The organism is Paenibacillus artemisiicola, assembly GCF_017652985.1.
Classification (GTDB): Bacteria; Bacillota; Bacilli; order Paenibacillales; family Paenibacillaceae; genus Paenibacillus_Z; species Paenibacillus_Z artemisiicola.
On the sequence record NZ_JAGGDJ010000001.1, the window covers coordinates 402,223 to 632,908 of the forward strand.

Genomic DNA, 230,686 nt, shown 5'->3' on the forward strand with positions numbered 1-230,686 from the left:
ATCCGATCAAGACCGACAAAACGCTGACGTACTGGGGCGAAATCACCGGCAACCTGGTCGGCGTCAAAGCGTCGCACGACGAAGTCCCGTTCTTCCAGGACTGGCAGAAGAAGACCGGCGTGAAGCTCAAATTCACGGCGCCGCCCGCGGGCCAGACGAAGGAAGCGCTCAACGTGATGCTCGCCTCCGGCGATCTGCCGGATATGCTCGAGTACAACTTCCTGGGCTTCCCCGGCGGACCGGAGAAGGCGATCGGCGACGGCTATATCCTGAAGCTGAACGACCTGATCGACAAGAACGCGCCGAACCTGAAGAAATTTTTGCAGGACAACCCCGACATCGACAAAATGGTCAAGACCGACAGCGGCAGCTACTACGCGTTCCCGTTCATTCGCGGCGACGAGTACCTGCGCGTCTTCCAAGGACCGATCATCCGCAAGGACTGGCTCGACGAGCTCGGGCTGCCAATGCCGGAGACGATCGACGATTGGACGGCGACGCTGCGCGCGTTCAAGGAGAAGAAGGGCGCGGCCGCGCCGCTCTCGTTCGTCAGCAAGCCGCGGTTCTTCAACGAATCCGGCAACGGCGCGTTCATCGGCGCGTTCGGCGTGAACCGCGGCTTCTACCAGGAGGACGGGAAGATCATATTCGGGCCGGCCGAGCCGGGCTTCAAGGACTACCTGTCCCTGTTCCACGACTGGTACGCGGAAGGGCTCATCGACAAGAACGCCGCAACGGCGGATTCGAAAGCGCTCGACAGCAACATCGCCTCCGGCGCGACCGGCGCCACGGTCGGCAACGCGGGCGGCGGCATCGGCAAGTGGCAGCCGCTCGCACAGGCGAACGATCCGAAGGCCGTCCTCGTCGCCGCGCCGTATCCGGTGCTGAAGAAGGGCGATACGCCGAAATTCGGCCAGCGCCAGCAGGCGTACTCTTCCGAAGGCACGGTCGCGATCACGACGTCGGCCAAGGACCCGGAGCTGGCGGTCCGCATGCTGGATTACGGCTACGGCGAGGAAGGGCATCTATTCTTCAATTTCGGAACCGAAGGCGTCAGCTACAACATGGTGGACGGCTATCCGACCTACACCGACCTGCTGATGAAGAATCCGGACAAGCTCGCGCCGGCGCAGGCGATCTCGGAGTACGCCCGCGGCAGCTACAACGGCCCGTTCGTCCAGGACAAGCGCTACGCCGAGCAGTTCTTCGCCCTGCAGACGCAGCGCGACGCGATCGGCGTCTGGGCGAAGACCGACGCGGCCAAGTACAACCTGCCGCCGCTCACGCCGACCCCGGAGGAGAGCTCGGAATACGCCGCGATCATGACCGACATCGATACGCTCGTGGACGAGATGACGCTGAAGATCATCCTCGGCACCGAGCCGGTCGACAAGTACGACGATTACCTCGCGAAGATGAAGTCGCTGAACCTCGACCGCGCGATCGAGATTCAGACGGCGGCCTTGGCGCGGTACGACAGCCGGTAAGAGACCGGAGAGGGGCCGCGGCCCCTCCCTTTACGAAACGAGGTGAACGCATCGCGCCATGGCACAGCCGTCCACGGTCAAGAACCGATTCGCGCGGGATTTCCTGCTGAACAAATATCTGTACCTGATGATGCTGCCGGTCCTCGCGTACTACGTCGTCTTTCATTACGCGCCGATGTACGGAGCGCTCATCGCCTTCAAGAATTACTCGCCGATGAAGGGCATTCTCGGCAGCGACTGGGTCGGCCTGAAGCATTTCGAGGAGTTCTTCCGCAGCTACTATTTCGTGCGCATTCTCAAGAATACGCTGCTCATCAGCCTGTATTCGCTGCTGTTCGAGTTTCCGGCGCCCATCATTCTGGCGCTGCTCATCAACGAAGTGCGTCACCGAATGTTCAAGCGCGTCGTGCAGACGATCACGTACATGCCGTACTTCATCTCGCTCGTCGTCATCTGCGGCATCATCACCGATTTCACCAACGCGGACGGCCTGATCAACCGCCTGCTAACCTGGATCGGCTACGACGGGCAGGCGATGCTCCAGAAGCCCGGGCTGTTCCGCCCGATCTACATCTCGTCGGAGATCTGGCAGCGGATCGGCTGGGAATCGATCATCTACATCGCGGCGCTGATGAGCATCGACCAGGAGCAGTACGAAGCGGCCCGGATGGACGGCGCCAGCCGGTTCAAGCAGATCGTCTACATCACGCTGCCGGGCATCATGCCGACCATCGCGATCATGCTGATTCTGCGGATGGGCAACCTGCTCAACGTCGGCTTCGAGAAAATCATATTGCTGTACAACCCGGTCACGTACGAGACGGCCGACGTCATCTCGTCCTTCGTGTACCGGAAGGGCCTGCTCGAATTCGGCTGGAGCTACAGCTCGGCGGTCGGCCTGTTCAATTCGTGCATCAACTTGATCCTGCTCGTGACGGCCAACGCCGTCAGCCGCCGAGTGAGCAAAAGCAGCCTATGGTGAGGTGAGAAGGATGAAAACGGAAACGGGCTTCGTCGACCGGGCGTTCGACGTCGCGATTTATGCCGTCCTGCTGCTGCTCGTCGTCGCCACGCTGTACCCGCTGCTGTATGTGCTGTTCGCTTCGTTCAGCGACGCCGGCCGGCTGATCGTGTACAAAGGCATTCTGTGGAAGCCGCTCGGATTCAGCCTCGAAGCCTACAAGAGCGTGCTGGCGAACCCGGGCATCGCGATCGGCTACCGCAACACGCTGTTCATCGTCGTCGCCGGCGTCCTCGTCAATCTGTTCATGACGGCGCTGGGCGCCTACGTGCTGTCCCGCAAGAACGTCCTGTGGAACAACGTCTTCATGTTCATCATCGTATTCACGATGTTCTTCGGCGGGGGACTGATTCCGCTCTATCTGATCGTGAAGGGCGTCGGGCTGCTGGACTCGCTCTGGTCGACGATCGTGCCGTTCGCGGTCAGCACGTTCAACCTGATCATCATGCGGACGGCGTTCATGGGCATTCCGGACAGCCTCGAGGAGTCGGCGAAGATCGACGGCGCCAATCACTTCACGATCCTCTTCCGGATCATCATCCCGCTGTCGATGCCGGTCATCGCCGTCATGATTCTGTACTACGCGGTCGACAAGTGGAACGGGTGGTTCTACGCGTCGGTGTTCATCAAGAGCCGCGAGCTGTTCCCGCTGCAGCTCGTCCTGCGGGAGATCCTGATCGCCAACGCCACCGACAGCATGTCCGCGGGCGCTTCGGCCGGCGACCGGTTCCAGATCGGCGAGACGATCAAGTACGCGACGATCATGGTCGCGACCGTTCCGATCCTGTGCGTCTACCCGTTCGTGCAGCGGTTCTTCGTGAAGGGCGTCATGGTCGGTTCGCTGAAGGGCTGACGATTCGCTGAAGGGTTGATTCAAGAAGTAAAATCATAGGCTGAATGGTAGGTTGTTCATTGAGCCGATCCGCGCGGGGCAAGCCTGTGCCCGCGCGGCCAACGAAAAGGAGGCAGGAGAGACATGATCGAAACGGCAGCATGGAACGAAACCGCAAGCGCCGCCGTCTGGGCGCGCGTTCTCGCCAAGGTCGACGCCATGCGGGCGGCCATGGGCGGCCGCTCGCCGCACGTTGCCGGCGACAACGGCAAATACGACGATTTGCGGCTCGATTGGTGGACGTCCGGCTTCTGGCCGGGCATGCTATGGCTCGCCCACGACATGAGCGGCGAAGTCCGGTTCCGGGAAGCCGCCTGGAGCTGGGACGAACGGCTGGAGCGGCTGATGCTGGAGGAGAACCGCTTCGACCACGACGTAGGCTTCCAGTTCCTGCCCACGGCCGTGTTCAAATACGCGCTGACCGGCGACGAGGACGCGCGGCGGCGGGGGCTGTTCGCCGCGAACTTCCTGGCGGGCCGCTTCAATCCGCGGGGCGGATTCATCCGCGCCTGGAACGGGGACCGGACCGGCTGGGCGATCGCGGACACGGCGATGAACCTGTCGCTGCTGTTCTGGGCCGCGAAGGAGAGCGGGGATCCGCGCTTCGCGCATGTCGCGAAGCTGCACGTGGACACGGTGCTGCGGGAATTCATCCGGCCGGACGGCTCGGCCCACCATATCGTCCGGTTCGATCCGGAGACGGGCGAGCGGGCGGACGCCCTCGGCGGCCAAGGCGCGGCGCCGGATTCCGCTTGGAGCCGGGGCAACGCCTGGGTGCTGTACGGCATGGCCAATACGTTCCGGCATACCGGGAACCCGGCGTATCTGCAAGCATCGCAGCGGGTGGCGCATTATTTCGTCGCCCACCTGCCGGAGGACGCCGTCCCGCACTGGGATTTCCGCGCGGACGGGGAGCTCGGCGGCGAGCCGCGCGACACCTCGGCCGGCGCGATCGCGGCGTCGGGGCTGCTCGAGCTTGCGGACGCGCTGCCGGAGCGGGAAGGCCGGGCTTACCGCGCGGCGGCCGGGCGCATCCTCGCCTCCCTCGACGCGGGTTACGCGACGTGGGACCGGCCGGACCATGAAGCGATTCTGACGCAGGGCACGGGCCACAAGCCGGCCGGACAGAACGTGAACGTCTCGCTGATTTACGGCGATTACTTCTTCATGGAGGCGGTCGCGAAGCTGAACGGCTGGACGCGGCGGATTTTCTAGAACAGGCGGCGCCGGCTTCGATATCTCCGCGAACCGCGGCCCGAAAGGACGACAGGCGTCCTTTCGGGCTTTTCGCGTGCCCGGGCGGCGAAGCCCGGCGCATCGTTGTCGTTTTTGTAAATCGTTTTTTCGTTTTTCTCCATTCCGTTCCAGCGGCGCGAGTGGGTATAATGGAGGTCTGAACGCGTCCTTCCAGACGACGAATCCGATACTTGCGGGGGATGGGAGCTTGCCGACGATTCGCGGATTATGGCACAAACGCAAAAGCATCGTGTTCACCTGGCTGATCTCCTACAGCGCGGTCCTGTTCGTCCCGATCGCGCTCAGCCTGGTCATTTATTCGCAGGCCAGCCACGCGCTGAAGGGCGAGATTCACCGCGCCAACGACGCCCTGCTGAAGCAGATGCGCTATACGATCGACAACCAGGTCGATCTGATGAAACGGCTGGATATGGAGATTACGTGGAACGACAAGCTGCAAAGCTTGATGTACTCCAGCAAGCCGGCGAAGGAGGCGCCGTTTACCGCCTACCAGCTGGCGAAGGAATTCCGTCTCTACAAGACGTCCTACGCCTCGATCGACGAATTTTACGTCGTCTGGGACCAGGGCGGGGCCATCCTGCGGCCGGGCAACATCCGGGACCTGCGGACCGCCTTCCGCACGCTTCACGATACGGGGGACCTGTCCTACGACGATTGGTCGGAAACGGTGCGCGGCCCGGCGGCGAACCGCTTCGCGGTGCTGCCGCATCTGGGCGCGGGAACGTCGGACGACGCGATCGCGTACATCACGCGGCTGCCGGACGATCTGAGCGGCAACCCGACGGGGTCGATCGTCGTGATGGCGGACGCCTCGAGGTTCCGGAAGGCGATCGAAGGCATCTCGGATTTCGGCGAAGGGCTGCTGCTTATTCTCGACAAGGACAACGAGATTCTGCTGTCGAGCCGCCCGGACGCGCCGGAGCTGCAGCCGTTCCTCGATGACGGACATGTCCGCCTGACGCAAACGCGGCTCGGCGGCTCGGAGCTGTTTTACATGCCGTCCGCCGTGTCGGACTTGAAATACGCGCTTATCTTCCCCAGCGCCGTCTACTGGAAGAAGGCCGAGTACGTCCGCAGCTTCGCGTCCATCAGCATTCTGCTCAGCCTGATCGGGGCCGGCATCCTGACCTGGTTCTTCACGCGCCGGAATTACACGCCGATCCATGAACTTATGCAATCGCTTACAGACCGCAACGCGCCGGCCGAACGGGGAGACGGCAACGAGCTCCGGTACATTCAGCGCGCCGTTCTGAACGCGAGAAGCGAGAAGGAGCGGATCGCGACGCAGCTGCAGAAGCACCAGCAGACGCTGCGCTCCAACATGATTTACCGGCTGCTGAAGGGCAAGCTCGACGCGCGCGTCCCGTACGAGGAAGCGTTCCGCTCCTTTCATATGGCGCTGCCGTCGAACGAATTCGCCGTCCTGCTGTTCGTGCTGGAGAACGAAGAGAGCCTGTACGCCAAGCTGCCGGGCATCGATCTGAACGAGCGGGCGCGGCTCGCGCCGTTCATCATCGGCAACGTCGTCGAAGAGCTGGCGCTGCAGCGACAGCACGCCGGCTACGTCGCCGAAGCGGACGACATGCTGGCCTGCCTCGTCTGCCTGAAGCCGGATGCGCCGGACGTCCGCGGCGAGCTGACGGCGATCGCTTCCGAGGCGCAAGCCTTCCTGCGCCGGTACGATATGGAGCTCACGATCTCCGTGAGCGGGTGCCATTCGGCCTGGGCGGGGATCGCGGCGGCGTACCAGGAGGCGGTCGACGCGATGGAGTACAAGATGGTGCTCGGGAAGCAGGGCATCCTCGCGTACGAAGATATCCGCGCGAACCCGGCGGATTCGGCCGGTTCGGGATATTACTACCCGCTGCAGGCGGAGCAGCAGCTCATTAATTTCATCAAGGCCGGCGACTTCGGGGAGGCATCGTCGTACATGCGCGAGATCACGGAACGCAATTTCGGCGGACGCGTCATGCCGCTCGCGCTGGCGCGCTGCCTGCTCTTCGACCTGGTCGGCACGATGGTCAAGGCGATCGGCGAGCTCGGCGAAGGCAGCGCGTGGGAGCGCGATGCGGGCTGGCTGGACGCCGTCGTCGCCAGCGGCACGCTGCAGGAGATGCAGGAGGCGCTGCAGACCTTGCTTCGGGACGTCTGCGCGTTCGCCGCGGAGAAGCGGGCGAGCAACGCCGCGCTGGAGCGGGAAGGCTCGCTGCGCGAGCTGACGGCCGAGGTGGTCCGGTACATCGAAGCCCATTACGCGGACGCGAATCTGAACGTCAACGCGATCGGCGAACGCTTCGACCTGAAGGGCAGCTACCTGTCGCGGCTGTTCAAGAACCAGACGGGCGAGGGCTTGCTCGACTGCATTCACAAGACGCGGATCGCGCGGGCCAAGGCGATGTTCCGCGCGAAGCAGGAATCGATCAACGACATCTCGCGGCTCGTCGGCTACAACGACGCCGCCACGTTCATTCGCGTGTTCAAGAAATACGAGGGCATCACGCCGGGCAAATACAAGGAAATCGTATAAGGGGGCCTTGTCATGCGAAGAAGAAGCGCGCGGCTCATGGCGGCGGCCGCGGCGACGGTCGCGCTGCTGGCGCTGGTCGGCTGCAGGGAGAGCGCCGGCGTCCGGCCGGCGGGCGGCAGCGACGCCGAGCCGAAGCAGGCGGACGGCGCGGCGGACGAAGCCGACGACCGCGACCATGGCGGAGGCGTCGGAGGCGGACAAGCTTCGATGACGTACTGGGCGGAGCTGAACGGCAACGCGGCGAGCGCCAAGCAGCGGTTCCGCGACGTGCCGTTCTTCCAGGAATGGCAGCGCGAGACGGGCGCGAAGCTGACCTTCATCCAGCCCCCGTCGAACCAGGCGAAGGAAGCGATCAACGTGCTGCTGGCGTCGGGCGAGCTGCCGGACATGATCGAATACGAATGGGCGAATTTCCCGGGCGGGCCGGAGAAGGCGATCAAGGACGGATATATTTTGCGGCTGAACGACGCGATCGACCGCTACGCCCCCAACCTGAAAGCTTACCTGCGCGGGCATCCCGACATCGACAAGCAGATTCGGACGGCGGACGGCAGCTACTACATGTTCCCGTTCGTGCAGAACGACGACCGGCTGCGCACGTACCAAGGCCCGATCCTGCGGAAGGATTGGCTGGACGAGCTCGGGCTCGGCGTGCCGGAGACGATCGACGATTGGCATGCCGTGCTGACGGCCTTCAAGGAACGCAAAGGCGTCGAAGCGCCGCTCACGTTCCTCGGCGTGCCCAATCCGCTGTTCGGGATCGAAGGCGGCGGCTTCATCGGCGCATACGGCATAAAGAAGGGCTTTTATTTGGCGGACGGGCAAGTGAAATACGGTCCGGGGGAGCCCGGCTACAAGTCGTTCCTGACGCTGTTTCGGGACTGGTACGCCGAAGGACTCATCGACCCGAACTTCGCCGCGGTCGATTCCGAGACGCAGGACGTCAGCATGCTGACGGGGCGGAGCGGCGCGAGCATCTGGAACGCGGGAGCGGGCATCGGGACCTGGCTGCCCGTGCTGCGGAAGGACGATCCGTCTGCGGAGCTGACCGCGGCCCCGTATCCCGTGCTGCGCCGGGGCGATCGGCCGCAATTCGGGCAGCGCGCCCCGGCGGTGGGGTCGAGCGGCGGGGTGGCGATTTCGAGCGCGAGCCCGAACGTCGAGCAGGCGGCCCGGCTGCTCGACTACGGGTACGGCCCGAAAGGCCATATGCTGTTCAACTTCGGCATCGAAGGCGTGAGCTACGAGATGAAGGACGGCTATCCGCGGTACACGGACCTCATCCTGAACAACCCGGACAAGCTGGCGCCGTCCCAAGCGCTCGCGATGTACACGCGGGCCAGCTACTTCGGGCCGTTCGTGCAGGACGTCCGGTACATGGAGCAGTATTACGCGATGCCGGAGCAGAAGTACGCAATCCGGCTCTGGGGCGATACGGACGCGGCGGACCATACGCTTCCGGCAACGCCGAAAACGGAGAAGGAGAACGCCGAACTCTCGGCCATCATGGGGGACGTTGCGGCGCTGACGGACGAGATGTCGCTCAAATTCATCCTCGGCATCGAGCCGATGGACGGCTTCGGCGCCTACGTCGCGCAGCTGAAGTCGCTCGGCATCGACCGGGCGATCGAGATTCAGCAGACGGCGTACGACCGCTACCGGCAGCCGGTCCGCGGCGAGCGTCCCGAATCCGGCTGAAACCGGGGATTGTTCGCCGCGCCGGATACGGGGTAAGATAGGGGCAACCCATATTCCGGTGCCGGCGCGGTCTTGCCGCCCGTCTCCTACGAAAGGTGTCGGCATGCTGACGGTTTATTTGTTTCCGATCTCATACGCGTTTCTGAGCTTTCCGGTCGCGGCGCTGCTGTTCACGCTGCCGTTCCTGCTCGTGCAGTACCGCCGGCACGGGTACGTGCATATGTACCGGGCGCTGCTGCTCTACTTGTTCCTGCTCTATATGCTGAACGCGGTGTTTCTGATCCTGCTGCCGCTTCCGCCGAGCGTCCACAACGCGCCGCCGGCGGCCAGCTCGTACGCCCAATGGATCCCGTTCCATTTCGTGCTCGACGTCCTGAAGGAAACGGGCGTCGATTGGGAGCGGCCGCCGACGTACCTGCGCCTGCTGAAGGAAAGAGCGGTGCTGCAGGTCGTCTTCAACGTGCTGCTGACCGTGCCGTTCGGCATGTTCCTGCGGTATTATTTCCGGACCGGCTGGCTGCCGTGCCTGCTTCTTACCCTCGGACTCTCGCTCTTCTTCGAAACGACGCAGGTGACGGGTATCTACGGCATCTACGATTACCCGTACCGGCTGTTCGACGTCGACGACGCGATGACGAATACGGCCGGCGGGCTCTTGGGCTTCGTAGCGGCCGAATGGCTGTCCAAACGGCTCCCGCGCATCGACAAGCTCGACGAACGCGTCGACCTGGCGACGAAGCGGGTATCGTATACCCGGCGGGGGCTGGCGTTCCTCATCGATTGGATCGTGCTGAATCCCCTCGTGGCGGCGCTTGCGGTGTTGCGCGTCCCGCTCCCGTACGCGATCGCCGTTGCCGCGTATTTCGTCGTCCTGCCTTACTTCGCCAACGGTCAGACGCTCGGCAAGTGGTTCGTCCGCATTCGCCTGCGCGGAAAAGGCAGCCGGGTGCGTCTGCGCGAGCTGCTGGTCCGGTACGGGCTGCTCTATGGCGTCATCGGAGGCGTCAACGCGCTGATGGTCGGTCTCGCTGCGCGCGGGGCGGGCAGCTCGATCGCCATCCTTCCGCTGCTGCTGGCCGTCTTCGCGGTCAACGCCGCGTTCGCCATTCACCTCGTGATGTGCCTGTTCAACCGGAAACGCGTGCTGTTCTACGAACGGCGCAGCGGCACGGGCCACGTCATCACGCCCAAAGCCCGCAAAGCCGGCCGGCCGGGCGTTGATTGACCGCTTGCGTCTCTCCGCCGAAATGGCCGTACAGGGCATACGTACTCCATACCTAACAATCCAAACGATCTTAAGCGGTAATCCAAACTTTAATAGAATCGGTAATAGAAAAGTTATCGGGAATAGAACAGTTAATCGAAACGTGAATCAATACGTTATCGAAAGGCGGAATCAGGCATGCATCCACATGCGCGAATACCCGAACCTTTGCGGTTGGCCGAGCATGCGGCGGACGAAGCGCTGCGGCGGCGTGCGGCCGAGTCGTGGCGAAGGGAAGAACGTCCGCGGCTGCTGGAGCTGTTCCGGCAGCATATTTACGGCAGGGCCCCGGTCGGCCGTCCCGGCAGCCCGCGGTTCGACGTGACGGAAGAGAGCGGCGGGTGGATGAACGGAACCGCGACTCGCAAACGGATCGAGCTGTCGTTCGACGGTCCGGGAGGCACGGCCGTGATTCGTCTGCTCCTCTTCGTGCCGTCAACCGGCGAGCCCCAGAAGGCGCCGGCCTTTCTGTTCCTCTGCAACCGGGAACGCGCGCATATGGATCCCGACCGCCGCGAACGCAGCGGCTTCTGGCCGGCGGAGGATCTGGTCGCGCGGGGCTACGCGGCCGCCGTCTTCCACGTGGAGGACGCGGATCCCGATTACGACGACGGATTCCGCAACGGCGCGCACGGCGCGTTCGATCCGCCGGGCCCCCGGGCCGACGACGCGTGGGGCGCGATCGCGGCATGGGCATGGGGCGCGAGCCGCGCGATGGATTATTTGGAGACCGATCCCGGCATCGATGCAAGCCGGGTCGCCCTCGCCGGCCATTCGCGCGGCGGCAAAGCGGCGCTGTGGGGCGGCGCCCAGGACGAGCGATTCGCGCTCGTGGCAAGCAACAACTCGGGTTCGACCGGCGCCGCGATCGCCCGGGGGAAGGCGGGGGAGACGATCGCGGACATCAACCGGCAATTTCCCCACTGGTTCTGCGAGCGGTATAAGCGCTATAACGGGAAGGAAGACGATCTGCCCGTCGATCAGCACCAGCTGCTGGCCTTGATCGCGCCGCGGCCGCTCTACGTGGCCAGCGCGACGGAGGATGCGTGGGCGGATCCCGAAGCGGAATTCATGGCCTGCGTGCTTGCGAGTCCGGCATACCGCCTGCTTGGCCGGCAAGGCGTGTCCGCCGAACTTCGGCCGGCACCGGACACCCCGCTTACGGGCGGCGGCATCGGCTATCATCTCCGCACGGGCGGGCATGACTTGACTCGCTATGACTGGCAGCGCTTCATGGATTATGCGGATCTTCACATGCGAGGCTAATCATCGGGTCGACGAGGCAGCGTCCGGTCGACGAATGCTCGCCGCGAACCGGCGGCCTCCGCAGCCCGCCGTTTTCGCGGCGGGCCGTTCGTTTTGGCCGGAGGCCGGCCGAACGTTCAGAAAAATGTTGGAATTGCCGCGCGGCCGGGCCGGCGACCGGCGAAAGCGCCGACAATGAGCGGAAATCCCGCCGCGCGAACGATCCGGAAGGAAGCCGAAACCGTACTGCGAGGCGCGAATCGGCGGGATTTCCGCCTCGCAACATCGCTGCGCTTCTTGTCGTATCGCTTGCAACTATCATATAATAGTGAATAAATATTTTTTAATGTTTTGGACTGGTCCGGAAAAGGCGTGCGACGCGGCGGCGCCTCGGCTTGTTGCGGCATTTTATGCCGGTGCGCCTGCATCCTTTTCGGCAAATTCAGCGTTTAAGGACGGTAAACATGAGTGACAGACAAACTAGTACAGACGTTATCCTGATCGGTGCCGGCATCATGAGCGCGACGCTGGGGTCGCTGCTGAAGCAGCTGGCGCCGGACTGGAACATCAAAGTGTTCGAGAAGCTGGCAAGCGCGGGCGAAGAAAGCTCCAACGAGTGGAACAACGCGGGAACGGGGCATGCGGCGCTGTGCGAGCTCAACTACACCGACGAGAAACCGGACGGCTCCGTCGATATCGCCAAAGCGATCAAGATCAACGAGCAATTTCAAGTGTCCCGGCAATTCTGGTCGTATCTCGTGGATCATCAGCAGATCCGCAACCCGCAGGACTTCATCATGCCGCTGCCGCACATGAGCCTGGTGCAAGGGGAGAAGAACGTCGGCTTCCTGCGCAGGCGGTATGAAGCGATGTCCGCCAATCCGCTGTTTGCGGGCATGGAATTCTCCGACGACCCGAAGCAATTGAAGAAGTGGATTCCGCTTATCATGCAGGACCGGAATTCGAACGAGCCGATCGCGGCGACGAAGATCGATACCGGCACGGACGTCAATTTCGGCGCGCTGACGCGCATCCTGTTCGAAACCCTGCAGCGCCAAAACGTAGAAATAAAGTACAGACACATGGTCGATAATATAAAACGGACGCGCGACGGACGCTGGGAATTGAAAGTGCGGAATCTCGGCACGGGCGCCGTCGAGCGTCACTCGGCGAACTTCGTCTTCATCGGCGGCGGGGGCGGAAGCTTGCCGCTGCTGCAAAAATCCGGCATCCCGGAATCGAAGCGGATCGGCGGCTTCCCGGTCAGCGGACTGTTCATGGTGTGCAACAATCCGGACGTCGTCGCGCAGCACAACGCCAAGGTATACGGCAAGGCGCCGGTCGGCGCGCCTCCGATGTCCGTGCCGCACTTGGACACCCGCTACATCGACAATAAACGTTCGCTGCTCTTCGGGCCGTTCGCGGGCTTCACGCCGAAGTTCCTGAAGACGGGTTCGATGTTCGACCTGATCGGTTCCGTGAAGCCGAACAACGTCGTGACGATGCTGGCGGCGGGCGCCAAAAACATGGGCCTGACCAAGTACCTGATCCAGCAGGTCATGCTGTCGAAGGAGAAGCGGATGGAGGATCTGCGGCAATTCGTGCCGAACGCCAAGAGCGAGGACTGGGATTTGCTCGTGGCCGGCCAGCGCGTGCAGGTCATCAAGGATACCGAGAACGGCCGCGGCACGCTGCAGTTCGGCACGGAAGTCGTCAACAACGCCGACGGATCGATCGCGGCGCTGCTCGGCGCGTCGCCCGGCGCTTCCACCGCCGTCTCCGTCATGCTCGAATTGATGAAGAAATGCTTCCCGCAGGACATGAAAGCGTGGGAGCCGAAAATCAAGGAAATGATTCCGTCCTACGGGCTGTCGCTCGTGAAGCATCCGGAACTGATTCAAGACATTCATGCGTCGACTTCGCGCGCGCTCGGACTGAACCGGGCCCTGCAAGCGGCAAAATAATCGCCGATTCTTATAGCGCGATACTAATACCGCCTTCGCACCCTGCAACGGGTCGGAGGCTTTTTTACGTTACGCCCGCCCCCAAGGAACCCGGCACGGTTGATGCCTGCTCCGGTTGGAAATAATGACCAGTAAGTGCGTGGGTTGCGGCAATCGAGGTTCCGGGTGAAAGCGAGTGTGCGTATGTTTCGTAAGATGAGCAAGAGAACTGCCGGCGGGGGAGGCGATCCGTCGGCGGCCAAACGATCGATTGATCCGCATCTCGGCGAGAACTTGGATTATTTGCGGACGATCATGGGCCAAAGTCCCGATATTACGATCCGGGAATTCGAATACGGGCAGACCGGCAGACAAATCGCGGTCGCATACGCCGAAGGCATTTCCGACAGGCCGACCGTCGATGCCTTCGTGCTGAAGGTGCTCGCCATCGACGAGGCGCATGCCGCGCCCGAAGGCGCGAAGGATGCCAAGCCATTATTGAATTTCATCAAAACGAACGCCACGGCCATCGGCGAAATCAGCGTCGAATGCGAATGGAAGGCCGTCATCCTGTCCGTTCTGTCCGGAGATACGGTCATCTTCGTGGACGGGAGCAAGGACGCGTTGGTATGCGGAACGAGAGGCGGGAAGGCGCGAGCCATAACAGAGCCGTCCTCCCAGGTCGTCATCCGGGGACCTAAGGACGGGTTTACGGAAACGATCGGGGCGAACGTCGCGCAGGTCCGGCGGCGTATCCGCAGCCAGAACCTCTGGCTCGAGACGATTCAAGTCGGCGAGCAGACGCATACGGACATCGTCATCATGTATATCAACGGCATCGCCAAGGAGGAGCTCGTCCAGGAAGTCAAGCGCCGGCTGCAGAAGATCGACACCGACGCGATTTTGGAATCGGGTTATATCGAGCAGCTCATTCAAGACGACGCCTATACGCCGTTCCCGATCCTATACAACACCGAGCGACCGGATACGGTGTCCGGCAATCTGTTGGAGGGACGCGTCGCCATCTTCGTCGACGGCACTCCGTTCGTGCTGATCGCGCCCGCCACGTTCGGCATGTTCTTCCAATCGGCCGAGGATTACAATCAGAACTTCGAAGCGGCGTCCTTGATACGGATGTTGCGCTTCAGCGCCTATTTCATTTCGCTGTACGTCCCGTCGATCTACATCGCGGCCATAACGTTCCATCAGGAAATGATACCGACGCAGCTCATCGTCAGCCTTGCGGCGCAGCGGCAAAACGTGCCCTTCCCGGCGTTTATCGAGGCGCTGATTATGGAAGCGTCGTTCGAGATCTTGCGGGAAGCCGGTCTCCGAATGCCCCGCGCGATCGGCCAAGCGGTCTCGATCGTCGGGGCGCTGGTCTTGGGGCAGGCGGCGGTACAAGCGGGGCTTATCTCTTCGGCGATGGTTATCGTGGTATCCATCACCGGGATTTCGAGCTTCGCGACCGCTTCCTACGATCTGGCGCTGTCCGCGCGGATCATCCGGTTCTGCATGATGGCGGCCTCGGGCTTCCTCGGATTTTATGGCATCGCGATCTTCAGTTTCATCGTGCTCGGCCATATGTGCGGACTGCGGTCGTTCGGGACGCAGTATATGTCGGCGCTGACCGTGTTCGATGCGAAAGATCAGAAGGATCTGTTCGTCCGGCTGTCCTGGCGGAATCAGCTGACCCGGCCGAGGCAGGCGGACGAACGAAATCGCGTTCGCCAATCCGAACCGAAGCCCGATCCGGCCGGCGAGGGGCATCCATGAGGCGCGGCATTCGCCCGCTGTGGCTGGCGACGGCTTGCTGTTTGACGCTTATGCTGTCCGGGTGCTGGAATAGCAGGGAATTGAACAATCTGGCCATCGTGACGGGCATGGGCATCGACCGCATGGACGGAACCGGGCAATATCTCGTCTCGTTCCAGGTCGTGAATCCGAGTACCGTCTCGTCGAACTTGAATGGCGGCGGTCCGGGCGATCAGCCGATCGTCGTTTACTCGGCTGCGGAAAAATCGTTGTTCGGCGCCATGCGCAAAGCCTCGCAAAAAATATCCCGGCAGCTGTTTTTCTCGCATACCCAGCTGCTCGTCATCGGCGAGGCGATGGCGCGCGGCGGCGTTCAGGAACTGTTCGATTTTTTCGACCGATCGCACGAATTCCGATTGAACATGTCCGTCATCGTGTCGAAAGATTCGACGGCGCAGGCGATTCTCCGGAAAGTCACGCCGCTCGAGAAAGCCTCTGCCAGCGGACTCAACAAGCGCTTGAAAATGACGCAGTCGGTCTGGGCGCACAATTTGACGGTGGACGTGAAAGAAATCATCACGGCGCAGAGCCGCGCGCAGGACATGGCGCTGAGCGGGATCGAGAACACGCCGGAAAAAGGGATCATGATCTACGATGGGCTTGCGGTGTTCCGGGAGGGGAAAATGATCGGTTGGCTGAAAGGGGAACATGCCATCGCGATCCTGATGCTGAAGAACAAAATCAAAAGCACCATTTTCCAGTTATCTTGCCCGCACTCGAAGGAAAAGCTCTTCGTCGAGCTGATCGGCGCCAAGTCGAGCCTGCATGTCGACATGCGATCCGGCAAACCGGCGTTCCACGTTCGCATCAAAGAAGAAGGCAACGTCAGCGAGGTGCATTGCCCGGTCGATCTGAACAACAAGGCGACGATGGTCAAGCTGCAGCGCGAGTGGGCGGACCGGACGCAAGCCATGGTCGAAGCGACGATTCGGACGTCGATGAACGAACGCGCGGATATCTTGGGTTTCGGCGACGCGATCAGCCGCAAATATCCGAAAGCCTGGAAGCTTATGGAACGCAATTGGCGGGAATCTTACGCCGACGCCGACTTCGACGTAACTGTGGAAGCGTATCTCCGGAACACGGGCATGACGCTGAAAGCTTATATTCCGGTGGCGTCGGAATCGTAAGCGCGGCTTCAGCCGCGGTCGGTGCCGCGGCGGGCCTTGGCGGCGAAAGCGTACCGCAGGGGGAGACAGAGCAGGACGAACAGGAAGACGGCATGCGCCGGCTTCAGCACGCTGAACGCCTTGCGGAGCGTCTGCAGCGCCTCCGGGATAGGAATGCCGGACAGCAGATCGGCCGTCACCAGGAAAGCGAGCTCGATCGCGAACAGCAGGACATAGACGAATACGATTTTCAAAGCGGCACCTCGGCTTCTCTTCATAGAATCGATACCTTCCAGCATTGCCGGGATGGGCCGCGCCTAATCCGCCCGCCGGACGGCCGCGTCCCGCAGGGCGGAATCTACACGGTGACGGGAGACATTCTTATGAGAACGGATAGTCAAAGCATCAGCGGGCTTCAACTCTTCTCCATGATGGTGTTGTACGTGTTCGGCACCGCTCTGGTCATACCCGTCGGATTCCAGTCCGGCCAGGAAGTATGGCTCTCCATCCTGTCGGCGCTGCCCGCCGGCCTGCTTTTGTATCTCGTCTTCGACGGCTTGCACCGGCAATACCCCCAGCAAATCCTGAGCGGTTACTGCCGCCACATTTTCGGCGCGCCGCTCGGCCATGCGCTCAGTCTGCTGTACGCGGTTTATTTCATGTACGTCTCGGCCCGTAATCTTCGGGAAGCAGGCGACCTGCTCGTCACGTCCAGCTACGACGTTACGCCGAACTTCGTCATGCAGACCGCCATGATCGTCGCAGTCATCTACGTACTTCGCAAAGGACTTGAGGTTTTCTATCGGTTGGGTCAAATCTACTTTTTCATATTCATCTTGATCGGAGCCGTCGCAAACCTGCTGATCTTGTTTTCCGGACTGATCGATCTGAAGAACCTAGAGCCGTTGACCGGCGAAGGCTGGCGCAAAATCCTCTCTTCGGCCTATCCTTCGATCTTCATGTTTCCGTTCGGCGAGGTGGTCTGCTTCATGACCGTGTTCGCGCACGTGAACGGACGCGGCGCCGTAAGGCGAAGCGGCATTCTAGCGATGTTCGTAGGCGGGTTGCTGCTGAGCATGACTCATGCCCTGGAAATCTCGGTGCTCGGCGAGAATATTTACTCGCGCTCGACGTTCCCGCTCCTCACTACGCTCAGACTTGTCAACATCATGGACTTCATACAACGCATGGACGCGCTGGTCCTGCTTGCGATGATCATCGGCGTTTTCTTCAAAATGACGATGTACGGCTATGCCGCCATGGCGATCGCGGCAGATGTCTTCAAGGTAAGAGAACCGCACCGTCTGGCGTATCCCGTCTCGATCGTGATCCTCTTCGCCTCGATATTCTCGGCTTGGAGCTTCCCCGAACATAACGAGGAGGGATTGACGGACGTCCATCTGCTGAAACCGTTTTTTGACTTAACGATTCCGGTGCTGCTGTTCGTCGTGCATCTTCTTCGCCGCAAATGGAGCAAGACGTATGCCGCTCGGGTGCAAGCGGACCAACGGTAACGCACGCCCCGGCGAAGGACGCGCCGTAAAGCCGCCGAGAGTTCGGCGGCTTTATTTGGCGTTCCCGCATATGGTTCGAATAGGTAGGTCTATTAGCAACCGGCATAGGACCAATTTAACAATATTGCTAGAATCTGGACACTTTCGGGAGATTGTCCCGTACTAAAGAGAGACTCTTGCCAAGCGCATGCTTTCGAAGGAGGGTAGCCGGGACGAAGGCAACGCAATACGATTGAGGAGGCTCTCATGCATAAACGATTGAAATGGCTGACGATGACAGCGCTTGCAGCTGTCCTGCTGCTGCCGGCGGGCGCAATGGCCGCGGGACAGGACGGCGCGCAGCCCTACGAAGCCACGCGAAAGGCCGCGGCCGAGAAAGCCGCGCTGCTCACGGGAACCTATCAAACGACCAGCGTGCAGTACGCGCTCATCGACCATGGCCGGATCGTCGTATCCGGCGAGGCCGGCCGCAACGACGAGAAGGAGCGCGTACCGCTGTCGGCGGATACGATGTACGGCATCGGTTCGACGAGCAAAATGTTCGCGACGGCGGCCGTGATGAAGCTCGTCGACGAAGGGAAAGTCGACTTGGATACGCCCGTCATCCGCTACCTGCCGGACTTTACGATGCAGGACGAGCGGTATGCGCGCATTACGCCGCGCATGCTGCTGAATCATTCGTCCGGGCTGAACGGCTCGACGTTCCCGAACGCGTTTTTGTTCGAAGACAACGACACGTACGCGCACGATCATTTGCTGGGCGAGCTGGCCAAGCAGAAGCTGAAAGCCGACCCCGGGGCGTACTCCGTCTACAGCAACGACGGCTTCACGCTGGCCGAGCTGCTGGTCGAACGGGTGAGCGGCACGGACTTCACCTCGTTCATTCACGAGACCTTCACGGAGCCGCTCGGCATGGACGCGACGAAGACGCCGCTGGATCGGCTTGACCTCTCGCGGATGGCGGGTCTGTATTTCCCGGCTTACAAGGGTCAGCTGCCGAACGAGACGGTCAACGTCATCGGAGCCGGCGGCATCTACTCGACGGCGGAGGACCTGGTAAGGTTCTCGCAGATTTTCACCGGGCAAACCGCGGGCATCCTCTCGGACAAGGCGGTCGACGCCATGGAGCAGGCGGAGTATAAGCGCGGAATGTGGCCCGAAGACGCCGATACGTCCGTCAATTACGGGCTCGGCTGGGACAGCGTCGACCTGTTCCCGTTCGGCGAGTACGGCATCCAGGCGCTGACGAAGGGCGGCGACACGATTCTCTATCACGCCTCGCTCGTCGTGCTGCCTGACCAAAACATGGCGGCGGCCGTCCTCTCCTCCGGCGGCTCCAGCACGACGGACCAGCTGCTCGCGAACGAGATCCTGCTCGGCGCGCTGCGGGAGAAAGGCGCCATCGCGGAGCTCAAACCGGAGAAAACGTTCGGCGCCCCGGAGAAAGCGCCGATGCCGGAAGCGTTGACGGAGCTCTCGGGAACGTACGGCGCGACGAATCAATTGCTCAAGGTCGAGGTGCGCAAGGACGGCGACCTCGCGGTGAGCGCGGTCCAGGCGCCGGGCGCGCCGGCCGAGCATTACGTCTACACGGCGGACGGCACGTTCGCCAGCGCGGACGGCAATGCGAAGGTCGCGTTCGTGAAGGAAACGAACGGACATACGTACGTCTGGGTGCGCGGATACGCGTCGCTGCCCGGACTCGGTCAGACGGCCTTGTCGCAGTATTCCGCCGAGAAGCTCGAAGCGAACCCGATCCCGAGCGAGACGGCGGCGGCATGGGAGAAGCGGGCGGGAGAGTCGTATTATTTGGTCAACGAGAAGTATTCGTCGCTCACGTACTTGCTGCAGCCCGCGGTCAAGATCGCGCTGTTCCCGGACGCGCCGGGCTATCTGCTCGACCAGAAGATACTCGGTCCGGACGTTTCCGCAAGCGACCTGCAAATTCCGACGATGGCGGGGCGGGACACGCAGGCGTACCGGTTCTATACGGACAACGGCACCGAGTACATGACGTCCGCGGGCAGCGTGTTCGTCAGCGGCGAGGCCGTGAAGCCGATCTATGCCGGCAAGCAATCGGCCGCTACGATTCCGGCTAACGGATATGCCAAGTGGTATAAATTGTCCGATCAGACGGCCGGCAAGACGATGCAGGTAAAACGGCCCGCCGACGCCTCGTTCGCCGTTTACGACGCGCAAGGGACGTGCGTCTACTTCAGCGTAGCCGGCGGGAAGGACGCCGTCGTCCTGCCGAAGAACGGAACCGTCGCCTTCGTCGGCAATGCCGGCGCGAAGTTCGGCATTTCCATCAAGCCTTGACAAGATGTCGAGGACGGGCTTTACAGGCGAGCCAGCTTTTCGCTACCAAAGAGGATGAGTCAGATATGAAATGATTTCCATTTATGGGGAGGGCGAGCGGATATGCGGACGTATTCAGTCGAACGCGTCGAAATGCCGGCCATCCGGCTGATCGGCTTCGAGCTGCACGAGAGCTTGAATCAAGTGCTCGAAACGAAAATCGTCGTGAAGCTGCGCGAGGAATTGGCGGCGCGCCTGCGCGACATCGAAGGCGCGGCGAACGCGGCGGACATCTATTTGGTTCAAGCGTATTCCGAGAACGAGCAGTGGACCCCGGACAAGCCGTACCGGCATGTCATCGGCGCGGCCGCGGCGGAAGGCGCGGCGATTCCCGCCGGCATGATCGCGTACGCGCTGCCGGCCGGACGTTACGTCAAGGTCACGCACGAAGGACCGGAATCGCGGATCGGCGAGACGTACGATTACATCAACCGCGAGCTCGGCCACCGGCCGGTCGATATCGAGGTTTGGCCGGACATTCACGCGTTGGAGCGCGAAGAGAGCCGGATCGATATTTATTTTCCGGATCGGGGCTAACCGGTTCTTGATCGGCTGAAGGAGCGAAACGCACGCCATAAGAGCGCTCGGGATTGCATTCCCGGGCGCTCTTTAGTTTTTCCGAACGAATGCCGCCGTTTTAAGCAATTCTTCAGTTAACTTTCATCTGGCTATTAGGCTCCCTTAAGTTCCGCTTCAGGTTCGCGCCCTATACTTCTATCTATCGACAGGACAAATCAAGGGCAGCGAAAGGCGGTAATCGAATGAACGAAGACACCAGAATCAAGACCGGAATCGAGACCGGAATCGAGACCGGAATCGAGACCGGAATCGAGACGAGAATCGAGCTGAATACAGATGAAAATAAGCGTGCGCGCAAGTCGCGGAAGGCCGCAAAGACGGGAAGCGCCAACTGGCGAGCGATGTTCGCGACGTTCATGGCCGGCGCGGCCGTAATCGGCGGCTTGACGTTCGCTTCGGATAAGATGAATCTATTCGGTTATGCCGCCCAGCCCGCGCAAGCGGCCGTCTCCTCCGCCGGCGATTCGGCGGCAGCCGGCGTGCAAAGCGCCTCCTTGACTGCTTCGGGGACGAACAGCATATCGTCCATCGTGAAGGCCGCGAGCCCGGCCATCGTCAAAATCGAGACCAAAGTCAACCGGGCGGCGAATATACAGACAAGAAGAAGCGCGCTTCGGCAAGGCGCGGAGGGAGGAGACGCGGTCGAAAGCGGGATCGGTTCCGGCTTCGTGTTCGACTCGAACGGCTATATCTTAACGAACGAGCACGTGATCGACGGGGCGGACGAAATCGAGGTCTACGTGCAGGGCTACGACGCGCCGTTCACGGCCACGCTGCTCGGAAGCCGCTACGATCTGGATTTGGCCGTGCTTAAGATCAACGGAGACAAGGCTTTTCCAGCCCTGAAGATCGGCGACTCCGGCGCGGCGGCGGTCGGCGATTGGGTCGTGGCGATCGGGAATCCGTACGATTTCGACTATTCCGTAACGACGGGCGTCTTAAGCGCCAAAGAGCGCGAGATCAGCATCGACGACGAACAGGGTACCCGCAATTACAAGCATTTATTGCAAACGGACACGGCGATCAACCCGGGCAATTCCGGCGGTCCGCTGCTGAACACGAAAGGCGAGGTCATCGGCATCAATACGGCCGTGAACGCCGAAGCGCAGGGAATCGGCTTTGCGATACCGGCAAGCACGGTAAATTCGGTCATCGATCAGCTGAAAGCGAGCGGGACCGGCGCTAACGGACGGGCAACGCTTTAATCTTAACGGCATTCGCCGGTTCTATAGGCTTGCGGCTGAATAAATGGACCAAAGAAGCTTGGGAGCACGCCGATACGGTCGGGGTGCTCCTTTTGGTTCTTGCTTCGGGCTAGCCCTTATGCCAAGATGAGAGCATAACCGGACAGGGAGGAACCTACGAATGATAAGATGCGCAGTGCTGGACGATTACCAGCAGGTCGCGATGTCGATGGCGGACTGGTCGTCCGTCGCGGATCGGGTACAGATCGACGTGTTCCAACGGCATTTCGACGACGAGGCGGCGCTGGCGGCCGCCATCGCGGATTGCGAGATCGTCGTCATCATGCGGGAGCGGACGCCGTTTCGGCGGTCGCTCTTCGAGCGGTTGCCCCGGCTGAAGCTGCTCGTGACCACCGGAATGCGCAACGCTTCGGTCGATCTCGCCGCCGCTTCGGAGCGCGGCATCGTCGTCTGCGGTACGCGCGGCGGCGGAGAAGGCACGACCGAGCTGACGTGGGCGCTCATCCTGGGCTTGGCGAGAAAGCTCGTGCAGGAGAACGAGGCGCTTCGCGGCGGCGGGCCATGGCAGCAGTCGATCGGCGCCGACTTGACCGGCAAGCGGCTCGGCCTGCTCGGGCTCGGCCATATCGGCGGCAACGTCGCGCGGATCGGACAAGCGTTCGGCATGGAGGTCTCGGCGTGGAGCCAGAATCTGACCGCGGACAAAGCCGAGGCGGCCGGCGCGCGTCTCGCGGCTTCGAAGGAGGAGCTGCTGGCGGGCAGCGACATCGTCTCGGTTCACCTGGTACTCAGCGACCGCACCCGCGGCCTGATCGGCGCCCGCGAGCTCGGGTTGATGAAGCCGACCGCGTACCTGATCAACACGTCCCGCGCGCCGATCGTGGACCGGGACGCGCTGATCGCGGCGCTGCGCGAAGGCCGGATCGCCGGCGCCGGGCTGGACGTGTTCGAGACGGAGCCGCTTCCCGCGGACGACCCGTTCCGCTCGCTGCCGAACGTGCTGGCCACGCCGCATATCGGCTACGTCACCGAAGCGGCGTACCGCGGATTCTTCCGCGGCGTCGTCGCCGACATCGAGGCGTATTTGAACGGCTCTCCGGCGAACGTGCTCGGCTGAGCCGGCAAACGCGAGGCGCGTTCACGAGATGTTCATCCCCGTAGCCCGAAAGGGTCATCTAAAGCGTCGGATCCTCTGGTATACTGGGTTCGTCATGACGGATGCAGAGGAGTGGACATGATGAATCTACGCGCAGGAATCCTGCTTTTGCTGATCGCGCTGTTCGCGCTGCCGACGGCCGCGTCGGCCCATACGAAGTTGAAAAGCGCCTCGCCCGCCGACGGCGACACGGTCGCGAAGTCGCTGACGGAAATCAAACTGACGTTCGCGACGGCGATCCAGCCGCTGACGGTGCTGAAGGTGACCGACGGGCAAGGCAAAGCCGTCGCGGTCCAAAGCGCCTCCGGCGAAAACGAGATTACCGGCACTTTCGGGCAGCCGCTCGCGAACGGCACGTATCAAGTCGCGTGGCGGATCATCGGGGAAGACGGCCATAACATCTCGGGCAGCTACGCGTTCACGGTCGCGGTGCCGGACGAACAAGCGCCCGCCGGCGGCGGCAACGCGGCCGCGCCGGATCAGCCCTCGAACAGCCCGGACGTAAACGGTTCGGCGGAGCCGGACTCGAACGGCGAAGCCGCGGCCGATCCGGCCGTTCAGGTGGCGAACGCGCCGCGCTCGAACGGAACCGGCGACGGCGGTTCGGCCGAGGCCGCCGATACGGCGGCGGGAGAAGCGTCGGCAGCCGTTTCCGATTCTCCGATCGCAACGGATGCCGAGGCGGACGACTCAGCCGAGAAGAGCAATCTGGGCACCGGCTGGATCGTCGCGATCGGGCTCGGCTGCCTGGCGATCGTCGGCGCGATGGTCCGCGTATTCAGATCCTAAGGCAAGCAAAAAAGTCCGCGTGCGAGCGGACTTTTTTCATGCCCTTCGATGGTCCTTCCCGATGGCTGTCCGTTCAAACCAAGGCGCCTGTCGCGCAGCCCGCGACGGCCGTTACGGCAGCCGCTAAGACAGCCGGCCGATCCGGACGGCGATCAGCGCGTTCGGATCAAGCGGATGACCCGACCGCATTGCGTCCCGCATCGCCGCCGATGCCAACGACGCAAAGACGACGGCGAGTCCGATCAGTGCGTACGCCTCCTTGTAAGCCGGATTCGCTTCAAAATCGAGAATTCGGCTGATAATCGTCTATTTTCGCGGAATATGCGGTCTTTTTCGCCGGGAACGTGATATGATGAAAGGAATGACGCGGCGGCCGCATCCATGCCGTTGGCCGAATTCGGGCCATTCGCGCGGCGCGTAGTCACACCAATGCTTGGATGACGAATACGCTAGTGCATGGGCATACATCCGGCGACCAACAACCGGGCCGTCAAGGCTTGTTTGCCGTTTCCATGACCTGGCCGAGGAGAACGATCGTGAAGATGAGAGACATGCGGGAGTACATTTCGATTAATTTGATCATTTTTATGTTTTGGGTGTTTCTGATCGTCAAGGACGGCGTCATCTCGCCGCTCGAAGGCGCGCTGCTGTTCGATCTGGCGCTCGTCTACCTGATGCGCGAGCCGATCAAACGGCTGCTGGATGCGATGTTTCGCGCCCGATGACTGCCGAACCTTGAAGAACGCCCCGAAAAAGCCGGGACCGCGATGGCGGTCCCGGCTTTTACAGGTTGTCCCGGCAATCGGGTCGCTATGCGCGCGACGCGCGCCGGCTCTCGCGGCGGCGGCCCCGAAGACCCCGAAGACCGCCGAACAGGACGGAAGCCGCCGCGGCCGCCACGGCGACGGAAGCCGCGGCGATCCAGGTAATCGCCTGCAGCGACAAGCGGTCGATGACCAACCCGCCGATGCCGGCGCCCGCCGCCATCGCCAGCTGCAGCACCGACGTGTTCAGGCCGAGCATGACGCCGGAGGCTTCCGGCGACAGCGTCATGAGGTAATACTGCTGCGTCGGCGCCGAAGACCAGGAGAAGAACGACCAGAGCAAGAGCAGGGCGAGCACGAGGGCGGGCGGCGTCCCGACGGACGCGGACAGCAGGATCAGCATGGCCGCGTTCAGCAGCATGCCCCCGCCGAGCGTGCGGGCGACGCCCCAGCGATCGGTGCCGTAGCCGCCCGCCTTCGAACCGATGAGACTGGCGATGCCGTAAGCGAAGAGGGCCGCGCCGACCCAACGTTCGCTCATGCCGGCGACGTTCAGCAGGTAGGGCGACAAATACGTGAACGCGATGGCGTAGCCCAGAATCCAGAAGAACGTGATCCCGAGGGCGGCCGCGATTCGCGGCTGCTTCATCATGGCGAGCTGCCGGCCCAACGGAACGGGCCGTTCGCTGTCGATGCGCGGAATCGCGCGGGCCACGAGCGGCAGGGCGAGCGCGGCGAGCAGCCCGATGCCGCCGAAGATCAGCTTCCAGTCGTAAACGGCGGCGATCATCCGGCCGAGCGGCACGCCCAGGATAAGCGAAGCGCTGATGCCCATGAGGACGACCGCGATCGCGCTGCCCTGCTTGTTCCCGGGCGCCAGCTTGGCCGCGACGGCGAGCGACGCGACGACGAAGACGCCGGTGCCGAGCGCCATGACGACGCGGGCCAGCAGCAGGCTGCCGAATCCCGGCAGCACCAGGATCATCGCGTTGCCGGCGATGATCAGACCCAAGGCGTATTGCAGCAGCCGGCGGCGCTCGATTCGCGCGGCGGCGGCCATCAGCACGGGCGTGCCGATGGCGTACGCGAGCGAGAAGGCCGTCATCAGCTGGCCGGCGGCGGCGACCGTAACGCCGAGCTCCGCCGCGATTTTATCCAGAATGCCCGCGATCATGTATTCGGAGGTGCCGACCAGAAAGCTGACCGCGGCAAGCATGTAGATTCTCCAGTTCATTCGCATAAGCGTACTCCTTTATACGTCCGCCGTGATGATGGTTTCTAGCTGTGCACTGCTCACGATCTTGATCGCTGCGGCCGAATTGCTTACCATGGCAGCTCGGAGCCGACATGCAGGAATTTCCCGGTCGGTCCGTCGGCGGGCAAGGTGGCGAGCCGGACGCTCGTGGCGCTGCCGTCCTTCACGTCGGTATCGGCGTATTTGCCGCCCAGCTCCGTCTTGACCCAGCCCGGATGCGCGGCATTGACCTTGATCGGCGTGCCGCGCAGCTCATGGGCGAGATGGATGGTGAATGCGTTGATCGCCGCCTTCGACGCGTTATAGGCAAGCAGCTTCAGCTCGGAAATCGGCGAGCCGGGGTCGGCTTGCAGCGCCAACGATCCAAGGATGCTGGACAGGTTGACGATGCGGGCCGCGGGCGCTTGCCGCAGCAGCGGGAGCAGGAGCTGCGTCAGCTCGACCTGGGCGAAGAAATTCGCGTCGAACGTGGCGCGCAGCACGTCGGACGTCACGGCGCTCGCGTTATTCATCGGCGCCAAGTGCTCGATCTCGAGCTGGACGCCGGCGTTATTGACCAACATGTCGAGCTTGCCGTGCCGCCGTTCAACGTATTCGTAAGCCGCCCGACGGTCGGACGCGTTCGTAATATCGAGCGCCAGCGCCTCGGCCTTGATGCCTTCGGCGCGCAGCCGGTCTGCGGCCGCCTCGCTCTTCGTACGCGTTCGCGATCCGATGAGGACCGTGGCCCCGAGCCGTCCGAGCTCCCGGGCCGTCTCCAGCCCGATGCCGCGATTGGCGCCCGTGATGAGTGCGAGTTGTCCTTCCAAGCTTGCTTGCGTAGTTGTCATTGCCAAGTCTCCTCTTCGGTTTATTGTCGTGCAAGAAGCATCATAAGCCGGTTTGAAGACGGGCGGGAGTAGCGCGTTTATGCTGCCGACGCGGATGGTACCATTCGTTAGCCTAGTATCCGGACTACTAGCTTAAACGCGTAAAGGAGAAGGAAAGCTTGGCGAAGGTTGCTTTTTCGCGCGAAATGCGGACAATAGGAAGGACACGTCAACCGGGAGGGAATCAACGATGAGCGATGCTATTCGGCGCAAGGAACTGGCCGATTTTCTGAAAAACCGCCGGCAGCGGCGTTCGCCGGAGGAGGTCGGGCTGCCGCCCGGCAGCGGCGCGCGGCGTCGCGCGGCCGGGCTGCGCCGGGAGGAGGTGGCCGCGCTCGCGGGCATTTCCCTGCATTGGTATACGGCGCTGGAGCAGGGAAGAGACATCCGGGTGTCCGACAGCGTGCTCGAGAGCCTGGTCCGCACGCTTCGGCTTCAGCGGGACGAACGGGATCATCTCTATCGGTTGGCCGGCCGCAACGTGCCGCTGGAATCTTTCGCCGCGGCGGATCCGGCGGCTTCCGATCCGGATCTGACGCGGATCGTGGAGCAGTTCGGCGCGATACCGGCGTACGCGATCGACGGCCAGTGGAATCTGCTGACCTGGAACCGGGCGGCGGAGGAGCTGTTCGGGGGCTTCCGTTACGCCTGCGCGAAAAGCGGCAATACGAATCTGCTCTGGCTGCTGTTCACCGACCTTGCGCTGCGCGGACGGCTTGCCGACTGGGAGGCGTCGGCCTCGCAGCTGGTCGCGGCGTTCCGGACGGCGTACGCCCGGCGCCTGGACGATCCGTGCGTCAGCGAAATCGTGCGGGACTTGGGCGACGCCAGCTCCGAATTCACGGCGATGTGGGAGCGGCACGACGTGCGCTGCCTGCGGGACAACCTGTTTCGCTTCGCCCATCCTGCCGCCGGGGAGATCGCCTTGCGGTCCAATGCCTTCTATGCCGCGGAACGGCACGAAGTCACGCTGGTCGCGTATACGCCGGTAGAAGCCGCCGACGGGGAACGGCTGGCGAAGCTGACGGACGCTCCGGCGACGGCGGCGCCGTCCTCGCGTTAAGCCGGAGCGACGCCAAACGGGCAAACGCGTCTGAAGCGCGTTTGCCCGTGTTCGATGCCCGATCGCCGGTCTGATGAAAAGCCCGCCGCAAGAGGGGGGCCAAAAGCATCCCGTTCGTGGTATAGTTCCAGTAAGAGAGTCGAAGCGAAGCGGGATTGTCGGCCATAAGAAATACGAAGGCGCAGACAATCGGCGGCGCGAGAGAACGATGTTCGATGTTCGTTTCCGGAGCCGGCTTAAGCAAGCTTCGGAATCATGGTTAAACAGGAAAGGAAGCGCGTGATCGATGAGAATCCGGGACGATCGGAGCAGCATCCGCCCGGTACGGAAAGAGGCAGGTTGAATGGACGTCGATATGATGGCAGGGCTGATCCAGCACCTGGGTTACGCAGCGTTATTCTTCGTTTTATGTCTGGGCCTGATCAGCATTCCGGTCCCCAATGAAGTGATCGTCATGACGGCCGGCGCGGTATCGGCGGGCGGTTCCTTGCTCCCGCTGCCGGCCTTTCTGTGCACGTACCTCGGCGTGCTGTCCGGGCTGACCTTCGGCTATACGATGGGGCGCCGGTACGGCAGACCGCTGGTGCGGCGCTTCCAGCACAAAGAGCGGCTCGGCAAAGCGCTGCGCTTCGCCGAAAGCCTGCTCTCCCGGTACGGGAAGTTCGCCCTGTGCGCCAGCTATTTTTTTCCGTTGGTCCGGCACGTGATGCCGTATCTGGCGGGCATGAACCAGATGAGCTTCAAGCTGTTCGCGGTCTTCTCGTATACGACGGGCCTCATGTGGACGCTGCTGTATTTCCTGCTCGGACGGCTGATGGGCAATCAAGTCCAGGAAACCGGCTACGCGGTCTATTACTATGGCATGGGCGCCTTGGCGGTGGTCGTCGTCGGCGCGGCGGCGCTGGGCGTCGTCAAGTGGTTGTCCCGCGCGCGGAACCAGCGAGACCGCACGCTCGGACGTTAGCAAGCGAGCCGGGTTGTCCGGGGCGCCTACAAGCCCAGCTCCGACAGTCCGGGGTGATCGTCCGGACGCCGGCCGAGCGGCCAATGGAACTTGCGCTCCGAGGGCCGGATCGGCATATCGTTAATGGACGCGAACCGGCGGCGCATGAGGCCTTGCTCGTCGAATTCCCAGTTCTCGTTGCCGTACGAACGGAACCAGTTGCCCGAATCGTCATGCCATTCGTAGGCGAACCGCACGGCGATCCGGTTGTCCGTGAACGCCCACAGCTCCTTGATCAGCCGGTAGTCCAGCTCCTTTTCCCATTTGCGCTTGAGGAATTCGACGATTTCCGGCCGGCCGGCGGGAAATTCGACGCGATTTCGCCAGACCGAATCTTCCGTGTACACGAGCGATACTTTCTCGGGATCGCGGCTGTTCCAGCCGTCCTCGGCCATGCGCACCTTCGCGAGCGCGGTCTCCGGCGTGAATGGCGGTACGAGTGCAGTCATGCGTTTCTCTCCTTTGGCGAATGCGATTCGGCATTCGCGATTAATCGGTTACCGTTCCATGGTAGCCCGGCCGCGCGCCGGAAGCAACCGAAACCGCGGCCATGCCGGTTAGGGCCGAATCGCAAGGCATCCCGAGCCGTTCACGATAGAAGCCTTGCAAAAGAGCTCCCGCTACTGACTGCGGGAGCTCTTCGTTCGTTCATCCGCGAGCGGACCGCCAAGATCGGCTAGCCCGGAGGGGCGGTTCAATAGGGCTCGGCGTCATGTCCCTTGCGCGCGGCATCGTTCGGCGCTTGGGCGCCGTCGCGGTTGCCGAGATTCGTTTGGCTGCTTCCGCCGCCGCCGGCCTGCGCCAAGCCTTCCCGCAGACGGCGGCCGTATTCATCGTCGGCCGCTTCGGCGAGCGCGATCATGCGGTCCCGGATGCGCGCGTCGCAGCGGGAGAGATCGCCGATCAGGTTGGCGAGCAGCTCGTCCTTCTCCCACGGCTCGAAGCCCCGGAACGTCTCGCCGGCTTGCTTCGTGTTATCGTTCCGGTCGATGGATTGCCGCACCAGGTTGCCCTGCACGTACGGCGTATGCTCCTTGCCGGGCTGTTCCGCTTCGACGAGGCCGCCGAGCAGCGACGGCTCGTAGTTGACGTGCGGATTTTGGCCCGGCGCGAGATCGACCCGGAGCTGCATCATGCCGCCGCGCTGGTTCGTCGCGACATGCTTCTGGGGCGCGTTCACCGGCAGCTGCAAATAATTGGCGCCGACGCGGTGACGCTGCGTGTCCGAGTAGGAGAAGGTGCGGCCCTGCAGCATTTTGTCGTCGGAGAAATCGAGCCCGTCGACGAGCACGCCTACGCCGAACGCGGCCTGCTCCACTTCCGTGAAGTAATCCGCGGGATTGCGGTTCAAGGTCATTTTGCCGACGGGCAGCCAAGGGAAGCGGTCGTTCGGCCACAGCTTCGTGTCGTCGAGCGGATCGAAGTCCAGCTCCGGATGCTCGCCGTCGGGCATGAGCTGCACGAGCAGCTCCCACTCCGGATAGTCGCCGCGTTCGATCGCCTGGTAGAGATCCTGCGTCGCATGGTTGAAGTTCGTCGCCTGAATCTCGTTCGCTTCCTTCACGGTCAGGTTCTTGATGCCCTGCTTCGGCTCCCAATGATACTTCACCAGCACCGCTTCGCCGGCCTGGTTGACCCACCGGTACGTATTCACGCCGGAGCCCTGCATCATGCGGTAATTGGCCGGAATGCCCCACGGCGAGTAGACGAGCGTCACCATATGGAACGTTTCGGGCGAGCCGGCGCAGAAGTCGAAGAACCGTTCGGCGTCCTGCACGTTGGTCACGGGGTCCGGCTTGAACGCGTGGATCATGTCGGGGAACTTGATCGCGTCGCGGATGAAGAAGATTTTCAGGTTGTTGCCCACGAGGTCCCAGTTGCCGTCCTCGGTATAAAACTTCACCGCGAAGCCGCGCGGATCCCGGAGGGTCTCCGGCGAATGGGTGCCGTGCACGACCGTGGAGAAGCGGACGAAGAGCGGCGTCTGCTTGCCCTTCTCTTGAAACAGCTTGGCGCGCGTATACGTGCTCGCCGGTTCGCCGCCGACGGTGCCGTACGCCTCGAAGATGCCGTGCGCGCCGGCCCCGCGGGCGTGCACGACGCGCTCCGGCACGCGCTCCCGGTCGAAATGGCTCAGCTTCTCGATGAAATCGTAATTTTCCAGCGTAGCCGGTCCGCGGTTGCCGACGGTCCGGATGTTTTGATTGTTCGTGATGGGGTGACCCTGCCGATTGGTCAATTCGTTGCTCGCGCTTTGCCCGTCCGGGCGGCGCGTGGAATCTGTCGTCACGGTTGTCGCGGCTCCTTTGCGTGTGGGTGGGATGGGCTTTTTTGCCACTAGTAGTATGGATTAGCAGGAGGAAATTATGCGGGAATGCAATTGCCCGCAGAGGCGCGCGAAGGCGCGAGCGGAGAACGCCTTCGCGTCGTTGCGCGGAAGCGTTCATGGAAGCCATGACAAGATGCCCGTTAGCTTCGGGCATCGGCATAGCGAAACGCCATTTTTGGCAGTTCCCGTAACTTTTCGCGAAGAAGCTCGTCTAGTAGGCGTATCGATGGCTTAGAAGGGAGCCGGGGTTATGGGAAGGCGCCTTTGAGGAAGCCTTTGACAATGACCTGGAGGATGCCCAGACGAAGCTTGATATAGGGGGAATCGCGCATGAAGCATATTGTTGAGATCAATCTGCCGATCGCGCCGGACGAAGTACCCGCGCTCCGCGAGCGCATCGGGTGGGAGGGGCGCCGCGGGGATTATCCGCGCTTGTTCGAGCGCTGCAACTTCTGGGGCGGATGCCGCGACGAGCGGGCGCAGTTGATTGCTTTCGGGTATATCTCGGGCATGGGGCTGCAGCACGGCTACTTGGAAGACGTCATGGTCGATCCGGGTTACCGGCATTCGGGCTTGGGCCGCGCGCTGGTCCGTTCGTTGTTGGAAGAGGCGGAACGCTTCGGGCTGGAGATCGTGACGTTGACGTTCGATGCCAAGCTGACCGCGTTTTACGAAGGAGCCGGGTTCGATTCCTGCGCCGGAGGCGTGTGGAGAAGGAACGGTTAACCGAGACGCTGGCGAGGGATCGCAGCCAGGCGCGGGCGTTCGTGGCGTGAGCGAAGGAGCAGGAGCGCGCCGGACATCGGCTGTCGATCTTCTTCAACCCGAACGGCGAAGGTCTCACTGGTACCGGGAGGCGATGGCCGGGCTGTCGCGGATGCCGCATGTCGGTAAGGTCGCCATTCAGACGAACCTGTCGGCGAAGCTCGATTGGACGGATCGGCTGAACCCGGCGACGGCGGCGTTCTGGGCGGCGTATCGTCCGGGACAGACGACGGAGGCGGCGTTCGTCCTGCAGTGCACGGAGCTGGGCGATTGCTACATCGGCATATCCACATGCCGGAACTCGGCTTTCGGGAGCTGTACGCGATCGGCTGCAGGAGCGGGTCGCGGAGACGTAGGCGCTGCGAACGCTCGCCGGAGAGCGGCGATTGCCAGCGGTGTTTTTTGAGGCATTGAATCGCAATGCGTTTTGAGGCATAATGGTTCCGTCTTGGCGCGAAGGAACCGTATCTTCACGGATGGCCCGTCGAATGACAGCGGAGCAATTCTAAGCGAGGCGTCGCGCAACACGAGGAGGAACAACCATTGACGAACGAATCGCACGTACAAGCCATTATCGCAAACATGATCGATACTTTCGCCTTTCTGAGCGGCAACAGCCCGTTGGTGCAATTCGTCCGTACCGCGGCCTGCGCCCGCATCGAGACGGATCTGCCGCTGCCGATCTTCAACCGCGTGTTCAGCTATATGCCGGAAGGGGACGCGGCCGCCGAGGTCGGCTCCATCGCGGAATCGTACCGCGCTCGCGGCATGCGGTGCAGCTGGCATACGTATTCCCATGCGCCGGACGAAGCGGTCGAGCAAGCGCTGCGAGCGAACGGCTTCGAATTCGGCGGCAGCTTGACCGGCATGGCCGCGTCGCTCGAAGGGCGGACGATTGCGGCCGAACGCGTGCCGGGACTGGGCATCTCGGCGATACGGACGGAAGAAGAGCTCGCATCGTTCAAACGGGTGTTCGTGGCGGAATACGGGCTGCCGGACGCGTTGGCTGCGGCGTTTACCGACGCGTTCGCCTTCGATCCGAAGGGCAGAGCGCGTTATTACCTGGCAAGCTTGAACGGCGAGCCGGTCGGCAGCGCCATGACGTACGGCGAAGGCGACACGGCGGGGCTGTATACGGTCGCCACGCTGAAGGCGTTCCGTTCGCGCGGGATCGGCAGCGCGGTTACGGCGTACGCCTTGCGCGACATGCAGGAATCCGGCATCAAGTTCGCGATTCTGCAGGCTAGCCCCATGGGCACGAACGTGTACCGCAGGCTGGGGTTCGACGATGCGGTGACGATTAACGTCCATGTCGGTTAAGCGGCGCCGACGAGGTCGCATGCGCGATTCGAATGCGAAATCCAATGATTTGGATGACAAGTAACAGAATCGCGATATTGTTATCCGACTTGCGGTCTGTTATAGTAATACCAACGACCGGAAGGAGGACGAGCGGATGACGAACGATCTGCCGCTTAGCAAGGAACAAATTCTCGATACGGCGGAACAGGTGCTGAAGCGCTTCGGACCGGACAAAACGTCCGTCGTTGACGTCGCGCGGGCGCTTCAAGTGAGCCATGGCACGCTGTACCGCCATTTCGCGAGCAAAGCCGCGCTGCGCGAAGCGGTGACGGAGCGCTGGCTGGACCGGATCATCGCCGAGCCGCTGGCGGCGCTCGCGGACCTTCCCGGCGACAGCGCGGCAGATCGGCTTCGGCAGTGGGTCGTCGCCCTCATCGCGGCCAAGCGGACGTACGCGGCGAACGATCCCGAGCTGTTCAAAATGTACGCGGACGTCACGCTGGAAGCCGGCGGCATGATCGAAGCCCACATCGGCCGCTTGATCGGGCAGCTGGCATCCATCATCGCGTCGGGTATCGCGTCCGGCGAGCTGAAGCCCGCCGATCCGGAGGAGACCGCCCGCGCCATCTTCATCGCCACATCGAAATTCCACCACCCGTCTCATGCGCGGGAATGGCTTGCGGAGCGCGCCGAACGAGAATTCGAGTCCGTCTGGCGCGTGCTGCTGAACGGCATCGCGCGGTAGCCTCGCCAAGCTTGCGGCCGAGGCACCGAACACATTCCCAGGTCAATAACAAGTCTGCGCGGCGTACGAAGCACGAACATCGACGCTCTCTGCGCTGTCTTCAACAACCCTTCGATCCCTGAATCGAAGGGTTGTTTGCTTTGTTTGCGTTCTCGCAAGCGGCGCGAACCGGCATCGAAAATATAATGACAAAATTGATAATCTGTCACTTGATATTTGTTTGGGGCTGATCTATAATCAAATTATCAAAGCGAGGATATGTTAATCCTTAGTCAGATCGTCGATTCGGTTTCGAATCGCAGCCGCTATCCAGCAAACGAACGAACACCTAATTCAGGGAGGAATCATTCATGAGCCGTACATTGGAAGGCAAAGTCGCATTGGTCACCGGAGCGTCGCGCGGGCTGGGAAAAGCGATCGCCGAGCTGCTCGCGGAGCACGGGGCCAAAGTAGTCGTCAATTATGCCAGCAGCCCGGGGAGGGCGGAGGAGGTCGTGTCCGCCATCAAGGCGAACGGCGGAGAAGCGCTGGCGGTTCAAGCGGACGTCGGCCGGGTGTCCGAGATCGAGCGGCTGTTCCGCGAGACGCTGGACGCTTACGGCCGCATCGATATATTGATCAATAACGCCGGCATTATGATCACGAAGCCGCTCGCGGACATTACGGAGGAAGACTACGACCGGCAGTTCGCGATCAATACGAAGGGCACGTTCTTCGCGATCCAGCAGGCGGCGAAGCACATGGGAAGCGGCGGGCGCATCATTAACTTCTCGACCTCGGTCACCGGTCAGATGTTTCCGACCTACAGCGCGTATACGGGCTCCAAAGGCGCCGTCGAGCAGTTCAGCCGCCAGCTGGCCAAGGAGCTGGGCCCGAAAGGGATCTCGATCAATACCGTAGCGCCGGGACCGATCAATACGGAGCTGTTCACGGCCGGGAAGACGCCGGAGCAAATCGCGAGCGTCGGCAGCGGCAACTCCTTCGGCCGGCTCGCGGAGACCGAGGACATCTCCAAGGTCGTGCTGTTCCTGGCCGGACCGGATTCCGGCTGGGTGACGGGCCAGACGATCCGCGTCAACGGCGGATTTATCTAATCCGACGCTACGATGCATCCCTGCGCAGCCCCTTTGCCGAAACGGCGATGGGGCTGCTCTTTTTTGTGCCCGCGGACGAAGCAGTGAAGGGCAGGCTCCTTTAGCGGCGATCCTTAAAGCGTTTTCGCTATACAGGCACTCCGGATTGCGCTATGGTAGAACCATCCTAATTAAGGAGGTTTTGATAGGAAGATGATCTGCCGCGAATGGACCGAAGAGGTGCGGAAGGGCTAACCGAACCGCGTACCGGAACGAATGCCCTTCCGAGAAAAATCAAGAGCATGGAGGGTTTGCTTGATATGAATGCAAAACAACCGTCAAACACCCGGCCGGACATCCGCAGCGCGCCGGACGTGTCGGAGCAGCGGCTTCTCCATTGTCTCCGCGACCGGTATCGGCTGAATGCGGTTTCGCTAGCGTTTCTTCCGCACGGCCATGATTTCGGAGCCGGGGTCTACCGGGCGATCGACGAACAAGGGACGGCATACTTGCTGAAGGCGTCCTCTCGTCCGTTCGATTCGAACCGCTACCTTGTTCCGGCGTATGTGCGGGGTCAAGGGATCGAAGCCGTCGTTGCCCCGATTCCCGCCGCGGACGGCGCTTTATGGACCCGGCTCGAAGCGTGGACCGTATCGGTCTATCCGTATGCGGAAGGAAGCGCAGGCTTGGCCGGCATGACGGCGAAGCACTGGAAGACGATCGGCGAAGTCATGAAACGCATCCATCGGGTACCGCCGCCGCCCGCGAACATCGCTTCGCTGCGCGAAGAACGTTTCGATCCGTCCGCGTACATACGCTGGATTCGCGAGTTCGGCGAGAACGATGCGCGCGCGGCCGCCAAGGACGATACCGGGCGCGAGCTGCTCGCGTGCTGGGCCGCCAACCGCGCCATAATCGTCGAGATGATGGCCTCGCTCGCGCGATTGGCGGAGGCGCTGCAGGGCGCGACGCTTCCGCGCGTGATCTGTCACGCCGATCTGCACGCGTCGAACGTCATCCGCGGCCAGGCGGACCGCGTGTTCGTGATCGATTGGGACGAAGCGATGCTGGCCCCGAAGGAACGGGATTTCATCTTCGTCCGCGAACCGCATGCCGCCGCGTTCCATGAAGGTTACGGCGACGGAGAGACGAACCCAGCGGCACTCGCATACTTTCTTTGGGAACGCGTCGCCCAAGACTTGATCGAGTGCGCGACGAACGCATGTCTGAAACCGGAGCTCGGCGAAGCGAGCAGGGCGGCCGCCGTTCGGGCGGCGCAAGAGATGTTCGCCGGGAGGAAAGGCGGCCACTTCGAAGCGGTCCATGCCGCGAACGAACGCCTGCCGGCCAGTCTTCGCGCTCCGCTGAAGCGGTAACCGCATTGCCCCGAAAATCAAACAACAGCCGAAAACCTCGCGTTTTCGGCTGCTGTTTTGGGTTGAAGCCTTGACGGTTCGAATCAGGCGACGAGCGGTATTCAGCCCGACTCCCGGGCTTTGGTCTCGACGCCATAGACGAGCAGCATGACCGTTCCGATCAGCAGTACCGCGGTAAATAGGCTGAAAATCGGCGCATAGCCGACATGCCCCTGCACGAGGACGCCGACGAGATACGGCGCGATCACGCTTCCGATCCGCCCGAAGCCGGCCGCGAAGCCAGCGCCCGCCCCGCGGATCGGCGCCGGGTAATTTTCGGGCGTATAGGCGTACAGCGCGCCCCATGCGCCCAGATTGAAGAAGGACAGCAGCGCCCCCGTCAGCAGCAGGGTTCCCGTGCTCTGGCTGAAGCCGAAGCCGAGCGCCATCGCGCCGGAGGCGATCAGGAAGACGGCGAGCGTCGCCTTGCGGCCCCATTTCTCCACGAGGTACGAAGCCGCGAAGTAACCGGGCAGTTGGGCGAGCGTCATGAGCAGGACGTAGCGGAAGCTCTGGATCATCGTGAAGCCTTTGTCGACCAGGACGGAAGGCAGCCAGAGAAACATGCCGTAATAGGAGAACGCGATGGCGAACCAAACCGCCCATAGCGCGATCGTTTCGCGCTTGTAGGACGTGAACAGCTCGCGGATCCGGATGCGCCGTTCCGGCTCCCGGCGATAATGAGGCGATTCCGGCACCTTGCGGCGGATCCATAGCGCGAGGACGATCGGGAGCGCGCCGACGGCGACCGCGACGCGCCAGCCGTACGGCGGAATGACGAAGTATGCGAGCACGGCGGCCAAAATCCAGCCGGCGGCCCAGAAGCTTTCCAGCAGGACGACCATCCGGCCTCGCGTTGCCGCCGGGGCGAATTCGCTGACGAGGGTGGAGGCGACCGGCAGCTCGGCCCCGAGCCCGACGCCCATCAGGAATCTCAGCGCCAGCATAATGCCGAACCCGCCCGCGAACGCGCTGCCGAAGCTGAACGCGCCGAACACGACCAGCGTCAAGAGAAACACGGGACGCCGGCCGAACCGGTCGGCAAGATAGCCGCCCAAGACCGCGCCGACGGCCATGCCGACCAAATTGAACGTGCCGAGCAGGCCTGCTTCCTGCGCCGTCAGTCCCCATTCCTTGCGGAGCGCGACAAGGATGAAGGAAAGCAGGCCGACGTCCATGGCGTCGAACATCCAGCCGAAGCCGGCTGCCCAGAACACCTTGTTGAGCTCGCGTTTGCCGCCGGGTGCGGCCGCGAATACTTGGTTCATGGCAACGCTCCTTTTTGAACTCCGTACGAGCTGCGTAATCGCGCGCAGCGCGCATCTTGCGCGTAGCGCGCGTAACGACGGTAAGATCCGTACAATGAGTGTTCCTTATCGGGCGCAACCTTATTCCGCCGCGTCCGTTCCCAGGCCATAGGGCTCCTGACGATCCTCGTCGGAGCCCTGTTCGTCATGCGCGCTTTCTTCAATCGTAGACGTAGGCATCCGCGCGAGGACCGCGAAGCAGCTCGCGAACGTCCAGCATCGGCGGACGCCCGAACATGCGCGCGTATTCCCGGCTGAACTGGGACGGACTCTCGTAGCCGACGCGGAAGGCCGCGTCGGCGGCTTGCATACCTTCCGTCAGCATTAGCCGGCGCGCTTCCTGCAAACGGACCGTCTTCTGGTACTGCAGCGGACTCATCGCCGTGACGCGCTTGAAATGCTTGTGAAACGCGGACGTGCTCAAGTTCGCGGACTTGGCGAGATCGTCGACCGCGATCGGACGGTCGAAATGCCGGTTAATCGCGTGAATCGCCTGTTGGATTCCGTGCGCATGGCTGCCGATGACGGCGAACTGATGCAGCAGGGCGCCATGCTCGCCTCGCAGCACCCGGTAGAGGATTTCCCGGAGCGCGAGCGGCGCCAAGACCGGCACGTCCTCCGGCTCGTCAAGCAGCCGCATAAGCCTTGCAACGGCTTGCAGCAATTCGGGCGACATGCGGTTGAGCGCGATCCCGCGGCTCGGCTCCGAGGACGGCAGGCGGGGTTTGTTCATTTCGGCGACGATGGCCAAGATCACGTCCGGGTCGAAGCTCAGCTTCAAGGACAAATACGGCGTCTCGGGAGAAGCTTCGACGATGCGGCCGGACATCGGCAAATCCACGGAGACGACCAGATAGGCCGAGGGATCGTATCTGTAGGTTTCGCCCGCCAGCACCGCCGTCTTCGCCCCTTGGGCCACGATGCAGACGGAGGGCCGGTGAACCGATTCCATCGGTTCCGTGACTTCCGTGGCATGCATCAGCGTAAGCGAGGGTATGGCCGTCTCGTACCTGCCGTTCGACGGCGCGTGGCGGCGGACCAACAGCGCGAGCTGCCGCAAGGCTTGTTCCATGGGAAGCGATTCGTTCATGTTCGGAGCTCCTTTTCGTTCGTAGGCTTGTAGATGCATCATAACCTGCCGAAAGAGAATCGGGCAAGAATCGGAGAGGGATGATCTAACGGCGGCAGCCCGCGCTCCGCTATGATGAATAGGCAAGGTCGACCGCGCACGGCGCGCCGATCGGCCGATTCTAACGATACAGGGGAGTGGGAGAGGCATGACATTAAAGAACAAAGTCGCGATCGTAACGGGAGCTTCGAAGGGAATCGGGCGGCAGACGGCCATTCAGCTGGCGCGGCTCGGCGCGAAGGTGGTCGTCAATTACGCCTCCAGCCATGCAAATGCGGATGAAGTCGTGGAGACGATCGGGCAATTCGGCGGGGAGGCGGCGGCCATTCGGGCCGACGTGAGCAGCGTCGCGGACGTCGAAGCGATGTTCGGGGAGACGATGGCGCGCTTCGGACGGCTCGACATTCTGGTCAACAACGCCGGCATGATGGAGCCCGCGCCGATCGCCGACATGTCGGAAGCGCTGTTCGAGCGGCATTTCGCGGTGAACGTGAAAGGGACGTACTTCACGTGTCAGCAGGCGATGGCGCATATGGCGACAGGCGGGACGATCATTAACTTCTCGACCTCCGTTTCGGGCGCGATGCTGCCCGCCTACAGCGTTTATGCCGCGACGAAAGGAGCGGTCGAGCAGCTGACCCGGCAGCTGGCCAAGGAATTCGGTCCCCGCGGCATCGTGATCAACAGTATCGCGCCGGGTCAAGTCGCGACGGAATTGTTCCTGAACGGCAAGTCGCAGGAGCTGGTCGATTCGTACCGCCGCATGAACGCGTTCGGGCGCCTGGGCGAACCGGAGGATATCGCGAACGCGGTGGAATTGCTCGTCAGCGACCGAGCCCGCTGGATCACGGGGCAGACGATACGCGTCAACGGCGGATTCAATTGAGCGCATCCGGCCCAAAGCCCGTCCCCCGGCGGCAAGGCCGATAAGGTAACGACGCCTAAAAATGGGCCTTCCCTTAAGCATAGCAAAATGTGGCAAACAAATCGAAAGAGCCTGCGCCCCGCAGGCTCTTTGATCTTGTGCGCCCGGCTTCGCCGCGGACATTCGGGCGAAACCGCGCCGCGGCTAGCGGTGGTCATACCTCCGCTCGATCACGAAATGGGACATATCGGCCCGGAAAAAGCTTTCGCTGTATTCGATCGGCGTGTTGTCCTGCAGGTAGGAGACGGTGCGAATGTGGAAGCAAGGAGCGCCCGGTTCGATCCGGAGCAGCTCCGCGACCGCTTCGTCCGCGATGACCGGCTTCAGCGTATCCAGGGAGCGGTCGATCGGACGCCCGTACTTCTCCTTGAGCAGCTTGAACAGCGAGCCGATTTCCTGCTCGTTCGACAGTCCCGGCGCCAAGGACCATGGCAGATAGATGGTCTCGTAAGCAACCGGCTGGTCGTCGGCGAGGCGGAGCCGGACCAGCTTCGTGACGGGCGATTGCTCCGGAATGTCCAGCTGCGGTTGAAACGGGGGTTCGGCCGGCACGACGGACGACGCCAGGATCCGGGTCTCGGAACGGCGGCCGAGCTCTTCCATCAGCTCGGAGAAATTGACGATCGGCGCGAGCATATGATGGACGATTTCGGATTTGGCGTCGGCGATGAACGTCCCCCGGCCTTGAATCTTGTTGATGCGGCCTTCCAGCTCGAGCTGCTGAAGCGCCTGGCGGATCGTCGTGCGGCTCACGTTGTAGAGCTTGCACAGTTCGTCCTCCGTCGGCAATTGGTCGCCCGGCCGGTATTCGCCGGATTTGATGGCACCGAGCAGATGCTGCTTCACGACGGCGTATTTGCTTGTGGACATAGCGGAAACTCCTCGTTCAACATGGGATCCATCCATACAACTGCGCATGGATACGCATTCATCATAACATATCCGCCGAATCGCCGAAAGGAAAGAAGTGGGCATTTGACGCAAGGCAGTCGTAAAGGAAGTGTCTATTGCGAAATTGCGCGTTCTCCCTGAAAGTATCGCATCGCTTCGGCCGCAAAAGCGTAAAATTTGAAAAATATGGGTTGACGATTTGTAATGATGAATTTATAATCAGCCTTACCTATAATAACAATGCTAGAGACGGAGGCGTCGTCCCATGAGAAAAGACCGGTTGAAAGTAGCGGTAATCGGCGGAGGTTCGTCGTACACCCCCGAGTTGATCGAAGGCTTCATCAACCATTATGGCAGCTTTCCCGTGCGCGAGCTTTATTTGGTCGACATCGAAGAAGGGCGGCGCAAGCTGGAAACGGTAGGCAGGCTGGCCGAACGGATGATCGCGCAGGCAGGCGTGCCGATTCGCGTCCATACGACGCTCGACCGCCGGGAAGCGATCGCCGGCGCGGACTTCGTCACGACGCAGATGCGCGTCGGCATGCTGGAGGCGCGTTCCCGGGACGAGAAGATCCCGCTCCGGTACGGGCTCATCGGCCAGGAGACGACGGGCGCGGGCGGCTTCGCCAAGGCGCTCCGGACGATTCCGGTCATCCTGGACATCGCGCGCGAGATGGAAGAGCTGGCCCCGCACGCGTACATGATCAACTTCACGAACCCGGCCGGCGTCGTGACGGAAGCCGTGCTCAAGTATTCGGGCATCCGCACGGTCGGCTTGTGCAACCTCCCGATCGGCACGAAGATGCAAATCGCGAAGCTGTGCGGCGCGGACGTATCCGACGTAAGCATCGAGATGGCCGGCATCAACCATCTGAATTGGACGACACGCATCGTCGTCGGAGGCGCCGACATCACGGCCGCCGTGCTGAACAAGGCCGCGGGCGCAAGCGGGTTGACGATGAAGAACGTTCCCGATTTCGGATGGGACGCGGAATTTCTGCGCGCCATGGGGGCGCTGCCGTGCAGCTATCATCGTTATTATTACATGAAGGACCTCGTGTTCGAGGAGATGAACAAGACGTTCCAGGAGAAGGGCACGACGCGGGCCGACGACGTCAAGCGGGTGGAGAACGAGCTGTTCGAGCTGTACGAGGACCCGGGCCTGGCGGTCAAGCCGCCGCAGCTGCAGCAGCGGGGCGGGGCTTACTATTCCGAAGCGGCCGTCAACCTGATGACGTCGATCTACAACGACAAGCGCGACCTTCAAATCGTGAACGTGCGCAACGACGGCATATTGCCGTTCCTGCCGGCGGACGCGTCGGTGGAAGTCAACTGCGTCATCGATTCGCAGGGCGCGCATCCGGTCCGCATCGAGGCGCCGATCCCGCCTCAGATCCGAGGGCTGCTGCAGCTCGTGAAAGCCTTCGAAGAGCTGACCGTGAAAGCCGCGGCGGAAGGCGACTATGCCGTGGGCCTGCAGGCGTTGACCCTGCACCCGCTGGTTGGCAGCGCGAAGCTGGCCAAGCAAGTATTCGACGAGATTCTCGCTGCCAATGCGCCGTATCTCCCGCAATTTCAAGGGCATGGCCTCGGAGCGAAGGCTTAGAACAGGGCGGAGCTCCGTTCGTCCGCCATCCGAAGGACGGCGGCGAGAACCGCATCGGACCCGCGCGTCTCCTTGAGCGGCGCGAGGGTCCGACGTGGGCCGATAGCAGCCTGCAATAAGTTCGAACCTAAGTTGGGAGAGCTCGTAACATCCATAATTGCAATCGCTTACATAATAATCAATTTCGTTATTTACACAAAAGGTAGTAACCTTTATAATGAGTCATAACATGTTAGATAAACAAACATAGACTTGACGCAGGAAAGGAGGGGTGCGTTACAGTCAGCGGGCAAGCGGCCACATAGCCGTCGGACAAGCTGCGGGAGAGCGGCCAGACACTGGGCAAGCCGAGGGACAAGCCGGCAGCCGGGCAAACGGCCGGGCAGGCCGCCGGACAAGCCGTCACGCAGCCGCCGGGCAAGCCGCCTCGCACCGCCGCGGGCGCGATTGCCGCATGCCGGCATCGATGCGAGCGCGTTTGCCGCTTGTTCGCATCGCTACGATAATCCGCACGCAGCATCTTCTTACACCCGGTTCAGTCGAACGCCGCATGGTTTTGGAGTCAGCCACCATTAACGATGCAAGGGGATGAAACCCGATATGGCAGGCCTACGCCTTGGAAAGAAGACGGAATTGCGCGAAACGAAGTATTTGTATCTGTTCCTGTCGCCTTGGATCCTCGGACTTCTGTTGTTCACGGGCGGCCCGATCCTCGTATCCGGCTACTACAGCTTCACCCGCTACGACATCGCCCACGAACCCGTATTCATCGGCTTTCAAAACTACATAAACCTGTTTCAAAACGATCTGTTCTGGAAATCGTCCGGCGTCACCTTATATTACACGCTGGTCGGCGTTCCGGTCGGTCTCGCGGCCTCGCTGTTCCTGGCCATCCTCCTCAACGTCCGCATCCCGGGACAGCGCGTATTCAGCACCATCTTCTACTTGCCCTCGGTCGTCTCCGGCGTCGTGCTGTCCCTGCTGTGGGTCTGGCTGCTGGATCCCGACTTTGGCGTCGTGAACGTCCTCTATTACAAAATCACCGGCAACACCGGTCCCCAATGGCTGTCCGACGAGCATTGGGTCATTCCTTCCCTCATCATGATGTCGCTCTGGACGCTCGGCAACAACGTCGTCATCTACCTCGCCGGCTTGAAGAGCGTTCCGCCCAACCTGTACGAAGCCGCCCAGATCGACGGCGCTTCGCGCTTCCGCCAACTGGTGAACATCACCATTCCCATGATTTCGCCCGTCACGCTGTTCCTGCTCATCACCGGCATCATCGGTTCGTTCCAGGTGTTCGTCCAAGCGGACGTCATGACCAAGGGCGGTCCCAATTACGCGTCCTACTTCTACGTCTATTACCTTTACCAGCAAGCGTTCCGCTCGTTCAACCTCGGCTATGCGTCCGCGATGGCCTGGGTGCTGTTCGTCTTCGTCGGCCTGCTAACCTGGCTGATGATGAAGGTGTCCAAACGGTGGGTCCACTACGAAGGGGGCGGGGATTGAGATGACGACTCGCAAAATCGCCGCGGGACGCTCCGCGTCCGCGGGAGAACGAACGGTCAAGGCGCTGGCGTTCGGTACCCTGATCATCCTGGCGGCGCTGATGATCCTGCCGCTGTACATCATGGTCAGCACCGCGCTCAAGACGCAGCAGGACGTGTTCCTGTTCCCGCCCGAATGGGTGCCGAGCCCCGCCGTGTGGCATAACTTCATCGACGCGATGAAGGCGAGGTCGTTCGGGCGGTATTTCTACAACACGTCGATGTATGCCGTCGTCGGCACGTTCGGCGAAGTGTTCTCCTCGGCGTTCGTCGCCTACGGCTTCTCGCGGTACCGCGGCTATGGCCGGGGCGCCATGTTCCTGATCCTGCTCGCCACCATGATGATTCCGTACCCCGTCACGATGATTCCGCAATTCGTCCTGTTCAAGAACCTGGGCTGGATCGACTCCTACCTGCCGCTGAACGTGCCGTCCTTCCTCGGTTCGGCGTACATCATTTTCCTGCTGCGGCAGTTCTTCAGCTCGGTGCCCGTCGATCTGTTCGAAGCCGCGCGACTGGACGGCTGCAGCGAGCTCCGGACGTTCTGGAATATCGCGCTGCCGCTCTGCAGTCCCGCGCTGGCGAGCGCGGCCATCTTCGGCTTCATGTATCGGTGGAACGATTACTTGGGCCCGCTGATCTATCTGAATAAGGATTCCAAGTTCACGGTGTCGATCGCCTTGTCGTCCTTCACGAGCATGTTCAACATCGTGCCTTGGCATCTGCTCATGGCCGCCGGCATCGTGGCGATTTTGCCGCCGACGATCATCTTCTTCCTGGCGCAAAAGTATTTCGTCCAAGGGATCGTCGTGTCCGGTTTGAAATAGCCGGCCTCGGAACGGAAGGGAGGGGATGCCGGCCGGGTAGACGCCGCATCGCTGCCAAGTCGGGAATGGTTCGATAACGATGATGATACGTATAGGAGGGTTATAGATGGCGAAGAAGTGGATCGGCATCGCGAACGTCGCGTGCCTCGGAGCGGTATTGGCGCTCAGCGGATGCAGCTCGGACACGGGCAACGGGGGGAATGCGGGCACGAACGGCAATACGGGGGCGAACGCGAACGGCGCGGCGAACGAGCCGGCCGGAAGCGGTTCGAACGGCGGCGGGAAGAAGGTCACGATTACGCTGCTGAACGCGCAGGACAACGGAATCCGGGACAAATTCCTGCCGGACGTCGTGAAGAAGAAATTCGAGGCCGCCAATCCGGACATCACGCTCGAAATCGTCAGCGTGCCTTACGATCAGTTTGACTCCAAGATGAACACGATGGTCGCGGGCGGCACGCCGCCGGACGTCTGGAGCCACTGGGGCCAGAGCGGCTTCGTCGATTACAACGTCCGCGACATGGTTTTGGATCTGACGCCGTACATGGCCGACTTCAACAACCCCAACATCCCGCAGTCCACGCTCGACATCTACAAAATCGACGGTCAGCAGAAGGGCATTCCGTTGAATATTTACTCCAGCATGATCTTCTATAACAAGGAGCTCTTCGATAAAGCCGGCGTGACGGTGCCGAACTACAAGCCGGGCGATTCGGCGTGGACGTGGGACAAGCTGGTCGAGCTCGCGAAATCGGTCAGCAAGGACTACGGCAAGCCAAGCGCCGTGTACGGGTTCACGTACGGCATGGGCGAGCATCTGCTCACGTATAGCTGGGACTGGGGCCTCGACGTCTTCGCGCCGGCCTACGCCTCGGGCTTCCTGGACAAGGCGGACTTGACCGATCCGAAGATCGCGGTAGCGACGCAATTCTTCCAAGATATGATCTTCAAGGATAAAATCATGCCGACGAAGGCCGTCGAGGAGTCCATCGGCAAAATCGGCGATCCGCTCCTGACGGGCAAGGTCGCGATGTCGCTCGTCGGCAGCTGGGCGATGGGCGGCTTCAAGGAAACGAACATGAAGTTCGGCGTGCTGCCGCTGCCGACCGGTCCTGCGGGCACGTCGACGCCGTTCATCTACGCCGACCCGCTCATGATCTCTTCCAAATCGAAGAATCCGGACGCCGCCTGGAAGCTCGTGAAGTTCATGACCAGCCCGGAGATGCAGATGGAGATGACGAAGACGACCGGCTATCCGCCGTCCGACACCGTCGCGTACGCGGAATGGTTCAAGCAGTACGAGGGGCTGACGGACACCGCCTACCTCGAAGAGGTCAACACGGCCGCGATCGAGAAGGGCAAGGAATCGCCGAACCATCTCATCGCCGGCTACGGCGACATCACCTCGTTCATGCTGAACGAGCAGCAAGCGATCTTCAACAAGGAACAGGACCCGGCGGCCGTCCTGAAGGACATGAATCCCAAGTTCCAGCAGCTGCTCGACGATATCAAGCAAAAAGCGGGCAAGTAACGCCGTCCGCGCGCATAGATAAGCGGTAACGGCATGGATCGGCGGCCGGAACGCGAAGCGCCCGGGACCTATCGGGCATCGCGGTTTCCGGTCGCCGCCAATCAACGCGTACCAGCCAGAGAGGAGCGTGGACAACGCATGAAGCTGTCCATCGGAGGATTTTCGTTCTTTCATGAGAAGCAGGCCGGCAAGATGGATATATTCGGCTATCTCGAATCGGTCAAATACCGGTATCGACTGGACGCCGTCGACTTGTGGAACGGCTTCTTCGCGAGCGGCAACGAAGACGGGCTCGTGCTGCTGCCGGAAGAAGCGGTCATCCGCAAGATTCGGGAGGCGATCGACGAGCGGGGGCTGACGGTCGCGAACATCGCGCTCGACGGCGTCCATCTCGTCGATCCGGACCCGGCCAAGCGCGAGCGGCTGTACCGGAACGCGCTGCTCCATCTGCGCGCCTCCGAGCTGCTCGGCGCCCGGACGGTCCGCATCGACATTTGCACGCAAGGGACGGAAGAGATCGGCGAGGCCGACTTCGACTATATCGTCAAGCGCTATCAGGAATATTGCGACCGCGGCGCGGAACACGGCTATACGGTCGGCCCCGAGAACCATATGGGCGCGGCGCTCGATCCGCATCTGCTCAAGCGGATCGCCGAGGCGGTGGATCGCCCGAACTTCGGCATCCTGCTGCATCTGAAGCGCTGGAGACCCGAGCATGCGGACGGCGACGCGATCGTGGCGCCTTGGGTCGTGCATACGCACGTCGACCTGAGAACGCTGACGTCAGGCGAAGCCGAAGCCTCGGTCCGGGCGCTGGAGCAAGCGGGCTACGGCGGCTACTGGGCCGTCGAGCATAACGCCAAGACGCATGCGTACGAAGAAATCGACTGGATGCTGGCATCCGTCAGAAGAGTGTTCAATCGCATGGGCGAATCCTGAGGAGGAACGACTATGGAACCGGTCAGAATCGGAATCATCGGCGTCGGCCAGATCGGGAAGCATCATCTCGAGCAGTACGCCTCCATCGGCGGCATCGAGATCGCGGCCGTCTGCGACGTCAACGAGCCGGAGGCCCGCCGCGTGGCGGAGCGCTACGGCATCGGAAGCGTCTATACCGACTATCGGGAGATGCTCCGCCGCGACGACCTGGTCGCGGTGGACGTCTGCCTGCACAATAACTTCCACGCGCCGGCGACGATCGCCGCGCTGGAGGCGGGCAAGCACGTCTATTGCGAGAAGCCGATCGCAGGCACGTACCGGGACGGGCAAGCAATGGTCAAGGCGGCGAACGACTGCGGCAAAATGCTGCATATTCAGCTCGGGACGCTGTACCGCGGCGAGACGAAAGCCGCCAAGACGCTGATCGACGAAGGCAAGCTCGGGCGGCTCTATCACGCCCGGTCGACCGGCTTCCGGCGGCGCGGGCGTCCGTTCGTCGACGGCTACGGCACGCCGTTCTTCACCCGGAAGGACGCCGCGAGCGGCGGGGCGCTGCTCGACATGGGCGTCTATCATATCGCGCAGATGCTGTATCTGCTGGGCATGCCCGAGGCGACGCGCATCTCGGGCCGCGTCTATCAGGAGATGGACATGGATGCCAAGCGAAGAGCGGAGAGCGGCTTCGACGTCGAGGAGTCGGCCATGGGCTTCGTGCGGTTCGCGGGCGGCGCCACGCTCGACATCATCGAAGCGTGGTCGCTCCATCTGGACGGGCTCGAAGGCGGCAGCCTCGTCGGCTCGCGCGGCGGCATCCGGCTGCCGGCGTATTCCGACGTGCGCGCCACGACGGGCTTCGGCTATTACACGACGGTCGGGGACATGGACGTCGACGGCACGATCGACCTGAACGCCATGAGCGAGCGCCGGCGCCGCCTTTACCCGGACGAGGACGCGTACGAATCGTCCGCCAAGCATTGGGCGGCCGCGCTGCAGGGCAGGGTCGGGCTGCTGCCGACCGCCGAGCTCGCGCTGCAAACGATGCTCATCAGCGAAGGCATCTACCTGTCCGCGCAGCTGGACCGGGAAGTGACCGCCGAGGAAGTGGCGGCGCATTCGCCGGCCGTCATCCGGGAGGCGAACTGAACGATGAACTTCGAACCGCTGTATAATCCTTATCCGTCGCGGCGCATGACGACCTACGGGCGCAAGGGCATGGTGGCGACCGCGCAGCCGCTTGCCGCCCAGGCCGGACTCGACATCCTTAAGCGGGGCGGCAACGCCGTCGATGCCGCGATCGCGGCGGCGGCATGCCTGACCGTCGTCGAGCCGAATTCGAACAGCATCGGCGGCGACACGTTCGCGATCGTCTGGGCGGAGGGCAAGCTTCACGGCCTGAACGCGAGCGGCCCGGCGCCCGCCGCGATCTCGCTCGGGGCGGTCCGGGCGGCCGGTCACGAGCGGATGCCGGGTTACGGCCTGCTCCCGGTGACCGTTCCTGGCACGCCGGCCGCCTGGGCCGCGCTGGCCGAACGGTTCGGCCGGCTGCCGCTGACCGAGACGCTTCGCCCGGCGATCGACTACGCGGAGCACGGCTACCCGGTATCGCCGACGATCGCGCGTTATTGGGCCGACGGCTTCCGGAACATCGGCGAGCTGGGGGACGAGCTCTACGCGCCGTGGTTCGCGACGTTCGCGCCGGACGGCAGGGCGCCGGCCGCCGGCGAGCTGTGGCGCTCCGAAGGCCACGCCCGGACGCTTCGCTCGATCGCCGAGACGAACGCGGAATCCTTCTACCGGGGCGAGCTGGCGGACCGGATCGACCGGCATTTCCGGGAGAAGGGCGGCTATCTGAGGAAGGAAGACTTGGCGGCGTATCGCCCCGAGTGGGTCGAACCGATCCACGTGAAGTATAAGGGCTACGAGGCATGGGAGCTCCCGCCGAACGGCCAAGGGCTCGTCGCGCTGATCGCGCTGAACATTCTGAAGGGCTTCGATCACGCCGCGAAGGATTTGGCCGACACGTACCACAAGCAAATCGAAGCGGTCAAGCTCGCGTTCGCAGACGGTCTGGCGTACATCACCGACCCGCGTCACATGGACGTCTCCGTGGACGCGCTGCTGTCGGACGCGTATGCCGACGAACGGCGGGCGTTGATCGGGGAGCGCGCGCTCGTCCCGGCGCCGGGCGAACCGCCGACGGGCGGCACGGTGTATTTGGCCGCGGCCGACGGCGAGGGAAACATGGTCTCGTTCATTCAGAGTCACGCGGGCGATTTCGGTTCCGCCGTCGTCGTGCCCGGCACCGGCATCTGCCTGCAGAACCGCGGCTCCGGCTTCTCCCTGGACCCCGACCACCGGAACGCGCTTGCGCCGGGGAAGAAGACGTTCCACACCATCATTCCCGGCTTCCTGACGAAGAACGGGGTTCCCGTCGGTCCGTTCGGGGTCATGTGCGGATCCATTCAGCCGCAGGCTCACGTGCAGCTGCTGCTGAATACGATCGATTTCGGGCTCAATCCGCAGGCCGCGCTGGACGCGCCGAGATGGCGGTGGGTCCGGGATACGGTCATCGAGGTGGAGCCGGGCTTCCCGGATCATATCGCCCAGGCGCTGGCCAGGAAGGGCCATACCGTGCAGCGGGCGCTGGACGTCGGGATGTACGGCCGCGGCCAGATCATCTGGCGCGACCCCGCGAGCGGCGTGCTGGCCGGCGGCACGGAGCCGCGGGCGGACGGCGAGGTCGCGGCTTGGTGACGCCGCGGCGCGCCGGGCCGCATCTGCGGAGATCGACAGCCGTCACGCGCCATCACGCGCCGTTGTCCCTCGAGGGGGGGCCGCGCAATCGTCGCATCGGCCCCCCGCCCGGAACCGTTGGGGAGCCGAAAACCGTGCGGCAGCTCAACCGGGCGCCTGAACGTATGCTCCTTCACTTGGAAATCGCGGCATTCGCGGGAAATCGCGGATTCGTTCCGCGGTTTCCTTTTTTTCGCGCCGACGGGACGCGAATGCGCCGGACGGGGTAGCAGGAGCGAGCGCTGCCATTATATACTAGTACACGCACGGGAAAGGATGGATTACGGGACATGTCATCGCCAGCATTACCTTCATCGGCCTCATCGTCAGCATCGTCTTCAATACCCAACGCGCGTACGCTCGGCATCATCAAAGCGTTCAATTTTTTCATTTACGGCGCCATTTCCATTTACGGGACGTTTTTTCCGCTATATCTGAAAGATGCCGGCATGTCGAGCTTCGCGATCGGCCTGCTGCTCGCCGGCGGTCCGTTCGTGTCGCTGCTCGCCAACCCGTTCTGGGGCTATTGGAGCGACCGCCTCGAAAACGCCCGGCGCATTTTGCTCATCCTGCTGATCGGCAACGCGGCGGTGATGCAGCTCGTCTTCTCGCTGAAAGCCGTTTATCTGATTTTCGGCTTCATGCTGCTGTATTTCTTCTTCCAGAGCCCGTTGTTCTCGCAAAGCAACAGCCTCATTCTGGACGTGGCCGAGAAGACCGGGCGGAAATTCGGCGCGTTCCGGCTCTGGGGTTCGCTTGGCTGGGCGGTCATGGCGGTGGCGACGGGTCCGGTCCTCGAACGGCTGGCGATCGGCCGGCTGTGGATCGTGTACGGCATCATGATGGTCGTCTCCATCGGCTTGGCGTTTCTGCTGCCGCGCGGCGGCAAGACGGACACCGCCCGGAAGGAGCCCCGATCCGGTTCCCGGCAGCTGTGGACCAATAAGCCGTTCATGCTGTTCCTGGCCATCGGGGTGCTGATTTCGATTCCGAACTCGATGAACAACACGTTCGTCTCGATTTATATAGCCGACTTGGGCGGGAAGAGCACGCTGATCGGCTGGTCGGCGTTCCTGTCGTCGATCTTCGAGATTCCGGTCTACCTGCTCTTCGACCGCTTCCTGCGCAAGAACGAGCGGACGATGATCGGCTGTCTCGCGGCGGTCAGCGTGCTGTACGCGCTCCGCTGGTTCCTCATGTCGACGGCGACGACGCCGTATACGGTCCTCTTCATTCAGGCCATGCACTGCCTGACGTTCGCGGGCTACTACTACGTGGGCACGCAATTGACGGTCATGCTCGTGCCAAGGGCGTTCCGGGCTTCGGGCCAAGCGTTGTACGCGCTCAGCTGGGGCGGCGTGTCCGGCATCGTGGCCGGCGTGACCGGCGGCTGGATCTTCGAGCAGTTCGGCGCGCATGCGATGTACCGGATCAGCGCGGCGACGGCGCTGCTCGGCGTGACGGGCTTCGCGCTCCTGTACCGCTTCATCGCGCGGACGGCCGCGAGCGATGCGAACGTGCCAGGGTTCAGCGGGCGCTGACGGTATGCCCGAATCGGCCGCTTCGCCGTCCGCCAAGGACGGTATCCCGGCACGTTGCTTTTCCGGCACCGAAATTCCGGTACCGCAATTCCGACACTGCATTGCAATCTAGCGCTGCAAGGCGCTGCTGCGTTCCTGCATTGCCGTCCACCATCGAGTCAGGTCAACCCGCGGCGGGGTTGGCCTTTTTTTTCGCGTTATGCAGCGGATGGCGAACGAAGGCCGTCTAATAGGGTGGAGGTGGTAACCGTGAAGCCGGCCGGCTCGACAACCCATGAACCGATTGCGAAAGAACCCGCTCTAGCGCTGGAGCAGCTGATGGACCGCTTCGGCGCGCTCGTCCTGCGCACGGCTTATTTTTATACGGGAGATCGGCATCTAGCCGAGGATATCAGCCAGGAGGTCTTCCTGCGCGCGTTCCGAAAATGGACCTCGTTCCGGGGCGACAGCTCCGTCAAGACGTGGCTGACGACGATTACGATCAACGTATGCCGGGACAAAACGGGCGCGCGCATGTTCGCCGAGCAGCCTACCGACCCCAGTCGAATGGACCGGGGTCGTACGCTCAGCGTCGAAGACGAAGCCATCGAACGGCTGGAGAAGAGCGAGGTGCTGCGGCATTTGCTGCGCTTGCCCTTGCCGTATCAGGAGGCCCTTTACTTGTACTATTATCTGGAGCTTAGCACGAGGGAGATCGCGAACGCGACGCATGCGCCCGAAGGCACCGTGCGCAACCGGCTGCACCGCGCGCGGGAGGCATTGGCCCGGGAAATCAAAAAGGAGGCATCGACCGATGACCGATAGGGATCACACGATGGACGACGCGGATCATAAGCTCGGAGTACAGCTGCGGCAGGAGTTGGATGAGACGTTGTTCGCTTCGCTGGACCTCAGCGAACGCGCGAAGGGAGAGATTCGTCGGCGGGCCGCGCACGAGAAGGCGGGACGACGGCGCGCGTATCCCGCATGGCGGAGAACGGGGGCGGCCGCCGCGATCGCGGCGCTCCTGCTGGTCGCGGCGTTTCTGTTCGCCCGGCAGCCGGACGCCCCGGCTCCCGGCGGACAGCCGGGCGGCGCCGCGCCGGGCGGAAGCGGGTACGGCTCGGAGCTGTCGCAGCTCGAGACGAAGCCGCTCGGCTCGGCGGAAGACGCGAAGAAGGTCTTCGGCCCCGGCCTGCTCGTCCCGTCCGCGCTGCCGGAAGGCTACGCGCTTGCGGATATCGCGTCGACGGGCATGAAGGATCGGCCGGTCCGGGACGTGACGTTCACTTACGCGACCGCTTCGGGGGAGAAGACGATCACGTTCATGGTCAGCCGCGCGCCGGCCGCGTTCCCGGCCGAGATGTTCTCGCCGGCGAAAGTGAACGGCCAAGACGGCTACGTGTTCGAACAGCCGACGTTCGTCGAGCTGTATTGGACGAAGGACGGCATCCAATACGCCGTGCTCGGGCCGATCACGGCCGAGGCGGCGATGAAGATCGCCGAATCGGCGCAGCCTTGACGCTGCGTCGGCACGGCGGCGCCATCGCCAAGCGGCGCTCCGCGCATTTCCCAAAAGTCGCTAAAAAGCGACTTTTTTCTTTGGAATCCGAGCCGGGCGCCAAGTTGGGGAAGAAGACGCATCACGCCCGGAACCATTTTCTGGTAGGGTAGGAGGGCAAGCCGGATAGCCGCCATAGACGCGGAGGCTCGCCGATCGCGCGCGCGCAGCGCGGAGTCTGTTCGCGGATCTTGTACGCGAACGCGCTCCGCAAATTCCGTGCGCGCGGATCGCAAAGCCCGCGCGCGGGCTGCGGGTCAAGCCCGGCGAGTGCTGACGGGCGCTCGAATCGAGAAGGAGGAATATAATGCGTACGAGGAAGTTTATCGGCATCATCGGACTGGCCGCCTTGCTGGCTGCCGGGACGGCGGCGGCCAAGCCCGGACCGGGCGAGCGGCAGCCGCTCGTATTGGCAGCGGGCGCCCATAGTTTGGCCGCCAAGGGAGACGCGATCTGGGCCTGGGGCAGCGATAGGTACGGACAGTTGGGCGATGGCCGGCGCCCGATCGGCACGACGCCCGGGCAAGTGGTCGCCTTGAACGGCGTCGCGGCGATCGGCGCCGGCAGAGATCACAGCTTGGCCCTTAAGCAGGACGGCACCGTCTGGGCCTGGGGCGATAATTACGCCGGCTTGCTCGGCGACGGCGGCGGTCATGACCGTCCGGCGCCCGCGCAGGTCGCGGGCCTCGGTCCCGCGGCGGGCATCGCGGCAGGCGCCGCCCATAATTTGGCGGTCGAACGGGACGGTACGCTGTGGGCGTGGGGCGAGAATCTGCTCGGTCAGCTGGGCGACGGCACGGTCATCGACAGGTCCGTTCCCGTCCGGGTGACGGCGCTGGAGCGAGTCGACGCGGCGGCGGCGGGCAACGCGCACAGCCTGGCGCTCACCGAAGACGGCGCGGTATGGGCGTGGGGCGACAATGGGTACGGTCAGCTGGGCGACGGCACCTTCTCCTCGCGGACCGAGCCCGTTCGGGTAGAGGGGCTTGACGGCGTGTCGGCCGTCGCCGCGGGCGGCGAGCACAGTCTGGCGCTAAGAACCGACGGGACCGTGTGGGCATGGGGGCGCAACGGAGAAGGGGAGTTAGGCGACGGTACGCTCGAGAACCGGACTTCGCCCGCGCAAGTACCGAACTTGAACGCCGTGACCGCCATCGCGGCGAACGGCAATCACAGCCTGGCGCTCCGCGGCGACGGCACCGTCTGGGCCTGGGGAAGCGATGCTTCGGGCGAGCTTGGCGACGGCGGCGGCGCGGACAATCGGAACGCGGCGTTCCAAGTTAAAGGGCTCGATGACGTCGTCGCGATCGCGGCCGGCCAGGACCATAGCTTGGCGGTGACCAAAAAAGGCGACGTCTGGGCCTGGGGCGCCAACGCCTCGGGCGAGCTTGGCGACAAAAGCACGACGTCCCGCCAGAAGCCCGTCCGCGTCGCCCGCCTGGGCGAGGCGACGGCGCTCGCCGGCGGCGGCGGCCACAGCCTGGCGCTCGGCGGCGACGGCACCGTCTGGGCCTGGGGCGAAAACCATGCCGGCGAGCTCGGCGACGGAACGCCGCTCTTCCGGGCCGAGCCCGTCGCGAGCGCCAAGGTCAAAGGCGTGCTTGCGCTCGCGGCCTCGACGAACGGCGAGCATTCGCTCGCGCTGGCCAAGAACGGCGACGTCTGGGCGTGGGGCCGCAATCAGACCGGGCAGCTGGGCGACGGCACGACCGCGGACCGGTCCGAAGCGGTCAAGGTGCGCGGCCTCGGCAAAGCCGTCGCTATCGCCGCGGGCGATTATTTCAGCGTCGCCTTAAGGAAGGACGGCACCGTTTGGGCGTGGGGCAATAATTACTTCGGCTCGCTCGGGGACGGCACCAACACGAACAGCGCCAGGCCCGTTCAAGCGGCCGGGCTTCGGGCCGTCGCCGCCATCGCCGCCGGCGACGACCATACGCTGGCGCTGCGCGGCGACGGAACCGTCTGGGCGTGGGGCGAAAATCACGCCGGCGAGCTCGGGGACGGCAGCACGACGAACCGATCCGTTCCCGTGCGGGTGGCCGGGCTCGAGGCGGTCGTCGCCGTGGCGGCGGGCAGCGACCACAGCCTGGCGCTGAAGCGGGACGGCACCGTCTGGGCGTGGGGCGCCAATACCGAAGGTCAGCTCGGGGACGGCAGCACGACGAACCGGTCCGTGCCGGTCCAAGTGGCCGGACTCGGCGCGGTGACGGCCGTCGAAGCCGGCATCGATCACAGCCTGGCGCTGAAGCAGGACGGCACCGTCTGGGCATGGGGCGCCAACGGGTTCGGGCAGCTCGGCGACAACCGTACCGAATCGCGCGCAACGCCGGCTCAAGTCGCCGGCCTCGATTCCGCGGTTGCCATTGCCGGCGGCGACTACCATAACTTCGCCGTACGAAGCGACGGCACGGTCTGGGCGTGGGGCATGAACGGCGAAGGTCAGCTGGGCGACCGCACGACGGACAATCGCTTGTCGCCCGTGCGGCTGACGGGACTGCCGTTTACGGATCAGTAATGCAAGTCTTGGGATCTCAGGCACGTCTTTTTCCTTACTATTCCAAAAATAGGTTTCAAAAACAGCGTCAACGCAACGCCGAGCAACCCCATCGAACCTCGATGGGGTTGTACGCGTTGCGATGACCGTCCGTCATTCGTTTCGTTTACGGGAACGAAATCGCCACTTCCGCGATTTTGGCGCCGGACAGCTTGAACGCATGCTTGAGCAGGAGCGGATCGGGCAGGTTCGTCTTATCGAACTCGCCGTCGACCGTAGCGATGACGGCATAGTCTCCGTCTTGCCCGGCCGCTTCCGCGACGACGAAACGGACCTTCGGGCCGAACACCTCGGACCGGCTCCATTCCCCGATGGCTTCCTTGCCGTTGAAGACGCGTTTGAAATCAAGCACGCAAGCCTGGTCGTCGAACGCGGCCAGGAACTCGTCCGGGATCCCGTCGTTCGCGGCGGCGAAATAAGCGTTCACGGCATCTGGCAGTCGATTCATCTCTTATACCTCCTGGATTGGCGAGAATATTGGCGCGGCAGCGGGGTTGCGGTCAAACCGTCGGCACCGTGCCGCCGTCGATCACGAATTCGCTGCCCGTAATGGAAGCCGCGCGGTCGGACAACAGGAACGCGGCAAGCTCCGCGACTTCCTCCGGCATGCCCGGGCGCCCGAGCGGAATGCCGCCGAGCGAAGCCATCAGCTCCCGCAGCGCGGCTTCGCGGCTGCCGGCCGCCGTCGCGATCCGGTCGATCATCCGATCCGCCGCTTCCGTCTGAATGAAGCCCGGCGCGATCGTGTTGACGCGGATGCCTTTCGGCGCGAATTCCTTGGACAGCCCCTTGCTGTACGTGGTAAGCGCCGCCTTGGACGCCGCATAGGCCAAGGTCGTCTCGTACAGCGGCAGCTTGCGCTGAATGGAGCTGACGTGCACGATGGCGCCTTTGCGTTGTTCGGCCATGAACGGCAGCAGCTGCCTGTCCAGGCGAACGGAGCCGAGCAAATTCTGGTTCAAGGTCGCGATCCAGTCTTCCTCCGTCAAGGCCAATGCGCCGCCCGGAGGCGTGGATGCGCCGCCGACCGTATTCACGAGCAGGTCGACGCCGCCGAGCTTCTCCTTCACGGCGTTCACGATCAGCGCCGTGCCTTCCGGCTTCGTCACGTCGGCTTGCACGAAGTGAACGCGGGGGATCGCGTACGCCGCCGGAATCTCGCGAGCGGTCGTCAGCACGGTCGCGCCGGCTTCGGCCAGCCGCTTGACGATCGCGTAGCCCATGCCTTTCGTGCCGCCGGTGACGACCGCCCGTTTGCCCTCGAATTCTTGCGTATAGGATGCGATACTCATATAATCAGGCCTCCCGTTCATGATGATTGGATGCGTGCGTCGAGCACAGGAGTAAGCATACGCCGAACGGAACGATTCGTCTAATTTATATAAATGATGAGTATCATTACTTTCGTTCATGAAAAGTCGTTGTTACTCATGAAGCTCGTTTATCGGTTTGATGAAAAGGATGAATGATACAAGCCGAGCAGCGAGGCTTAAAATAAGGATGAGCTAAAAAGGGAAAAACAAAAGGAGACGAAACCCCATGCCTGCTTACGTTATTTTTATTCGGGAGCATACGAACGACCCGCAAGCGCTGGCCGTTTATTCGGCAAAAGCTCCGGGCGCGCTCGCCGGGCGTCCCATACGGCCGCTGGCCATGTACGGCGCGCATGAGGTCCTCGAGGGACCGGCCGTCGAAGGCGCGGCTTTGCTTGAATTTCCGAGCTTCGAAGAAGCCAGGGCCTGGTATTACAGTCCGGCTTATCAAGAAGCGGTCCGGCATCGGCTGCAGGGGGCACGTACCGCGGCATCCTCGTCGAAGGCGTATCCCGATAACCGCCGGATCCCGCGCAGAATCGCCGTGCCTTGACGCAAAGAAAGCCGACCGTTCGGAATCGAACGGCCGGCTTTTGACATTGCCCTTCACTGCCCTTCATTGCCCTCCATAGCCCTTCTTAGACAGGACGAAGCGTTCAGAACACGCTGTCCGGCACGTAATACACCTTCTGCGTATCTTTCTTGTCGTCGGGGTCCGCGACGATCGTGAAATACACGTTGCCGTCCTTGGTCTGTACGCCTTCGATCTCGTGCTTGCCCACGTTCGTCACGTTCACGAGCGTCTTGTAAGCGCCCGTGCCGGACATCATCGCGATCTGCGGCGTCTCGCCTTCCGCGCCGCCGGACGTGAAGATCTCCGAATCGTTCAGCATGTCGAGGCCCTGGAACGATCCGTTCGGCCGGACGATGCCGTCGCCCGATTGCGTGAAGCTGGCTACGCACGCGCCGACCGCCTCCGCGCTGTCCAGGCGGACTTGTTCGCTGCCGTCCATCAGCTTGTTCAGCGCGACCGTGTCATAGACGGACCACGTGACATCGCCTTCGGCGGTCTGCACGCGGAAGAGCGTGTACGCGCTGTTGCCGCCGCCGTCGACGCGATAGGTGTCGCCCAGCCGGGAACCGGTCTTGTCGGCGTAGTTCAGATAAGTGAACCGGTGAAGATCCGTGTAATCAAGCGTGGCGCCGGCGTCGTACTGAAGCCGCGCGACCTGCAGCGACCAGTCGTACGAGGTGGACGGGTCCGCTTTCGAGCTGAAATAGAAGTAGTTGACGCCGTTGTAAGTATACATGTCGAGCGTCTGGCCGTGGCCGGCGTTGGTGATGGTCATTTCGTCCACGTAGGTCGCGGTGCTGCCGCTCATGAGCAGCCGGGACAGGTAGACGGTTCCGCCGGAACGCTGCGTGACGTACACGTACGTCGAAGCGATGTACGCTTTTTGGACGGCGAGATTGTGATGCAGCCCTTTCAGGCTGTACGCGAGGGTCGCGCTTGCCGAGACGGTGCGCGCGGGCGCGGCCGCGAAGGCGGGCGACGCGATCGTGCCGAACAATAGACCGGCGATCGCGAACGAGGCCAGCACCTTCGGCTTTCGTGACGTCTGCCACTTGCGTGTCTTGAGCAGGGACGATTGATTGCGTAACATGCGGGAACCTCCTTGGATGGCGATGGAATCATGGCCAGACCGGTATGGAATCATGGCCACACCGGCACGGAATCATCCTGATTATCGCGGAGGAGGAAGCAGTTGGGAATAGGCAGCGGGTACCAATTCAGGTTAAGGTTTTGTTGCCGGAGCAGCGGAGAGCCGACGGGCGAATGGCATGGAACTGCCCGCAAAGCCGTACCTAACAAAAGGATACAAGCCCGTTCCCGGCATGCGGAACCGAACTTGTATCCTTGTTCGAGGCGGTGAACCGAATCGGGGAGGACGATGCCTTATTGGCCGAAGTTCCCGGAGAACTGCGCGACGACGGCTTGCACCTCGGCAACCTTGTCCGGCTTTAGAAGGGTGAGCATCTTCGGAACGAACCCTTCGACGTCGTCCTTGGAGAACGTGCCTTCGTCCTGCTTCCGGAAGTTCTCGGCCAGCACGGCTCTGGCTTCCTCTTCTTTGCCTTCTTGCACGCGCTGCAAAATAAACTGCGCAAACATGTCTTGTCCTTGCTTGTCCATGCGAACAGCCTCCTGAACGATCGTAATATAACACCATTTGGTTTCGTTTTTCATTATAACACCAAATGGTTTCGTGTCAATGGCAAAAAGGGGGAGGCGCCGCTACGCGTCCTGCGTTGCCGGCTTGGCTCGAACGAGCGAAACGAAATAGAGCAGCAGCGGCAGCAGCACGAGCGGAAGCAGGGACAGCGTCGACCAGGATTTCGCGACGCTTTCCTGCACGACGACCATGTTGGAGTAGCACATCAGCGCCATGACGATGCCGGCCAGCATGACCGGCCAGATCAGGATGTTCTCGTCCCGCAGTCGAAGGACGTGCGACGCGCAGCCGATCGTCGCCTGGAACACGATCAGGATCCGGACGAAGATGGTCAAGATCCAGATGAAGATCAAGGCGCCTTCCAGCCGCTCGAGAAACCCGCCGATGGAGACGTTTTTGGCCAGCAGATAGGTCGGATACACGTTATTGCCCGTCTGTTCGGGGCCGAGCATCATGATGCAGAGCAGCGTCAAGACCACGAGTACGCCATTGCCTGCCAGCGTGCCGCCGACGAGCGCGCGACGGCGGCCTTTGCCTTTGGCGACGTGCGGATAGAGCATCATCAGCAGCACCGAATTTTGCAGCGAGTAGAACGAGTAGGCGCCCCGAAGGATGGGCTTGGCGCCGAACTCGTACACCGGCAGCAGCCGCGAAGGATCGAGAATCGGCAGCAGGCAGAACAGCAGAATCACCAGCAGCGCCGCCGCCAACGGGAAGAAGATTTCGACGGCCCGGGCATAGACGATGCTCCCGGATTTCAGCGCGATCACGACGACGAGGACGAACAAAATCATGAGCGCCTCCACCGGCGTGTCCTGCAGCAGCTGCGTCGTCATGAAGAAGCCCATGGAGCCGATCATAAGCGAGCCGAGAAAGAAGAAATAGACCGTGTAGCCGAGCGTCACCGCCGCCCCGACCCACTTGCCGAGCAGCTTGTCGATGCATTGCGCCAGATTCAGTTCCGGATACCGTTCGCCGACCGCTGCGTACAGCGCGACCAGCAAGATGTTGACGGCGGATCCGACGATGCCGGCCAGCCAAGCGTCCTGCTTGGCGGCGATGGCAAGCCCGCTCGGCGCGATCAGGATCGACGTGCCGATCGTGACGAAGATGACGATGATGGTGTAGCAGCGAATGCTGATCCGATTGGCGTTGTCCAAGCTTGAGCGCTCCTTGCCCTAGCTGAGCATCGCGAAGATCGCATTGCTCAGCGGTTCGAATAGAATCATGGCCATGCGAAGCGGATTCGGCAAATCGACTTGCGTCAGCTGCATCGAGAACAGCGTCGAGCCCGCCGCCATCAAGGCGAGGAAAACCGTGATTTCCTTGCCTTTCCCTTGACCGCGCAGCGAACGAAGCTCGTACCAGCTGATGGCCGATACGACCAACAGGACGATGACGATGGCGATCATGCGGGACTCAGCCTCCTTTGCTCGTTTGATGGGTGACCGACTGCTGCGTCGTGCCGATCCGTCTCGTCGTGGTGTCGACATGCACGTAGACCGGAACGTCCTTATACGTTTCGTTCCAATCCTTGATCTGATGCCAGATCTTCGGATGCTGGCGATGTACCTGCCGGCCGAAGCCGAAGACGTCGATGCCGAGACGCTTCTTCGAATCCCGGACAGTCGTTCGGATAATGCCGGACACTTTCTTATTGGTGGCCTGGTCAAACCACTTCACCGTGGATTCCTTCGTCATGTCCAGGTTGCATTCGATATCCGAGATGTCCTGCTCGATCGTCACGTAGGCGTGGATGGACAAGTCGTCCTTGTTCGAGCCGCGCACCTTTACCTTGGCATGCGTGTTGAACAGCTCGACGGAGGCGCGCCCGTTATCGGGGCAGCGCAGGTAGCCCACGGTCCACTTAACGGAATCCGTCACGTAATTGATCGCTTTCGTGCCTTGCTCGTCCAGCCAGCCGACCAGGCGGTCCTTGTCGAACATGGCGGTACCGGAATATTCCAGGTTTCGGGAAGGCGCGATTTGCTGCTGCGCCCCGGCGCCGGCCGCCTCCGAGCCGCCGCCGGCGATCTGAATGCCGGTCATGAAGGCGCTCGCGCCTTCCGTTTCCATGTCGAGCAGCAGCTCGTTCAGCGTCATCATGCTCGTCGCCGCCCACTGCTTGTCGGAGTTTTGCAGCTTCGTGTACAGATTGTTGGCGGGAATCGGGTCCATCGGGCTGTAAACCTTCAAGATGTCCGACGCCGGGCGGTTCTTCGCGACGACTAAGTAGAAGTCGTTGCGCATCTCGGCGTAGCGGGACAAGTAATCGAGCGGCTTGCGCAAGCCTTGGCGCGCCGTCTGCTCCCCGATGACGACCATGCGCAGATGCGAGAATTGCAGCCGTCGCGGCGACAGCACCGACATGCGGCCGATGGCGTCGGGCAGCGTCTTGCCTTCCTGCTCGAACGTCACGACCGGAGCAAGGCGGGAGCCGGTATTGCTCTTCGGCGTCACCTCCGCCGGGTTGACGATTTGCACGGAGATATGATAAGTATCGCCGATCCGATCGATGCCGAGCCCGACGACGATGGAGATTTCGTTCAATTCCGTCCGGTCCCAACAGCCGGTAAGCGGGACGAGCGCGAACAACGATAGGATCGCGGAGAGGGTTCTCCTAAAGCGCACCTGCGTTCCTCCTTGCGCGGAAACCTTATTTCTGCCGGATGATATTCTGCTTGCCCACGGTGCTTGGCCGCTTCTTCATGAACGGGATGGGCACGCGCCACAGCGTTTCCTTCTGATCGGGCCGGTTGAACGGCGCGAGCGGCGACATGTACGGGACGCCGAAGGATTGCAGCGCGCACAAGCGCAGCACGAGCACGATCATGCCGAGGAACAACCCGAACAAGCCGAAGGAGGCGGCGATCATCATGAAGAGGAAGCGCACGATCCGGATGGCGATGCCGATGTTGAACGCCGGCATGACGAAATTCGAGATCGCCGTAATCGAGACCACGATCACCATCGCGCCCGTGACGAGTCCGGCTTCGACCGACGCCTGGCCGATGACGAGCGTACCCACGATGGAGATCGATTGGCCGATCGTCCGCGGCATGCGCACGCTCGCTTCCCGCAAGATTTCGAAGGTAATCTCCATGATCAGCGCTTCCACGAACGCCGGGAAGGGGACGCCTTCCCGCTGGCTGGCGAGGTTGTAGAGCAGCACCGTCGGCAGCAGTTCCTGGTGGTATGTGGTGATGGCGATGTACAGCGACGGCGTGAACATCGCGAGCAGGAAGGACAGCAGGCGCAGCTGGCGGATCAAGCTGGAGAACACGGACCGCTGGTAATAGTCCTCCGGCGATTGGAACATCTGCGTGAACACCGCGGGGACGACCAGCGCGAACGGGGTCCCGTCCACCAGAATGGCGACCCGGCCTTCGAGCAGCTGCGCGGCGACGACGTCCGGCCGTTCGGAATTGCTCACCGTCGGGAAGATCGAGAATTGGCTTTCCTGAATCGATTCCTCGATATAATTGCTCTCCAGAATCGCGTCGATATCGATCTTGTCGAGGCGCCGTCTGACTTCCTCCAGCAGTTCCTGCGACACGATCCCGTTCAGGTAGACGACCAGAATGTTCGTCTGCGTCACCCGGCCGATCTTGCGGGGCTCCGCCCACAGCCGACGATCGCGGATCTTGCGCCGGAGCATCGACATGTTCCAGCCGAGCACCTCGGTGAATCCTTCCCGGGGACCGCGGACGACGGACTGCACGTTCGGCTCTTCGATGCCCCGGGCGTTGATCTTCTGGGTCGAGACGGACAGCGCGCCCGGCTCGCCTTCGATCAGCAGAATGCCGTTGCCGCAGAACAGATGATCATACAGCTCTTCGAAACAGGTCAGCTTCCAGACATGGCTGTCCGAAATCACGTATTGCATCAAATAGTCCGCCGGAGCGAGCGAATCGACAGCCTCGACCGGGACGGCCGTTCTGCCGAATTCCAGGAGCGAGCGGATCAGTTCCTGCGTATCGGACAGGCCGTCCATCGAGACGACCGCGGCCGCGACGGGCTTGCGGCCGGGCAGCGACAGGTGCAGCTCCCGGAATTTCATGTCGCTGCTGCAGCCGTTTTCGGTTTTGAGCCGGTTCAGACTATCTGCCAGCCGATTGCCGATCGGCTCCGGTTCTCCGTTCGACGTAAACTCGCTCATGACGTTCACCTGCTTATTTCGAGAGATAAAGATACGCTTAAGATTCTCGAAAGTGCCGCGCGTTATTCCATTTTTTTCATCGCCGACATGAATTTTCCGCTTATTCCGGCGTCCCGGGCCTACTTGACATTCGCGCTTCGCTCGTACTAATGTTAGGGGCAAGAGGTGGAGAGGATGAGCAAGAAGCAGGACATTATGGCGGCCACGCTCGACTTGATCCATGAAGAAGGGCTCCAATCGGTGACCTTCGCCAAGCTGTTCAAGCGAGCCAGCGTCGGAGCCGGCACGATCTATAACTATTTCGCGAATAAAGAGGAACTGGTGAACGCGGTCTACCGGGAGGCGCGGAAGTTGATGGGCGAATTCCTCCTGATGAACTACGATCCGGGGGCGAGCCTGTACGAGCGGTTCAAGCGCCTGCAGCTGAACCGGCTGGAATTCGGGATTCGGCATCCGAAGGAATTCCTGTTCATCGACAGCTTCTCCTTCTCGCCGTATATCTCGCCGGAGCTGCGGGACGCGGGCGATCCCAACGCGTCCTCCGAAGTGGTGCTTGCGCTGATCGTGGAAGGGCAGAAGCAGGGCGTCGTCAAGGAGATGGATTCCCATTTGTGCCATCAGCTTATGCACGGCATTATCTCGTCCATCCTGAAAGGGTATTACGTACAGAAATATCCGCTAAGCGAGGTTCAAATTCAGCAGGTGCTGGAGGCGTCGTGGAAAGCGGTTCTCGTCTAATCGGCAGTCCTTCGGAGGGTTCCTCGAAGGGCTGTTTTCGTTGCGCGGGCGATTTCGGCGAGCGTCGCGCGCGAGCGGATGCGTTGCGAGGCCGGCGATCGCAAGCGAGAGCACGCGCGGCCACGTGTGCCATCTAGTCGCGCAGAGCTTCGCGGGAAGCAAAAAAACGGCAGCCTGCCGCCAGGTCTGCCGTTTTTCTCGTTTTATGGGCCTTTATTTCCGCGTTTCTCCGCGCTGCGTCAACGGCAGCGTAATGAAATACGCGGTGCCGGCGCCTTCCTTGCTTCGCACGTCGATCTGGCCGTTCATGCCGCGGATGACGCTGAAGATGACCATCGTTCCGAGGCCCGTGCCCTTATCCTTGGTCGAGTAGTAGGGCGCTCCGAGCCGGTTGACCTGCGCCTCGCTCATGCCGATTCCGGTGTCGGCAATCGTGATGGTGACCGTTCGCGCATGGTCGTCGACCGCAGACGTCAACGTCAGCTTTCCGCCGCCCGGCATCGCCTCGATGGCATTCTTGCCGATATTGATCATGGCTTGCCTGAACTTGGACTTGCTGCCGTAGACCGTCGCGGACGATTTCAGGTCGGTGACGATCTCGACGTTCTGCAGATTCGCGTAGGAGCTTAAGATCTGGGAGGCTTTCGCGAGCGCTTCCTCCAGGACGATCGGCTCGAGCTTCTCGATCTGCGGCTTGGCGAGCGACAAGTAATCGGAAATGATCGCTTCGGCCCGGTCCAGCTCCTCCAGCGTGATGGCGGAGAATTCCTGCCGCTTCCGGTCGCCGAGAGCCGGGTCGGACAGCAGCTGGATGAAGCCGCGGACGGACGTCAGCGGATTGCGGACTTCATGGGCGACGGACGCCGCGATTTCGCTGACGACCTTCATTTTTTCCGCTTGGATGATTTCGTCCTGCATGCGCTGCTGCGAGCGGATCGTCTCGATCATGAACACCAGCATGACCGCCATGACGCACTGCACGAGGATAATCGGAAGGCTGGGAACGAACGACGTCATGAAGAAGGACGTTTTGCCCTCGAGCAGGGCGTACGCGTTGACGACCGTCACGCGCAAAAACAAGCAGGTGCCGAAGACGAGCAGCATCCGCTTCTTGGCGCCCGCTCCCTCGAACCGCTTGAAGACGAACAGCAGCAGAACGACCGTCGGAACCAGGGCGACAGCATAATGGAACAGATCGATTCCGCCCAGTACTTGCCGATAAGCGAGCAGGCTGCCGAACAACAGCAGCGTCGTATAAAGTCCGCCGTAGAGCGAGCCGATGACGAGCGGAATTCCCCGCAGATCGAGCACCGAGCCGAAGGCGTTGACCGGAAAGGTCATCGTAATGATCAAGGGAATCAAAAACAGAACGTACAGGAAGAAGGGGTTTTTGCGTTTATAGAAAGGGCGGTAGAAAATCAAGGGTAAAAAAATGATGAACGCGTTGAGGATGAAGTCGGAATGAAAGAGCATGGGGCCGTTCCTTTCGTGAGTGCTTAGCTTTATTTTCGCGACGGAGCGGTCATTTCCTTCATCGGAAGGGAGTTAATTTTTGCAAGAACGTACCGCCGCAAGGACGGAAGACCGATTGGTTAGGGGGCAAGCGGACCGGTCCGCTCGGGTCGCGATGCGGCTTTACAATTGGCGAATCGGGCAAGCGGGCATCGAATGCGTACGGCATTGGCGAACAAATATTCGTCTTTTTGAAGATCCGGCAGGAAATGACAGGAAATCGTCGAAATAAGGGAGGACAGCAGCGGAACCTATTCAAGGGTCTCTATTCAAGCAAGCAACCGATCGGAGGAGAAGAGAATGGCCGAAATCCTTTTGTTTCACCACGCGCTCGGCGTGACGGCAGGCATCGAAGCGTTCGCCGGCGAACTGAGAAAAGCCGGGCATACGGTACATGTGCCGGATTTGTTCGAGGGCCGCAGGTTCGGCTCGATCGAGGAAGGCATGTCCTACGTGCAAGAGATCGGGTTCGACGCGATTATCGAACGGGGAACGCAAGCGGCCGAGGCGTATCCGCGCGATCTCGTTTACGCGGGCTTTTCGCTCGGGGTCCTGCCGGCGCAGAAGCTCGCGCAGACCCGCGAAGGCGGCCGCGGCGCGCTGTTCTTCTATTCCTGCGTGCCGGCTTCGTCGTTCGGGACCGATTGGCCTGCGGAGCTGCCGGTGCAGATCCACGGCATGGACGCCGATCCCTACTTCGTCGACGAAGGCGACATCGACGCGGCGCGCGGGATCGTGGCCGCGGGCAGCCGGGCGGAGCTGTTCTTGTACCCGGGCGACGCGCATTACTTTGCCGACAGCAGCTTGTCCTCGTACGATGCGGACGCGGCGGCCTTGCTGACGCGGCGCGTGCTCGACTTCCTCCGGACGCTGGACCGCTGAGCAGGAAGCGGACAGCGCAAGAATCAGGAAGAGCAAGTCACCGACGAGCCGGTGCCGCCGAACGGTCGCCGGCCGGGCGACCGGCGAATCGATCGGTTCGAAGCCAAGAAAAGCCGCTGAACGCAGCGGCTTTTTTAGTTGGCGCCTCCCGCGGGCGCGCCTCCCGCTATTACTTCCTCGCAAACCGGCTTTTCAGGAAGGCGACGGTTCGCTCAAGCTTCAAGAGGTGGGTTCCCTTCACCAGGATCGCGGTATGCGGCTTTAACATGCCGGACAGCGCGCGATGGAGCGGCGGCCGCGAGTCGAAGCTGCGAATGCGGGAAGCGGGGAAGCCCGCTTGCTTGGCGCCCGCCGCCACGAACCGCGCGAGCTTGCCGATCGTATAGAGCCGCGTGAGCTTCTTCTTCGCGGCGTATCGGCCGACATCGAGATGCGCCGCGCGCGCGCGCGTTCCCATGTCCTTCATGTAGCCGATGACGGCGACCTTATGCGTCCGGCGCACCGCGGCGAGCGTATCGAGCGCGGCCTTGGTCGCATCGGGATTGGAGCTGAACGTGTCATCGATCAGCAGCATGTTCCCCCGCAGCCGCGTCCGGACCAGCCGGCGATACGGAATGGGATAGTGCTTCAGTCCGGCGCGAATGACGCTCGCCGGCATGCCCAGCCGATGCGCGACGGCGATCGCGTTCAGCGCGTTGTAGACGTTGTGCGCCCCGAGACAAGGAATGAAGAACGTTTCGTCCTTGCCCCCCAGCCGAACCCGGAACGAAATCCCCCGGTCCGAGACGCGAATGCCCCGCGCCCGGTAATCGGCTTTGCGGCGGATGCCCACCTTCAGCAGCGTCCCCCGGAAGCCTTTTACGGTCAATAGCCGCGAATTGGTGTCGTCCGCGTTCAGGATAAGCGTTCCGGCGGGATTCATGTAATGAATCAGCTCCGATTTCGCGGCCGCGATGCCCTGCACGCGGTTGCCGACGTTGCCGATATGCGCCGTCCCGACGTTGGTGATGACGCTGAAGCCCGGGCGGATCAAGCGGCAGTGCTGGCGGATATCGCCCTTGCGGAGCATGCCGAACTCGAGCACGACCGCCCGGTGGTGCGCCCGAATGCGCTTGATATGCTTGCGGGTGCCCGCCGGCGTGTTCCAATTCGAGGGGGTCTTAAAGATCGTCCACCGTCTCCGCAGGATGGAGGCGATCATTTCTTTCGTGGTCGTTTTACCCGCGCTTCCGGTGACGGCGATCACGGGAATGTTCCGATCCGGCATGCCCAATTCCACCTTTTCCATGGATGAATGTGCTGTAGTCTACGCAGCAAGGGCGGGGAAGGCGTGGGTATTTGGAAGAAAATGGGCAATTGCCGGAGGGCGGCGGCCGCGCTCGGCGATATAGTGTAGAAGTGTGGGAGAATCGACACTTCAATCTATCGAGCGGAGCGTGAACGCGTGAAAATCGTAGGGCGCTTGCCCAATTTGACGAGATACGAGTCTATCGGCATCAACCAGCCGTACAACGTGGCCGACGGCCACGCGCATCAACCGCAGACGCCGACGCAGCGGCAGATCGTCGGACGGCTGCCGGAGCTGTTCGACGAGGCGGAGACCGCCAAGCAAGGGGAGCTGGAAGAAGCGTTCCGGCACGCGTTTTATGCGTTGGCCGGCCAACGGACCGCCATGAACCTGGAGCGGACGCTGTTCTGCTACTCGGCTTCGCTGTCCACGGACTTGATCGCGACGTATCTGAACGCGCGCGGGCTCTCGGTCGCGCTGCTGCACCCCTGCTTCGACAATCTGGCCACGCTGCTGCGGAGGCGCAATGTCGCGCTGACGACGCTCCACGAGGAGGACCTTGGACCGGACCGGATGGATCGGACCTTTGCCGGACTCGCGGAGGACGCGGTGTTCATCACGCTGCCCAATAACCCGACGGGCTTCGAGCTGCCCCGGGAAGCGTGGGAGCGGATCGTCGCGCTCTGCGGACGTTACGGCAAGCTGCTCATCGTCGACTGCACGTTCCGGTTCTTCTCGCGGACGCCGGCTTGGGACCAGTACGAGCTCCTCGAGCAATCCAAAATCAGCTACTTGATGGTAGAGGATACGGGGAAGACCTGGCCGACCCAAGACTTGAAATGCAGCATCTTGGCGATGAGCGAGGATCTGGAGGCGGATGTGCTCGAGCTGCATAACGACATTCTGCTCAACGTGTCTCCGTTCATCTTGCGGCTGCTCGCCGAATACGTGAAGGATACGGCGCGCGAGGGGCTGGCCGCCTCGATATGGGAGCCGATCGACCGCAACCGCGACGCGATTCGGGAAGCGGTTCGCGCGTCCGGGCTGATCGTGGTCAACCCGGATTCCAAGATCAGCGTCGAATGGCTCCGCATCGCGGACCCGCGGATTCGCAGCGTGGACCTGGTGGACCGCCTGCGGCAGGTCGGACTCGGAATCCTGCCGGGCGACCATTTCTACTGGCAGAACCACGGCATCGGCGAACGTTATATCCGGGTCGCGCTGGCCCGGTGCCCGAAAATGTTCGCGAAGGCGTGCGCCGTGCTGAAGCCGGCGATCGCCGAGGACGAGGCGGAGCAGGCGTGAGAATCATCTATCTGGACGAACCGACGTACTTGCCGGACGACTTCGTGCGCGAGATGGCGCGCCTTGGCGAATTCGAAGTCTTCGCCGACCGGCCGGACCGGCCGACCGCGCTGGCAAGGCTGGCGGACGCGGACATGGCGATCGTGGAATGGACCCGGCTTCGCGACCTGGATTTCGGCCGGTTCCATCGCCTGAAGCATATCGCCCTCGTCATGACCGGCTGCGACCTGGTCGATCTCGAAGCGGCCGGCGCCGCGGGAATCTCGGTGTCGAATTGTCCGACGTATTCGGCGCAGTCGGTGGCGGAGCACGTGTTCGCGCTGCTGCTCGCCGTGAATCGCCGCCTCTTCCAGGCGGATCGCCTCGTCCGGCGGGGCGAGAGCCATGTCTACGGCCCGTTCCTGGCCGGCGAGCTGGCCGGGCAGACGATGGGATTGATCGGGACCGGCCGCATCGGGCAGGCGGTAGCGCGGATCGCCCGGGGATTCGGGATGCGTGTCGTCGGCGCGAACCGATCCGGCCGGGCGGTTCCGGACGTGGAGGCGATGGATATCCGGGACGTGATGCGGCTGAGCGACGTCGTCTCGGTGCAGGTGCCGTTCACGGCCGCGACGAAGGGCTTGATCACCGCCGAGCTGTTGGGCTCGATGAAGAAGTCGGCCCTGTTCGTCAATACGAGCCGGGCCGGGCTGGTGGACGAGGCGGCGCTGTTCGCGCTGCTGCGGGACGGCGGCATCCGCGGCGCGGGGCTGGACGACGTGGTGCGTACAGCGGACAATCCGCTGTACGGTCTCGATAACGTCGTCTTGACGCCGGGCACGGCGTGGTATACGGAAACCGCCCGGGAAGCGAACATGACGGAGCTGCTGGACACGGTTCGGGCGTACATCGGCGGGACGCCGCGAAATATCGTCAACGGATCCTATCTGCGGAAGGCATGAGCATGCGGGCATCACGAAAAACAGGCGGAAGCATCTGCTTCCGCCTGTTTGGCCCCCAACCGCCAACCCTGTCTATCGATGGATAATAAAGGATTTTCCGCCCGGTTTGCGAATACGTCTACATGGCGAGCGCCCGGTTATTTGCGGTTCAAGCGCAGCCCGACGATGCCGAGCACGATCGCGCAGACGCCGACCGCGAGATACATGCCGACCGTGAACCCGTTCGGCGCGTTCAAGGTCAATAAGACGCAGCACGATCCCAAGATGAGGCAAATGACGCTGAGTATGGTGCGTTTATTCATGCGATCGACTCCTTGCGGCTTCGGTAGCCTAATCCAGCTCCTCATGTCCTATTCTACAGATTGCGGCCGGTAGAAACAAACGAAGCCGCTACGATCGGAGGAATCGTCATGCGCAATACGGATAAGCGGGACCGGCTGAGCGAGGATGTATTTACATACCGGTTCACGAAGGACGCGAAGGTCTTGATCTATTGGAAAGGAAAACTCGTGACGACGCTCGCCGGCAAAGCGGGCGAGAAGTTTATGAAGGCCATCGCGGGCAAAGGCCATCTGGACGCGCAGCTGGTCATGGCGAAGGCGACCGGAAATTTCAAGCACGGGAACGAGAAGGATCATCGTTCGGAGTCGTAGGCCCGACACGAAACCTTTACCTTTTTCGACATGCCCTTCGATAGACATATCATAATTAAAGGCAGTAGTATGGAACCTATAGGCTACATACACCTTCCTCGGGCAAGGAGGCTGCCGATATGGCAAACGCAAGTCATGCGATCGTAAACCCGCACAGCGGTCAACGGATGATCTTCCGCAAGACCGGGAAGGACACGAACGGCGAAATGGTCGAGATCGAAAGCTTCAATCCCTCGTCGGCGCAGCGGGAGCCGATGCATATTCATCCCAAGCAGATGAGCTCCTGCGAAGTTCTCGCCGGCATCGTGCATTTCCACGCGGACGGCAAGACCCATGTGCTCAAGGCCGGCGACAAGCTGGAGATCCCGGCCGGCGTGCCGCATTACTTCTGGAACGAAGACCCGGAAGAGGCGCATACGATCCAGCGGTTCTATCCCGCGCTCGACATCGACGGCTTCTTCGCCAGCTACTTCGCGCTCGCGAGAACCGTCAAAATCGGCAAGAGCGGTACGCCGAGCTTGCTCCGCATGGCGCGGCCGGCGCTGCATTACCGCAATGAAATCCGCATCGTCAATCCGCCGTGGCCGGTGCAGCGCGCGTTGTTCAGCGTGCTCGCGCCCATCGCGGGGATGCTGGGGTATCCGAAAACGTACACGTAACGCGGGCATGCCGTCGCGGCCGGCGCGAACAGGCGGGAGCGTCCGCCGCTTCACGCATCCGCAGCGCAGCCTCGCAGCGCAATTGCCTATCCGCGCAAGCCAACCAAGAACGGCAAAAGGGGCCGAACGTCATCGCCATGACGTTCGGCCCCTTGTTCATGCTCGCGCCAAGATCGGCTTATTTGTAAATTGTAAAGATGTAATCGGTGTCCGGCTGCTGCTGCCAGGTCTGTCCGCCGTCGCCGGAATATTGGGCGATGCCGCCGGCGTATACGTCTTGGTTGACGTAGCCCAGCCCGTACTTGTTATCCGTCGAGCCGTCGTCCTTCGCGTTCGGCGACCGGAAGATCAGGCCGTACTTCTTGCTCGCGTCGAGTCCGGTCAGCCGCGGGAAGATCGAGTACGGCTGCGGCGAGCCGACGATGTTGTACGGCGGAATGGCCGTCGTGAACAACGTCTTCGCCGGCTTCAGGCCGGCGTCCAATTCCACGATGTCGATGTACAGATTATCTTCCGGCAGCTTGTTGACGTAGCTCTCGTAGAAGTACACGTCGAGCTTCGGCAGGGACCCGCTCGTCAGCGAGAACGTCTGCATCCGCTGCACTTGCCCGCGAAGGTCCGAGTAGCCCGCGTACGGAACGCCGCTGTCGTCCTGGTCAATGACGGAGCCCGTATTGCCCGGCACGTTGTAGACCTCGATCTCGTTCATCGAGTCGAGCCAGTGGCTCGTTTTCATGACGAGCCGGATTTTGGACGTCGTGACGGTCGGGAAGTCGAGCTGCCGGCGATCGCCGAGGATCATGCCCTTCGTCAGGTCGACGTACTTGGACGAAGCGTCGTCCCAATATTGCAGCGCGTATTCCCACGTCTCGTATTCTTGCTTGCCGTAGCCGTGCTCGTACACCACGACGCGGTTGGCGGCCGTCGGCGCGCCGAAATTGATCTCGACCCATTGGTTCGCGAAATTACCGTCGTTCCAAGCGGCGCTCCAGCGGGTCGAGACGTCGCCGTCGATGATCTTGGACGCGCTCGTGCTCCCGTCGTATTCGGTGGAAGCCGTCGCGGTGACGCCCGCGCCGCGCGCCAGGTTGACGGGCGCGTCGACGCCGGCGCGGGAGCCGTTGTCGGCGATCCGGAGGATGACGGACTCGCCCGGCTTCAGCGTGCGCGAATAGCTGCCCTTGAACGCGCCGAGCTTCGTCTCGCCGTACACGTCGGTCAAGATGTACGGCACGTTTTCCTTCAATTGCAGATCCTTGAAATTGACGACGACGGGAGCGCTGTTGTTCATATCCCAGTTGGAGAGGCTCACGATCGTGTCGCCGTGCTTGTCCCGGTTGTCCTTCATGTAGAGAACGGCAGGGGAGTGCTCGCCTTTATGATAGAAATTCGTCATGTCGACCGGCCTGGAGGCCTGCCCGAGATCGGCGATTTCCATCAAAGTCTTGTTCATGACGATCGTCTTCATCCGGTCTTCCGTGATGAACGGGACGAGGTCGCCGAGCAGCAAGTGGCCGCCGCCCATGACGATGGCGGTGGAGAGGAGCGTCGCTTGGTTCAGCGTCGTTTTGCCGTAGACGCCCTGCACCACGTTCTCCAGAATGGCCATGTCGGCGTCGTTGTATTTATACAGCGTGCCGTTCGTCCACCAGGAAGCCGCGGCGTTCAGCGCCTGGCGCTCCATGCCCGAATACTGCAGGCCCGCATTGTCGTTCAGGCCGATCGACGTATCGCAGCCCGTTCTTCGGCCGTGGGCATAGCCGGAAGGGAGGAGCGGCGCGATCGATTCGTCGATGAAGATCCGCTGCGGCGCGGCGAGCAGCGCGTCGCGCATGACCTGCATGCCGATGCGGTACGCCTGCATGCCGTTCTTGGTCTTGTCGTGGAAGCTGCCCTCGAACATGCCGAAATCGAGGAAGTCGAGCTTGGCGTAATCGAAGCCGGGCTCCACGAAGTAATAGTCCATGAGCCATTTCAAGTAAGCCTGTCCGCCGGGATGCGTCGCGTCGACGATCGGCGTGTTGAGGTACGACATGACGATGTTGCCGTTCGCGTCCTTCAAGGCGATGTCCCCGTACGTGTACGCGGTTGTCGGCACCGTGTCCGTCAGCTTGTCCCAGATGGCGAACGGAGCGGCGTACGAGCCCGCCTTCAAGCCTTTGCCGTGCACGAAATTCACGTAATCGTGCAGGTTGTCGAGAACCGGTTTGTCCTTGACGCCTTGGTAGCAGCAATCCAAGTTGATATAGGTGTAGCCGAGCGACTTCAGGTGATCGGCGTAATAATCCGTCATGCCGAACAGCGCGTCGGCCGTGCCGTAATCGCCCACATAGTAGTTGTAGTAGGAATTATAGCCCTTCGGCACGGGCTCGCTCCATGGCAGCATCGGTTCGCCGGCGGCGTAGACGCTGCCGAACGTCTCGAGTCCGGTCCGGTAGTCGTCGAAGTAGCCGAGGAAGAAGCGGTCCGACGATACCGAGGCGCCGCTTTGCTGGCCGCCGGCGTTGTACACGGAGAATCCGGTCAGCGGCCCGCCCGCCGTCGCCGCCTGGCCGAGATGCTGCATGCTCTTCCAGTTCGTCGTCGTGGCCGCGCCCGCGATGACGCCTTGCTTGCCGGCGTTGTCGAACATGCCCGCGACCCAGTAGCTCGTGCCGTTGAACGGTCCCCAGACGTCGTTCACGCCGGCCGGCTTGTCGTAGCCGTTTTGGCTCTTGCCGAAGTCGTTGACCGGCGCCACGCCGAAGTCGTAGTTGTTCGTATACGGCGTCGTATAGATCCGCTTGTCGGCGCCCGCGCCGATATCCAGATTATCCGCCGCGATCGGCTCGAGCACGGCGACCGCCTGGCTCGCCGCCTGGTTCACCGTCATGTCCGCGAGGAGATACGACTGATTGTCGTACATCGTCAGCCGGAGCACGATCGCCGAGCCCGAGTCCAAGGCGTTCGTAATCGTCAGCCGCTGGCCGTTCTTGCCGTATTTATCGCTGCCGACGGAAGACCAAGCCGCCGTCCGCGTGCCGGGATCGTACGAGTGGATGCGATCCGTCGAGCCGGCAAGCTCGTAATCCGAGTAAAAATCCGCGATCAGCGTCGTGCCGCCTTGCTTGAAACTTCCGCGGCCGGACGAGAGATCGTAGCTGACGGCGATTTTGTTATTGACAGCGGTTACAATATTGCCCGTTTGCGAAACCTTGATGCGTTCGGCGTCGGCATGCGCGCGACCGCCGGGCATCATGACGGAAAACAGGAAGATCAAAGCGAAAAGTCCTAGAAGGTTCCGTTTCATTCCTCAATTTCCTCCTACTTGTGTGATAATCGTCGATCCAATCTCGCTAGCCGGCCTGCGCCGCGTACGTCCGATGGCGCCCTTGGCCGTGGTTCCGCGTCATACGCTCCTTTCCAAAAATTGTACGTCTTGCCGTACTAGAGCCTATCTTACTGTCCGGCCGCCGGAAGCATAATGTAAAATTTTGTGCTGGCGATGTTCAATATTTTGCAACCGCCCGCCCGGAATGAACGCCATCCTTTCTGGAAACCCTGACTGAAAGGAAGAGGGAGGGAAAGTTTTCCACATGAACAAGCAACGCCAGGACCTCGCGGAAGCGGTCATGGAACGGCTGGGCGTCTCCCCGGACGTCGTATGCCGCCGGCTTCGGACGCGGGAAGGACTCGAGGTTTCCTGCCTTTATCTATCATCGCTCGTCGACCAGAAGCTGGTGGACGAGGTCATCATCCGTCCGATTCTGAACGCCGCGCGGGAGCCGGATGCGGACAGCCCGGGCGGCGAGCCGTCCGACTGGCTGCAGGATCGCATTTTCCATGGGCAAGTGAAGGCGAAGGACGGGCTCGACGCCTGCGTGGAAGCGGTGCTGGACGGTCATGCGCTGATCCTTCTTCCGGCGCGCAAGGCGCTGGCCATGGACGTCTGCAAACGGGAGCAGCGCAGCGTGGAGGAACCGAGCACGGAATCGGCGATCCGCGGACCGCGGGAGGGATTCGTGGAGGATTTGATCCGCAATCTGTCCCTCATCCGCAAGCGCGTGAAGAGCGACAAGCTCGTCTTCGAGCCGATGGTGGTCGGGACGGAGACGAAAACGATCGTCTGCCTGGCCTATATGCGCGGCATCGCCTCGGATCGGCTGGTGGACGAATTTCGCGCGCGGCTGCGGGCCATTCAAACCGACAGCATATTGGAGAGCGCCTACATCGAGGAATGGATTCAGGACAAGTCGTTGACGCCGTTCCCCCAATTGATGGCCACCGAGCGCCCGGACGCTGTCGCCGCGAAATTGCTGGAAGGGCAGGCGGCGGTGCTGACCGACGGGACGCCGATCGCGCTTGCCGGTCCGCTGACGTTCTTCCAGCTGTTCGCCACGCCCGAGGACTACTACCAGCGCGCCGATATCGCGACGCTGCTGCGCTGGCTCCGGATGGCCGCCTTCCTGCTGTCGATTTTCATACCCGCGCTCTATGTTTCGGTCGTCAGCTATCACCAGGAGCTGCTCCCGACGCCGCTGCTGGCGAGCTTGGCCGCCCAGCGGGAAGGGGTGCCTTTCCCGGCGTTTCTCGAGGCGATGATGATGATGCTCACGTTCGAAATCCTGCGGGAGGCCGGTCTTCGGATGCCGCGGATCGCCGGACAAGCGATCTCCATCGTGGGCGCGCTCGTGCTCGGCCAAGCGGCGGTGGAGGCGGGGATCGTCTCCGCGGCCATCGTCATCGTCGTCTCGCTCACCGCAATCTGCAATTTCGTATCGCCCATGTACAGCTTCGGCATCGCGCAGCGGATCGTGCAGTTCGCGTTCTTGCTTCTCGCGGGCACGCTGGGCTTGTTCGGGCTCATGTGCGGCTTCTTTTTCCTGCTGATCCATCTCGCGTCGCTGCGTTCGTTCGGCGTCCGGTATTTCGCGCCGTTCGCGCCGCTCTACCTGCCCGATTGGAAGGATACGTTCGTGCGCGCGCCAAGGCCGGCGATGAGCCGGCGCCCTGCCATGCTTCGGCCGGGAAAGTCCAAGCGGTGAGCGGCTTATGACACGTCTGCGGATGCTGCTGGCCGTCATGCTGCTGCTGCTCTGCACGGGCTGCTGGGATATGCGGGAAATCAATCGGCTGGCCATCGTGAACCTGACCGCGGTCGACATCGATCCGAAGACCGGCAAGCTCGTCGCGTACTACCAGATCATCAATCCGACGAGCATATCGGCCAAGCAATCCGGGCCGGCGAAAGCGTCCGTGTATACGTACTCGGTTACGGAAGACAGCCCCGGCTTGTTCACCGAGAAGACGGGCACGATCATGTCGCGGATGCTGTTCACGCCTCACTTGCAGTGCTACGTGCTCACGGAGCGGTACGCGCGAAGAGGGCTCAACGATTTGATCAACTATTTGGAAATGTACACCGACAGACGGACCAACGTGTATGCCGTCGTCACCGACGCGCCGCTGAACAACGTCATGGATACCTTCACGCCGCTCGATCGGATCCCCGGGCGCAATCTCCGGATGCTGATCGACTGGCAGTCGCGGTTGATCGGCATGAACCGCAAGCTGACGCAGGTAAAGGATATCGCGGAGGGGATCCCGCTCAGCCGGCCGACGATCCTTCCGATGCTGCATTACCATGGCGACCGGCCGGCCTCCCAGTCGGACCGCGTGGAGCGCATCGAAGGGGCGAATCCCGGCTTCGAGCTCGCCGACGGCGCCGTGTTCGTCCATGCGAAAATGACGGGAAAAGTCGATCGCAATACGATGACGCGCTATTTCGTGCTGAACGGCGAGGCGAGCCGGAGCTTCGAACGCCTGACCGTGAACGGCGCCGGCGTGGACGTGGAAGCCAGTCATATCAAGGTTAGCCGGCACTGGGGACCGTCGCGGCTTCGCATCGCGATCCGCGCGGATCTGCGGGTGTTGTTCAATCAGCAGAAGATCCCGCTTACCTCGCGGAACGCGCGCGAGATCGAGTCGGCGTACAACCGCGCGGTGCAACGGCACGCCGAGGAATTCGTCCGGCTGGCGAAGGACAAGGACTGGGATCTGCTCGGCATCGGAGACACAAGGCAAGGCCGCGGCAAGTGGCGGGACGTCGACGTGACGTTCGACGTTCAAGCCAAGGCGATCTGGTTCGGCAACACGAGAACGCCTTATCAATAAGGAGAGAGACGACATGGAAAAACCTGAGCAGCTCGGCGGCTGGCCCTTATTCGCGATGACGGCCGCGTTCGTGGCGGGAACGACGTTCATCCTGCTTCCCGTCGGACTGATCTCCGCGGCGCGGCAGTACGGCTGGGTCGTCGAATTGTGGAGCGTGCTGTTCGGCGTGATCGCCGGCGCCTTCTGGCTGTACGTTGCGAGCCGGTATCCCGGGATGACGCTCGTCCAAATCGCCCGGCGCGCCCTCGGCAAGTATGCGGGAGGCGCGGTGGCTGTCTGCTATATCGCGTTTTTCGTTCAGCTCGCGGCTTGGGTGACGCGCAACATGAGCGATTACATGCAGATTAACCTGATGCCCCGTACCCCGATCGCCATCTTCAATATCGTCGCGTTGCTGGTATGCGCCTACGCGGTCATCAAGGGCATCGATACGATCGCGCTGGTGAGCGTGGTGATTCTTCCGTTTCTGACCATCGCGTATTGGACGCCGTTTACGGTCATGCTGCGGGAATGGGACTGGCGAAACTTCGATTATCCGGGGACGCTCGAATGGTGGCCGACGTTCGCGCAGACGAAGTACGCGCTCGGCTTTCCGTTCATGGAGACCGTCGCGTTCCTGATGGCGTTCCCGCTGGTGCGCCGCGGCCGCGGCGCCGCCTTCCTGGGCGGCATCGCCTTCATGGGCCTCCAGCTCGCGCTGTCGCTCTTCTTCACCGTCGGCATCCTCGGCGTATACCGGGGCTCGCACCTGACGTATCCCATCTATATCATCTTCCGCGAAATGGAATTTTCCAGCCTGATCGAGCATCTGGAGGCCGTCGTGTCCGTCATCGCGCTGCTCCTCGTGTTCGTGAAGCTCAGCGTGCTGTTCTCCTTCGCCGTGACGGCGATCTGCCAGCTGTTCGCCGTCGAGAACCGCGCCGCCATCGCGTATCCCCTCGTGTGGGTCATCTCCGCGTACGCGCTCTTCTTCGCCAATATCGTCGAGAACGCGGAATGGGTCGAACGCTATTTGTTCTACTACTACGTGCCGTTCGCGTTCGGATTTCCGCTGCTGTTCCTCGCGGCTTCCTGGTTTCGCGGCCGGGCCGACCGTTCGAAGGAGGCGGCGGCATGATCTGGCTCGTCCTGCTGTACGCCGCGTTTCTGGCCGCCGGGTTCTTCGCCATGAAAGCCATGCGCGCGACCCGAAAAGAAAAAGCGTTGTTCGTGACCATTACGACGATCGGCGGCATCTTGTGGGGGAGCTTGCTTCTGCAGCGGCCGCTCGACGTCAACCGCGCCATTGCGACCGTCATCGATTACTTCCTGTGACGTACGCAGCGGGCGAATGGGGTAGCATGACGAACGATCGGAGGCTGCAGGCTTGTCCGGCGATCCGCTTCCCTTCATAATGAATGCGAGCGGCTCGAGGTCTCGTTACGGCCTCGAACCGCATCTTGTTCCGGCGCCGATAGCCGAAGGAGTGAGCGCATGGCGCGCGTATTGGTGATCAACCCCGGATCGGAGGGGCATGTCAATCCGACCCTGGGCGTGGTGCGGGAGCTAGCGTCCCGCGGGGAAGAGGTCGTGTATTTTTGCATCGAAGCCTATCGGGAACGGGTGGAGGAGACGGGCGCCGAGGTCCGGACGATCGACGAAGGGAAGTTCATGCAAGCCTTCCTCGCCGGCGGAAGAATCGCGCTGCTGGAACGGGTCAACGGGCTGCTTCTGACGGCGGACGTCGTCGTGCCGAGCGTGCTGGCGCAGATCGAAGGCGAGCGGTTCGATTACCTCGTGCACGATTCCATGTTCGGCTGCGGGCGGCTGCTCGCGCGGCTGCTGAAGCTGCCGGCGGTCTGCTCGTGCACGTCGTTTGCCCAGACGGAAGCCTCTTTCGAACGCGTACTGGCCGCTTCCGCCGCGCGGGTTCCGGCCGAAATCGCAGAGCGGATGCACGAAACCTACCATCGCCTAACGGAGAAAACGAAGGCCGATTATGGCGTCGAAATCGGCTCGCCGTACGAGGCGTTCTGCAACCCCGCGCCGCTGACGATCGTGTATACGACGCGGGCGTTTCAGCCGGACGGCGGCGCCTTCGGCCCCTCGCATCGCTTCGTAGGCCCGTCGATCGCTCCGCGCGCCGCGGCGGACGACGCTGATTTGGCAGCGCTGAAGGCGAAGCGCCCGATCTATATCTCGCTCGGCACCGTGTTCAACCAGGCCGCCGACTTTTACCGGCTTTGCTTCGAGGCGCTGGGGAACACGGAGCATGCGGTCGTCCTCTCGATCGGGAGCCGGGTCCGGGCGGAGGAGCTGGGGGACATTCCGGACAACTTCGTCGTCCGGCCGTACGTACCGCAACCCGACGTGCTGCAAAGCGCGAAGCTGTTCGTCACGCACGGCGGAATGAACAGCGTTCACGAAGGTCTCTATTACGGCGTGCCGCTCGTCGTCATTCCGCAAAGCGCGGATCAGCCGATCGTCGCGGGACAAGTCGCCCGAATCGGAGCGGGCGTTCGTCTGGAGACGCAAGAGTTGACCGCCGCGCGGCTTCGCGAAGCGGTCGGGCACGTCTTGCGCGAATCTTCCTACCGGGAAGCCGCGGCCGCGATGCAGGCGTCCTTGCGGGAATCGGGCGGCTATCGGCAAGCGGCGGACGAAATACTCGACTTCATGGAACGCCATCGGAATTAAGGCAAGCGCGCGAACGGCCGCCGGCAAGCGCGCCGCCGAATCGCCGTTCCCCTCCAGCGACGACAGCCGGTCAATCGACCGGCTGTTTTCCGTTGGTTGGACGAACAGGAGCGGCGAGCCGGCAAAGCTGCCCGCGGAATAATCTTCTCGATCCCTGCGGTCCTGAACGCAGCGCATGGCGCTTCGCGTTAACCGGCTGCGATCGGCATGCAGCCGGCTTGCGCGTTGTCGGGACCTTTCGATTCCGGCATCGGGTTAGCCAAGATTTTATTTCGTATTTTCTTCGATTCGGGGCCGCCGTCGTTTCCGGATGAATGGTACAATGTGATGGAACCCGACAAAAACCAAGCGAAAGGAACGAAGCATGAGCGAAACCAATCAGGAGTATATCGTCATCTCCGGCGCGAGGGAAAACAATCTCAAAAACGTCGACTTGCGCATCCCGAAGCGGCAAATTTCCATTTTCACCGGCGTATCCGGCTCCGGCAAGTCGTCGATCGTCTTCGATACGATCGCCGCGGAATCCACGCGCCTGCTGAACGAGAACTTCAGCATGTTCGTGCGCACGTTCCTGCCCCGCGTTCCGCAGCCGGATACGGACGCGATCGAGAACCTGAGCATGGCCGTCATCGTCGACCAAAAACGGCTCGGCGGCGGATCCCATTCCACGATGGGCACGATTACCGACATTTCGCCCATCCTCCGCCTGCTCTTCTCCCGCGTGGGCCAGCCCCGCGTCGGACCGGTGAATCTGTTCTCGTTCAACGATCCCCAGGGCATGTGCCCCGAGTGCAACGGCCTCGGACGCCGGCTCGGCGTCGACCTGGACAAGGCGGTGGACCTGTCCAAGTCGCTGAGCGAAGGCGCGCTCCTGCTGCCGGGCTATACGGTGGACGGCTGGGATTGGAACATGATCGTACAGTCGGGCTTCGATCCCGCCAAGAAGCTGAGCGACTATTCGGAAGCGGAATTGGATGAGCTGCTCTACGCCAAAGCCAAAAAAATCGAGACGCAGTTCGCCGGCAAACCCGTCAACATCACGGTGGAAGGCATCATCGAGAAGTTTACCAACAAGTACATCAAGCAGGACGTGAAGACGAAATCCGAGCGCACCCAGCAAACCGTGGCGCCGTTCATCTCCGAAGGCCCCTGCACGAGCTGCCGCGGCGCGCGGCTCAGCCAGGCCGCGCTCGGCTGCCGCATCAACGGCTTGAACATCGCGGAGATGTCCGCCATGGAGGTCGGCCAGCTCATCCGCGCCGTGCGGGAAATCGCGGACCCGGTCGCCGCGCCGATCGTGAAATCGCTGGCGGAGCGGCTGCAGCATCTCGTCGACATCGGCCTCGATTATTTGACGCTGGACCGCGAGACGGATACGCTCTCCGGCGGCGAGTCGCAGCGCGTCAAGATGGTGAAGCATCTGAGCGGCAGCCTCGTGGACGTGACGTACATCTTCGACGAGCCGAGCGTCGGCCTGCATCCCCGCGACGTGCACCGGCTGAACGACCTGCTGCGGAAGCTGCGCGACAAGGGCAACACCGTCATCGTCGTCGAGCATGATCCCGACGTCATCAAGGTGGCGGACCATATCGTCGACGTCGGGCCGCACGCGGGCAGCCGCGGCGGCAATATCGTGTATGAAGGGAGCTTCCAGGGCTTATTGGAGGCGGACACGCTGACAGGCACCCACATGAAGCGGCCGCTCCGGCTGAAGCAGGATTGCAGGCGGCCGGCCGGGAAGCTGTCCGTCAAGGACGCCCGGCTGCATAACCTCCGGAACGTCAGCGTGGATATCCCGACGGGCGTGCTGACCGTCGTGACGGGCGTCGCCGGCTCGGGCAAGAGCACGCTGATCAACGACGTGTTCCTCGGCCAGCACCCGGATGCCATCGTCATCGACCAATCGGCGATCGGGGTGTCGACGCGCTCGAATCCCGCGACTTATACGGGGATCATGGACGACGTGCGCAAGGCGTTCGCTTCCGCGAACAAGGTGAACCAAGGCTTGTTCAGCTTCAATTCCAAAGGCGCCTGCGAGAACTGCCAAGGGCTCGGCGTGGTGTACACGGACCTTGCGTTCCTCGACAGCGTGAAGCTGCCGTGCGAAGCATGCGGAGGCAGACGGTTCAAGGAAGAGGTGCTCGCGTACAAGCTGAACGGCAAGTCCATCGCCGACGTGCTGGAAATGACGGTGGAGCAGGCGCGCGAGTTCTTCCAGCTGAAAGAAGTCGTCCGCAAGCTTCAGGCGATGAGCGACGTGGGGCTGAACTACATCACGCTCGGCCAGCCGCTCAGCACGCTCTCGGGCGGGGAATGCCAGCGCATCAAGCTCGCGAGCGAGCTGCATAAGAAGGGCAGCATCTACGTGATGGACGAGCCGACGACCGGCCTGCACATGTCGGATATCGGGCTCCTGCAGGCCATCATGGACCGGCTCGTCGACGCCGGCAATACGGTCATCGTCATCGAGCACAACCTCGACGTGATCAGCCAAGCGGATTGGATCATCGACATGGGTCCGGACGGCGGCAGCAGAGGCGGCCAGGTCGTGTTCGAAGGCCCGCCGTCCGAGATCGTCCGCGCGGAGCATTCAATTACGGGGCGTTACTTAAGCGCGGAATAATTCATCCGAATTTCGTCCGAACGCCATAGCAGCATACGACAAAGAGCCCGCGACCGGAAGGACGCAGGGCTCTTTTCCGTTGTCGCCGGGAGGCCGGCGCGACCGATCTCTCCGCTAAGCGCAAGTTCAAACCGCCGGTGATGGCGCCTTAGGAGCTCGTCAAATTTCCCTCGTTCTGAATGATCGGATGCACGCGCACGTCGACCTGCAGCCGGGGCAAATAGTCGGTGCGCCAATGCTTGAGGCGATCCCGGGGGATGAGATTGCGGAATTCCTGGCCGATGCCCAGAATGTCCGATTTGCTCTTGCGCAGCTTCGCGAACATCCGCTGAACGCGTTCGGCCGTCTGCCGTTCGAGCTCCTTTCCGATGAGCGCCGCCGATGAGTCGCCTTTCTTCTCCAGCACCGACACCCGGATCGTCATGTCGAGGATCACGCCGGGCTGGCCGTTGACGAACGTGCCCTTCATGCGAACGGTGTCCTGCAGGATCAGGACGCTGGCGCTGTTCATGACCTCGATGCGGCCTTGGGCGCTTTCTTCGTTGAACATATTGGCGAGCAGCGTCTCGTCCGGGTCGATGCGGCCGACCATTTTGCCGCTGCATAAGATGGCGGAGCCGTCATAGTCGAACGTGCCGCTCTCGCCGCTTTTGAAGATGGGAATCGCCACGTCGCGCGTGTACGAGTGGATGCTGCGGTACACCTCCCATACGCGCGTCAAGGCCATCTGCGGGTTCCATCCCGCGTTCTTCTCGATGCTGTCGTAGATGGCCGTCGCCGTCGGCTTGAACGAATTCACCATGAACGCGAACAGGGACTCGAGCGGTTCGTCGCTGATGACGAGCAGCGCCTTGGCCGATATGTGGTCGTTGCGCATAAAGTTGTCAATGCTCTCCTTCATGCCCGCTTCCGCGTAGCTTCGCTCCATGATGATCACTTTGACCTCGGGCAAGTCGACGTCGCTCGTCATCTTGGCGCTGATCGCATCCACCGCCTCCGTAATCGTATGCCCGTAATCCGACACGACTTTGAGCTGGAGCCCGTCCTTGACCGGATCGGGGAATTGCAAATACACATGGTAGAGACCTGCTTGCTTCGCAATGCCCATGCAGACGGGCAGCGCCCGATGATTGATGTCCCGGGTATCCCAGCAGCCCGTCAACAGGCCGAGAAAGAGCAGCGGGACGGCGACGGCCGGCAGGAGACGCGGCGCGACCGGCTTCATGCGTGCACCTTCGCCCGGAATCGGAGCCCGAGCAGCAAGGTCGAGAGCGGCAGCAGGATCAGGACGTAGAACCGGAGATACGCGTTCCAGGCGAAAATAGTTTGTACGGTGCGCCAATCCGGAATGCAGAGGCACGAGACGAACGCGGCCGCCAGCAGCGTAAGCAAAATATAGACCGGCTTGAAGGCGGGAAACCAGCGGTGCACGATCCGAACCGGCTGCCAGAGCGACACGGCGACGTAGAGCATCGTGAAATTCGCGAGGCCGAACAAGAAGAAGATCGTCACCTTGTCGAAGACCAGCCAGCTGTAATAGATCGAATCCAGCGCGACGGAATACGGGAAATCGAACGTCGACGACGTGGCTTGGCCGAACGTCAGGAGGGGAATGTACACCGCGAAAAAAAAGAACGGGAACAGCAGGGCGGACGCCAAGTAAATCCGGCTTTTCCTGAACGTCGAATGGGGCTTCACGAAGCCCAGGAACGAAAAGCCGGCGGCGACCGGGTGCAGGCTTTGCCAATAATGCATGTCGGAGACGAAGGAGAAATCGTTCCGGAGCGGGAATATGTACCGCCAGTCGACGTTCTGAAACGACACCGCGAAGATGAACAGGATGACCGGCAGGCAGAAGAAGCTTAACAGGATGCCGGTCCGCAGCAGCGTTTCCAATCCCTTGGACGCGATATACCCGGAGACGGCCAAAAAGAGCGCCGCCAGCGCCCAGATCGGGGTCTTCGACAAAAAGACGACGATGACGACTTCGGCCAGAATCCGCACGACCAATACGACGGTGACGGACAAGTAGAGGGCCAGCGGCACCAGAATCAGGAAAGCTACGGGTTTGCCCGCGCGGAAGAATAGACCGATGATGTCGTTGTCTCCCGAATAGCCGAGCCCTTTCATATAGACCGCGATCGCCAGCAGATGGATCCCGTAATTCAAGAGGATCTCCACCCAATGGCCTTCGCCCGCGCTGACGATGACGTCGCGGGGATACAGAAAGAAAATCAGGCCCAGATGGATGAGGATATACAACACGAAGATTTGCCAGCTTCTATCCATGATCGTTTGCATTCCTTGTTTTATACAGACTGACGTAAGGGACTCCGTACGTCGTCAAGCTCGCCAAGTAGGCGCACACCAAAGCCAAGCCTTCCAGGATGCCCATCACGCCGAACAGCGCGGCCAGCACGACGATCATATACTTGGCGCTGCGCAGCGCGATCGTTTGCGGCAGCCCGACGATGGTCGAATTCGCGATCGTGACCGCCGCCAGAATGATGATGAGAATGTTGCTGACCAGCTTGGCCTGCACCACCGCCTGGCCCAGGATGATGCCGCCGACCATCGTGATCGTCGGTCCGATGCGCTGCGGCAAGCGGGCGCTGGCTTCGATGATGAGCTCGAGAATGATGAGCATCAGCACGATCTCGAGAAAGACCGGGTACGGGATGCCTTCCCGGGATTGCGCGATGGATACGGCCAACTCGATGCGAAGCACCTCGGGGTTCACGGAGACGAGCGCGACGTACAGCGCCGGCAGGATCAGCGTGGCCATGACGCCGACGAATCGCACGCTGCGCATGAACACCATGAGCGGCACGGTCATGTTCCGGTCGCTCTCCAGAAAGAACGCGTCGAGGATCAGTCCGGGAAGCACGAACGCGATCGGGAACTGGTCCAGCAGCAGGACGGCTCTTCCTTCCCGCAAGTAACGGGCCGTCTCCTCCGGAAGCTCGGTTTGGGTGAAATTCGATAGCGTTCGCCACGCGTTGAAGCCCATGTACCTCGCCAGCCCTTGCAAGTTGCGAACGCAGCGGTTCCGGTTGGATTCGATTTGATGCTTGATCTTGGCGATGAAGGCCGGATCGGCCTTGCCGTCGTAATAGAGCAGCGACAGCGACGTCGTCTCTTCGCTTCCGATGACGTACGTATGGACCCGCAGCTTCTCCGATTGCACCTGCTTGCGAAGAATGCCGATATTGGCGTGCGAATCTTCGATGAACGCGTTAAACGAGCCGTGCAGCACGTTCTCGGTCGTCGGCTGATCGACCTGACGGTCCAGCTTCTTCAGAACCGGATCCGCGATGACGCATGCGGAGTCCTCTTCGAAGCAGATGAGCAGCTTGCCCTTCAGGATGGCGCCGATCGCTTCGCCTTCGTCCGCGAGATCGGGCTTGACGTCCCCGAGCGAGGCTTTGAGCCGGTCCAGGCTCATTCGGGCGAGGGAGGCGGATTCGCAGTGCTGCTGCAGCCCGATTTTCGTGCTCGGCACGTCGATGAGGGACTTGAATCCGATGAGCATGGCGGGAGCATCCGACAAATAGGCGGGAATCGCGAAAAAGTCATTGTCGTGCTCGAACGTCTTGCTTAGCCGTTGCACCAGGCTTGTCATGATCCGTTCCTCCCGGCTGGATGAATATCCCTTATCTTCGCCAATGCGCCAGGGGAATATGCAAGGCCGGGTCGACCGGGAAGGGGGGCTGCGAAGCGGGAAGGGGAACGGAACCGTACGATTCGACGTTGCCACGCATGAAAAGTTGTGCTATTTTGATAATGATAATCAATATCAATTACATACGTAGGAGGAAATCAGGTTGTACAGATCCAAATTATTGCCGCTCATGGTTTTGCTTTCGTTCGGTATGGCGCTGCTTCTGGGCGCATGCGGGAAAACGCCCGAGGTCGCGAATCAAGGGAATTCGGCCAAGGGGAACGGGAACGCCGTGAATGCCGGCAACGAGCAGGCGAACAACGCCGCTTCGAATACGGCTTCGGATCCCGCCCAAAACACCGCCTCTGGCGATGCGGATACGATGACGTTCCATGCGGGCAACGGCGACGTCCAAGTGCCCAAGAACCCGAAGCGGATCGTCGACTTGACCGATTTCTACACCGGGTACTTCCTTGCCCTCGGCGCGAAGCCGGTCGGCATCGGAGACGGCGCGATGAACAATCCGTATTTCGGCGGGATGCTGGACGGCGTTGCCGACATCGGCAGCGATGCGTCTCCGGAGAAGATACTCGGGCTCAAGCCCGATCTGATCGTAACGTACGCCGGAACGGAAAACATCGAGCAGCTCGAGCGGATCGCGCCTGTCGTGGCGATCGAATACGGGAAGAAAAACGACAAGGATCAGATGCTAGATTTCGGCAAGCTGACCGGTAAGGAGACCGAAGCCAAGCAGTGGGTCGAGCAATGGGAGAAGAAGATCGCCGAGCTGAAGCCGCGAATTCAGGATGCCGTCGGCGGCAAAACCGTATCCATCCTCAATCCGTACGCGAAGGGGCTGTACGTCTTCGGGCATAATTACGGCCGCGGCGGCGAAATCATCTACGGGGAATTCGGCTTGAAGGCGCCGGCGGAAGCGCAGAAGGCCGCCATCGACAGCGGAACGGGCTGGGCTTCGATCTCGCTCGAGAAGCTGCCGGAGTTCGCCGGCGACATCATCTTCACCTGCCCGTGGTCGGGGGATACGAGCGATCCCAAGATCGTCTACGACAGTCCGATCTGGCAAGGTCTGCCCGCCGTGAAAGCAGGGCATGTGTTCCAACTGAACCCGAAAGCCGATACATACAACGACCCGGTATCGCTGGACGCGCAGTTGGACTTTATCGCGAACAGCCTGCTGTCCGCGAAATCGTAAACGTCGGAAGATTCGCGGCGCGCTTCGCGCGAACGAAGGCGATCGGCCGCCGCCGCACAGGCAATGATTTTTATTCCTACGAAATCAACCATCCACGTCCGGTAGGGGGAACGTTTTGTCATGTTCACGAACAAGCCCGCGATTGTTTATTTGATCTTCATCATGATCGCCGTATTGCTTAGCGGCTGCGGCGGCGCGAATACCGCGAATTCGTCCACGGCGCGCGAGCAAGCGGACCAGACGGCGGCGGAAACGGAAGCTGCGCATGCCGGGACGGAGAAGCCCGCGGCCGACAAACCCGCGGCGGCGGCGCGTACCGTGACCGACGCCATGGGACGCGAGGTCGCGGTTCCGGAGCACCCGAGCCGGATCATCGCGCATTATTTCGCCTCCGAAGCCGCCGCGCTCGGCCTGCCGCTAGTCGGCACGAACTTCATCAATGCCGCCGAAGTTCTGACCCCGGAGCAGCTGCGGGGCGTCGAAGACATCGGCGGGGAAGGCGGCGCCGTCAACCTCGAGAAGGCGCTGGCCCTCAAGCCGGATATCATCCTCGTGCCGAACTTCTTGGAAGCCGCCGATCTCGACGCGTTGTCGAAGATCGCGCCCGTCTTCGCGATCGATTACGGCAGCGACGTCTTCGCCAAGCTGCGCGCGATCGGCGGCATTACGGGCGCATCCGAACGGTCCGAGGCCTGGATCGCGGCTTATGAAGCCAAGGCCAAGGCAAAGCGGGACGAGCTGAAGTCCGTCATCCAACCGGGCGAGACCGCCGCGGCGTATATTATGTACCAGGATAAACAGCTGTACCTGTACGGCCCCAAATGGCTGGGCCAAACGATGAACCGCGCGCTCGGGTTCGCCATACCGCCGAAGGTCACGGCGCTGTTCGACCGGAAGCCGGACTCGCTCTGGGAGACGATTTCCCTGGAAGTGCTGCCGGAATACGCGGCGGACAACATGTTCCTGCTCGTGCCGGGCGACAACGCGGACGCGAAGAAGGCGGCGGAGGAGCTCGTCGACGGGCCGATCTGGAAGAGCCTTCCCGCCGTGAAGAACGGCAAAGCGCACGTCGTGGACGGCAAGTGGGGCTTTACCGATCCGATGACGCTCGACTGGCTGTTGGACGAGATGACGAACGTCCTCGAGGAGAAGGAATGATCGGAAATGATTCGGCGCCGCATCCGCGGCGCTTTTTTTACGCGCCGCTCAAGAGGCCGACGGCTTGTCCGCCCGGTTCATCCGGCTACGCACGCTGCCGATCGTCCACAGCAGGAGCGGAATCCCGAACAAGAACACCGGGTAGGCGACGGTCTTCCAGAAGTGCGGGAAATTCACCTGGGACTCGTCGACGTTGCGCGGGAACAGGGCGACGGCCAGGACGAGCGCGGCGACGATCCCGAGCAGGCGGCGCCGTTTCTTGATCCGGAACAGCTGCGCCGTCCCGTGGCTCGTGATGAACAGGTAGAGACCGAGCTTGACGAAGACCGTGAAGCTCATGCCGACGACCAGGAAGATATCGAGATTCTGCACGAATTCCATGACGGAGATGTACTGGCTGAGCGAGTAGACGGGATATTGCAGCTTGGCCGGGACGCTGCTGCCGAGCATCATGATCGTATCCATCACCGTGTTCAACAGCACGAGCGCAGCGAGCCCTACGCCCCACAAGCCGGAGGCGACCGTCTTCCGTTTATTGCCGACGAACGCGATCAGCATCACGATCATGACCGATTCGCACATGAAGGAGGCCGCGGGCGTGATACCGGATAACACCGGCATCAGTCCTCCGGCGGGCATAAGCGGCAGCAGGCGGTCCACGTGGAGATCCTTCAGGGAAAGGAGGCGGAACAAAATGACGTTGAAGACGATGATGGGACCGATGACTTCGCTGCACCGCCCGACGATCTGGATGCCGCCGTCTACCGCATAGACAATGACGAGCAGCATGAGCAAGAGGATGACCCATAACGGCGTCTTGTCGAACAAGGCCATGTGCACGAAATCGCCGTATTCGCGCAGCACGATGCCGGTGACGGCGATCCATAACAGCAGATAGGCGAAGACGACCGTTTTGCCGAGCCACCTGCCGATGATTTTCGGTACGTATTCGACGAACGTGTCGTTCGGATAGAGCAGACTCAGCTTGGCCGCGACGAAGGTAGCGAGCAGGGCCGCGCCCCCCGCCAGCAGGGCGGCTAGCGGCGAGCCTTGACGGGCGGCTTGGAACGTCGGGGAGATCACGAGCATGACCGTCATCCCGGACTCCATCGAAAACAACAGCCAAAACAATTGATAATTCGTCAGCTTCATCTCGAGCTCCTTACGGTTTATTCGGAGGAGGCCCTTGCAATCCGATGCGCCGAATCTTGACGCGCGAATGAACCGTTACCTTCGCGTTCGAGAACGCCTGCTCCCACTTCGCGTCCAGCCGTGCCCACGCCTCGGGATGCTGACGGTTCACGGCTTGCCCGAAGTGGAACACGTCGACGCCCAGCTCCTTTTGCGCTTTCCGGATGACGGCAGCTTGGTCCTCTTCGACGCGGCGGTTCAATTCGGCTTCGAAGGCGCGCAGCACCTCGGGTTTGCGGAGGTCCGAGTCCGGAAGACTTTCCAGAATGACGCCGCTGCCCTTCAAGTCGACGTCGATGTCGACCCGATCGTCATGGACCGCGGTGCGGATGTCGCTGCCCAGCCGAGTGATGTTCGTATTGAACGCGCCTTGTCCGATCGGCGCGCTTGCCGTAATCGGGATGCGCTCCGTTTCGCCCGTGATCCATAACCGATAGGCGGATTCCATCCGATTCAGATAGCCGGCCAGCCCCTGTTTTCGGTTCAGCACGGCCCTGCCGTAGATTTGCATCGTTTTTTTGCGCAGCTTCGCATCGTAGACGACTTCGACGGCAGGCAGGGTCGGTCCGCTGCCCGGGACGTTCTCCTCGATCAGAATCTCCAGGAGCGAATTGCCGGTCTTCTTGCCGATGATATGGCGGATCTTGGACAGCGCGATCGCGGGCATATTCTCGAGCGGATAGGATACCTGCATGAAGTCGAGCGCGGTTCCGCCCTTCACGACCCAAATATCGGATTTGAGCCGGCTGTCGGGATCCCGGGTGACCGAGTCCATGAGATCGGCGATCCCGGACTTCGCCATCTTCTCGCCGAAGTAGATATTATTGCGATGTCCGCGGGTGATTCTTCGGGACAGCTTCAGCTGCTGGTCCAGGAGGCATTCGGACACCGTTTTGCCGGTGCCCGTCTCGACCAAGTAGGACGGCTTGTTACCGCCTCCGGCATCCCCGGACTGCTTCGGAAGCATGAATTGCCCGATGAGCAGCAGCGATCCGTCGTCCAACCGGTCGACGCCGGATCCGAGCTCGAACAAGCGGTCGTTCAGTTCGCGGCGATCCCAGCATCCCGTCAGCGGAAGCAGCAGAAGGAGCGCCGCCAGCCAGCCGAATCGTAAACGTCGCATATTACCTCCTAAGGGGCTTGCCGCGGAGGATCGCCTTGAACGAATTCAGCTTCACCCTGGGCGCCCGAATGAGCACGTCTTTGATTTGGTCCGGCCGGAACGGGGCGATGGGGGACAGATAGGGAACGCCGAACGATTCCAATCGGGCCATGTGGACCAAGATGACGAGCGTGCCCACGGCGATGCCGTACAGCCCGAGCGCCCCGGAAACGATGAGCAGCGGAAACCGAAGGATCCGGAACGGGATGCTCATGTTGTACCGCGGGATGGCGAAGGACGCGATGCCGGTAATCGAGACGATGATGACCATCGGCGCGGACACGATGCCCGCCTTGACCGCGGCTTCCCCGATGACGAGGGCGCCGACAATGCTGACGGCGGAGCCGACGGCTTTGGGGAGGCGGACGCCTGCTTCGCGCAAGCCCTCGAACAGGAATTCCATCAGCAGCGCTTCGATGACGCCGGGAAACGGCACGCCTTCGCGCGCGGAAGTAATGTTCGGCAGGAAATTCGTCGGCAGCAGCTGCGGATGGAACGTCGTCACGGCTACGTACAGGGAAGGCAAGTATAAGGACACGACGAACAGGATGTACCGGGTCCAGCGCACGAGCGTCGCGTACATAAACCGTTCATAGTAATCCTCGGCCGCTTGAAAGGCCGTCCAGAACGTAATCGGCAAAATCAAGACTTGCGGCGCCCCGTCGGTCAAGATCGCGATCTTGCCTTCCATCAGATTCGCCGCCACGATATCCGGGCGTTCCGTGTTGATGGTCTGCGGGAAGGGGCTGAACGATTGGTCCTCGATGAATTCTTCGATATAGCCGGTTTCCAGCACGGCTTCCGTCCGCACGCCGTCCAAGCGCCGCATGACGAGCTCGAGCAGCTCCGGACGGACTTGTCCTTCCACGTACGCGATCACGACGTTCGTCTTGGTCATCGTGCCGAGCTTGATCGGTTTCAGCTTGAGCTGCGGCGTTTGGATCCGTCTGCGGATCAGGCTCGTATTGACTTGAAGCGTCTCGGTGAAGCTCTCCCGCGGGCCGCGAATGGCCATCTCGCTGGCCGGCTCGTCGACGGCGCGGTGCTCCCAGCCGGACGAATCGAGCAGGAGCGCTTCGTTCTCCCCTTGGACGAACACGGCCAGATGCGCCTGCAGGATCGATTCGGTAATTTCCCGCAGGCTGCTCTCGCCGCGGATCGGCCGCACGACGGAGAAATGCTCCTTCACGGTCGGATAATCGACCGCTTGCTTGGCGCCGGAATGCGCCTTCTCCAAGACCCAGGATTGAAAGAGCGGCGATTGGAAGACGTTCTTGTCGATCAGGCCGTCAACATAGACCATCAGCATGGTGCAAGCTTCCGAGAGCTCGACCCGTTGATAGACGATATCGTAGCAATGCGCGAAGAGCTGCCGCAGCAGCGCCTCGTTCTCGTCCAAGCCGGCGCCGATCGTTTCCCGGGGATAGACGACGGGATTCCGCGAAGCGCGCATGTCCGCACGACCCCCTTAACATTTTCCATATTATCCTTCCCTGCGCCAAATTTATGCAACGCGCATCGCCGCCCGTCCCGCGGCTTCGGCGACGTATATTTCCGGGAGATCGAAGTCATGATACATGCGAATAAGCGGTACGATAACGGATGGCAAAGGAGAAGGAAGCATGGGAAAACTCGACGGAAAAGCAGCGCTCATTACGGGGGGCAGCAGCGGCATCGGATTGACGACCGCCAAATTGTTCATCGCGGAAGGCGCGAAGGTCGCGATCACGGGCCGGAACCAAGCGACGCTGAGCGCGGCGGCGGCGGAGCTCGGCCCGAGCGCCCTCGCGGTTCAGGCGGAGGCGGCCGATCCCGCCGGCATGGCGCAGGCGGTGGCCAAAACCGTGGAAACGTTCGGCCGCTTGGACATCGTCTACGCGAATGCCGGCATCTCGTCGGCAACCCCGCTCGAGGGCACGGAGGTGTCGGTCTTCGAGAACGTGCTCCGGATCAACGTGACCGGGAGCTTCGTCACGGTGCAGGCGGCGCTGCCGCATCTGAAGGAAGGCGCTTCGGTCATCTTGACCGGCTCCACGCGCGCGACGGACGGCACGCCGACGCGCGCCGCCTACGCGGCGAGCAAAGGCGCCATCAGCAGCATGGCGCGCGTGTTCGTCGCCGAGCTGTCGCCGCGGGGCATCCGCGTGAACACGGTGGTGCCGGGGGCGACGCGCACCCCGATCTGGAACAAGTCGACGGCCGAAGAGACCGCCCGGCTGGAAGCCGCTCAGGCGCGCACGATTCCGCTGAACCGGATGGGCGATCCGGACGAAATCGCGCATGCCGTCCTGTTCCTGGCGTCCGACGATTCCTCCTTCGTTCAAGGCGCGGAGATCACCGTCGACGGAGGAGCCCGTTCCGCGCCGCTCGGAGCTCCCGTTTATCGGCAATGAACGGCTCGTAAAAAACGGCTATAATCGTTCTTTCGCTTGCCGCCGAGAGGCCCAGCATGCGTTAATATAGATGTCGGCCGACGAAATCTTCGCGAAAGGAGATGGTCCCATTGATCACGCATACGGAGGTGATTTCCGCCTAACGGCGGAAGTCGCCATCAGGAGGGAGGCCATGCGGCCTCCCTTTTATTGCATCGCCTAGTCGACGGATGGATCCGTTTTCATTTATAGTAAGCATAGGCGCGCGTTTGCGCGCGACAAGGCATGAATCCATATGACGACGAGAGGGGGAAGGGAACGTGAACAACTTGTTTTCCGGCGGAGGAACGACGGGCGAAACGATGAAGGAGGTTTACGTTGACCTACAAAAACGGAAAAGATGTGCTTCCCCCTAATTTATTGGAGGAGCTTCAGCGCTATATTCAAGGCGAACTGCTGTATATCCCGAAGCCGGACAACGAGCGCGCGGCATGGGGAGAGAAGAGCGGCTCGCGCGTGCTGATCGCGCGGCGCAACGAGGAAATCTACCGGTGCTACAGGGACGGCAGCACCGTGCGCGAACTTGAACGGCGGTATCACTTGTCCGGCGAAAGCATTCGCAAAATCATCTCCGCGATGCGATAGCTCGTCGCGAGATAGGCGCAGAACGGCAGCCCGAGACGGGCTGCCGTTTTTTTGCATGCCGGGGCCGTTAAGGCGCCGTTCGTCACGCGGCGCTTGCGGACACGAATAGCGCGGCCGCATGTCCGACTGTTCCTCGCGCTGGAATCGGTCTGCCGCTCCCGCGCCGCGTCCCGCGCAACCGGTTTCCTGAATAAGGGCAGTACCGCAAGCAAATACTGCGTAGAGTTCCTTAAAATGGATTGGCGCCTGGAGGTAAGGATGGAACAGCGGAAGATACGGCTCGCGCCTTCGGTTACCCGGAATCTGGACGCGCTGCGCCGCGAGTTTGCGGATAACGACCAGTTCAGCATCCACTTGTTCGAGTCCGGCGCGGGCGAAGCCTCGGCCGCCTTGGCGTACTTGAGCGTCTTGGTCGATCAATCCCGGCTGCATCAGCATATCCTTCCTTGGCTCAGCGAGCGCGCGGGCGCGGCCGGAGCGTCCGCCGCCTCGCTGGCCGAGTCGGCCCGCGCGCAAGGCATCGAAGGAACGGTATCGGATCTGACCGAAGCCGTGCGCTTCATCGCGAATGCCGGCATCGTGCTGTTCATCGAGGGCCGAACGGACGCGCTCGGGATGGCATTGCCGGGGTACGGGAAACGGGCGCTCGAGGAGCCGGTGCTGGAAGTGAACGTGCGGGGACCGCGGACCGGCTTCATCGAGGACCTCGATACGAATCTGGGCTTGGTGTACCGCCGGCTGAAGACGCCGAAGCTGAAGGCCAAATCGTTCGTCGTCGGGGAGGAAAGCCGGACGGACGTCGCGGTGCTGTATCTTGCGGACCAGGCGGACCCCGAGGTGCTGCGCGAGGTCGAGCGAAGACTGGCTTCCATCCGGCAGAACGTCGTGGTCGACAGCGCCCAGATCGAGGAGTGGATTCAAGACAGCCCGTATTCGCCGTTCTCGCAGATCCTGAATACGGAACGGCCCGACCGGGTCGCGACGGCGCTGAACCAGGGGAAGATCGCCATCCTGACGGACGGCAGCCCGAACGCGCTGCTGGCGCCGTCCGCGTTCACGGATTTCCTGCATCCCAGCGAGGACTTGTACGAGAAGTTTTACTTCGCCAATTTTTTGCGCCTTTTGCGGCTGCTCACGCTGTTCATTTCGCTGTTCCTGCCGTCCATCTACGTCGCGCTGACCACGTTTCACCTGGAGATGATCCCGACGCCGCTGATGCTGACGTTCCTCTCGACGAAAGCGGGCATCCCGCTGCCGACGTTCCTCGAAGCGCTGCTGATGGAGATCGCCTTCGAGGTGCTGCGGGAGGCAAGCCTGCGGCTGCCGCGGGCGATCGGCCAATCCGTGAGCATCGTCGGGGCGCTCATCATCGGGGAAGCCGCCGTGCAATCGGGCATCGTCTCGAAGCCGGTGGTCATCGTCGTCGCGATGACCGGCATCGCGTCCTTCACGATCCCGTCCTTCAGCACGGCCATCACGCTGCGGCTGCTGCGGTTTCCGCTGATCATGATCGCGGCGTGGACCGGCGTGCTCGGGATATCGCTCTGCATGTTCGCCGTCGTGCTGCACCTCTGTTCCTTGACGTCCTTCGGCACGCCGTACCTGCCGACGTTGGAATGGAAGCGCTGGAAGGACTTCGTCAGCCGGCACGTGATGCTGCCGATCAAGCACCGCCCGCTGTCCCGATGCGAGGCCGCGCCGGCGGAGAGGGAAGAATCCGATCATGAGGAAGCTTAGACGGACGCTGCCGGTGATCCTGCTGGCGGCGCTGCTTGCCGGCTGTTCGCCGGATATTCAGGAGATCAGCGATATCGCGCTCGTCATGCTGACGGCGATCGATTACGACGCGAAGAAGCAGGAATACGTCTTTACGGTCAACTGCCTCAACGCCTCGACGAACAGCAGCCAGAACACGCGCAAGCTGGAATGGGTGGCCAGTTCGACCGGCAAGTCGATTTTCGAAGCCGCCCGCAATTTGCGCAGCCACGCGGGGAAGGTCCTCATCTGGCAGCACGACAAATTTTTTCTCGTCGGCGAGAGCGCAGCCCGGCATTCGTTGTACGAGGTCGTGGATTTTCTGACGCGGTCCCGCGATATCCGGCTGTCCAGCTACCTGATCATCGGCGAAGGGAGCGCGGCGGACATGATGCGGTCCACGTCCGAATCGGGCGACCTGATCTCGAACGAAATCGTCGGCAAAATCAAAAACGAACAGTACTGGGGCAAAAGCATGACGCTGACCATCAAGGATATCGCGAATCATTACGTCAATCCCTACAGCGGATTCGCCACCGGGAAGCTGAGCAAATCGAAGACGTTGGATTCCGGCCGGGACGTGCTCTTCCTGAACGGCGGCTCCGTCATTCATCGGGGAAAATTAGCGGGGTGGATTTCGGGGGAGGACGTGCTGTCGCTCCATATCCTCCTCAAGAAGAAGGACTGGGAGCATCTGCAGTTCCCGGAAACCGTGCCGTTTCGAACCGGCAAGCTCAGCCTGCAGATGGAGGTGGACAAGCGTTCCATCCGCATGGCGCGAACGAACGGCAAACCCGGCTTCGACATTCGCATCCGCCTGTCCGGCTCGATCAAGAATGTGGACAAGCAGGTGAACGCGGCGGATCCGGCCGTACTCCGGGAGATGGAGGAAACCGCCGGCCGCTACGTGGAACAGCAGCTGAGGAGCAGCATCCGCGTGTTTCAACGCGACTTGAAGATCGATCTCATCGGCTTGGCCGACATCGCCAGACGCTATCACCCGAACGCGTGGGAGGGGATGAAGGATGCGTGGGCGACCGACATTTATCCCGCGATGCCGATTCGCGTTCGGGTGGACGTCGCGATTCCGACGATCGGCATGAGCGAAGCGCTGGGAGGGGGCTTGAGATGATGATCTATGCGTTGGTCGCGGCATTCGCGGCGGGGGCTTGCTGGCGATCCGCCCGCTTGTGGCAACGGCATCTGCGGCGGGAAGCGTTCGTCGTCCTCCTGCTCTCGTTCGCGGCGGCCTGCTATATGATCCCGCAGGCCGGGCGCATGATGCCGACGGCGCCGTCCGTGACCACATGGATGTACAGGCCGTTATACCATACCGTATCGCGGCTGTTAGGCATCGAGGAGGCGATTCCGTAATCGTGAACACGCAGCGTATCACGCCGTTACAGTTGACTTGTCTTTGCTTTGCGTTTCTGTCCGGCTTTTCGACGCAGTATTTGCTGGAAGCGAAGATGATCATGCAGGATGTGTGGATGGCCAACGAATTGGCCGTTTGCTGGGTCCTCGTCATCTTGAAAATCAATACGTACATACAGAATCAATATCCGCATCGGAACATGACCGAGATTATTGAAGCGCTTTACGGCAAATGGATCGGCAAATTGGTGTTGGGCTACAATACGATCACCATGGTCGGACTCGGGACCCTCTCGCTTCGCTCGATCTCGCTCTTCTACACGACAGCCATCCTTCCGAATACGTCGCCGAAGCTGATCATGCTGCTTGTCTTGATCGTGACGACGTATGCCGCCTCGCTCGGGCTTAGCGCGATCGCGCGTTCCGTGCTGGTCATTCTTCCGTTCTTCGCCGTGGCGATCCTCGTGATCTGCGTGTCCATCTATCGCAACGTGGACATCAATCCGTTCATGCCGCAATTCCGTCACGGGATTCCGATCATGGTCTTCGGCACGATGATGTCGTACGGGTTTCCGTTCGGCAAATCGGTCGTCATGTCGTACTTGTTCTCCGAGGTCGCGGAACAGAAGAAGCTGTTCAAAGCCTGCAGCATCGCCGTCGTCATGTCCTGCGCGTACTTGCTGCTGGCGACGTACCTCTCGATGGGCAGCTTGGGCGAAAACCTGTTCAAAGCAGCGACGTTTCCGTTCTTCTCCGCCATTCAACTGGTGAAATTCGGGGAATACATCGAACGCATCGAGATCACCATCATTGCGATTTGGACGATATTGACGATGTACGAAGTCATTACCGTCCAATACGTATTCGTGAAGATTACGGGCCGGATTTTCGGGCTGAAGACGCTGAAGCCCCTCTATATTCCGGCCGGCGCGTTCATCTTCGGCGTCGCGGTCAACAGCCTTCCGAACCCGGCGGCGCTGGTCGCGTACGATACCCGCATGCTACCGGTCGTGAGCCTCGGATCGGCTTGCCTGCTGCCGCTCTGCAATTTGGGCATGACGCTGATCCGCAAGCGGAAGGCGCCCGTTCCGCAGACGTGATCCGGCGGGCGGGGGTTCCTATCTCTATCATCTCTTCCGGTAGCGATCGTTGTTCGGTGCCGGGAAGCGTCTTGCGTCTTATGAAAGCCGCGGCAACCGCGGCTTTTTTGCGTTTCGGCGCATGCTAGAGGACCATGCGCGCTATGCGGAACCGCGCCTGTCCGGACATCATTCGGTGCGAAGAAGCCGATGTTTGTATTCCTTCGGCGTGCAGCCGTTGTAGCGCCGGAACAATTCGTAGAAATGCGCCATGTTGCCGATGCCGACGCCGGCGGCGATGTCGGCGACGCTGGCGGAGCCCGTGACGAGAGCCTGCTCCGCTTTGCGGATACGCTGGCGGTTCACGTAGTTGACGAACGAGACGCCGAGCGCCTTCTTGAAGGATTTGGAGAAGGCGCTGTAATTCATGCTGGCCAGCCGGCAGACCTCGTCCATCTCGATCCGTTCCGCCAGATGCGCGTTCACATAGTCCAGGACGGGGCGCATCGCGTCGCCGTCGACGAACTCGTTGCTCTGCAGCAGCTCGCGCCGGTCATGCCGCAGCAGCGTCAGCAGCAGATGCTTGACGTGCATGCTGGCGGCGATTTCGTAGCCTTTCGGCTTGTCCGTGATTTCCCCGAGCATCTTCGCGATAATGGCCGCCGCTTCCCCGGCGGCCGCCGCGCTTTCCCCGAACACGTAATTCAAGTCGTCGAGCGGATGCGCCAGTTCGGAGAAGTGCCTGTAATACATCATCATCGCGGGATCGAAATAACGCTGAAGGTCGACGTGCAGCACAGTGTAAGCGAGCGCCCCTTCGGCCGATTTGCGGCTGAGATGGAGCCGCGACGATCCGATGACGACGACGTCCCCGGGCGCAAGCCGGTATTCGCGGCCCGGCGTGCGCATCGTCATGCCGCCTTCGTGGAGCGCGACGAATTCGACTTCCGGATGATAGTGCCAGCGATTCGCCGCCGGTCCGGGCGGCGAGTCGTCGACGAACCGCCGCACTTTGATGCCTAGGCGTTCGTTTTGGTAATGAATCGGTTCCTGGTATCGTTCCATTGCGTATTCGCCATCCTTGCGCGGTTGTTTTGGATACATAACGGCCAAAAATCGTCATTGTTGCCGGGAATGCCCCGTAATAAGATGGCTCATAGGCAGTATACACCAGACGAAGGAGAGATGCCGAATATGAAGGTTGGAGTGGTCGGCTGCGGCGGCATGGGGCATGTGCATGCCCGGAGCTACGCCAACATGAAGGAAGCGGAGCTGGTCGGCGTATGCGATCTGGACGCGGAGCTGGCCGAGGAGCTGGCCAGGGAGACGGGGACGCGGGCATTCGCCTCGTTCGAAGCGATGCTGGAGGCGGCCGATCCCGAGGCGGTCAGCATCGCGCTGCCAAGCTACCTGCACAAGGAGGCCGTGCTGAAAGCCGCCGCGGCCGGCAAGCATGTCATCTGCGAGAAGCCCGTCGCCCTGACGCTCGAAGAGACCGACGAGATGATCGCGGCGTGCGAGGCGCAGGGCGTGCGGCTGTTCATCGGCCACGTGGTACGCTTCTTCCCGGAATACGAGCAGCTGAAGCGCGACGTCGACGCGGGCCGGATCGGCGAGCCCGGCGTCGCGCACGCGAAACGCGCCGGCAGCCATCCCGGCCGCTGGTTCAAGGACGAAGCCTTAAGCGGGGGCGTGATCGTCGACATGATGATTCACGACATCGACTTCATGCGCTGGGCGTTCGGCGAGGTCAAGTCCGTGTTCGCGATGAACAAGGCCAACGCCGAGATGGATTACGCGCTCGTCACGCTGCAATTCCGCAGCGGCGCCGCCGCCAATCTCGAAGCGTTCTGGGGCGATCCCGGATCGTTCCGCTATTCGGCCGAGCTTGCCGGCTCCAAGGGGCTGATCCGCCTCGACAGCGCCGCTTCCGCCTCGCTGCACGTCCGCGCGAGCGCTGCGCGGCGGCAGGACAGCCCGTTTGCCGAGATTCCGAAAAGCCCCGGCGCGCAAAGCCCGTTCGAGCGGGAGCTCGCGCACTTCCTGGCCTGCATTCGCGACGGCGCGGAGCCGCGCGTGACGGCGCGGGACGCGCGCGAAGCGCTGCGGATCGCGCTGGCCGCGCTGGCGTCGGTCCGGACGGGACAAGCCATTGAACTTTAGACCGAGGAGGAAGCCGCGATGAATAAACTGAAAGTCGGCCTGATCAGCTTCGCCCATGGCCACGCGAACAGCTATTTCGAAAGCCTGCGCCGCATGCCGGAAGCGGAGATCATAGGCATTGCCGACGAGAAGCATAGCCGGGTGGAAGCCGTGACGGAGCGGTACGGCGTGCCGTACTTCCCCGATTACCGGGACTTGCTAGCGACCGATGCGGACGCCGTCGTCATCTGCTCGGAGAACGTTCATCACGCCCGGCTGACGATCGAGGCGGCCCGGGCGAAGAAACACGTCCTGTGCGAGAAGCCGCTCGGGATAACGGCCCCCGAGATGGAGGCGATGATCGCGGCCTGCCGGGAGAACGGCGTTCAGCTCATGACGGCCTTCCCGTGCCGCTACCTGCCGGCCGTCGCCGACGCCAAAGCGGCGATCGACCGCGGGGACATCGGCGAGGTCGTCGCGATCAAGGGGACGAACCGCGGATCGAATCCGGGCGGCTGGTTCACGGACCGGACGCTGTCCGGCGGCGGCGCGGTGCTGGACCATACGGTGCACGTCATGGACCTGATGAACTGGATGCTCGGCTCGGCGGCGACGGAGGTGTACGCCTACGCGGGCAGCCGGTTCGGCGCCGGGGACATCGACGACGCGGGGCTCGTGCACGTGAAGTTCGCCAGCGGCGTCTTCGCCGTCATCGATACGAGCTGGTCCCGTCCGCGCGCGTTCCCGACCTGGGGCGACGTGACGATGGAGATCGTCGGCACGAAGGGCGTGATAACCGTGGACGCATTCGCCCAGAAGAACGAAGCGTACAGCGACGTCGACGGCAAAGCCAGCTGGAGCTATTGGGGCGACGACATGGACGAGCTGATGATCCGGGATTTCGTCCTGGCGCTGCTGAGCGGCCGGCCGGTTCCCGTAACGGGCGAGGACGGCTTGAAGTCCGCCGCGGTCGCGCTGGCCGCGTACGAATCCGCGAAGCGGGGCCAACCGGTGAGCTTGTAGCGGGGGAGAGGGGGCGACGGCTTGAGCCGTGCGGTTCTATGCCATATTAAGTAAAGAAGGGAGCGGACGCCGTTGGCGACCGCTCCCTTTATCGTATTGCGGCTGATTGCAAATACCGGATAGATAGCGCCCGCCGCGCGGCACGCGTCTTGCGAACCTTGGGGGCAACTGGCTAACACAGCGTTACGCGGATTGCCGGCCGTCTAACGGGCGGCCGTGCGGCGGTCGGCCGTCTAACGCTCGATCGCCATCGACAGGACGCGCTCGCCCCGAAGCGCGGGCTGCTTCTCCGTCAGCACGACGCGATAGACCCGCTCGCCCCAATTGCCTTGCAGGCGGCTGTCTTCCAGAAAGATTTCTTCGCTGCGGACATCGAGCGCCGCGGCATCGTAGGCGACGGCGAGCCGCTTGCCTTCCGCATAAGGTAGGCCGATTCGGCCCGGCTCGGACACATCGGGACGGCAGGGCGACATCAAGCTGTATTCGAGGCTCGCCGGGACCGCGCCGAAGACGTACGCGTCCTCGATCTCGACGCGCGCGGCGGCGCCGCGGACGAGCCTGCACGCGCGCCGCCAGGCTTCGAGGCGGGCGGCGGCGGGGTACGCGCCGGCGATGTCGAGCGCGAGCTCCGCCGCTTCGTCCGTCAGGCTGCACGAGACCCGAGCCGCGCGGTACGCTTCGCCGGCCTGCTGGACGAGGCCGCCGACCGTCGGCAAATTATGGTACGACGATTTGAGGTACCACAGCTCGTAACGCTCGGGACTGAATGTTTGCGCCTTGTAATTTTCCGTGCCCAGATCGATGAGCACGGGCAGCCCGTCCGCATAGACGATGAAATTGCCGACGTCGTTATGGTTGTGCGGCTCGAAGTTGGTGCCGCCCTTGGCCGCGAGGAAGAGACCCTCCGCAGTGCCTTCGGTTTCCCGGGCCGTCATCACCTGGCTGTGGGGCAGCCACGCTTCGCGCAGATGCGACGCCGCGGTTCCGGACGCGGCGTCCCGGGACGCCGCGCCGGCCTCTCGCTCGAACATCTCGGCAAGCGGCGGATAGGCGAAGAACCAGCTGCGCAGCGGCGGCTCGGCAGGCTTGGCCGACCGGCCGAGATTCTCCAGCCGGGCGTCGCCGATCCGCCGTCCGAAGCCGGCCGCCGCGCCGCCGACCGCGACCTTGGCGTCCCCGTCCGCGAAATCGACGAAATAGCTGCCGTCGATATGCACCTTGTAGATGAACCGGCCGATGTCCCGCACGAGCGGATCGCCGAACGGATCGATCGCGCCGTCCGACGCCAGGTACAGCAGATCCAGGCATTGGAACAGCCCGCCGCCCGAAGCGCCCCAATACATCGGCCCTTCCTCGCAGCAGCCGTCCGGCGGATACCGCTTCAGGAACTCGTCGAGGCTGCGCATGATTTTGCGGACGCCACGGTTCCGCGTACCGGCGTCTTCCTCCAGCAGCAGGAAAACCTGCAGCATGTTGTTGTTGCACCACGGGTTCCAATTGTTGACGTGGGCGGCCTTCGCGAAGCCCATCCACCAGTAATCGTCCCGCTCCAGGTACGGCTGCACGAGCCGGACGCCGACCTCATGGCGGATGCGCTCGCCGATCCGAACGCTTATTTCGTTCAGCCGGTCGCCGAGCAGGAACCACGTCCAGGCCAGCAGGGCGCCCGTTCCGGAGCTGGCCAGCTCGACCTCGCGGTCGGCGTCGGCGGGCAGGCTTTCCTTGTCGTTGTGCCGGATGTGCGCGTTGTGATGCGGAACCACCCAGGTCGTCTCCTCGCAGACCGCGAAGATGCCGTCCATGATCCGGTCGAGGAACCGGCCCCGGCCCTCGAGGCATTCGGCCAGCACGTAAGCGCCCAGAATGCTCCGGCGTTCCATGTGCAGATTCAAATAAGCGAGCAGGTCGCCTTCGCGCTTGAACGCGGCGTAGGCGGACGCGGGCAGCGCCGGCCATGCGAAGTCTCCGTGTTCGTCCGCGAATCGGATCCACTTATGGGCCAAGGCCTCCGGTACGGCCGACCATCGGGCCCGGTCCCGCGCCGGGGGGATCGGGCAAAAGCGTTCGGGGGCGAGAAGTACGCCTTCCGAGACGAGCCCGTCGTAATTTTGCGACAGCATGCAGCGGCCTCCTTCACGTTTTGGCTTGAATTATAGCGGAGGCGGAGGGGAGGCGGTAGACGAATGTTTTATCATCCGTTGTCTTTTTATATCCAATCGCGTATCCAATCGCGGCCGCGCTCGGCGTCAGGCGGCTTCGTCGGCGAAAGTGGATATGGAAAGACAACGAAGCTCGAAAATTTCCGATGGCCGGCCGGTTTCGGATTCCGGGATAATGGAGGCGATGACGTTTTTTGCGGAATGCGCGCTTGAACGAACGAAACCACCATTAAAGAGGGAGTCGATCGAGATGAGGAACGAACTGGGCGGATACCCGCTATACGCCGTCCCGCCGGGCGTGGAGACGCGCTGGGCTTCCCCGGAAAATCCGGGCGCCGCGAAGAGCGGCGGGGGAACGAGCAACGGCGGACGGAAAGGCGCGCCGTGCTTCCCGCTCGCGCCGGGCGAATGCAAGGTGCTGGCCGAGCAGGCTTCGGGAAGCGGCACGATCCGGCGGATCTGGTCGACGCTGAGCGACCGAAGTCCGGAGATGCTGCGCGCGCTCCGGCTGGACTTCTACTGGGACGGCTGCGACGTGCCCGCCGTCAGCGCGCCCTTCGGGGACTTCTTCGGCATCGCGGGCGGACGGACGGCCGCGTTCGAATCGGACTTGTTCAGCAGTCCCGAAGGCCGGAGCTTCAACTGCTTCGTTCCGATGCCTTACCGGCGCGGCATGAAGATGACGGTCACGAACGGCGGGGACAAGGCGCTGAACATGTTTTTCTACGATATCGACTTTACCGTCGGCGACGCGCATGGCGACAACGTCCTGTACTTCCACGCGCATTTCGGGCATCAGCCTGCGACCGCGCTCCGGCAGGATTACGAGATTTTGCCGCGCGTGTCCGGCACGGGACGCTTCCTCGGCGCGAACGTCGGCGTGAAGGCCGACCGCGAGCGGTACTTCGACGTCTGGTGGGGAGAGGGCGAATTCAAGCTGTACGTGGATGGCGACGACGCATGGCCGACGCTGTGCGGGACCGGCACCGAGGACTACATCGGCACGGCCTGGGAGCTCGGCACTTACCATCACCGATTCCAAGGCTGTACGTTCGCGGATCACGAGCGGATGGAGTTTTGCTTCTACCGGTACCATGTACCGGATCCGGTCTACTTCCATCGGGATATCCGCGTGACCGCCCAACAGATGGGCACCGCGAGTCCGGAGCAGCGGGAGCGATTCCGCCAAGCGGGCACCGTGCTGCTGTGCGCGGGGCCGGACGAACGGTACTTCGATTACGAGGACGAAGCGAAAGCGCGCCAATGGGAAAATTTCGAGCGGTCCGACGACTGGCGCAGCTGCGCGTATTTCTATTTGAACCGGCCGGAGCACGGTTAGCTTGGTCTCGGCGTGCCCTCGCACCTTGCCCGTCATCAAATCTTCATTCAAGAAAGCCTTTCCACGCATCCGGGATTCGCGTATACTAGCCCTGAAAGCGAGGAGGGGAAAACGATGGGGAAAGATCTGATTATCGGAGATGCCCGGCATGAGCTGGCCAACACGCGCCGCATCCTGGAGCGATTGCCCGAGGAGCAGCTGGAGTGGAGGCCGCACGCGAAGTCGATGACGCTCGGCGGCTTGACCACGCACCTGATCAACCTGCTGAATTGGCAGGTCGCGATGATTGAAGGCCCGGAACTCGACCTGGCGACCGTGCCGCGCCGGCGGGAAGCGCTGACCCGCGTTGCGGACGTCCTGGCGGAATTCGACGCGAATGCCGCCAAGCTCGAGCAGCTGCTGGCCGACAGCGACGAGCAGTCGCTCGGCGAGGAATGGACGCTGCGAAGCGGCGACCGGATCATCATGCGCCGGCCGCGGGCGCTCGCGCTTCGCACCATCGGATTCAGCCACATGATCCACCACCGGGCGCAGCTCGGCGTGTATCTGCGGCTGCTCGACATTCCGGTGCCCGGCTTCTACGGGCCGTCGGCGGACGAGCAGGTCCAATAAAAGCAGGCGCGCAGCCGCAGCCGCCGATTCTTGCGCGCGCCTGACGGCAAAAGCCCGAGACATGGATCTCGGGCTTTTTGCCGTTGCGGCGACGAAATCCGTCCAAGCGTCCCCGCTCTAGGCCCGAACGCCCATTTCGCGCGCGCATGTCGGAATTCCTGGTTTAGGATCGGACAGGCAGGTTATAAAGAACATATGCAACACGATATCCATAAATTCGAAGGAGTGATTGATCATGGCAAACGATCGCGGGAAAATGAGCAGAGAAGAAGCAGGACGCATGGGCGGGGAAGCCACTTCGAAAAATCATGACAAAGAATTTTATCAGGAGATCGGCCAGAAGGGCGGCGAGGCGACGTCTCGCACGCACGATAAGGCGTTCTATCAGGAGATTGGCGAGAAGGGCGGCGAAGCGAGGGGCGGCTCGGACGGCGGAGACGGCAAAATGAGCCGGGAAGAAGCCGGGCGCAAAGGCGGGGAAGCGCGCAGCCGGAACAATAACTGACGAGGTCCTCGACCAGCCCGATACCATCGGAATAGATCTCATCGAAAAGCCAGCCGGCTTCGCCGGCTGGCTTTTTTGCATGGCACGCGGGTTGACGAAGATTCGTTCAAAGGGGTGCTCCGGGGAGCTCGATCTAGTCCGGCGTCTCGGACGCGCCGTCTTCCCGCAGCATCGCGACGGCATCCTTCATGACGTTGTCGATGTGGGTTTCCATGAACATCGCCGCGAGATCCTCGCTCCGCTTGGCGATCGCTTCGGAAATTTGCAGCCGCTCGAACTGCGAGCGATTGACGGTGGCGGGCTTGCGGTTGGCCATCTGCCGGATCAGGCGGATCTGCAGGTCGAGGGAACCGAGCAGCTGCACGAGCACGCGGTTGCGCGAGAATTCCGCGATCTTCGCATGGAATTGGCCGTCCAGCGCGGAATACGCGGGGATGTCGCCGCGATCCTGCGCGTCGTCCATCAAGCGGACCAGCTCCGCGATTTCCTCCGACTCGGGGTCGGTCATCCGGCGTACCGCCTGCCGGATGGCCATCACCTCGAGCGTCTTGCGGACCTCGTAAATTTCGGCGACTTCCTCCGGCGCGAAGCGGCGCACGAAGTTGCCTTTATACGGAATCTCCGTAATCAGCTTCTCCTGCACCAAGCGGTTGATCGCTTCGCGCAGCGGCGTGCGGCTGATGCCGAGCGACTCGGACAGCTCCTGCTCGTCCAGCTGCGAGCCGACGGGAAGCCTCCCCGACAGGATCCCGTCGAGCAACTGCTCGTAGACTTCGTGCCGCAGCGTTTTTTTGCCGATCTTCTGCATGCGTTTGTTCCCACCATTCGTAACGTTCTGGCCGCGATTCCCGAAAAAACCGGCGCGTATTGAGTATATTGTATATTCATGCGCCGGAAGTTGTCAATTTGTGCCCCGGTCTGATTACTTCCGGCGAAGCAATGACTTATCAATCGGCTGAAAGTCAGTTCCAAATAGAAGAAGGAACGGGCCGATTAGGAATTGACAACGCATTCATCAGAAAATACAATATACAATATAACTAGAGCGGTCCCATGGAGGAAGAGACGGAGGGGCAGAGAAGCGCATCGCGGCTCGATTCGAGCAGGGGAGGCATTGCAATGGAGAAGATTACGTACAATTTCGAGTACGGGAAGAAGCTCAAAGTCTGTTTCATCGGCGCCGGCATGCACGCGTACCGAAACGTTTACCCGACGTTCCAATACGCGCCGGTGGATTTGGCTGCCATATGCGATAAGGACGAACAGCGGGCCGTCGCCTACGCCCGCCAGTTCGGCGCCCGGGCAACCTACGCGAACCATCTGGAGATGCTCGAGCGCGAGCGTCCGGATGCGGTCTTCATCGTGACGTCCTATCATCCCGACGGCAGGGTGCAGGCGACGGAGCTGGCGAAGGATGTCTTGAAGGCCGGGGCGCACGTATGGATGGAGAAGCCGACGGCCGCCACGGTCCGCGAGGTCGAAGAGCTGATGGCGGTAAGCCGGGAGACGGGGCGCTTCGTCATGACGGGGCTGAAGAAAATATTCTTTCCCGCGATCGAGAAGGCAAAGCAAATCATCGGCTCGCCCGAATTCGGCCGCCCGTCTTCCTTCTACATCCGTTATCCGCAGGACATGGCGCCTTTCGCCGAACGCGCGGATCTGCGCAATTGCTTTTCGTTCCTGGATCATATCTACCATCCCGCCTCCGTCATTCATTATTTGATGGGCAAGATCGGCCGGTTCTCGTACGAATGGGAGCCGCACAACGGCGGCAGCGTGACCACGATGCGGTTCCTGTCGGGCGCCGTCGGCGTCCTGCACATGACGGCGGGGGAATCCGGGACGAGCCCGCTGGAGCGTCTCGAGGTCGTGGGCGAAGGAGCGAACGTGGTGGTGGACAACGGCGTGAAGGTGACCTATTACCGCAAAGCGAACCGGCCGGCTTACGGCAGATCGTCGTCGTTCCTCGTGGACGACGATCAGGCGCCGCTCAGCTGGGAGCCGGAATTTTTGCTGGGGCAGCTGTACAACAAAAACATTTTCTATCTCGGCTACGTGCCGGAAGTGCTCCACTTCTGCGAGAGCGTGCTCGCCGGCCGGCCTCCGGAGAAAGGAACGCTGGCGGATTCGCTCGAGATCGTCAAGCTCTTCGAAGCGTATCGCACGCACCCGGAGGGCACGCTGATTACGCTCAATGAAGCCTAACCGCTCGCTAGGCGGGAGCAACGCGAACACGAGAGAGGAGAAGACGCGAAATGGCTACGATCACCGACCTAAGAAATCAGGAACGATTGCTGGATATGGGCTGGGGGAAAATCCAATGGCTTTGCGACCGAGCCATCGATGCCGAGGCCGAGATGACCTTCGGCATGGTGTACATCGACGCCGGCCGGGAGAACGACCGGCACCGCCACCCGAACTGCGAGGAGCTGATCTTCGTGCTGTCCGGGGAGTGCGACCATTCCCTGGGCGATGAACTCTACCATCTGGAGCCGGGCATGATGCTGCGCATTCCGAGGAACGTCCCGCACAACGCGAAGGTAACCGGCTGGGAGCCATGCCGGATGATCATCGCTTATTCGTCCGCGGACCGGCAGACGGTCGGGGAGTAAGCCCGCCGAGCCGCGGGCGGCGCCGACGAAGAAGAAGGCAAGAATAGATAAGAGATGACGAAAATTTAGTATTCTGCCGCTCCTCCGGGCGCTCTATAATGAAAGCGATTATAGAGAGGGTTGGGAAAGGTTGTGGACAGGATGTTGACCGAACGATACGGGCGTTTGAATCTCGGCGCGCTCGATACGGATCCGAAGCGGATCGCGCCGTTCCCGGATGCCGCGGATCGCGCGGCCTGGTCCGGCGTCTCCGCCTCGCGGCGGGAGCTGTGGCTGAACGAAGCGGAGCGCTGGCTGGATTACGCCTGGCCCGCGCTCAAGGCATCGGCCCGGATCGAAGCGCGGCTGACCGGCAAGCTATCGGCCGCCTCCGATCCGGTGTTCGACAGACGGGCCGTGCTGGGCAAGCTCGTGATAGGGGAATGTCTCGAGGACGAAGGACGGTTCCTCGGGCAGATCGTGAACGGCATCCTGTGCATCTGCGAAGAGACGACGTGGGGAACGGACGAATTCCCGGTCGAGGCCGGGCACGAAGTTCATTTGATTAGCGGCGAGACCGCGGCCTTGCTGTTATGGACGCGGTATTTGCTCCAACCGCGGCTCGATGCGATCAATCCCGCTATCGGCCGCCGAATCAAGAAGGAAGTCCGGGCGCGGGTATTGAACCCGTACCTCGACCGGGACGATTACTGGTGGATGGGCTTCCGGCCGGATACGCGGGTCAATAACTGGAATCCGTGGTGCAATCTCAGCTGCCTGACGGGATTTCTCCTCGCGGAGGACGATCCGGAAGTTCGGGACCGCGGCATCCGCAAAGTGATGACGAGTCTGGACCGCTTCATCCTCACGCATCCCGCGGACGGCTGCTGCGACGAAGGCCCGATGTACTGGGAGCATTCCGGCGGGGCGCTGTACGACTGCCTCGAGCTGCTCCGTTCCGCCAGCGGAGGCGCGATCGATATTTACGACGAGCCGATCGTCCGCGATATCGGAAGCTACTTGTACAAGGTCCACATCGACGGCCCGTATTATGCCAATTTCGCCGACGGGGACGCCCAGGTCGCGCATTATCCGGATGTCATCTACGGCTACGGCGTCCGGATCGGAGACGAACGGCTGCAAGCGCTCGGCGCCGCGACGCCGGCGGTCATCCGCGATTATCCGTACTGGTTCCCGCTGCCGCGCTTCGTCCGCAATCTGTTTCAAGCGCGGCCCGACGCTTCGGGAGCCAAGGCTCCGTACGTGCGGGACGCGTGGCTGGACCGCACGCAGGTCATGACGGCCCGATCGTCGGAGGGAACGAAGGACGGGCTGTTCGTGGCCGCGAAGGGCGGCAATAACCTCGAATCCCACAACCATAACGACGTGGGAAGCTTCATCGTCTACGCCGACGGCCGGCCGGTTCTGATCGATCTCGGGACGGAATGGTACACGGCCAAGACGTTCAGCCCGCAGCGCTACGAGATTTGGACGACGCAATCGGCCTATCACAATCTGCCGACCGTTCGCGGCGCGCAGCAGCGCGTCGGCGGCGAATACCGCGCGTCGGACGTGGCTTACGCCTGCGGCGACGACGTCTCGGAGCTGTCGATGAACATCGCCGGCGCCTATCCGCCGGAAGCGGGCATCGCGTCGTGGCGCCGGACGGTGAGCTTGCGCAGATCGGGCCGGGCGGCCGTCGAGGTTACGGACGACTTCGCGCTGGTCGAGCCGACAAGCGAGCTCGCGTACACCTTGATGACGCCTTGCGTCCCTCGGGAAATCGAAGCCGGGCTTCTCCGGCTGGACTATGCGCCGGACCGCTTCGTCACGATCGCGTACGACGCCGAACGGCTGACGTTCGCATCCGAGACGATCCCCGTCGCCGATTCGCGCTTGCGCCGCAACTGGGGCGACGCGGTGTACCGGATCTTGTTCGCGGAGAAAGCGGCCGTGAAGGAAGGTCGCCGGATTCTGAGGATCGTTGCCGGCTAGACATAAGCGGCGTTGGATCCGGTCATTGCGAACGCTGCATGCTTCATCGCTTCAAACGGACAGTCTGCCAAACCGCGCCTTGCGCGGTTTTTTGTTGTGCGCGTCCGCTTGCATGAAAGAAACGCGCGGGAGCCGGGGAACGGAAGCGTCGGCCTTAACGCGTCATGAGACAGACAAGCCGTCGCGGGAATCGCGGCTTTTTCGGGTTCGCAGGCCAGCGAAAGGGGAGCGCGCGAACGGACGGAAGAGAATCGCCGGTTGACAAACGGTTGAACTAGCTTTATTTTGTTTAATAGTGGATTAAATAATTATAGGATAATTTAATCCGCCGACGCGGGCCGGAGCATTCCGGTCTTCGCCAAGCCATTGAAGGGGGCTGGCCGAGCCTTGACGGAACGCCATGAAGAAGGAAAGGAGCTGGACCTGCGGCTGACGCGCGTCATCCGCAATATGGTCAGCGAATTCTACGGAAGCCTGGAGAGCGATATTCGCGGCTACGGGCTTAGTTTGGAGACGTTCCGCATCTTGGAATTTCTCTACAGCAAGGGTCCGCATCCGGTACAGAAAATAAGCGAAACCTTCGCGATCCCGAGCGGAAGCATCACCTACGTCGTCGATAAGCTGGAGAAGCAGGGGTACGTGGAGCGGCAGCCGATTCCGGGCGATCGGCGGAAAACGAACGTCGCCTTGACCGGGGAAGGACGCAGCTACTTCGATACGATCTTCCCCAAGCACGTCGCGACCATCACCGATCATCTGTCCGACGCGACGGACGAGGAGAAGCGCGAGCTGATTCGCGTGCTGAAGAAAATCGGCTACGGGATCCAGCAGCGAAGAAGCGGCGCAACGGGCGACGGGACGGCTTCGAACGGATCGAATCTCGACAATGGACAACAGGGGAGGACTTAACGTGGAAATCGGAATCGATTCTTTCGTGGAAACCACGCCGGACCCGAAGACGGGCCGGATGATGAGCCACGCGCAGCGATTGCGCGAGGTGGTGGAAGAGATCGTGCTGGCGGACAAGGTCGGATTGGATATCTTCGGCGTCGGCGAGCACCATCGGAAGGAGTTCGCGGATTCCGCGTCGCCGATGGTGCTGGCCGCCGCCGCCCCGATGACCGAGAACATCCGGCTGACAAGCTCGGTGACGGTGCTATCCGCGGCGGATCCGGTGCGCGTCTTCCAGCAATTCGCCACGCTGGACGGCATCTCGAACGGACGGGCGGAGATCATCGTCGGCCGCGGCTCGCTGGTCGACGCGTTTCCGCTATTCGGGTACAACCTGGATGATTATGAAGAGCTGTTCGAAGAGAAACTGGAGCTGCTGCTCCAAATCAGGGACGCCGAGCGCGTCACCTGGAGAGGCGGACATCGTCCGGCGTTCGCGAATCTGGGGGTGTATCCGCGTCCGGTGCAGGACCCGCTGCCCGTCTGGATCGGCAGCGGCGGCAATCCGGAGTCGGCCATTCGCGCCGGCGTGCTCGGTCTGCCGCTCGTCTTGGCGATCATCGGCGGCAATCCGCTGAAGTTCGCGCCGGTCGTGCAGCTCTACAAGAACGCGGCGGCCCGCGCGGGACACGATCCGTCGAAGCTGCGCGTCGCGCTGCATTCCCTCGGGTTCGTCGCGGAAAGCGACTCGCTGGCGGCCGATCGGTTTTACCCGCCGACCAAAGCGTCGATGGACTATTTCGGCGGCGAGCGCGGCTGGGGCACCTACAGCCGGGCCTACTTCGATGCCTCGTGCGGCCCCGAAGGTCATTTGTACGTCGGCGATCCCCAGACGGTGGCCGACAAAATTCTGTTCATGAGCGAGCAGCTCGGCTTCTCGCGGTTCTTCCTGCATTTGCCGACCGGCACGATGCCGCACGACCAGGTCATGAACGCCATTCGTTTAATGGGCACGGAAGTCGCGCCGCGCGTTCGGGAGCAGCTCGTCCGTAAAGGCTGACCGAAGCTTCCGTATGGGCGGCCCAGCCGCGGAATCGTGAATTGGAGGATTTTAACGGTATCGGTCGCTTGACATTGTATCTACTAGAAGGTAGAATGCAACCATGACGAACAACAAAAACACGGCGGAGTTGATTCTCGATACGGCTCAAGCCCTCGTGCAAGAGGTCGGATTCAACGGATTCAGCTACGCGCATATCGCTAGCAAAATCGGCATTCGGACGGCGAGCATTCACTACCACTTCCCGAACAAGGAAGATCTGGGAGAAGCGCTGATCGCCAGATACCACAGAGAGTTCCTCGCCGAAATTGCCCGAATCGACGCGGAGTCGTCGAACAACTTACGCAAGTTGCGCAGCTACGTGGCGATCTTCGGCATCCCGGTCGATACGTACTGCACGTGCCTGAGCGTCATGCTGTCATCCGATTTGGCCACCTTGTCGGAGCAGGTCCGCGAGAAGCTCGCCGCGTTTTTCACGTCGAACCTGGCGTGGGTGGAGCGCGTGCTGGAAGAAGGACGCCGCGAAGGGCATCTGCGCTTCGAGGGCGCCGCGAACGTCCGGGCGCATCAGATTTTGGCGTCGCTTCAGGGGGCGCAGCTGCTCGCAAGAAGCTTTCGGGACGCGAATCGGTTCAGCATGATCGCCGAAAGCCTCCTATCCGCTTTGACGTAAAGGCGAAGCGGATTCTTTTCCCTCTTTAATCTACCTTTTAATAGATAGATAAAACGAAGAACTAATTGGAGGTGTACCCGTTTGTTGTACGAGCTGCGAATGTACGACGTGACGCCGGGCAAGATGCCGGCGCTTCTCGACCGGTTCCGCGATCATGCGGTCGATCTGTTCCGGAAGCACGGAATGACGATCACGCAATTCTGGCAGGACGCGGACGAAGCCCGCAACCGGCTGTATTATGTCGTCGAGCATCCCGACATGGAAGCGCGCAACGCGAATTACGAGCGTTTCCGCAACGATCCCGAATGGCTCGAAGTCAGGCGAACGTCCGAGCTGGACGGCCCGCTCATTCAGAAGCAGGAGAGTCTCTTCATGCATCAAGCGTCTTTTTTCCACCAATCCTAACGATAGAACGGAGCATTTACATGAAAACATTGATCATCGTCACGCATCCTAATCTCGAAGCCTCTAACTGGAACAAAGCATGGGTGGAGGAGCTGAAGAAGCAGCCGGACATCACGATTCACGACCTGTACAAGGAATACCCGGACGAACAGATCGACGTCCAGCGGGAGCAGCGGCTCGTCGAAGCGCATGAGAGGATTATTTTCCAATACCCGCTGTACTGGTACAGCACGCCGCCGCTGCTGAAGAAATGGTTCGACGCCGTGCTCTTGTACAATTGGGCGTACGGTCCGGAGGCGGACAAGACGAACGGCAAGCAAATCGGGGTCGCGATCTCGACGTACGGGACGACGGAATCGTACCAGCCGACGGGCTCCAACCGCTACACGCTGGATCAAATTCTGGCGCCGGTTCAAGCGCTTGCCCGGTTCATCAGCGCCGTGTATCTGCCGCACTACGCGGTGAACGACACGTCCGACGTGACGCCGGAACGCCTCGCGCAAAGCAGCAAAGACTATGTGCGCCATCTGATGACGGTTCAACCGGCGGAGGAGGCCTAATATGAACGGGAACGTAACGATCGACGTCTATATGGATACCGTCTGTCCCTGGTGCCGAATGGGAGCGGCGAGCCTGAACGCCGCGCTCGGGGAGCTGCCCGAGGGGACGACCGCCACGGTCCGTTATCATGCGTATCAGCTGAATCCCGGCATTCGTCCGGAAGGCGAGGATTACCGGAAGGTGATGATCGGCCGACTGGGCGGGACGGCGCAATTCGAAGCGAGAATGAAACAATACAACGAGACCGGAGCTCATTTCGGTTTGCGGTACAACATGGATTTGGTGAAGGTGACGCCGAACACGACGCTGTCGCATCAATTGATCGCCTTGACGCCCGCGGAACGGCAATCGGACTTGATCGACCGCTTATACACGGCTTATTTCGAACAAGGCGTTGATCTTGGCGATGCGGACAAGCTTGCGGAGATCGCGCGGGCGGCCGGCATTACGGACGATCCCGCCGCGCTCAAGGCCCGATTGCTCGAAGGCGAAGGACTGGAGCACGTGGAGGAGGGTCAGCGCAGCGCGCAGAAGCTCGGCATCCGAGGCGTGCCGTACTACATCATCAACGAGAAGACGGCTTTAACGGGGCTGCAGTCGCCCGCCGATCTGCTTCGCGCCTTCGGGCGGCCGTAAGCGAATCGCGAACGATGCCGGCCGCGAAAGCCTTGTAATTCCGACTGCGTCCATACGAATACGAACCGAAATGGAGGACATTCATCATGCCGATCGTTAATATCCAAGTCACCCGCGAGGGCAGCACGCCCGAGCGCGATTCCGTCACGGCGGAGGAAAAGGCCGCGCTCATCAAAGGCGTCAGCGAATTGCTCCGCGACGTGTTGAACAAGCCGCTGGAATCCACCTTCGTCGTCATCGAAGAGGTCGACACCGACAATTGGGGCTGGGGCGGGCTTCCCGCGCTGGAATATCGAAGGAAGCTCGCCGCGATGAAGGAAACGGGCGAAGGCTGACGAGCGGTTCATGAGACCTCTCCGCCCATTCAGTCCAACCGTTAACGGTTGAACAACAAGAAGCATACCCGCATGCCAAGAGCCGCGTTCCCGTCGAACGCGGCTCTTGGCATGCGGGATTTTGGACGGCGGGCATCCGGGCTCTATCCTTAGACGCTTGCATAACAACGATCCCGGTTTGGCACGCTAACACGGGTTGCCGAACCCGGTCCGGTTACCGGACGTCGTTCAAGCCACCGCAAGCCCAACAACCGCAAGTTCATCAGAGGAGGAAACGAACGATTATGGCAGCGAATTTAGGCGCGCACGAAACCATGGAGCTTCACGAACTGCTGGCCGCATCCGTATCGGACATCAACACCATGAGGCTGTACCGGCCGCATATCCAAGATCAACGGCTGGCGCAGATCGCGGACAAGCAGCTCCAATTCGCCATCCAATCCTACAATCACTGCGTTCAAGCGGTTCAGCAGCTTGCCGGCGCGCAGCAGGGCATGTACGCCGCCCCGCCGGCGGCCCCGTACGGCATGCCGCGGAACGCCGCGCCCGTATACGGGCTCGACCATCCGGTGCCGCTGAGCCCGGACAATCGGATCGACGACCGCGACGTCGCGTTCGCTTTACTGAATCTTCATAAAGCCGGCGCGACCATGAAGATCATTGCCGCGCTCGAATGCGCGAACCCGCAACTGCGCGCCAACCTGCAGCAAGGCGCGGTCAATTGTTCCGAGCAAGCCTACGAGGTCTGGCAGTACATGAATCAGGCAGGCTACTATCAAGTGCCGACGATGAAAGAGATCACGACGGAGACGACGCTGAACGCGTACCAGCCCGCGGCAGGCTTGAATCCCATGGGCATGGGCATGACGGGCGGCATGAGTCCTTCCCCGATGATGAACGGCGGCATGCACGTACCTCCGATGAACGGCGGGATGCCGCAATAAGCAGCCGGCCGAAGCGTTCGGAAGCCGTTTAAGCTTCCGATCCGCGTCCGCTCGACCTTCTTCGCCGCCAGTCGGCCAAGTTCGCAGCAAGCCCGCGCCCGGCGCGGGCTTTTTTTTATTTTTTCGACGCATCGGGTTCTAATCCGGAATGTCCGCCCGGTTCGCGCTTATCGGCGGCGGCTCGGCCCGCGGCGGCACGGGCTTGCCATAGGCACGTGTACCTCAAACCGGCATATAGTATAAAGGCGCCGGGTTAGGCGCTTACATGGCTAACGCGCAATGATGAGCGAAAATGAGGTGGGACGATGCAATCTTGCGAAATCGCGTATTTCTCGGCGGAGTTCGGACTTGATGAATCCTTGCCGATTTACTCGGGCGGTCTTGGCATATTGGCGGGCGACCATATAAAGGCAGCGGCAGACTTGAACGTAACGCTTACGGGCGTTGGCATATTTTACGGCAATGGGTATTTCCGGCAGCGCATCGACGAGGACGGCGCGCAGCAGCATCTCTATCCCGCGGTCGATCCGGAGGCCAGCGTCTATCCGGTGCGGCCCGTGCGGGACGACAACGGCCGGCCGATCGTCATCGCGGTTCCGCTGGGCGGCAGGAAGGTGCATGCCAAGGCGTGGTCCGTTCGGCTCGGCTCCGTCACGCTCTACCTGCTGAGCACGGACGTCGAATCGAACGGCGAGGCGGACCGGCGGTTGACCGACACGTTGTACCCCGGCGATCACGACATTCGGATCTGTCAAGAAATGCTCCTCGGCATCGGCGGCACGAGGCTGCTTGAAGCGCTCGGCATCCGGCCGGACGTCTGGCATATGAACGAAGGGCACTGCGCGTTCCTGACGCTGGAGCGCATCCGCATGCTTTCCGCGGAAGGCGTGCCGTTCGAGACGGCGCTCGAAGCGGTCAAGGCCAGCACCGTCTTTACGACGCACACGCCTGTACCGGCCGGACACGACGTCTTCTCCATCGACCAGATGGACCGTTATTTCGGCGACTATTACTGGCAGCTCGGCACGGACCGCGAGCGGATCCTGTCGCTTGGCCGCGCGGACGGCGCGTTCAACATGACGCGGCTGGCCGTCAGCACCTCGTCGAGGGTGAACGGCGTGAGCAAGCTTCACGGCGACGTGACGCGGGAGCTGTTCCGCCGGTGGATGCCGCATATTCCGAAGCCGGACGTTCCCGTCGACTCGGTCACGAACGGCATTCATATCGGGACCTGGCTGGCAGCCGGGATGAAGGAGCTGTTCGACCGGTATCTGCAATCCGACTGGACCGTCCGGACGGCAGATCCGGAGACGTGGCGAGCCGTCCGCGATATTCCGCATCAAGAGCTGTGGGCGGCGCATCAACAGGCGAAGGCGAGCCTTATCGCGGCGTTCGGGCTGCCGCTCGACGCGTCGGGCGAAGGGCCGCTGGTCATCGGGTTTGCCAGGCGGTTCGCGACCTATAAGCGGGCATTGCTGATCTTCAGCGACCCGGACCGGCTCGCGCGCCTGCTGGGCGACGCGCGGCGTCCCGTGTGCCTGGTGTTCTCGGGCAAAGCGCATCCCGCGGACGGACCGGGACAGGAGCTGATCCGCAGGATCGTGCATTTGTCCCGCGAGGAACGGTTCAAGGGCCGCGTCCACCTGATCGAGAACTACGCGATGGATCGCGCGAAGAAGCTCGTCCAAGGCGTCGACGTCTGGCTCAACACGCCGACGAAGCCGATGGAAGCAAGCGGCACGAGCGGGCAAAAGGCCGCCCTGAACGGCGTGCTCAATTGCAGCGTCCTGGACGGTTGGTGGGTCGAAGGCTATAACGGGCGGAACGGCTGGGCCATCGAGAGCGCGGCGGACGCCGACGCGGAGCTCCAGGCGGCCCGGGACAGCGAAGCGCTCTACCGGCTGCTGGAGGAAGAGATCGTGCCGCTGTATTACAAGCGGGGCGAACGGAAGCTCCCGATGGACTGGGTAAACCTCATGAAGGAGTCGATCTGTTCGCTCGCGCCCGTCTTCAACACTCACCGGATGGTGGACGAATACCGGAATCGGGTGTATATTCCCGCGAGCGCAAGGGGAAAGCGGTTTGCCGCGGACGGGTTCGAGGTCGCGTCAAGGGTGGCCGCCTACAAGCAGTTCATCCGCAGCCAGTGGCCGGGCGTCCATGTGCGGAAAGTGGACCTACTGGCCGACAACAGCAGCCGGATCGGCCTGAACAAATCGGCGTTCCGCGCCGAAATCGGGCTTGGCGCGATCTGGCATAAGGACGTTCGGGTGGAAGCGGTCGGCTCGGACGGCCGGCAAGGCATCTGGAAGGCAAGGCTGGATCCGGTCCAGCAGCTGGCCAAGGGCGTTTACGTTTACGAGGGGTCGAGTCCCGACGTCGCGATCGACATCTGGAAAGCGAACGTCAACGTGCGGGTCACGCCGGTCAGCCCGGATTTCGCGAACGAATTCGAGATGGAGCTCTCCGCCTGGGGGTAAACCGAACCGAGGCGGACCGCGTCGATTACAATAAAGAACGCAAGTTTTAGCGCGCCTTCCGCGATGAAGCCAGCACCACGCCGTCATCGATCGCGGGGAGGCGCTCTTTTTTGCAGCCGTGTCGGCCAATTCGTACCGCTGCCGGTAGGGACGCGGCATTTTCTTGACCGGTTGTTCCAGATATGCTACATTGGCATCAACGGAAAGGGGACCGAACCATGGCACGGACGAAAGAATTCGATCAAGACGCCGTCATCGAGAAAGCGATGCGGCTCTTCTGGGAGCAGGGCTACGAGAAGACGTCCATGAAGGATTTGGTCGCGCATATGGGGATTCATAAAGGCAGCATGTACGATACCTTCGGCGACAAACAGGCGTTGTACTTCAGAGCCTTGGACCGCTACGCCGACCTGACCGAGCAGGCCGTTCTGGGCCGCGTCGCCGAGGCCCGTTCCGCCAAGGAGGCCATTCGGATGCTCTTGGAAGCGACCCTCCAAGCGGATAAACCGCATCCGGACGGCTGCTTCATCGTCAATACGGCCGTCGAGCTGGCCAAGCACGACCCGGAAGCGAAGGACCGGGTGCTCCGCAGCTGGAGCCGGACGGAGCAGTGGTTCCGCGACCTGATCGCGCGCGGCCGGCAATCCGGCGAACTCGGCGACGCGCTGGATACCGAAGGGCTGGCTGCTTCCCTGATGAACGCCTACATCGGCCTGACCGTCATGGCGAAGACAATAACGGACCGCGATAAATTGCGCGCGATCATCGATATGCACATGAAAATGCTGGATTAAAGCGAAAGGATCATGGCGTTAAGCCGTGATCCTTCTTTTGCGCGCGCCGCGAATTCGATCGCGGGACCGCGCGTCGCAGCGGTGGCTCGAGAGGGTTCATCAAGCCGATGAAGACGGTTAATTCGCCGGGCATCCGGGTAAATTATCGGGGATGATTCGAATTCCGACTCAGACCCAGACTCTAGCTCAGATAATCGAACGCCGGAGGGATTTAGATGAGAAACTATGTGACAACGATCGCGCTGCTCGGCACGCTCGCCGGCATGATCGCGGCATCCGGTACCGCCCCGCATGCCGACGCCCGCGAAGCGGCCAGGAAAATCCGGCCATTCAACGCCAGCGACGCGGCGATGGCGCTGAAGACGTTGAACGGCTTTTATAAACCGGCGCTGGCCGGACAATTCCCCGGCGAGGCGAGCGGATTGACAATCGGGGCCAGCACGCGCCAGAACGTCATCGGCAAGATCGGCCAACCGGACAAGACGAGAACGAACGCGGACGGGTTCGACTTGTATCACGCGGAGATGGGGCATCCCGGCTATGCCATCGCCTACAAGCTGAACAAGGTTCGGGAAATGCGCTACTTCGGCACCCAGGTCGAACGGCAGACGAACATCGGCGGGATATCGAAGAAGCTGCTGTTTACCAAATGGGGGAAGCCTTCCGGCTCGGTCGTCATCCGCAACGGTTCGCTGGTCCAGCAAAAAATCACCTACAACCGCGGCAAGTACAAGCTCGCGTTCATCTTCAACAGCAGCACGAACCTCGACCATATTAACCTGCTCAAACGTTGATCGGCCGAGGCGGGAAGGACCATGGCGGCGCGAAAGGGGAAACCCTCGCGCCGTTTTTTATTCGTTGCGCCTACGAATAGAAATCGCCCGGCGGTTGGAACTTAATGCAAGGCAGGCTATCCACAACACTACTTACTCGATTGGAGCGCTTGATTCATGAGGGACAACTTCCGTAAGCGAATGACGATGATGTTGGCGCTGGCCATGGGCTTGACGAGCTTCGGGACGATTGCCGCCGCCCGGCAGCCGTCCGAAGCGGCGCCTATTCATGAGGCAATGGCCGGCGGCCGTAAGGAGACGGCGGCCATTCGGCCGTTTCGCGTGCATTTCTCTGACGCGGAGCTGGCCGACCTGCGCAGGCGTATTCTCGCGACCCGATGGCCGGACAAGGAAACGGTATCCGACCAATCGCAGGGCGTGCAGCTCGCCACCATCCAGGCGCTCGCGCATTACTGGGCCGCGGATTACGATTGGCGTAAATTCGAGAACCGGCTGAATACGATTCCGCAATTCGTCACGACGATCGACGGCGAAGACATTCACTTCATCCACGTGCGCTCGAAGCATAAAGGCGCGCTGCCGATCATCCTCACGCACGGCTGGCCGGGCTCGTTCATCGAGATGCTGAAGATCATCGGGCCGCTGACGGACCCGACGGCGTACGGCGGCAAAGCGGAGGATGCGTTCGACGTCGTGATTCCGTCCATTCCCGGCTACGGATTTTCCTCCAAACCGACGACGACCGGCTGGGATCCCGACCGCATCGCCCGCGCGTGGGACGTGCTCATGAAACGTCTGGGCTACGACGAGTACGTGGCGCAGGGCGGGGATTGGGGAGCCATCATCACGGACTTGATGGGCGTGCAGCAGCCGAAAGGCCTGCTCGGCATTCATTCCAACATGCCGGGAACCGTGCCGATTCCCATCCATCAGGCGCTGACATGCCGCAGCCCGATGCTCCCCGGACTGTCCGAAGAGGAGCAGCGCGCGTGGAACGAGCTGGCCTACGTCTACGGTCACATCGGCTACGCCGAGCTCATGGGCACGCGTCCGCAAACGTTGACCGGCCTGGCCGATTCGCCCGTCGGGCTGGCCGCCTTCATGCTGGATCACGACGCGAAGAGCCTGGAGCTGATCAGCCGGGCGTTCGCCGGACAGCCCGAGGGACTGTCGCGGGACGACGTGCTCGACAACATCACGCTGTACTGGCTGACGAATACGCCGATTTCCTCGGCTCGCCTCTATTGGGAGAACAAGCATCCCTTCTTCACCGCGAAGGGCGTCAAGATCCCCGCCGCGATCAGCGTCTTCCCCGACGAGCTCTATCAAGCCCCGGAGAGCTGGGCCAAGCAGGCGTACCCGAATCTGATCTATTTCAACCGGGTGAATAAAGGCGGGCATTTCGCGGCATGGGAACAGCCGGCTTTGTTTACGGAAGAGCTGCGGGCGGCGTTCAAGCCGCTGCGCAAGGGGACGAACGGTTAGACGGCTGCGGCAGGGAACGTAAAGCGTTCGTTAACAAATGTAATACGATTGCAATGTTGCGTTCATCCTGCCATAACGAAACAAGCCTATACTAGAACTCGACCCCCTTTTTAAAATAAACACTTTGGCCCGCGGTTTTTGCCGCGGGTCTCTTTTTTTCCTTTGGAGCGCGCGATCCGGTTCCTAAGGTTTTTTTGGTTTTGCCAAGTCGAGCAAATTGGAATTTGCGTTCGTTATCTTGTCGACCAAGCTATTCATCACATTAAATTTGAAAGTTAACATAATAATAATTATGTAATTCCGTCCTCGTTTGACCCTCCCCGGCCATAGTGCTGCGTTTACGATGGTTTATGTCATTAAATAACCTTTCTCTCCAGCCTCACCAGTCGTTTAAGGGAAATTTTACTTTCTGCCGCGTTTTTCTTAATGAGTCTGCCTTAGGCTGTAAGCAAGAAGGACGGGAGGGATTCGGCCATGAGGTTTTGGAGTTCGCTGCGCCGCAGGGATGCGCCGGCAGCCTGGGCGTTTTTGGCGCCGAGCTTGATCGGGTTCGCGCTGTTCTATTTGATCCCGTTTGCCATGAGCGTGTTCGATTCCTTTCTGGCCGGGCCGGATGGCGGCCATTTCGCCGGGCTGGCCAATTACCGCGAATTGCTCGCGAGCGGCTCGTTCCGCAAGGCGGCGGCCAACACGTTCTTCTTCAGCGCGGCAAGCGTGCCGCTCAACCTTGCGCTGTCGCTGACGCTCGCGCTGCTGCTGAACCGCGGCAGCTACCTGCGCCGATGGCTGCGAACCGCCTATGTGCTGCCGCTCGTCGTGCCGGCTGCGTCCGTCGTCCTGATTTGGCAGATCCTGCTGGACTGGAACGGCGCTTTGAACGCTTGGCTCGCGTGGTTCGGCTTCGATCGCCTCGATTGGATGAAGTCGGCTTCCGCCCGCTATGCGGTGATTGCCTTCTACCTGTGGAAGAACGTCGGCTACAACATCATTCTGTTCCTGGCGGGGCTGCAGCAGATTCCGCAAGATTATTACGAGACCGCCCGGATCGAGGGAGCGGGCCGCCTTCGCCAGTTCGGCAGCGTGACGCTGGTGTATCTGACCTCCACGACGTTCTTCGTCGTCGTCGTATCGATCATGAACTCGTTTAAGGTGTTCCGGGAGACGTACCTGATCGGCGGCGAATATCCGCATGACAGCATCTATATGCTGCAGCACTACATGAACAACATGTTCCTGTCGTTGGACCTGCAGAAGCTGACGGCGGGCGCGACGCTGATGGCCGCGTGCTTCCTGTTGATCGTGCTGGGACTATTCGCGCTGGAACGGCGATACCGGCGGTTCATGGACTAACCTTCGGCATCGGCGCGGGAGATCATGGAGCTTGGCGGGCGGGAGTTGATTAGCGGTTTTAACTCGAAGTTACTGGAACAGGGGTGGGAAACGTTCATGTCCGCGCTTAAGGTCGCGCAAAAAGGCGCGCTAACGCTCATATTGGGAGCCGTCGCGCTGCTGATGCTGTTCCCCGTCGTCCTCACGTGCGCCGATTCGTTCATGAGCGGCATGGAGATCGGCATCGACTACGGCTCCGTCGGGCAGACGGAAGCGGGGCAGCCGGGAAGGGAGGCGCGCTTCGCGAACGTGAAGCTGGTGCCGGATCAAGCGTCGCTGGAGCACTATCGCAAACTATTGATCGATACTCCGGATTACTTGAAGCTCTTCTGGAATTCGGCCGGGCTGGTCGCGCCGATCATCGCGGGGCAGACGGCCGCCGCCGCTTGCGCCGCCTATGCGCTGGCCAAGCTGCGGTTTCGCGGCCGCGAATCGCTGTTTCTCGCGTACCTGCTGACGATGCTGATGCCGTTCCAGGTCACGCTGGTGCCCAATTATATCATGGCGGATCAGCTGGGGCTGATGAACAGCCGCGGCGCCATCATCCTGCCGGGCATCTTCGCGGCGTTCGGCGTGTTCATGCTCCGGCAATTCATGCTGCACATCCCTTATGCCTACATCGAAGCGGCGAAGATCGACGGCGCCGGTCACGTCCGGATCTTCGGCTCGATAATCCTCCCGATGGTAAAGCCGGGCATCGCCGCGCTCGTCATTTTGCTGTTCGTGGACTATTGGAACATGGTGGAGCAGCCGCTCGTTTTTTTGCAGGATCCGTTCAAGCAGCCGCTGTCCGTCTTCCTGGCGCAGCTGAGCGCGGACAAAGGAATCGCGTTCGCCGCCTCGGTCGTCTATATGGCGCCGATGGTGCTGCTGTTCCTGTACGCGGAAACGTATTTCATCGAAGGCGTGCAATTGTCGGGCATCAAGGGGTAGCCGGTCAGCAGTCAAACTGTGCAGAGGAGTAGAACGGAAGATGCGAGAGGAAACGGCCGACCGCGGGCGCAAACGAACGATTCGTTTGCTGTTTCTCGCCGGAACGGGATTGTTGTTGTTTTTTACCTTTTTCAGCCAGACGCTGCTGTCGTTCACCCTGCCGAAGGCGACCGCGGAGGAAGCGGCAAGCGGCAGCCTCGCGTTCGCGCTCGAGGGCAGCGGCACGGTCCAGCCCGTATCGGTCGCGTCGCTGGCGAATCCTGCCGGCTGGAAAGTGCGGGACATTCTTGTCCGGGAAGGGGATCGGGTGAAGCAAGGCCAGACGCTGATCACCTACGACGCTTCGGCGGCCGAGCAAGAGCTGGCGGACGAGACGGCACTGCTCGCGAAGATGAAGCTCGAACTAGAGAGCGCGCAAGACCGGTACATACAGCTCGCGAGGGAGGGCGATCCCTTCCAGATTCGCGGCGCGAAGCGCGACATCGACGCGCAGAAGCTCGACCTGGCGACGCAGGAGCGGAAGCTGGGCGGACTTCGGAAGAAACTGGACGACGAGCGGATGCTGACGGCGCCGTACGACGGCACGATCACGGCTCTGCATGCCGTGGAAGGCTCGGCGTCCGGCGGAGAGCCGGATGCGGTTATGGCCGGCAGCGGCCAGGGGTTTCGGTTCGAGCTCGCCGTGGATGCGGCGCTCGCGTCCGATCTCGGCGTCGCGGTCGGGCAGCGGATCGACGTCGACGTCGCCGCGCCGGGCCAGCCGCCGCGAACCGTGCAAGGGACCGTGGCCGAGCTCGCCGATACCGGTCCGCGGGCGGACGTCTCGTCCGGCGCGTCCGGCGAGGCCCCGGCGGCGATTCCGCAAAAGCGGCTGCGGATTCGGCTTGCCGACCCCGGGCTGAAAGGAGGTGAGCAGGCGCATCTCCGGCTGGAGAAGCGTTCGGGCGAAGAAGGATGGATCGTGTCCGGCGACGCCGTTCACCGGGACCGCGACGGCGACTACGTCTATCGGATCGAAGAGCAGCGGGGCGCGCTGGGCAACATTTATATCGCGCGCAAGGTCCCGCTGAAGGACAGCCGGTCGAACGGCACGGAGACGATGATTCAATCGGATGCGATTTACGAGCACGACTTGATCATCCAAGCGAGCAGCGAGCCCCTGCAGGACGGCGACCGCGTACGGCTGCAATAGCCGAGCGCCGCGGCGGGGCAACGAATGGGAGGAATGAACGCATGAACAAATGGCTGATTCTATGCGCGGCCGGTTTGCTGGCCATGGCCGCGACCGGCTGCGCCTCCGGAGACGAAGGGGCCGAACCCGCGGCCGCCAGCGAGCAAGGCACCGCGAAGGGGAAGACCGTGCTGAAGCTGGCCATTCAGAAGCAGAGCGACTATTACGCGGCGCTGGAGAAAGGGTTCGAAGCGAAATATCCGGCGATCGACGTGCAAATCAAAGCCTACGGCCAGGAATATCAAAAAACGGCCAACGCGGAGCTGCTGGCCGGGAAAGGCGCGGATCTCTACGAGACCGACAGTCTGCCGGTCCAGGATTACTTGGACAAAAAAACGTTCGTGAATCTGGACGACCGGCTGGCGCAGGAGAAGGAGCTCGATCGCAACGATCTGGAAACGAACATCCTGCAGGCGGTCAAGCTGGACGGCGGCACCTATGCCGTTCCCGCCGGATTTTCCTTGCGGGCGTTCATCGGCGACGGCGACGCGCTGCAGACGGAAAGCTACGACGAACGGAAGTGGACCTGGACCGATTTCGCGGCGTTCGCGCGGCAGGCGATCGAACGGGAGCAAGCAAGCGGCAAGGAACGCCGGTACGCCATGACCGATTATACGCCGGACATGCTGCTGCAAGAAATGTTCATCGACAATTACCCGGCCTTCGTGGATCGCGCGGCCCGCAAGGCGAGCTTCGACGGGCCGGAATTCACGGCAATGATGAAGCAGATCAAGCAGATGTACGACGATCGGGTCATGAGCGCGGATCCGGCGGCGTCCGGCAAGCAATTGTTCTACTCGGCGGTCCTGCAATCGCCGGCCGACTTCATCAACGGGCCTTACGCGCTGTTCGCCAATCCCGTGCTGGTGCAAAAGCCGCATGCGGCGGGCCAGCCGGGCGGCATGCGGATCATTCCGCAGCGCCAGCTCGCCGTCAACGCCAAATCGACGGTCCAAGACAAGGCATGGGCGTTCATCGCGTACGCCTTGTCCAAGGAAGGGCAATCGCTGCCGGCCAGACCGGGCATGTCGCTGCTCAAATCGGTGAACGCGGCGCAGCTCGACGAGCTGCGGCAGCAGGCGAAGGCCGGGACGTACAAGCTGCCCGGCGGGAAGCCCGTCAACGTCCCGGACGAGCGATTCGCGCAGTACGCGCAGCTGCTGGACACGGCGACGAATTACGCCCTGCCGGACAGCCGACTGATGAACATCGTCGGCGAAGAAGCGATCACCTACTTCGGCGGGCAAAAGTCCGCGGAAGAAGCGGCGAAGCTGATTCAGAACCGGGTGACGACCTATCTTAACGAATAAGCGCCTCGCCGAAGTAAAGCGTATGGCCTTGGTCGTCCTCGATCACGAATTCCCTCGTGCCCCATGCGGTCTCTTGCACGTCCCGCAGCAGGCGAACGCCCCGGGCTTCCAGCGACGCTGCCAGGGACGCGGCATCGTCCGTCGCGAAGTAGAGATGGAAATGCTCGCCCTCGCGCGTGTAAGCGATGGAAGGGTCCGGCTCATCGACCAGCTTAAGGTGGAACTCTTGGTTGCCGGCACGAATGCCGGCATAGAAGTCCCCGTGCCGGAAGGCCAGCTCCATGCCGGCCCGAGCCGTGTAGAAGCGAATGGAGGCCTCGAGATCCGTCGTGCGCAGTTGTGCGGTAATGCCGGTTACGCGCATTGTTTTCCTCCTCATGGACGGCGAAGCGCCGCCGGGATTTGTCCACCTTCATGACACCCTCATCATACCATCGAAGCCGCATCGATTGCGGCTTTTTGCATGCCTGGAAGGAAAATTTTGTCCGACTCCGAATTAGTACCGTATGCGAACGGAAAACATAGGCCCGCTTGACGGGCTGGAGACGATGAGACGGCCGCTGCTGCGGTATTGCCGGCAGTTGACGGGATGCGGCTGGGACGCGGAGGACCTCGCGCAGGAAGCGATTCTCAGGCTGCTCGGCGTGACCGCGGAGAAGCCGGCGCGGGATATCAGCTTCCGGTATGCGTGCCGGACCGCGAGAAATCTATGGATCGACCGTACCCGGCGCTCGTCGCGGATCGCGATGGTGCCGTATCCCGAGGAGGCGCCGCGAGGGGCTTTCGGGGCATCGGACGACGAGCTGGACGTGCGCGAGCATCTCGAAGAGCTGGCCTGGCGCTTGCCGCCGAAACCGTTCGTCATCCTGCTGTTCATGGACGTGTTCGACTTTACGGCGAAGGAGACGGCGGCCTGGCTCGGCGGCTCGGAAGTCGCGGCTCAAGTCGCGTTGTCGAGGGCGCGCGCCCGGCTGCGGGCGATGAAGCGCGACGCCGGCGAGAAGGGGGCCGGACGCGGCAACCGCCCGGTCAACGCGGCCGCGGGGAACGCTTCCGGGCATGCGGCCTTCTTCGAAGCCGTGCTGAACGCGTTCCGCGAGCGGCAGCCTGCGGCGATTCAGGAGGCCTACTTGGCATTGTCCGCGTCCGGCGCCAGATTGAACGGCATTCGGGCCTTGGGCGGCAAGACGCATTTTGCCTTTCAGGATCCGGACGGCAACGTGCTGATGGTCGTATCGGCTTTCGGCGCGTAAATATTTTCGATCGGCCTGTATGGAATGGGGTTCCCGGATCGTTTAGTAAGGGAACGGACAGCAACCCTTGAGGAGGATATGGAAATGGCGAACAAGGCATTGTTGAAACGGATCGAATGCGCGTATTTGCCGGTCAAGGACGTGACCGCGTCGGCGGCGTGGTACGAGCGCGTGCTCGGCTTGAAGCTCCGCTCCCCGATCGAACCGGGCCGCGGGGCGATTATGATCATGGACAGCGGCCAATGGTTGTTCCTGCTGCCCTGCGGCGAAGGCCATCCGCTGGGCTTCGAGACGACCGGCTGGACGGAGGACGGCTCGCCGTTCGAGATGTTTCCGATCTGCTTCGAAACGGACGATATCCGCGGCATGCACGAGGCGTTGGGGCAGGCGGGCGCCTGGATGGAGGAGACGGTCCGCGACGAAGGAAGCTGCGGCTTGCAGCTGAACTTCAAGGATCCGGACGGCAACAAGTTTCAGGTGTGGCAGCTGCCGGTCGCGGCCGGCGTTCCAACGCCGTAGTTCGACAACGGATGACGAGGCTGCCAAGCCGGCGGCCTTTTTCGCGGGCGAGAGCGTCGGTTAGCGGGATGCCCCCGCGGATACGGTTGACCGTGCGAGGGGCGAATAGGGGTACTACCGGGCGTAGTACCCCTATTCGGCATGCGGCTATGAAAGTTGGCACTGAGCAGCTTCCGGCCCCCGGCGTACAATGGCGCTATAGGGAGGAGAGGACAGCCATGAACAAGAAGTTATCCGCGTCGGACGCGGACGCCGTCATCCTTCTGATCGACGGGGACTGTCCGCTCTGCCATTGGCTGGCGCGCTTCGTCGGCGAGCGCGATGCCGCGGGACGGTTTCGGTTCGCCGCGCTCGATTCGGCCGCGGCAAGACGGTTATTGGCGGAAGCCGGACGTCATGCGGCTGATGGGACAACAGACGAAGGACATGCAGCCGATAAACGCGCAGCCGCCAGGAACGACGGCCGTTCGACGGCATCCGGGCCGAATCGACGCGGCCGCGCGGCCGCCGGGCCGGCAGACACCTTCGTCCTGATCGCGAACGGGCGCTGCGACGTCAAATCCGGCGCGGCGCTTCGCGTTCTGCGCGAGCTCGACGGGCCGTGGCCGCTGCTGTACGCCGCCATCCTGATTCCCGCGTTCATCCGCGACCGCGCGTATGATTTCGTCGCGCGCCGGCGCTATCGCTGGTTTGGCCGGGACGGGGTTGGCTGCGCGCTGCCCGATTCGAATCTGCGCGGCAGGCTGATCGAAGACGGGGAGGGGGACCAGCCATGATGGAGCTGGCTTGCGGTCAGCTTGGCTTCGGCGCCCCGATGCCGGATTTTCTGCTTCGCGGCGCGGTCGCAGGAATCTGGCTAGAAAGAAAGGCAAGGCCGACAAGAAGTCCAGCCCAACATCCAGATTCTGGTTGACGCTGTTCGAAAGCCCGTGATATAGTGTCCTTATTCCAGATCCCGAACGAAGGATCGAGCAAAGGAGGTCTTCCCAATGGCAAACCCTATCGCCGCGATTCCATCCAATTCCATCCAACCGCATAGGCTTGAAACCATTGGCTGACCCTGCCGTGCGTATGCATTGATTCCCCTGTATACCTCGCTCCAGGCGGTTGCGCCTGGAGCTTTTTATTGTTTTCTCCAGGTCCCCGCCTGCACGGCCACGGTTCAGCCGCGATTGCCAACGACAGAAAGGGGTTCTCCGCATCATGCCGCAAAACCGAACGCGCACGCCGAAACCGCCAAATCCGCCAAACACATCAAAACCGTCAGCACCGCCAAAACCATCCATGACCTGGCTTTTCCGCTACTTGCGGCCCGTCAAATGGCGGATGCTCGCGCTGCTGCTCCTGCTGCTCGCCACGACGGCGCTGCAGCTCGTGAATCCGCAAATCGTCCAACGCTTCATCGACCAAGCGACCGGCTCGGGGAGCGTCTCCGGGCTGCTGTCGCTGGCGGGACTGTATCTCGTCGTCGCCGTATGCAACCAACTGTTCACGGTCTCGGTCGACTACCTGGGGAACGACGTCTCCTGGCGGGCGACCAACCGAATTCGCGCCGACCTGCTCAAGCACGTCTTGCGGCTCGACATGCGATTCCATAACGTCAAGTCGCCGGGCGAGATGATCGAACGCATCGACGGCGACGTGACTCACATGTCGAACTTCTTCGCCATGTTCATCGCCAAAATCGTGGGCAGCTTCGTCCTGCTCGCGGGCATACTCGGCTACATGTACGCCTACAATTGGCCGATTGCCGCGACGATGACGGTCTTTACCGTCCTGTCCGTCGGCGTCATGTTCCGCCTCCGCGACATCGGCGTAAGCGCCTCCCAAACGGAGCGTCAAGCGAACGCCGCCCTGTACGGCCTGATCGAGGAGCGGATCGCGGGCATCGAGGACGTGCAGGCGAACGGCGGCGTGCCGCGGCTCATGAACCGCTATCACCGCGCGATGCGCGCGGTCTTCCTCGCCGGCCGCAAAGCTTGGATGCGCCGCGTGCTGCCTTGGAACGTCACGGTCGTCTTGTTCACGATCGCCGTGACCGCGGTGCTGATGCTCAGCGTCCGCATGTACGTGCAGGGGCAGATCACGCTCGGCATGCTGTTCCTCTTCTTCCAGTACACGCAAATGCTGAACGATCCGATCGAGCAGCTCGGCGATCAGCTGCAGGAATTCCAGAAAGCGAAGTCCGGCATGCGCCGCGCCCAAGAGCTGCTCGCGCTGCGAAGCGAGATCGCGGAAGGCGGGCAGGACGACCTGCCGCAAGGCCCGCTGTCCGTATCGTTCGAGCACGTTAGCTTCGGCTACAATGCGGACCAGCGGATCCTGCACGACATCACCTTTCGCTTGAAGCCGGGCGAGCGGCTTGGCCTCATCGGACGGACCGGGAGCGGCAAGTCGAGCATCAGCCGGCTGCTGCTCCGGCTGTATAACTTGGACGGCGGCGTCATCCGGGTCGGCGGCACGGATATCCGCGACTTGAAGCTGGCGTCGCTCTATCGCAGAGTCGGCATGGTCACGCAGGACGTTCAGCTGTTCGACGGTACCCTTCGCGACAACCTGACGCTGTTCAACCCGGAGCTCGCGGACGACGCGATTCTCGAGACGACCGAGCGGCTCGGGCTGCGTCCGTGGATCGAGGCGATGCCGGGCGGGCTGGACGCGCGCCTTGCCGCCGGCGGCGCTTCGCTCTCCGCGGGGGAAGCGCAGCTGTTCGCGCTGACGCGGGTGTTCCTGACCCAGCCTAGCTTGGTCATCCTCGACGAGCCGTCCTCGCGGCTGGACGCCGCGACGGAGGCGATTCTGCAGAAGGCCGTGGACCAGCTGCTGGAGCGGTGCACGGGCATCGTGATCGCCCACCGGCTGGCTACGCTCGACCGCGTCGACAAGATCATGGTGCTGCGCCAGGGCCGCATCGTCGAGTTCGGCGCGCGCGCGAGCTTGGCGCAGGATCCGGCATCGGAATACGCCCGGCTGCTGAGAGCCGACCGACAGGAGGAATTGGCATGACCGTCACGCAATTCGTGGGGCGATTGTTTCGCTACAACCCCATGCTCTACTTGATCAACGGCCTGTTGTGGGGCATCTTCCACGCGATGCCCGTCGGCATCGGACTCGGGATGAAATGGTTCTTCGACCGCTCGACGACCCAGTCCCACGACTATCTCTGGCTCGCGCTGCCGCTAATCGTCGTCGCGTTGATCCGCTTCTCCCGCGTCGGGATGTTCTTCGCCGCTTTCTACGAGTGGGTGACGTACATCTATCACCTGCAGGCCATTCTGCGTCGCAACATGCTGGCCGGCATCATGCGCTGGCCAGGACGCAACCTGCCGACCTCGCCCGGGGACGCGATGACCCGGTTCCGGGAGGACGTGGACGAAGTCGTCGAATACGTCGAATCCTGGGTCGATTTTTGGGGCCGCTTGATCTACGCGACGGCCTGCATCGTGATCATGACCCGCATCAATTGGCAGATCACGCTGGTGGCCATTCTCCCGCTCGTCGTCGTCACGCTGCTCAACAACCTGTCCGGCAACCGGGCGCGGCGGTATTCGCGGTTGAACCGGGAAGCGACCGGCCGAATTACGGGCTTCATCGCGGAGACGTTCGGCGCCGTGCAGGCGGTGAAGCTCGGACGGGCGGAGGACCACGTGCTGAACCGGTTCCTCGAACTGAACGAGAGCCGGCGGAAGGCGGCCCTGAGAGACAATCTGTTCAAGCAATGGATGCGCTCGATGAACCAGCACGTGCTGACCGTCTGCACCGGCGTCATCCTTCTGATGTGCGCCGCGGAGATGAAGGCGGGCCGCTTTACCGTCGGGGATTTCGCGCTCTTCACGTCCTATCTGACCACGTTCTCGTTCAGCGTCTCGCTGTTCGGCTACATGGTCTTCCAGCACAAGCGTCTGCGCGTGGCGCTCGACCGGATGCGAAGGCTGTTCCGCCCGGGCGAGGAGGACCGCGTCATCGAGCATAGCCCGGTCTACCTGTACGGAGATCCTCCGGAGGCGGAAGACCCGGACGTGAACGAAGACGACCGTTTGCAGCGTCTGGAGGTTCAAGGGCTGACCTATACGTATCCGAATTCAGACAACGGCATCCGCGACGTCGGCTTCCGCCTGGAACGCGGCAAATTCCTCGTCGTCACCGGCCGGATCGGCTCGGGCAAATCGACGCTCGTCCGCACGCTCCTCGGCCTGCTGCCGAAGTCGGAAGGCAGCATCCGGTGGAACGGACGGCTGATCGAGGATCCGGCCGCGTTCCTCAAGCCGCCGCGGACGTCGTATACGCCGCAAGTGCCGCGGCTGTTCAGCGACACGCTGGGCGAGAACATCACGCAGGGCGCTCCCGTCCCGCCGGAGGCGCTGGAACGCGCTATTCGGCTGGCCGTCATGGAGCAGGACCTCCGCACGCTGGAGAACGGGCTCGAGACGTTCGTCGGTCCCCGCGGCGTCATGCTCTCCGGCGGACAGATCCAGCGGGCCGCCACCGCCCGGATGCTCCTGACGCAATCGGACGTCTTTCTCTTCGACGACCTGTCGAGCGCGCTCGACGTCGAGACGGAGAAGCTCCTGTGGGAGCGGCTGTTCAAGGAACGGGACGTGACCTGCATCGCGGTGTCCCATCGCCGGGCGGCGCTGGCGCGCGCCGACCACATCCTCGTGCTGAAGGACGGACGGATCGAGGCCGAAGGCACGCTGTCCGAGCTGCTCGCGACGAGCGCGGAGATGCGGCTGCTGTGGCAAGGCGAGGATACGAAAGCGGACGCCGAGGAAGAAGAAGCCGAGCAGCCGGCATGAGGCGGCTGCTCGAATCACCCGCGAGGGGCAAGGCCCGGCAGGAAACCAGTCCTGCCGCTTTTATCACGCTAGCATCAGCGTTGTCATCGCCGCAAGCATCACCGCTAACATTACCGCTGTCATCAGCGCCAGCATCGCTGCTATCCTCGAGGCTCGCTATTCCTTGTCGCCCGCATCGCGCCTCAGGCCAAGCACATCTCCTGCAGGTCCGATCGCTCGTCCCGGCCCAAGCCGAATTCTTCGGCGAGATAGACGTCGACGCTGCCGTACGTCTGCCGGATCGAGCGGAACACCGCCTCCATGAACGATTCCTTCACGCCCAGCATCTGTTCGACGTTGCGCAGCTCCGCTTCGTTCACGTGTTCGGCAAGCCGGCTCAGCTGTTCCGCGTTATAAGCTTTCATGGTCTCGTTGGTAAGCAGGTAGTCTTCCATGATCGCGGCTTCCGGGACGCCGAGCGCGAGCAGAATCAGCGCGGACCCGACGCCCGTACGGTCTTTGCCCGCCGTGCAGTGATGGAGGAGGCCCAGCCGATCCGGGAGACGTATGAGCGCCATGAGCCGTTGATAGGACGGATTTTGGATCGCGAGCCTCGAGTACATGCCGAGCAGCATGTCTTCCGCGCGGAATCGTTTGAAAAATCCGCTGTTGACCAGATCCACGATATAGTGCGGGCTTCGTTCCTGCTGCTCCATGCGGGCGGGCATATTCATCGAGGCGGCTTGGTCTTCGGGAACGGCCGAGAGGCGTATATTCATGACGCCGGCGACGGCGGGATCCGGTTTGTGGCGCGCTTCGCTTTCGTCGCGGTAATCGAAGATCGTACGGATCCGAAGGGCTTGGAGCGCCGCCAGATCCTGCTCCGTCATGGCCGTCAATTCATCGGAGCGATAGAAGAGACCCCGCTTGACGGTTCGTCCGTCAACCGTCTTATAGCCGCCCATGTCGCGGAAGTTGCGCGTGCCTTGAAAGGGGATGAGTCGGTTCATGCGTGCACCTCGTTGTCGTTGATATTAAAAAGCCGGAGATCGGCCGGGCAGCGCCCATAACCGGTCTCCGGCTCGGGATGACCTTCATTGCGTCACTGATTTTTCGCCCATTCGTCAAGCTGTTTTTGCTTCTCGGCCACGATTTTGTCGGATCCAGCAAGAAGAGTGTTAATGAGGTTTGATGGTTTTGTAAAAGGGGAGGGGAAAAAACTGGTTAATCGACGAGCAAGGGGGAAAAAAGACCGCCCTCGGGGGGACGGTCTTCGGTTCGCGGTTCCGATGCCGGCTACATGTAGCGCACCAGCTCTTCGCGGTTATTTCTCATCGAGGCTACGAACGCTTCCTTCGCGCCCGTAATATTGCCTTGAAGCAGCCGATCGTAGACGTCGAGGTACAGCTTTTTGCTCGTATACGGGCGGTTTGGGCTGTTGACGGTCCGGTACAGCACGACGAAATATTGGATTTTGTCCTTGTACATGTCGAACGTCTGCAGGATGCACAGGTTGCGCGACGTGGCGAGCAGCGTCCGCACGAACAGGAGGCCGTTCTCGTAGTATTCGCGGTATTGCTTCCGTTCGCTGGCCGCGGTCAGGTTGTCCAGATACTGCTTCATCGCCGGCAGCGCGTCCTCGTATTGGCTTGGCTCCGCGGCATCCAGCACGTAGACGTACAACGCCGTCAATAAGTCGAACATGTCGTACAATTCCTTGATGTCGATGCCTTTCACGAGAATGCCGCGTTTCTTGAGCGTTTCGACGAAGCCTTCCCGCGACAGCACGGCCATGGCATCGCGAATCGGCGTCCGGCTCATGCCTAGCTCCGCGGCAAGCTCGTTCTCGGAAAGCAGCGTTCCGGGCACATAATCGCCGTTCAGCAGTTTTTGACGGACGTGGCGGTAGGCGATGTCTACCAATGGCAAATCGGACATGAGTAGAGGCTCCTTTTACGGTTCGTGGTCGATCGGGGCTTCCCGCGGTTAACGGCTTGGCCGAAAGGGATCGATCGATGCTATATGCAAGCATTATGTTTCTTGTATGTAAGGGTAATGTTACTGGCGTATTAAGGTTGTGTAAAATTTACGGTGCCACCGGTAGAATGAGGAACGCGAGGGAATGCACGGGGATTCGTACAAGGCATCGCAGCAGCCTCCCGATAAGCAAGAGAAACCCGCGCGATGCGCGGGTTTTCTCAAATCGTCTACTCGATGATGAATGCCGACCTATCATCTATTCCTTATAGGCTATTATAGAAAGTCGTCTCCGCGGAACGCGACAAGCGAGCCGATGAACAGCGCGGACAAGAGGACGAACACCCCCATGCACAGGTAGGACGAGACGCGTTGGGCGCGCGGCGAGATCGTGATGCCCCAGCTGACGAGGAACGCCCATAGGCCGTTGCTGAAGTGAAACACGGCGCTCAACGCGCCGACGATGTACAGGACGAAGAAGACGGGATTCGACACGATCTCGTGCAGCCTGGCGCCTAATTCTTCATGCGTCACGTTACCCAAGTAGACTTGCAGCCGAATCTGAAAGAAATGCCAAAACACGAAAATGAACGTCAGGACGCCGGTGATCCGCTGCAGCACGAAGGCCCGGTTGCGTCCGTACGCATACTGTCCCGCGTTCAGATTCGACTGGTACGCCATATAGAGCCCGTAAATCCCGTGGAATAAAATCGGGAGGTAGATGCCGATTATTTCAAGCGCGGCCACGAAAGGCAGGCTGTTGATGACCTGCACGGCCCTCGCGAACCCTTCCGGCCCTCGCTCGAAGGACTGAAAGTTGGCCGTGGCGTGCACGAATAGGAAGCCGCCGAGCGGGATGACGCCCAGCAGGGAATGCAGTTTGCGCCAATGGTACGAGCGGTTTGCCATTCTGGATGCCCTCATTTCGATGTCTGTGGTCCGGTCGATCCGTTTCCTGCCGCGGACGGCGGCGGAGAAGCGAAGAGCCTCAGTTTATCCGGATTGCGGACGATATAAATGCCGCGGACCGAAGATCCTTCGGCATGCAGCAGCACGACGGAGTCGACCCGCGACCCCGAATAGACGACGATTCCGGTCTGGCCGTTCACGCCGCCGAATGCGAACCGAATGCCGTCCTCGAGGCGAAGCGACTTTCGGTAGTAACCGATCAGGAATTTGGAGACCGCGTCGCGCGCGGCGATCGGGTGAGCGGCGGCGAATACGTTGCCGCCGCCGTCCGAGACGAGCACGACGTCGTCGGCCAGCATGGAGACGACCGTCTCCGTGTTGTCCTGCTCGAGCGCCGCGACGAATTGGCGGATCCAAGCCGCCTTGGCGGGCTCGGCGACGACCGGCTGCTCCTCGTCGAGGGCCATTTTGCTCTTCGCGCGGCTGTACAGCTTGCGGCAATTGACCTCGCTTTTGCCGATGATTTCGGCGATGCCGGCGTATTCGAAGGCGAGCGCCTCGCGCAGCACGAACACCGCCCGCTCGGCGGGGGAGAGCTTCTCCAGCATGACGAGCGTCGCATAGGAGAGCAGCTCGTCTTGCAGGATGAAATCGAGCGGCTCGTCCTCCGAGGTAGGGACGGGTTCGGGAAGCCATTCCCCGAAATACCGCTCCCGCCGTCGGCGCGCCGATTTGTACAGGTCGCGGCAGCGATTGACGACCATTTTGCACAAATACGCCTTCGGATCGTCCGCCGCGCTCGCCTGGTTCGCGTCGCAAACCTTCAGAAACACGTCCTGCACCGCGTCTTCCGCATCGGACCACGAGCCGGTCATCTGGTACGCCAGCGTCAGCAGCAGTCCGTTATAGGTCTTGAACAGTTCCTCCATGTGAGCCAACTCCGTTTCCGGTCATGCCGTCGATCATTTGGCGAGCATGCTTGCCATTTCCCACGTATAGGTTTTGATTTTCCAGCCCAATTTACCCGTTATCACGAGATCGAGTCCCCATTTGTTCACCCAGGTCAGGCCTTTGTCGGGGCCGAGCCCGATGCAGAACGTCTTCATATAGCTCTCGTGCACCGGTGCTTGACGGCCTTCGAGATCCGCCAGCAGCACTTTGGCGAGTCTGGCCGCTTGAGGGATCGCTTCCTTGCACGTCATGCCGTCGGCCTGACCGCCCGGGGCGACGATTCGGGCGCAGTCGCCGATGGCATAGACGCCCGGCATATCCTTGACCCGGTAGCTCGCATCCACGACCGCGCCGCCTTCCGCCGTGACCGGCAAGCCGAGCGCGCGCAGCATCGGATTGGGCGCCAGCCCGAGCGTCCAGATGCAGAGGCCGACGCGGCGCTCGTCGCCGCCCTTCAGCGTTAAGACGCCGTCGATCTCCTTGACGACGCGTTTCTCGTGCAGAACGTCGACCCCCTGCTCCCGAAGGCAGTGCTCCAGCTTCTGCCCGACCTTGGCGGGGCCGTCGAGGAACAGCCGCCAATGCGCGTTGTACAGCTCGACGGAGACGTCCCGCGGATCGAGACCGAGCCGCTCCGCATCCTTGCGGCCATGATGCGCCAACTCCGCCGCGGTCTCCATGCCGCTGATGCCCGCGCCCGCGATCGCGACGCGCATCAGGCGCGCGCGTTCGTCCGGGTCGGTTTCCGCTTTGGCCCGCTCCAAATTGGCCAGCCACGCGCTTCGAATCCGCCGCGCGTGTGCCAGCGAAGCGAGCGCGATGCCGCCCTGCGCGGGGCTTGGTTCCCGGACCACGCTGCCCGCCGCGACGACGAGCAGGTCGTAATCGATCTCCAGCTCCGCGCCCGAGGCATCCCGATACGCAAGCTTCCGTTCCGCGGAACGAATCTTCGTGACGGTTCCCTGCACCAATTCCACCCCGTCGGGGAAGAGCGCGGTCAAGGGGACGCGAATGTCCTCGTCGGCGACGACCGGCCGAAACAGCAGCACTTTGCGCAGATGATAGGGGTTTCGGTCGATGAGGACGAGACGGAGGGGATGGCTGCCCGCCTGATCCCCGAACAGCTTGCGAATTTCCTTCACGGCATGAATGCCCGCGTATCCGGCGCCGATGACGACGCAAGTTTTCGTATTCATGTTCGCCCATCCTTTCTGCTTCTTTGCTAACAAGACGAGATAGCGGCGCATGCTGTGACGCCGACGGGCAACTAACGCGAAAAATCCCCGCGAGGGGGATTTTTCGCGTTGTCCGCGTTACCAGGCCGGGGCAAGCTTGACGGCCCGTTCCATCGCCGTCCGGACGATCGCTTGCGCGCGCTCGGGGTGATGCTCATGGCCTTCCACGTACAGCGCTTGGACGTCGTGAATCCCGATGATGCCGAGCACCATGTTCAGATAGGAATGACTATGGTCCATGACCGCCGTCGGCCCCGCGGAGTAAACCCCGCCGCTCGATTGGATATGCAGCGCTTTTTTGTCGCGCAGCAGGCCGACCGGTCCGCCTTCCGCGTAACGGAACGTCCTGCCGACGATGACGAAGGCGTCGATAAACGCCTTGAGCCGGGGCGGAAGGCCCCAATTCCACATGGGGGAGACGAACACGTATTTGTCGGCGCGCGCCGCCATCTCGGTTACCTCATTAAGGGCATTAACTTTCTGTTGTTCGACGGGGCTCAGCTCGGAGAAGTCCAGACGTTCTTTCTTCAATTTCTCCCATGCCCGCACCACGTCGCCGTCGACCGTCTGAAACGCCTCCCGGCAGACGTCGAATACGATGATTTCGTCGCCCGGATGAGCCTCCCGATAGGCTTGAAGAAACGTTTGTCCGACCTGCAGGCCGACCGAATGCTCCGGCGATTTGGGGTTCGCGGTAATATACAATAATTGCGTCATGTTGCTGCCTCCTAGGTTGTGGCGGTAGTTGCGGTAATAACCGGTTTCGATAGCGTCAACGAAGGGAAGGAAACCGTTCGAATTCCTGCTTGCCGCTCACGGCCGCAGGCCGAAGCGCGTCCGGAGCAGCTCGCGATAGCGCGGACCGTCGATGCTTTCCTTCGTTACGATGCCGTCCCGCCATTCCGTGAACGAGTCGTCCGTCAGGGTGATGTTCCCGGTCTCCGTTAATTTCGTGGCGAGCGGCCGCTTGTTAAACTTGGATTCGGGATGCTCCGCGACCAGTCTCCGAATGTCCTCGCTGACCGTCAGCCCGGCGATCGGCGTCCCGCTGTCGAAGGCATAGCCGATCTGCCACTCCGTATCCTTATGCTTGATCTTCACTTCGAGTCTGCAATCGCCCGGGATGCCATCCTCCGGCCGGATACGAAACGTACCGTTCGGGGAATCGACGGCGTCCCCGTTCAGCGGAACGGGCGTCAGCGGCAAATTCGCTCCGAATCCCGCGTCGAGCAGGTAGCGCCGCTCTTCGTAGACGAGGAGCACGACGATATGGCTTCGTCCCAAGGTTAAATACCGCTGCGCCTCCCGATCATAGTTGACCCCGCTTGCGAGCACCACGCGGAAGCCGTTTTCGGCCAGGAACAGATAGAGGAGCGAATTCAGCTCGTAGCAGAGCCCGCCTTCCTTCTCCAGCAGCAGCTTGTTCGTCAAGTACGGCTTCGTGATCGGGCACGCCCGGCCGTCCAGCACGCGCATATTCTCAAACGGAAACGCGGCGGCCGTCTTCTCCAGCAGGCGGCTCAATCCCGCGAATTCGAGCGGTTCGTCCGCAGCCATTCCGATGCGTTCGCGATATAACCGATCCAGTTCATCCATGCGGCAGCCTCCAATTTCATGATGCGATCTTCTTCTTCGTCCATCTCGCCCCGTCGCGCCGCGGCGGCGAATACAACCCGCGAAGGGCCAAGCAGCGCGCTTGCCCGGCTCTTCGCGAACTAAGACGACATAGCGCCTCGCGTCTGTGACACGTCCCGTCGACGGTGTCGGAAAAAATCGCAAGGCGCGGAGTGTCACGTTCGGAGCGGCTGCTTCGTCGAAATAGGCGGAACCCGGAACGGAGCCGATGCTTCGGGAAGACGGGTGGAGGAGGCCATGCATGGGTAATGGCCGTTCCGACCGGCAGGATGGGTTGGAACGGGGGAGACTCCAAGCATGGCAAGCTGTGTAAGGATCAGAATCGGGGGACAACCTAACCCCAATCGGAGGTCGAGGAAATGAGAGTATTCGTAGCGGGATCGAGCGGCGCCGTCGGGCGGGCGCTCATTCCGATGCTCGTCGCGGCGGGACACGAGGTGACGGGATTGGTCCGCCGTCCGGAGCAAGCCGCGGCATTGCGGGAAGCCGGGGCCGCCTATGCGCTGGCGGACGTCTTCGACCGCGGCGCGCTGTTCGCCGCAGTTGCCGAAGCCGCGCCGGAGGCGGTCATTCATCAATTGACCGCGCTGCAAGGCGTCAACATGGCGGACAATGCGCGCATTCGCATAGAGGGAACGCGCAATCTCGTGGACGCCTCGCGCGCGGCCGGAGCCCGCCGCATGATCGCGCAGAGCATCTCTTGGGCATATGCGCCGGGGGAGGGTCCGGCGGCGGAGGACTGTCCGCTCGACCTCGGCGCGCCGGCGCCGCGGCTTCAGACCGTGCAAGGCGTTCATGCGCTGGAGACCGCGGCGGCGGAAATGCCGGAGCACGTCTTGCTGAGGTACGGCTTGCTGTACGGCGAAGGAACCTGGTATGCGCCGAACGGCTTGATGGCGGAGCAGGCGCGGGCCGGGAAGCTGACCGCGACGGACGGCGTCAGCTCCTTCGTGCACATCGCGGATGCCGCGGCAGCCGCCGTGCTGGCGCTGAACTGGACGTCCGGCGCGTACAACGTCGTGGACGGCGATCCCGCGCCCGGCACGGCGTGGCTGCGCGCGTTCGCGGAGTGCCTCGGCGCTCCGGCACCGAGGACGGAGACGGGCAGCGCGAGAGGCGAGCGCGGCGCGACGAACGCCAAAGCGCTGCGACATGGCTGGAAGCCCGGGTTCGCCTCGTGGCGCGAAGGATTTCGTTACACGCTGCGCGGGGAATCCTAAGCCGGTCAACGTTTGAACATCGGGCTCACAACGAAAAAGCACGTGTTGGACGCGATGCGTTCATCGGGCTGCCGCGCAAGAGGATGATCCGAAGCGAATCGGATCGTCCTTTTCGTCTTGTCGCGGAGGAACGCATACGCCGCGCATGGGCAGCCGAGGCATGGGATTTATAAATATCGTTATGGCGGTCGCGCGGTTTTATAATTTGTTTAAACCGGCGAACAGGCATAGAATACGGACTGTACGTCATCCCAAGGCGCGTGCGGCAAGGAGGGACACAATGCCGGTCCAGCGTTGAAGAGCTGGCGGATCGCGATAGTTAACGTAATTAATTCATGTCATTAATTATTTATTTAGACCCAGCCCTAATTGCCCCATTTATTGCATGCGCAGCCGCGGCAGCGGCTAGCCATACTAACTATGAACCCCATTTCGACTGCCGAAGGGCAGCTGAAAGCATAAAGGAGCTCATCTTCCATGAACCATTTGTTCAACGATTTTCATTTAAAAGGCATGGACTTGAAAAACCGCGTCGTCATGCCGCCGATGTGCCAATACGCCGTCACGGCCAAAGACGGAATCGCGAACGAGTGGCATTATGTGCACTATGTCAGCCGCGCGATCGGCGGCGCGGGTCTCGTCATCATCGAAATGACGGACATCGAGCCGGACGGCCGAATCACGAATTTCGACTTGGGCCTCTGGTCCGACGAACATATCGCGCCGCTTAAGCGGATCGTCGATGCCTGCCATCAATACGGCGCCAAAGTGGGCATTCAAATCGCGCACGCGGGCCGCAAGGCGGAAGACGCGGAGACGCCCGTCGCGCCTTCCGCGATTCCGTACGACGAGAAATCCAAAGTGCCGCGGGAGCTGACGATCGACGAGACGAAGGCCTTGGTCGAGAAATTCCGCAAGGCCGCCGAACGCGCCGTCAAAGCCGGCATGGACACGATCGAGCTCCACGCCGCGCACGGTTATTTGATTCACGAGTTTCAATCTCCGTACACGAACAAACGAACGGACGCCTACGGCCAGGACAAGACGTTGTTCGGCCGCGAAGTGATTCAAGCCGTGAAGAGCGTCATGCCGGACGATATGCCGCTTATCATGCGCATTACGGCGCATGAATACGTGGAAGGCGGCTACGGCATCGAGGATAGCATCGCCTTCTCGAAGACGTACCGGGATGCCGGCGTGGACATGTTCCACGTAAGCTCCGGCGGCGAAGGCCCGATTCTGGCGCACGGCAGACCGGGCACGCACGTGGCATACCAAGTGCCGATGGCCAGAGCGATCAAGAACGCCCTGAACGTTCCGGTCATCGCCGTCGGCCGGTTGGACGAGCCGTCGCTCGCGAATGCCGTCATCGGCAACGAAGACGCGGATCTCGTGGGCGTCGGCCGCGGGATGCTGCGCAATCCGTATTGGACGCTCGAAGCGGCCGCCAAACTGGGCAAAGAAACGACGATCCCGGGCGTATACGGCATCGGGTTCAAAGATTTGAACCGGTAAACGAGGCCGGCAGCCCGATCATCAGCCGTTTTAGGAGCGCCTGAAGGCGCATCTCGAATCCGAGCATTATCAAGCCTATCGGGGGCGCGCGGCCGACCTGCTCGGGTCTCGGAACGCGTACCGGCTGAAGGGCTATGTAGCTTAAGCCGATAAGCACGACAACCCCATCGCCAAGAACGGGCGATGGGGTTGTTCACGTTGCAGGCGGGAGCCGCCTTCACGGTTTCCTCGGGCGATGCCGGTCGTTAGCAAACCGGTCATCCGAATCGGAAGATTCATGATGGACCGCGGACTAGAGGTTTCGATCCAACAGCAAGCCGAGCTGCTTCGCCACCGCGCCGATCGGTTCCGACAGCCCGCCGGCCAGCCACGATTCGACGAGACCGACAATGGCCGTGCCGAGAAAACGCAGTACGATCTCCTTGCTCAATCCTTCGTTGACGCCTTGGGCGATATCCACGTAGTGCTCCAGCCGCCGGGTCACGTAGTCCAAGAACCGGCTGCGGAACGAAGCGGCTTCCCGGCTCCGCAGCATCGCGGCGAAAAACGCTTTATTCCGCTCGAAGTACCCGAACCAGGCGAGACTGCCTTCGGCAAAGCTCGCTTCCTCCGCCGCTTCGCAAATGGTTCTTAAGGCCTCGATATGTTCCATCACGAGCCGGTCCAGCAGGTCATACTTATCCTGATAGTGAAGATAAATCGTCCTCCGTCCGACGTTGGCCTTGTCCGAGATATCTTGCATCGTGATGTGCTCGAATTTCTTATCGGCCATCAATGCGACGAGCGCGGTCTTGATGGCCTCCCGCGATTTCGCGACTCTTCGGTCGACGCTTGCCATCGTTTCCCTCCTGCGGTTGCCGCTCCGCACAATGTGACGCGGATTGGGCATTAATGCTCCGTTCCTCTGCATCTGATCCTTGAAGCGTCCCCGTATCCGACTATAATCATACACAGATGCGCAACACGACATCCACATGCATACGCTGCGGCCACGGCCGCTTTAAGAGAGGAAGGATTCGAATGGATCTGGGACTGCACGGAAAAATCGCGATCGTCACGGGGGCGAGCGCCGGGATCGGACTGGCCTGCTCGAAAGCCCTGTATGAAGAAGGGGTCTCCGTCGTGATGGTGGCGCGGGATCGGGATCGCCTGCAGGAGGCCGCGGATGCGATACGTTCGGCTCGGCCGGCGGAAGGAGCGGCGCGCCTCGTTCCGGTCGCGGGCGACATGACGAAGCCGGAAACCGCGCGGCTGGCGGTCCATGCGGCGATCGAGGCGTTCGGACGCGTCGATATCTTGATTAATAACGCGGGGAACGCGCATTTCGGCCCGTTCTTCGAGCTGCCGGACGAAGCGTTCTGGGAAACGTGGCAGCTGAAGCTGCTCGGCTACATGCGAATGGTGAAGGAGGCGGCGCCGCACATGATCCGGCAGCGGGACGGACGCATCGTGAACATCGTCGGCATCGCCGGACGGACGCCAAGCCCCGGCTACCTGCCCGGCAGTACCTCGAACGCGGCGTTGTTGAATTTCACGAAAGGCATCTCCGGCGAGCTGGCCGCTTCCAATGTCCGGATCAACGCGATTTCGCCCGGAGCCACGGAGACCGAACGGGCGGTAAGGTACACCCGGCAGCAAGCGGACGAGAAGGGCATCGGCGTCGAGGCGCAAAAGGCGGCCATGAGCGCGGCCATTCCGCTCAAACGTCTGGTCGATCCGGCCGAAATCGCGGCCATGGCGCTGCTGCTCGTCTCCGACCGGGTGCCGTCCGTCACGGGCTCGGAATTCATCGTCGACGGCGGTCAATCGCCCGGCGTCTGACGGATAACGCAGGCGCGAATGCCTGCGAAGCAAACGGAAAACCATTAGCCAAGGACACCTGGAACGGTGTCCTTTTTGTCTTGCTCCTGACTGCTTTTTTATGCCCTGGGAGGAATGCCCGCGCCGTTCGCGAATCCTCCACCAAGAACGCCGAAGCCCGCTGCCGGACCATGGAGTGGACGGACGGACCTTGGCCGTCGCGGCGCAGGCTTTACGGAAAGTTCAATCTTTCTAAATCTTCTCGGAACATATGCGTATTAGCATCAAAAAACAATTTGCGCCGGCAACGCGATCCGATTGCCGCGCGTCTATCGCGGCGACGGATGCCGGACAAGGGGGACAAGAACGCATGTATACCGTACTGATTGCCGAGGACGAGCCCTGGGTGCTGCGGGGCATCGCGGAGATGGTCGGAGCCGCCGGCCCCGAGTTCGAAGTGGTCGGCGCCTGCAGCAGCGGCGAGGAAGCTTGGAGCCTGATCCAAGAATTATGCCCGATGCTGCTGATTACGGATATTATGATGCCCGGCCTGGACGGGCTGTCGCTGGTCAAGCGGATTCATGAAAGGAGAGAGCCGATCGCGACCGTCATCGTCAGCGGCTACGACAACTTCCGGTACGCGCAGCAAGCGATGTCGTACGGCGTGTCCGAATACTTGCTGAAGCCGGTCGAATTCGAGGTGTTGACGGAGGCGCTGGCGCGTTCCAAAGAAAAGCTCGAGTCGCTCCGGGATTTGAACGAATATGCCGTCAAATTCCAGACGCTGCTGGATAACCGGCCGAACCTGCCGCCGCGGCATCTGTTGCAGAAGCAGGTCGAGCTGCTGCAGGCGGTGCTCCGCCTGAAATACACCCAATGGAATGCGCGGGTACGCCTGCTGCATCTGTTTGATCATAAACTGCAGCCGTTGTTGGACGATTGCGGGATCGAACTTCGCCGGCCCGTCCCCGTCCATGCCGATGACCCGACGATCCTGCGTCACTTCACGGACGTGCTCGAGCAATGGGTTCTCGCGGGCGCGGAACGGGGGCAGGCGTCCATGCCGGAAGCCATCGAAGACTCCTGCCGGTACATTCGCCAGCATTTCAAGGAGGATTTGACGCTGACGGACATGGCCGAACGGACGCATTTCAGCGTCTCCCATTTCAGCAGCCTGTTCAAGAAGCATACCGGCAGTTCCTTCGTCAGCTACGTGAACGGCCTGAAGATCGCCGAAGCCAAAAGTCTGCTTCGCTCAACCGCTTATTCCGTATCCGCGATCACGCAGATGATCGGCTTTTCGACGACGCCTTATTTCTCCAGGGTATTCAAATCGACGGTCGGCATCACGCCGCTCGAGTACAGAAAGAAGATGGGGTCATGAATTGGCATTACCGCTTCTCGATCAAAACCAAAATCCTGGCCGCCGCGTTGACCATCAGCTTCCTCTCGATCGTCATCATGGCGGCGTTTACCTCATATTCGTATACCTCATCGGCTAAGAAGGATTTCTATTGGATCGCGCAGGACTCCACCGCGCGAATCAATCATCAGCTCGACCGCTACTTCACGCAGATCGCGCAATCGACGTACGCGTCGATTTCCGGGCCGCTGCCGACCAATCCGCAGCTCGGCGACAATCCGGAAAGCGGGCTGCTGCAAAAATGGCTCAAGTCCGGCGGGCAATTGAACCGCGGCCAGGTTGCGCTCGTCGAAGGTATTCTCACCCGCTACATCGCCATCAACGACTCGAATATTCTGGGAATCGTGCTTCGGTCGGCGGACGGCCGGTACGCTTACTCCCAGGACGGCAATCTTCCCCGAAGCGATACGGCGCCGTGGATTGCTGAGCCGCTGTCCCCGCAGCTGCGGGTCATGCCGTTCTACTTCAGCCGCGGCAGCATGACGGCGACGACGTATCCGTTCATTACGCTGATCATTCCGGTTTTCGATCCCGACACGGTCAAGCTGATCGGCAATTTGGATATCGCCTTGTCGATCTCCGAAGTAGCCGCCATTCTCGGACAAGCCCGCTTAGGCGAGACGGGTTATTTCTTGATCGTCGACGCCGACGGCAGAATCATCTATCACCCGGATCTGCGCATGGCCGGCCAATACTTGGCGGACACCTCGCTCCGAGGCATCTCCTTGACGAAGGAGAACGATTCGGTGAAGCTGGGCGGCAAGACGATTCTCGTCTCCGGCAACCATTCGGCGTTCTCGGGGTGGAACATCGTCGCCTACGTGCCGATGGGCGAGATGGCGAGCGGGCTCGACGTCGCCCGCAATTCCACCTTGATTATGATGGCCGGCCTGATCGTCGTTTCGTTCCTCTTCATCCCGCAGCTGGTCGGCTGGCACGTTCGCCCGATTCTGCGACTTCGCAGTCTGATGGAACGGGTGGAGCAGGGAGACATGACGGTCAGCGCCAAGGCGATTCCCGGCAACGACGAGATCCAGCAGCTGAACGGCAGCTTCAACCGGATGACCGCCCGGCTGAACGAACTGATTCATACCGTGCACGACCTGGAGATGAAGGAAATGGTCCTGCAGCTGAGACAGAAAGAGGCGCTCATCCAAGCGCTGCAAAATCAAATCAACCCCCATCTCCTCTATAACACGCTGGAAATCATCAAGAGCATCGCCTTTATCGAGAAAGTGCCGACGATCGAGAAGATGGCGGCGAGCCTTGCCAGCGTCTATCGGTATACATCCAAAATCCCCGGCGCGGAGGTGCCGCTCCGGGACGAGCTTCGCAATTTGCAGCATTACTTGGAGATCGTCCGCATTCGCTTCGCGCCGAAGTTTCAAAGCCGCATCGAGGCGGATGACGGCTTGATGGACCACAGCATCATCAAGATGTCGCTCCAGCCGATCGTCGAGAACAGCGTCAAATACGCGGTCGAGCCGAAAAACGGCAAGGTTCTGATCCGCATCGTCGCTTTCGAGGAAGAGGGGGATTTGATTCTGGAAGTCGCCGACAACGGAAACGGGTTTGCAGAAGAAGCGCTGGATCGGATCAATGAACGGCTGCGGATCATGGACGGACAGGACGGCCGGACCGACGAGGAAGAGTCCGTCGGCATTCTGAACGTGCACGCGCGGATAGCCTTGAATTACGGAACCCCTTACGGCGTAACGATCCGTTCGGTACCGGGGCAGGGGAGCGTCGTATCGCTGCGATTCCCGAAAAAGACAAGAGGAGGATCGTAGATTCGGATAAAAGGATCGTAAGATCAGGACAAATCGGCCGGAGTCGGCACGCTATAATGACCATGAAACAATCAGGTGATTCCAAGCGGGAGGGAACAGAACGTGAAGAAGGCAATCGCAACGATGCTTGCGCTCGGTCTGGTCGTGCCGATGGCGGCAGGCTGCGCCGGCAAGGAAGAGAACAACAAGGACGGAGGCGGAACGAATGCCGCCGCTTCGGCGCCCGGCAAGGCAGGGGACGCGACGGAGAAGATCAAAATCGAGATCATGACGGCATCATGGACGGGAGGCGGCTGGCCGGACAACAATCACCCGATCATCCAGTACATCGACGACAAGTTCAACGTCGACCTGCAAATGCAGTGGGTGCCTAATGCCAACTTCGTCGAGAAGATGAACGTCGTCTCCGCTTCCGGCAAAATGCCGGATGTCATAAGACTCGACTCGACGATGTTCCTGAAATGGGCCGATCAAGGCGTATTTATGGATCTCCAGCCTTATTTGGCGGCTTATCCGACGCTTCACGGGGTAGCGACGCCGGAATCGTGGGCGCTGCTCAATCCGAAAGGCAAAATTTACGGCATACCCATCTATGAGACGGCGCAGAATTCGACCTACGCGCGCAAGGATTGGCTGGACAGCCTCGGCATTCCGCAGCCGGCGGACGACGCTTTCACCATCGACAAGTTCTATGAAATCGCCAAGGCGTTCACGACGCAGGACCCGGATAAGAACGGCAAGCCGGACACGTTCGGATTCTCCGCCCTCGGCAACTCGCTCAAACTGGGCGACCCGCAGCTGGAGGCGGCGTTTGGTCTCGCCAATGGCTGGAAGGAAGCGAACGGCGAGCTGGTTCCGGTCGAAACGCAAGGCCCGGAATGGACCGCGTTCCTCTCCTTCATGCGGAAGGCGTACGAGGAAGGCGTGCTGGACAAGGACTTTATCACGAATACGAATTTTAACGACAAGTACGCGCAAGGCAAGGTCGGTTTCGCGCTCGACATGCATTATCAGTTCAGCCAACAGACGAATAAGCAACTGCAGACGATCGCGCCGAACGGGCAATTCGTCGAGCTGTCGCCGCCGATCGGCGCCGGCGGGGCAAGAGGCACGACCACGCCGACGAGCGGTATGCTGAAGGTCGTCCTGAACAAGGACATGGATGCCGAGAAGCGTGACCGGATCTTGAAGCTGTTCGATTGGTGGGTATCTCCCGAAGGAGAAGACATCATCAAGAACGGAATCGAGGGCGAGCAGTACGAGAAGAACGACGACGGCACCTTCAAGATGACGGACGCCCTGAAGGCGGAAGGCGAAGGCCGCCAAAGCCTGCTGTGGAACTGGGTGCTGCGCGGCAATACGAATACGTTCAACATCTACAAGTGGAGCGACGCCAAATGGGCGGCGGATATGAAGAAGTCGATCGACGACGCCGGGAAATATCCGTACAAGAACGCGGCCGACGGGTATCTCAGTTCCTCGGCGACTTACGCGCAGAAGGGCGGCGAGCTGGACGACAAGTTCTTGCAGTCCGTGCTAGCGATCATCTCCGGCAAGAAGCCGGTCGACAGCATTCTTGACGCGATAGCCGACTGGAAGAAGAACGGCGGCGACCGGATCGTCGAGGAGGTCAACGCCGCGTACAAGGCAGGGCAATAGCGTGAACGGGTATGTTCGAAGAGCGTTACCGATCTATGCGATGATCTTGCCCGGCCTGCTCTACTTTGTCGTATTCAAATACATCCCCATGCTCGGCGTATCCATCGCGTTCATGAATTACAGTCCGTTCAAAGGCTTCTTCGGCAGCGACTGGGCAGGCTGGAGCCATTTCCGCCGCTTGTTCGCCGAAGGCGAATTTTGGCTGCTGCTGAAAAACACGCTGCTCCTAAACCTGCTGGACGCGCTGTTCTTCTTCCCGGCGCCGATTCTCGTCGCGCTGCTGCTGAACGAAGCGAGAGTCAAGTGGTTCAAGGGCGCGGTTCAAACGATCTTGTACGCGCCCAATTTCGTGTCCTGGGTCGTGATCGTCGGCATGACGCTGCAGCTGTTCGCTACCGGCTCGGGCGCGATCAACAATCTGCTGGCGAGCTGGGGGTTCGCCCGCATCGAGTTGATGACGGACCCGCATTACTTCCGTCCCGTCTGGCTGCTCCAGAACATCTGGCAAGGCGCTGGCTGGGGCGCCATCATCTTCCTGGCCGCGCTGTCCGCCATCGACCCGACGCAGTACGAGGCGGCCGAGATGGACGGCGCGAGCCGGTCGCGCCGGCTTTGGCATATTACGCTGCCCGCGCTTCGCGGCGCGATCGTGATCCTGTTCATATTGCGCATGGGCCATATCATGGACCTCGGCTTCGAGCATGTGTTCCTGCTGCAAAATCCGATGAACCGGGAAGTCTCCGAAGTGTTCGAGACGTTCATCTATAAAGTCGGCTTGAACCAAGGGGACTACAGCTATTCGACGGCGGTCGGCCTCTTCAAATCGGCGATAGGGCTAGTCCTGGTGCTGACCGTCAACAAGCTGGCCAAGCGAATGGGTCAGGAAGGGGTGTTCTAGTGAGGCGTTCGACCGGCGCGGACCGGACGTTCGGCATCGCCGCGGCCTTCATGCTCGCGTTTTGCGCCTTGGCGGCGATTCTGCCTTTGTTATACGTGTTGGCGATTTCGTTTTCGACAGAGAAGGAATATTTGACACGGGGCTTCTACCTCTTGCCGAAGCAATTCACCTTGAACGGGTATTTGTATTTGATGTCGCATCCCGGCTTCCGTATCGCCTTTCGCAACGCGGTCGTCATCAGCGCGGTCGGCACGTCGATCAATATGGCGCTGACGACGTTGATGGCGTACGGATTATCGAAAACGTGGCTGAAGGGGAGAGCGGTCATCAACTTCCTGGTCGTCTTCACAATGCTGTTCTCCGGCGGCATCATCCCGACCTATCTGGTGGTCAACGCGCTTGGCCTGATCGACAGCTTCTGGTCGCTCTGGCTGAGCTCGGCGATCATCCCCTTCAATCTCATCGTCATGAGGGGGTTCTTCCGATCCGTGCCGACCGAGCTCGAGGAATCGGCCAGAATCGACGGCAGCGGTGAGTGGCGGCTGCTTCTGACGATCATCGCGCCGCTGTCGCTGCCGGCGATCGCCACGTTCACGTTGTTTTACCTGGTCTACAATTGGAACACCTATTTCTCGGCGATTCTGTACTTGAACGATAACCGGCTCATGCCGCTGCAGGTCTTCCTTCGGCAAATGCTGCTCGAGGACGATCCGACGATCGCCAATGCGACAGGTATCCGCTACGCATTCACGCCCGCTGCCAAGATGGCAGCCATCGTCATTACCGCACTGCCGCTGCTGCTCGTCTTCCCGTTTCTGCAGAAGCATTTTACGAAAGGCGTCCTGCTCGGATCGGTCAAGGGCTGAGCGCCAAGAAGAGGAGGTAGATCCCATGAACCGCACCAAATACGTCGCCCACCGGGGGTTGAGCGCCCGCGCGCCGGAAAACACGCTTGCTTCGTTCGAACTGGCCGGCCGCATGGGCTTCTGGGGAATCGAATGCGACACGTACTGCACGGCCGACGGGCGCTGGATCGTGCATCATGACCGGACGGTCGACCGGATGACGGACGGCACGGGCAGGGTAAAGGATTTCGCGTTCGCGGACATCCGCAGTTTGAACATCGTCGCGGGAAACGGAATCGAGCAATACCCGGGCCTGCGCGTTCCGCCCCTGGAGGACGTGCTGGCGATCGGCAAAGCGTACGGCATGCACGCCTTCGTCGAGATCGAGGAGTATCATCGGGACGAGGACCTGCATGAGCTTGTCCGGCTGGTCGAGCGCAGCGGCATGCTCCGGCAATGCAGCTTCATCTGCTTCAACGCCGAGGATTTGCGTAAAGTACGGGCGATCGACCGTGATGTGCCGTTAGGTTATTTGACAGCGGAGCCGGCTCCCGAAACCGATATGCGATTGATCGAGCAACTGCGGCCGGCGTTCCTGGATTACGAGTATCGTCGCGCGACGCCGGAGGATGTCCGACGGTTAAGCGCCGCGGGCATAGACGTATCGCTATGGACGGTCAACAGCCGCGAAGACGCGCGGCCATTCATCGCGGCCGGCGCCGCTTACGTAACGACGGATACGATCTTAGTCTAATTCGGAGCGCGCAAATGTATCAATCAGGCAGCCGGTCTTGATAGGCCGGCTGCTCTTGGCGTGCTCGCGGCTTGATGATGGCCAGGATAGCGTGTATAGTTACAGGCACATGCGCCGGGCGCCGGAACGGTCAACGTGCAATGAAATCATCATCAAGGTTGCAAAGGGGATTAAAGGATGACCGAATTTTGGGAAGCGAGCTTTAGCGAGCATCAGACGATGTGGGGCTTCGAGCCCGCCGACTCGGCCATTCTGGCCAAGGACTTCTTCCTGGAACGAAACGCGAAGGAGATCTTGATTCCGGGCATCGGCTACGGCAGAAACGCGAACATATTCCTCGATAACGGCATTGAAGTCGCCGGGATCGAAATCTCGCAAACCGCGATCGATCTGGCGCGGGAGCACGGGCTGAACATCCCTATTTTTCATGGCTCGGTGGCCGAGATGCCGTTTGAACCCAAACACTACGACGGGATCTTTTCGTATGCCCTGATCCATTTGCTGAACCGAGAAGAACGGGCGAAGTTCATTCAAGACTGCTTCGATCAGTTAAAGCCGAACGGCTCTATGCTGTTCGTGACGATCTCCAAAGCGGCGCCCATGTTCGGCAAGGGGATCCCGCTCGGCAAAGACTATTTCGAGATCAGGGAAGGGGTCAAGATGTTCTTTTACGACGCCGACTCCATACGCGAAGAATTCGGAAGCTACGGGCTGACCGGGATCGCGGACGTCGTGGAGCCGCATAAGAACGCGGAAGCCAAACCGCCGTTCCCGTTCACCTTGATTACCTGTCAAAAAGGTTCGTCGGCACGCTGACGGTTGTTAGGTCAAGCTCGCCCGGCAGCGCTTGAACCGTCGCGTCAAAAAGGCATGCTCCCGCGGGGGCATGCCTTTTTGACGCGCTTCGGACGGACGCGTCGGAATCAAGCTTGATAATCGGCGTCCATCGTGACGTCTTTCCATTCTTCCATGGTTTGCAGGAGCGCCGTATATTTGCCCTTGACGGTATGGTACGCTTCGGCGCCAAGCAGCAATCGCAGCGGTGCCGCTTCGGACTCCGCGACTCGAAGGATGGCTTGCGCCGCTTTCTTCGGATCGCCGGGTTCGCTGCCGTGGTTGGCTCCGCTGACGAACGGCGCGATGAGCGCCTCGTATTCCTTGATGGCGGAGGCAGTCTTCGCGGCCGAGCGGCCGGACCAATCCGTGCGGAAATTGCCGGGCTCGATCAGCGTCACGCGGATTCCAAACGGCGCCACCTCCTTGGCCAAGCTTTCGGAGATGCCTTCGACCGCGTATTTCGTCGCGTTATAATACCCTACGCCCGGGAACGAGGCCAAGCCGCCAATGGACGATATATTGATGATATGGCCGGAGCGTTGGCCGCGCATATAAGGCAGGACGGCGTTGGTCGTATGCATGAGCCCCCAGAAATTCACGTCGAACAGCTTCCGGGTCTCGTCTTCGGCGGCTTCTTCGATCGAGCTGAAATAGCCGACGCCGGCGTTGTTGACAAGCACGTCGATCCGGCCGAATTTGTCCGCCGCGGCTTGTACCGCTCGCGCGATCTGTTCGGGCTTGGTCACGTCCAGCTCCAGCGCCATCGCGTTGTCCGTATCGGCACCGACGAGATCCGTGACGGCATCGAGCTTCCTTGCCGTAACGATAACCTTATGGCCCGCTTGTATCGCCGCTTCGGCAAGCGCTCTGCCGAAGCCGGTGGAACAGCCGGTAATAAACCAGACGAGATTCGTATTCATGCCAAGTCGTCTCCTTTGCAATAAAAGTGCCGTGCAAGAAGAACTCTAACCCTTAGAGTCCTGTCTAAGTCAAGCGACGTATCCGAGATTTCAAAACGTTTGAATAATCGGTTGATTTCGCGTACGATCTAATCGATACAAACCTCGTCAATTTTAGGTCAAAGGTGGTTTTAAACGTGGGGTACACCATCAGTCAGGCCGCCGAACGGACGGGATTGACCGCCCATACGCTGCGCTTCTACGACAAGCAGGGCTTGCTTCCATTCGTGGACCGCACGCCGGCCGGCAACCGGGATTTTAAAGAGAGCGATTTCGAATGGCTCGGCGTCATCGCCTGCTTGAAGAACAGCGGCATGCCCGTCAAGCAGATCCGGCAATATATCGAATGGGGCATGGAAGGCGACGATACGCTGAAGCAGCGTCTCGCCGTGTTCAAAAACCATCGCAACGCGGTGCTGGAGAAAATCGCGGAACTGCAAGGGTATATGAGCAAAATCGATCAAAAGATTTGGTACTACAAGACCGCCATCGCGCATGGCACAACGGCCGTGCATGCCGAAACGGACTGCGTATTCACGGAGGCGCCATGAGGGTCGCGGCGCACCGGTCGAGCTGCCGCCGCAATGAAGCGAGATCGACAGGCTAGTGAGGGGAGAGGATGAGAAATGGCTCCGAAGCATATCGTGTCCGCGGCAACCATCGTCTTGAACGGACATGGAGAGATCCTGCTGATCAAAGGACCGAAGCGAGGCTGGGAAATGCCGGGCGGCCAGGTCGAGGAAGGCGAATCCGCAAGGGACGCCGCGATCCGGGAAACGCGCGAAGAGAGCGGGATCGAAATCGAAGTCACCCGATTTTGCGGCGTCTTTCAAAATGTGAGCGCTTGTATATGCAACCTCTTATTTCTGGGAAAGCCGGTCGGAGGAACGCTTACGACGACGCCCGAGTCGCTGGAAGTCGGCTATTATCCCATCGAAACCGCTTTGCGCATGGTCGAATGGGGGAATTTCAAGCAACGAATCGAGCTGTGTTTGAACGAAGCGCTTCAGCCCTTTTTTATCGAGTTCTCGATCCCGCTGAGGGACTGCTAGCGCGTTGCTGCCCCGTCCAGAAGGCGGCGCATAGACGCCTGCGAATCGGGACATTATGAAGCGAGAAATTCATGAACCGGAATCCATCGCGCGGCTTCCGGCCGCGTTGCAATGAACCGGCAAGAAAGGAAGCGGACAATGGCCAAATTGATCGTCATCTACGAGAAGCCGAAGGATGTCGAAGGCTTCGAAAAGCACTACTTCGGCGTACATATGCCGCTGGCGAAGAAATTCCCGAAACTGACCGGCGCCTCCGCGCTCCGCGTCGTGAGCGCCCAGAATACGGACCGGGAGCCGTATCTGGTCGTCGAGGCCGAATTCGAAAGCGCCGATGATCTCCGCGCGGCGCTGGCAAGCGCGGAAGGACAGGCAGTGACCGAAGACGTCGCGAATCTGATTCCTTACCTGCATCGTCCGCCCGTCATCCTGATTACGGAGTGAACGGCCGCTCGCGAACTTCGCCGGGCCAACTTTGTCCGCAGCAATCCTAAAGACCGGCCCGCTTGATCCCCGAGGGGAGCAGCGGGCCGGTCTTTCGTCCATTCATTCGGCGATGGCGTACGTCAAGGCTGTCGATTTTACAGCACCCGCCTCAAATCGCGCATCGCCTCGACCAGGATCGCCAGGAGCACCAGCAAGCCGGCGAACCGCTTGCCGATGGCGTTTCGCCGCAGGCAGCGCAGGGCTACGCTGAACGGCCAGCCCTTCCGGTACGCCAACAGCTCGAACAGTCCGAAGCCGGCGAACAATACCGCAGCGATGCTCGCGCAGACGACGTTCACGCGATGCCGGCGCGCTTCAAGGCTGCCAGCGTGATCGTCTTGGCGGTCGTTCCGCTGCCGTCCACGTTCGCGGCGAACACCCAGTCGTTCTTCCCGCGCTCGACGTAGCCCACGTACCAGCCGAGTCCCATGTCGGACAGGCGCGTGCCCGTCTTGCCGTGCACGGTGTAGTCGTCCTGATCGTTATCGATCATGATGCGCTTGACGGTCTTCATCGTCTGCTCCCGGAAAGGCAGCGTCTCCTCCACCAGCGCTTCCATGAACGCGGCTTGCTCGACCGCCGAGATTTTCAGCGAGCTGTCCAGCCAAAAGGTATCGATGCCGCCGCTGCTGTCCATATTGCCGTAATCCATGCGCGTCAAGTACTCCTTCATCCGCTCGGCCCCGATGTCCCGGGCCATCGCCTGGTAGTACCAGATCGCGGATTCCCGCATGGCCGAAGCCAGCGAATGGTCCCGGTTCCACGCCTCGAACGGCCGCACGACGCCGTCCCACCGCTTCACGTCGTATTCGTCCCGCACCGCGCCCGTTTCGAGACCGATCAGCGCGTTCGCGACCTTGAACGAAGACTCCGGCGTGAACCGTTGGACGCTGCGGCCGGAATTGCAGACGTAGACGCGATCCGTCTTCGCGTTTTTGACGATCAACGTCCCCTGCACGTCATGGAATAACGCCTCGCAAGGCAGCTTCGTTTCTTTCGGGGCGGCGATCGCGGGACTAGCGGCGCTTCCCGTCGTGCCGGCGAACAACAGGGCGGCGAGCGCCCAAACGATTCGGTTTTTCTTCTTCCGGGTTTTCAAGTTGCATTCCTCCTCGGGCTTCTTCATAATGACGATACGAATGGACGGGTATCGACAACACCGAGTATAAAGGAACGCGCGGCCGGGCCGCATCGCCGTTTTCGGCGATTGTACCCGTACAGCCGGCGGGAAGGAGCGTATGCGAAGATGCTGTACGAAGCGATCGTGAACCGGTATCTGCAGGAGATGAAGAACGGGACGCGGCGTCCGGGGGATAAGCTGCCGTCTATCCGGGAAGCGGCGGAGACGTTCGGCTGCAGCCGGAATACGGTAATTCGGGCGTACGAGGAACTTGCGAATCGGCATCGGATCTATTCCGTGCCCCAGAGCGGCTACTATGTCGCGCACCGGACCCCTGCGTGCGAAGGAGCCGGGGACGAAGCGGAGGAGCGGGACGTCATTGATTTCGCATGGGCCGGACCGGACCGCCGCGCGATGCCGTTCCGAGACTTCCAGCATTGCATGAACGAGGCGATCGAGCGCTACCGGGAGAATATGTTCACCTATTCGGAAGAGCAGGGACTCGCTTCGCTGCGGCTGCAGCTGGCCCGGCATCTGCGCGATTTGCAGGTGTTCACGGTTCCCGAGCGCGTCTGCGTCGTGACCGGCTCGCAGCAGGCGCTGCATTTGCTGTTGTGGCTGCCGTTTCCGAACGGCAAGCGGAACATCGTCGTGGAACAACCGGTGCACCCCGGCATGATCGAGTCGCTTCGCGGCTACGGGGGAGACGTGCACGGCATCCCGTACGGGGAAGGCGGCATGGATCTCGACCGGCTGGAAGCGCTGTTCCGGAACGGGGACGTCAAGTGCTTCTATACCGTCTCGCGGTTCCATAATCCGACCGGACACAGCCATACCAACCAGGCGCGCAAACGAATGGCGGAGCTGGCGCGGCGGTATGACGTGTATATCATCGAGGACGATTACATGGGCGATCTGGACGGCGATTCCAGGAACGATCCCATGTTCGCTTACGATGCGTCCGGCCGGGTCATTTACGTCAAAAGCTTCTCCAAGGTCATGCTTCCCGGCCTGCGACTCGGGCTGGCCGTGCTGCCGGACGAGCTGCGAGCGCCTTTCCTGCGGGCGAAGGCCGCGGCCGACGTGCATTCGCCTCTGCTGACGCAAGGAGCGCTCGAGGTCTACCTCGAGAGCGGCATGTTCGCCGCCCACATTGGCCGGATGCGCGACATCTACCGTCGCAAAGCGGTGCTGCTGCGTGAAGCCTATCGCAAGCATTTGCCGCCGGGGACCTTATATACCGGACCGTCCTCCGGCTTCTATTCCGCGATCAAGCTGCCGGCTCCGCTTCGCGCGCAGGCCGCGGCCGATCGCCTGCTGCGGCTCGGCGTGCGGGTCGATCCGGCGGAACGCATGTATTTGCCGGATTTCCGGCAGGAGGATGTCTTTCGGCTGAGCGTCTCGCAGGTGGACGAAACGCTCATCGAGCCCGGCGTTCGAAGGATCGGAGAGGGGATACGAGAATTGCTCCGCCAGCGGACGGAAGTGAGGTTCGTGGAACGGGGATAAGAGCGAATAGGCTGAATCCGCAAAAAATAGGGGATTCGGCTTTTTCGTTGCGGGCTTAAATTGACAAGCCGGAACGTTCGCTATATTATATGCTATAGCATGTACATGTGCCGATCATCAAACCGGCAAACAACGCGAGGTATCCTATGGAACTATTCGATCTCACCGGATTCCTGATCCACCGGACGGATATGAAATTAACGAACTACTTCATCAAGCAGCTGAAGCAGTACGAAGTGACGCCCGAGCAATTCGGGATCATCAGCGTGCTGGACGGCGACCGCGCGATGGCGCAGAAAGAAATCGCCGAGGCCATCGACCGGGATCAATCGACCGTCGTGCGGATGATCGCGTCGCTCGAGAAGAAAGGCATGGTGAAGCGGCTGCAAAACAGCCATGACAAGCGTTCCCATGACCTGTATCTGAGCGACAAAGGCATGCGCCTGAAAATGAACCTCTTCTCCGCGGTCAAGGAAGCACACGACCATATTACCCGGAATTTTAGCCAGGATGAACTTGCGCGGCTTCATGCGGCGCTTCATAAACTCTATCAAAGCGTGAAGGAGGATTAGCTTTTCGCATCATATACATGCTCTAGCATGCAGCTCATTCCGTGCCCGTACCGATCAACTTAAACGAAAGAGAGTGATTCCAATCGACACCGCGGTTATCATTGTTCAAGCCTTGTTGGGGATTTTCTTCATCTTCACGGGCACGACGATCGGTTCCGGCAAGATGGCCGATCAGTTCAAACGTCTGGGCCTGCCCTCCTTCTTCAATCTTCTGACCGGCTCCATCGAGCTTGCCGGGGCTGCCGGCATGATCGTCGGCATCTGGATCCCGGTCGCGGCGCTGCTGGCCGGACTGCTGCTCGGTTCGACCATGCTGGTCGCGGCATTCATGCTGGTCGCGCTGGCAAGAGATTCTTTTGTAAAAGCGCTTCCGGCCCTTATTTTGTGCATCCTGTCCTATGCGGTTGCGGCCGTGGTTTACATGCTATAGCATGTTGATCGGTCCAATGGCGCGAGCGGCGTCTTTATCTGGATTTTACCTTTGTCCTTCATAATAAAAGCGATAATTCCTTGTCCTTCGTATCAGACTAACGCATGCGAGCTGTCGGCGCGGACAGGGGGAAGACGCATCCACCAGAGGAGGAATAGCACCATGATCACCCAAGAAGCCGATGCCTTGATCATCGGGTTCGGCAAAGGCGGAAAAACGCTCGCGCCTTTCTTAGCCAAGCAGGGCTGGCGCGTCATCGTCGTCGAGCAGTCGCCGGCCATGTACGGAGGCACCTGCATCAATATCGGCTGCATTCCGACGAAGTCGCTCGTGCATGGCGCGGAGATCGCCGCTTCACGAGGGTATGTCGAATTCGCGGAGAAGGAACGCGCCTTCGAAGAAGCTTGGCGAACGAAGGAAGAGCTGGTGTCGTTCCTGCGGGGCAAAAATCACGATAACGTCGCCGGTCATCCCGGTATCCGATTGATCACCGGACAAGCTTCTTTCGTCTCGCCTCACGAGGTGATCGTCACGATGCAGGAGAGCGAAGCGATTACGATCAGAGCCGACCGGATATTCATCAATACCGGTGCCGTACCGGCCATGCCCGCCGTCGAAGGCGACAGCCGGCGTCTCTACAACAGCACCACGCTGCTCGGCTTGAACAAGCTGCCGCGCCGCATGGCCATTATCGGCAGCGGCTTTATCGGCTTGGAGTTCGCGTCGATGTACGCCAACTTCGGCACGGAGGTCACGGTGATCGAGCGGGGGCCGGAGCTTCTGAAACGGGAGGATGCGGACGTGCGGGAAGCCGTTCGGCAGGCGCTTGAAGCCTTGGGCGTTCGCTTCCTGTTCTCCAGCCGCGTGGAGCGCATCCGGGACGATGCATCGGCCGCGGTCCTGTCGATCCGGGATGAAGCGGGCGATTCCCGCTCCTTGGAAGCCGACGTCGTGCTCTTCGCGACGGGCAGGCAACCGAATACGGCTTCGCTGGCGCTGGAGCGGGCGGGCGTCCGCGTGACGGAGAAAGGGTTCATCGCCGTCGACGATACCCTGCGCACGAACGTGCCGCATATATGGGCGATCGGGGACGTCAATGGCGGACCGCAGTTTACGTATATCTCGTTGGACGATTATCGCATTATCCGCAATCACTTGTTCGGGGACGGCTCACGTTCGCGGCAGGATCGCCTCCACGTCCCGACCTCCGTCTTCATCACGCCGGTATTCGCGAAGGTCGGCATGACCGAAGAGGAAGCCGCAAAGGCGGGATTTCGGGTCAAAGTCGCGAAATTGCCGCTTACGGCTTCGCCGCGCGCGCGGATTCTGCGGCAGACGACCGGCTTTTATAAAGCCGTCGTCGATGAAGAAACCGGCCGAATACTAGGCGCTGCCCTGTTCGGCGAGGAAGCCGGGGAGATCATCAATGCGATCGCGCTCGCGATGGACACGGAACAGACGCACGAATCGCTTCGGGACCGGATCTACACGCATCCGAGCATGACCGAGACGTTGAACGACTTATTCGCGCAGCTATAAGCGACAAAAACACCGTCCATTCCCGGCAAAGCCGGTTGTGGACGGTGTTTTTCTTCGGATTGGATCGGACGCGGATTATTTCGCCGCCGCTTTCGCCGAGTAGACGTTGATATGGTCGATGTGCGCGATTTTGCCTTTGACGACCGTGCCGGGGCCGACGAATTTCAGCTCGTACGCCGCGGAAGGGTGGTAGACGTAGATTTTGTCCGTGCCGTTCCAGCGCACTTCCTTCGGCATGCCGAGCGTCTTGATGACGGATGCGAACGTCAGCGACTTGATGCCGACCGTCTGGTCGACGGATTGGCCGAAGTTGCGCAGGTCGTAGATCACGCCCGCTTTGTTCACGCCGAACCCGAACGCGCCGCGGCCCATGCCGAAGTTGTAGAACTCGTAATGGTTGCCCTTCTGGCTGCCGCCCGTATCCGGCGTGCCCCATTTGTAATGGACCGCGGAGATCGGCGTTTTGCCGGCAATGGCCTGCAGGCCCGGAATCTGTCCTTTTTTCGCCAAGTCGTAAATCGACTTGATGTAGACGCTGCCGGTTTCCGCTTTCAGGCTCGACGCGATGGATGCGCTCGTCGCTTGCGCCGCGTTGGCTTGAGGGCCGGCCGCGAACGTGACGGCGCCTGCCGTGATGAGTCCTGCGAGGGCAAGCTTGCCCCATGTTTTCCAAACCGGTGTCGTCGTTGCTGCGTTCTTCATCTATATTCACCTCTTCGTAGTAGTGGGGGATAAGGGACGTTGTCGGCTTACATGCTCATCTTACCTTGGGCGCCCGCGGAGTGCGTTACAAAAGCGTAACGAAAAAGTAACAACAAAGTAACGACGGTTCAAGACGCGGCGAGCGAAGCGAGAACTGCCTGCGCGTTGCGGATTTCATGCCGCATTGTTCATGGAATCTTCAAAGGAACGAGGAGCGCATGCCGAGGGAATGGATACAATAAAAGTAACGAATCGTTCTGCAAGCGCTTCATGTCCGCCGTATTCAGCTTCGCGCGGATCGATCCCGTCGACTAACGGAACAGGCGGTGAGCTTATGCTTTTTGGCCCTAACAAGCGAAAGAAAAAGCATTCTCAAACGGATGGAGCCGTGGCGCCTCCCGGCGACGCGCGGATCGAGGCCGACGTCGAAGCGGCACGCGAGACCGGGCAAGCGGAAGCGGAAGCGCCGGCGAGGAACTATTGGAACGCGGGCGTGACCGTTCACGACTGGGTCAGCGAAATCTTCCGGGAAGAATGGAAGAAAGGCGCCTTTGACGACTTGGCGGGCAAAGGCAAACCGATCGAAGTGCCGTCGGGCGACGTGACGAACAGCCTGCTTCGCCAGTCGAACTTCCTGCCGGGATGGCTGACGCTGCAGCACGAAATCAGGGACCGTTTGCGGCTTTGGCTCCAACGGACCGGCAGCGACGGCGATCCAGCGCTCGAGCGCGACCTGCGCGAGATTAACGCGATGATCGTCAGGTACAATACCATGGTGCCTCATGCGGCCTTGCAGAAGCCGACGGTCACGAAAGAGAACGCGAGCCGCCAGCTCGGGCATTGGGAGTAGGCCGGGGCTGCGCGCGCGCATGCAGAAAGAAGACGCGTCATTCGCGGCTTCTTTCTTTTGGATGGAAACGGCACAATTCGCCGGCGTTCCGTTATAATTGAAGTGAACCGTTTACAAATCGCAGCACAGCTTGATTACAAAGGAGGCTGTATCGATGACCAACGGCTTAAACTGGATTTCGGCCGGTAAATTGGAAGCGCTTCAACAGGAAGGCGCGAAGGTGATACGGGGCGGCATCGCCGTTTTTTATCACGAAGGGCAAGTACGCGCGGTGGACAACCGCTGCCCGCACCTGGGATTCCCGCTTCACATGGGGAGCTTGTGCGACGGGATTTTGACCTGTCATTGGCATCATGCCCGCTTCGATATTTGCAGCGGCGGCACGCTCGATCCGTGGGCGGACGACGTGCCGTCGCATGCCGTACGAATCGACGACGGCGAAGTCTGGGTCAATCCGGTATCCGCAAGCGCGAAGGACGCGAACAACTACATGCAAAAGCTTCGGGAAGGCCTCGAGCAAAACATCGGCATCGTCATCGCGAAAGCCGTCGTCGGCCTGATCGAGGCAGGCGTGTCCGAGCAGCGCATCGCGCGGACCGGCATCGCGTTCGGGACGTCGCAAGGCACGGGCTGGAACGCCGGGCTCACCATCCTGACCGCGATGACGCGCATCGTCGGCAAGCTGGACAAGACCGGCAAGATTCTCGCCTTGTACCAAGGGCTCGTCCACGTCGCGCGAGCCAGCGCGGGCCGCGGAACCCGCCACTTGCTCTCGGCGCTGCCGTCCGCGGACGTTCCGGCCGAACGGTTGACCGAGTGGTATCGGACCTGCATCGAGGTGCGGGATACGCAGGGCGCCGAGAAGGTGCTGAACACCGCCGTGTCGGCGGGCATCGACGCGAAGCGGCTGGCCGACATGATGCTGATCGCCGCGACCGACCACTTCTACTTGGACGGCGGGCATGCGTTCGACTTCCATAACAAAGCGTTCGAAGCGTTGGAATGGGCGGAAGCCTCGCAGAAGGTGCGGATCCTGAGCTCGCTCGTTCCCATGATGGCCCGGCCGACGCGGAGCGAGGAGCTGCACCAGTGGCAGGCGCCGCTGAACCTCGTCGAGCCGATCCTTAACGCCGTTAAGGACATCGCGCGGCAAGCGGAGCAGACGAAGCTGGACGGCCGGCCGGCGCCGGCGAATGCCGCGTTCTCCGCCGAGGCGAAAACGCGGCTGCTGCAGCTGCTGCTCGGCGATGCGCCGGAGCAGACGATCGCGGCGCTGCGCGACCTGCTCCTGGCGGGCACGGCTCCGGCGCAGCTGGCGCAGCTCGTGGCCTTGGCCGCCGCGGAGCGGATCGTGCGCTTCCACACGCAAAACGATTTCGGCGATTGGGTCGCGGTGCTTCATACGTTCACGTACGCGCACGCCGTTCACGAACGGCTGCGTCAATCCGACGAGCCGCTGCTGCGGCGGGCGATCTTCCACGGCGCCGCCAGCGTCTATCTGGACCGGTTCCTGAACGTGCCGGCCGCCGCGCGGCCCAAGCCGTCCGGAGCCGCCGCGCCGGCCGACCATGGGGAGCTGCTCGATCTGCTCGACCGGCGCCAGCAGGTCGGACCGGCCGCGCAATGGGTCGCGGACTACCTGCACGGCGGCGGCGAACCGAATCCGCTGCTCAATACGCTCGGCCATGCGCTGCTGCGGGAGGACGCGGAATTTCATACGTTCCAGCTGTACGAGGCCGCGGTGGCCGAGTACGACCATTGGCGCGCCGAGGACGACCCGTTCGCGGAGAAGGCCCGCGAAACGATGCTGCTCGCCTGCACCCGCTACTTGGCGGCGCACGCGCCGACGGCGCGCGAACTCCCGCAAACCGCCAAGATCGCCTGGCGGCTGCATAAGGGCGAACGGCTGTTTGAAGAAGACTAGCGTCCCGCACGAATACTCCGCGCGCTTTGCGCGGAGTTTTTTTGCGTGCCCGTAATAGCCGCCGGCTTGGCCCATCTCGGCGTTAATGGTCGGCGCGATGATGTACGCGAACGGGAAGGGCGTCGGCGCGATCGCGCGCTTCAGCATGACCGCCGGTCCGCTGCTGCTCGCCGGGGTAGTCGCAACGCTTCTCTTGAACCTTCAGAATCTGCACGTCTCGCTGCTGCTGCCCGTGTATTACGATTCCGGAAGCATGCCGATTCTGAAGGGCTCGCTGACCAACGCGTCCTTTCTCGGCGAATCCATCCTGATCATGATGCTGACGCCGTTCTTGGCAAAGCCGGAAACGGCCCGCAAGCCGGTGCTGCTGGCGATCGGCCTGCCATCCTTGCTTGCGATCGCAACGGCGGCCATGGCGGCGGCCATGGCGGTGGCCACGTTCGGCGTCGAAATCGCGAGCTCCGTGTATTTTCCTTATTCCAGCATGGTGCGGTTTAACGAACCGCAATAAAGCCCGGCGCTTGGACGAGCGCCGGGCATTCGATTGTCCTCGCATGGCCGGCGCTCACGCCAGCGGCACGTAAATGTCCAGCTCCGCGTTCGGATCGCCTTCCTTGTGGCGGCCGTCGTAGCGCTCGAAGTCGAACCCGCCGCCTTCCGGCAAGCCGCGGAGCCGCTCGCCCGAAGCCGGAAGCCAGCCGCGGTAGATGAAATCGAACGTCTCGCCGAGCAGCTCCGTCGAGCCGATGTGCGTGAAGATCGCGTAGCGTCCGCCCGGAATCGTGCGGAAGACGATCCCCTCGACGCCCGCCGCGGGCGCGGCGGCTACTTCCACGCCGGCGAGGTAAGCGAAGCTGCCTCCGCGCCGTACGGCCGCCGGTTCATACAGCTCCAGTCCATAGCAGACATGCTCGTTCGTCTTGTCCGGAATGCGCGGCCATCGCGCGCCGAACGCGGTCCAGGCTTGGGCGATGTTGCGGTCCTGCGACGTATCGGTCAAGCAGACGACGCCGGCTACGGTGCGCGCGGCAAGCTCGGCGAATCGGGGTTGGTGCACGGTGCAATCCCTCCTCCTGAATTGGCGGGGGGAGGTGCCGAACATGCGCGCGAACGAACGAATGAACGACGGCTGGCTTCCGTAGCCGGCATCCAGCGCGATCCGGGTCCCGTCCCGATCCGTGCGGCGCAGCTCGCGGGCGGCGCCGGCAAGCCGCCGGACGCGCACGTAGCGGCCGAACGTTTCCCCGGTCCAAGCCTGGAACAACCGGTGAAAATGAAACGGCGAATACCCGGCGAAGCGCGCCGCGGCCTCCAGCGATAACCCCTCGTCGCGCAAATTAGCCGCGACATAGTCCAGGGCGCGCCGCATCGCCCCTCGTTGTTCCTCGACCATCTCTTGTTCTCCGGTCATCTCCTCACCCCCTGCGTTTAAGATACCTGGTTTGCGGCGAGCGCGATTGCCTTTTCTTGCGAATCGTCTTGCGCCGGCCGGCAAGCGCATGTCAGGAAAACGTCACGCCGAACCCTGTATGCTAGGCCCAATCGCGGACCCATTTTTTCATCTCGAGCAGGATGCCGCTGAACGCTTCGCCCTTCGCCGTCAAGCGGTACTCGACCGTCGGCGGGACCGTGGCGTGGATTTCGCGGATGACGACCTGGTTGTCCTCCAAGTGGCGCAGCGTCTCCGTCAGCGACTTGGAGCTGATGCCGGCAATGGCGCCCTTAAGCTCGGTGAACCGCTTCATGCCGTGAAAGAAGAGTTCGCGAATGACGAGAAACGACCATTTGCCGCCGATGATGCGCAGGGATTGCTCGATCTCGCACTCGCGCCTTTCCGTATGTCCCATGGTTGCATGCCTCCTATGCAGTGGTGAACGATTTACGTCTACAAGATTCGCAGGATCCGGCCGATTTTCCTGCCAATAGTCACCCCAAGGTAACAAACTATGATTAATGTGCGTACTTCCGGCGGCGGGAAAGATCGATTATGATGAGGCAGACCGCTACTAGGAGGAGGTGCGCCATGTATACGAGGAAGCTGGGCAAGACGGGAATCGACGTATCGGAAATCGGATTCGGCGCATGGGCGATCGGCGGCGACGCCTGGGGGCCGGTCGACGACGCGCAGTCCTTGCGGGCGATGGAAGCCGCGGCGGAGCTGGGCGTCAACTTCATCGATACGGCGGACGTATACGGCAACGGACGGAGCGAGACGCTGGTGGCCAAGCTGATCGAGGGCAGGCGGGACAAGCTGGTCGTCTCGACGAAGGGCGGCCTGATGGGCCATCACCGCGATCCGCGGGGAGAACCGGTTTACGGTCAGCCCGCCAAAGTGATCGAGGCGTTCGAGAACAGCCTGCGGCGGCTGGGGACCGACTATATCGACGTCTACTTCTGCCATCTCTGGTGGGACAAGACGGAAGAGACCGAGGCGTTCATGGACGCGTTCGCGCAACTGAAGCGCGACGGCAAGGTACGCGCGGTCGGCGTCTCGACGGAGAACTTCGACTACATCAAGCATTTCAACCGCGACGGCGGACTGGATGCCGTTCAGCTCGACTACAGCATCCTGAACCGGTCCGTCGAGCGGGAGGTGCTCCCGTACTTGCAGGAGCAGGGCATCGGCGCCGTGGTCCGCGGCCCGCTCCGGATGGGGATGCTGACCGGGAAGTTCCAAGCCGCCACGACGTTCCCCGAAGGCGATATCCGGCGTAACTGGCCGAACGAAGCTTGGTTTGCCGAGAGCCTGTCCAAGGTCGAGGCGCTGAAAGGGCTGGCGCACGGGGAGCGCACGCTGTCGCAGGCCGCGCTTCGCTTCGTGCTGAACCATCCGGCCGTCTCCGTCGCGATTCCCGGCGCCAAGACCGCCGAGCAAGCCGCGCAAAACGTCTCCGCTTCCGCGCGGCCGTTATTGTCGGAGGACGACATGCGCATTATCGATCAGATCCAAGCTGGATAATCACGGAGGTGCGATAACGATGAAAGTATTGGTAACCGGCGCATCCGGCAACGGGGGACAAGCGGTATGCCGAGCCCTGCTGCGGGCGGGCCATCAAGTCAGAATGGCGGACGTCATGCCCGCGAAAGCGGCTGATCTGGCCGCGGCCGAGTTTGTCCGCTGCGACACGCGGACGGTCACGGACGTCCGGGAGGCCGTCCGGGGCATGGACGGCGTCATCCATTTGGCGGCCTGGCACTGCGCCCATCAACCGCCGGTCAGCGACGATACGATCTTCGCGGTCAACGTGGACGGGACGTACAACGTGCTGGAGGCATGCAGGAAAGAAGGCATCCGCTCGATCGTCTACGCCTCGTCGATGGCCTACGGCTGGTGGTCGGTCTACGGCGTCAGCAAAGTCATCGGCGAAGACCTGTGCCGCGCTTATCACGAGATGACGGGCGCCTCGATCGCGATGCTTCGCTATCACGAATTCATCCCGCGGCCGTACCTGGAGTTCGGCGCGCGGCTCCTCCGCAACGGCGTGGACCGCAGGGACGTCGCGTCGGCTACGGTCCTGTCGCTGGAAGCCGCCGCGAGCGAGGCGTTCGGCCTGTTTCGGACGATCGTCCATACCGACCATGGCATGCCCGAGGACGTAAGGGCCGATTTCGCGCGTTTAGGACCCGAATGGTGCGAACGGCAGCTGCCGGGAGGGGCGGCGCTGCTGGAACGGTACGGCATCGAGCTGCCGAAGGAAGTCGAGCAGCACGATCTGTCCGAAGCGAGCCGGGTACTCGGCTGGCAGCCGCGGGTCGGCTTCCTCGACTTCCTGCGGGACTTGAAGCGCCGGGAGGAGCAAGGGCTTGAGATCCGCGAACTGTTCGTGCCTTCCGAGCTTCCCGGGGAGGACGCATAACGCAGGGTAGCCGCATGCTTAAAGCGCCGATAACGGCGCTTTTTTTATTTTCCGGGCCCGAAGCAGTCCTTCAGACCGCGCCCGATGCTTGAAGCGCTGCGGCAAGCTGTTGTAAGTCAGCCCATTCCAGGTCATATTACAAGCGAGCGCGTAAGGACGGTTTCAATAGAGCAAGGGGGGGATCCGCGCGTGAACAAGCTCTTCTTCCGATCGTTAACCGGCGCGTTCCTTCTGCTCGGGCTCTTCCTCGCCTTGGCGGTCACGATCGGCAGGCATCATATCGCCGCCTTCGACAGCCGGGTGACGGAAGCGGTATCGCGCTTGGCTTCGCCGGCCATGACGGCCGTCATGATAGCCTTCACGGCCGCCGGATCCGGTCCGTGCGTCACGCTGCTGTCGCTGCTGGGCGTGCTCGTCCTGTTCGCGCTCGGCTACCGCCGCGAATTGATCTTCTTCGTCGGCGTCATCGTCTGTTCCGGCTTGCTGAACGTCCTGCTGAAAGCCCTGTTCAGGCGGACGCGGCCGGATTTGCACCGCATCATCGACGCGGCGGGGTACAGCTTTCCGAGCGGGCACTCGATGTCGGCGTTCACGCTGTACGGCGTCACGATTTACTTTCTGTGGAAGCACGCGCGCCATGCCGGGCTTCGAACGGCGCTGCTGCTTGGCGGGATCGCGATGACCGCGTGCATCGGCATCAGCCGGATCTATCTCGGGGTTCATTATCCGAGCGACGTCGCGGGCGGATATATCATCAGCGCTTCGTGGCTCGCGGCAAGCATCGGCTCTTACGAACGGTTTCTAAAAGAACGGTGGTCGAAGAAGCTTCCTCGGCCAAGGTCCGATTTCGGTTGACCGGGGACGCGGGAACGTTTGCAAAGAGCTGGGCAATAGCAGGAGCTTGCGTGCCTCGGGGCGCGCGAGCTCCTTTTCGCATGCCATTCCAAAATAATTTTGGAGGGCGAATGAACAATTCGAATCCATCCGCGGTCCTTTCATTCATAGCCCGCTTCAATGCGAAGTAAGTGGCGCATGCGATACCCGATTGGTCCTGCATCCTAGATTCGACATGAATTGGCAATGAACAAACGTCCCGCATTCGAAGTCCTTTCCATACGAGTCCGAACGAGACGAACAAGAGGAGAGATTCGCGATGAAGAAACTGATCGAAGCCGTGATGCGGCGAGCGGGGATATTGACGATCGTCGTCCTGCTGCTGCTGGCTTGGGGCGCCGTTGCCGCCGTCCAAATGCAGCGCGATTATTTGCCCGGCATTAACAACACGACGCTCATGGTGTCGCTGCGCGCTTCGTCCTATCAGGCGGACCAAGTGAAGCGCGACATTACGGCGCCGCTTGAACAAGTCATCCGCAGGACAGACGGCATCGTCGATTTCGAGACGACGTCCTACGACGGCGGACTGCTCATGAATTTGTCTTACCCGATGAGCTATGACATGGACAAGGCCGAACGGGACATTCGCATGGCGCTGAACGACGCCGAGCTGCCGGACGGGGTCAATCCGCCGGCCGTCACGCGGCTCACGACCAGCACGTTCCCGATGCTGAGCTACAGCTTGACGGCGCAGAACGGGAAAGTCGATGACGATACGCTGCGCTCGACGGTGCAGACCGATATCGCCAACCAGCTGAGAACCGTGCCCGGCGTGTCGGACGTGCAGACCGTCGGCGGCGCCAAGAGCGGGTATGCGGTGCTGATCCGTACGAAGGATCTGGCCGCGGCCGGCATGACGCTCGACGACTTCAACAAGTCCGTCACGGCCGCCGTTCCCGCGCTGCAGGGCAACGTCCAGAACGTGAAGTCGCCGTTCCCGGTACGCGTGGAAGGCTGGGACATGACGGAACAAGACATCAACGATATCGCGATCAAGAACAAGGACGGCGCAAGCGTGCCGTTGTCGGCGGTGGCTTCGGTCTCGAGGGCGCTCAACGACGTGCAAACCGTGTCGCGCACGAACGGCAAGGCCAGCGTATTGATCAACGTCATCAAGACCCCGGGCGCCAACATTACGAAGGTTGCCGACCAGGTGCAGGCCCGCGCGGCCGCGCTGCCCGACGTCCATAACGGGGCGGTCAAGATGACGCTGACCGGCGACCGCGCGCATGACTTGAACGCCTCGCTGATGGGCCTGGTGCGCGAAGGCATCTTGGGCTGCGCGTTCTCGATGCTCTGCGTGCTGTTCTTCTTCCGCAACGTCCGTTCGACGCTGCTCATCGCCGTATCGCTTCCGATCTCGCTGCTTGCGACGACGGCCATATTGAAGAGCATGGGCGTGACGCTGAACATTTTGACCGTCTCCGGCCTGATCGTGGCCATGGGCCGCATCGTGGACGACGCGATCGTCATCTTGGACAACATGCATCGCCGGATGCAGGAGAAGCGCGAGCAGGGAGCGCTTCACGCCCTGTCGTCGTCCGTCGTCGAGATGCTGCCGGCCATCTTCGGTTCCACGGCGACGACGGTCGCCGTCTACGCGCCGATCGCGCTCGTCGGCGGCATTATCGGCGCTTCGTACTCCGGCTTCGCGTGGTCGGTCGTCATCGCGCTGGCCGTATCGTTCCTGGTGGCCATGCTCGTCATTCCGGCGTTCGCGTATATGGGCTGGCATAAGCCGAGCGGCAAAGCGGTAACGCTCGAACCGCTCATGAAGCCGCTCCTGACGTCGGCGCTCAAGCATCGCAAAACCGTGCTGGGCACGTCGTTGATCGTCTTCCTGGCCGCGGGATGGTTTGCCGCGCAGCTGCCGTTCAGCCTGCTCCCCGGCACGGCAAGCGGCCAAGTCGCCGTTCAGCTGGAGCTGCCGAAAGGCACGCCGTTGTCGGAAGTGGACCAAGCGGTCCAAGGCGTGGAAACGGTGCTGGGGGAGGACCCGCAAGTCGATTCGTATTCGGCCGCGTTCGGCTCGTCGTTCACGCCGCAGGCGGATGACGTCTTCGACCAGGGCGGCGGCTACATTCAACAACCGAATATCGCCAATCTGTCCGTCGCGCTGAAGGATCAGCAGCAAGCGGAGGCTTACATCGGCTCCCTGCGGCAGCGCCTAGGCAATCAACGAGGCGCCGCCGCCGTGACGGTCACGAACCAGAACATCGCCGGGGATGACTCCACGATCAATATCATGCTGAGCGGCGCGGACGCCGGTACGCTCGACAAGGCGGCTGGCGCCGTGCGCGCCAAGCTGGCGGCGCTTGACGGACTCAGCGTCGTCGGCAAAACCGATCTCACCAACGGCGTTCCGAAGTTTACGATTGCGCTGGACCGGGGAAAAGTGATAAAAGCGGGCGTTTCCAGAGACGCGATCAACCACGTCCTGGCCCGTTACATGACCAAGGGGAAGGACTTCGACATCTCGGTCTCCGGCGGAACGGGGATCATCCCCGTCGACGTGTATCTCGATCCCGTTATGACGGGACAGCCGAAAGGAGACGGCGCGCTGCCCGTCTACGCCGCCGATCAGGCGCTGGCTTCGCTGCGAGCCGAGACGGTGAAGGGGACGGACGGCGCGGTCTACCGGCTGGATCAGCTCGGAACGGTCGGGAAGAGCGACGCGGTCTCCTCGATCCAGGAGCGGGACGGCAAGCCCGAGTCGGTGGTTCAGGCGCGCATCGTCTCCAGCGATATCAGCGGCGTCTCGAAAGCCGTGAATAAGTCGCTTCAGGCGATGCGTCTTCCGGCCGGCGTCACGTATTCGCTCGGGGGCATTACGCAGCAGGTGACGCAGATGATCGTCGAAATGACGATTGCCGTCGCCGTCTCGATCCTGCTCGTGCTGCTCATCACCAGCTTGATCTTCCGCGGCTGGCGCGCGCCGATCGCCGTGCTGATCAGCATTCCGCTCGCGCTCTCCGGCGTGGTGCTCGCGCTCTACGCCGCGCACGGACAGTGGAATCTCGCCGCGCTGATCGGAGGGCTGATGCTGACCGGCATCGCGGTGACCAACGGCATCGTGCTGATCGACAAAATCGAACGCAACCGCCGGGAAGGCATGGACTTGCGCGAAGCGGTCCTGCAAGGCAGCCTCTCCCGGGTTCGTCCGATCGCGATGACGGCGGCCACGACGGTCTTGACGCTCCTTCCGCTGGCGCTGTCCGGGGACGACGGCACGGTCGTCTCGAAGGTGCTGGGCGTTGTCGTCATCGGCGGCATGATCACGTCGACGCTGAACAGCTTCGTCGTCATTCCGATTTTGTACGAAGCCATGAACCGCAAGAAGCACCGGGACGCGGCCGCGAGCGTCTCGGCCTAATCCAAGCGGAGCAAGGCGGATTGCGCGTTCGCAATCCGTCTCGTTCCGCAATCGGGAGGCAATCACCATGGACTACTTGACGAATTTGCTGGCGCATTACGGGTACGGACTCGTCTTTCTCTTCCTCTGCCTCGAAATGCTGGCCTTGCCGCTTCCCGGCGAGATGATGATGAGCCTGGCCGGCCTCTCCGTGTACGAACAGAAGCTGAGCTGGTTCGCCAGCATCGCTTCGGCGAGCGCGGGCGTCTTGACCGGCGTGACGCTGTCGTATTGGATCGGATACCGGCTCGGAAGACCGTTCATCGCGCGGTACGGGCATCGCGTTCATCTGACGGAAGCCCGCATGGACAAGATGACGCGATGGTTCGGGAAGTACGGGGACAAGCTGCTTTTCGTCGCGTATTTCATTCCGGGCATTCGGCATATGACCGGTTATTTTTGCGGAATGACCCGGATGCCGTTCCGTCGTTACGCGCTCTTCGCTTACGCCGGGGCCGTCTTTTGGGCCGGCTTGTTTATCACGCTGGGCAAGGTGCTCGGGCCGAAGTGGGAGGCGTATCACGCTGTCATCAATCACGACCTGATTCTGATCGGCGCCGCATCCGCGATCCTGGCCGTCATGTACGATCTCTATCGCAAATCCAATAGTCGGGTCGGCGAGCTGCTCGCGCGGCTGCGGGCGACGGCCGTTCGCCGGGCGCATGCCTGCCGTAACGTCCGGCTGCTGCTGCTCCCGACGTCCTACGCCGCGTTCGAGTGGCTGAGCGCGGCGCTGCGGACGGCGCTGCCTCGCCTTGGACCCGTCGCGTTCGGCGTTCAACGGGTTAATACGCTGCCAAGCGGGGCAACCTTAATTTCCTTAACGGTTTGCGGATGTTCGGCGCTGCTGCTCTTGCGGTCCTGCCGGCATATCCGCGTATGGGTCGGTCTGACTGCCATGCTGCCTGAGCTGCTGCGCAAATTCCGGTCCGTACGGGCATAAGCCATCATGAAAGGAGGCGTCGGCGATGTCGATGCTCCATAACTTCCCGCTCCTGGCCGCCCTCTGCGCGATCGTGGCCGCTCAAATCGTCAAAGTGCCGGTCTACCTGATTACGCACCGCACCTGGAACGTCGGGCTCGGCTTCAGCACGGGCGGGATGCCGAGCTCGCATTCCGCGGCGGTCACTTCGCTGGCGACGGCGATCGGATTGAAGGACGGCTTCGACTCCAGCGGGTTCGCCATCGCGGCGATCGTGAGCGCGATCACCATGTTCGACGCGGCCGGAATCCGGCGCCATGCGGGCATGCATGCCTCGATCTTGAATCAGTGGGCCAAATCCGTGCCCGGCCTCCTGCAGGAAGGCAACTTGTGGCGCGAATTGAAGGAGCTGCTCGGTCACCGGCCGAGCGAAGTATACGCGGGCGCGTGCTTCGGCATCGTGGTCAGTTTGCTGCTCTATTACGCCTTTGCGGTATGATTCGCAGCTTCATTGCTGCCACCCGGGCCGCGCGTTTACGGAAGGATAGGAGTATGGCATGACGGGGAAAGCTTCCTTATCGGCAGGAGTTGAACGCATGTGGTGGATGAGGAGCTAAGTCGAATCATCGCGCGGGCAAGAGGAGGCGACCAGGACGCGTTCTCGATGCTTGTCGCGCGTTATCAAGGCCATGTTTTTCGACATGCCTTCGGGATGCTGGGCGACCGGGGGGAGGCGGAAGACGCGGTCCAGGAGATCTTCATGAAAGCCTATCTGGCCTTGGGCAAGCTGGACGACGTGCATGCCTTCTACAGCTGGCTCATGCGCATCGTCTCGAATCTATGCAAGGATAAGCTGAAACAGCGGGCCAGGACCGTCGAGATCGGCGAGATGCCGGGTGACGCCGTTCCGGATCCGTCGGCCGGCGACCCGAATCTGAGGGTCTCGATGCAGGAAGCGCTCGGGCGACTATCCGTCGATCACCGTGAAATCCTGCTCTTGCACGATATCCAAGGGTTTCGGTACGAAGAGATCGCCGCGCTCGCGGCCATACCGGTCGGGACGGTCAAGTCCCGGTTGTTCGCCGCAAGAATGGCGCTGCGGAAATTATGGAACCGGGGGGAGGAGGACTGACATGCACCCCGAAGAACAGTTGTCGGCCTATATGGACGGAGAGCTGGAGGAGGACGCGCGGCTCGAAATCGAAGCGCACCTGGAACGGTGCCCGTCCTGCCGCATGCTGCTGATGGAATTAACGGAAATGACCCGGAGCTTTACCGCCGAAATGCTCGCGTTAGCCGAGCCGCCCGGCTTGGAAAATCGTGTCATGCGGGCCGTGGCGCGCGAGAATCGCATCCGCGGTCTCGGAAGGCTCTGGCTCTTGGTGCCGCTGCTAGCCGCATTGGCGTTCGTCCTGCTTGCGGTCGTCGCCGGACCGGTCGCCGTTCATGTGATGCGCGGCGCATTGGCGGTCGGCAAGGCGCTGCTCTATACGACCTCGCACGCCGTGTCGGATATGCCGGTCTTGGCGGCCGCGGCGGCCGTGCTGTCGCTGAGCGTGCTCGCCGCTTCGATCCTGTCGCTTCGCAGGCTGCTCCGGTCGGCGGCCGTATGAAGGAGAATCGCATGATGAAGAAGCTGGTCGCCATGCTCGGCCTTCTGGTCGCGGCCGTACTCCTTATCGCGCCTTCGGACGTCTCCGCCCGCAGTTTTTTCGCGCATGCGTCCACGTCGGTTCCCGCGGGGCAGACCGTGGACGACGTGTACGTGGTCGGGGGAGATGCCGACATTCGCGGACACGTGACGGGGGCGGTCGTCGTCGTGAACGGCAATCTGCACTTCGCGTCCACCGCGAAGGCGGACGGCGCCATCGTGGTCATCGGCGGGCGGATCACGCAGGACGAAGGCGCGCAAACCGGCGACGATATTCATAACCTGACCCTGGATACCGGCACGCAAAACAGCCTGCTCATCGGCGGCGGGATGATCGCGGGCGTATGGACGCTTCAACTGGCCTCCAGCCTGCTGCTAATCGTCCTTCCGGTATCCGTCTATTTCATCGGCGGGCGGAGGGCATCCGAATGGGTGAAGCGGCAGTCCGGCCTGTCGTGGAAAAGACAACTGTATCTCGGCGGCATAAGCGGCGTCATGCTGCTAGCGTTCAGCGCGCTGTGCGTCGTGACGATCATCGGGATTCCCTTCCTGCTTCTGGTCCTCTTGATCCTGCTGGCCGCCTGCGTCGTCGGGATGACTTCCCTCAGTTATCAGATCGGGGGATTCTTGCAGGAGCAATGGCTGCCGAACGACTGGGTTCGGCTGATCGTCGGCGCGACGCTCATCGCGGCCATCGCGAATATCCCGGTCATCGGGTGGCTGGCGGTTCTGTTCTTCACCTTGTTCTCGCTCGGCGCGTTCACGCAGTGGCTCGCTTCGCTGCGCAGGAAGAAGCCTCGCGCATAACATGCGGCTTATTATGCATGAAAAACGGTACCCGGTGTTCATAATAGGCAAGACAGGATCGACAGCGACTTAAGGACGAGGAAGTGAAGCGGGCATGACGACGAAATCGGCAGCGGGCCAAAAAACCGAACGCGAAGGGAACGCGCTGTTCTTCGCGATGAAAGTCGCCGCATGGGCGGCGCTCATCATCGGCGCCGTTTTGTGTCTCACCAACTACAGCGACTTCAGCGACAGCAACAGGCGATTGATGGCCGGAATCGGCTTTCTGGTGGGCAGCGTGTTCATCTACATGATCGGCACGGCCATCAACCTCGTGCACAAGCGCAAGACGGAATCGGAATAATCGGTTCGCGAATAAGGGCTGTTCCCCGTAAAGGGGAACGGTCCTTTTTCCCTTGTCATAACCTGCCGCTCCGGACGCTGTAATATTGAACCGCCATCCGGGGAAAAATAATGCAATCCAAGGCGAGGACTAGGAGATGAGGAACTTATGATTACTTCGAAGCTGATGCGCCCGTTGACCACCGGCGGCGTATTGGCGAGCACCGTCCTGTTCGCATCGGGCTGCAAGTCGATGATCGTCTTCGATCCGAAGGGACCGATCGGCGAACAGCAGCGCGATCTGATCTATTTCACTATGCTGCTGTGCCTGATCATCCTGGTGCCCGTGCTGCTGATCGCGGCCTGGATCGTCTGGCGCTACCGCGACAGGAAGAACAACCGCGCGCCTTACCAGCCCGTCTGGTCGCACAGCACCAAGCTGGAGATCGTCTGGTGGGGCATTCCGATCGTCATCATCGTGGTCCTGGCCGTCGTGACGGCGCGCTATACGTACGCGCTGGATCCGGCGAAGCCGATCGAGTCCGACAAGAAGCCCGTCACCATCCAGGTCACGTCGCTGGACTGGAAGTGGCTGTTCCAATACCCGGAGCAAGGGATCGCCACGGTCAACTACTTGGCCATTCCGGAGCGGACGCCGATCAAGTTCGAGCTGACTTCGGACGGCCCGATGAACGGGTTCTGGGTGCCGCAGCTGGGCGGGATGATCTACACGATGTCCGGCATGGCGACGACGATGTACCTGCAAGCCGACGAGCCCGGCAACTATATGGGGACCGGGGCGAACTTCACGGGCCGCGATTTCGCGAAAATGGGCTTCACCGCCAAAGCGCTGCCGCAGAAGGACTTCGATCGCTGGGTAGCCGACGCGAAGGCTAGCGGGAACGCGCTCACCGAAGAGGGCTACCAGACGCTTGCGAAGCCCGGAACGACGGACCGGATGACGTTCGCTTCCATCCCGTCCGGCCTGTTCGAGCGCATCGTCCATGACTACTCCATGAGCCGCGGAGCGCCTCCGGGCTATACCTTGAGGGCCGTGACGCTCAGCGAGGAAAAGAAAGCGGAACATACGGCGCATCCGAAGAACGGCCAGCTGCCGCCCGGCAACGGCGCGCAGAAGGATGCCCCGGACGCCCAGAGCCTCGGGCAACCCGATCATCGATCGGGCCATATGCACCTGATTCACGGCAAATGAGAGGAGGAACTACCTTGTTTGATTCACTCACCGATTTCGTCTCGTGGTTCTTCGTCTCGGGCGACCCGCTGATTTACGGGGCGGACGTGGCGATCGCGCTCACGACGATCGCGATCGTCTTCGTCCTGACCTATTTCGGCAAATGGGGCTGGCTGTGGCGCGAATGGCTGACGACGGTCGACCATAAGCGCGTCGGGATCATGTACATCATCGCGGCGCTGCTGATGCTGTTCCGCGGCGGCGTCGACGCGCTCATGATGCGGACGCAGCTGGCGTTTCCAGATATGAAATTCCTGTCGCCGGAGCACTACAACGAGGTGTTCACCACGCACGGCGTCATCATGATCCTGTTCATGACGATGCCGCTCATGTTCGGCTTGTTCAACATCGCCGTGCCGCTGCAGCTCGGGGCGCGCGACGTCGCGTTCCCGTTCCTCAACTCGCTTAGCTTCTGGTTGTTCTTCTTCGGCGCGATGCTGTTCAATATGTCCTTCGTCATCGGCGGCTCGCCGAATGCCGGCTGGCTGTCGTATCCGCCGCTCTCGGAGATGACGGGCAGCCCGGGCGTAGGAGAAGACTTCTACATCTGGGGCATTCAAATTTCCGGGATCGGGTCGCTGATGACGGGCATCAACTTCATCGTCACCATCGTCAAGATGCGCGCCCCCGGGATGACCTGGTCGCGGGTGCCGATCTTTACGTGGTCGGTGCTCTCGAGCTGCATCGCGATTATCGTGGCGTTCCCCGTATTGACGGTCACGCTGGCGCTGCTGTTCCTGGACCGCTTCCTGGGCGCGCACTTCTTCACGATGGACGGCGGCGGCAATGCCATGATGTACGTCAATTTGATCTGGATGTGGGGCCACCCGGAAGTGTACATCGTCGTGCTGCCCGCCTTCGGGATCTACTCGGAGGTCGTCGCGACCTTCTCGCGGAAACGGCTGTTCGGCTACGGTTCCATGGTGTTCGCGATGCTGAGCATCAGTCTCATGGCGTACTTCACCTGGCTGCACCACTTCTTCACGATGGGCTCGGGAGCGAACGTCAATCTCTTCTTCGCGATTTCGACGATGATCATCGCGATTCCGACCGGCGTGAAAATCTTCAACTGGCTGTTCACGATGTTCCGCGGACGGATCTCGTTCACGACGCCGATGCTCTGGACGATCGCCTTCATTCCGTGCTTCGTGGTGGGCGGCATGACCGGCGTCATGCTGTCGGTGGCGCCGGCGGACTTTCAGTTCCACAACAGCTACTTCCTCATCGCCCACTTCCATCAGGTGCTGATCGGCGGGGCCGTATTCGGCTACTTCGCGGGCTTGTATTACTGGTGGCCGAAGATGTTCGGCTTCAAGCTGAACGAAACCATCGGCAAATGGGCGTTCTGGATCTGGAACATCGGGTTCTACGTATGCTTCATGCCGCAGTACGTGGTCGGTCTCGACGGCATGACCCGCCGGCTCAGCTCGTACGGGTGGGATACGGGCTGGTGGGCGCTCAACTTCACCTCGACCATCGGCGGCTTCCTCATGGGACTCGGCTTCCTGTTCCAGGTCTGGCAGATCGCGCACAGCATCAAGTTCATGGAGAAGGACGCGTCCGGCGATCCGTGGGGCGCCCGCACGCTGGAATGGTCCATTCCGTCGCCGGCGCCGCTCTATAACTTCGCGACCACGCCGATCGTGACGGACCGGGACGATTGGTGGGAGGAGAAGGAACGCATCGCCGCGGGCAAAGCGCCCAAGGAAAGGCCGAAGCTCGAGCCGATCCATATGCCGAAGAATTCGCCGATCCCGTTCATTCAATCGGTCTGCTGGTTCACGGTCGGCTTCGGGCTCGTGTTCCACTGGCTCTGGATCGCGATTCCCGGATTCGTCGGCATCGCGTTGACGCTGCTGGCCCATTCGTTCAACTATGACACCGATTACTACATTCCCGTAGACGAAATTCGGCGTACGGAAGCCAAGGCAGGGAGGATTGTCTGATGGCGCACGCTCACCATCAATCGCTCGGGCACCAGGGCGGCCACGAAGGCCATCACGATTTGGAGGAGCTTCGCAAATTCGGCTTCTGGATCTTTCTGATCACCGACTGCATCTTGTTCGCGACGCTGTTCGCCACCTTCCTCGTGGTGCACGAGAATACGGCCGGCGGCCCCGGGGCAAAGGAGCTCTTCGAGCTGCCCGGCGTCATCGTCGAAACGTTTATCCTCCTGACGAGCAGCTTCACCAGCGGGCTCGCCGTGCTGGCGATGAACGCGGGCAGCCGGAACGGGCTGCTGGGCTGGCTGATCGTGACGATTCTCCTCGGAGCCTGCTTTATCGGCATGGAAGTGGCGGAATTCCTGAAGCTCGTGCACGAGGGGCATACGATTCACTCCAGCGCGTTTCTTTCCGGCTTCTTCACGCTGGTCGGCACGCACGGGATGCACGTATCGCTCGGGGTCTGCTGGATCACCGCGCTGATCGTCCAGCTGAGCCGGCACGGCCTGACGCCGGTCACGCGGCGGAAGGTGCAGATTACGAGCTTGTATTGGCACTTCTTGGACGCCGTTTGGATCTTCGTCTTCACGTTCGTTTATTTGATGGGGGTGATGTGACGTGGCGCAGCATAACGCGATCGGACGCGGCGGCCATGAAGGGCATGGCGGACACCACGGTTCGCTGAAGGAATATGTAATCGGATTCGGACTCTCCATCGTCCTGACGATCATTCCGATCCTGGCCGTCATCGACCACTGGTTCGGAAAGACGGCCACGATCGTCGTGCTATTGATTACGGCGGTGCTGCAGTTCGCCGTTCAACTGCTGTTCTTCATGCATCTACGGGAAGAAGAAGGGCCGCGCTACAACCTCATCACGCTCATTCTCGGCCTGATCATCGTTATCGTCGTCGTCTACGGGTCCATTTGGATCATGGACCATAACGCGATGTACTAGCGGCGATATGAAGAAAGGAAGCGGCCGCGAGGGAGCCAGGGTTAGTCCGCTCCGGTCGGGCATAACGCAAAAAGTGTGCCTGTACCCCGGAATCGGAGCATAGATTAAACTTGAAAGGAGGTGAGGCGCGATGTTGTTCGATATCCAGGCCTTCATGCATTCCCTCTCCAAATGGCTCATTATCCTCGGTTATGGCGCGTAGGTTGACGTGGATGAGCAGCCGGAATAAGAAGCTTGCGAGCGTAAAGGTCATGTTCAACGATTTCAAGTTAAATACGTTTGACGCAAAGCCCCGTGGCGAATGTGCTGGCGGGGCTTTGTTTCACCCTTGGGCGAATGCGCTGGATCTGCCACCGGAGCGTCTATATCCTGCAGGCCGACGGCTTGCGCTCCGTCTGCTTGCCACCGCCGAGCGCGTCGATGCGCCAGCCCTCGGCAACGGCGGTAAAATGTCCGATTTCCCCGTATTGAAAGTCCCGTTCGCCCGAACATGCAGGCTTGCATCCGGCTTATACTGAGTGCAAGTACGGACAAGCGACATGGAATGGAGCGTGGGATAGGATGAGCTTGATTGTGGAATCGCTTACATGCGAATATCGTACGAATGTGCTTGGCACGGACGTCAAGGTGCCGCGATTCGGATGGAAGCTGCGGTCCGACCGCCGCGGCACGCTTCAAACCGCGTACCGGCTGCAGGTTGCGGAGGCGGACGGCGATTTCGCGGCGCCGCTCTGGGATTCCGGCCGCATCGCGTCGGATGCGTCGATACAGGTCGCGTACGCCGGGCCGGAGCTGCGGTCGCGCACGCGCTACCGGGCGAGAGCGATGGCGTGGGACGGCTTCGGCCGCGAATCGGCGTGGAGCGAGCCCGTCTGGTGGGAGACGGCGTTCTTCTCGCCGGCGGAATGGCAGGCGAAGTGGATTACGCCGTCCGCGGCGGCGATCGATCCGAAGGCGGAGCCGGCCTTCCTGCTGGCGAAGCGTTTCGCCGTCAAGGCAGGCGTCGCGTCCGCCCGCGTCTACGCGACGGCCGCGGGCGTGTACGAGCTGTACGTGAACGGCGAGAAAGTCGGCGACGAGCTGCTCGCGCCGGGCTGGACCAGCTATCGCAAGCGCCAGCAGTATCAGACGTACGACGTGACGGACCGGCTCGCCGCCGGCGGCTTGAACGGCATCGGCGCCATGCTCGCCAACGGCTGGTACAAGGGCCGCCTCGGCTGGGCGACGACTTCCAGTCTGTACGGCGATCGCCGGGCGCTGCTGCTGCAGCTGCATATCGTCTATGCCGACGGCACGGAGGAGATCGTGTGCAGCGACGAGTCGTGGAAAGCGGCCGAAGGCGCGATCCGTCTGGCCGAGCTGTACGACGGCGAGACGTATGACGCGAACCTGGAGCAGCCCGGCTGGAGCGCCGCGGCCTTCGACGATTCGGCGTGGAGCGGCGCGGAGAGCCTCGCGCTTCCCGTCAAGCATCTGGTCGCGCAGGAGCATCACCCGCTTCGCGTCATCGAGACGATTAAGCCGCGGCAGCTGATCCGTACGCCGAGAGGCGAAGTCGTGCTCGACATGGGCCAGAACATGGTCGGCCGCGTTCGGATGACGCTGGACGTGCCGGCCGGCACGACGATAACGCTGAAGCACGCGGAAGTGCTCGACAAGGACGGCAATTTCTACATCGGCAACCTGCGTTCCGCCAAGCAGTTGATCGTCTACACCGCGGCGGGCGTGCCGGGCGAGACGTACGCGCCGACGTTCACGTTCATGGGCTTCCGCTACTTGTGCGTCGAAGGATTGCCGGAAGCGCAGGAAGCGGGGCTGTTGGACGCCGTCGCAGGCGAAGTCATCCATACCGACATGGCGCCGACCGGCGAATTCGACTGCTCGAGCGACATGGTCAACCAGCTGCAGCGGAATATCGAGTGGGGCCAGCGGGGCAATTTCGTCGATGTGCCGACGGACTGCCCGCAGCGCGACGAGCGGCTCGGATGGACGGGGGACGCGCAGGTATTCGCGCGAACGGCCGCGTTCAATTACGACGTGGCGGCGTTCTTCACGAAGTGGCTGCGCGACCTGAAGGCCGATCAGAATCCGAACGGCGGCGTGCCGTTCGTTATTCCGAACGCGCTGAACGAGACGGACCCGCCGACGCCGCAGGAGAAGATCCCGTCTTCGGCCGCCTGGGGCGACGCCGCCGTTATCGTGCCGTGGACGATGTACCTCTGCTACGGCGACGCGCGGCTGTTGTCGGAGCAGTACGAGAGCATGCGCGCGTGGGTGTCGTACATCCGCAGCCAAGGCGACAACGAATATTTGTGGAACACCGGCTTCCATTTCGGCGACTGGCTCGGCTTGGATGCCAAGGAAAACAGCTACGTCGGCGCAACGCCGCGCGACTTGATTGCCACGGCTTTCTACGCGTATTCGACCCGGCTCGTCCGCGAGACGGCGGTCGTGCTCGGCAAGGCGGCGGACGTGCGCGCGTACGGCGAGCTGTACGACCGGATCAAAGCGGCGTTCAACCGCGAATTCGTGACGCCGAACGGGCGCTTGGCCGCGCCGACGCAAACCGCGCACGTGCTCGCGCTCGTGTTCGATCTCGTCGAAGGCGGCGCGAAGAAGCGGATCGCGCGCGAGCTGAACGACCTGGTCGCGCAAAACGAGCACCATCTCACGACCGGCTTCGTCGGCACGCCGTACTTGTGCTTCGCCTTGTCGGACAACGGCTACCACGCGACGGCCGTGAAGCTGCTGATGCAAGAGACGTATCCGTCCTGGCTCTACTCCGTCTCCAAAGGCGCGACGACGATTTGGGAGCATTGGGACGGGATCAAGCCGGACGGCTCGTTCTGGAGCGACGACATGAACTCTTATAACCACTATGCGTACGGCGCGATCGGCGAGTGGATGTACCGCTACGTGGCGGGTCTCGACATGGACGACGCCGAAGCGGCGTACAAGAAGCTTCGCATCCGTCCCCGATTCGCGGACGGCGCGCTCACGCATGCGCGCGCGGCGCTGGAATCGCCTTACGGCCGGATCGAAGCGGGCTGGGCGCAGGAGGCGGAGGAGACGATCGTGCGCATCGCGGTGCCCGCGAACGCGACGGCCGAACTCATACTGGACGGCATCACCCTGGCTGAGCTGAAGGAGGACGGTCTCGCGGCCGAGCTGGCCGATGGCGTAACGGCGGCCGAAGAAACGGACGGCGGCGCGAGACTGACGCTGGGCTCGGGCAGCTACGCGTTCCGCTACCCGGCGAAGCAGGCGGCGGAGCAGGAGACGGTTACGGCTTAACAAGAGATTAATGGCATAAAATATAAATCCGAAGCGGTCTTGATAATAGCCGCTTCGGATTTTTGCCATGTAGTGCTAGATGGGCAGAGATTAATATTAATCCCGTTAACTATCTTAGGCGCGTCTAGCATGTGCCGCCGCAATCTCTCCGAAACAAAAGCAGCCGAAACGGCCACGCTTCGTGAACGAAGGATCGTTTTAGTAAAAGCGTTTTTTCTTTACCTGCGAGTCGTGCGGTATGGTACGATGAAGGCGAGATGATGGCAGCGTTTTCCAAGCGCGGTAATATTCGCATTGCTTGATCAATCGGACACGCCGATTCTTGACGATAGCGGTCGGCGAACGATCGAATGAAAGGAGGCCTTGACATGGCTGATCCACTCTTCGAAGATCCGCGGCTCGCGGACGTATACGATCTCTTCGATTCGCCCGACCGGCCGGATCTTGATCCTTATGTCGCGATGGCGGACGAGTTCGGCGCCCGAACGATCGTTGATCTGGGGTGCGGGACCGGCAACCTTGCCTGTCGCCTGGCTTCCTTGGGAAAGGAAGTCATCGGCGTCGATCCGGCGCTCGCTTCGCTTGCCGTTGCCCGCCGCAAGACGAGCGCGGAGCGGGTGAACTGGATCCATGGAACGGCAGACGCGCTGGTCGGCCTGCAAGTCGATCTCATTACGATGACCGGCAACGTCGCCCAAGTCTTCCTCGCGGACGAAGCGTGGTCTTCCGTGCTTCATGCCTGCCGATCGGCGCTGCGGCCCGGCGGAAGGCTGGTATTTGAGGTTCGCGATCCTGCCAAGCAAGCCTGGCGGAACTGGGATCGGACGCTGACCTATCAGGAGATTGATTCGCCTTCCGGCGGGCGCGTGGCGTCTTGGACCGATCTGCTGGATGTGCGGCTGCCCTTGGTCTCGTTTCGGCATACCTTCGTCTTTCGCGGCGACGGCAAGGTGCTGACGTCGGACTCGACCTTGAGGTTCCGAAGCAAGCGCGACATCATGGAGGCCCTATCGGCTGCCGGCCTGAGCGTCGAAGACATTCGGGACGCGCCGGATCGGCCCGGACTGGAATTCGTCTTCATCGCCCGACGCCCGGAGTCTCCGTGATCATGTTCCGCAGCGTTTCAAGCGTGACTAGCATCAAAACCAACTCATTCGAGAAGGAGCCGATGACATGCTGGAAAGAATCAGCAAGCAGCTATATCTTTACGAGGACACCTGCAAGGTGTACGCGATTCGAAATGATCGCGAGGCGGTTCTGATCGATTTCGGATCCGGAGCCGTGCTGGAGGAGCTCCGTTCGATCGGCGTAGAGCGGGTGACGGATGTTTTGGTGACCCATCATCACCGGGATCAGGTCCAAGGACTGGAGAAGGCCGTCGCCGCGGGAGCGCGCATCTGGGTACCGCATCATGAGCAGGATTTATTTACGCATGTCGATCTCCACTGGCTCGGACGCGAAATCTATAATAATTACGATGTCCGCCAGGATAAATTCTCCCTCTTGGAGCCGGTCGCGATTACGGGCACGCTGAAAGATTATGCGCGCCATACGTTTGGCGGACGAACCTATTCCATATTCCCGACGCCCGGTCATACCATCGGCTCGATTTCGATCCTAACCGAAGTGGATGGCCAGCAAGCGGCGTTCACGGGCGACTTGATCGCCGCGCCCGGCAAGGTATGGTCGATGTCGGCGACGCAGTGGTCCTATAACGGTTGCGAAGGCGTGTTGAGCACCGTTTTGTCCGCGACGGATTTGCTCGGCATGCAGCTTCACCTGCTTCTGCCGTCCCATGGAGAGGTCATGCGAGAGCCCGCGTCGGCCCTTGAACTTCTCGCGGAGCGCATGAAGCGTCTATTGGAGCTGCGCGGGCAGCAATCGGGCTTGGAGGAAGTGTTGAATCCCGCTTTCGTGGAAATCACGCCGCATCTGATCTGGAACCCCCGATCCTTCGCCAATTCCTATGCGCTGCTGTCCAAGAGCGGCAAAGCCCTGCTGATCGACTTCGGCTATCCGAACATTCATCAAACCTTTTACGCGGGCGCCGACCGCTCCTCGCGCCGTCCGGGTTTGCGGCAGATCGACCAGTTGAAGCGTCGTTATAAGCTGACGGGGATCGACGTCGTCATTCCGACGCATTACCATGACGATCATGTTGCCGGCCTGAATCTGTTACGGGACGCGGAAGGCGCCAAGACGTGGGTCGCCGACAATTTTGCCGATCTGCTCGAACATCCGTCGCGCTACGACGTGCCGTGCATCTGGTACGATCCCATCCCGGTAGACCGCCGTCTGCCGCTGGAACAGCCGATTCGCTGGGAGGAATACGAGCTTCAGCTGTATGAACAGCCCGGCCATACGCTGTACGCGGCGGCGATCGCGTTCGAGGTCGACGGGAAGAAGGTCGTCGCCATCGGCGATCAGCAGGGCACGGACGGCAAGCTCAATAATTATGTGTATAAAAACAAGTTTCGTTCGCAGGATTATACGCTGAGCGCCGAGCTGTACCGCAGGCTGAATCCCGACCTGATTCTATCCGGACATTGGGATCCGCTTTCGGTCACGGCCGAGTACTTGGACCGGCTTGCCCGCGACGGCGAGCAGTTGAAGGCGCTTCACGAGCTTCTGCTGCCGGTCGACGAGATCGATATGGGGGCGGAGGGGTTCTGTGCCTGGATCAAGCCGTATCAGCTGGAGCTTCGGGACGGAGAAGCGGCCGAGATCACGGTCGAGGTCTTGAATCCGCTGGCTTCCCGGGAGACGGTAACGGTCACGTTGGCGGCACCGCAAGGCTGGGACATCGAAGCAAACGACCGGCGGCTGGACATCGATCCGCAGGCCGTCGAGCAGGTACGGTTTCGAATAACCGCGCCATCCGGACAACGCGTGAAACGGGCGCGGATCGCCGCCGACATTACGGTCGGTACCCGCAGGCTGGGACAGCAAGCCGAAGCGCTCGTCACGGTGACCGCTCATTCGCTGTAAGAAAGCTTAACATCCGGTCGGCGGCTCCGCGGCATAATTGCGTCCCGTTCCGCCATACAATGATTACCGAAGCGTACCTTAAATCGGAAGGATAGGCGAATCGTATGAACATAAACGGAAATACGGTTCTCATTACGGGCGGCACGTCCGGCATCGGCCTTGAATTGGCGGTTCAGCTGCTCGAGCTCGGGAATACCGTGCTGATTACGGGGCGGGATCAAGCGAAGCTGGAAGCGGCAAAGCAGCGGCTGCCGGCGGTACATACGTTTCCAAGCGACGCGGGGGATCCGCAAGCGATGGCGGCCTTGTTCGAAACGACAGTGAAGCAATTCCCGAGCCTGAACGTGCTGATTAACAACGCGGGCTTCATGCGCAGGCTGAATCTCCATGATCCCGACATGGATCCGGAGGACCTCAATCGCGAGATCGTAACGAATTTGAGCGGTCCGATTCGAATGGTCGCCCAATTTCTCCCGCAGCTGAAAACGCAAGCGTCGGCCGCGATCCTGAACGTCTCGTCGGGACTTGCGTTCGTCCCGCTGCCGATCTCTCCGGTCTATTGCGCGGCGAAGGCGGGGCTTCATTCGTATACCCAGTCGCTGCGGGCGCAGCTCAAAACGACGAACGTGCGCGTGTTCGAGCTCGCGCCTCCGTTGACGGAGACGCCGCTGGTGCATTCGTTCGACTCGGCGGAGCTGGCCGGCTCGAAGCCGATGGACGTGTCCAAAATGGTCCGGTTCGCGATACGGGGCATGGAGCGGAACCAATTCGAAATTCGGCCGGGGCAAAGCAACGCCCTCAAGCTTATGAACCGCATCGCGCCGAATTTCATCCTCGGCCAGCTCAGCAAGTCCGTGGACCATATGCTGACGGAGTCGAAGTAATCGGTCGTCTGCCGCAAGCAAGGATGTACTAAAAAAGCGCCTAGCTGGCGCTTTTTTTGTCGCTATGGCCGTTACGTCATCGCATAAGCCGCTCCGCTGAACGTGATTGGCCCCGTGATTTCTATAACGCCCGTTCCGGCGTACGACAGCCGGCATTCATAGACGTGGAAGCCTTCCGATACATCGAAATCCGCGCCTTCCGTGGTGATCAGATGCAATTCTTCCGTTTCAAAGTCGCCCACGCCTTCCAAATCATGCGTTCCGACCCAGATGACGTCGCCATCCCGTATAAATGCGATTCGAATCGCCAATACATCGTTGGAGGGATGCGCCAGGCCTAAGGTCATGCTTAATTCCACGCGATTCGGCGCGCCGCTGCTTAGAAATAGCCCGATGTCCGCCAAGAGGATCTCAACGTCCGGGTCGGAGGTAAGAAGCGGCAAGGGGATGTCGCCGGGGAGCACGCCGCCTGGCATTCCGTTGCTGGGCTGACTGACCTTATAATCAAGCAAAATAGCCGGCAATCGATCACATCCTTAAGGTTATGAAATACTACAACCTATGCGCCGGGTTGTCCCGAAGCAAGGGACAAGCGCTTACCGGGCGGCCTGTTCTTCCGCAACTTTCGCCGGCACATCGGCGTTTATGTAGTTGTGATGGTTTATCGACGCCATACATAACCGTTCCGTTAAGGACAATGCTGTAAAAGCGACCTGTGCGTTTGAAAATCGAAAGCAGATCCAAGGAGGAAGCACGATGCAAAAAGCAGGCTTTTCCGCTGCGCGGCTTCGCCGTCTAAGCAGCACCCTGCAGGATTATGTGGATCGCGGCGAGCTTGTCGGGGCGGTCGCGATGGTTCATCGCAAAGGCGAGGAAGCCTATGCCGAGGCGATCGGCTGGCAGGACCAAGAGGCACGCCTTCCCGTTCGGCGGGATACGCTCTTCCGCATCATGTCGATGACCAAGCCGATCACGGCCGCAGCCGCTTTGCTGTTGGTCGAAGAAGGCAAGATTCGGCTGCACGACCCGGTGGATGCCTGGCTTCCGGAACTGGCTAACCGCGTGGTGCTGCGCAAGCCGCACGGAGAACCCGACGACGTCGTGCCGGCGTCTCGCCCGATTACGCTCCATGACCTGCTGACTTCGCGCATCGGGATCGGCTGGGAGGATCATCGGCTGCAAGCCGACGTGATGAAGCTGCTGCCCGCGCCGGTGGCCAAGCAGCTGGGGGTACTGGATGCCGACGAGCAGCTCGATCCGGATGCCTGGATGAAACGGCTGGGCGAGCTTCCGCTTGTCGTTCAACCAGGCACGCGCTTTCTCTATCACATTGCCCACGAAGTGCTTGGCGTATTGATTGCGCGGGTATCCGGCCAACCGCTGGATGCGTTCTTCCGCGAACGGATCTTCGGGCCTCTTGGGATGAAGGATACGAGTTTCACGATTTCGCCGGAGAAACAAAGCCGGCTGTCCGTCGCCTATGCGCCGAAGGCGGGAGGAGGACTCGTCGAGCTGGATCGGCCGGAATCGACGGAATGGGCGAACGCGCCCGTCTTCCTGTCCGGAGGAGCCGGCCTGTTGTCCACGGCGGACGATTACCAGCGGTTCGGACGCATGCTGCTGGGCCTCGGGGAGCTCGACGGGGTGCGCCTGCTATCGCGCAAATCCGTGGAGGCGATGATCACCGACCACTTTACGCCCGAACAGCGCGCGCTGCCCTTCTTCGACGAAACCGATTACGACGGGTCGCCGATGTGGACGAACAAGGGATACGGATACGGCGTCTCGGTCAGGACGAAGCAGATCGGCATCGGACCGAGCGCAGGCTCGTTTTTCTGGCCGGGCGCGCTGGGGTCGACCTGGATCGCGGATCCGCGGGAAGAGCTCATGGCGACGCTGCTGATTCAGCGCAGCGGGGCGCAGCTGCCCAAGAACAGCCTGATCGCGTATGATTTCTGGACGATGATCTATCAGGCCATCAACGACTAATGCGCATGCATGCAGCAGCGTTGACTCGGGGAGCTGCTAGGATACGATAGCGGGCGGCTTGTGAAACAGCTGCGCAAGTTGCCCGTGCATCGGGAGGCTGCAGCTTGTCGCCGCGCGGATTTGGTCCGTGCATGGTTTAATCGTACCGGCGGATGTGGTAAGTTGGAGGGGACACGAAGCCGACGAAGGAGCTGGGCCGCATGTATTTGAAAAGCATTTCGCTCGAGCGGAAGGAGGATATGAATCCGCGCGACTATCCGTTCTCGATTCCCGTCATTCGGTCATTAACCATATTAACCTTCAAGTCGAACGTCGCGTTCTTCGTCGGAGAGAACGGCTCCGGCAAGTCGACGCTCCTGGAATCGATTGCCTACCAATGCGGCTTCAACACGGCCGGAGGCGGGCGAAGCAACGCGTACGAGGTCGAAGCTTCCGCTTCCGCGCTCGGCAGCCATTTGCGGCTATCTTGGATGCCGAAGATCACGAACGGTTTCTTTCTTCGCGCGGAGACGTTTTATAATTTCGCCAGTCATATCGATTCCATGCCGGATTCGCTGCCTTATTACGGCGGCCGGTCGCTGCACGCGCAATCGCACGGCGAGGCGTTCCTGTCGTTGTTCAACCATCGGTTCGGCGGCCGGGCGATCTATCTGCTCGACGAGCCGGAGGCCGCGCTGTCGCCGGCCAGGCAGCTGGCGCTGCTGCGGATTATCCACGATCTCGAATCGGATGCGCAGTTCATCATCGCCACGCACTCGCCGATCTTGCTCGGTTACCCCGGCGCGCAAATTTTCGACTTCGACGCGGTTCCGGTCGGGGACATCAAGTACGAGGATACGCTGCATTATCAGCTCACGAGAAGGTTTCTGGACAACCGCGAGCGCGTGCTGAAAGAACTCTTCGAGGATAAGGAAACCGACGAAGACGAGTGACATGTAAACCCGACAAACCCCCATATTCGGCGGTTACCCGCTGAACATGGGGGTTATTTGCGGTGCGGCATCGCGATGATTACCGGGCGCCCATATTAGGCCGTCATATTAGGCCGTCATATTAGGCGCCCTTCGACATGCGGCCGACGAGCAGAAGCATGAGGAACGAGAGCGCGATCATCGCGCCGGCCCAAGCCCAGGCCATTGTCATGCTTCCGCCGTCCGACGCGACGTAGATCGCGGTCGGGATCGTCTGCGTCCGGCCGGGGATGTTGCCCGCGACCATCAGCGTCGCGCCGAATTCGCCGAGGCCCCGGCAGAAGCCGAGAATGTACCCCGATACAAGCGAACGCGCGGCGAGCGGCACGGTGATATGGCGAAATACCTGCCATTCGTTCGCGCCCATCGCCCGGGCGGCATGTTCCAAATCGGCGTCGACGCCCTGCAGACCGGTCTTGATCGTCCGGTAAGCCAGCGGGAACGCGACGACCGCCGCCGCGATGACGGCGGCCCCCCACGTGAACAGGATCGGTCCGCCGAAGAGCGACTCGTACGCTTTGCCGATCCAGCCGCGCCGCCCGATGACCACGAGCAGAACGAAGCCGATGACGGTCGGCGGCAGCACGAGAGGGAGGAGCAGAATCGTTTCCAGCATGCTCTTGCCGAAAAACCGGGCTCTCGCCATCGGCCAGGCGATGAACAGCGAAGCCGCGAACACGAGGACGCTGGCGACGACGGAGATTTGAACGGATAACCCGATCGGGTCCCAGAAGGTAGACCAATCCATGGCTGAACTCCTTGATGGAAGTAGGATAGCGGCGATTACAGCTTAAAGCCGTATTTGGCGAAGACGGCGTCCGCCTCGCTCGATTGCAGATACGCATAGAAGGCTTTGGCTTCGGCCGCGTGCTTCGTTTCCTTCACGATGCCGGCCGGATACAGGATCGGGCTGTGCACGCTCGGCAAAATGTTCAAGGCGATGCGGACCTTGCTCGAGGTCAGCGCGTCGGTCTTGTACACGAAGCCGGCGTCGACGTTGCCGGTTTCGACGTACGTCAGCACTTGACGGACGTCTTTGGCGTAAACGAGCTTCGATTGCAGCGAATTCCATACGCCGCGCGCGTTCAGCGTTTCTTGCGCGTACTGCCCGGCAGGAACGGATTCCGGCTGCCCGACGGCGATTTTTTTGACGGATTTAGCGGTGAGCTCTTTGACGGTCGTGTATGTCGTCTTCACGTCGGACGGTACGACCATGACGAGGTCGTTGTTCAGCAGCGTGGCATGGTCGGAGATCAGATTCGCTTTGACCAGCGCGTCCATCTGCTTCTGGCCGGCCGAGAAGAACAGATCCGCCGGCGCGCCTTGCTCGATCTGCTTCTGCAGCGTGCCCGACGAGCCATAGTTGAAGACGAGGTCGATGTCCGGGTGCTTCTTCTCGTAACTCTTCTCGATGACGTCAAGGCTGTCCTTCAAGCTCGCGGCCGCGGAGACGAGCAGCTCCGTTTTTTTGGATGCCGCGATCGACGGTTGAACGGGGAGCGTCAAGGCAGCCGCCAACAAGGTTGCGCCGAGCGCAAGGTGCATCTTCTTCATATCGAATCCCTCCAGGATACCTTGTGTATGGAAGTTATCGTAACATAACTCTTCAAGGATGAGTAGCATTTAGATTGATTTAGACCTATTTAGACATAATCAGTAGGTGAATAGATATGAAAAACATCCGCCAAGCAGGACGGCGGGGAGGGGACCGTCGGCATGCTTGGCGGATGTTTGGGCGGGCGAGAACACACTTAGTTTACATAATAATAATTATGTTCATCACTGCTAAGCTACGTTTAGCTACGTTTGAAGTAGGTGAATAGATATGAAAAACATCCGCCAAGCAGGACGGCGGGGAGGGGACCGTCGGCATGCTTGGCGGATGTTTGGGCGGGCGAGAACATCACTTAGTTTACATAATAATAATTATGTTCATCACTGCTAAGCTACGTTTAGCTACGTTTGAAGTCGTTCCTTCGACGCTTCACAAGGCTCGATGTGAATATGCACATGCGAGATCTGATGCAGTTCGTACATCTGGCGCTCGACTTGTTCGGTGATTCCGTGGCTTTGCTCGACGTTGAGCCAGCGATCGACGCCGATCGTTACGTCGACGAGCTTGTTATTGCCATGAACCCGCGCTTTGATATCAATGATCTTCTCGACGCCGGGTACGCTTCGGATCGTCTGCTGCATGATTTGAAGCTCGCCGTCGTCGAAGCCGTCCGTGAGCGCATGCGTCGCGTCGCGGAAGATGCACCATGCGGTTCGGCATATGATTAGGCCGACGATTCCCGCCGTGAGCGGGTCCAGCCAAGGCACGCCCCAGCCGGCGCCAATGATGCCGACGAACGCGCCGCCGCTCACGAACGCGTCCGAGCGATTATCCTGCGCCGCGGCCATGAGCGCCTGGCTGTTAATGCGCTTCGCGAGCCTGAGATTGTACAGATAGACGAGATAAATCGCCCCGGCCGAGAACAGCGCCGTCCATGCCGCTATCCCGCCTTCCGAAGCGATGTTCGGTTCGCGGAAGGAGCCTGCCGCCTGAACCAGAACCTGTATGCCGACCGCGAACATAATGAATGAGGCGACAAGCGCCGATACCGTTTCCGCCCGGAAATGCCCGTAGCGATGATCGGCGTCCGGCGGCTTGCGCGAGATCCGCAACCCGATCAAGACCGCCAACGACGCGACGATATCCGTCGAGTTGTTGAGTCCGTCCGCCGACAGCGCTTCCGACCCCGTCCAGAGCCCGATCGTGAGCTTCAGCGCCGCAAGGCAGAGATAAGCGGCGATGCTGACCCATGCGCCTTTTTCGCCTTTCTTCATATCTTCGTAGATGCTTTCCATCCCCAACCTCCATCGATAAGTGCTTCGTTCGTAATGATAAAGGACGGTGACCGTGTGGGTCTAGAGAAACAGTGTTGTCGGCGACCTCAAAAATGAGCGGACATCAACAAAGTTGCGCCTGTCCAAATTATAATTAGTTGACGTAATAATCATTATGTTATTTAATGAAATAAATTCTGATGCGGCTCACCGGTATATTAAGCAGTCTTCCCCGGAATGAGGCGATTTGCACGGACTTTCTTATAATTTGTAATCTTTGGAGCAATCGGGGAAAAGAACGAGATCTTCCACGAGAATGATTAATGGTATTAAATAAATGAAGTTCGGATATGATTAACAATATTAAGAAGATGGATGACTTCTTCCATCAATGCCTGTAATATATGGAACGTCCTACTGCAGCTCCTGTTACGAACTCGCCCGATGCGGGTTATTAAGGGAAAAGGAGCTGATGGACCATGAACGCATCTCACCATATGCTGCAAGATAACGTAACGACGATACGAATCCCCGGCCTCGGACGCGAATTGACGATCCTGCACGTAACCGATTGCCATTTGACGGAGTACGACGAGCGGGAACCGGAAGAGATTCGGGATACTGCGAGAACCCGGGCGGAAGCGTTCAAGTCTCAGCTAGCCGGCGAGGGGACGGCGCTCGAAAACTTCCGCCGCTTGATCGAACGGGCAAGCGAGCAGGGCGAAGGTGAACGCGCCGGGAAGATCGATTTTACCGTGTTTACCGGCGATATTATCGATTTTCCGTCGCAAGCCAACTTGGAAACGCTGCGCGATGCGTTCAGCCGGTTGCCCTCACCTTATCTATACACGCTCGGCAATCATGACTGGAACTTCGGCGCAGCATGTACGGACGAGGATCGCCAAGCGGCCTATCCCATGTTCCGCGAATGGTCGTCGGCTGTGCCGGGCTGCGAAGTCAGGGAACTGGACGGCGTGAAGCTGATCGCCATCGACAACGGCAATTATCAAGTGACGCAGGAACAGTTCGACGCCGTGAGCGAAGCGGCCTCATCCGGCCTGCCATATTTGCTGTTCATGCATATTCCGTTGTATGTTCAGGGGCTGGTGAAGGATGTTGTAAAAAAATGGGGCGCTCCGATCATGATGGGCGCCGCCGGCTGGGATCCGGATGTCCGCGAAGCGTGGCAGGTTCGGCATCAGGACGATAGCACCGGCGCGTTTTGCCGTTGGCTGGGAAGCCCGGACAGCGGCGACATCAGGGGAATATTTTGCGGTCATGTGCATCTGGACCATATCGATGCATTCCGCGAAGGCCGTTACCAATATGTTACGGCGCCTGGGTATACGAACCATAGCCGGCTGATCCGACTGATCCCGGAGTGATTGATTATATCGAGAGTTAAAGAAAAAGAATCGAAGAAACATTCGATTCTTTTTCTTTTGATTTTATTACGGCCAGGCGCGAATTGATTCTGAAGCTTATAACTTTTTCACAAAACCCGTATTTTATACATATATCTAACGTGCCGTGCTCCGAATTTCCGATTTTTACCCCAGATGCTCCGAATTTCCGATTTTTACCCCAGATTCACACACTTTTACCAATTTCCCCGATAGCCGTTTAGTTATTGAACGTTTCCCGTTACTTCAACAACTGTCTCTCTTAATGTGTGGCGGTAATTTACTTGCGTTGCGGTCCCCATGATACTGCATGGATTTTGAAAGCCGATGCTCTGCGAATCGAAAATATCCTCAAAAATTCGTACAGGCCTGACTGCTTCAATCGTTTTGTGTGGGTGATCCCGTTCGTAACAATAAACAAGCGATGGGTCTTCGATAAGCGCTGGCAGGCCTCTAAGGCAATGTTTGTTAATCTACTTTGTTCAAATAAAAGTAAAAGACTACGCCGTTGGGCATATTGGCCGCCCCGTATTCCGCCTCGTGCAGCTCCAGAATATTTTTCGAAATCGCGAGTCCCAACCCCGACCCTCCTTCCGATCGTTCGCGTGAAGCGTCTCCGCGATAGAAGCGGTCCCATACTTTATCCAACTGCTCCTCGGGAATTCGCACACCGGTATTTTCGACGCGGACGGCGATCCGGCCCGTTTCTTCGCCTGCGGTCACGTTGATGGTCTCGCCTTCAGGCGTGTACCGAATGGCATTTGCAACAAAGTTGGTCACCACCTGCTCGATGCGAAGCCGGTTGCCCGCAGCCTTGACGGCGGCCAGCTGAAGTCGCAGACTCTGCCTTTTTCCCTCGATTTCCTCCTCGAACAGGTGACACACCTCTTCGATTACGGCGTCGACGCGGAATGTCTCCATCTCCATTCGATAAGTACCTGACTCGTACTTGGCAAGCTCCAGCATCCCGACGATGAGCGCATCCATCTTATCCACTTCTTTTTCCATCGCCGCAAAATAGTAATCCTTTTTGTTTATCGCCACGCCATCCTTCAGAATCGAGAGACAGCTCTTCATTACGCTAAGGGGCGTCTTGAGCTCATGCGACACGCCGGATATAAATTCCTTGCGCGTATTCTCCAGCCGTCTCTCCTTCTCAATATCCGACTGAAGCTGCCGAATATGAGAATGCAGCGTCTGTGACAATTTGTTTATATTTCCGGACAAGTCGCCGATTTCGTCCTTCGATGTGACGGGGATCGATTCCGAAAAGTCTAAGGCGGCCAGCTTCTTTGTCATCCGGTTGATCCGCAGCAGCGGCCTCGTTAAGCCGATCGCGTAGTACAAGGAAGCAAGCAGGACGAGGAGCATAACGAATGCAATCATATAGACATAGTAATTCTGAACCATCTCTACCGCTTCATTCACCGGCTGGAGAGAGGCCATAGCAAATAAATATCCGCTAGAGCCGTCCGCTTTGCGCAAAGGCTTGACAAACAGCTTGTAATGGACGTTGGCTTGCTCGTAATCTTGCGTCTCAAGCCGCGTGCTCGCACCGGTGTCGTTCAGAAGCAGATCCGTCTGAAATACGTTAATCCGATCGAGAAGTAACGGATTGGCATGGATCAAGCCTGAAGCGTCGTCGAGGTCCGACACTTGCGCCTTTACGATTTTCCCATACATATAGGTGAACGGATCATATAATTCTGCCTTGCTGCCGCTGAATTCCGGCGATTTCTGAAGCCGCCCCGAAACATGCTCATCCATTTTTCGTTTCAATAGAGGATTCGCAAACGTCGCGGCTTGAGCTCCATCGCCGCGATTCCCGGTTGTGATTGCCGCCGGAATCAAAGTCGGGCCTTTTGCAATGCCGTATATCCAAAAAGACTGTTGATCCTTTAGAAATTGCTTGAACGCGTTCTCCTCGTCCGACTTCACCAAATGATACAGCGGTACTTTGTAGGAAATGCTCCGATTATTGACATCAATGCCCGTTATCTGAAGGTAATAGTCGTCGGCTTGGATGAGATTTCCGTCTTGGTCCAGGTAAACCAACCAGGCATTGTGATCCCGGTAAAACTCCTGACCGTTCGATTGCATGTCATCCGCATCACTGCTGCCGCCTTCGTATTGTTCTTTGTAGCCTTCGAGGCTCTTCTCGATGTCCTTCACTTTCTGGCTGACGTAATAGGTTTTGAAAAATATCGTTTGCCCGACGTAAACGGACGCGAGAATGAGCGAACACAGCACGGAGGTCAACAGGAACAGCTTCAGTACGAGACGACTCCTCATAAGTGGTTCTCGAATCTGTAGCCGGTTCGGACGATGGTTGTGATGAGCTTCGCTTTATCGCCCAGTTTTATTCTTAAATTCCGGATATGCGTGTTGATCGTACGGTCGTCGCCCGCATATTCGTAGCCCCAGATTTCATTGATCATCTGTTCTCTGGTGACCACGATGCCCTGATTCCGCATCAGACAGCTTAAGATCTCGAATTCCGTATGCGTGAGACTGACGGCGGCCCCGTCGTTCTCCACCGTGCGCGATGGAAAATGAATGCGGATGCCATGACGGGTTAACGTATCGCCGCTCTCGGACGAGTTGCTTCGGCGCGAACGGCTGTCGAGAAGCCGCTTCGCTCTGGCGAGCAGAACCGCCGGACTATACGGTTTCGTGACGTAATCGTCGGCGCCAAGCTCGAAGCCGAGCAGCGTATCGTCTTCGTCCACGCGTGCGGTCAGCATGATAATGGGAACGTCGGACGATTTGCGGATACGCCGGCATACGGACCATCCGTCCAGCTTCGGAAGCATGATATCCAGTATGATCAGATCCGCATTCCCGCTGCCCATCCGCTGCAGCGCCTGCTCGCCGTCCGCGGCCTCAAGCACCTCATACCCTTCATTCTGAAAATAATCCTTGATGATCTCCCTCAGAATCGATTCATCCTCGACAACCAAAATCGTCCTGGCGTCCATACGCAGCCCCTAACTGATGACCCTATTTTACAGTTCATCCTAACAAACTAACGTACAAAATGGAAACGCTGCCCGGTTAATAGCGAACCTGAGTGCCGTCGCTAAGCGGCTCGCTGCTCTCCCGAATGACAGATTCGTCTTCGGACAGACTGTCGACAACCGCCGTACTCGATTCATACACGGCGGAAATGGTGACGGACACTTTTCTGGCGTAACGGGCATTTCCGAGAGGTCCCTTTCTATCGTCAATAACAAATACATAGGCTCCGTCCCGGTCTTTATGAACCGCCTCGCTGGAGATGATCAATGCGTCTTCGTTCCCTTGCAGCTCGAGCTTGAGCTCGACCCGATCGCCTGCCCGAAGCGTTTTGTCATGCAGGCCGACGTGAAGTCGAACCGTCTCCGCATCCGCTTGATCGGGTTGAGCGGCTTCGGAATCAAACTCGCCGATTCCCAATAATGTTCCCTGCAAGGAACGGTTGATCTTGTCTTCGGCAATGACTTCCAAAGGATTGCCGATATTCAGCGCCGAAGCCATATGGACGGGAACCTGCAATTCGAATTGCAGCCCCTTCCCCAAATCGGCAATTCGAACATCCGCCTCTCCCGAGCCTGAGGGCATCCCTTCTACCGCGTGAACGGACTCTATAACTCCATCGAAAGGGGCCATCAGCTCGCGCTGCTCCGCAAGCCGGCTTTCCAATCTTTGAATCCGCCTCTCCTGCGCAGCGATATCCGTCTTTGCGCTTTCCAAGGCGGTTCGGGCGGCGCTCTGCGCAGCCGGGTCCGCAACGTTAGCGGCTTCGATATAGGCGCGCTGCAAACTTTCGATCGGCAGCTGCAGCTTTTTCAGCGTATCCCGTTCCGAATCGAGCTGATCCACCGTATCGTCGTTCTTATAAAGGATAAGAGGCTGCCCCTTCTTCACCTCCTCCCCTTCCTTGACCAGCACCTGTTGGACCTTGCCGCCCTCCGGATTCGATAAATCCAGCTCTGAAACGAATGTCAAAGCGGCGCTCCCATTAAATTCGGGATTCAACGTGCCAGCGCTTGGCCTTTCGACCGTAACCTTGGGCAGTGTCAGCGAATACAGCGTATTGCTGAATAAAGTAAGCACGATAAGCAAACCGGACAACAGGCCGGCAATCCATCGAATGATTCGCTTCCGGCTTGCGGAAGGGTCGGTTTGGACGGACGGTATCATATCATCACTCCCGAAATTGAGCTACCCTTTGATTCCCGAATGCTGAATCCCTTCGATCAGGTAAGTCTCGGCATACAGAAACAGCAGCACGGCCGGGCACATGTACAGAACCGAAGCGGCAAACACAACCTCCGGTTCTTGTTGATGAATCTGGAGCAAATAAAGGGACAGCGGTTGCTTGAACGGATCCTCGAGAAAGATGAGCGGCTGCTCGACCATATTCCAATAATCGACGAACAGCAGGACGGATAGCGCGGCCAGACCAGGCTTGACCAGCGGAAGAATAACCCGGGCGAAAATGACGGCATGCCCCGCACCGTCCATCTTGGCGGCCTCCGTGTACGCGCCTGGAATATGAATCATGTATTGACGAATCATAAATACGCCGAATGCGCCGAATATCCCCGGTAAGATAATCGCTGAAGGCGTATTAAACAATTTCAGCCGATCGATGATGATATAGTTGGGAACGAGCGTAACCTGAAAGGGCATCAGCATCGTCATCAGAAAGACCAGGAACAACGCTTCGCGTCCCTTGAATCGAAGTTTGGCAAATGCATATGCCGCCAGCGAAGCCACCGCCGTCTGTCCCGCGACGATCGGCGCGACGAGCAGCGCCGAATTCCAGAACATCTGCAGAAACCTTGGCGTTGAAATCAACAGCTTCCTGTATTGGGCGAAGCTTACCCAATCCGGAATCAGCTTCAAATTGACGAAGGATTCGCCTTGCCTCGATGCGACATCCGTCATTTTGCCGAGCAGTCCGTAATTAAAGACGAATTCGCTTTCGGTCATGAGGGAATTGGTGATCGTAAGCGCAATCGGAATGAGCATGATTCCCGCGGCCGCCGCTATTGCGGCAAACAGCGCGATTTTGGGAAGCGTTCGAATTGTCTGCATATGTCCTCCACGGTTACTCCAAATTTTCCTGAAACCGCCGTTCAACCGTCAACAAGCCGGTTGCCAGGACGACAATAAAACCGACCATGAGCGCAGCCGCGGCCGTCAGCTTTTGAACGTCCAGCGAGAAAAACATATTATTCATGTAATGCTGCATCATATAGATGCGGTCATACGGATAATCCCCGGCAAGCATGTACGTTTCCCGAAATACCTTGAACGAGTTGACGATTGAAATCAGAATGACAAATACAATCGTCGGGATCAGGTAAACGATCGTCACGCCCAGCAGCTGACGGAGTCTGCCCGCCCCTTCAATCCGGGCCGTTTCGTAGTAGCTTTGCGGAATCGACTGGAGACCGGCAAGAAACAAAATCATATTATAGCCTAGATTCTTCCAGATGTAGATGGCAATCAATACAGTTATGGACCCATTCGAATTCAGCCAGTCGACTCGCGAGAGTCCGACGCTGTGCAGCAGCGCGTTCAAGGCGCCGTTCCAATCGATGAAGATTTGCCAAATCATGACGATGGAAGCAACCGGGACGACCAACGGCAAAACAAAGGCGGTCTGCAGCCCGTTTTTCAGCCATAGCCGCCGATTGAGGATAAGCGCCAGTATCAGCGACAACGCAATGAGAATGGGAACGCCGATGCCGGTGAAGAGCATTGAATTGAAGGCCGCTTGACGGAAGGAGCTGCCGGACAACAGCTCCCTGTAATTAGCGAACCCGACGAACGAACCGCCATGCACCTTGTCGGTAAACGAATAATAGACGCCCATGGCAAACGGGACCATATAGAATAGCGAGAAGCCCGACATACTAGGCGCCAGAAACAGGACGGCGGCCGCTCCGTCTTTTCTTAGCCAGGGGGGAAGCTTAAACCTATTCATTGAGGTAGGTCGTCGCTTTATTCTGAATGATGCGGGCTACAGCCTCCGCCGACTTCTGTCCACTGAAGAAGGCAGGCGATTCGTCCCATATGAGAATCTCGATTTCGTAGGGGAGCGTCGATTTCCGGTTGCTTGCTTTGGAAATAAAGTCCGTTAATATGCGGAGTTCCTCCTGATCGGCTTTGCCCTCCTGCACATACTCAGCCTGCTGAGCCGCGAACACGGTCTTGGATATCGGGAATGTATTGTACACGGAAAGACTCCCGTCCTGCTTCTGATTCGAATGGCCTGCTCCCCCGGACATCAAGAATTTGAGGAAGTCCCACGCTTCCGGCTTGACGGAGGAATTTGCATTGATAGCAATGTTGGCGATCGGAGAAAAATACCCGCCTTCCTGCTGCCCTTCGGCTTTGGGAGCCTCATAGAGCGCCGGATTTTCGAACTTGCTCTCAGCAGCCCTGTCCATAAAATCTCGGAAGGAATAAATATCCGTCTGCATGAAATAGACATGCCCGTAATTGCTAAAATCGAAGGTAACGGCCTTGTCCTTTTCCAATTGCTTAATTTGATTCAGCATTCCGGTAAAGCGGTCGGAATCGAAGTAGGCTTTCCGGTTGACCCGATCTACGAATTGGGAGTACGCCGAGGTTACCAGCGCATACAAAAAGTTGCTTTCCTGCTTCTCGGCGTACGCGTATTTGTATCTGCCCGTCATCGGCAACCGCTTGGCGGCCGCTGCAAATTGATCCCAGGTCCAATTGCCGTCCTCAATTTTCACGCCAGAACGTTCCAGGTCGTTTTGATCCGCCAGCAGCGCGGACACATAGAAGGATAGCGGCATTGCATATACGCTGCCGTCGCTCTCTTTCATGTTGTCGATAATGTTCTCTAAATAATTTTCCTTTTGGAAGGAGGTGTCGCCGTCCATCATTTCGCTCAGGTTGGCCAGCAGATGCTTGCCGATGAAGCTGTCGGCCGGCAAATCGTCCATCATAATCATATCGGCCCCTTTGCCGCTCAGGAATTCGGCCGCCGTCTTCGTCCTGAATTTTTCCACCAGCAATCCGGATGGATCGAACTCCTTCGTTACATAATTCAGATCGATGGTGATGTTCGGATGGGCCTTCTCGTAGGCCTTTTTCGCGTCCTCATAATAGGGATCGTAGCTGTACATGGAGAAAACGATGGTGCTTTTTTTATCGGGATCGGGGGCGGGCATCGGCGAAGGGGCGGCGGTCGAATCGTTCTTTGACGGGCCGCTCGTGCCCGATTGAGGGAAATTCGCCGCGCTCCCTGTGCTCGGCGAAGAATTCGGCGTCGAGCCGCCCTTGCTGCAAGCGGCGGCTAGAAGCGCGAGTACGATCCATACAATGATCAGGCTGCCTTTTTTCAACGATCTTCATCCTCTCTGGTAAACCGGGTATTACGGCCAGTTTAATCGAGACGGATCAAGAAGGAATGAAGCGGACATCAAGACGAAATGAAGATTGGAGCAGGCTGCCCAATCATCGCCGGTAGCGAGCGCTCCTTTTCTTCCCTCATACTTCACGCCCCAAGATAGTGACGGTTCCCGGAGCACGAGTATCCCGGGAACCGTCATTTTCGGTCCGCCCGAGCGGATGATTCATCATTTCGCGGGGTAAGCTAATTCAACGCATATAAGCATAGCATGATGCGCAAAAGGCGCAGCCACTCCCGGCGTTTACTCGCCAAACCCGTTCCAGAAGGCAACGTCTTCCACCGGGAGACGCACAGTCTGGTGCGCAGGTTCGAGCGCCTTGCCGACCGCAATCAGCATAACGTCAGTGTACCGGTCCGGAATAGCGAACGCTTCTTTAAGTTTCTGAGCGTCATATCCACCCATCGGTACCGTGTCGTAGCCGTGAGCTTTGGCAACAAGCATAAACTGCATAGCGGCAAGCGAGGTATCAATTAAGAATGAGCTTTTAATATCATCGGGGCTTAAATTCTCATAATACTTGCCCAGGTTTGCCACGAGCGTACTTTTAATCTCAGCCGTCATATATCCAGCCTCGACCGCTTGACTATAAACTTTATCAACTTCTTTATAGGCCTCGAGATCCGCCAGAACAACGATCATCGCGGCAGAGGTTGCCGTCTGCTCTTGGTTAAACGCAACCGGGAGCAGTTTCTCCTTCAGTTCCCGATCGCTAATAACAAGAAACCTCCATGGCTGCACATTCGCTGTCGATGGGGCGAGAACCGCCTCCGAGAGCATCTCGCTTAGTTCCTGCCGGGAAATCTTGACGTTCGGATCGTATTTGCGTACCGCGTGGCGTTCACGAATGACGGTAAAAAAATCTATTTCCTTTAATACGTTCATTTGGTTATGCCTCCCATTGATGAATTGTCCATTGCGAAGTTGCTTTGAGCCTGCTGAACGCAAAATCCTGCGATCATATTTCTGTTCCACGATTCAAGTTAAATCTTGCAAACTCCGTCCCCGCAGAGACCGCCCTCGGAATCGCCATCCGAAACAGGGGCAATGATCTGCAAAGGATGTTCTTCTCTCCACACTTGTTCTAACATATCCAAGAACGCACTGCTCGTCCTTACCCCGGATATCGCATACTTATCATTGATGACATAGAACGGTGTACCTGTGATCCCTAGCTGGGACCCATATTGCCGTTCATTCTTTACCGTATCCTTATACTTATCGCTGGATAGCATATCGAGAACTTCTTTTGCATCAAGATTACTCTCGCCCGCAAGCCTAGCAAGCGTTTCGTGATCGCCGATATCCAGCGAATCGGTAAGATAGGCTTTATAAACCCGAGCCATCCACTCTCCTGCTTTGCCTTGTTCTTGCGCATAAACGGCCACGCGAAGAGCATCCGAAGTATTCGATGGAATCAATGTATCAAGATTATAGTCGAGGCCAATGTCCTTCGCCATTTTGACCACTGGTTTATTTCCGTCCCTCACGTAATCGATGGACATTCCGCCGCCATGAATTTCGGCCGTCCAGGCATAATAATCTTGGCCGGTATTGCTCGGAGCATTAGGGAATAGCTGAAACGGTCTATATGTTCAAGGGCTGTATCCAAATTCGTTTTTCCAATATAACACAATGGACACATAACATCGGACCAGACCTCAATTTTCATGTTCTCTTCGCCTCTTTCTCCTTATTTGCATAGCTATGTTTCTCTCTATGCATAAATATTTTTTGATAGATAGTCAACAATAGTTGATTAATTGACATCTATTGATTATCATTATAGAACGTTCACGCAAAACCTCAATCGCTAATAAATTCGATCTTGTTAACTAATCAACACAACATTGAAGTCTGTTCAACATCATCATAATAAGGACGGTAAACGCACATCATGACTAAAGTAGATAGAAGAATAATCAAAACTAGGGAAGCGATCAATAAAGCCCTGATTGAGTTGATGTCCGAGAAAAGTTTCGAGAACATTACGATCAACGACATCGCGGAAAAAGCTAATCTAAACAGGGGAACACTTTATCTTCACTATACGGACAAATACGATCTGCTCGATAAATGTATAAAGGATCATCTAGGTAACCTTCCAATTCCTCAGATTCAGACAAAAAACCATCGCCTAAGTAGATTTGCGATGGTTTTTTCGTGTGCTATTACCAAGCTGTGGCGCCGCCGTCGACCGCAAAGTTGGCTCCCGTTATATAAGACGCCCGGTCGGAGGCCAGAAAGGCCGCCAACTCCACCACTTCCTCGGGGCGTCCGAAGCGCTTGAGCAGCGTCTTGCCGGTAATCGCGTCCCGCGCCGCCTGATTGTCGCCGAGGTCGCGGTCGCTGGCCGGGGTCAGTATCGGACCGGGGCTGATCGCAACAGCGCGTATGCCATGGGGTGCGCCTTCAAGCGCGAATTGCCGCGTCATGGCGATGACTCCTGCGTTCGCCGCGCCATGCGCGACCATTGGCGGGGTCTCCCCCGCTATCATGCCCGCCATGGAGGCGACATTGATGATAACGCCTCCGCCGCGCCGAACTAGATACGGCCAAGCGTACTTCGACACGAAGAAAGGGATATCGAGCTCGCCAGCAATGGTCCCTCGCCAGCTCTCAATCGCGAAATCGGGCATCGGACCAAAGTATTGCATCGCAGCATTGTTGTAGACGACGTCTAGTCCGCCGTAAGTGGCTACCGCATCCTCGACGAGCTCCTGTGCTTGTTCGGGATCGGTGAGGTCGATCGGAGCTATGCTCGTCATCTCGCCGCCTGCGCGACGCACGAACTCGGCCGTTGCCTCGTTCGCTTCGGATTTGATGTCGCTTCCGACGACCTTTGCTCCTTCCCGCGCAAAAGCAAGCGCCGCGGCGCGTCCTTGACCGCCTCCTGTTCCGGTGATCAGCGCAATTTTATTGTCAAGCATCCCCATTACAAACCCTCCTAAGGTCTTAAATTCGCAAACCAAAAGCAACATGAAATTCAAGCAACAGCTTGTCCTCTTTATTTAAATAGGCTGAATACAGATTCATATTTGACATACATTTGATTGATGTTGTTTCTATTTGCACTGTGCATCATTTGAGAAAAAGAAACATTATGCATTTCATCAGCTACATTAATCGAGAACCCGCTGTTCTCGCGCCAGCCTTGTTCGTCTGCTTGTGCATATCCAGCCCAACCTCTGTTAACATCATAGGCGGTCCTTATCATATTGTAACCTTCAGCACCTGAAGGAATTGGCTGGCCATAATAGTTCGCCTCGAGGTACCCAACTTCAACCGTATTTCCAATGGCGCGCGCAGTCGCTCTGCCCGTAGAATACTGAGGAGCGCCAGGTATGGTTCGAGGGATATTCTCCCAATTCGAATACGCGCTATTCCTTGTCATGTAAAATGGCGCGTGACCTGAACCCTGAAAGTTCGCGAATAGGCGCTGTGAACCGTCAGCCAATGAAACAATTGCCGGTCCCCAACCTGAGGACTGTTGAATACCAAACAAAGTATTCAGTGCCCTATTGTTGCTCCAAGTTACGGTCCCTCCATTGTTGGGCGAGTACCCATTTTAAGAATGGAATATCCCGCCAACCACGCAGCGATCGGCCACCCGATCGTCATTACCGTAAGCGCAAAGCCGGCAACGAAAGCGGTCCCCCCCATGACGCCTTGAATGTATGCGGGAAGAAAACTTGTCAATCCAATGACGATGGCTCCAGACGTAAGCGTAGCCATATTGCCTATGGCAATAAAACGGTTCTTCCACAGAGGCAGCGGCATCATCGGTTCCGAAGCACGGCTTTCTTGCCTTAAGAACATACCCGTCCCCACTGCAACTGCAAGCAATAACGCGAGAATTTGCGGGGATGTCCAGCTCCAGGCAACGCCCCCCTGGATCAATACGACCATCAGGGACGTGATGGTAATGAAAAACAAGCCGGACCCTGCATAATCGATGGAACGCTTTTGTTTCTCAACGCCTTCGTGCAAATAGAATAGGACGCCAGCAACGGCCAATATTCCTAGCGGTACGTTCATCCAAAATATCCAAGACCAGTGGGAATATTGAACGATCATGCCTCCGAAGAGCGGCCCGATTACAGATGAAATGCCAAACACGCTGGAGAAATAGCCTTGGATTTTTGCGCGTTCTTCAACCGAGTACATATCCCCGATAATCGTCATGGCAACCGGCTGGACCGCGCCGGCGCCGAATCCTTGAATCACCCGAAAGATCACGAGCATGAGCATCGATGTTGCAAGACCGCACAAGACAGAACCGACTAGAAAAATAACGACCCCGACGATAAATACGGGTTTCCGGCCGAACAAGTCGGACAGCTTGCCATAAATCGGCGTCGTTACGGCCTGCATTAACGAGAATCCCGAGAATACCCAGCTGTACAGCGAAAACCCGCCTAATTCTCCAACGATGCTGGGCATGGCGGTCGAAATGATCGTCATTTCGATAGCTGACATAAACATCGCCAGTACAAGCGCGCCCAAAACCAAGGGCCGTTGTGTTTTTCTGGCTAACGATTTGCTTTGAACGAGGACCGTTTGACTCATACGGACGATTTTCGTTTCGGAATGGTCGTAGTCACGTAGGACTCATCCATTAACATCTTCGCGATGTAAAAGACCTGTCCCGCATGTTCCGAGATATGCGTTGCGGTTTGAATGAATACCTCGCGATTCGTTAGATCCCGATTGCCCGCTAGGTGCGACGCCGAGAAGCGTTCGTCCGACATAGACATCAACGTCTCTTTCACGTCTCCAAGCGTAGCCTGGATCATCTCAAGCAGCTCGTTTTTAGTCTTAAATTGCTCTTCGAACTCTGCATCGCGATTTCTCGCAAACGGTTTATTGTTCATGCCTTGGCCAATTCGCTCGTTTATGTTCCCGCTCATATGAATGATCAAAATGGAAATACTGTTACTCGACTTATTAGGACGCCAGTTTACTTGCTGATCGTCCAACTGATTCAGAACCAAGCCAATTCTCTTTTCGATTGTATCGAACCTGCTCTTCAATATGCGTTGAAGTTCGTTCAAGCCCTCACCTCATTTGTTTACGTAAGCCATATTGGCTTGGGTATAACGCTCTCCTGCCGCGATGCCTACAGGTGCGGCTTCGTCAAGCTTGGCCAGCTCGTCTGGCGTGAGTACGATATCCGCGGCAGCAATGTTTTCTTCCAAGAAGGGGATTCGGCGCGTGCCGGGGATAGGGATACAGCCCCGAGCAATCGTCCAGGCCAAAGCGAGCTGCGCAGGCTGGACGCCCCTGCTTTCGGCTATCCGGCTTATCGCCTCGACGATTCGCGTATTGGATTGCAGATTTTCTCCGCTGAGCCGCGGGTCCGTTTTACGGAAGTCCTTTTGGTCAAGTTCATCCGCCTTGAAGCGCCCGGTCAAGAAACCTCGTCCGAGCGGAGAGTACGGCACGAACCCGATTCCTAGTTCCCGGACCGTATCTAGGACCCCGTTAACCTCCACGCCGCGCTCGAACAACGAATACTCGGTCTGAACGGCAGTAAGGGGATGAACGGCATGCGCGCGGCGAATGGTCTCCGGCGCGGCTTCGGACAAGCCGATATGGCCGATCTTCCCATCGGCGACCAGCCTGCTCATTGCCGAGATGGTCTCTTCGATCGGGACGGCAAGATCGATGCGATGCAGGTAGACGAGATCGACGTAATCCATCTGCAACCGGCGCAGTGAACCTTCGATGGCACGGACGACATGCTCCGGCTTCCCGTCCACAACTCGTTTCCCGTCGACAACCTTAATCTGGCCGTCTTCCGTGAAGCCGAATCCGACTTTGGTCGCGACGACCACCCGTTCGCGTAAGCCGGCGAGCGCGCGGCCCAGCAATTGTTCATTATGGCCCATTCCGTAAGTTTCCGCGGTGTCAAAGAACGTCACGCCGAGCTCGCTTGCGCGGCGAAGGGTAGATAAGCTTTGTTCGTCGTCGCTTGGTCCGTAAATGTAGGTGCTCATGCCCATGCAGCCAAGGCCAATTTGACTTACCTTCAAACCCTGTGATCCCAATTCAACGCTTTTCATATCCTTCACGCCTTTCGTTTTATGGTTTGTTCCGCATGATTTTCATACAGTCTGAAATCAGTCAACGCTCAACGAGGAAGCTGCGCGCCGGTGAGTTGCTCGCTCAGCTGCCATAAACGGCCGGCGGCAACGGGATCGGTCGCGCGCGGACGCACGCCGTGCATATTGGTGGATTCATCGCTCGGAAGCGCCTGCGCGATCTCGCAATCCGCGCAGTAGACGCCGCCCCTGCCGTCAAGCTGAGGACTTGTCGCACACCATACGCTGGTGGCGGCGCCTTGCTGAGGCGTTTTACGATTATTGTCGGGATCGATGATCGGTTTCCCGGACTTATCCAAGATGTCGAGCGAATCGATCTCCGATTTCGATAAATGGCGCTGCAGATCCGTTGCAATGCCGCCCGGATGGACGGAAAACGCACGCACGCCGTGAGGCTTCCCGATTGAATCGAGCGCAACGGCAAACAGCGCATTAGCGGTTTTCGATTGGCCGTAAGCGGTCCAAGGGTTATATTCGCGCCGTTCGAAATTCAAATCATGGAAGTCAATTCCTGCACGCCGATGGGCATAGGATGAGAGCGCAACGACGCGCGCGCCTTCCGCTCGCACGAGTGCCGGCCATAGACGGCAAACAAGCTGGAAATGGCCAAGGTGGTTGGCTGCGAATTGGGATTCGTTGCCCCGTTCGTCGCGTACCAGCGGCGTTGCCATAATGCCCGCATTGTTGACAAGGATATGAAGCTTGTCGAACCGGCTGAGGAATCGCGCTGCAAAGGCATCGATCGATGCCGAATCCAACAAATCGATGGCGTCCACCAGAACATCCGTCATGTCGCCCAGATTTAATTTTGCTTTTGCGATATCGCGAGCGGGCACGATGACCGTTGCTCCTGCCGAGCGTAACGCACAAACGGTTTCCAAACCGATGCCTGAGTAACCGCCTGTCACGATCGCGATCTTTCCGGTCAAATCGATCCCTTTAATGACCTCGGCTGCGGTTGTAGAAGCTCCGAAACCGGAGCCGATTGGTTTCTGTGCCGTAACCATGCTATATCTCCTCCAATAGTCGATATTATTATGGCTCAATTCGAGCTTCATCATTATGCACCAGGCGAACCGGCATGGGGTATCACGATCGCCTCATTTGATTGCCTAATCCTATCACATCCGATTGCACGAGAACGCTGCGTATACTATGATGGGTCTCAAACAACCCCACAGGAGAGTACAATGTCCCAACAACCGCATGAATATCGTGAGAAGCTCGCTCGGAGCATCGATCGGCTTACGAATCGCGAGAACGGCGTCCATCCGACGTCCATTCCTTCGCTTTTCTTGTTTCGCCAAAACCAAGTAACCGATCCGAAACATGGCGTCCACGACCGTTCCATTTGTTTCGTCTTCCAAGGACAGAAGGAAGTGCTGCTTGCCCAGGAACGATACAGGTACGACCCTGCAGAATATTTGGTGGCCTCCGTTCAACTGCCGGTCATCAGCCAAATCACTGAAGCATCCCCAGAAGCTCCCTATCTGGCGCTGAATCAATTTCACCCCAGAAGAAGTCCTGCAAGTCATGAAGGAATCCGGAATCAAACCATCTCCCACCGAACAAGCGAAACGAGGATTATTTATTAACGAGGTGGATGTGCCGCTATTGGATGCCGTGACTCGATTAATCCAATTGCTGGATAAGCCGATGGATATCCCATTGCTTGCTCCGCTGTTAATCAAAGAAATTCTGTACCGCGTGCTGCAAGGGAAACACGGAGGTACCCTTACTCAATTGGCTGTCGAAGGCGACGGAGCTTTTCGAATCAAGGCGGCGATTGATTATATCAAGGAGCATTATAAACAAGCGTTTCGTGTCGAGGAGCTTGCCGAGCATGTTAATATGAGCATGCCCACGCTGCATCGGCGTTTTAAAGAGATTACCGCGATGACGCCGATTCAGTTCCAAAAGCAGCTGAGATTGCAGGCTGCTCGGAGCTTCTTATTATCGGAGTCGATGAATGCCGCCGATGTCGCATTTCAGGTTGGCTATGAGAGTCCTTCCCAATTTAGCCGCGAATATAGCAGATTGTTCGGTCTTTCGCCGATTCAAGATATCAAACGGTTAAAGATTTTGGATGGTAATACTTCGGATTAAGCCCTGTTGATCTGCCTGAGCTTGTCAGAAAAAATTAAATAACCGTCCCCCAGTTGATTATCGGGAGACGGCCGTTGCATAGTTCGTTTTTTTCACTGTCTACATGATGGGGGTAAGACCATAATCACGGACTTAATTTGTCATACGATATTAGTGATTATCATACTTGATACTCACATAGACGGTAACCTTCTTATCCGGACTATAATCTTGGTCAGTATGCCCCTTAACTTTCCAAACCGCAGTGTCACCAATGGGCAGCCCAGCACCACTGTACTCTGTACCATCCGAGAGTTCCGTCGTAAGTCGTGGAATGGGGTACCCCCCTTCGCTCACGGTCTCTAGACTAAGGTCGTAATTTTCTCCATCCGCCGTAATCATAGAGACATTCACGACCCCATGATAGCCTTCAGGGGGCGTCCAAGATCCACTCAACACTTGACCTGGAGATGTAATGTACCCGTCGTATAATAAATACTCATAATTGAACCAACCGTCTGAATACGTTTTGGAATCCGTAAGCCTAAAAGTGCCGGGAGTCGTAATTGCTGACGTAGTAACTTGCACTTCTTTCTTCTCGCTTTGGTTGCCGTCGGCATCGACGGCAACCAGGGAAAAGATATAATGTGAATCCGGAGCCAGCCCCTTTACTTCATAAGAGGTAACGTCCCCATTAAAAGTAGCTAGCAGCGTGTATCCTTGGGTGTAAACCAAGTACTTGTCTGTGCCTTTTTCATCCATAGCCGGCTGCCAATTCAGTTTTACGCTGTTATAGGTTACATCGGTTACTGTCAGTACGTCGCCCCGAGGCCACTGCGGCGCTTTGGGCGTGTTTTGCCAAGTTCCATGAACTTGTACGGGCGTATAACTGGCTGTTACCGGAGGCCAAAAATGAAGTCCCCACCCCCAGACGGTATTATCGCCTTGGAGTGCTAAACTTTGATCAGAACCCCCAGAAATGGAGATAACCGAACCGAGCCCCTGAACTTGAACGGGGGAAGAGCTGCCGCTACGGGTTGAGCTTCCGTCTCCCAGTTGGCCAAAATCATTATATCCCCACGCCCAGACGGTTCCGTCGCTTTTCAATGCCAAGCTATGTTCACGACCCGCATCGATAGCGGTTACTGAATCGAGATGGATGACCTGAACGGGCGAAGTACGGCTGGTTGTCGTTCCATCGCCGAGTTTGCCGGCGTAATTATTTCCCCACGCCCAGACGGTACCGTCACTTTTAAGTGCCAAACTATGCGAATACCCCGACGAAGAGCCTGCAGCAACGTCGATTACCGAATCGATACCCTGTACTTGAACCGGCGTATAACGGTTTTTCATGCTTCCATCGCCAAGTTCGCCGCTTTCATTGCTCCCCCATCCCCAAACGGTTCCATCGCTTTTTAGTGCCAAACTATGTCGCTCTCCCGCCGCAACGTCGATCACCGAACTGAGACCCTGTACTTGAACAGGTGTATAACGCGCTGTCGTGCTTCCATCGCCTAATGCACCGAACTGATTCTGCCCCCACGACCATACCGTTCCATCGCTCTTAACGGCCAAATTGTGGTTATTTCCTGCGGCAATGGCAACCACGGAGCTAAGATTAGTTACCTGAACTGGGGAAGAACTGACCCCACCTTCTTTTCCAATACCCAGTTGACCTAAATAGTTGCTTCCCCATGCCCAGACGGTACCATCGCTTTTGAGCGCTAAGCTATGATCTGAACCTGTAGAGATCGCGACAACCGAATCAAGGTCTTGCACTTGAACGGGAGGATCGTCTTCGATTGTTGTGCCGCCATAGCCCAGTTGACCAAATGCGTTGTTTCCCCACGACCAAACCGTTCCGTCTTGCTTTAAAGCAAGAGCATGCCCCATTCCTTCTGCAACCATCGTGACATCAGAATCAGAGCTTCCTTCCTTTAACACGGAGTCGAAGTCCGCAGCGGCAGCCTGAAAGGGCAGAAACAGCGTCAGCATTAGAGTTCCGATAACTGAAAGCAAAAACCATCGTTTCAATCCATTTTCCTCCAATGACCGTATTTGCTTTAAGTATACTATTATTTGGAAAATCCAAAAGCACTCCATCGATCCATAACCAAAGGCCTATTATACTTGCACTTCCTTCGAAAATGGGATGAAAGCGCAAAAAGCCGCAGGATTTGCGGCTCTAGATAATACGATGTTTGACCAGCAAAGACTCTGGCAACCAGGCTGAGTTTTCCAGCGTGCAGTGCCTACTCTTTCACCGATCCGAGCGTAATGCCGTGAATAAAGTACCGCTGCAGGAACGGATACACGAACAAGATCGGCAGCATCGTCAGTGAGATTTTTGCCGCATCGAGCGTCTGGTTCGATATTTCCGACAGTGAACCGCCTGCCTTCGAAATATCCTCGGGACGCGTCGGATCGATCGTCACCACGATCTGCTGCAAGTACGTTTGCAACGGCATCAGATGCGGATTGTTAATAAAGACAATCGCCTGGAAATACTCATTCCACGTGTTGACGATCGTAAAGAGCGATATCGTGGCCAGCACCGGCAGCGACAGCGGAAAGTAAATATGCGTCAGCTTCGTCCAGGGACCGGCACCGTCGATGTTCGAGCAGTCGTCCAGCTCCTTCGGCAGGTTACGCCAAAAATTGAAGACGAGCAGAATATTGCCGAAGTTGAACAAATACGGCAGGACGAGAATCCAGAAATTATCGTACAAGCCGAGGTTTTTGGCGTTCATGTAGCCCGGAATGATGCCGCCATTGAAGCTGCTGACAATCAAGAGCAGCCAGAGATACACGTTCCGCATCCGAAAGTCCCGGGTTTCCCGGGAGAACGGGAACGCGGCTAAATAGGTGACGCCGGTGCCGAGCGCCAGCGTAATGACGATCCGCTCTACCGACACCCAGAGCGAACTGAAGAACTGCTTGTCGTCCAGGACGCGCGTATACGCACTCAACGACAGCCCCTTGGGAAGCACGGTGATCGTGCCGGAACCGGCGATGGCGGGATTGCTGAACGAGACCGCGACCGTATGCAAAATCGGAAACAACGTCACCGCCGAGATGACCGTCAAAATCACTATCAACGCAGCATCGAATGCCCGTGAACCGAACGATTTGGAAATAATCATGCGCTGTTCTCCTTCCGGGCTAGAATATGCGGTAGTTGGCAAACCGATAGGCCAGTGTATAGGTAAGCGCGATCAGCGACAGGCTCATCACGCTATTAACGAGCCCGACCGCGGTACCCATCTCGTATTGCGCACCGACCAGGCCGTTGCGGAAGACCCAGGTTTCGATAACGTCGCCGGTATCGTACACGATGACGTTGTACAAATTGTAGATCTGATCGAAGCCCGCATACAGAATGCCATTTAAGCTGAGCGTCGCCAGCAGCGCGATGACCATCGCGATGCCGGGAATGGAAACGTGCCGGATGCGTTGAAAGCGGGTCGCCCCGTCGATCTCCGCCGCTTCGTACAAAGCAGGATTGATGCTCGTCAGAGCGGCCAAATAAATGATGGTCGAAAAGCCCATTTCCTTCCACATGTTCGAGATGATGATGATCGGACGGAACCAGAAATTGCTGCCGAGATACATAATCGGGTTCAATCCGAAAATCGACTCTAGGAGATGGTTGATTATGCCATGGGTCGATAGAATGTCGCGGAAGATCCCCGCCAGAATGACCCACGATAGAAAATGCGGCAAGTACGTAATCGTCTGCACCGATCGCTTGAACCATTTGACGCGCAATTCGTTCAGCATCAGCGCGAGCACGATCGGGAGAATAAGCAGCGTGATCAGCTTGCCGACCGAAATGAGAAGCGTATTGCGCAGCACGCGCCAGATCTCCGGATTCTGCATCAGAAATTTGTAATGCTCCAGCCCCGCCCACGGCGACCCGACGATCCCTTTCGTCGGGATAAAATGCTTGAATGCGAGCAATATGCCGTATATGGGCAGCACATGGAACAGAATGAACAAGACAAAAATCGGTAGCAGCATGATGTGATAATGAAATTGATCGTTTTTGAAGAGTTTGGTCATCTTATCGTCCACGCTCCTGCCGCCGTTTGGGCGCGACTGGCGACAGGCTCTAAGCCTGCCGCCAGCCGGCCAAGCGGAATGAATTCGTTAGCTGCCTTCTTTGGCGACCGCGTCGTTCACTTCCTGCGTGATTTGATCGCCGCCCTGCGCTTTCCACTCCTTGACGAACGTGTCAAAGTAGTCGATCGGCTCCTTGCCCATAATGATCTTCGTGAACGCCGTCAGCTGTTTGTCCATGAGCGAGCCCATCTTGGCATCGTAGGTCGGCGTCGAGCCGTTGAAGGCGTTCCACTGAATATCGAGCGTGGAATGCGCGATCGCCGAGAGCGCGGACATCCAGTTGATGTAATCTTTGTACTTGCCCGGGTCCTTGCGCGGGTTGTCGTGGTTCGGTTGCAGCGAGCCTTCGAAGATCTGCCGCTCGCCGACCGTCAGATCGTCCACCTTCGCCTTGCCCGCGAAAATTTCCTCAAATAGCTTGACGCTGCGCAACGTCGTATCGAGATAGGCGATGCCGAAGTTCGGAATGATCGTTGGCGCATCGACCTTGTCGCGCCCGTACTGGGTGTCCAGTTCATTGCGGCGGTCCACCGTTTCCTGGTAGCCGGAATGGCTGGACTTCGTGGCGAAGTTCAATATTTTCACGGCCGCTTCCGGGTGTTTGAACCCTTTCTTCACGACAAGGAACTGATTCGTCGGGAAATCCATGACGGCGTGGAGCGTATTGTCGGTCGTCAGCGTGTAGGCTTTCCAGTCCGCCTTCGGATCGTTGTCGATGTTGAACGTCAGCGGGTAGCTGCCGTTCCACCAGGAGCCGATTTGCATTCCGGCCTTGCCCGACGTAATCAACTCGGCTTCCTTGTTGCCGTCCTTCAGCGCGAATTCCGAATCGAGCAGCCCTTCCTTGTACATATCGGCTAATACCTGCAGCGGCTTCTTCGTCTCTTCCTGAATGCCGCCCCAGACGACTTTGCCATCGCCATCTTTCACCCAGTTTTTGGGGAACGAGTTATAGGCATTGAAGATCGAGACGGCGTCCGTAAACGACGGGTCCATGAACTGATTTTGCATCGCAAGGCCGATCGTATCCGCTTTACCGTTGCCGTCCGGGTCTTTCTCTTTGAATGACTTGGCAACGGCGACGAGATCGTCGATGGTCTTTGGCGGCTGCAGACTAAGCTTATCCAGCCAGTCCTGGCGAACCCACAAAATCTGAACGTTCGCATAGGTGTCGCCCTGAGAGGGCAACCCGTACATTTTGCCGTCGAAGGCGGCGTAATCAAGCGCTTTGTTCTCGAACGTCTGATAGTACTCCTTGACCTCGTCCGACGCATACTTCGCATAGACATCCGTCAAATCCTCGACCATGTCGGCGTCGACGAGACGCTTCAGCATGCTGCGGGCGGACTGCTTGTTATCGGTCGATTTCAGGATGAAAATATCCGGAAGGTCGTTGCTCGCGAACATGAGGTTATATTTCTGGTTGAACTGGTCTCCAGACGGAGCGCTCCATTTGACGACCGGCTTGATGTTCAACTTGTCGAGCCAAAAGTCGTTCGTCCAGTTCGATTCGTACGTGCTCCCGGGAATAAAAGACTTCTCCGACTCCGGGTTGCGATCGTAGATAACGCTGAGCTCCAGCGTCTCCGCATACTTACCGAACGGATCCGGCGTCTCCTCCGGCTCTTTGTTGGTGCCGGACTCCTGTACGTTGCCGGTTCCGCTGGCCCCGCCGCCGGCGTTGGCGTTCGTTCCCCCGCTCCCGCCGTTGTTTGCATTCGAGCACGCCGACAGGACGAGCAGCGCCACCGTCGTCAGCGCAAGGCCCACGCGCAGCTTTTTCATGGCCTACCCCTTCTTTCTTTTCAGAATGTGGAAGAGCTGAGTCCAGCTTACCTGATTCCGTTGTCCATCGATCAGGGAAGACCGTTCGGAGAGACGACGAAATCCGTTTCCGGTTCGATCGGGATCGGACGTTTTTCACACGGCCTTCGGACAAAATTAATCGGTTGGCTTCTGGCCATGGGTTTGCCGGATTCGAAATTCGGAAGGCAGCAGCCCGGTACATTCACGGAATACGCGGCTGAAATACCGTTCGTCTAGAAAGCCCGAATGTTCCGCGATCCAATAAATCGGATAATCGGTCTCGGCTAACAGCTTGCGAGCCGTATGAATGCTGCAAGCGCGCGCGTATTCGTTGAACGACATGCCGAACGTCTCCTTGAACACCTGGCTGAAGTAGCTGCGGCTGAGACCAACGAGCCGCGCGACCTCGCCTTGATGCAGTCCGTCCTTCAATTGCATGCGTATAATATCGAGTGACCTCAAGGCGCTCGCAAAGACCTCCTTGGAATAATGCAGCTCCGTGAACCGGCGGCCGATCGCCAACCGCGCATGCCGAAGCAGCTCCATCCACTGCTCCCAGGAGAGGACAGGCATGGCAAGAGCCGGCAAGCCAGCTTCCTTCATGCCTATACTGAGCGACCAACCGTGCAGCGTCTCCGTAAGAAACTCGCCAAGCGCGCGGATCGGCGGCTCGCCTTCCCGCACTTGAGACGACCATTCCAGAAACTCATGTTCTGCGAACACCCAGGCGTAGGTTTGCCACCGCTTCTTGATGTCAGCCAAGCTGTCTGCGCGCTGCTTAGTTGTCCGCCGCTTCGCATCGGCGAGCGAAACCGTCAAAAGACCGCCGTCGGACTGATAACGATACGGTAACGTCTGCGCAACTGCATCCGCGAGCGGCTTTTCCATCCCCCGAATTTCATCGGTGCGGCAGTTCGTGACTTGGATGGCCAACCAGCCTCCTGCCGCCGCCTCGGCCGCGATCCGCGCATTCGCCGCCTCGCCTTGATGTTCGGTGATGAGCCAGACAGATTCGCCCGCCTTTGCCAAGCCGTGCCCGAATTCGGCGCGCAGGCGATCCGGCCAGTCGGGCTTCGCCTCCGGCAGGGGGGTTAACAGCAGCACCGCGTCCTGCTTCCGTAGAACGGCCTGTAGCTCCATCAACCGGCCTTTGATTCGACTGAGCGATCGTTCGATTTCTTTCGTATCAAGCCGGGTTTTCACAATATAGTCCAGCGCCCCTAGCCGGAGCGCTTCCTGAAGATAATCAAAGTCGCGATGACAAGTCAGTACGACGGCCGGCAATCCGGGGTAAAGTTCTTTCGCTTCATGCAGCAGCTCCAGCCCCGATTTGACCGGCATTGTCAAGTCGGTAATCAGCAAATCGACTTCGTGCTCCTGCAGGAAGCGAAGCGCTGCCTCCCCATTGTCAGCCTCCCCGATGATCTGGATGCCGTAGCTCTCCCAAGGAAGGGAGTGAACAAATCCTTGACGGACAAAATATTCATCTTCCACAAACAGCGTCTTGATCATAGTTCCCCTCCGATTTCATCCGGCAGCCGCAATGTAATCGTTGTACCGAAACCGGGCTCGCTCTCCACCTGCATGCCGTATTGCTCACCGTAGAAGGAGCGAATGGTATTCTGCACATACGCCAGTCCGATGCCGAGTCCGGCTTTCTTCGCTGCGTCCGCCGGCTTGTCAAACAGCTGGCTCCGTTTCTCCGGCGACATGCCCTCGCCGTTGTCGGCGATCTGTACGCAGACGAATCCTTCCTTCTCCCGAGCAATCGTCACGCGGATAAAGCCGTCCTTGTTATTGAAGCCATGGTAAAGCGCGTTCTCCACGAGCGGCTGTAGCAGAAAGCGGGGAAACGGAATATCGAGCGTGTCATCCTCCGCTTCGAAGTCGACGCGGAACGCATGTTGATACCGGATCCGCTGCAGGCTCACGTAATCGCCGACCGCCTTCAGCTCCTGCCGGATCGTAACGACTTTCCCTTCTTTGCCGAGATTGTAGTCCAGCACCTCGATGAAATAGGACACCAGCTCGAAAATATCTCTTTGGCCGTTCATTCTCGCCAGCCACTGCACCGTATTAAGCGTGTTATGGATGAAATGCGGATTGATCTGGTAAAGCAGTTTCTCAACTTCCAAATCCCGTTTGTTGCGTTCCTTCAGCTCGATTTCCTTCAGCAGGCTCACGATTTCGCCTTTCATGAAGCCGAACGTGCCGAGGAGTTCGTCGAATTCCTTTACGCCTGTCTTGCGAATCGGCTCATTGAAGAGTGTCGCGGCGGTATGCTGTAAATACCGGTTAAGCCGAACGAGCGGCCGATAAATCGTCCGCCAGATAAACCACGCGAGAAGTAGGCTAGCGCCGATTGAAAGCAAACCGACGGCGGCGAATCTGGCGATCCACTCGTTCGTCTCATGAAAAAATTCCTTGCGTGTGACCACTGTGAGCAGGGTCCAGCCGGCTTTGCCCTCAGCAGCGAACACCACATCATCTCCGCTTGCGAAATAAGAGCGGCCTTTCGCTCGTTTCAGATCGGCCGGGCGATTCAGCGGGAACTCGTCCATCTGCTCGCTGTATACGGCCTCTCCGTTAGCGTTTAAGAGCACATGCTTAATCGGCAGTCCATATGGAATATGGCTCAACCGGTCGCTGAACACTTTGAAATTCGTCTCAATATAGACGGCGATGCGTTTCTCGCCGGCCCCGCCGCCGACCGTGCGTAACACGGAGAGCACCGTATTGTCACTGTATGGATAGAGCGTCCGGTGCGGGCCGAGAAACTCGAGCCCGGCGTACGGTGTTGCAATGCGGGGAAACTGAGGGATATGCAGATCGGGATTCACATTCATGTTGGAGAATAGAAAAGACTCCTCATCCGGCAGGTAGTAGCTCATGAATCCAAGATCGGGATTCGTATAATTGACAATTGTTGTATACTTATAGACATCCTTCTCGATTTCGCTCCGTTCCAGCGGGTCCTTACGGTAGATATAGGCCTCGTAACGGTTGCGTATATCGCCGATTAGCGCCAGCTGCTGCGAAGCGTAATCTAGATTGCTGAGCGTGGCGTCAAGACTTGTCTTCTCTTGGTCCAGCGTGCTCTGGATGCCCTTTTCCAGCTTCCCCGAGAGTAAATTGTAGATGGTGTAATACGAGATGCCGCCGATCAGGGAAACCGGTATGACAGCTGCCAGGAGAAGCACGGCAATTAAGCGGAACTTCAGCGAATGCGGAAGCGTTATGCCGAAACGACCCGAACGCATGGACGTTCTCCCTTCGCATTAGTATTGAAAGCGCATTCAGAATGCGACACGGCAAGAGCCGCATGTTGTCCGTAATTGCCTCCTGAGTGCGATACGGCTCGTGCAAAAAACAACGGACGCTCCCCTGACATGATGTGTTTAGACGAGCATGCCTCATCCGACCCCGAATGCAGCTCTTCCGGTCGTGCCACAGCAGGAGGAGGACCCCGAGGGGTCCTCCATTGCGCTGCAATCTATCGGATATACTCGAGCAGCTTTGCAAGCGCGACCGCCGCTTCGGCCCGGCTAACCGACGCCTTCGGTCTGAATTTCCCTTCGTCTGCCGTCATCATCCCCGTCACGATCGCGCCTTCGACTGATGCAAGCGCCCCGGCCGAAACCTGTTTTCCATCTTGCAGCTTGACCGCGTCCGGATGCTTGATCGTCCGGCCTGTTTCCGCCTCATACACGCGCATCAATCCCACCGCAAGCCGCTCGCGGCTAACCGCGGCATTGGACGAACCAGAACCATCTGCGGTCGCCTGCATAGCAGGCACGGACGTTGCCGCGTCCGTCGTTGCTTCCGCACCGTTCCGCGCGTCGGCGAGCCTCGAGAGCTTCGCAAACATGTCGTCCAACTCGCCGGCTTTCAGCGCTTTATTCGGCTGGAACTGGCCGTCTCCGCTGCCCAAGATTCCGTTCGCGTATAGCGTCTTTACTGCTTCGGATGCGAAATGTCCTGTCGGCACATCGGAGAACGGCTCCGCGTTCGTGCCAAGCAGCGACTCAAGCGCACGGTATTTCGGTGTTTGGAGGCCGTCGAAGATATCCTCCGTCGCTCCCCACATACCGTACCGGCTATAGCCGCTCGTTAGTGTGAAGTACATGAACATATCACCGTCTTTGGCGAGAAAATTGTTGCCGATATCGTACGTCACGAGGTCGCCCATCCGCTCCGAACGATGGGCGGCGATCCGATTCGCGACGTTAATCGTGCTGCCGCCGCCGGAGTCCGGTCCGCCCTCATAAGTGAACGAATGGAGCCCGTATTGCGCCGCAAGATCGATCAGCTTCATTTTGCCGTCCTCCGGCAAGCCCCGGCGAGCGTTGTCTGCCTGCATGGCGGTCAGCACCTCCGTCTTCGAAGCCGCGTCGCTCGCTTCGGATGAATTAAAGTACGGGGCGGTCGCGATCGCGTAGAAGAAGTTTCTAGGATCGCCGTACGTCTTGTCGACCCAGTTCAGCATATCTTTGTATTGGTCGGGGAACAGCACGAACCAGCTGAGCACCGGCCGGACCCGGGTATTCAGTGCATCCTCGCCGAAGACGGACTGGAACGTTCGCCCGATGTCCACGACCCGCTTGGCCATGCGGTGGCGCGCCCAAGAGCGCTGCTCCGGCGTATATGAAGCATCGTTCGGGTCGTCGAAATAGGATGTCATGACGTAACGGCTCAGATCGGAGCCCGCGCCGCCCTCCGCGATGGCTGCCGCTTTATTATAAGCCTGTTGGCTAAACAGATCGTTCCACACCTCGTTCGAATACTCAACGTAAATAGCGAGCTGCGGATCGAGCTTTTCCTTCAGCAGCTTAGCAAGCTCGCGTACGTAATCATCGGAGGCAGCAGCCGGAATGTTGATCCAAATATCCTTATGCGTCTCGTTAGCGAGCGCGATGACGTACTCCCAGGCGACGCCATTCGTGCCGTTCTGCTCCAGCTGGGTAGCATCCGTCGGCTTCTTCCGGTCCTGCCATTCGGTACTGGCTGGATAGGATGGGTTGTTATTGTTCGTGCTCAGCCAATCCATAAAACGAAGCGTGCCGAACGGCTGAAGCGCCTGTACGAATTCGCGCGTGAATAGCTCGCCGCCGTCTACTGAATAGCCCGGCCGCATCAGCTTCACGTCGCGAACGCCGCCATCCGTCTGGGTGAAGCTGACATAGAGCAGACCGGCGCCTTTTGGCAGCGTTAAATCCGCCGTGGTCGTGCCGCTCGCTTCGTCGTAATGTTGATTGGCGATAGTGAATGGGCTGGAGGGATCCATGTTCCCGAGCATGGCCTTTCCTTTGAAGGAAAGCTTATACGTGCCGCTTATATCGGGAATCCTCCTTTCGGGATCGTCGATATCGTTCAGCCAGGCTGCCACCGGACGGTGATCGAAGAAGACCGTCGCCGCATCCTCGAGCGGCCAGCCGTCGGCGTCCGTCTTCACACCAGCAGAGCCGTCCGGCTTCGACCAGGCTCGAAGCGTCTTCGCGGCGTCCGCAAATTCAAAGCCGCGACCGCCGATCCCCTCAAGCCCGACACCGATTTGCCCGGGGTAGATTGCCTTCGTCAGCGCCGGCAACGGCGTATTCGTCTGCACGGTCGCGGTATTCGTCGGGAACGACAATAGACCTTCTTTCTCGGCGACGACCTTGAACGCATAGGCTTGTCCGGCTTGCAGCCCATCCGCGGCATAGGTCATCCCGCTCGTTTGACCGATCGGCTTGCCGTCCCGGTAAACCGTATACGTCAGGCCATCCTTCTCCTGCGGTGCGTCCCAAGCTAGGTCGACGCGGGTTTCCGTATTATCGATGGAATGGAGGAATGACGGCGATATCGCTTCCTTCTTCAGCTCCTCGGCCGTGGAGACCTTCTGCAGCATCACGTCGTCCAGGTAAAAATCCGAATTCGACCATTTGACGAGCGTCAGATTGGAGTTGGACAGCTTCGTCAGCTCCTCCGGTGCCGTGAACTCGACTTCGGCATAGTGGTAGCTGCCGTCCGTTTCATTGAAATCAAGCTGCCGCGAAAAGCTCTTGCCGAGCGTTAGCTTCAAATTGCCGCCGGCTTCACCGTTCTCGTACTTATACCAGGCGCCGAAACGATACATGCGGCCTGGCTCCAGCGCGCCGAAATCGAGCCCCGACACGCCGAATCCGCCCGCGATCTTCAGCGCCATCTCGCCTTCGTGCTGTCCGCCTTGGCCTATCGCGATGTTGGTCCAGTTCGGCCAGGCGATATCGCCGTTCTCAAAATCGCCGTTCGGAACGAGGTTGGCGCCGTACGTTTCATTCGCTGTCGCATCGGCGAATGCGTCGAGTGCCGTGGCGTTCACCGGCATAAGTAGCAGCAGCGTTGCAAGAGCGGACATGCGTATGCGTTTATTCACATGAATCCTCCCTTTCGTTTTATAGTCATGATTGCGCTTTCATTATTACGATTTCCCGTCCCTCAATTCCGGTTGTTCCCTATTTCATTGCTAGCCAATTCGCCTGCCGCCATCACGCCCCTTCGCTGCTCAGGTTTGATATCGCTTTTCTTCTGTCTATCCATCATTATAATGAAAGACAGTGTGATGCAAGGTTGCCGAACAGGACAAGTTCATGGGCAGTTCATGACAAAATCGCCGACTGGAGGCAGGATGCGTTGAAGTCCGTTAAACGTGTGTTGGAATGGAAAACGTTGTTTTCAGAAGGGCTGCCGGTTCATGTTACCCGGACGAAGGAAGGGTTCTACATCGAGCAACACGTTCATGATTTCGTGGAGATCGTCTATGTCGAGGAAGGCGAAGGCTTCCATTACATTGAGGACGAACTCATCCGCGTACGCAGGGGCGACGTATTCTATCTGCCCGTCGGTACCTCGCATGTGCTGCGGCCAATCGGTCAACCGCCATCGCCGCAACTCGTGGTCTATAATTGCGTCATTGATCCTCTCTTTCTGAAGCGGCTTCAGGATCTGCATGAGCTTGCGCTCCCATTCTGTCCTGCGACGGGCGTTCTCCCGCAGGGCGGACAAGACAAGGTTTGGTATGCCTTCTCGGATCGTAGCGAACAAATCGGAGCCATTTTCCACACCATGTTTACGGAATACGCACTTCAGGGAGCAGGGTGCAAAACCGCGCTCACGGGCTGGCTGCTGCTGCTGCACGTCAAGTTGTTTCAGCGGGATCAGGTTGCCTCCGCTGGCCAACGGAGTGCCGGTAAGCAGCTCGATGTCGCGTTTGAATGGCTCGATCACCAAATCGATGGGCCCGTATCCCTGGCGAAGGCGGCAGCGAAGGCAGATATGAGTCCCCGGCATTTCTACCGGTTGTTCAAGGAACGGACGGGGCAGACGTTTCTTGAATACGTGCAACACAAACGGATCGCCAAAAGCTGTCTGCTGTTAGAAACGACAGACCTAGGCGTATCGGAAATCGCGTATGCCACGGGCTACAAGGATTTGAAAAGCTTTTACCGGACGTTCCGCAAGCTGGCCGGTTCCACGCCAACCGCCTATAGGCGTATGAAGTCGGCCCCTTAACGAATGAAAAACACGGATTCTACTTGATTCAAATAAAAGGGGGGCTCTCTGTTTCCTGTCGATGTCGATCATTTTGTAGACGGCGCAGCCTCCTTGAAAGAAACCACACGCACCTTCGCCCGCAGCAGCATGGTGGAAGATTCGATTGAACGCAAAAAGTTCCGTCTCATTACGAGACGGAATCGTTCGATCTACCGGTAATACCTGCTATTCCTTCTTCGGTCGCTGCATGTCGGCAGGCTGTACGGTCAGTGTGTCGGATACGTCCGACTGCTTCTCATTCAAGAAGAAGCTCGTTTCTTCATGCGCCTCCAAATCCTCATATAATGTATCCGGATCTCCGTCCGTTTCCACATTTCTACTTTCGCGGGTCATAAAGATGGCCTCCTCCGTTTGATTTAACACACGAGTGCAGCTTGAGTCCTGCTCAAAATACTCCTTAAGTGATCGTTGCGTAATAACGTCTGAAACGTTCCATGAGCGTTTCATTTAATCCCGTAGATAAGGAAGCGGCATTTTGTCCCTCCGAGTCAGCCTGCCCCTTATTAGACAACGATATACCTCCAGATTCCCGAGCCTTCCCCGGTAGGTAAACAGTTACTCTATTATGCTAAATGCCCGATAGCGCACGACGGCAGCCGATCGTTCTGAGGCAGGCTGCCGTCATAGTATACTTGAGCTATCGTGTCACTTAGGTCGCTACCTCTAAGGTCAGCAGCAATAAGGTATGCCCCGCGTAAGTTGACCACCTGACACTCCAATTATATAAGTAAGAGCCGAATTTCCTGAACGAAACGGAATCTTCGGCTCTTTTATAATTACAAACGATATACTTTAAGGCTTCCTTCCTACAACAAGACCCAACGATAACCACTTCCCGGCATCCTTGACGACGAATTCCCGTTCGTCCAACGGACACCTTTCATCGTGAACATGATCGTACCACCATTGATAGGCATCGGAAAAATAATAGTTTTCAACGACGCTTAATCCGTGCTGATGAAACAACTCCTTATTCCAGTCAAGCGTTCGGAAGTGATCGTGGAACGATTGTCCTATTTTGGTCTGAAGCTGTTGTTCCGTCAGTTCGCAAGGATGGCACATCGGTTCTGCGATACCGACATATGCTCCGCTGCGCGCCACGCGCATCATTTCCTCCAACGCTTGCGGGCGATCGTCCCTAATCATTTCGAAAGAGCCGATGCTAATAACGGCATCGAAAGTTTCGGAGGCAAACGGCATTGACTGCGCCGTCACATTCATCGGCAATACCTGGTTCGCCACTCCAAGTCCGGCGGCGTTATCCCGAATAACGGACAAGTTGAGCCAAGGCTCCAACGTGACGACCGTAACGGCCCAATGCTTGGCAAGTATAGAGGCGACTTGCCCGTTGCCGGCCCCCACCTCCAATACCCGCACACCGGGTCTAATCCGGACCGCTTCAACCAGCGGCAGCGCCATATGATAGGAACCAGGACCTAACGGTCTAGGGTCTGCAATCGTTAAAAAGGGATTCATTGGTTATTCCTCTCCTTATTATCGGGAGGAAACTGGGCTTACTTGGCGCTTCCTCCCTGGAATTGTGTGACGTTCTTCCCTGATTCATGCTGATTTCCATACATACGTCATCTCTCCTTTCACTGCAAGCCATTATAACATACTTTATGAGCCGAGGCCTCGAGGTCCCTTAGTTATCGCCGACATGGTGAAAAACGGCTACTACACCTTCATCCAATCGTCCAGCTGCCGCACTTATCGTGGTTGGTTCGGTTCAGCCATCAGATCGTCCACCTTGGCCTTGCGACTTTGCGAACAAATATTTGCGTTTATACATTTACTTTTCTCTGTATTCAAAAACAGAATAATTAATGCCAAAATTGTGCAAAATGACGTCATCCAAGGAGGCGACAAACATGATCGAACAGGGGAAAATCTCGTCTTTTCAGGCTGCCATACTTCTGTATATGGGTGTTTTGTCCACCTCGCTGCTCTATCTTCCCAGCATTACGGCGGCCAAGGCGCATAACGATTTTTGGATGTCGCCGATCTTTGCGTCGGTACTCGGTCTCCTGCTTGTCATCGTCATTTATTCGCTTGCGAAACTGTATCCGAATCAGACGTTCATGGAATACCTGCCGCGCATCATCGGGCGGATTCCAGCTTTGATTCTCGGGCTGCTCTATTTGATATCATTATTAAACATGGATGGCGCAATCGTACGCTCTTACACGGAGTTTTTACTGAATGCGTTTATCAGTATGACGCCCAAAAGCATCATTATCGTCACGATCATATTCGTCTGCGCGGTAACGGTGCGCAGCGGGCTCGAAGTAATCGGACGCTCGGCGCAATTTTTTACGCCGTTCGTCATCCTATCGTTACTCTTCATTGTCATTCTGCTGCAAAGCAGCTTCGATTTTAAAGAGATACAACCGATTCTGGCGAACGGACTAGGTCCGCCGATAAGAGGCGGTTTTATCGTCTCTACTTGGTTCAGTGAGTTCTTTTTCCTGGCGTTTCTCGTCCCCTACACTCGGGATGCATCAAAATCCATGAAATGGGCTTTTATTTCCGTTGGGGCCGTTCTGCTTACCATGGTCTGCATGAACCTATGCATCTTGTTCATGTTTGGGGAGGACACGGGCAATTATTCGTATCCCATTTTGATTGCTGCCCGTTATATCAGCATGTCCGACTTTATTGAAAACATGGAAATACTGATCGTCGTGATTTGGGTAGTCGGCTTATTCGTAAAAATATCGTTGTTCTATTACATCACAGCGCTTTGCGCCGCTCAGTGGATAGGGCTGTCGGATTATCGGCCGATCGTGTTTCCCCTAGGACTGCTTATCTTCGCCTTTGCGGTTTGGGGCATTCCGAATTTACCTGCGCTTGTTGCTCGTTCCAGCAAGGGGACTGATAATAACGATTTGATGTTTCGCTTCGTTATTCCCGCCGCGCTGCTCGCCGTCGCTTTGCTGCGTTCGAAATTCAGCGCGGCCCTCAGAGGCGGCCGCTCATGAACAAGCCGATACCGAACTTGCTTAACGACTGCCTGACGCAATTGACGGAAGCCTTCGACCGCTGTTTCGATTTCAATGTCCATCGATTCGACCTACGCTCCGGCAAGGAGGCTGTCGTGTTGTACATCGGTGGCATCACGGACGTGGAGATGGTGACCCGGTATTTTGTCTCGCCGTTGACGAACCTCCAGATTCCGGTCGAATCGCTGCAAGACGCCTGTAAACAGCTTTCGATGCCAAATCTAAGTAAGCTCTCCCTCCTGCAAGAGGTGGTGATGGCGATCTCCTCCGGCATGACCGTACTGCTCTTGGACGGAGAAAATGAAGCGCTGTCTGGCGATTTCTCCAATTGGGAGAAACGCAACATCGAAGAGCCCAGCTCCGAAACGGTCGTGAGAGGACCAAGAGAAGGTTTCGTGGAAACGCTGGCCACGAATACGTCGCTGCTCCGGCGGAAGCTTCGTCATCCAGATTTGAAGATCGAGAAAATGACCATCGGACGTTACTCGCAGACTGATGTGCTCATTTCCTACATCGACGGCGTTATTGAACCAAAGCTGGTAGAAGAAATGCGTTCCCGCCTTCTGCGGATCGACGTCGACGGTGTCTTGGAGAGCGCCTATATTGAAGAGCTGATCGAGGATAATCCTTATTCACCGTTTCCCCAACTCGGATCAACGGAGCGCCCGGATACCGTCGCCGCTGCGCTGCTCGAAGGCCGAATCGCCGTATTCGTTGCAGGCACGCCGTTCGTTCTGCTTGCACCGAATACGCTTGCTATGTTCATGCAGTCCGCGGAGGATTATTACCAACGATACTACATCGCCACGGCTGTAAGGCTGCTCCGCTATTTGTTCACGGCCATCGCGCTTCTTGCACCATCCATTTACGTCGCTGTACTTTCCTTTCATCATGAGATGATTCCAAGCAAGCTGATTCTTACGATGGCGCAATCGAGGGAGTCGATCCCGTTTCCAGCGTTCATCGAGGCGCTATTGATGGAAATCACCTTTGAAGCGATGCGGGAAGCCGGCGTGCGCCTTCCGAAGCAGGTCGGCGCCGCGGTCAGCATTGTCGGCGCGCTCGTCATCGGACAAGCGGCGATTTCGGCCGGACTCGTGTCGGCTCCCATGGTCATGGTCGTAGCGATTACGGGCATCGCTTCCTTCCTGATTCCGCATTACCCTGTCGGGATTGCCATCCGCCTGCTTCGTTTTCCGATTATCTGCATGGCTGGCATTCTAGGTTTGTTGGGCGTCATGCTCAGTATTATTCTGATCGTCGTGCACTTACTGGGTCTACGTTCATTCGGGACGCCGTATCTCTCGCCGATCGCCCCATTCAGATTTGAGGGCTTCAAAGACGTGCTCGTTCGGGCACCGCGTTGGCTGCTGGCGACGAGACCCCGATTTACCGGATTCTCGAATGCCCGCCGACAATCGGGCTACCTGAAGCCAGGAACGCCTGGCCGGCGCAATAACGGCTAATTTGATGGAGGCTCACATGACTAATCTGTCGGGCGCGGGGCGCTCCCTCCTTGCGATCATTCCTCTCACGCTGCTGCTGACGGGTTGCTGGGACAGACGCGAAATCAATGATTTGGCGATCGTGACGGCGATCGGCTTAGATGCGGACCCCAAGTCGAAGGGCATCGTCATCTCGGCGCAAGTCTATATTCCCATGCAATCATCCATGTCAGGCGGCGGCATTGGCGGTACCGGGGGCACGCAAAAGAACAGCAGCGTTGTCGTCTCTGCGCCGGGTATGGACATTGCCGATGCAACGCAAAAATTGCAAGAGAAACTGTCCCGGAAGTTGTTCTGGGGCCATGCCAAGATCATCATCTTCGGCGAAAAGCTGGCTAGGCGCGGAATCAGCGATACCATCGATTATTTGGGCCGACATCCCGGACCAAGGGAACGGACGCTTGTATTCGTATGCGAAGGCAATGCTTCGAAGATGATAAGCCTCGATCCTTTAATCGAATCCAACACTTCGGAGAACCTGCGGGAAATGTCGGTCATGCGTACCGGACTGTACGTGACGCTGCTCAAATTGGAACACAAAAGTGCTCGTTCGTTCGCCATTGCGCTTCCGTGGGTGAAGACCTTCACGACCGAAGGAAAGCCCCATCAAAGCGTTTTCTCGCAAGGCTCGGCTATCGTCAAGGGAGGGAAAATGGTTGGAAGGCTCAGTGATTCGGCTACACGCGGCCTGATGTGGGTCACGGACTCGATCAAAGACGGTACGATCACTACCCGCTTGGTTAAGGAAGACGGGCTGGTTTCCGTCGCCTTGTACAAGAGCTCGAGTGAGCTAATCCCCTCCATTCACAATGGGCAGTGGCAACTGAAGATCAAAGCGTCGGCCGAGGGCAATGTGGTCGAGAACATATCGAAGCTTGATATGATGGACGTGCAAACGATCAATTTGATGCAGAGGGAATTCGAGGCCGTCATTCGAAAGCGAATCGAATCCGCCCTTAAGCCACTGCAGGATCAGTGGCAAGCGGATGCAGTAGGATTCGGCAAAGCGTTTCACCGCAAATACCCCCAAGCGCTTGAACAGGCGATGAGTCGTTGGGAAGAACAGTTCGCGGATATTAAAGTTACCTATGATATCCATGTATTGATTGCCCGTACCGGGTTTACGGATAAAAGTCTGTCTCGGTAAGTCGGATTGCGGCGCCGGAAGGAGGCATTCTTATGAGTTATATGGTTGGCATTTGCTTGCTCGCGCTTCTCATCTTCTTCTACGATCTGCCGCGAATCAAGAAAGATCGGACTAGAGAACGGTCTGCATGTGTGGCGTTGACCATCGCGGGGTGGCTCATTCTCCTCTTGACAGCGCTCTTCCCTCATATGCCCGGCACGACGCAGCTGATGGAGATTATTTATAAGCCCGTTACCAAATTCTTAAGGTAAGTGGCTTCCGAGTAGGAAGCTGGGCAATTCCGCGTACCCTGAGCGTTCAATAGCTTCGCTTCACTGCTCCATCGAAAGCCATTCACAGTTTCATTTCCAGCTCCGTTCCTTTTTCCCCCTTGTAGAACGTACACAGTTGATTTTGACAAATAACAGAACTTATTTAGACCAATCTTTAATCCCTTTGACCTTATATAATAGACATATTCTATTATTCAAAAGGGAGTGGCGTGCGTTGAATCGGGTTGATATTGACAATAAAGGTATACCCCCTCTTGCCGGAATTTGCACGTACGATGAAGCATGTAAACCTGGGTTTACTGTAGATCGAAGCGTCGAATTATTGAAGCGGTTTAATTATATTTCCAAATCGCTGAATCAAATGTTATCCGCGCATCTCGCCCGCGTTCCCGAATGGGAAGTGAAATGCGCGTTCGGCTATCATCTGTGGCTCGATGCTGAACATAGCGCAGCGATACGCAAACGGGTTTCCGAAATGCGCGAACCTCCATTGGGTCTCGATCAAGTACCGGATGATAAATTGCGCATTTGGCTCGATGAAGCGATTCGCGGTGATGATACCATTGAGTTGCTTATTGGGTTTTACCGCGTCATCCGCAAGGAGATGATCAAGGCGCTGAACCGTTATCTCGATGAGATGAACCGAATTGCCGAGCATCCCACCTATCGACTACTTCGCGGCATACTGCAAGACCAAGAAGAGATGGCAGCTTGGGGTGAGCAAGCTTTGACAGCGCTAATCGATTTGCCTGAGAAAGAAAAGCTTGCGGCGCATTGGGAAAATCATCTGCAAACGCTTCTAAAAGCTGCCGGCGGCATTTTCGGAGATGTCACGCCTGAGCCTTGTACGGCAACCCTGCGCTCAGATGGGCAGAAATACGAGATGGACCCGGTTCCGAGAAGAGACGAGCGGTTTATCGACCCGTACAATACGTCCGCGAAGATCGATTCTTATTTCTGGGACGAGAACTGTTCTCCCGAAGAACGCGCGTATTCCCTCATCTATAAACGGCTCCGGGAAATGGACGTACCGGAGTGGATGGGACCTATTCTATATAAAATTGAAGGCAAACCATGGGAATACTATACGGATCTCAGCCGTCAACTATGGGATGAAACGCGGCATGCGATGCTCGGAGAAATCGGCCTTTACTTCGGAGGTGTCCCTTTCTATAAGTACCCGATCCCTATAGGATCATCCATGATTTTGAACACAGAGCTTACCCCTACTGAGGCCCATCTGGTGCTCTGGCGGATCGAACAAAGTCTCATGCCCAAACAAACCGGCAAGCAGAAAGAATGGGAGATTGCAAAAGAAACCGGAAATCCGATTTCCTTATTGATCCAAGATTACGATTGGGCGGACGAGGTGCTGCATGCCCAAATCGGGCACAAATGGCTCATCCCGGATTACGGAAGCCTGACGGCTACGACGGAGATCGCAGATCAGGCAATGAAAGCTTGGGGGCAAGCGGCAGGCAAAGCGGCGGAGTGGTCGGAGCACAAGGAATGGTGGCCGCA

209 protein-coding genes and 2 pseudogenes (2 of these 211 running past the window's edge) are annotated in these 230,686 nt (G+C 60.1%); 138 read left to right on the forward strand and 73 right to left on the reverse strand.

The annotated features are described in order from the left end of the window. The 11 genes from I8J29_RS01785 to I8J29_RS01835 all read left to right on the forward strand — a co-directional run. Positions 1 to 1,487, forward strand: partial view of a type 2 periplasmic-binding domain-containing protein gene (locus I8J29_RS01785; protein WP_208845864.1) — the 3' portion only. 196 nt of this gene lie to the left of the window's left edge; the window shows 1,487 of its 1,683 coding nt (coding positions 197-1,683); the start codon falls outside the window, past its left edge; its stop codon occupies positions 1,485 to 1,487. Between the two features lie 58 nt (positions 1,488 to 1,545). After that, positions 1,546 to 2,469, forward strand: coding sequence for an ABC transporter permease (locus I8J29_RS01790; protein WP_208845865.1), 924 nt, complete (start codon positions 1,546 to 1,548; stop codon positions 2,467 to 2,469). Between the two features lie 10 nt (positions 2,470 to 2,479). Next, on the forward strand, positions 2,480 to 3,361 hold the full coding sequence (locus I8J29_RS01795) for a carbohydrate ABC transporter permease (protein WP_208845866.1): 882 nt from the start codon (positions 2,480 to 2,482) through the stop codon (positions 3,359 to 3,361). A gap of 123 nt (positions 3,362 to 3,484) precedes the next feature. Beyond that, entirely contained in the window at positions 3,485 to 4,615 is a 1,131-nt protein-coding gene (locus tag I8J29_RS01800) for a glycoside hydrolase family 88 protein (protein WP_208845867.1), read from the forward strand. Positions 4,616 to 4,844: 229 nt separating this feature from the next. Continuing rightward, the gene (locus tag I8J29_RS01805) at positions 4,845 to 7,184 is read left to right on the forward strand and encodes a helix-turn-helix domain-containing protein (protein ID WP_208845868.1); all 2,340 of its coding nucleotides are present in this window, start codon (positions 4,845 to 4,847) and stop codon (positions 7,182 to 7,184) included. 12 nt (positions 7,185 to 7,196) lie between these two features. Continuing rightward, positions 7,197 to 8,882 (forward strand): extracellular solute-binding protein, encoded by a 1,686-nt coding sequence (locus I8J29_RS01810; protein WP_240545818.1) that lies wholly within the window; start codon positions 7,197 to 7,199, stop codon positions 8,880 to 8,882. A gap of 103 nt (positions 8,883 to 8,985) precedes the next feature. Beyond that, entirely contained in the window at positions 8,986 to 10,107 is a 1,122-nt protein-coding gene (locus I8J29_RS01815) for a VanZ family protein (protein ID WP_208845869.1), read from the forward strand. Between the two features lie 177 nt (positions 10,108 to 10,284). Continuing rightward, complete coding sequence (locus tag I8J29_RS01820; protein ID WP_208845870.1) at positions 10,285 to 11,412, forward strand: glucuronyl esterase domain-containing protein; 1,128 nt, start codon at positions 10,285 to 10,287, stop codon at positions 11,410 to 11,412. 443 nt (positions 11,413 to 11,855) lie between these two features. Beyond that, positions 11,856 to 13,355, forward strand: coding sequence for a malate:quinone oxidoreductase (locus I8J29_RS01825; RefSeq protein WP_208845871.1), 1,500 nt, complete (start codon positions 11,856 to 11,858; stop codon positions 13,353 to 13,355). A gap of 195 nt (positions 13,356 to 13,550) precedes the next feature. Beyond that, positions 13,551 to 15,110 (forward strand): spore germination protein, encoded by a 1,560-nt coding sequence (locus tag I8J29_RS01830; protein WP_240545819.1) that lies wholly within the window; start codon positions 13,551 to 13,553, stop codon positions 15,108 to 15,110. Then, complete coding sequence (locus I8J29_RS01835) at positions 15,107 to 16,279, forward strand: Ger(x)C family spore germination protein (RefSeq protein WP_208845873.1); 1,173 nt, start codon at positions 15,107 to 15,109, stop codon at positions 16,277 to 16,279. The genes I8J29_RS01830 and I8J29_RS01835 overlap by 4 nt, the downstream gene beginning before the upstream one ends. 8 nt (positions 16,280 to 16,287) lie before the next feature. Here the strand turns inward: I8J29_RS01835 and I8J29_RS01840 are convergent, their stop codons facing one another. Continuing rightward, on the reverse strand, positions 16,288 to 16,512 hold the full coding sequence (locus I8J29_RS01840) for a YczF family membrane protein (protein WP_208845874.1): 225 nt from the start codon (positions 16,510 to 16,512) through the stop codon (positions 16,288 to 16,290). Between the two features lie 129 nt (positions 16,513 to 16,641). Here I8J29_RS01840 and I8J29_RS01845 point away from each other — a divergent pair, with 129 nt between their 5' ends. From I8J29_RS01845 to I8J29_RS01875, 7 genes are all read left to right on the forward strand, one after another. Continuing rightward, positions 16,642 to 17,772, forward strand: a complete 1,131-nt coding sequence (locus I8J29_RS01845; RefSeq protein ID WP_208845875.1) for a GerAB/ArcD/ProY family transporter — start codon at positions 16,642 to 16,644, stop codon at positions 17,770 to 17,772. Positions 17,773 to 18,018: 246 nt separating this feature from the next. Further along, on the forward strand, positions 18,019 to 20,091 hold the full coding sequence (locus I8J29_RS01850; protein ID WP_208845876.1) for a serine hydrolase domain-containing protein: 2,073 nt from the start codon (positions 18,019 to 18,021) through the stop codon (positions 20,089 to 20,091). Between the two features lie 102 nt (positions 20,092 to 20,193). Beyond that, on the forward strand, positions 20,194 to 20,667 hold the full coding sequence (locus I8J29_RS01855; RefSeq protein ID WP_208845877.1) for a GyrI-like domain-containing protein: 474 nt from the start codon (positions 20,194 to 20,196) through the stop codon (positions 20,665 to 20,667). Positions 20,668 to 20,891: 224 nt separating this feature from the next. Continuing rightward, positions 20,892 to 21,914 carry a S1C family serine protease gene (locus tag I8J29_RS01860; RefSeq protein WP_208845878.1) on the forward strand — a complete coding sequence of 341 codons (1,023 nt, stop codon included), beginning with the start codon at positions 20,892 to 20,894 and terminating at the stop codon, positions 21,912 to 21,914. A 160-nt stretch (positions 21,915 to 22,074) separates the two neighbouring features. Then, positions 22,075 to 23,031 carry a D-2-hydroxyacid dehydrogenase family protein gene (locus tag I8J29_RS01865; protein ID WP_208845879.1) on the forward strand — a complete coding sequence of 319 codons (957 nt, stop codon included), beginning with the start codon at positions 22,075 to 22,077 and terminating at the stop codon, positions 23,029 to 23,031. A gap of 117 nt (positions 23,032 to 23,148) precedes the next feature. Beyond that, the gene (locus tag I8J29_RS01870) at positions 23,149 to 23,859 is read left to right on the forward strand and encodes a copper resistance CopC family protein (RefSeq protein WP_208845880.1); all 711 of its coding nucleotides are present in this window, start codon (positions 23,149 to 23,151) and stop codon (positions 23,857 to 23,859) included. 536 nt (positions 23,860 to 24,395) lie between these two features. Beyond that, the gene (locus I8J29_RS01875) at positions 24,396 to 24,584 is read left to right on the forward strand and encodes a hypothetical protein (RefSeq protein ID WP_143088884.1); all 189 of its coding nucleotides are present in this window, start codon (positions 24,396 to 24,398) and stop codon (positions 24,582 to 24,584) included. A gap of 85 nt (positions 24,585 to 24,669) precedes the next feature. On the opposite strand, the gene I8J29_RS01880 is transcribed toward I8J29_RS01875, so the two are convergent. Then, positions 24,670 to 25,863 (reverse strand): MFS transporter, encoded by a 1,194-nt coding sequence (locus I8J29_RS01880; RefSeq protein WP_208845881.1) that lies wholly within the window; start codon positions 25,861 to 25,863, stop codon positions 24,670 to 24,672. Positions 25,864 to 25,946: 83 nt separating this feature from the next. Beyond that, positions 25,947 to 26,708, reverse strand: coding sequence for an SDR family NAD(P)-dependent oxidoreductase (locus I8J29_RS01885; protein WP_208845882.1), 762 nt, complete (start codon positions 26,706 to 26,708; stop codon positions 25,947 to 25,949). Between the two features lie 229 nt (positions 26,709 to 26,937). Here I8J29_RS01885 and I8J29_RS01890 point away from each other — a divergent pair, with 229 nt between their 5' ends. Both I8J29_RS01890 and I8J29_RS01895 read left to right on the forward strand, forming a co-directional pair. Beyond that, positions 26,938 to 27,810 carry a helix-turn-helix transcriptional regulator gene (locus I8J29_RS01890; RefSeq protein WP_208845883.1) on the forward strand — a complete coding sequence of 291 codons (873 nt, stop codon included), beginning with the start codon at positions 26,938 to 26,940 and terminating at the stop codon, positions 27,808 to 27,810. 343 nt (positions 27,811 to 28,153) lie between these two features. Beyond that, positions 28,154 to 28,774 (forward strand): DedA family protein, encoded by a 621-nt coding sequence (locus I8J29_RS01895; protein ID WP_208845884.1) that lies wholly within the window; start codon positions 28,154 to 28,156, stop codon positions 28,772 to 28,774. Between the two features lie 26 nt (positions 28,775 to 28,800). Here the strand turns inward: I8J29_RS01895 and I8J29_RS01900 are convergent, their stop codons facing one another. Continuing rightward, on the reverse strand, positions 28,801 to 29,262 hold the full coding sequence (locus tag I8J29_RS01900; RefSeq protein ID WP_208845885.1) for a nuclear transport factor 2 family protein: 462 nt from the start codon (positions 29,260 to 29,262) through the stop codon (positions 28,801 to 28,803). Positions 29,263 to 29,507: 245 nt separating this feature from the next. Beyond that, entirely contained in the window at positions 29,508 to 31,103 is a 1,596-nt protein-coding gene (locus I8J29_RS01905) for a catalase (RefSeq protein ID WP_338113004.1), read from the reverse strand. 369 nt (positions 31,104 to 31,472) lie between these two features. Here I8J29_RS01905 and I8J29_RS01910 point away from each other — a divergent pair, with 369 nt between their 5' ends. The 5 genes from I8J29_RS01910 to I8J29_RS01930 all read left to right on the forward strand — a co-directional run bounded on the left by I8J29_RS01910 (position 31,473) and on the right by I8J29_RS01930 (position 36,403). After that, positions 31,473 to 31,868, forward strand: coding sequence for a GNAT family N-acetyltransferase (locus I8J29_RS01910; RefSeq protein WP_208845887.1), 396 nt, complete (start codon positions 31,473 to 31,475; stop codon positions 31,866 to 31,868). Positions 31,869 to 32,450: 582 nt separating this feature from the next. Beyond that, positions 32,451 to 33,227 (forward strand): GNAT family N-acetyltransferase, encoded by a 777-nt coding sequence (locus I8J29_RS01915; RefSeq protein WP_208845888.1) that lies wholly within the window; start codon positions 32,451 to 32,453, stop codon positions 33,225 to 33,227. A gap of 136 nt (positions 33,228 to 33,363) precedes the next feature. Beyond that, positions 33,364 to 33,954 (forward strand): TetR/AcrR family transcriptional regulator, encoded by a 591-nt coding sequence (locus I8J29_RS01920; RefSeq protein WP_208845889.1) that lies wholly within the window; start codon positions 33,364 to 33,366, stop codon positions 33,952 to 33,954. Positions 33,955 to 34,304: 350 nt separating this feature from the next. Beyond that, the gene (locus tag I8J29_RS01925; protein ID WP_208845890.1) at positions 34,305 to 35,048 is read left to right on the forward strand and encodes an SDR family oxidoreductase; all 744 of its coding nucleotides are present in this window, start codon (positions 34,305 to 34,307) and stop codon (positions 35,046 to 35,048) included. A 299-nt stretch (positions 35,049 to 35,347) separates the two neighbouring features. Continuing rightward, the gene (locus I8J29_RS01930; protein WP_208845891.1) at positions 35,348 to 36,403 is read left to right on the forward strand and encodes an aminoglycoside phosphotransferase family protein; all 1,056 of its coding nucleotides are present in this window, start codon (positions 35,348 to 35,350) and stop codon (positions 36,401 to 36,403) included. A 101-nt stretch (positions 36,404 to 36,504) separates the two neighbouring features. Here I8J29_RS01930 and I8J29_RS01935 read toward each other — a convergent pair whose 3' ends face one another. Both I8J29_RS01935 and I8J29_RS01940 read right to left on the reverse strand, forming a co-directional pair. Then, a complete protein-coding gene (locus tag I8J29_RS01935) occupies positions 36,505 to 37,710 on the reverse strand; it encodes an MFS transporter (protein WP_208845892.1) in 1,206 nt (401 codons plus the stop codon). 199 nt (positions 37,711 to 37,909) lie between these two features. Then, positions 37,910 to 38,839 carry an AraC family transcriptional regulator gene (locus I8J29_RS01940; protein ID WP_208845893.1) on the reverse strand — a complete coding sequence of 310 codons (930 nt, stop codon included), beginning with the start codon at positions 38,837 to 38,839 and terminating at the stop codon, positions 37,910 to 37,912. A gap of 187 nt (positions 38,840 to 39,026) precedes the next feature. On the opposite strand from I8J29_RS01940, the gene I8J29_RS01945 reads away from it, so the two are divergent. Beyond that, positions 39,027 to 39,764: an SDR family oxidoreductase gene (locus tag I8J29_RS01945; protein WP_208845894.1), complete on the forward strand. Its 738-nt coding sequence runs from the start codon at positions 39,027 to 39,029 to the stop codon at positions 39,762 to 39,764. Positions 39,765 to 39,947: 183 nt separating this feature from the next. On the opposite strand, the gene I8J29_RS01950 is transcribed toward I8J29_RS01945, so the two are convergent. Continuing rightward, complete coding sequence (locus I8J29_RS01950) at positions 39,948 to 40,673, reverse strand: GntR family transcriptional regulator (protein WP_208845895.1); 726 nt, start codon at positions 40,671 to 40,673, stop codon at positions 39,948 to 39,950. A 286-nt stretch (positions 40,674 to 40,959) separates the two neighbouring features. Between I8J29_RS01950 and I8J29_RS01955 the strand changes: the two genes are divergently transcribed. The 7 genes from I8J29_RS01955 to I8J29_RS01985 all read left to right on the forward strand — a co-directional run bounded on the left by I8J29_RS01955 (position 40,960) and on the right by I8J29_RS01985 (position 49,898). After that, entirely contained in the window at positions 40,960 to 42,300 is a 1,341-nt protein-coding gene (locus I8J29_RS01955; protein WP_208845896.1) for a 6-phospho-beta-glucosidase, read from the forward strand. Between the two features lie 600 nt (positions 42,301 to 42,900). Further along, the gene (locus I8J29_RS01960) at positions 42,901 to 43,809 is read left to right on the forward strand and encodes a carbohydrate ABC transporter permease (protein ID WP_090636745.1); all 909 of its coding nucleotides are present in this window, start codon (positions 42,901 to 42,903) and stop codon (positions 43,807 to 43,809) included. A gap of 1 nt (position 43,810) precedes the next feature. Further along, positions 43,811 to 44,674 (forward strand): carbohydrate ABC transporter permease, encoded by an 864-nt coding sequence (locus I8J29_RS01965; protein ID WP_208845897.1) that lies wholly within the window; start codon positions 43,811 to 43,813, stop codon positions 44,672 to 44,674. A 106-nt stretch (positions 44,675 to 44,780) separates the two neighbouring features. Further along, positions 44,781 to 46,205: an ABC transporter substrate-binding protein gene (locus I8J29_RS01970; RefSeq protein ID WP_208845898.1), complete on the forward strand. Its 1,425-nt coding sequence runs from the start codon at positions 44,781 to 44,783 to the stop codon at positions 46,203 to 46,205. A gap of 138 nt (positions 46,206 to 46,343) precedes the next feature. Next, a complete protein-coding gene (locus I8J29_RS01975) occupies positions 46,344 to 47,144 on the forward strand; it encodes a sugar phosphate isomerase/epimerase family protein (protein ID WP_208845899.1) in 801 nt (266 codons plus the stop codon). Positions 47,145 to 47,156: 12 nt separating this feature from the next. Then, positions 47,157 to 48,287, forward strand: coding sequence for a Gfo/Idh/MocA family protein (locus I8J29_RS01980; protein WP_208845900.1), 1,131 nt, complete (start codon positions 47,157 to 47,159; stop codon positions 48,285 to 48,287). Positions 48,288 to 48,290: 3 nt separating this feature from the next. Beyond that, positions 48,291 to 49,898: a gamma-glutamyltransferase family protein gene (locus I8J29_RS01985; RefSeq protein ID WP_208845901.1), complete on the forward strand. Its 1,608-nt coding sequence runs from the start codon at positions 48,291 to 48,293 to the stop codon at positions 49,896 to 49,898. Between the two features lie 172 nt (positions 49,899 to 50,070). Here the strand turns inward: I8J29_RS01985 and I8J29_RS01990 are convergent, their stop codons facing one another. Next, positions 50,071 to 50,328 carry a hypothetical protein gene (locus I8J29_RS01990; protein ID WP_208846259.1) on the reverse strand — a complete coding sequence of 86 codons (258 nt, stop codon included), beginning with the start codon at positions 50,326 to 50,328 and terminating at the stop codon, positions 50,071 to 50,073. Here I8J29_RS01990 and I8J29_RS01995 point away from each other — a divergent pair. From I8J29_RS01995 to I8J29_RS02010, 4 genes are all read left to right on the forward strand, one after another. Then, on the forward strand, positions 50,228 to 51,478 hold the full coding sequence (locus tag I8J29_RS01995; protein ID WP_208845902.1) for an MFS transporter: 1,251 nt from the start codon (positions 50,228 to 50,230) through the stop codon (positions 51,476 to 51,478). The genes I8J29_RS01990 and I8J29_RS01995 overlap by 101 nt on opposite strands. Positions 51,479 to 51,712: 234 nt before the next feature. After that, on the forward strand, positions 51,713 to 52,282 hold the full coding sequence (locus I8J29_RS02000) for a sigma-70 family RNA polymerase sigma factor (protein ID WP_338113005.1): 570 nt from the start codon (positions 51,713 to 51,715) through the stop codon (positions 52,280 to 52,282). Then, the gene (locus I8J29_RS02005) at positions 52,272 to 52,979 is read left to right on the forward strand and encodes a DUF4367 domain-containing protein (RefSeq protein ID WP_208845903.1); all 708 of its coding nucleotides are present in this window, start codon (positions 52,272 to 52,274) and stop codon (positions 52,977 to 52,979) included. The genes I8J29_RS02000 and I8J29_RS02005 overlap by 11 nt, the downstream gene beginning before the upstream one ends. A gap of 346 nt (positions 52,980 to 53,325) precedes the next feature. Continuing rightward, positions 53,326 to 55,533 (forward strand): RCC1 domain-containing protein, encoded by a 2,208-nt coding sequence (locus I8J29_RS02010; RefSeq protein ID WP_208845904.1) that lies wholly within the window; start codon positions 53,326 to 53,328, stop codon positions 55,531 to 55,533. A gap of 145 nt (positions 55,534 to 55,678) precedes the next feature. Here I8J29_RS02010 and I8J29_RS02015 read toward each other — a convergent pair whose 3' ends face one another. Beyond that, positions 55,679 to 56,020, reverse strand: coding sequence for a nuclear transport factor 2 family protein (locus I8J29_RS02015; RefSeq protein WP_208845905.1), 342 nt, complete (start codon positions 56,018 to 56,020; stop codon positions 55,679 to 55,681). Between the two features lie 52 nt (positions 56,021 to 56,072). Then, positions 56,073 to 56,864: an SDR family oxidoreductase gene (locus I8J29_RS02020; protein WP_208845906.1), complete on the reverse strand. Its 792-nt coding sequence runs from the start codon at positions 56,862 to 56,864 to the stop codon at positions 56,073 to 56,075. Between the two features lie 247 nt (positions 56,865 to 57,111). Here I8J29_RS02020 and I8J29_RS02025 point away from each other — a divergent pair, with 247 nt between their 5' ends. Continuing rightward, positions 57,112 to 57,438, forward strand: coding sequence for a DUF1330 domain-containing protein (locus tag I8J29_RS02025; RefSeq protein WP_240545820.1), 327 nt, complete (start codon positions 57,112 to 57,114; stop codon positions 57,436 to 57,438). Between the two features lie 103 nt (positions 57,439 to 57,541). Here the strand turns inward: I8J29_RS02025 and I8J29_RS02030 are convergent, their stop codons facing one another. The 6 genes from I8J29_RS02030 to I8J29_RS02055 all read right to left on the reverse strand — a co-directional run bounded on the left by I8J29_RS02030 (position 57,542) and on the right by I8J29_RS02055 (position 63,278). Then, the gene (locus tag I8J29_RS02030) at positions 57,542 to 58,549 is read right to left on the reverse strand and encodes a phage baseplate protein (RefSeq protein WP_208845907.1); all 1,008 of its coding nucleotides are present in this window, start codon (positions 58,547 to 58,549) and stop codon (positions 57,542 to 57,544) included. A gap of 293 nt (positions 58,550 to 58,842) precedes the next feature. Next, entirely contained in the window at positions 58,843 to 59,079 is a 237-nt protein-coding gene (locus I8J29_RS02035) for a hypothetical protein (RefSeq protein ID WP_208845908.1), read from the reverse strand. 102 nt (positions 59,080 to 59,181) lie between these two features. After that, positions 59,182 to 60,279 (reverse strand): GerAB/ArcD/ProY family transporter, encoded by a 1,098-nt coding sequence (locus I8J29_RS02040; RefSeq protein ID WP_208845909.1) that lies wholly within the window; start codon positions 60,277 to 60,279, stop codon positions 59,182 to 59,184. An 18-nt stretch (positions 60,280 to 60,297) separates the two neighbouring features. Then, complete coding sequence (locus I8J29_RS02045) at positions 60,298 to 60,531, reverse strand: hypothetical protein (protein WP_208845910.1); 234 nt, start codon at positions 60,529 to 60,531, stop codon at positions 60,298 to 60,300. 7 nt (positions 60,532 to 60,538) lie between these two features. Next, a complete protein-coding gene (locus tag I8J29_RS02050; protein WP_208845911.1) occupies positions 60,539 to 61,750 on the reverse strand; it encodes a Ger(x)C family spore germination protein in 1,212 nt (403 codons plus the stop codon). Between the two features lie 25 nt (positions 61,751 to 61,775). Next, on the reverse strand, positions 61,776 to 63,278 hold the full coding sequence (locus I8J29_RS02055; protein ID WP_208845912.1) for a spore germination protein: 1,503 nt from the start codon (positions 63,276 to 63,278) through the stop codon (positions 61,776 to 61,778). A gap of 174 nt (positions 63,279 to 63,452) precedes the next feature. On the opposite strand from I8J29_RS02055, the gene I8J29_RS02060 reads away from it, so the two are divergent. Further along, positions 63,453 to 64,016, forward strand: coding sequence for a TetR/AcrR family transcriptional regulator (locus I8J29_RS02060; protein WP_208845913.1), 564 nt, complete (start codon positions 63,453 to 63,455; stop codon positions 64,014 to 64,016). A 213-nt stretch (positions 64,017 to 64,229) separates the two neighbouring features. Here the strand turns inward: I8J29_RS02060 and I8J29_RS02065 are convergent, their stop codons facing one another. After that, positions 64,230 to 65,489, reverse strand: a complete 1,260-nt coding sequence (locus I8J29_RS02065) for an ATP-binding protein (protein ID WP_208845914.1) — start codon at positions 65,487 to 65,489, stop codon at positions 64,230 to 64,232. Between the two features lie 339 nt (positions 65,490 to 65,828). Between I8J29_RS02065 and I8J29_RS02070 the strand changes: the two genes are divergently transcribed. Further along, a complete protein-coding gene (locus I8J29_RS02070; protein WP_208845915.1) occupies positions 65,829 to 66,410 on the forward strand; it encodes a dienelactone hydrolase family protein in 582 nt (193 codons plus the stop codon). Between the two features lie 169 nt (positions 66,411 to 66,579). Here the strand turns inward: I8J29_RS02070 and I8J29_RS02075 are convergent, their stop codons facing one another. Next, positions 66,580 to 67,677: a UDP-N-acetylmuramoyl-tripeptide--D-alanyl-D-alanine ligase gene (locus tag I8J29_RS02075; RefSeq protein WP_208845916.1), complete on the reverse strand. Its 1,098-nt coding sequence runs from the start codon at positions 67,675 to 67,677 to the stop codon at positions 66,580 to 66,582. 177 nt (positions 67,678 to 67,854) lie between these two features. On the opposite strand from I8J29_RS02075, the gene I8J29_RS02080 reads away from it, so the two are divergent. Beyond that, positions 67,855 to 69,003 carry an aminotransferase class I/II-fold pyridoxal phosphate-dependent enzyme gene (locus I8J29_RS02080; protein WP_208845917.1) on the forward strand — a complete coding sequence of 383 codons (1,149 nt, stop codon included), beginning with the start codon at positions 67,855 to 67,857 and terminating at the stop codon, positions 69,001 to 69,003. Beyond that, positions 69,000 to 69,944 carry a 2-hydroxyacid dehydrogenase gene (locus I8J29_RS02085; protein ID WP_208845918.1) on the forward strand — a complete coding sequence of 315 codons (945 nt, stop codon included), beginning with the start codon at positions 69,000 to 69,002 and terminating at the stop codon, positions 69,942 to 69,944. The genes I8J29_RS02080 and I8J29_RS02085 overlap by 4 nt, the downstream gene beginning before the upstream one ends. Positions 69,945 to 70,081: 137 nt before the next feature. On the opposite strand, the gene I8J29_RS02090 is transcribed toward I8J29_RS02085, so the two are convergent. Further along, the gene (locus tag I8J29_RS02090; protein WP_208845919.1) at positions 70,082 to 70,246 is read right to left on the reverse strand and encodes a hypothetical protein; all 165 of its coding nucleotides are present in this window, start codon (positions 70,244 to 70,246) and stop codon (positions 70,082 to 70,084) included. 108 nt (positions 70,247 to 70,354) lie between these two features. Between I8J29_RS02090 and I8J29_RS02095 the strand changes: the two genes are divergently transcribed. Further along, a complete protein-coding gene (locus tag I8J29_RS02095) occupies positions 70,355 to 70,597 on the forward strand; it encodes a hypothetical protein (protein ID WP_208845920.1) in 243 nt (80 codons plus the stop codon). A gap of 119 nt (positions 70,598 to 70,716) precedes the next feature. Beyond that, a complete protein-coding gene (locus I8J29_RS02100; protein WP_208845921.1) occupies positions 70,717 to 71,256 on the forward strand; it encodes a cupin domain-containing protein in 540 nt (179 codons plus the stop codon). Positions 71,257 to 71,434: 178 nt separating this feature from the next. Here I8J29_RS02100 and I8J29_RS02105 read toward each other — a convergent pair whose 3' ends face one another. Continuing rightward, a complete protein-coding gene (locus tag I8J29_RS02105) occupies positions 71,435 to 74,545 on the reverse strand; it encodes a discoidin domain-containing protein (protein WP_208845922.1) in 3,111 nt (1,036 codons plus the stop codon). A gap of 286 nt (positions 74,546 to 74,831) precedes the next feature. On the opposite strand from I8J29_RS02105, the gene I8J29_RS02110 reads away from it, so the two are divergent. The 6 genes from I8J29_RS02110 (at position 74,832) to I8J29_RS02135 (ending at position 82,708) form a co-directional block, all read left to right on the forward strand. Beyond that, complete coding sequence (locus I8J29_RS02110; RefSeq protein ID WP_208845923.1) at positions 74,832 to 76,280, forward strand: spore germination protein; 1,449 nt, start codon at positions 74,832 to 74,834, stop codon at positions 76,278 to 76,280. 7 nt (positions 76,281 to 76,287) lie between these two features. Continuing rightward, the gene (locus I8J29_RS02115; RefSeq protein WP_208845924.1) at positions 76,288 to 77,409 is read left to right on the forward strand and encodes a Ger(x)C family spore germination protein; all 1,122 of its coding nucleotides are present in this window, start codon (positions 76,288 to 76,290) and stop codon (positions 77,407 to 77,409) included. A gap of 13 nt (positions 77,410 to 77,422) precedes the next feature. Further along, positions 77,423 to 78,526, forward strand: coding sequence for a GerAB/ArcD/ProY family transporter (locus tag I8J29_RS02120; protein WP_208845925.1), 1,104 nt, complete (start codon positions 77,423 to 77,425; stop codon positions 78,524 to 78,526). Next, positions 78,523 to 78,723, forward strand: a complete 201-nt coding sequence (locus I8J29_RS02125; protein WP_208845926.1) for a hypothetical protein — start codon at positions 78,523 to 78,525, stop codon at positions 78,721 to 78,723. The genes I8J29_RS02120 and I8J29_RS02125 overlap by 4 nt, the downstream gene beginning before the upstream one ends. Positions 78,724 to 78,882: 159 nt before the next feature. After that, the gene (locus I8J29_RS02130; RefSeq protein ID WP_208845927.1) at positions 78,883 to 80,085 is read left to right on the forward strand and encodes a macrolide family glycosyltransferase; all 1,203 of its coding nucleotides are present in this window, start codon (positions 78,883 to 78,885) and stop codon (positions 80,083 to 80,085) included. A 364-nt stretch (positions 80,086 to 80,449) separates the two neighbouring features. After that, complete coding sequence (locus I8J29_RS02135) at positions 80,450 to 82,708, forward strand: ATP-binding cassette domain-containing protein (protein WP_208845928.1); 2,259 nt, start codon at positions 80,450 to 80,452, stop codon at positions 82,706 to 82,708. A gap of 148 nt (positions 82,709 to 82,856) precedes the next feature. On the opposite strand, the gene I8J29_RS02140 is transcribed toward I8J29_RS02135, so the two are convergent. Genes I8J29_RS02140 through I8J29_RS02150 form a run of 3 tightly spaced genes read right to left on the reverse strand, consistent with a single transcriptional unit; the run spans position 82,857 to position 86,330 of the window. Continuing rightward, positions 82,857 to 83,933 (reverse strand): Ger(x)C family spore germination protein, encoded by a 1,077-nt coding sequence (locus I8J29_RS02140; protein ID WP_208845929.1) that lies wholly within the window; start codon positions 83,931 to 83,933, stop codon positions 82,857 to 82,859. Then, positions 83,930 to 84,997, reverse strand: coding sequence for a GerAB/ArcD/ProY family transporter (locus tag I8J29_RS02145; RefSeq protein WP_208845930.1), 1,068 nt, complete (start codon positions 84,995 to 84,997; stop codon positions 83,930 to 83,932). The genes I8J29_RS02140 and I8J29_RS02145 overlap by 4 nt, the downstream gene beginning before the upstream one ends. Next, positions 84,990 to 86,330: a spore germination protein gene (locus I8J29_RS02150; protein WP_208845931.1), complete on the reverse strand. Its 1,341-nt coding sequence runs from the start codon at positions 86,328 to 86,330 to the stop codon at positions 84,990 to 84,992. The genes I8J29_RS02145 and I8J29_RS02150 overlap by 8 nt, the downstream gene beginning before the upstream one ends. Before the next feature lie 202 nt (positions 86,331 to 86,532). Here I8J29_RS02150 and I8J29_RS02155 point away from each other — a divergent pair, with 202 nt between their 5' ends. Both I8J29_RS02155 and I8J29_RS02160 read left to right on the forward strand, forming a co-directional pair. Beyond that, the gene (locus I8J29_RS02155; protein WP_240545821.1) at positions 86,533 to 87,582 is read left to right on the forward strand and encodes an iron-hydroxamate ABC transporter substrate-binding protein; all 1,050 of its coding nucleotides are present in this window, start codon (positions 86,533 to 86,535) and stop codon (positions 87,580 to 87,582) included. A gap of 120 nt (positions 87,583 to 87,702) precedes the next feature. Further along, the gene (locus I8J29_RS02160; protein ID WP_208845932.1) at positions 87,703 to 88,740 is read left to right on the forward strand and encodes an ABC transporter substrate-binding protein; all 1,038 of its coding nucleotides are present in this window, start codon (positions 87,703 to 87,705) and stop codon (positions 88,738 to 88,740) included. A 48-nt stretch (positions 88,741 to 88,788) separates the two neighbouring features. Here the strand turns inward: I8J29_RS02160 and I8J29_RS02165 are convergent, their stop codons facing one another. From I8J29_RS02165 to I8J29_RS02175, 3 genes are read right to left on the reverse strand one after another with little or no spacing between them, the layout of a single operon-like run. Continuing rightward, positions 88,789 to 89,892, reverse strand: coding sequence for a GerAB/ArcD/ProY family transporter (locus I8J29_RS02165; protein WP_208845933.1), 1,104 nt, complete (start codon positions 89,890 to 89,892; stop codon positions 88,789 to 88,791). A gap of 10 nt (positions 89,893 to 89,902) precedes the next feature. Further along, entirely contained in the window at positions 89,903 to 91,054 is a 1,152-nt protein-coding gene (locus I8J29_RS02170; RefSeq protein WP_208845934.1) for a Ger(x)C family spore germination protein, read from the reverse strand. Between the two features lies 1 nt (position 91,055). Beyond that, complete coding sequence (locus I8J29_RS02175) at positions 91,056 to 92,546, reverse strand: spore germination protein (protein ID WP_208845935.1); 1,491 nt, start codon at positions 92,544 to 92,546, stop codon at positions 91,056 to 91,058. Positions 92,547 to 92,715: 169 nt separating this feature from the next. On the opposite strand from I8J29_RS02175, the gene I8J29_RS02180 reads away from it, so the two are divergent. The 6 genes from I8J29_RS02180 (at position 92,716) to I8J29_RS02205 (ending at position 98,339) form a co-directional block, all read left to right on the forward strand. Further along, entirely contained in the window at positions 92,716 to 93,486 is a 771-nt protein-coding gene (locus I8J29_RS02180; RefSeq protein WP_208845936.1) for a glucose 1-dehydrogenase, read from the forward strand. Between the two features lie 357 nt (positions 93,487 to 93,843). Beyond that, positions 93,844 to 94,110 (forward strand): CD3324 family protein, encoded by a 267-nt coding sequence (locus I8J29_RS02185; RefSeq protein WP_090636816.1) that lies wholly within the window; start codon positions 93,844 to 93,846, stop codon positions 94,108 to 94,110. Between the two features lie 258 nt (positions 94,111 to 94,368). Continuing rightward, positions 94,369 to 95,847, forward strand: a complete 1,479-nt coding sequence (locus I8J29_RS02190) for a spore germination protein (RefSeq protein WP_208845937.1) — start codon at positions 94,369 to 94,371, stop codon at positions 95,845 to 95,847. Continuing rightward, on the forward strand, positions 95,834 to 96,997 hold the full coding sequence (locus I8J29_RS02195; RefSeq protein WP_208845938.1) for a Ger(x)C family spore germination protein: 1,164 nt from the start codon (positions 95,834 to 95,836) through the stop codon (positions 96,995 to 96,997). The genes I8J29_RS02190 and I8J29_RS02195 overlap by 14 nt, the downstream gene beginning before the upstream one ends. Beyond that, positions 96,994 to 97,239, forward strand: a complete 246-nt coding sequence (locus I8J29_RS02200) for a hypothetical protein (RefSeq protein WP_208845939.1) — start codon at positions 96,994 to 96,996, stop codon at positions 97,237 to 97,239. Before I8J29_RS02195 ends, I8J29_RS02200 begins: the two co-directional genes overlap by 4 nt. A 2-nt stretch (positions 97,240 to 97,241) precedes the next feature. After that, positions 97,242 to 98,339, forward strand: coding sequence for a GerAB/ArcD/ProY family transporter (locus tag I8J29_RS02205; RefSeq protein ID WP_208845940.1), 1,098 nt, complete (start codon positions 97,242 to 97,244; stop codon positions 98,337 to 98,339). A gap of 168 nt (positions 98,340 to 98,507) precedes the next feature. On the opposite strand, the gene I8J29_RS02210 is transcribed toward I8J29_RS02205, so the two are convergent. Beyond that, positions 98,508 to 99,383: an AraC family transcriptional regulator gene (locus I8J29_RS02210; protein WP_208845941.1), complete on the reverse strand. Its 876-nt coding sequence runs from the start codon at positions 99,381 to 99,383 to the stop codon at positions 98,508 to 98,510. Between the two features lie 129 nt (positions 99,384 to 99,512). Between I8J29_RS02210 and I8J29_RS02215 the strand changes: the two genes are divergently transcribed. Both I8J29_RS02215 and I8J29_RS02220 read left to right on the forward strand, forming a co-directional pair. Next, positions 99,513 to 100,481 carry a Gfo/Idh/MocA family protein gene (locus tag I8J29_RS02215; RefSeq protein WP_208845942.1) on the forward strand — a complete coding sequence of 323 codons (969 nt, stop codon included), beginning with the start codon at positions 99,513 to 99,515 and terminating at the stop codon, positions 100,479 to 100,481. A gap of 18 nt (positions 100,482 to 100,499) precedes the next feature. Next, complete coding sequence (locus I8J29_RS02220) at positions 100,500 to 101,483, forward strand: Gfo/Idh/MocA family protein (protein WP_208845943.1); 984 nt, start codon at positions 100,500 to 100,502, stop codon at positions 101,481 to 101,483. Between the two features lie 233 nt (positions 101,484 to 101,716). On the opposite strand, the gene I8J29_RS02225 is transcribed toward I8J29_RS02220, so the two are convergent. After that, a complete protein-coding gene (locus tag I8J29_RS02225) occupies positions 101,717 to 103,603 on the reverse strand; it encodes a heparinase II/III domain-containing protein (RefSeq protein ID WP_208845944.1) in 1,887 nt (628 codons plus the stop codon). A 289-nt stretch (positions 103,604 to 103,892) separates the two neighbouring features. Here I8J29_RS02225 and I8J29_RS02230 point away from each other — a divergent pair, with 289 nt between their 5' ends. The 3 genes from I8J29_RS02230 (at position 103,893) to I8J29_RS02240 (ending at position 106,098) form a co-directional block, all read left to right on the forward strand. Next, a complete protein-coding gene (locus I8J29_RS02230; protein ID WP_208845945.1) occupies positions 103,893 to 104,981 on the forward strand; it encodes a glycoside hydrolase family 172 protein in 1,089 nt (362 codons plus the stop codon). A gap of 114 nt (positions 104,982 to 105,095) precedes the next feature. Further along, complete coding sequence (locus I8J29_RS02235; protein WP_208845946.1) at positions 105,096 to 105,593, forward strand: DinB family protein; 498 nt, start codon at positions 105,096 to 105,098, stop codon at positions 105,591 to 105,593. 235 nt (positions 105,594 to 105,828) lie between these two features. Beyond that, positions 105,829 to 106,098: a KGG domain-containing protein gene (locus I8J29_RS02240; protein ID WP_208845947.1), complete on the forward strand. Its 270-nt coding sequence runs from the start codon at positions 105,829 to 105,831 to the stop codon at positions 106,096 to 106,098. 133 nt (positions 106,099 to 106,231) lie between these two features. On the opposite strand, the gene I8J29_RS02245 is transcribed toward I8J29_RS02240, so the two are convergent. Further along, positions 106,232 to 106,906, reverse strand: a complete 675-nt coding sequence (locus I8J29_RS02245) for a GntR family transcriptional regulator (protein ID WP_208845948.1) — start codon at positions 106,904 to 106,906, stop codon at positions 106,232 to 106,234. Between the two features lie 311 nt (positions 106,907 to 107,217). On the opposite strand from I8J29_RS02245, the gene I8J29_RS02250 reads away from it, so the two are divergent. From I8J29_RS02250 to I8J29_RS02340, 19 genes are all read left to right on the forward strand, one after another. After that, complete coding sequence (locus I8J29_RS02250; protein WP_208845949.1) at positions 107,218 to 108,303, forward strand: Gfo/Idh/MocA family protein; 1,086 nt, start codon at positions 107,218 to 107,220, stop codon at positions 108,301 to 108,303. Positions 108,304 to 108,353: 50 nt separating this feature from the next. Next, the gene (locus tag I8J29_RS02255; protein WP_208845950.1) at positions 108,354 to 108,710 is read left to right on the forward strand and encodes a cupin domain-containing protein; all 357 of its coding nucleotides are present in this window, start codon (positions 108,354 to 108,356) and stop codon (positions 108,708 to 108,710) included. Between the two features lie 141 nt (positions 108,711 to 108,851). Continuing rightward, a complete protein-coding gene (locus I8J29_RS02260; protein ID WP_208845951.1) occupies positions 108,852 to 110,684 on the forward strand; it encodes a heparinase II/III domain-containing protein in 1,833 nt (610 codons plus the stop codon). 387 nt (positions 110,685 to 111,071) lie between these two features. After that, positions 111,072 to 111,593, forward strand: coding sequence for a MarR family winged helix-turn-helix transcriptional regulator (locus I8J29_RS02265; protein WP_240545823.1), 522 nt, complete (start codon positions 111,072 to 111,074; stop codon positions 111,591 to 111,593). Position 111,594: 1 nt separating this feature from the next. Further along, on the forward strand, positions 111,595 to 112,635 hold the full coding sequence (locus tag I8J29_RS02270) for an LLM class flavin-dependent oxidoreductase (protein ID WP_208845952.1): 1,041 nt from the start codon (positions 111,595 to 111,597) through the stop codon (positions 112,633 to 112,635). Positions 112,636 to 112,738: 103 nt separating this feature from the next. Further along, positions 112,739 to 113,308, forward strand: a complete 570-nt coding sequence (locus I8J29_RS02275; RefSeq protein WP_208845953.1) for a TetR/AcrR family transcriptional regulator — start codon at positions 112,739 to 112,741, stop codon at positions 113,306 to 113,308. An 84-nt stretch (positions 113,309 to 113,392) separates the two neighbouring features. After that, a complete protein-coding gene (locus I8J29_RS02280; RefSeq protein ID WP_240545824.1) occupies positions 113,393 to 113,713 on the forward strand; it encodes an NIPSNAP family protein in 321 nt (106 codons plus the stop codon). Between the two features lie 20 nt (positions 113,714 to 113,733). After that, a complete protein-coding gene (locus tag I8J29_RS02285) occupies positions 113,734 to 114,273 on the forward strand; it encodes an NAD(P)H-dependent oxidoreductase (protein WP_208845955.1) in 540 nt (179 codons plus the stop codon). A 1-nt stretch (position 114,274) separates the two neighbouring features. Then, positions 114,275 to 114,910, forward strand: coding sequence for a DsbA family oxidoreductase (locus tag I8J29_RS02290; protein ID WP_208845956.1), 636 nt, complete (start codon positions 114,275 to 114,277; stop codon positions 114,908 to 114,910). Between the two features lie 86 nt (positions 114,911 to 114,996). Further along, positions 114,997 to 115,245: a tautomerase family protein gene (locus I8J29_RS02295; RefSeq protein WP_208845957.1), complete on the forward strand. Its 249-nt coding sequence runs from the start codon at positions 114,997 to 114,999 to the stop codon at positions 115,243 to 115,245. Between the two features lie 284 nt (positions 115,246 to 115,529). Then, complete coding sequence (locus I8J29_RS02300) at positions 115,530 to 116,189, forward strand: spore coat protein (protein ID WP_208845958.1); 660 nt, start codon at positions 115,530 to 115,532, stop codon at positions 116,187 to 116,189. A 305-nt stretch (positions 116,190 to 116,494) separates the two neighbouring features. Continuing rightward, positions 116,495 to 118,669: an alpha-glucan family phosphorylase gene (glgP, locus tag I8J29_RS02305; protein WP_208845959.1), complete on the forward strand. Its 2,175-nt coding sequence runs from the start codon at positions 116,495 to 116,497 to the stop codon at positions 118,667 to 118,669. Between the two features lie 218 nt (positions 118,670 to 118,887). Continuing rightward, on the forward strand, positions 118,888 to 119,463 hold the full coding sequence (locus I8J29_RS02310) for a TetR/AcrR family transcriptional regulator (RefSeq protein WP_208845960.1): 576 nt from the start codon (positions 118,888 to 118,890) through the stop codon (positions 119,461 to 119,463). Positions 119,464 to 119,678: 215 nt separating this feature from the next. Further along, positions 119,679 to 120,257 carry a YjgB family protein gene (locus I8J29_RS02315; protein WP_208845961.1) on the forward strand — a complete coding sequence of 193 codons (579 nt, stop codon included), beginning with the start codon at positions 119,679 to 119,681 and terminating at the stop codon, positions 120,255 to 120,257. Positions 120,258 to 120,413: 156 nt separating this feature from the next. After that, positions 120,414 to 121,742 carry an epoxide hydrolase family protein gene (locus tag I8J29_RS02320; RefSeq protein ID WP_240545825.1) on the forward strand — a complete coding sequence of 443 codons (1,329 nt, stop codon included), beginning with the start codon at positions 120,414 to 120,416 and terminating at the stop codon, positions 121,740 to 121,742. A 474-nt stretch (positions 121,743 to 122,216) separates the two neighbouring features. Continuing rightward, positions 122,217 to 123,092 carry a carbohydrate ABC transporter permease gene (locus I8J29_RS02325; RefSeq protein ID WP_208845962.1) on the forward strand — a complete coding sequence of 292 codons (876 nt, stop codon included), beginning with the start codon at positions 122,217 to 122,219 and terminating at the stop codon, positions 123,090 to 123,092. A 96-nt stretch (positions 123,093 to 123,188) separates the two neighbouring features. After that, a complete protein-coding gene (locus I8J29_RS02330) occupies positions 123,189 to 124,064 on the forward strand; it encodes a carbohydrate ABC transporter permease (protein ID WP_208845963.1) in 876 nt (291 codons plus the stop codon). A gap of 40 nt (positions 124,065 to 124,104) precedes the next feature. Continuing rightward, positions 124,105 to 125,256 carry an efflux RND transporter periplasmic adaptor subunit gene (locus I8J29_RS02335; protein WP_208845964.1) on the forward strand — a complete coding sequence of 384 codons (1,152 nt, stop codon included), beginning with the start codon at positions 124,105 to 124,107 and terminating at the stop codon, positions 125,254 to 125,256. Between the two features lie 41 nt (positions 125,257 to 125,297). Further along, positions 125,298 to 126,605 carry an ABC transporter substrate-binding protein gene (locus tag I8J29_RS02340; RefSeq protein WP_208845965.1) on the forward strand — a complete coding sequence of 436 codons (1,308 nt, stop codon included), beginning with the start codon at positions 125,298 to 125,300 and terminating at the stop codon, positions 126,603 to 126,605. Here I8J29_RS02340 and I8J29_RS02345 read toward each other — a convergent pair. Then, positions 126,595 to 126,969, reverse strand: coding sequence for a VOC family protein (locus I8J29_RS02345; protein ID WP_208845966.1), 375 nt, complete (start codon positions 126,967 to 126,969; stop codon positions 126,595 to 126,597). The genes I8J29_RS02340 and I8J29_RS02345 overlap by 11 nt on opposite strands. A 184-nt stretch (positions 126,970 to 127,153) precedes the next feature. On the opposite strand from I8J29_RS02345, the gene I8J29_RS02350 reads away from it, so the two are divergent. The 5 genes from I8J29_RS02350 to I8J29_RS02370 all read left to right on the forward strand — a co-directional run bounded on the left by I8J29_RS02350 (position 127,154) and on the right by I8J29_RS02370 (position 133,173). After that, complete coding sequence (locus tag I8J29_RS02350; protein WP_208845967.1) at positions 127,154 to 127,858, forward strand: RNA polymerase sigma factor; 705 nt, start codon at positions 127,154 to 127,156, stop codon at positions 127,856 to 127,858. Positions 127,859 to 127,942: 84 nt separating this feature from the next. Further along, positions 127,943 to 128,377: a VOC family protein gene (locus I8J29_RS02355; protein WP_208845968.1), complete on the forward strand. Its 435-nt coding sequence runs from the start codon at positions 127,943 to 127,945 to the stop codon at positions 128,375 to 128,377. Positions 128,378 to 128,595: 218 nt separating this feature from the next. Further along, the gene (locus I8J29_RS02360) at positions 128,596 to 129,153 is read left to right on the forward strand and encodes a thiol-disulfide oxidoreductase DCC family protein (RefSeq protein ID WP_208845969.1); all 558 of its coding nucleotides are present in this window, start codon (positions 128,596 to 128,598) and stop codon (positions 129,151 to 129,153) included. 508 nt (positions 129,154 to 129,661) lie between these two features. Further along, positions 129,662 to 131,383 (forward strand): ABC transporter ATP-binding protein, encoded by a 1,722-nt coding sequence (locus I8J29_RS02365; RefSeq protein ID WP_240545826.1) that lies wholly within the window; start codon positions 129,662 to 129,664, stop codon positions 131,381 to 131,383. Beyond that, entirely contained in the window at positions 131,380 to 133,173 is a 1,794-nt protein-coding gene (locus tag I8J29_RS02370; protein ID WP_208845971.1) for an ABC transporter ATP-binding protein, read from the forward strand. The genes I8J29_RS02365 and I8J29_RS02370 overlap by 4 nt, the downstream gene beginning before the upstream one ends. Positions 133,174 to 133,355: 182 nt before the next feature. On the opposite strand, the gene I8J29_RS02375 is transcribed toward I8J29_RS02370, so the two are convergent. The 7 genes from I8J29_RS02375 to I8J29_RS02405 all read right to left on the reverse strand — a co-directional run bounded on the left by I8J29_RS02375 (position 133,356) and on the right by I8J29_RS02405 (position 139,820). Continuing rightward, positions 133,356 to 134,162, reverse strand: a complete 807-nt coding sequence (locus tag I8J29_RS02375) for a tyrosine-protein phosphatase (protein WP_208845972.1) — start codon at positions 134,160 to 134,162, stop codon at positions 133,356 to 133,358. A gap of 286 nt (positions 134,163 to 134,448) precedes the next feature. Next, complete coding sequence (locus tag I8J29_RS02380; RefSeq protein ID WP_208845973.1) at positions 134,449 to 135,090, reverse strand: GntR family transcriptional regulator; 642 nt, start codon at positions 135,088 to 135,090, stop codon at positions 134,449 to 134,451. A gap of 315 nt (positions 135,091 to 135,405) precedes the next feature. Further along, complete coding sequence (locus I8J29_RS02385; protein ID WP_208845974.1) at positions 135,406 to 136,038, reverse strand: succinate dehydrogenase cytochrome b558 subunit; 633 nt, start codon at positions 136,036 to 136,038, stop codon at positions 135,406 to 135,408. Between the two features lie 11 nt (positions 136,039 to 136,049). Continuing rightward, the gene (sigJ, locus tag I8J29_RS02390; RefSeq protein ID WP_208845975.1) at positions 136,050 to 136,967 is read right to left on the reverse strand and encodes an RNA polymerase sigma factor SigJ; all 918 of its coding nucleotides are present in this window, start codon (positions 136,965 to 136,967) and stop codon (positions 136,050 to 136,052) included. 33 nt (positions 136,968 to 137,000) lie between these two features. After that, a complete protein-coding gene (locus I8J29_RS02395; RefSeq protein WP_208845976.1) occupies positions 137,001 to 138,185 on the reverse strand; it encodes an NAD(P)/FAD-dependent oxidoreductase in 1,185 nt (394 codons plus the stop codon). Between the two features lie 117 nt (positions 138,186 to 138,302). Next, positions 138,303 to 138,941 (reverse strand): FMN-dependent NADH-azoreductase, encoded by a 639-nt coding sequence (locus I8J29_RS02400; protein WP_208845977.1) that lies wholly within the window; start codon positions 138,939 to 138,941, stop codon positions 138,303 to 138,305. A gap of 96 nt (positions 138,942 to 139,037) precedes the next feature. Further along, a complete protein-coding gene (locus I8J29_RS02405; protein WP_208845978.1) occupies positions 139,038 to 139,820 on the reverse strand; it encodes an arylamine N-acetyltransferase family protein in 783 nt (260 codons plus the stop codon). A gap of 398 nt (positions 139,821 to 140,218) precedes the next feature. Here I8J29_RS02405 and I8J29_RS02410 point away from each other — a divergent pair, with 398 nt between their 5' ends. Then, on the forward strand, positions 140,219 to 141,079 hold the full coding sequence (locus tag I8J29_RS02410; RefSeq protein ID WP_208845979.1) for an NAD-dependent epimerase/dehydratase family protein: 861 nt from the start codon (positions 140,219 to 140,221) through the stop codon (positions 141,077 to 141,079). 477 nt (positions 141,080 to 141,556) lie between these two features. After that, positions 141,557 to 142,594 (forward strand): NADH:flavin oxidoreductase/NADH oxidase, encoded by a 1,038-nt coding sequence (locus tag I8J29_RS02415; RefSeq protein ID WP_208845980.1) that lies wholly within the window; start codon positions 141,557 to 141,559, stop codon positions 142,592 to 142,594. Positions 142,595 to 142,886: 292 nt separating this feature from the next. Here the strand turns inward: I8J29_RS02415 and I8J29_RS02420 are convergent, their stop codons facing one another. Next, complete coding sequence (locus tag I8J29_RS02420) at positions 142,887 to 143,432, reverse strand: TetR/AcrR family transcriptional regulator (protein ID WP_208845981.1); 546 nt, start codon at positions 143,430 to 143,432, stop codon at positions 142,887 to 142,889. 182 nt (positions 143,433 to 143,614) lie between these two features. On the opposite strand from I8J29_RS02420, the gene I8J29_RS02425 reads away from it, so the two are divergent. The 8 genes from I8J29_RS02425 to I8J29_RS02460 all read left to right on the forward strand — a co-directional run bounded on the left by I8J29_RS02425 (position 143,615) and on the right by I8J29_RS02460 (position 152,579). After that, the gene (locus I8J29_RS02425; RefSeq protein ID WP_208845982.1) at positions 143,615 to 144,415 is read left to right on the forward strand and encodes an SDR family NAD(P)-dependent oxidoreductase; all 801 of its coding nucleotides are present in this window, start codon (positions 143,615 to 143,617) and stop codon (positions 144,413 to 144,415) included. A gap of 349 nt (positions 144,416 to 144,764) precedes the next feature. Further along, complete coding sequence (locus I8J29_RS02430) at positions 144,765 to 145,778, forward strand: response regulator (RefSeq protein ID WP_208845983.1); 1,014 nt, start codon at positions 144,765 to 144,767, stop codon at positions 145,776 to 145,778. Then, positions 145,775 to 147,607 (forward strand): sensor histidine kinase, encoded by a 1,833-nt coding sequence (locus tag I8J29_RS02435; protein WP_208845984.1) that lies wholly within the window; start codon positions 145,775 to 145,777, stop codon positions 147,605 to 147,607. Before I8J29_RS02430 ends, I8J29_RS02435 begins: the two co-directional genes overlap by 4 nt. Positions 147,608 to 147,709: 102 nt before the next feature. Beyond that, a complete protein-coding gene (locus I8J29_RS02440; RefSeq protein ID WP_208845985.1) occupies positions 147,710 to 149,266 on the forward strand; it encodes a type 2 periplasmic-binding domain-containing protein in 1,557 nt (518 codons plus the stop codon). A 1-nt stretch (position 149,267) separates the two neighbouring features. Next, positions 149,268 to 150,164: an ABC transporter permease gene (locus I8J29_RS02445; protein WP_208845986.1), complete on the forward strand. Its 897-nt coding sequence runs from the start codon at positions 149,268 to 149,270 to the stop codon at positions 150,162 to 150,164. Next, a complete protein-coding gene (locus tag I8J29_RS02450; protein ID WP_338113008.1) occupies positions 150,164 to 151,030 on the forward strand; it encodes a carbohydrate ABC transporter permease in 867 nt (288 codons plus the stop codon). Before I8J29_RS02445 ends, I8J29_RS02450 begins: the two co-directional genes overlap by 1 nt. A 25-nt stretch (positions 151,031 to 151,055) precedes the next feature. Continuing rightward, a complete protein-coding gene (locus tag I8J29_RS02455; RefSeq protein WP_208845987.1) occupies positions 151,056 to 151,763 on the forward strand; it encodes a glycerophosphodiester phosphodiesterase family protein in 708 nt (235 codons plus the stop codon). Between the two features lie 177 nt (positions 151,764 to 151,940). Continuing rightward, positions 151,941 to 152,579 carry a class I SAM-dependent methyltransferase gene (locus tag I8J29_RS02460; protein WP_208845988.1) on the forward strand — a complete coding sequence of 213 codons (639 nt, stop codon included), beginning with the start codon at positions 151,941 to 151,943 and terminating at the stop codon, positions 152,577 to 152,579. 107 nt (positions 152,580 to 152,686) lie between these two features. On the opposite strand, the gene I8J29_RS02465 is transcribed toward I8J29_RS02460, so the two are convergent. After that, complete coding sequence (locus I8J29_RS02465; protein WP_208845989.1) at positions 152,687 to 153,520, reverse strand: oxidoreductase; 834 nt, start codon at positions 153,518 to 153,520, stop codon at positions 152,687 to 152,689. Between the two features lie 176 nt (positions 153,521 to 153,696). Between I8J29_RS02465 and I8J29_RS02470 the strand changes: the two genes are divergently transcribed. The 3 genes from I8J29_RS02470 (at position 153,697) to I8J29_RS02480 (ending at position 155,052) form a co-directional block, all read left to right on the forward strand. After that, positions 153,697 to 154,110 carry a MerR family transcriptional regulator gene (locus I8J29_RS02470; protein WP_208845990.1) on the forward strand — a complete coding sequence of 138 codons (414 nt, stop codon included), beginning with the start codon at positions 153,697 to 153,699 and terminating at the stop codon, positions 154,108 to 154,110. 75 nt (positions 154,111 to 154,185) lie between these two features. Next, a complete protein-coding gene (locus tag I8J29_RS02475; RefSeq protein WP_208845991.1) occupies positions 154,186 to 154,611 on the forward strand; it encodes an NUDIX hydrolase in 426 nt (141 codons plus the stop codon). A gap of 138 nt (positions 154,612 to 154,749) precedes the next feature. After that, the gene (locus tag I8J29_RS02480; protein ID WP_208845992.1) at positions 154,750 to 155,052 is read left to right on the forward strand and encodes an EthD family reductase; all 303 of its coding nucleotides are present in this window, start codon (positions 154,750 to 154,752) and stop codon (positions 155,050 to 155,052) included. A gap of 137 nt (positions 155,053 to 155,189) precedes the next feature. On the opposite strand, the gene I8J29_RS02485 is transcribed toward I8J29_RS02480, so the two are convergent. Together I8J29_RS02485 and blaOXA are read right to left on the reverse strand one after the other, a co-directional pair. Continuing rightward, positions 155,190 to 155,393, reverse strand: coding sequence for a hypothetical protein (locus I8J29_RS02485; RefSeq protein WP_208845993.1), 204 nt, complete (start codon positions 155,391 to 155,393; stop codon positions 155,190 to 155,192). Further along, positions 155,390 to 156,193: a class D beta-lactamase gene (gene blaOXA / locus I8J29_RS02490; protein WP_240545827.1), complete on the reverse strand. Its 804-nt coding sequence runs from the start codon at positions 156,191 to 156,193 to the stop codon at positions 155,390 to 155,392. Before blaOXA ends, I8J29_RS02485 begins: the two co-directional genes overlap by 4 nt. A 147-nt stretch (positions 156,194 to 156,340) precedes the next feature. Here blaOXA and I8J29_RS02495 point away from each other — a divergent pair, with 147 nt between their 5' ends. The 4 genes from I8J29_RS02495 (at position 156,341) to I8J29_RS02510 (ending at position 160,264) form a co-directional block, all read left to right on the forward strand. After that, complete coding sequence (locus tag I8J29_RS02495; RefSeq protein ID WP_208845995.1) at positions 156,341 to 157,723, forward strand: aminotransferase-like domain-containing protein; 1,383 nt, start codon at positions 156,341 to 156,343, stop codon at positions 157,721 to 157,723. 146 nt (positions 157,724 to 157,869) lie between these two features. Continuing rightward, a complete protein-coding gene (locus I8J29_RS02500) occupies positions 157,870 to 158,295 on the forward strand; it encodes a MarR family winged helix-turn-helix transcriptional regulator (RefSeq protein ID WP_208845996.1) in 426 nt (141 codons plus the stop codon). 76 nt (positions 158,296 to 158,371) lie between these two features. Next, positions 158,372 to 158,725 carry a DoxX family protein gene (locus I8J29_RS02505; protein WP_338113022.1) on the forward strand — a complete coding sequence of 118 codons (354 nt, stop codon included), beginning with the start codon at positions 158,372 to 158,374 and terminating at the stop codon, positions 158,723 to 158,725. Between the two features lie 162 nt (positions 158,726 to 158,887). After that, complete coding sequence (locus I8J29_RS02510) at positions 158,888 to 160,264, forward strand: FAD-dependent oxidoreductase (RefSeq protein ID WP_208845997.1); 1,377 nt, start codon at positions 158,888 to 158,890, stop codon at positions 160,262 to 160,264. A gap of 75 nt (positions 160,265 to 160,339) precedes the next feature. Here the strand turns inward: I8J29_RS02510 and I8J29_RS02515 are convergent, their stop codons facing one another. Then, on the reverse strand, positions 160,340 to 160,966 hold the full coding sequence (locus tag I8J29_RS02515; protein ID WP_208845998.1) for a YjgB family protein: 627 nt from the start codon (positions 160,964 to 160,966) through the stop codon (positions 160,340 to 160,342). Between the two features lie 388 nt (positions 160,967 to 161,354). Here I8J29_RS02515 and I8J29_RS02520 point away from each other — a divergent pair, with 388 nt between their 5' ends. From I8J29_RS02520 to I8J29_RS02530, 3 genes are all read left to right on the forward strand, one after another. After that, on the forward strand, positions 161,355 to 161,816 hold the full coding sequence (locus I8J29_RS02520; protein WP_208845999.1) for a DnaJ family domain-containing protein: 462 nt from the start codon (positions 161,355 to 161,357) through the stop codon (positions 161,814 to 161,816). Positions 161,817 to 161,970: 154 nt separating this feature from the next. Then, entirely contained in the window at positions 161,971 to 163,740 is a 1,770-nt protein-coding gene (locus I8J29_RS02525; protein WP_208846000.1) for a Rieske (2Fe-2S) protein, read from the forward strand. A 73-nt stretch (positions 163,741 to 163,813) separates the two neighbouring features. Beyond that, on the forward strand, positions 163,814 to 164,251 hold the full coding sequence (locus I8J29_RS02530) for a GerAB/ArcD/ProY family transporter (RefSeq protein WP_338113024.1): 438 nt from the start codon (positions 163,814 to 163,816) through the stop codon (positions 164,249 to 164,251). Between the two features lie 54 nt (positions 164,252 to 164,305). Here I8J29_RS02530 and I8J29_RS02535 read toward each other — a convergent pair whose 3' ends face one another. Both I8J29_RS02535 and I8J29_RS02540 read right to left on the reverse strand, forming a co-directional pair. Next, on the reverse strand, positions 164,306 to 165,151 hold the full coding sequence (locus tag I8J29_RS02535) for an AraC family transcriptional regulator (RefSeq protein WP_208846002.1): 846 nt from the start codon (positions 165,149 to 165,151) through the stop codon (positions 164,306 to 164,308). A 121-nt stretch (positions 165,152 to 165,272) separates the two neighbouring features. Continuing rightward, on the reverse strand, positions 165,273 to 165,587 hold the full coding sequence (locus I8J29_RS02540; RefSeq protein ID WP_090636909.1) for a winged helix-turn-helix transcriptional regulator: 315 nt from the start codon (positions 165,585 to 165,587) through the stop codon (positions 165,273 to 165,275). A 176-nt stretch (positions 165,588 to 165,763) separates the two neighbouring features. On the opposite strand from I8J29_RS02540, the gene I8J29_RS02545 reads away from it, so the two are divergent. From I8J29_RS02545 to I8J29_RS02635, 19 genes are all read left to right on the forward strand, one after another. Next, a complete protein-coding gene (locus I8J29_RS02545; RefSeq protein WP_208846003.1) occupies positions 165,764 to 166,699 on the forward strand; it encodes an aldo/keto reductase in 936 nt (311 codons plus the stop codon). 19 nt (positions 166,700 to 166,718) lie between these two features. Continuing rightward, positions 166,719 to 167,597: an NAD-dependent epimerase/dehydratase family protein gene (locus I8J29_RS02550; RefSeq protein ID WP_208846004.1), complete on the forward strand. Its 879-nt coding sequence runs from the start codon at positions 166,719 to 166,721 to the stop codon at positions 167,595 to 167,597. A 189-nt stretch (positions 167,598 to 167,786) separates the two neighbouring features. Beyond that, positions 167,787 to 168,452: a phosphatase PAP2 family protein gene (locus I8J29_RS02555; protein ID WP_208846005.1), complete on the forward strand. Its 666-nt coding sequence runs from the start codon at positions 167,787 to 167,789 to the stop codon at positions 168,450 to 168,452. Positions 168,453 to 168,750: 298 nt separating this feature from the next. After that, positions 168,751 to 171,864, forward strand: a complete 3,114-nt coding sequence (locus I8J29_RS02560; protein WP_208846006.1) for an efflux RND transporter permease subunit — start codon at positions 168,751 to 168,753, stop codon at positions 171,862 to 171,864. Positions 171,865 to 171,931: 67 nt separating this feature from the next. Continuing rightward, the gene (locus I8J29_RS02565; protein WP_208846007.1) at positions 171,932 to 172,846 is read left to right on the forward strand and encodes a DedA family protein; all 915 of its coding nucleotides are present in this window, start codon (positions 171,932 to 171,934) and stop codon (positions 172,844 to 172,846) included. Between the two features lie 25 nt (positions 172,847 to 172,871). Further along, positions 172,872 to 173,324: a divergent PAP2 family protein gene (locus I8J29_RS02570; RefSeq protein ID WP_208846008.1), complete on the forward strand. Its 453-nt coding sequence runs from the start codon at positions 172,872 to 172,874 to the stop codon at positions 173,322 to 173,324. Between the two features lie 99 nt (positions 173,325 to 173,423). Further along, positions 173,424 to 173,957: an RNA polymerase sigma factor gene (locus tag I8J29_RS02575; RefSeq protein ID WP_208846009.1), complete on the forward strand. Its 534-nt coding sequence runs from the start codon at positions 173,424 to 173,426 to the stop codon at positions 173,955 to 173,957. A 1-nt stretch (position 173,958) separates the two neighbouring features. Continuing rightward, positions 173,959 to 174,438, forward strand: coding sequence for an anti-sigma factor family protein (locus tag I8J29_RS02580; RefSeq protein ID WP_208846010.1), 480 nt, complete (start codon positions 173,959 to 173,961; stop codon positions 174,436 to 174,438). An 11-nt stretch (positions 174,439 to 174,449) separates the two neighbouring features. Further along, a complete protein-coding gene (locus I8J29_RS02585; protein ID WP_208846011.1) occupies positions 174,450 to 175,283 on the forward strand; it encodes a hypothetical protein in 834 nt (277 codons plus the stop codon). Between the two features lie 94 nt (positions 175,284 to 175,377). Then, positions 175,378 to 175,626, forward strand: a complete 249-nt coding sequence (locus tag I8J29_RS02590; RefSeq protein ID WP_208846012.1) for a hypothetical protein — start codon at positions 175,378 to 175,380, stop codon at positions 175,624 to 175,626. 147 nt (positions 175,627 to 175,773) lie between these two features. Continuing rightward, on the forward strand, positions 175,774 to 176,817 hold the full coding sequence (gene cyoA, locus I8J29_RS02595; RefSeq protein WP_208846013.1) for a ubiquinol oxidase subunit II: 1,044 nt from the start codon (positions 175,774 to 175,776) through the stop codon (positions 176,815 to 176,817). Between the two features lie 14 nt (positions 176,818 to 176,831). Next, positions 176,832 to 178,802: a cbb3-type cytochrome c oxidase subunit I gene (locus I8J29_RS02600; protein WP_208846014.1), complete on the forward strand. Its 1,971-nt coding sequence runs from the start codon at positions 176,832 to 176,834 to the stop codon at positions 178,800 to 178,802. Next, positions 178,802 to 179,416 (forward strand): cytochrome o ubiquinol oxidase subunit III, encoded by a 615-nt coding sequence (cyoC, locus tag I8J29_RS02605; RefSeq protein ID WP_090636937.1) that lies wholly within the window; start codon positions 178,802 to 178,804, stop codon positions 179,414 to 179,416. The genes I8J29_RS02600 and cyoC overlap by 1 nt, the downstream gene beginning before the upstream one ends. Position 179,417: 1 nt before the next feature. Then, on the forward strand, positions 179,418 to 179,756 hold the full coding sequence (gene cyoD, locus I8J29_RS02610; protein ID WP_208846015.1) for a cytochrome o ubiquinol oxidase subunit IV: 339 nt from the start codon (positions 179,418 to 179,420) through the stop codon (positions 179,754 to 179,756). Between the two features lie 212 nt (positions 179,757 to 179,968). Next, on the forward strand, positions 179,969 to 180,274 hold the full coding sequence (locus I8J29_RS02615) for a hypothetical protein (RefSeq protein ID WP_208846016.1): 306 nt from the start codon (positions 179,969 to 179,971) through the stop codon (positions 180,272 to 180,274). A 43-nt stretch (positions 180,275 to 180,317) separates the two neighbouring features. After that, positions 180,318 to 183,050 (forward strand): alpha-L-rhamnosidase, encoded by a 2,733-nt coding sequence (locus I8J29_RS02620; RefSeq protein ID WP_208846017.1) that lies wholly within the window; start codon positions 180,318 to 180,320, stop codon positions 183,048 to 183,050. Between the two features lie 368 nt (positions 183,051 to 183,418). Further along, positions 183,419 to 184,156, forward strand: a complete 738-nt coding sequence (locus I8J29_RS02625) for a class I SAM-dependent methyltransferase (protein ID WP_208846018.1) — start codon at positions 183,419 to 183,421, stop codon at positions 184,154 to 184,156. Positions 184,157 to 184,223: 67 nt separating this feature from the next. After that, a complete protein-coding gene (locus I8J29_RS02630; protein WP_208846019.1) occupies positions 184,224 to 186,038 on the forward strand; it encodes an MBL fold metallo-hydrolase in 1,815 nt (604 codons plus the stop codon). A 104-nt stretch (positions 186,039 to 186,142) separates the two neighbouring features. Further along, positions 186,143 to 186,922, forward strand: a complete 780-nt coding sequence (locus I8J29_RS02635) for an SDR family oxidoreductase (protein WP_208846020.1) — start codon at positions 186,143 to 186,145, stop codon at positions 186,920 to 186,922. 71 nt (positions 186,923 to 186,993) lie between these two features. On the opposite strand, the gene I8J29_RS02640 is transcribed toward I8J29_RS02635, so the two are convergent. Continuing rightward, a complete protein-coding gene (locus tag I8J29_RS02640; RefSeq protein ID WP_208846021.1) occupies positions 186,994 to 187,446 on the reverse strand; it encodes a hypothetical protein in 453 nt (150 codons plus the stop codon). 232 nt (positions 187,447 to 187,678) lie between these two features. Here I8J29_RS02640 and I8J29_RS02645 point away from each other — a divergent pair, with 232 nt between their 5' ends. Both I8J29_RS02645 and I8J29_RS02650 read left to right on the forward strand, forming a co-directional pair. Next, positions 187,679 to 188,911: a serine hydrolase domain-containing protein gene (locus I8J29_RS02645; protein WP_208846022.1), complete on the forward strand. Its 1,233-nt coding sequence runs from the start codon at positions 187,679 to 187,681 to the stop codon at positions 188,909 to 188,911. A 200-nt stretch (positions 188,912 to 189,111) separates the two neighbouring features. Next, the gene (locus I8J29_RS02650) at positions 189,112 to 189,843 is read left to right on the forward strand and encodes an AAA family ATPase (RefSeq protein ID WP_208846023.1); all 732 of its coding nucleotides are present in this window, start codon (positions 189,112 to 189,114) and stop codon (positions 189,841 to 189,843) included. 121 nt (positions 189,844 to 189,964) lie between these two features. On the opposite strand, the gene modB is transcribed toward I8J29_RS02650, so the two are convergent. The 3 genes from modB to I8J29_RS02665 all read right to left on the reverse strand — a co-directional run bounded on the left by modB (position 189,965) and on the right by I8J29_RS02665 (position 192,732). Next, a complete protein-coding gene (gene modB / locus I8J29_RS02655) occupies positions 189,965 to 190,630 on the reverse strand; it encodes a molybdate ABC transporter permease subunit (RefSeq protein ID WP_208846024.1) in 666 nt (221 codons plus the stop codon). 35 nt (positions 190,631 to 190,665) lie between these two features. Further along, positions 190,666 to 191,436 carry a molybdate ABC transporter substrate-binding protein gene (modA, locus tag I8J29_RS02660; protein ID WP_208846025.1) on the reverse strand — a complete coding sequence of 257 codons (771 nt, stop codon included), beginning with the start codon at positions 191,434 to 191,436 and terminating at the stop codon, positions 190,666 to 190,668. A 402-nt stretch (positions 191,437 to 191,838) separates the two neighbouring features. Next, positions 191,839 to 192,732: a cation diffusion facilitator family transporter gene (locus tag I8J29_RS02665; protein WP_208846026.1), complete on the reverse strand. Its 894-nt coding sequence runs from the start codon at positions 192,730 to 192,732 to the stop codon at positions 191,839 to 191,841. Positions 192,733 to 193,259: 527 nt separating this feature from the next. Here I8J29_RS02665 and I8J29_RS02670 point away from each other — a divergent pair. Beyond that, positions 193,260 to 194,096 carry a metallophosphoesterase family protein gene (locus I8J29_RS02670; RefSeq protein WP_208846027.1) on the forward strand — a complete coding sequence of 279 codons (837 nt, stop codon included), beginning with the start codon at positions 193,260 to 193,262 and terminating at the stop codon, positions 194,094 to 194,096. Positions 194,097 to 194,582: 486 nt separating this feature from the next. Here the strand turns inward: I8J29_RS02670 and I8J29_RS02675 are convergent, their stop codons facing one another. The 8 genes and pseudogenes from I8J29_RS02675 to I8J29_RS02710 all read right to left on the reverse strand — a co-directional run. Beyond that, positions 194,583 to 196,406 (reverse strand): sensor histidine kinase, encoded by a 1,824-nt coding sequence (locus I8J29_RS02675; RefSeq protein WP_208846028.1) that lies wholly within the window; start codon positions 196,404 to 196,406, stop codon positions 194,583 to 194,585. Continuing rightward, on the reverse strand, positions 196,403 to 197,092 hold the full coding sequence (locus I8J29_RS02680) for a response regulator transcription factor (RefSeq protein WP_208846029.1): 690 nt from the start codon (positions 197,090 to 197,092) through the stop codon (positions 196,403 to 196,405). Before I8J29_RS02680 ends, I8J29_RS02675 begins: the two co-directional genes overlap by 4 nt. 76 nt (positions 197,093 to 197,168) lie before the next feature. Next, positions 197,169 to 198,296 (reverse strand): efflux RND transporter periplasmic adaptor subunit, encoded by a 1,128-nt coding sequence (locus I8J29_RS02685; RefSeq protein ID WP_208846030.1) that lies wholly within the window; start codon positions 198,294 to 198,296, stop codon positions 197,169 to 197,171. A 21-nt stretch (positions 198,297 to 198,317) separates the two neighbouring features. After that, the gene (locus tag I8J29_RS02690; RefSeq protein WP_208846250.1) at positions 198,318 to 199,196 is read right to left on the reverse strand and encodes a carbohydrate ABC transporter permease; all 879 of its coding nucleotides are present in this window, start codon (positions 199,194 to 199,196) and stop codon (positions 198,318 to 198,320) included. 13 nt (positions 199,197 to 199,209) lie between these two features. Next, positions 199,210 to 200,091, reverse strand: a complete 882-nt coding sequence (locus I8J29_RS02695; protein WP_208846031.1) for a carbohydrate ABC transporter permease — start codon at positions 200,089 to 200,091, stop codon at positions 199,210 to 199,212. After that, positions 200,084 to 201,484: an ABC transporter substrate-binding protein gene (locus I8J29_RS02700; RefSeq protein WP_208846032.1), complete on the reverse strand. Its 1,401-nt coding sequence runs from the start codon at positions 201,482 to 201,484 to the stop codon at positions 200,084 to 200,086. The genes I8J29_RS02695 and I8J29_RS02700 overlap by 8 nt, the downstream gene beginning before the upstream one ends. 309 nt (positions 201,485 to 201,793) lie before the next feature. Then, the gene (locus I8J29_RS02705) at positions 201,794 to 202,435 is read right to left on the reverse strand and encodes a nitroreductase family protein (protein ID WP_208846034.1); all 642 of its coding nucleotides are present in this window, start codon (positions 202,433 to 202,435) and stop codon (positions 201,794 to 201,796) included. Between the two features lie 98 nt (positions 202,436 to 202,533). Then, positions 202,534 to 203,130, reverse strand: a pseudogene (locus tag I8J29_RS02710) (DsbA family oxidoreductase); the annotation flags it as partial. Positions 203,131 to 203,447: 317 nt separating this feature from the next. Here I8J29_RS02710 and I8J29_RS33620 point away from each other — a divergent pair. Next, positions 203,448 to 203,654, forward strand: a pseudogene (locus tag I8J29_RS33620) (TetR/AcrR family transcriptional regulator); the annotation flags it as partial. A 67-nt stretch (positions 203,655 to 203,721) separates the two neighbouring features. Here the strand turns inward: I8J29_RS33620 and I8J29_RS02720 are convergent. The 6 genes from I8J29_RS02720 to I8J29_RS02745 form a co-directional block, all read right to left on the reverse strand. After that, positions 203,722 to 204,486: an SDR family NAD(P)-dependent oxidoreductase gene (locus tag I8J29_RS02720; RefSeq protein ID WP_208846038.1), complete on the reverse strand. Its 765-nt coding sequence runs from the start codon at positions 204,484 to 204,486 to the stop codon at positions 203,722 to 203,724. 71 nt (positions 204,487 to 204,557) lie between these two features. Next, positions 204,558 to 205,055 carry a hypothetical protein gene (locus I8J29_RS02725; protein ID WP_208846040.1) on the reverse strand — a complete coding sequence of 166 codons (498 nt, stop codon included), beginning with the start codon at positions 205,053 to 205,055 and terminating at the stop codon, positions 204,558 to 204,560. Between the two features lie 29 nt (positions 205,056 to 205,084). Further along, a complete protein-coding gene (locus I8J29_RS02730; protein ID WP_208846042.1) occupies positions 205,085 to 206,119 on the reverse strand; it encodes an MFS transporter in 1,035 nt (344 codons plus the stop codon). Continuing rightward, positions 206,116 to 206,604: a DUF1572 family protein gene (locus I8J29_RS02735; protein WP_208846044.1), complete on the reverse strand. Its 489-nt coding sequence runs from the start codon at positions 206,602 to 206,604 to the stop codon at positions 206,116 to 206,118. The genes I8J29_RS02730 and I8J29_RS02735 overlap by 4 nt, the downstream gene beginning before the upstream one ends. 9 nt (positions 206,605 to 206,613) lie before the next feature. Further along, on the reverse strand, positions 206,614 to 207,615 hold the full coding sequence (locus I8J29_RS02740) for an aldo/keto reductase (protein WP_208846046.1): 1,002 nt from the start codon (positions 207,613 to 207,615) through the stop codon (positions 206,614 to 206,616). Positions 207,616 to 207,683: 68 nt separating this feature from the next. Next, a complete protein-coding gene (locus tag I8J29_RS02745) occupies positions 207,684 to 208,661 on the reverse strand; it encodes an oxidoreductase (RefSeq protein WP_208846048.1) in 978 nt (325 codons plus the stop codon). 183 nt (positions 208,662 to 208,844) lie between these two features. On the opposite strand from I8J29_RS02745, the gene I8J29_RS34375 reads away from it, so the two are divergent. Beyond that, a complete protein-coding gene (locus I8J29_RS34375) occupies positions 208,845 to 209,249 on the forward strand; it encodes an AraC family transcriptional regulator (RefSeq protein ID WP_338113012.1) in 405 nt (134 codons plus the stop codon). Continuing rightward, the gene (locus I8J29_RS34380; RefSeq protein ID WP_338113013.1) at positions 209,188 to 209,760 is read left to right on the forward strand and encodes an AraC family transcriptional regulator; all 573 of its coding nucleotides are present in this window, start codon (positions 209,188 to 209,190) and stop codon (positions 209,758 to 209,760) included. Before I8J29_RS34375 ends, I8J29_RS34380 begins: the two co-directional genes overlap by 62 nt. Positions 209,761 to 209,910: 150 nt before the next feature. On the opposite strand, the gene I8J29_RS02755 is transcribed toward I8J29_RS34380, so the two are convergent. The 7 genes from I8J29_RS02755 to I8J29_RS02785 form a co-directional block, all read right to left on the reverse strand. Further along, positions 209,911 to 211,773, reverse strand: a complete 1,863-nt coding sequence (locus tag I8J29_RS02755) for an RCC1 domain-containing protein (RefSeq protein WP_208846050.1) — start codon at positions 211,771 to 211,773, stop codon at positions 209,911 to 209,913. A gap of 218 nt (positions 211,774 to 211,991) precedes the next feature. After that, positions 211,992 to 212,882 (reverse strand): carbohydrate ABC transporter permease, encoded by an 891-nt coding sequence (locus I8J29_RS02760; protein WP_208846052.1) that lies wholly within the window; start codon positions 212,880 to 212,882, stop codon positions 211,992 to 211,994. Positions 212,883 to 212,901: 19 nt separating this feature from the next. Next, on the reverse strand, positions 212,902 to 213,801 hold the full coding sequence (locus I8J29_RS02765) for an ABC transporter permease (protein ID WP_208846054.1): 900 nt from the start codon (positions 213,799 to 213,801) through the stop codon (positions 212,902 to 212,904). 87 nt (positions 213,802 to 213,888) lie between these two features. Further along, on the reverse strand, positions 213,889 to 215,646 hold the full coding sequence (locus I8J29_RS02770; protein ID WP_208846055.1) for an extracellular solute-binding protein: 1,758 nt from the start codon (positions 215,644 to 215,646) through the stop codon (positions 213,889 to 213,891). Positions 215,647 to 215,802: 156 nt separating this feature from the next. Next, positions 215,803 to 217,179 (reverse strand): helix-turn-helix domain-containing protein, encoded by a 1,377-nt coding sequence (locus I8J29_RS02775; protein ID WP_208846056.1) that lies wholly within the window; start codon positions 217,177 to 217,179, stop codon positions 215,803 to 215,805. Next, positions 217,176 to 218,927 (reverse strand): cache domain-containing sensor histidine kinase, encoded by a 1,752-nt coding sequence (locus tag I8J29_RS02780; RefSeq protein WP_208846058.1) that lies wholly within the window; start codon positions 218,925 to 218,927, stop codon positions 217,176 to 217,178. The genes I8J29_RS02775 and I8J29_RS02780 overlap by 4 nt, the downstream gene beginning before the upstream one ends. 233 nt (positions 218,928 to 219,160) lie before the next feature. After that, a complete protein-coding gene (locus I8J29_RS02785) occupies positions 219,161 to 222,061 on the reverse strand; it encodes an S-layer homology domain-containing protein (protein WP_208846060.1) in 2,901 nt (966 codons plus the stop codon). 257 nt (positions 222,062 to 222,318) lie between these two features. Between I8J29_RS02785 and I8J29_RS02790 the strand changes: the two genes are divergently transcribed. Beyond that, complete coding sequence (locus I8J29_RS02790) at positions 222,319 to 223,197, forward strand: AraC family transcriptional regulator (protein WP_208846062.1); 879 nt, start codon at positions 222,319 to 222,321, stop codon at positions 223,195 to 223,197. 207 nt (positions 223,198 to 223,404) lie between these two features. On the opposite strand, the gene I8J29_RS02795 is transcribed toward I8J29_RS02790, so the two are convergent. From I8J29_RS02795 to I8J29_RS02805, 3 genes are all read right to left on the reverse strand, one after another. Next, positions 223,405 to 223,572, reverse strand: coding sequence for a hypothetical protein (locus tag I8J29_RS02795; protein WP_208846064.1), 168 nt, complete (start codon positions 223,570 to 223,572; stop codon positions 223,405 to 223,407). A gap of 230 nt (positions 223,573 to 223,802) precedes the next feature. Next, positions 223,803 to 223,946 (reverse strand): pentapeptide repeat-containing protein, encoded by a 144-nt coding sequence (locus I8J29_RS34575; RefSeq protein ID WP_208846066.1) that lies wholly within the window; start codon positions 223,944 to 223,946, stop codon positions 223,803 to 223,805. An 85-nt stretch (positions 223,947 to 224,031) separates the two neighbouring features. After that, positions 224,032 to 224,715, reverse strand: coding sequence for a class I SAM-dependent methyltransferase (locus I8J29_RS02805; protein ID WP_208846068.1), 684 nt, complete (start codon positions 224,713 to 224,715; stop codon positions 224,032 to 224,034). Positions 224,716 to 225,110: 395 nt separating this feature from the next. Between I8J29_RS02805 and I8J29_RS02810 the strand changes: the two genes are divergently transcribed. The 5 genes from I8J29_RS02810 to I8J29_RS02830 all read left to right on the forward strand — a co-directional run. Then, entirely contained in the window at positions 225,111 to 226,220 is a 1,110-nt protein-coding gene (locus I8J29_RS02810) for a GerAB/ArcD/ProY family transporter (protein ID WP_208846070.1), read from the forward strand. Then, complete coding sequence (locus tag I8J29_RS02815; protein WP_208846072.1) at positions 226,217 to 227,707, forward strand: spore germination protein; 1,491 nt, start codon at positions 226,217 to 226,219, stop codon at positions 227,705 to 227,707. Before I8J29_RS02810 ends, I8J29_RS02815 begins: the two co-directional genes overlap by 4 nt. A gap of 16 nt (positions 227,708 to 227,723) precedes the next feature. Beyond that, positions 227,724 to 228,893: a Ger(x)C family spore germination protein gene (locus I8J29_RS02820; RefSeq protein ID WP_208846074.1), complete on the forward strand. Its 1,170-nt coding sequence runs from the start codon at positions 227,724 to 227,726 to the stop codon at positions 228,891 to 228,893. Between the two features lie 32 nt (positions 228,894 to 228,925). Continuing rightward, complete coding sequence (locus I8J29_RS02825) at positions 228,926 to 229,144, forward strand: hypothetical protein (protein WP_208846075.1); 219 nt, start codon at positions 228,926 to 228,928, stop codon at positions 229,142 to 229,144. 235 nt (positions 229,145 to 229,379) lie between these two features. Then, on the forward strand, positions 229,380 to 230,686 hold the 5' portion of the coding sequence (locus I8J29_RS02830; protein ID WP_208846077.1) for a hypothetical protein. The gene runs 73 nt beyond the window's last position; the window shows 1,307 of its 1,380 coding nt (coding positions 1-1,307); the start codon lies at positions 229,380 to 229,382; its stop codon lies off the right edge, out of view.

Excerpts from the sequence above, each read along its gene's own strand:
- I8J29_RS01790 (WP_208845865.1), top strand. The coding sequence starts at position 1,546 with ATGGCACAGCCGTCCACGGTCAAGAACCGATTCGCGCGGGATTTCCTG.
- I8J29_RS01795 (WP_208845866.1), top strand. The coding sequence starts at position 2,480 with ATGAAAACGGAAACGGGCTTCGTCGACCGGGCGTTCGACGTCGCGATT.
- I8J29_RS01800 (WP_208845867.1), top strand. The coding sequence starts at position 3,485 with ATGATCGAAACGGCAGCATGGAACGAAACCGCAAGCGCCGCCGTCTGG.
- I8J29_RS01810 (WP_240545818.1), top strand. The coding sequence starts at position 7,197 with ATGCGAAGAAGAAGCGCGCGGCTCATGGCGGCGGCCGCGGCGACGGTC.
- I8J29_RS01815 (WP_208845869.1), top strand. The coding sequence starts at position 8,986 with ATGCTGACGGTTTATTTGTTTCCGATCTCATACGCGTTTCTGAGCTTT.
- I8J29_RS01820 (WP_208845870.1), top strand. The coding sequence starts at position 10,285 with ATGCATCCACATGCGCGAATACCCGAACCTTTGCGGTTGGCCGAGCAT.
- I8J29_RS01825 (WP_208845871.1), top strand. The coding sequence starts at position 11,856 with ATGAGTGACAGACAAACTAGTACAGACGTTATCCTGATCGGTGCCGGC.
- I8J29_RS01830 (WP_240545819.1), top strand. The coding sequence starts at position 13,551 with ATGAGCAAGAGAACTGCCGGCGGGGGAGGCGATCCGTCGGCGGCCAAA.
- I8J29_RS01835 (WP_208845873.1), top strand. The coding sequence starts at position 15,107 with ATGAGGCGCGGCATTCGCCCGCTGTGGCTGGCGACGGCTTGCTGTTTG.
- I8J29_RS01845 (WP_208845875.1), top strand. The coding sequence starts at position 16,642 with ATGAGAACGGATAGTCAAAGCATCAGCGGGCTTCAACTCTTCTCCATG.
- I8J29_RS01850 (WP_208845876.1), top strand. The coding sequence starts at position 18,019 with ATGCATAAACGATTGAAATGGCTGACGATGACAGCGCTTGCAGCTGTC.
- I8J29_RS01855 (WP_208845877.1), top strand. The coding sequence starts at position 20,194 with ATGCGGACGTATTCAGTCGAACGCGTCGAAATGCCGGCCATCCGGCTG.
- I8J29_RS01860 (WP_208845878.1), top strand. The coding sequence starts at position 20,892 with ATGAACGAAGACACCAGAATCAAGACCGGAATCGAGACCGGAATCGAG.
- I8J29_RS01865 (WP_208845879.1), top strand. The coding sequence starts at position 22,075 with ATGATAAGATGCGCAGTGCTGGACGATTACCAGCAGGTCGCGATGTCG.
- I8J29_RS01870 (WP_208845880.1), top strand. The coding sequence starts at position 23,149 with ATGATGAATCTACGCGCAGGAATCCTGCTTTTGCTGATCGCGCTGTTC.
- I8J29_RS01880 (WP_208845881.1), bottom strand. The coding sequence starts at position 25,863 with ATGCGAATGAACTGGAGAATCTACATGCTTGCCGCGGTCAGCTTTCTG.
- I8J29_RS01885 (WP_208845882.1), bottom strand. The coding sequence starts at position 26,708 with ATGACAACTACGCAAGCAAGCTTGGAAGGACAACTCGCACTCATCACG.
- I8J29_RS01890 (WP_208845883.1), top strand. The coding sequence starts at position 26,938 with ATGAGCGATGCTATTCGGCGCAAGGAACTGGCCGATTTTCTGAAAAAC.
- I8J29_RS01895 (WP_208845884.1), top strand. The coding sequence starts at position 28,154 with ATGGACGTCGATATGATGGCAGGGCTGATCCAGCACCTGGGTTACGCA.
- I8J29_RS01900 (WP_208845885.1), bottom strand. The coding sequence starts at position 29,262 with ATGACTGCACTCGTACCGCCATTCACGCCGGAGACCGCGCTCGCGAAG.
- I8J29_RS01910 (WP_208845887.1), top strand. The coding sequence starts at position 31,473 with ATGAAGCATATTGTTGAGATCAATCTGCCGATCGCGCCGGACGAAGTA.
- I8J29_RS01920 (WP_208845889.1), top strand. The coding sequence starts at position 33,364 with ATGACGAACGATCTGCCGCTTAGCAAGGAACAAATTCTCGATACGGCG.
- I8J29_RS01925 (WP_208845890.1), top strand. The coding sequence starts at position 34,305 with ATGAGCCGTACATTGGAAGGCAAAGTCGCATTGGTCACCGGAGCGTCG.
- I8J29_RS01930 (WP_208845891.1), top strand. The coding sequence starts at position 35,348 with ATGAATGCAAAACAACCGTCAAACACCCGGCCGGACATCCGCAGCGCG.
- I8J29_RS01935 (WP_208845892.1), bottom strand. The coding sequence starts at position 37,710 with ATGAACCAAGTATTCGCGGCCGCACCCGGCGGCAAACGCGAGCTCAAC.
- I8J29_RS01940 (WP_208845893.1), bottom strand. The coding sequence starts at position 38,839 with ATGAACGAATCGCTTCCCATGGAACAAGCCTTGCGGCAGCTCGCGCTG.
- I8J29_RS01945 (WP_208845894.1), top strand. The coding sequence starts at position 39,027 with ATGACATTAAAGAACAAAGTCGCGATCGTAACGGGAGCTTCGAAGGGA.
- I8J29_RS01950 (WP_208845895.1), bottom strand. The coding sequence starts at position 40,673 with ATGTCCACAAGCAAATACGCCGTCGTGAAGCAGCATCTGCTCGGTGCC.
- I8J29_RS01955 (WP_208845896.1), top strand. The coding sequence starts at position 40,960 with ATGAGAAAAGACCGGTTGAAAGTAGCGGTAATCGGCGGAGGTTCGTCG.
- I8J29_RS01960 (WP_090636745.1), top strand. The coding sequence starts at position 42,901 with ATGGCAGGCCTACGCCTTGGAAAGAAGACGGAATTGCGCGAAACGAAG.
- I8J29_RS01965 (WP_208845897.1), top strand. The coding sequence starts at position 43,811 with ATGACGACTCGCAAAATCGCCGCGGGACGCTCCGCGTCCGCGGGAGAA.
- I8J29_RS01970 (WP_208845898.1), top strand. The coding sequence starts at position 44,781 with ATGGCGAAGAAGTGGATCGGCATCGCGAACGTCGCGTGCCTCGGAGCG.
- I8J29_RS01975 (WP_208845899.1), top strand. The coding sequence starts at position 46,344 with ATGAAGCTGTCCATCGGAGGATTTTCGTTCTTTCATGAGAAGCAGGCC.
- I8J29_RS01980 (WP_208845900.1), top strand. The coding sequence starts at position 47,157 with ATGGAACCGGTCAGAATCGGAATCATCGGCGTCGGCCAGATCGGGAAG.
- I8J29_RS01985 (WP_208845901.1), top strand. The coding sequence starts at position 48,291 with ATGAACTTCGAACCGCTGTATAATCCTTATCCGTCGCGGCGCATGACG.
- I8J29_RS01995 (WP_208845902.1), top strand. The coding sequence starts at position 50,228 with ATGTCATCGCCAGCATTACCTTCATCGGCCTCATCGTCAGCATCGTCT.
- I8J29_RS01990 (WP_208846259.1), bottom strand. The coding sequence starts at position 50,328 with ATGAAAAAATTGAACGCTTTGATGATGCCGAGCGTACGCGCGTTGGGT.
- I8J29_RS02005 (WP_208845903.1), top strand. The coding sequence starts at position 52,272 with ATGACCGATAGGGATCACACGATGGACGACGCGGATCATAAGCTCGGA.
- I8J29_RS02010 (WP_208845904.1), top strand. The coding sequence starts at position 53,326 with ATGCGTACGAGGAAGTTTATCGGCATCATCGGACTGGCCGCCTTGCTG.
- I8J29_RS02015 (WP_208845905.1), bottom strand. The coding sequence starts at position 56,020 with ATGAATCGACTGCCAGATGCCGTGAACGCTTATTTCGCCGCCGCGAAC.
- I8J29_RS02020 (WP_208845906.1), bottom strand. The coding sequence starts at position 56,864 with ATGAGTATCGCATCCTATACGCAAGAATTCGAGGGCAAACGGGCGGTC.
- I8J29_RS02025 (WP_240545820.1), top strand. The coding sequence starts at position 57,112 with ATGCCTGCTTACGTTATTTTTATTCGGGAGCATACGAACGACCCGCAA.
- I8J29_RS02030 (WP_208845907.1), bottom strand. The coding sequence starts at position 58,549 with ATGTTACGCAATCAATCGTCCCTGCTCAAGACACGCAAGTGGCAGACG.
- I8J29_RS02035 (WP_208845908.1), bottom strand. The coding sequence starts at position 59,079 with ATGGACAAGCAAGGACAAGACATGTTTGCGCAGTTTATTTTGCAGCGC.
- I8J29_RS02045 (WP_208845910.1), bottom strand. The coding sequence starts at position 60,531 with ATGATCGCCATCGTCATCGTCCTGTTGGTCGTATCGGCCATCAGCTGG.
- I8J29_RS02055 (WP_208845912.1), bottom strand. The coding sequence starts at position 63,278 with ATGAGCGAGTTTACGTCGAACGGAGAACCGGAGCCGATCGGCAATCGG.
- I8J29_RS02060 (WP_208845913.1), top strand. The coding sequence starts at position 63,453 with ATGAGCAAGAAGCAGGACATTATGGCGGCCACGCTCGACTTGATCCAT.
- I8J29_RS02065 (WP_208845914.1), bottom strand. The coding sequence starts at position 65,489 with ATGCTCTTTCATTCCGACTTCATCCTCAACGCGTTCATCATTTTTTTA.
- I8J29_RS02070 (WP_208845915.1), top strand. The coding sequence starts at position 65,829 with ATGGCCGAAATCCTTTTGTTTCACCACGCGCTCGGCGTGACGGCAGGC.
- I8J29_RS02075 (WP_208845916.1), bottom strand. The coding sequence starts at position 67,677 with ATGCCGGATCGGAACATTCCCGTGATCGCCGTCACCGGAAGCGCGGGT.
- I8J29_RS02090 (WP_208845919.1), bottom strand. The coding sequence starts at position 70,246 with ATGAATAAACGCACCATACTCAGCGTCATTTGCCTCATCTTGGGATCG.
- I8J29_RS02095 (WP_208845920.1), top strand. The coding sequence starts at position 70,355 with ATGCGCAATACGGATAAGCGGGACCGGCTGAGCGAGGATGTATTTACA.
- I8J29_RS02100 (WP_208845921.1), top strand. The coding sequence starts at position 70,717 with ATGGCAAACGCAAGTCATGCGATCGTAAACCCGCACAGCGGTCAACGG.
- I8J29_RS02105 (WP_208845922.1), bottom strand. The coding sequence starts at position 74,545 with ATGAAACGGAACCTTCTAGGACTTTTCGCTTTGATCTTCCTGTTTTCC.
- I8J29_RS02110 (WP_208845923.1), top strand. The coding sequence starts at position 74,832 with ATGAACAAGCAACGCCAGGACCTCGCGGAAGCGGTCATGGAACGGCTG.
- I8J29_RS02115 (WP_208845924.1), top strand. The coding sequence starts at position 76,288 with ATGACACGTCTGCGGATGCTGCTGGCCGTCATGCTGCTGCTGCTCTGC.
- I8J29_RS02120 (WP_208845925.1), top strand. The coding sequence starts at position 77,423 with ATGGAAAAACCTGAGCAGCTCGGCGGCTGGCCCTTATTCGCGATGACG.
- I8J29_RS02125 (WP_208845926.1), top strand. The coding sequence starts at position 78,523 with ATGATCTGGCTCGTCCTGCTGTACGCCGCGTTTCTGGCCGCCGGGTTC.
- I8J29_RS02130 (WP_208845927.1), top strand. The coding sequence starts at position 78,883 with ATGGCGCGCGTATTGGTGATCAACCCCGGATCGGAGGGGCATGTCAAT.
- I8J29_RS02135 (WP_208845928.1), top strand. The coding sequence starts at position 80,450 with ATGAGCGAAACCAATCAGGAGTATATCGTCATCTCCGGCGCGAGGGAA.
- I8J29_RS02140 (WP_208845929.1), bottom strand. The coding sequence starts at position 83,933 with ATGAAGCCGGTCGCGCCGCGTCTCCTGCCGGCCGTCGCCGTCCCGCTG.
- I8J29_RS02145 (WP_208845930.1), bottom strand. The coding sequence starts at position 84,997 with ATGGATAGAAGCTGGCAAATCTTCGTGTTGTATATCCTCATCCATCTG.
- I8J29_RS02150 (WP_208845931.1), bottom strand. The coding sequence starts at position 86,330 with ATGACAAGCCTGGTGCAACGGCTAAGCAAGACGTTCGAGCACGACAAT.
- I8J29_RS02160 (WP_208845932.1), top strand. The coding sequence starts at position 87,703 with ATGTTCACGAACAAGCCCGCGATTGTTTATTTGATCTTCATCATGATC.
- I8J29_RS02165 (WP_208845933.1), bottom strand. The coding sequence starts at position 89,892 with ATGAAGCTGACGAATTATCAATTGTTTTGGCTGTTGTTTTCGATGGAG.
- I8J29_RS02170 (WP_208845934.1), bottom strand. The coding sequence starts at position 91,054 with ATGCGACGTTTACGATTCGGCTGGCTGGCGGCGCTCCTTCTGCTGCTT.
- I8J29_RS02175 (WP_208845935.1), bottom strand. The coding sequence starts at position 92,546 with ATGCGCGCTTCGCGGAATCCCGTCGTCTATCCCCGGGAAACGATCGGC.
- I8J29_RS02180 (WP_208845936.1), top strand. The coding sequence starts at position 92,716 with ATGGGAAAACTCGACGGAAAAGCAGCGCTCATTACGGGGGGCAGCAGC.
- I8J29_RS02190 (WP_208845937.1), top strand. The coding sequence starts at position 94,369 with ATGGAACAGCGGAAGATACGGCTCGCGCCTTCGGTTACCCGGAATCTG.
- I8J29_RS02195 (WP_208845938.1), top strand. The coding sequence starts at position 95,834 with ATGAGGAAGCTTAGACGGACGCTGCCGGTGATCCTGCTGGCGGCGCTG.
- I8J29_RS02200 (WP_208845939.1), top strand. The coding sequence starts at position 96,994 with ATGATGATCTATGCGTTGGTCGCGGCATTCGCGGCGGGGGCTTGCTGG.
- I8J29_RS02210 (WP_208845941.1), bottom strand. The coding sequence starts at position 99,383 with ATGGAACGATACCAGGAACCGATTCATTACCAAAACGAACGCCTAGGC.
- I8J29_RS02215 (WP_208845942.1), top strand. The coding sequence starts at position 99,513 with ATGAAGGTTGGAGTGGTCGGCTGCGGCGGCATGGGGCATGTGCATGCC.
- I8J29_RS02220 (WP_208845943.1), top strand. The coding sequence starts at position 100,500 with ATGAATAAACTGAAAGTCGGCCTGATCAGCTTCGCCCATGGCCACGCG.
- I8J29_RS02225 (WP_208845944.1), bottom strand. The coding sequence starts at position 103,603 with ATGCTGTCGCAAAATTACGACGGGCTCGTCTCGGAAGGCGTACTTCTC.
- I8J29_RS02230 (WP_208845945.1), top strand. The coding sequence starts at position 103,893 with ATGAGGAACGAACTGGGCGGATACCCGCTATACGCCGTCCCGCCGGGC.
- I8J29_RS02235 (WP_208845946.1), top strand. The coding sequence starts at position 105,096 with ATGGGGAAAGATCTGATTATCGGAGATGCCCGGCATGAGCTGGCCAAC.
- I8J29_RS02240 (WP_208845947.1), top strand. The coding sequence starts at position 105,829 with ATGGCAAACGATCGCGGGAAAATGAGCAGAGAAGAAGCAGGACGCATG.
- I8J29_RS02245 (WP_208845948.1), bottom strand. The coding sequence starts at position 106,906 with ATGCAGAAGATCGGCAAAAAAACGCTGCGGCACGAAGTCTACGAGCAG.
- I8J29_RS02250 (WP_208845949.1), top strand. The coding sequence starts at position 107,218 with ATGGAGAAGATTACGTACAATTTCGAGTACGGGAAGAAGCTCAAAGTC.
- I8J29_RS02255 (WP_208845950.1), top strand. The coding sequence starts at position 108,354 with ATGGCTACGATCACCGACCTAAGAAATCAGGAACGATTGCTGGATATG.
- I8J29_RS02260 (WP_208845951.1), top strand. The coding sequence starts at position 108,852 with ATGTTGACCGAACGATACGGGCGTTTGAATCTCGGCGCGCTCGATACG.
- I8J29_RS02275 (WP_208845953.1), top strand. The coding sequence starts at position 112,739 with ATGACGAACAACAAAAACACGGCGGAGTTGATTCTCGATACGGCTCAA.
- I8J29_RS02285 (WP_208845955.1), top strand. The coding sequence starts at position 113,734 with ATGAAAACATTGATCATCGTCACGCATCCTAATCTCGAAGCCTCTAAC.
- I8J29_RS02290 (WP_208845956.1), top strand. The coding sequence starts at position 114,275 with ATGAACGGGAACGTAACGATCGACGTCTATATGGATACCGTCTGTCCC.
- I8J29_RS02295 (WP_208845957.1), top strand. The coding sequence starts at position 114,997 with ATGCCGATCGTTAATATCCAAGTCACCCGCGAGGGCAGCACGCCCGAG.
- I8J29_RS02300 (WP_208845958.1), top strand. The coding sequence starts at position 115,530 with ATGGCAGCGAATTTAGGCGCGCACGAAACCATGGAGCTTCACGAACTG.
- glgP (WP_208845959.1), top strand. The coding sequence starts at position 116,495 with ATGCAATCTTGCGAAATCGCGTATTTCTCGGCGGAGTTCGGACTTGAT.
- I8J29_RS02310 (WP_208845960.1), top strand. The coding sequence starts at position 118,888 with ATGGCACGGACGAAAGAATTCGATCAAGACGCCGTCATCGAGAAAGCG.
- I8J29_RS02315 (WP_208845961.1), top strand. The coding sequence starts at position 119,679 with ATGAGAAACTATGTGACAACGATCGCGCTGCTCGGCACGCTCGCCGGC.
- I8J29_RS02320 (WP_240545825.1), top strand. The coding sequence starts at position 120,414 with ATGAGGGACAACTTCCGTAAGCGAATGACGATGATGTTGGCGCTGGCC.
- I8J29_RS02325 (WP_208845962.1), top strand. The coding sequence starts at position 122,217 with ATGAGGTTTTGGAGTTCGCTGCGCCGCAGGGATGCGCCGGCAGCCTGG.
- I8J29_RS02330 (WP_208845963.1), top strand. The coding sequence starts at position 123,189 with ATGTCCGCGCTTAAGGTCGCGCAAAAAGGCGCGCTAACGCTCATATTG.
- I8J29_RS02335 (WP_208845964.1), top strand. The coding sequence starts at position 124,105 with ATGCGAGAGGAAACGGCCGACCGCGGGCGCAAACGAACGATTCGTTTG.
- I8J29_RS02340 (WP_208845965.1), top strand. The coding sequence starts at position 125,298 with ATGAACAAATGGCTGATTCTATGCGCGGCCGGTTTGCTGGCCATGGCC.
- I8J29_RS02345 (WP_208845966.1), bottom strand. The coding sequence starts at position 126,969 with ATGCGCGTAACCGGCATTACCGCACAACTGCGCACGACGGATCTCGAG.
- I8J29_RS02350 (WP_208845967.1), top strand. The coding sequence starts at position 127,154 with ATGAGACGGCCGCTGCTGCGGTATTGCCGGCAGTTGACGGGATGCGGC.
- I8J29_RS02355 (WP_208845968.1), top strand. The coding sequence starts at position 127,943 with ATGGCGAACAAGGCATTGTTGAAACGGATCGAATGCGCGTATTTGCCG.
- I8J29_RS02360 (WP_208845969.1), top strand. The coding sequence starts at position 128,596 with ATGAACAAGAAGTTATCCGCGTCGGACGCGGACGCCGTCATCCTTCTG.
- I8J29_RS02365 (WP_240545826.1), top strand. The coding sequence starts at position 129,662 with ATGACCTGGCTTTTCCGCTACTTGCGGCCCGTCAAATGGCGGATGCTC.
- I8J29_RS02370 (WP_208845971.1), top strand. The coding sequence starts at position 131,380 with ATGACCGTCACGCAATTCGTGGGGCGATTGTTTCGCTACAACCCCATG.
- I8J29_RS02375 (WP_208845972.1), bottom strand. The coding sequence starts at position 134,162 with ATGAACCGACTCATCCCCTTTCAAGGCACGCGCAACTTCCGCGACATG.
- I8J29_RS02380 (WP_208845973.1), bottom strand. The coding sequence starts at position 135,090 with ATGTCCGATTTGCCATTGGTAGACATCGCCTACCGCCACGTCCGTCAA.
- I8J29_RS02385 (WP_208845974.1), bottom strand. The coding sequence starts at position 136,038 with ATGGCAAACCGCTCGTACCATTGGCGCAAACTGCATTCCCTGCTGGGC.
- sigJ (WP_208845975.1), bottom strand. The coding sequence starts at position 136,967 with ATGGAGGAACTGTTCAAGACCTATAACGGACTGCTGCTGACGCTGGCG.
- I8J29_RS02395 (WP_208845976.1), bottom strand. The coding sequence starts at position 138,185 with ATGAATACGAAAACTTGCGTCGTCATCGGCGCCGGATACGCGGGCATT.
- I8J29_RS02400 (WP_208845977.1), bottom strand. The coding sequence starts at position 138,941 with ATGACGCAATTATTGTATATTACCGCGAACCCCAAATCGCCGGAGCAT.
- I8J29_RS02405 (WP_208845978.1), bottom strand. The coding sequence starts at position 139,820 with ATGGATGAACTGGATCGGTTATATCGCGAACGCATCGGAATGGCTGCG.
- I8J29_RS02410 (WP_208845979.1), top strand. The coding sequence starts at position 140,219 with ATGAGAGTATTCGTAGCGGGATCGAGCGGCGCCGTCGGGCGGGCGCTC.
- I8J29_RS02415 (WP_208845980.1), top strand. The coding sequence starts at position 141,557 with ATGAACCATTTGTTCAACGATTTTCATTTAAAAGGCATGGACTTGAAA.
- I8J29_RS02420 (WP_208845981.1), bottom strand. The coding sequence starts at position 143,432 with ATGGCAAGCGTCGACCGAAGAGTCGCGAAATCGCGGGAGGCCATCAAG.
- I8J29_RS02425 (WP_208845982.1), top strand. The coding sequence starts at position 143,615 with ATGGATCTGGGACTGCACGGAAAAATCGCGATCGTCACGGGGGCGAGC.
- I8J29_RS02430 (WP_208845983.1), top strand. The coding sequence starts at position 144,765 with ATGTATACCGTACTGATTGCCGAGGACGAGCCCTGGGTGCTGCGGGGC.
- I8J29_RS02435 (WP_208845984.1), top strand. The coding sequence starts at position 145,775 with ATGAATTGGCATTACCGCTTCTCGATCAAAACCAAAATCCTGGCCGCC.
- I8J29_RS02455 (WP_208845987.1), top strand. The coding sequence starts at position 151,056 with ATGAACCGCACCAAATACGTCGCCCACCGGGGGTTGAGCGCCCGCGCG.
- I8J29_RS02460 (WP_208845988.1), top strand. The coding sequence starts at position 151,941 with ATGACCGAATTTTGGGAAGCGAGCTTTAGCGAGCATCAGACGATGTGG.
- I8J29_RS02465 (WP_208845989.1), bottom strand. The coding sequence starts at position 153,520 with ATGAATACGAATCTCGTCTGGTTTATTACCGGCTGTTCCACCGGCTTC.
- I8J29_RS02475 (WP_208845991.1), top strand. The coding sequence starts at position 154,186 with ATGGCTCCGAAGCATATCGTGTCCGCGGCAACCATCGTCTTGAACGGA.
- I8J29_RS02480 (WP_208845992.1), top strand. The coding sequence starts at position 154,750 with ATGGCCAAATTGATCGTCATCTACGAGAAGCCGAAGGATGTCGAAGGC.
- I8J29_RS02495 (WP_208845995.1), top strand. The coding sequence starts at position 156,341 with ATGCTGTACGAAGCGATCGTGAACCGGTATCTGCAGGAGATGAAGAAC.
- I8J29_RS02500 (WP_208845996.1), top strand. The coding sequence starts at position 157,870 with ATGGAACTATTCGATCTCACCGGATTCCTGATCCACCGGACGGATATG.
- I8J29_RS02510 (WP_208845997.1), top strand. The coding sequence starts at position 158,888 with ATGATCACCCAAGAAGCCGATGCCTTGATCATCGGGTTCGGCAAAGGC.
- I8J29_RS02515 (WP_208845998.1), bottom strand. The coding sequence starts at position 160,966 with ATGAAGAACGCAGCAACGACGACACCGGTTTGGAAAACATGGGGCAAG.
- I8J29_RS02525 (WP_208846000.1), top strand. The coding sequence starts at position 161,971 with ATGACCAACGGCTTAAACTGGATTTCGGCCGGTAAATTGGAAGCGCTT.
- I8J29_RS02535 (WP_208846002.1), bottom strand. The coding sequence starts at position 165,151 with ATGACCGGAGAACAAGAGATGGTCGAGGAACAACGAGGGGCGATGCGG.
- I8J29_RS02540 (WP_090636909.1), bottom strand. The coding sequence starts at position 165,587 with ATGGGACATACGGAAAGGCGCGAGTGCGAGATCGAGCAATCCCTGCGC.
- I8J29_RS02545 (WP_208846003.1), top strand. The coding sequence starts at position 165,764 with ATGTATACGAGGAAGCTGGGCAAGACGGGAATCGACGTATCGGAAATC.
- I8J29_RS02550 (WP_208846004.1), top strand. The coding sequence starts at position 166,719 with ATGAAAGTATTGGTAACCGGCGCATCCGGCAACGGGGGACAAGCGGTA.
- I8J29_RS02560 (WP_208846006.1), top strand. The coding sequence starts at position 168,751 with ATGAAGAAACTGATCGAAGCCGTGATGCGGCGAGCGGGGATATTGACG.
- I8J29_RS02565 (WP_208846007.1), top strand. The coding sequence starts at position 171,932 with ATGGACTACTTGACGAATTTGCTGGCGCATTACGGGTACGGACTCGTC.
- I8J29_RS02570 (WP_208846008.1), top strand. The coding sequence starts at position 172,872 with ATGTCGATGCTCCATAACTTCCCGCTCCTGGCCGCCCTCTGCGCGATC.
- I8J29_RS02580 (WP_208846010.1), top strand. The coding sequence starts at position 173,959 with ATGCACCCCGAAGAACAGTTGTCGGCCTATATGGACGGAGAGCTGGAG.
- I8J29_RS02585 (WP_208846011.1), top strand. The coding sequence starts at position 174,450 with ATGATGAAGAAGCTGGTCGCCATGCTCGGCCTTCTGGTCGCGGCCGTA.
- I8J29_RS02590 (WP_208846012.1), top strand. The coding sequence starts at position 175,378 with ATGACGACGAAATCGGCAGCGGGCCAAAAAACCGAACGCGAAGGGAAC.
- cyoA (WP_208846013.1), top strand. The coding sequence starts at position 175,774 with ATGATTACTTCGAAGCTGATGCGCCCGTTGACCACCGGCGGCGTATTG.
- cyoC (WP_090636937.1), top strand. The coding sequence starts at position 178,802 with ATGGCGCACGCTCACCATCAATCGCTCGGGCACCAGGGCGGCCACGAA.
- I8J29_RS02615 (WP_208846016.1), top strand. The coding sequence starts at position 179,969 with ATGAGCAGCCGGAATAAGAAGCTTGCGAGCGTAAAGGTCATGTTCAAC.
- I8J29_RS02620 (WP_208846017.1), top strand. The coding sequence starts at position 180,318 with ATGAGCTTGATTGTGGAATCGCTTACATGCGAATATCGTACGAATGTG.
- I8J29_RS02625 (WP_208846018.1), top strand. The coding sequence starts at position 183,419 with ATGGCTGATCCACTCTTCGAAGATCCGCGGCTCGCGGACGTATACGAT.
- I8J29_RS02630 (WP_208846019.1), top strand. The coding sequence starts at position 184,224 with ATGCTGGAAAGAATCAGCAAGCAGCTATATCTTTACGAGGACACCTGC.
- I8J29_RS02635 (WP_208846020.1), top strand. The coding sequence starts at position 186,143 with ATGAACATAAACGGAAATACGGTTCTCATTACGGGCGGCACGTCCGGC.
- I8J29_RS02645 (WP_208846022.1), top strand. The coding sequence starts at position 187,679 with ATGCAAAAAGCAGGCTTTTCCGCTGCGCGGCTTCGCCGTCTAAGCAGC.
- I8J29_RS02650 (WP_208846023.1), top strand. The coding sequence starts at position 189,112 with ATGTATTTGAAAAGCATTTCGCTCGAGCGGAAGGAGGATATGAATCCG.
- modB (WP_208846024.1), bottom strand. The coding sequence starts at position 190,630 with ATGGATTGGTCTACCTTCTGGGACCCGATCGGGTTATCCGTTCAAATC.
- modA (WP_208846025.1), bottom strand. The coding sequence starts at position 191,436 with ATGAAGAAGATGCACCTTGCGCTCGGCGCAACCTTGTTGGCGGCTGCC.
- I8J29_RS02665 (WP_208846026.1), bottom strand. The coding sequence starts at position 192,732 with ATGGAAAGCATCTACGAAGATATGAAGAAAGGCGAAAAAGGCGCATGG.
- I8J29_RS02675 (WP_208846028.1), bottom strand. The coding sequence starts at position 196,406 with ATGAGGAGTCGTCTCGTACTGAAGCTGTTCCTGTTGACCTCCGTGCTG.
- I8J29_RS02680 (WP_208846029.1), bottom strand. The coding sequence starts at position 197,092 with ATGGACGCCAGGACGATTTTGGTTGTCGAGGATGAATCGATTCTGAGG.
- I8J29_RS02685 (WP_208846030.1), bottom strand. The coding sequence starts at position 198,296 with ATGATACCGTCCGTCCAAACCGACCCTTCCGCAAGCCGGAAGCGAATC.
- I8J29_RS02690 (WP_208846250.1), bottom strand. The coding sequence starts at position 199,196 with ATGCAGACAATTCGAACGCTTCCCAAAATCGCGCTGTTTGCCGCAATA.
- I8J29_RS02695 (WP_208846031.1), bottom strand. The coding sequence starts at position 200,091 with ATGAATAGGTTTAAGCTTCCCCCCTGGCTAAGAAAAGACGGAGCGGCC.
- I8J29_RS02705 (WP_208846034.1), bottom strand. The coding sequence starts at position 202,435 with ATGAACGTATTAAAGGAAATAGATTTTTTTACCGTCATTCGTGAACGC.
- I8J29_RS02720 (WP_208846038.1), bottom strand. The coding sequence starts at position 204,486 with ATGGGGATGCTTGACAATAAAATTGCGCTGATCACCGGAACAGGAGGC.
- I8J29_RS02730 (WP_208846042.1), bottom strand. The coding sequence starts at position 206,119 with ATGAGTCAAACGGTCCTCGTTCAAAGCAAATCGTTAGCCAGAAAAACA.
- I8J29_RS02740 (WP_208846046.1), bottom strand. The coding sequence starts at position 207,615 with ATGAAAAGCGTTGAATTGGGATCACAGGGTTTGAAGGTAAGTCAAATT.
- I8J29_RS02745 (WP_208846048.1), bottom strand. The coding sequence starts at position 208,661 with ATGGTTACGGCACAGAAACCAATCGGCTCCGGTTTCGGAGCTTCTACA.
- I8J29_RS34375 (WP_338113012.1), top strand. The coding sequence starts at position 208,845 with ATGTCCCAACAACCGCATGAATATCGTGAGAAGCTCGCTCGGAGCATC.
- I8J29_RS34380 (WP_338113013.1), top strand. The coding sequence starts at position 209,188 with ATGAAGGAATCCGGAATCAAACCATCTCCCACCGAACAAGCGAAACGA.
- I8J29_RS02760 (WP_208846052.1), bottom strand. The coding sequence starts at position 212,882 with ATGATTATTTCCAAATCGTTCGGTTCACGGGCATTCGATGCTGCGTTG.
- I8J29_RS02765 (WP_208846054.1), bottom strand. The coding sequence starts at position 213,801 with ATGACCAAACTCTTCAAAAACGATCAATTTCATTATCACATCATGCTG.
- I8J29_RS02770 (WP_208846055.1), bottom strand. The coding sequence starts at position 215,646 with ATGAAAAAGCTGCGCGTGGGCCTTGCGCTGACGACGGTGGCGCTGCTC.
- I8J29_RS02775 (WP_208846056.1), bottom strand. The coding sequence starts at position 217,179 with ATGATCAAGACGCTGTTTGTGGAAGATGAATATTTTGTCCGTCAAGGA.
- I8J29_RS02780 (WP_208846058.1), bottom strand. The coding sequence starts at position 218,927 with ATGCGTTCGGGTCGTTTCGGCATAACGCTTCCGCATTCGCTGAAGTTC.
- I8J29_RS02795 (WP_208846064.1), bottom strand. The coding sequence starts at position 223,572 with ATGACCCGCGAAAGTAGAAATGTGGAAACGGACGGAGATCCGGATACA.
- I8J29_RS02805 (WP_208846068.1), bottom strand. The coding sequence starts at position 224,715 with ATGAATCCCTTTTTAACGATTGCAGACCCTAGACCGTTAGGTCCTGGT.
- I8J29_RS02810 (WP_208846070.1), top strand. The coding sequence starts at position 225,111 with ATGATCGAACAGGGGAAAATCTCGTCTTTTCAGGCTGCCATACTTCTG.
- I8J29_RS02815 (WP_208846072.1), top strand. The coding sequence starts at position 226,217 with ATGAACAAGCCGATACCGAACTTGCTTAACGACTGCCTGACGCAATTG.
- I8J29_RS02820 (WP_208846074.1), top strand. The coding sequence starts at position 227,724 with ATGACTAATCTGTCGGGCGCGGGGCGCTCCCTCCTTGCGATCATTCCT.
- I8J29_RS02825 (WP_208846075.1), top strand. The coding sequence starts at position 228,926 with ATGAGTTATATGGTTGGCATTTGCTTGCTCGCGCTTCTCATCTTCTTC.